The sequence below is a fragment of the Halonotius terrestris genome, from assembly GCF_006861665.1.
Classification (GTDB): domain Archaea; phylum Halobacteriota; class Halobacteria; order Halobacteriales; family Haloferacaceae; genus Halonotius; species Halonotius terrestris.
In genome coordinates, this window is sequence record NZ_RKLU01000002.1 from 397,668 (window position 1) to 586,829 (window position 189,162).

196 protein-coding genes, 3 tRNA genes and 2 pseudogenes (1 of these 201 cut by a window edge) are annotated in these 189,162 nt (G+C 57.4%); 116 read left to right on the plus strand and 85 right to left on the minus strand.

What is annotated here, in order from left to right; genetic code table 11:
* Positions 1-695, plus strand: the 3' portion of a protein-coding gene (locus EGH24_RS05660) for a sulfurtransferase (RefSeq protein WP_142979185.1). Its footprint begins 172 nt before the window's first position; the window shows 695 of its 867 coding nt (coding positions 173-867); the start codon falls outside the window, past its left edge; it ends in the stop codon at positions 693-695.
* Positions 696-1,047: 352 nt separating this feature from the next.
* On the plus strand, positions 1,048-1,683 hold the full coding sequence (locus tag EGH24_RS05665; protein WP_142979186.1) for a rubrerythrin family protein: 636 nt from the start codon (positions 1,048-1,050) through the stop codon (positions 1,681-1,683).
* A gap of 6 nt (positions 1,684-1,689) precedes the next feature.
* On the opposite strand, the gene EGH24_RS05670 is transcribed toward EGH24_RS05665, so the two are convergent.
* Positions 1,690-1,920, minus strand: coding sequence for a hypothetical protein (locus EGH24_RS05670; RefSeq protein WP_142979187.1), 231 nt, complete (start codon positions 1,918-1,920; stop codon positions 1,690-1,692).
* A gap of 31 nt (positions 1,921-1,951) precedes the next feature.
* Entirely contained in the window at positions 1,952-2,434 is a 483-nt protein-coding gene (locus EGH24_RS05675) for a hypothetical protein (protein WP_142979188.1), read from the minus strand.
* Positions 2,435-2,534: 100 nt separating this feature from the next.
* Between EGH24_RS05675 and EGH24_RS05680 the strand changes: the two genes are divergently transcribed.
* The 6 genes from EGH24_RS05680 (at position 2,535) to EGH24_RS05705 (ending at position 8,565) form a co-directional block, all read left to right on the plus strand.
* Positions 2,535-3,662 (plus strand): pyridoxal phosphate-dependent aminotransferase, encoded by a 1,128-nt coding sequence (locus EGH24_RS05680; RefSeq protein ID WP_142979189.1) that lies wholly within the window; start codon positions 2,535-2,537, stop codon positions 3,660-3,662.
* Between the two features lie 49 nt (positions 3,663-3,711).
* Positions 3,712-4,878, plus strand: a complete 1,167-nt coding sequence (locus tag EGH24_RS05685; protein ID WP_142979190.1) for a thiolase C-terminal domain-containing protein — start codon at positions 3,712-3,714, stop codon at positions 4,876-4,878.
* Complete coding sequence (locus EGH24_RS05690) at positions 4,875-5,294, plus strand: Zn-ribbon domain-containing OB-fold protein (protein ID WP_142979191.1); 420 nt, start codon at positions 4,875-4,877, stop codon at positions 5,292-5,294. Before EGH24_RS05685 ends, EGH24_RS05690 begins: the two co-directional genes overlap by 4 nt.
* 52 nt (positions 5,295-5,346) lie before the next feature.
* On the plus strand, positions 5,347-6,084 hold the full coding sequence (locus EGH24_RS05695; protein ID WP_142979192.1) for an NAD(P)H-hydrate epimerase: 738 nt from the start codon (positions 5,347-5,349) through the stop codon (positions 6,082-6,084).
* Between the two features lie 63 nt (positions 6,085-6,147).
* On the plus strand, positions 6,148-8,340 hold the full coding sequence (locus EGH24_RS05700; RefSeq protein WP_142979193.1) for an AAA family ATPase: 2,193 nt from the start codon (positions 6,148-6,150) through the stop codon (positions 8,338-8,340).
* A gap of 75 nt (positions 8,341-8,415) precedes the next feature.
* Entirely contained in the window at positions 8,416-8,565 is a 150-nt protein-coding gene (locus tag EGH24_RS05705) for a rubrerythrin-like domain-containing protein (RefSeq protein WP_142979194.1), read from the plus strand.
* Between the two features lie 51 nt (positions 8,566-8,616).
* On the opposite strand, the gene EGH24_RS05710 is transcribed toward EGH24_RS05705, so the two are convergent.
* Positions 8,617-9,207: a thermonuclease family protein gene (locus EGH24_RS05710; protein ID WP_142979195.1), complete on the minus strand. Its 591-nt coding sequence runs from the start codon at positions 9,205-9,207 to the stop codon at positions 8,617-8,619.
* A 45-nt stretch (positions 9,208-9,252) separates the two neighbouring features.
* On the minus strand, positions 9,253-9,474 hold the full coding sequence (locus tag EGH24_RS05715) for a PLDc N-terminal domain-containing protein (RefSeq protein ID WP_142979196.1): 222 nt from the start codon (positions 9,472-9,474) through the stop codon (positions 9,253-9,255).
* Between the two features lie 134 nt (positions 9,475-9,608).
* On the opposite strand from EGH24_RS05715, the gene EGH24_RS05720 reads away from it, so the two are divergent.
* The 3 genes from EGH24_RS05720 to EGH24_RS05730 all read left to right on the plus strand — a co-directional run bounded on the left by EGH24_RS05720 (position 9,609) and on the right by EGH24_RS05730 (position 11,967).
* Positions 9,609-10,679 (plus strand): DUF3179 domain-containing protein, encoded by a 1,071-nt coding sequence (locus EGH24_RS05720; RefSeq protein ID WP_142979197.1) that lies wholly within the window; start codon positions 9,609-9,611, stop codon positions 10,677-10,679.
* Positions 10,672-11,268, plus strand: a complete 597-nt coding sequence (locus EGH24_RS05725; protein WP_142979198.1) for a hypothetical protein — start codon at positions 10,672-10,674, stop codon at positions 11,266-11,268. Before EGH24_RS05720 ends, EGH24_RS05725 begins: the two co-directional genes overlap by 8 nt.
* 72 nt (positions 11,269-11,340) lie before the next feature.
* Positions 11,341-11,967 carry an RNA 2'-phosphotransferase gene (locus tag EGH24_RS05730; protein WP_142979199.1) on the plus strand — a complete coding sequence of 209 codons (627 nt, stop codon included), beginning with the start codon at positions 11,341-11,343 and terminating at the stop codon, positions 11,965-11,967.
* Positions 11,968-11,978: 11 nt separating this feature from the next.
* On the opposite strand, the gene EGH24_RS05735 is transcribed toward EGH24_RS05730, so the two are convergent.
* Together EGH24_RS05735 and EGH24_RS05740 are read right to left on the minus strand one after the other, a co-directional pair.
* Positions 11,979-13,325, minus strand: a complete 1,347-nt coding sequence (locus tag EGH24_RS05735) for a hemolysin family protein (protein WP_142979200.1) — start codon at positions 13,323-13,325, stop codon at positions 11,979-11,981.
* Positions 13,326-13,545: 220 nt separating this feature from the next.
* Positions 13,546-15,129, minus strand: a complete 1,584-nt coding sequence (locus EGH24_RS05740; RefSeq protein ID WP_142979201.1) for a formyltransferase family protein — start codon at positions 15,127-15,129, stop codon at positions 13,546-13,548.
* Between the two features lie 126 nt (positions 15,130-15,255).
* Between EGH24_RS05740 and purB the strand changes: the two genes are divergently transcribed.
* The gene (purB, locus tag EGH24_RS05745; protein WP_142979202.1) at positions 15,256-16,668 is read left to right on the plus strand and encodes an adenylosuccinate lyase; all 1,413 of its coding nucleotides are present in this window, start codon (positions 15,256-15,258) and stop codon (positions 16,666-16,668) included.
* A 15-nt stretch (positions 16,669-16,683) separates the two neighbouring features.
* On the opposite strand, the gene EGH24_RS05750 is transcribed toward purB, so the two are convergent.
* From EGH24_RS05750 to fba, 4 genes and pseudogenes are all read right to left on the minus strand, one after another.
* Positions 16,684-17,469: a universal stress protein gene (locus tag EGH24_RS05750; protein ID WP_142979203.1), complete on the minus strand. Its 786-nt coding sequence runs from the start codon at positions 17,467-17,469 to the stop codon at positions 16,684-16,686.
* 187 nt (positions 17,470-17,656) lie between these two features.
* Positions 17,657-19,335: pseudogene (locus tag EGH24_RS05755) on the minus strand (tRNA uridine(34) 5-carboxymethylaminomethyl modification radical SAM/GNAT enzyme Elp3).
* Between the two features lie 104 nt (positions 19,336-19,439).
* Positions 19,440-19,889, minus strand: coding sequence for a universal stress protein (locus tag EGH24_RS05760; protein WP_142979204.1), 450 nt, complete (start codon positions 19,887-19,889; stop codon positions 19,440-19,442).
* Between the two features lie 90 nt (positions 19,890-19,979).
* Positions 19,980-20,972, minus strand: coding sequence for a class II fructose-bisphosphate aldolase (gene fba / locus EGH24_RS05765; protein ID WP_142979205.1), 993 nt, complete (start codon positions 20,970-20,972; stop codon positions 19,980-19,982).
* A gap of 396 nt (positions 20,973-21,368) precedes the next feature.
* On the opposite strand from fba, the gene asd reads away from it, so the two are divergent.
* Together asd and EGH24_RS05775 are read left to right on the plus strand one after the other, a co-directional pair.
* A complete protein-coding gene (gene asd / locus EGH24_RS05770; protein WP_142979206.1) occupies positions 21,369-22,409 on the plus strand; it encodes an aspartate-semialdehyde dehydrogenase in 1,041 nt (346 codons plus the stop codon).
* 147 nt (positions 22,410-22,556) lie between these two features.
* Positions 22,557-22,961 carry a CBS domain-containing protein gene (locus EGH24_RS05775; protein WP_142979207.1) on the plus strand — a complete coding sequence of 135 codons (405 nt, stop codon included), beginning with the start codon at positions 22,557-22,559 and terminating at the stop codon, positions 22,959-22,961.
* Here EGH24_RS05775 and EGH24_RS05780 read toward each other — a convergent pair.
* Both EGH24_RS05780 and EGH24_RS05785 read right to left on the minus strand, forming a co-directional pair.
* Positions 22,958-23,344, minus strand: coding sequence for a RidA family protein (locus EGH24_RS05780; protein ID WP_142979208.1), 387 nt, complete (start codon positions 23,342-23,344; stop codon positions 22,958-22,960). The two genes, EGH24_RS05775 and EGH24_RS05780, sit on opposite strands and share 4 nt — an antisense overlap.
* Before the next feature lie 70 nt (positions 23,345-23,414).
* A complete protein-coding gene (locus tag EGH24_RS05785; RefSeq protein WP_142979209.1) occupies positions 23,415-24,365 on the minus strand; it encodes a D-2-hydroxyacid dehydrogenase in 951 nt (316 codons plus the stop codon).
* An 80-nt stretch (positions 24,366-24,445) separates the two neighbouring features.
* Here EGH24_RS05785 and EGH24_RS05790 point away from each other — a divergent pair, with 80 nt between their 5' ends.
* A complete protein-coding gene (locus tag EGH24_RS05790; RefSeq protein ID WP_142979210.1) occupies positions 24,446-24,769 on the plus strand; it encodes a hypothetical protein in 324 nt (107 codons plus the stop codon).
* 30 nt (positions 24,770-24,799) lie between these two features.
* Here the strand turns inward: EGH24_RS05790 and EGH24_RS05795 are convergent, their stop codons facing one another.
* Entirely contained in the window at positions 24,800-25,324 is a 525-nt protein-coding gene (locus EGH24_RS05795; protein ID WP_142979211.1) for a PAS domain-containing protein, read from the minus strand.
* A 93-nt stretch (positions 25,325-25,417) separates the two neighbouring features.
* On the opposite strand from EGH24_RS05795, the gene EGH24_RS05800 reads away from it, so the two are divergent.
* Positions 25,418-26,824, plus strand: a complete 1,407-nt coding sequence (locus tag EGH24_RS05800; protein WP_142979212.1) for an NAD(P)/FAD-dependent oxidoreductase — start codon at positions 25,418-25,420, stop codon at positions 26,822-26,824.
* Positions 26,825-26,958: 134 nt separating this feature from the next.
* Positions 26,959-29,256, plus strand: a complete 2,298-nt coding sequence (locus EGH24_RS05805; protein WP_142979213.1) for a PAS domain S-box protein — start codon at positions 26,959-26,961, stop codon at positions 29,254-29,256.
* Between the two features lie 35 nt (positions 29,257-29,291).
* Here the strand turns inward: EGH24_RS05805 and EGH24_RS05810 are convergent, their stop codons facing one another.
* The 5 genes from EGH24_RS05810 to cofD are packed head-to-tail and all read right to left on the minus strand — an operon-like array spanning position 29,292 to position 32,832.
* On the minus strand, positions 29,292-29,477 hold the full coding sequence (locus EGH24_RS05810) for a 30S ribosomal protein S17e (protein WP_142979214.1): 186 nt from the start codon (positions 29,475-29,477) through the stop codon (positions 29,292-29,294).
* Between the two features lie 23 nt (positions 29,478-29,500).
* Entirely contained in the window at positions 29,501-30,184 is a 684-nt protein-coding gene (locus tag EGH24_RS05815; RefSeq protein ID WP_142979215.1) for a DUF447 domain-containing protein, read from the minus strand.
* Entirely contained in the window at positions 30,181-31,086 is a 906-nt protein-coding gene (locus tag EGH24_RS05820; RefSeq protein WP_142979216.1) for a triphosphoribosyl-dephospho-CoA synthase, read from the minus strand. The genes EGH24_RS05815 and EGH24_RS05820 overlap by 4 nt, the downstream gene beginning before the upstream one ends.
* Positions 31,083-31,841, minus strand: a complete 759-nt coding sequence (locus EGH24_RS05825; RefSeq protein ID WP_142979217.1) for a tRNA-dihydrouridine synthase — start codon at positions 31,839-31,841, stop codon at positions 31,083-31,085. Before EGH24_RS05825 ends, EGH24_RS05820 begins: the two co-directional genes overlap by 4 nt.
* On the minus strand, positions 31,834-32,832 hold the full coding sequence (gene cofD, locus EGH24_RS05830) for a 2-phospho-L-lactate transferase (protein WP_142979218.1): 999 nt from the start codon (positions 32,830-32,832) through the stop codon (positions 31,834-31,836). Before cofD ends, EGH24_RS05825 begins: the two co-directional genes overlap by 8 nt.
* Before the next feature lie 68 nt (positions 32,833-32,900).
* On the opposite strand from cofD, the gene EGH24_RS05835 reads away from it, so the two are divergent.
* The 3 genes from EGH24_RS05835 (at position 32,901) to EGH24_RS05845 (ending at position 36,043) form a co-directional block, all read left to right on the plus strand.
* A complete protein-coding gene (locus tag EGH24_RS05835) occupies positions 32,901-33,848 on the plus strand; it encodes a biotin--[acetyl-CoA-carboxylase] ligase (RefSeq protein ID WP_142979219.1) in 948 nt (315 codons plus the stop codon).
* Positions 33,849-33,928: 80 nt separating this feature from the next.
* Positions 33,929-34,516 carry a response regulator gene (locus EGH24_RS05840; protein ID WP_142979220.1) on the plus strand — a complete coding sequence of 196 codons (588 nt, stop codon included), beginning with the start codon at positions 33,929-33,931 and terminating at the stop codon, positions 34,514-34,516.
* A gap of 60 nt (positions 34,517-34,576) precedes the next feature.
* Positions 34,577-36,043 (plus strand): PAS domain S-box protein, encoded by a 1,467-nt coding sequence (locus tag EGH24_RS05845; RefSeq protein WP_142979221.1) that lies wholly within the window; start codon positions 34,577-34,579, stop codon positions 36,041-36,043.
* Between the two features lie 18 nt (positions 36,044-36,061).
* Here EGH24_RS05845 and EGH24_RS05850 read toward each other — a convergent pair whose 3' ends face one another.
* The 6 genes from EGH24_RS05850 to EGH24_RS05870 all read right to left on the minus strand — a co-directional run bounded on the left by EGH24_RS05850 (position 36,062) and on the right by EGH24_RS05870 (position 40,840).
* Positions 36,062-36,658, minus strand: a complete 597-nt coding sequence (locus tag EGH24_RS05850) for an NADPH-dependent FMN reductase (protein WP_142979222.1) — start codon at positions 36,656-36,658, stop codon at positions 36,062-36,064.
* Positions 36,655-37,083: a transcriptional regulator gene (locus tag EGH24_RS05855; RefSeq protein ID WP_142979223.1), complete on the minus strand. Its 429-nt coding sequence runs from the start codon at positions 37,081-37,083 to the stop codon at positions 36,655-36,657. Before EGH24_RS05855 ends, EGH24_RS05850 begins: the two co-directional genes overlap by 4 nt.
* Before the next feature lie 78 nt (positions 37,084-37,161).
* Positions 37,162-38,175, minus strand: a complete 1,014-nt coding sequence (locus EGH24_RS05860) for an NAD(P)H-dependent flavin oxidoreductase (RefSeq protein WP_142979224.1) — start codon at positions 38,173-38,175, stop codon at positions 37,162-37,164.
* Between the two features lie 76 nt (positions 38,176-38,251).
* Positions 38,252-38,740 (minus strand): hypothetical protein, encoded by a 489-nt coding sequence (locus EGH24_RS15830; protein WP_321167810.1) that lies wholly within the window; start codon positions 38,738-38,740, stop codon positions 38,252-38,254.
* A 72-nt stretch (positions 38,741-38,812) separates the two neighbouring features.
* Positions 38,813-39,616 (minus strand): YihY/virulence factor BrkB family protein, encoded by an 804-nt coding sequence (locus EGH24_RS15835; protein ID WP_321167811.1) that lies wholly within the window; start codon positions 39,614-39,616, stop codon positions 38,813-38,815.
* A gap of 93 nt (positions 39,617-39,709) precedes the next feature.
* A complete protein-coding gene (locus EGH24_RS05870; protein ID WP_142979225.1) occupies positions 39,710-40,840 on the minus strand; it encodes a tRNA (guanine(26)-N(2))-dimethyltransferase in 1,131 nt (376 codons plus the stop codon).
* A 52-nt stretch (positions 40,841-40,892) separates the two neighbouring features.
* Between EGH24_RS05870 and EGH24_RS05875 the strand changes: the two genes are divergently transcribed.
* Positions 40,893-41,258 carry a hypothetical protein gene (locus tag EGH24_RS05875; RefSeq protein ID WP_394348362.1) on the plus strand — a complete coding sequence of 122 codons (366 nt, stop codon included), beginning with the start codon at positions 40,893-40,895 and terminating at the stop codon, positions 41,256-41,258.
* Between the two features lie 2 nt (positions 41,259-41,260).
* Here EGH24_RS05875 and EGH24_RS05880 read toward each other — a convergent pair whose 3' ends face one another.
* Positions 41,261-44,362 carry a PAS domain S-box protein gene (locus EGH24_RS05880; protein ID WP_142979227.1) on the minus strand — a complete coding sequence of 1,034 codons (3,102 nt, stop codon included), beginning with the start codon at positions 44,360-44,362 and terminating at the stop codon, positions 41,261-41,263.
* 141 nt (positions 44,363-44,503) lie between these two features.
* Here EGH24_RS05880 and EGH24_RS05885 point away from each other — a divergent pair, with 141 nt between their 5' ends.
* The 5 genes from EGH24_RS05885 (at position 44,504) to EGH24_RS05905 (ending at position 48,873) form a co-directional block, all read left to right on the plus strand.
* A complete protein-coding gene (locus EGH24_RS05885) occupies positions 44,504-44,878 on the plus strand; it encodes a response regulator transcription factor (protein ID WP_142979228.1) in 375 nt (124 codons plus the stop codon).
* Position 44,879: 1 nt separating this feature from the next.
* Positions 44,880-46,055 carry a poly-gamma-glutamate biosynthesis protein PgsC/CapC gene (locus EGH24_RS05890; RefSeq protein ID WP_142979229.1) on the plus strand — a complete coding sequence of 392 codons (1,176 nt, stop codon included), beginning with the start codon at positions 44,880-44,882 and terminating at the stop codon, positions 46,053-46,055.
* A complete protein-coding gene (locus tag EGH24_RS05895; protein WP_246057904.1) occupies positions 46,052-47,665 on the plus strand; it encodes a Mur ligase family CapB protein in 1,614 nt (537 codons plus the stop codon). The genes EGH24_RS05890 and EGH24_RS05895 overlap by 4 nt, the downstream gene beginning before the upstream one ends.
* A gap of 98 nt (positions 47,666-47,763) precedes the next feature.
* The gene (locus EGH24_RS05900; protein ID WP_142979230.1) at positions 47,764-48,273 is read left to right on the plus strand and encodes a TRAM domain-containing protein; all 510 of its coding nucleotides are present in this window, start codon (positions 47,764-47,766) and stop codon (positions 48,271-48,273) included.
* Positions 48,274-48,336: 63 nt separating this feature from the next.
* Positions 48,337-48,873, plus strand: coding sequence for a Tfx family DNA-binding protein (locus EGH24_RS05905; RefSeq protein WP_142979231.1), 537 nt, complete (start codon positions 48,337-48,339; stop codon positions 48,871-48,873).
* 3 nt (positions 48,874-48,876) lie between these two features.
* Here EGH24_RS05905 and EGH24_RS05910 read toward each other — a convergent pair whose 3' ends face one another.
* Positions 48,877-49,167 carry a DUF7091 family protein gene (locus EGH24_RS05910; protein WP_142979232.1) on the minus strand — a complete coding sequence of 97 codons (291 nt, stop codon included), beginning with the start codon at positions 49,165-49,167 and terminating at the stop codon, positions 48,877-48,879.
* Between the two features lie 182 nt (positions 49,168-49,349).
* Here EGH24_RS05910 and EGH24_RS05915 point away from each other — a divergent pair, with 182 nt between their 5' ends.
* The 3 genes from EGH24_RS05915 (at position 49,350) to EGH24_RS05925 (ending at position 51,531) form a co-directional block, all read left to right on the plus strand.
* Complete coding sequence (locus EGH24_RS05915; RefSeq protein ID WP_142979233.1) at positions 49,350-50,279, plus strand: replication factor A; 930 nt, start codon at positions 49,350-49,352, stop codon at positions 50,277-50,279.
* Position 50,280: 1 nt separating this feature from the next.
* Positions 50,281-50,970, plus strand: coding sequence for an RPA family protein (locus EGH24_RS05920; protein WP_142979234.1), 690 nt, complete (start codon positions 50,281-50,283; stop codon positions 50,968-50,970).
* 135 nt (positions 50,971-51,105) lie between these two features.
* The gene (locus EGH24_RS05925) at positions 51,106-51,531 is read left to right on the plus strand and encodes a ribbon-helix-helix protein, CopG family (protein WP_142979235.1); all 426 of its coding nucleotides are present in this window, start codon (positions 51,106-51,108) and stop codon (positions 51,529-51,531) included.
* Here EGH24_RS05925 and EGH24_RS05930 read toward each other — a convergent pair whose 3' ends face one another.
* A complete protein-coding gene (locus EGH24_RS05930; RefSeq protein ID WP_142979236.1) occupies positions 51,532-51,984 on the minus strand; it encodes a DUF5814 domain-containing protein in 453 nt (150 codons plus the stop codon).
* Between the two features lie 132 nt (positions 51,985-52,116).
* Between EGH24_RS05930 and EGH24_RS05935 the strand changes: the two genes are divergently transcribed.
* From EGH24_RS05935 to EGH24_RS05960, 6 genes are all read left to right on the plus strand, one after another.
* Positions 52,117-52,189 (plus strand) — tRNA-His (locus tag EGH24_RS05935).
* A 141-nt stretch (positions 52,190-52,330) separates the two neighbouring features.
* Positions 52,331-53,440, plus strand: a complete 1,110-nt coding sequence (locus EGH24_RS05940; protein WP_142979237.1) for a tyrosine-type recombinase/integrase — start codon at positions 52,331-52,333, stop codon at positions 53,438-53,440.
* Between the two features lie 210 nt (positions 53,441-53,650).
* Positions 53,651-54,148: a hypothetical protein gene (locus EGH24_RS05945; protein WP_142979238.1), complete on the plus strand. Its 498-nt coding sequence runs from the start codon at positions 53,651-53,653 to the stop codon at positions 54,146-54,148.
* Positions 54,132-54,911: a hypothetical protein gene (locus EGH24_RS05950; protein ID WP_142979239.1), complete on the plus strand. Its 780-nt coding sequence runs from the start codon at positions 54,132-54,134 to the stop codon at positions 54,909-54,911. Before EGH24_RS05945 ends, EGH24_RS05950 begins: the two co-directional genes overlap by 17 nt.
* A 141-nt stretch (positions 54,912-55,052) precedes the next feature.
* Positions 55,053-55,664, plus strand: coding sequence for a hypothetical protein (locus EGH24_RS05955; RefSeq protein ID WP_142979240.1), 612 nt, complete (start codon positions 55,053-55,055; stop codon positions 55,662-55,664).
* Positions 55,661-56,467 carry a nucleotidyl transferase AbiEii/AbiGii toxin family protein gene (locus tag EGH24_RS05960; RefSeq protein WP_221886709.1) on the plus strand — a complete coding sequence of 269 codons (807 nt, stop codon included), beginning with the start codon at positions 55,661-55,663 and terminating at the stop codon, positions 56,465-56,467. Before EGH24_RS05955 ends, EGH24_RS05960 begins: the two co-directional genes overlap by 4 nt.
* Positions 56,468-56,520: 53 nt before the next feature.
* On the opposite strand, the gene EGH24_RS05965 is transcribed toward EGH24_RS05960, so the two are convergent.
* A complete protein-coding gene (locus EGH24_RS05965) occupies positions 56,521-56,769 on the minus strand; it encodes a hypothetical protein (RefSeq protein WP_142979242.1) in 249 nt (82 codons plus the stop codon).
* 13 nt (positions 56,770-56,782) lie between these two features.
* A complete protein-coding gene (locus EGH24_RS05970) occupies positions 56,783-57,109 on the minus strand; it encodes a hypothetical protein (protein ID WP_142979243.1) in 327 nt (108 codons plus the stop codon).
* A 500-nt stretch (positions 57,110-57,609) separates the two neighbouring features.
* Between EGH24_RS05970 and EGH24_RS05975 the strand changes: the two genes are divergently transcribed.
* Positions 57,610-60,150 (plus strand): HsdM family class I SAM-dependent methyltransferase, encoded by a 2,541-nt coding sequence (locus tag EGH24_RS05975; protein ID WP_142979244.1) that lies wholly within the window; start codon positions 57,610-57,612, stop codon positions 60,148-60,150.
* A 6-nt stretch (positions 60,151-60,156) separates the two neighbouring features.
* On the opposite strand, the gene EGH24_RS05980 is transcribed toward EGH24_RS05975, so the two are convergent.
* The gene (locus EGH24_RS05980) at positions 60,157-61,065 is read right to left on the minus strand and encodes an HFX_2341 family transcriptional regulator domain-containing protein (RefSeq protein ID WP_142979245.1); all 909 of its coding nucleotides are present in this window, start codon (positions 61,063-61,065) and stop codon (positions 60,157-60,159) included.
* 163 nt (positions 61,066-61,228) lie between these two features.
* Here EGH24_RS05980 and EGH24_RS05985 point away from each other — a divergent pair, with 163 nt between their 5' ends.
* From EGH24_RS05985 to EGH24_RS06020, 8 genes are all read left to right on the plus strand, one after another.
* On the plus strand, positions 61,229-62,059 hold the full coding sequence (locus EGH24_RS05985; RefSeq protein ID WP_246057906.1) for a hypothetical protein: 831 nt from the start codon (positions 61,229-61,231) through the stop codon (positions 62,057-62,059).
* A 1-nt stretch (position 62,060) separates the two neighbouring features.
* Positions 62,061-63,155 carry a CBASS oligonucleotide cyclase gene (locus tag EGH24_RS15255; RefSeq protein WP_185903243.1) on the plus strand — a complete coding sequence of 365 codons (1,095 nt, stop codon included), beginning with the start codon at positions 62,061-62,063 and terminating at the stop codon, positions 63,153-63,155.
* A gap of 15 nt (positions 63,156-63,170) precedes the next feature.
* Complete coding sequence (locus EGH24_RS05995) at positions 63,171-63,836, plus strand: SLATT domain-containing protein (RefSeq protein WP_142979246.1); 666 nt, start codon at positions 63,171-63,173, stop codon at positions 63,834-63,836.
* A 62-nt stretch (positions 63,837-63,898) separates the two neighbouring features.
* On the plus strand, positions 63,899-65,272 hold the full coding sequence (locus EGH24_RS06000) for a metallophosphoesterase family protein (protein WP_142979247.1): 1,374 nt from the start codon (positions 63,899-63,901) through the stop codon (positions 65,270-65,272).
* Complete coding sequence (locus tag EGH24_RS06005) at positions 65,269-67,968, plus strand: AAA family ATPase (RefSeq protein ID WP_142979248.1); 2,700 nt, start codon at positions 65,269-65,271, stop codon at positions 67,966-67,968. The genes EGH24_RS06000 and EGH24_RS06005 overlap by 4 nt, the downstream gene beginning before the upstream one ends.
* Positions 67,968-69,185, plus strand: a complete 1,218-nt coding sequence (locus tag EGH24_RS06010) for a DNA double-strand break repair nuclease NurA (protein WP_142979249.1) — start codon at positions 67,968-67,970, stop codon at positions 69,183-69,185. Before EGH24_RS06005 ends, EGH24_RS06010 begins: the two co-directional genes overlap by 1 nt.
* A gap of 4 nt (positions 69,186-69,189) precedes the next feature.
* The gene (locus EGH24_RS06015; RefSeq protein ID WP_142979250.1) at positions 69,190-69,813 is read left to right on the plus strand and encodes a hypothetical protein; all 624 of its coding nucleotides are present in this window, start codon (positions 69,190-69,192) and stop codon (positions 69,811-69,813) included.
* Positions 69,814-71,442, plus strand: a complete 1,629-nt coding sequence (locus EGH24_RS06020) for an ATP-binding protein (RefSeq protein WP_142979251.1) — start codon at positions 69,814-69,816, stop codon at positions 71,440-71,442.
* On the opposite strand, the gene EGH24_RS06025 is transcribed toward EGH24_RS06020, so the two are convergent.
* From EGH24_RS06025 to EGH24_RS06050, 6 genes are read right to left on the minus strand one after another with little or no spacing between them, the layout of a single operon-like run.
* On the minus strand, positions 71,434-71,841 hold the full coding sequence (locus EGH24_RS06025) for a hypothetical protein (RefSeq protein ID WP_142979252.1): 408 nt from the start codon (positions 71,839-71,841) through the stop codon (positions 71,434-71,436). The two genes, EGH24_RS06020 and EGH24_RS06025, sit on opposite strands and share 9 nt — an antisense overlap.
* The gene (locus tag EGH24_RS06030) at positions 71,838-73,745 is read right to left on the minus strand and encodes a type IV secretory system conjugative DNA transfer family protein (protein WP_142979253.1); all 1,908 of its coding nucleotides are present in this window, start codon (positions 73,743-73,745) and stop codon (positions 71,838-71,840) included. The genes EGH24_RS06025 and EGH24_RS06030 overlap by 4 nt, the downstream gene beginning before the upstream one ends.
* Positions 73,742-74,716, minus strand: coding sequence for a hypothetical protein (locus tag EGH24_RS06035; protein ID WP_142979254.1), 975 nt, complete (start codon positions 74,714-74,716; stop codon positions 73,742-73,744). Before EGH24_RS06035 ends, EGH24_RS06030 begins: the two co-directional genes overlap by 4 nt.
* Positions 74,713-76,851, minus strand: coding sequence for a VirB4 family type IV secretion system protein (locus tag EGH24_RS06040; RefSeq protein ID WP_142979255.1), 2,139 nt, complete (start codon positions 76,849-76,851; stop codon positions 74,713-74,715). The genes EGH24_RS06035 and EGH24_RS06040 overlap by 4 nt, the downstream gene beginning before the upstream one ends.
* Positions 76,851-77,918: a hypothetical protein gene (locus tag EGH24_RS06045; protein ID WP_142979256.1), complete on the minus strand. Its 1,068-nt coding sequence runs from the start codon at positions 77,916-77,918 to the stop codon at positions 76,851-76,853. The genes EGH24_RS06040 and EGH24_RS06045 overlap by 1 nt, the downstream gene beginning before the upstream one ends.
* On the minus strand, positions 77,918-78,250 hold the full coding sequence (locus EGH24_RS06050; RefSeq protein WP_246057909.1) for a hypothetical protein: 333 nt from the start codon (positions 78,248-78,250) through the stop codon (positions 77,918-77,920). Before EGH24_RS06050 ends, EGH24_RS06045 begins: the two co-directional genes overlap by 1 nt.
* A gap of 277 nt (positions 78,251-78,527) precedes the next feature.
* On the opposite strand from EGH24_RS06050, the gene EGH24_RS06055 reads away from it, so the two are divergent.
* The gene (locus EGH24_RS06055; protein WP_142979258.1) at positions 78,528-78,983 is read left to right on the plus strand and encodes a hypothetical protein; all 456 of its coding nucleotides are present in this window, start codon (positions 78,528-78,530) and stop codon (positions 78,981-78,983) included.
* Positions 78,980-80,938 (plus strand): M48 family metalloprotease, encoded by a 1,959-nt coding sequence (locus EGH24_RS06060; RefSeq protein WP_142979259.1) that lies wholly within the window; start codon positions 78,980-78,982, stop codon positions 80,936-80,938. Before EGH24_RS06055 ends, EGH24_RS06060 begins: the two co-directional genes overlap by 4 nt.
* Positions 80,939-81,096: 158 nt before the next feature.
* On the opposite strand, the gene EGH24_RS06065 is transcribed toward EGH24_RS06060, so the two are convergent.
* A complete protein-coding gene (locus EGH24_RS06065) occupies positions 81,097-81,588 on the minus strand; it encodes a hypothetical protein (protein WP_142979260.1) in 492 nt (163 codons plus the stop codon).
* A gap of 128 nt (positions 81,589-81,716) precedes the next feature.
* On the opposite strand from EGH24_RS06065, the gene EGH24_RS06070 reads away from it, so the two are divergent.
* From EGH24_RS06070 to EGH24_RS06105, 8 genes are all read left to right on the plus strand, one after another.
* Positions 81,717-82,694 carry a DUF932 domain-containing protein gene (locus EGH24_RS06070; RefSeq protein WP_185903244.1) on the plus strand — a complete coding sequence of 326 codons (978 nt, stop codon included), beginning with the start codon at positions 81,717-81,719 and terminating at the stop codon, positions 82,692-82,694.
* A gap of 187 nt (positions 82,695-82,881) precedes the next feature.
* Positions 82,882-83,109 (plus strand): hypothetical protein, encoded by a 228-nt coding sequence (locus tag EGH24_RS06075; protein WP_142979261.1) that lies wholly within the window; start codon positions 82,882-82,884, stop codon positions 83,107-83,109.
* A gap of 5 nt (positions 83,110-83,114) precedes the next feature.
* On the plus strand, positions 83,115-83,546 hold the full coding sequence (locus tag EGH24_RS06080; protein ID WP_142979262.1) for a hypothetical protein: 432 nt from the start codon (positions 83,115-83,117) through the stop codon (positions 83,544-83,546).
* A 163-nt stretch (positions 83,547-83,709) separates the two neighbouring features.
* Entirely contained in the window at positions 83,710-83,937 is a 228-nt protein-coding gene (locus EGH24_RS06085) for a hypothetical protein (protein ID WP_142979263.1), read from the plus strand.
* Between the two features lie 8 nt (positions 83,938-83,945).
* Positions 83,946-85,571, plus strand: coding sequence for a type I restriction-modification system subunit M (locus tag EGH24_RS06090; RefSeq protein WP_246057910.1), 1,626 nt, complete (start codon positions 83,946-83,948; stop codon positions 85,569-85,571).
* Positions 85,568-86,872 (plus strand): restriction endonuclease subunit S, encoded by a 1,305-nt coding sequence (locus EGH24_RS06095; RefSeq protein ID WP_142979264.1) that lies wholly within the window; start codon positions 85,568-85,570, stop codon positions 86,870-86,872. Before EGH24_RS06090 ends, EGH24_RS06095 begins: the two co-directional genes overlap by 4 nt.
* 6 nt (positions 86,873-86,878) lie before the next feature.
* The gene (locus EGH24_RS06100; RefSeq protein WP_246057913.1) at positions 86,879-89,869 is read left to right on the plus strand and encodes a type I restriction endonuclease subunit R; all 2,991 of its coding nucleotides are present in this window, start codon (positions 86,879-86,881) and stop codon (positions 89,867-89,869) included.
* A gap of 379 nt (positions 89,870-90,248) precedes the next feature.
* On the plus strand, positions 90,249-91,913 hold the full coding sequence (locus EGH24_RS06105; protein WP_142979265.1) for an ATP-binding protein: 1,665 nt from the start codon (positions 90,249-90,251) through the stop codon (positions 91,911-91,913).
* A gap of 58 nt (positions 91,914-91,971) precedes the next feature.
* Here the strand turns inward: EGH24_RS06105 and EGH24_RS06110 are convergent, their stop codons facing one another.
* Both EGH24_RS06110 and EGH24_RS06115 read right to left on the minus strand, forming a co-directional pair.
* Positions 91,972-93,357 carry a hypothetical protein gene (locus tag EGH24_RS06110; RefSeq protein ID WP_142979266.1) on the minus strand — a complete coding sequence of 462 codons (1,386 nt, stop codon included), beginning with the start codon at positions 93,355-93,357 and terminating at the stop codon, positions 91,972-91,974.
* Between the two features lie 85 nt (positions 93,358-93,442).
* Entirely contained in the window at positions 93,443-94,168 is a 726-nt protein-coding gene (locus EGH24_RS06115) for a hypothetical protein (RefSeq protein WP_142979267.1), read from the minus strand.
* Between the two features lie 249 nt (positions 94,169-94,417).
* Between EGH24_RS06115 and EGH24_RS06120 the strand changes: the two genes are divergently transcribed.
* The 3 genes from EGH24_RS06120 to EGH24_RS06125 all read left to right on the plus strand — a co-directional run bounded on the left by EGH24_RS06120 (position 94,418) and on the right by EGH24_RS06125 (position 96,315).
* Entirely contained in the window at positions 94,418-95,647 is a 1,230-nt protein-coding gene (locus tag EGH24_RS06120; protein ID WP_142979268.1) for a tyrosine-type recombinase/integrase, read from the plus strand.
* 91 nt (positions 95,648-95,738) lie between these two features.
* Positions 95,739-95,891, plus strand: coding sequence for a hypothetical protein (locus EGH24_RS15260; protein ID WP_185903245.1), 153 nt, complete (start codon positions 95,739-95,741; stop codon positions 95,889-95,891).
* A gap of 34 nt (positions 95,892-95,925) precedes the next feature.
* A complete protein-coding gene (locus EGH24_RS06125) occupies positions 95,926-96,315 on the plus strand; it encodes a hypothetical protein (protein WP_142979269.1) in 390 nt (129 codons plus the stop codon).
* Here the strand turns inward: EGH24_RS06125 and EGH24_RS06130 are convergent.
* Positions 96,310-97,338: a Cdc6/Cdc18 family protein gene (locus tag EGH24_RS06130; protein WP_142979270.1), complete on the minus strand. Its 1,029-nt coding sequence runs from the start codon at positions 97,336-97,338 to the stop codon at positions 96,310-96,312. The two genes, EGH24_RS06125 and EGH24_RS06130, sit on opposite strands and share 6 nt — an antisense overlap.
* A 171-nt stretch (positions 97,339-97,509) precedes the next feature.
* Between EGH24_RS06130 and EGH24_RS06135 the strand changes: the two genes are divergently transcribed.
* From EGH24_RS06135 to EGH24_RS06145, 3 genes are all read left to right on the plus strand, one after another.
* Entirely contained in the window at positions 97,510-98,319 is an 810-nt protein-coding gene (locus EGH24_RS06135; RefSeq protein WP_142979393.1) for a Cdc6/Cdc18 family protein, read from the plus strand.
* Positions 98,320-98,941: 622 nt separating this feature from the next.
* Positions 98,942-99,379: a hypothetical protein gene (locus EGH24_RS06140; RefSeq protein ID WP_142979271.1), complete on the plus strand. Its 438-nt coding sequence runs from the start codon at positions 98,942-98,944 to the stop codon at positions 99,377-99,379.
* A 97-nt stretch (positions 99,380-99,476) separates the two neighbouring features.
* Positions 99,477-99,851: a response regulator gene (locus EGH24_RS06145; RefSeq protein WP_142979272.1), complete on the plus strand. Its 375-nt coding sequence runs from the start codon at positions 99,477-99,479 to the stop codon at positions 99,849-99,851.
* A gap of 9 nt (positions 99,852-99,860) precedes the next feature.
* On the opposite strand, the gene EGH24_RS06150 is transcribed toward EGH24_RS06145, so the two are convergent.
* From EGH24_RS06150 to EGH24_RS06160, 3 genes are read right to left on the minus strand one after another with little or no spacing between them, the layout of a single operon-like run.
* Complete coding sequence (locus EGH24_RS06150) at positions 99,861-100,910, minus strand: NAD(P)/FAD-dependent oxidoreductase (RefSeq protein ID WP_142979273.1); 1,050 nt, start codon at positions 100,908-100,910, stop codon at positions 99,861-99,863.
* 50 nt (positions 100,911-100,960) lie between these two features.
* The gene (locus EGH24_RS06155) at positions 100,961-101,665 is read right to left on the minus strand and encodes a DUF1405 domain-containing protein (RefSeq protein WP_142979274.1); all 705 of its coding nucleotides are present in this window, start codon (positions 101,663-101,665) and stop codon (positions 100,961-100,963) included.
* 43 nt (positions 101,666-101,708) lie between these two features.
* Positions 101,709-102,998, minus strand: a complete 1,290-nt coding sequence (locus tag EGH24_RS06160) for a glycosyltransferase (protein WP_142979275.1) — start codon at positions 102,996-102,998, stop codon at positions 101,709-101,711.
* A gap of 234 nt (positions 102,999-103,232) precedes the next feature.
* Here EGH24_RS06160 and EGH24_RS06165 point away from each other — a divergent pair, with 234 nt between their 5' ends.
* Together EGH24_RS06165 and hmgA are read left to right on the plus strand one after the other, a co-directional pair.
* A complete protein-coding gene (locus tag EGH24_RS06165) occupies positions 103,233-104,207 on the plus strand; it encodes an alpha/beta hydrolase (RefSeq protein ID WP_142979276.1) in 975 nt (324 codons plus the stop codon).
* A 72-nt stretch (positions 104,208-104,279) separates the two neighbouring features.
* Complete coding sequence (hmgA, locus tag EGH24_RS06170; protein ID WP_142979277.1) at positions 104,280-105,506, plus strand: hydroxymethylglutaryl-CoA reductase (NADPH); 1,227 nt, start codon at positions 104,280-104,282, stop codon at positions 105,504-105,506.
* A gap of 21 nt (positions 105,507-105,527) precedes the next feature.
* Here the strand turns inward: hmgA and EGH24_RS06175 are convergent, their stop codons facing one another.
* The 3 genes from EGH24_RS06175 to glpK form a co-directional block, all read right to left on the minus strand.
* Entirely contained in the window at positions 105,528-106,058 is a 531-nt protein-coding gene (locus tag EGH24_RS06175; protein ID WP_142979278.1) for a DUF5817 domain-containing protein, read from the minus strand.
* Between the two features lie 65 nt (positions 106,059-106,123).
* The gene (locus EGH24_RS06180; protein ID WP_142979279.1) at positions 106,124-106,399 is read right to left on the minus strand and encodes a ubiquitin-like small modifier protein 1; all 276 of its coding nucleotides are present in this window, start codon (positions 106,397-106,399) and stop codon (positions 106,124-106,126) included.
* Between the two features lie 69 nt (positions 106,400-106,468).
* On the minus strand, positions 106,469-108,001 hold the full coding sequence (gene glpK, locus EGH24_RS06185; RefSeq protein WP_142979280.1) for a glycerol kinase GlpK: 1,533 nt from the start codon (positions 107,999-108,001) through the stop codon (positions 106,469-106,471).
* A gap of 450 nt (positions 108,002-108,451) precedes the next feature.
* Between glpK and EGH24_RS06190 the strand changes: the two genes are divergently transcribed.
* From EGH24_RS06190 to EGH24_RS06200, 3 genes are all read left to right on the plus strand, one after another.
* Positions 108,452-109,585 carry a DUF5305 family protein gene (locus EGH24_RS06190; protein WP_142979281.1) on the plus strand — a complete coding sequence of 378 codons (1,134 nt, stop codon included), beginning with the start codon at positions 108,452-108,454 and terminating at the stop codon, positions 109,583-109,585.
* Between the two features lie 92 nt (positions 109,586-109,677).
* Complete coding sequence (locus EGH24_RS06195) at positions 109,678-111,975, plus strand: S26 family signal peptidase (RefSeq protein ID WP_142979282.1); 2,298 nt, start codon at positions 109,678-109,680, stop codon at positions 111,973-111,975.
* A gap of 58 nt (positions 111,976-112,033) precedes the next feature.
* The gene (locus tag EGH24_RS06200) at positions 112,034-112,609 is read left to right on the plus strand and encodes a DUF7344 domain-containing protein (protein ID WP_142979283.1); all 576 of its coding nucleotides are present in this window, start codon (positions 112,034-112,036) and stop codon (positions 112,607-112,609) included.
* Positions 112,610-112,643: 34 nt separating this feature from the next.
* Here EGH24_RS06200 and trmB read toward each other — a convergent pair whose 3' ends face one another.
* A complete protein-coding gene (gene trmB / locus EGH24_RS06205; protein ID WP_142979284.1) occupies positions 112,644-113,693 on the minus strand; it encodes an HTH-type sugar sensing transcriptional regulator TrmB in 1,050 nt (349 codons plus the stop codon).
* Between the two features lie 153 nt (positions 113,694-113,846).
* On the opposite strand from trmB, the gene EGH24_RS06210 reads away from it, so the two are divergent.
* Positions 113,847-114,872 (plus strand): mechanosensitive ion channel family protein, encoded by a 1,026-nt coding sequence (locus tag EGH24_RS06210; protein ID WP_142979285.1) that lies wholly within the window; start codon positions 113,847-113,849, stop codon positions 114,870-114,872.
* Positions 114,873-114,884: 12 nt separating this feature from the next.
* Here EGH24_RS06210 and EGH24_RS06215 read toward each other — a convergent pair whose 3' ends face one another.
* Complete coding sequence (locus EGH24_RS06215) at positions 114,885-116,615, minus strand: YcaO-like family protein (protein WP_142979286.1); 1,731 nt, start codon at positions 116,613-116,615, stop codon at positions 114,885-114,887.
* A gap of 45 nt (positions 116,616-116,660) precedes the next feature.
* On the minus strand, positions 116,661-117,473 hold the full coding sequence (tbsP, locus tag EGH24_RS06220; protein ID WP_142979287.1) for a transcriptional regulator TbsP: 813 nt from the start codon (positions 117,471-117,473) through the stop codon (positions 116,661-116,663).
* Positions 117,474-117,644: 171 nt separating this feature from the next.
* Between tbsP and glyA the strand changes: the two genes are divergently transcribed.
* A complete protein-coding gene (glyA, locus tag EGH24_RS06225) occupies positions 117,645-118,895 on the plus strand; it encodes a serine hydroxymethyltransferase (RefSeq protein WP_142979288.1) in 1,251 nt (416 codons plus the stop codon).
* 12 nt (positions 118,896-118,907) lie between these two features.
* Here glyA and EGH24_RS06230 read toward each other — a convergent pair whose 3' ends face one another.
* Positions 118,908-119,087, minus strand: a complete 180-nt coding sequence (locus tag EGH24_RS06230) for a type II toxin-antitoxin system RelE family toxin (protein ID WP_142979289.1) — start codon at positions 119,085-119,087, stop codon at positions 118,908-118,910.
* A 67-nt stretch (positions 119,088-119,154) separates the two neighbouring features.
* Positions 119,155-119,376 (minus strand): ribbon-helix-helix domain-containing protein, encoded by a 222-nt coding sequence (locus EGH24_RS06235; RefSeq protein ID WP_142979290.1) that lies wholly within the window; start codon positions 119,374-119,376, stop codon positions 119,155-119,157.
* Between the two features lie 92 nt (positions 119,377-119,468).
* Between EGH24_RS06235 and EGH24_RS06240 the strand changes: the two genes are divergently transcribed.
* Entirely contained in the window at positions 119,469-120,362 is an 894-nt protein-coding gene (locus EGH24_RS06240) for a bifunctional methylenetetrahydrofolate dehydrogenase/methenyltetrahydrofolate cyclohydrolase (protein ID WP_142979291.1), read from the plus strand.
* Between the two features lie 6 nt (positions 120,363-120,368).
* On the opposite strand, the gene EGH24_RS06245 is transcribed toward EGH24_RS06240, so the two are convergent.
* The 3 genes from EGH24_RS06245 to EGH24_RS06255 all read right to left on the minus strand — a co-directional run bounded on the left by EGH24_RS06245 (position 120,369) and on the right by EGH24_RS06255 (position 122,232).
* A complete protein-coding gene (locus EGH24_RS06245) occupies positions 120,369-120,599 on the minus strand; it encodes a DUF7385 family protein (protein ID WP_142979292.1) in 231 nt (76 codons plus the stop codon).
* A gap of 79 nt (positions 120,600-120,678) precedes the next feature.
* Positions 120,679-121,422 carry a DUF7117 family protein gene (locus EGH24_RS06250; protein ID WP_142979293.1) on the minus strand — a complete coding sequence of 248 codons (744 nt, stop codon included), beginning with the start codon at positions 121,420-121,422 and terminating at the stop codon, positions 120,679-120,681.
* Between the two features lie 216 nt (positions 121,423-121,638).
* Entirely contained in the window at positions 121,639-122,232 is a 594-nt protein-coding gene (locus tag EGH24_RS06255; protein ID WP_142979294.1) for a hypothetical protein, read from the minus strand.
* 340 nt (positions 122,233-122,572) lie between these two features.
* Here EGH24_RS06255 and EGH24_RS06260 point away from each other — a divergent pair, with 340 nt between their 5' ends.
* The 3 genes from EGH24_RS06260 to EGH24_RS06270 all read left to right on the plus strand — a co-directional run bounded on the left by EGH24_RS06260 (position 122,573) and on the right by EGH24_RS06270 (position 125,453).
* Complete coding sequence (locus EGH24_RS06260) at positions 122,573-122,965, plus strand: DUF5805 domain-containing protein (protein WP_142979295.1); 393 nt, start codon at positions 122,573-122,575, stop codon at positions 122,963-122,965.
* Positions 122,966-122,967: 2 nt separating this feature from the next.
* Entirely contained in the window at positions 122,968-124,017 is a 1,050-nt protein-coding gene (locus tag EGH24_RS06265) for a tyrosine-type recombinase/integrase (RefSeq protein ID WP_142979394.1), read from the plus strand.
* 305 nt (positions 124,018-124,322) lie between these two features.
* Positions 124,323-125,453, plus strand: coding sequence for a DUF3644 domain-containing protein (locus tag EGH24_RS06270; protein ID WP_142979296.1), 1,131 nt, complete (start codon positions 124,323-124,325; stop codon positions 125,451-125,453).
* Between the two features lie 169 nt (positions 125,454-125,622).
* Here the strand turns inward: EGH24_RS06270 and EGH24_RS06275 are convergent, their stop codons facing one another.
* Positions 125,623-126,084, minus strand: coding sequence for a hypothetical protein (locus tag EGH24_RS06275; RefSeq protein ID WP_221886710.1), 462 nt, complete (start codon positions 126,082-126,084; stop codon positions 125,623-125,625).
* 307 nt (positions 126,085-126,391) lie between these two features.
* On the opposite strand from EGH24_RS06275, the gene EGH24_RS15265 reads away from it, so the two are divergent.
* From EGH24_RS15265 to EGH24_RS06305, 7 genes are all read left to right on the plus strand, one after another.
* Entirely contained in the window at positions 126,392-126,562 is a 171-nt protein-coding gene (locus EGH24_RS15265) for a hypothetical protein (protein ID WP_185903246.1), read from the plus strand.
* A gap of 102 nt (positions 126,563-126,664) precedes the next feature.
* Complete coding sequence (locus tag EGH24_RS06280; RefSeq protein ID WP_142979298.1) at positions 126,665-128,656, plus strand: type I restriction-modification system subunit M; 1,992 nt, start codon at positions 126,665-126,667, stop codon at positions 128,654-128,656.
* Positions 128,653-129,969 carry a restriction endonuclease subunit S gene (locus EGH24_RS06285; protein ID WP_142979299.1) on the plus strand — a complete coding sequence of 439 codons (1,317 nt, stop codon included), beginning with the start codon at positions 128,653-128,655 and terminating at the stop codon, positions 129,967-129,969. The genes EGH24_RS06280 and EGH24_RS06285 overlap by 4 nt, the downstream gene beginning before the upstream one ends.
* On the plus strand, positions 129,953-132,922 hold the full coding sequence (locus EGH24_RS06290) for a type I restriction endonuclease subunit R (RefSeq protein WP_142979300.1): 2,970 nt from the start codon (positions 129,953-129,955) through the stop codon (positions 132,920-132,922). Before EGH24_RS06285 ends, EGH24_RS06290 begins: the two co-directional genes overlap by 17 nt.
* A gap of 95 nt (positions 132,923-133,017) precedes the next feature.
* A complete protein-coding gene (locus EGH24_RS06295) occupies positions 133,018-134,022 on the plus strand; it encodes a Cdc6/Cdc18 family protein (protein WP_142979301.1) in 1,005 nt (334 codons plus the stop codon).
* A 139-nt stretch (positions 134,023-134,161) separates the two neighbouring features.
* Positions 134,162-135,091: a DUF4268 domain-containing protein gene (locus tag EGH24_RS06300; RefSeq protein ID WP_142979302.1), complete on the plus strand. Its 930-nt coding sequence runs from the start codon at positions 134,162-134,164 to the stop codon at positions 135,089-135,091.
* A gap of 138 nt (positions 135,092-135,229) precedes the next feature.
* Entirely contained in the window at positions 135,230-135,877 is a 648-nt protein-coding gene (locus EGH24_RS06305; protein WP_142979303.1) for a hypothetical protein, read from the plus strand.
* A 4-nt stretch (positions 135,878-135,881) separates the two neighbouring features.
* On the opposite strand, the gene EGH24_RS06310 is transcribed toward EGH24_RS06305, so the two are convergent.
* Entirely contained in the window at positions 135,882-136,451 is a 570-nt protein-coding gene (locus EGH24_RS06310) for a hypothetical protein (RefSeq protein WP_142979304.1), read from the minus strand.
* Between the two features lie 240 nt (positions 136,452-136,691).
* Between EGH24_RS06310 and EGH24_RS06315 the strand changes: the two genes are divergently transcribed.
* The 8 genes from EGH24_RS06315 to EGH24_RS06345 all read left to right on the plus strand — a co-directional run bounded on the left by EGH24_RS06315 (position 136,692) and on the right by EGH24_RS06345 (position 145,475).
* Entirely contained in the window at positions 136,692-138,470 is a 1,779-nt protein-coding gene (locus EGH24_RS06315; RefSeq protein ID WP_142979305.1) for a transposase, read from the plus strand.
* A gap of 644 nt (positions 138,471-139,114) precedes the next feature.
* Complete coding sequence (locus EGH24_RS06320; RefSeq protein WP_185903247.1) at positions 139,115-140,251, plus strand: S8 family peptidase; 1,137 nt, start codon at positions 139,115-139,117, stop codon at positions 140,249-140,251.
* Positions 140,252-140,303: 52 nt separating this feature from the next.
* Entirely contained in the window at positions 140,304-141,167 is an 864-nt protein-coding gene (locus tag EGH24_RS06325) for a hypothetical protein (RefSeq protein ID WP_142979307.1), read from the plus strand.
* 64 nt (positions 141,168-141,231) lie between these two features.
* A complete protein-coding gene (locus EGH24_RS15270; RefSeq protein WP_185903248.1) occupies positions 141,232-142,089 on the plus strand; it encodes a hypothetical protein in 858 nt (285 codons plus the stop codon).
* Positions 142,082-143,428: a YcaO-like family protein gene (locus tag EGH24_RS06330; RefSeq protein WP_185903249.1), complete on the plus strand. Its 1,347-nt coding sequence runs from the start codon at positions 142,082-142,084 to the stop codon at positions 143,426-143,428. Before EGH24_RS15270 ends, EGH24_RS06330 begins: the two co-directional genes overlap by 8 nt.
* A 2-nt stretch (positions 143,429-143,430) precedes the next feature.
* Positions 143,431-144,201: a SagB/ThcOx family dehydrogenase gene (locus tag EGH24_RS06335; protein ID WP_142979309.1), complete on the plus strand. Its 771-nt coding sequence runs from the start codon at positions 143,431-143,433 to the stop codon at positions 144,199-144,201.
* A gap of 76 nt (positions 144,202-144,277) precedes the next feature.
* Positions 144,278-144,487 carry a hypothetical protein gene (locus EGH24_RS06340; RefSeq protein ID WP_142979310.1) on the plus strand — a complete coding sequence of 70 codons (210 nt, stop codon included), beginning with the start codon at positions 144,278-144,280 and terminating at the stop codon, positions 144,485-144,487.
* Between the two features lie 85 nt (positions 144,488-144,572).
* Positions 144,573-145,475, plus strand: coding sequence for a ZIP family metal transporter (locus EGH24_RS06345; RefSeq protein ID WP_142979311.1), 903 nt, complete (start codon positions 144,573-144,575; stop codon positions 145,473-145,475).
* A 40-nt stretch (positions 145,476-145,515) separates the two neighbouring features.
* Here the strand turns inward: EGH24_RS06345 and EGH24_RS06350 are convergent, their stop codons facing one another.
* Positions 145,516-145,944, minus strand: a complete 429-nt coding sequence (locus EGH24_RS06350; RefSeq protein ID WP_142979312.1) for a CopG family ribbon-helix-helix protein — start codon at positions 145,942-145,944, stop codon at positions 145,516-145,518.
* A 178-nt stretch (positions 145,945-146,122) separates the two neighbouring features.
* On the opposite strand from EGH24_RS06350, the gene EGH24_RS06355 reads away from it, so the two are divergent.
* Genes EGH24_RS06355 through EGH24_RS06375 form a run of 5 tightly spaced genes read left to right on the plus strand, consistent with a single transcriptional unit; the run spans position 146,123 to position 148,247 of the window.
* Positions 146,123-146,389 carry a glutaredoxin family protein gene (locus EGH24_RS06355; RefSeq protein WP_142979313.1) on the plus strand — a complete coding sequence of 89 codons (267 nt, stop codon included), beginning with the start codon at positions 146,123-146,125 and terminating at the stop codon, positions 146,387-146,389.
* Positions 146,389-146,928 (plus strand): redoxin domain-containing protein, encoded by a 540-nt coding sequence (locus EGH24_RS06360; protein ID WP_142979314.1) that lies wholly within the window; start codon positions 146,389-146,391, stop codon positions 146,926-146,928. The genes EGH24_RS06355 and EGH24_RS06360 overlap by 1 nt, the downstream gene beginning before the upstream one ends.
* A 49-nt stretch (positions 146,929-146,977) precedes the next feature.
* Positions 146,978-147,535: a hypothetical protein gene (locus EGH24_RS06365; protein ID WP_142979315.1), complete on the plus strand. Its 558-nt coding sequence runs from the start codon at positions 146,978-146,980 to the stop codon at positions 147,533-147,535.
* 56 nt (positions 147,536-147,591) lie between these two features.
* Positions 147,592-148,017: a nuclear transport factor 2 family protein gene (locus tag EGH24_RS06370; RefSeq protein ID WP_142979316.1), complete on the plus strand. Its 426-nt coding sequence runs from the start codon at positions 147,592-147,594 to the stop codon at positions 148,015-148,017.
* Positions 148,017-148,247: a hypothetical protein gene (locus EGH24_RS06375; protein WP_142979317.1), complete on the plus strand. Its 231-nt coding sequence runs from the start codon at positions 148,017-148,019 to the stop codon at positions 148,245-148,247. The genes EGH24_RS06370 and EGH24_RS06375 overlap by 1 nt, the downstream gene beginning before the upstream one ends.
* A 40-nt stretch (positions 148,248-148,287) precedes the next feature.
* Here EGH24_RS06375 and EGH24_RS06380 read toward each other — a convergent pair whose 3' ends face one another.
* From EGH24_RS06380 to EGH24_RS06390, 3 genes are all read right to left on the minus strand, one after another.
* Positions 148,288-149,238 (minus strand): zinc-dependent metalloprotease, encoded by a 951-nt coding sequence (locus EGH24_RS06380; RefSeq protein WP_142979318.1) that lies wholly within the window; start codon positions 149,236-149,238, stop codon positions 148,288-148,290.
* A 105-nt stretch (positions 149,239-149,343) separates the two neighbouring features.
* A complete protein-coding gene (locus EGH24_RS06385; RefSeq protein WP_185903250.1) occupies positions 149,344-150,417 on the minus strand; it encodes a two-component system sensor histidine kinase NtrB in 1,074 nt (357 codons plus the stop codon).
* 101 nt (positions 150,418-150,518) lie between these two features.
* A complete protein-coding gene (locus EGH24_RS06390; RefSeq protein ID WP_142979320.1) occupies positions 150,519-151,259 on the minus strand; it encodes a TMEM165/GDT1 family protein in 741 nt (246 codons plus the stop codon).
* Between the two features lie 147 nt (positions 151,260-151,406).
* On the opposite strand from EGH24_RS06390, the gene EGH24_RS06395 reads away from it, so the two are divergent.
* From EGH24_RS06395 to EGH24_RS06445, 11 genes are all read left to right on the plus strand, one after another.
* Positions 151,407-152,471 carry a M42 family metallopeptidase gene (locus EGH24_RS06395; RefSeq protein WP_142979321.1) on the plus strand — a complete coding sequence of 355 codons (1,065 nt, stop codon included), beginning with the start codon at positions 151,407-151,409 and terminating at the stop codon, positions 152,469-152,471.
* A 74-nt stretch (positions 152,472-152,545) separates the two neighbouring features.
* Positions 152,546-153,040, plus strand: a complete 495-nt coding sequence (locus EGH24_RS06400; protein WP_142979322.1) for a 50S ribosomal protein L11 — start codon at positions 152,546-152,548, stop codon at positions 153,038-153,040.
* 102 nt (positions 153,041-153,142) lie between these two features.
* Positions 153,143-153,421 (plus strand): ribbon-helix-helix domain-containing protein, encoded by a 279-nt coding sequence (locus tag EGH24_RS06405; protein ID WP_142979323.1) that lies wholly within the window; start codon positions 153,143-153,145, stop codon positions 153,419-153,421.
* A complete protein-coding gene (locus EGH24_RS06410; protein WP_142979324.1) occupies positions 153,418-153,699 on the plus strand; it encodes a type II toxin-antitoxin system RelE family toxin in 282 nt (93 codons plus the stop codon). Before EGH24_RS06405 ends, EGH24_RS06410 begins: the two co-directional genes overlap by 4 nt.
* 157 nt (positions 153,700-153,856) lie before the next feature.
* Positions 153,857-154,498, plus strand: a complete 642-nt coding sequence (locus EGH24_RS06415; protein ID WP_142979325.1) for a 50S ribosomal protein L1 — start codon at positions 153,857-153,859, stop codon at positions 154,496-154,498.
* On the plus strand, positions 154,498-155,550 hold the full coding sequence (locus EGH24_RS06420; RefSeq protein WP_142979326.1) for a 50S ribosomal protein L10: 1,053 nt from the start codon (positions 154,498-154,500) through the stop codon (positions 155,548-155,550). The genes EGH24_RS06415 and EGH24_RS06420 overlap by 1 nt, the downstream gene beginning before the upstream one ends.
* An 18-nt stretch (positions 155,551-155,568) precedes the next feature.
* Positions 155,569-155,934, plus strand: a complete 366-nt coding sequence (rpl12p, locus tag EGH24_RS06425; protein WP_142979327.1) for a 50S ribosomal protein P1 — start codon at positions 155,569-155,571, stop codon at positions 155,932-155,934.
* 125 nt (positions 155,935-156,059) lie between these two features.
* Complete coding sequence (locus EGH24_RS06430; RefSeq protein WP_142979328.1) at positions 156,060-157,286, plus strand: tripartite tricarboxylate transporter permease; 1,227 nt, start codon at positions 156,060-156,062, stop codon at positions 157,284-157,286.
* Between the two features lie 79 nt (positions 157,287-157,365).
* Complete coding sequence (locus EGH24_RS06435; protein WP_142979329.1) at positions 157,366-157,545, plus strand: HVO_2753 family zinc finger protein; 180 nt, start codon at positions 157,366-157,368, stop codon at positions 157,543-157,545.
* 2 nt (positions 157,546-157,547) lie between these two features.
* Entirely contained in the window at positions 157,548-157,814 is a 267-nt protein-coding gene (locus tag EGH24_RS06440; protein WP_142979330.1) for an elongation factor 1-beta, read from the plus strand.
* A gap of 137 nt (positions 157,815-157,951) precedes the next feature.
* Positions 157,952-158,356, plus strand: a complete 405-nt coding sequence (locus EGH24_RS06445; RefSeq protein ID WP_142979331.1) for a helix-turn-helix domain-containing protein — start codon at positions 157,952-157,954, stop codon at positions 158,354-158,356.
* A gap of 135 nt (positions 158,357-158,491) precedes the next feature.
* Here EGH24_RS06445 and EGH24_RS06450 read toward each other — a convergent pair whose 3' ends face one another.
* The 7 genes from EGH24_RS06450 to EGH24_RS06480 form a co-directional block, all read right to left on the minus strand.
* Entirely contained in the window at positions 158,492-158,839 is a 348-nt protein-coding gene (locus EGH24_RS06450; RefSeq protein WP_142979332.1) for a 4a-hydroxytetrahydrobiopterin dehydratase, read from the minus strand.
* 61 nt (positions 158,840-158,900) lie between these two features.
* The gene (locus tag EGH24_RS06455; RefSeq protein ID WP_142979333.1) at positions 158,901-159,662 is read right to left on the minus strand and encodes a proteasome assembly chaperone family protein; all 762 of its coding nucleotides are present in this window, start codon (positions 159,660-159,662) and stop codon (positions 158,901-158,903) included.
* Positions 159,663-159,666: 4 nt separating this feature from the next.
* A complete protein-coding gene (locus EGH24_RS06460; protein ID WP_142979334.1) occupies positions 159,667-159,849 on the minus strand; it encodes an RNA-protein complex protein Nop10 in 183 nt (60 codons plus the stop codon).
* A gap of 30 nt (positions 159,850-159,879) precedes the next feature.
* Complete coding sequence (locus tag EGH24_RS06465) at positions 159,880-160,680, minus strand: translation initiation factor IF-2 subunit alpha (protein WP_142979335.1); 801 nt, start codon at positions 160,678-160,680, stop codon at positions 159,880-159,882.
* A gap of 21 nt (positions 160,681-160,701) precedes the next feature.
* Complete coding sequence (locus tag EGH24_RS06470) at positions 160,702-160,875, minus strand: 30S ribosomal protein S27e (RefSeq protein WP_142979336.1); 174 nt, start codon at positions 160,873-160,875, stop codon at positions 160,702-160,704.
* A complete protein-coding gene (locus EGH24_RS06475) occupies positions 160,875-161,159 on the minus strand; it encodes a 50S ribosomal protein L44e (protein ID WP_142979337.1) in 285 nt (94 codons plus the stop codon). Before EGH24_RS06475 ends, EGH24_RS06470 begins: the two co-directional genes overlap by 1 nt.
* Before the next feature lie 120 nt (positions 161,160-161,279).
* Positions 161,280-161,513 carry an antitoxin VapB family protein gene (locus EGH24_RS06480; protein WP_142979338.1) on the minus strand — a complete coding sequence of 78 codons (234 nt, stop codon included), beginning with the start codon at positions 161,511-161,513 and terminating at the stop codon, positions 161,280-161,282.
* A 173-nt stretch (positions 161,514-161,686) separates the two neighbouring features.
* Between EGH24_RS06480 and EGH24_RS06485 the strand changes: the two genes are divergently transcribed.
* Positions 161,687-161,998, plus strand: coding sequence for a DUF433 domain-containing protein (locus tag EGH24_RS06485; RefSeq protein WP_142979339.1), 312 nt, complete (start codon positions 161,687-161,689; stop codon positions 161,996-161,998).
* A 37-nt stretch (positions 161,999-162,035) separates the two neighbouring features.
* On the opposite strand, the gene EGH24_RS06490 is transcribed toward EGH24_RS06485, so the two are convergent.
* Positions 162,036-165,953 (minus strand): Eco57I restriction-modification methylase domain-containing protein, encoded by a 3,918-nt coding sequence (locus tag EGH24_RS06490; RefSeq protein ID WP_142979340.1) that lies wholly within the window; start codon positions 165,951-165,953, stop codon positions 162,036-162,038.
* A 197-nt stretch (positions 165,954-166,150) separates the two neighbouring features.
* On the opposite strand from EGH24_RS06490, the gene EGH24_RS15275 reads away from it, so the two are divergent.
* Positions 166,151-166,396: a glutaredoxin family protein gene (locus EGH24_RS15275; protein ID WP_185903251.1), complete on the plus strand. Its 246-nt coding sequence runs from the start codon at positions 166,151-166,153 to the stop codon at positions 166,394-166,396.
* Between the two features lie 332 nt (positions 166,397-166,728).
* On the opposite strand, the gene EGH24_RS06500 is transcribed toward EGH24_RS15275, so the two are convergent.
* The 3 genes from EGH24_RS06500 to EGH24_RS06510 all read right to left on the minus strand — a co-directional run bounded on the left by EGH24_RS06500 (position 166,729) and on the right by EGH24_RS06510 (position 168,665).
* Positions 166,729-166,799, minus strand: a tRNA-Gly gene (locus tag EGH24_RS06500).
* A gap of 50 nt (positions 166,800-166,849) precedes the next feature.
* On the minus strand, positions 166,850-167,887 hold the full coding sequence (locus tag EGH24_RS06505; protein WP_142979342.1) for an NAD(P)/FAD-dependent oxidoreductase: 1,038 nt from the start codon (positions 167,885-167,887) through the stop codon (positions 166,850-166,852).
* A gap of 79 nt (positions 167,888-167,966) precedes the next feature.
* On the minus strand, positions 167,967-168,665 hold the full coding sequence (locus EGH24_RS06510; protein WP_142979343.1) for a class I SAM-dependent methyltransferase: 699 nt from the start codon (positions 168,663-168,665) through the stop codon (positions 167,967-167,969).
* A gap of 249 nt (positions 168,666-168,914) precedes the next feature.
* Between EGH24_RS06510 and EGH24_RS06515 the strand changes: the two genes are divergently transcribed.
* On the plus strand, positions 168,915-169,313 hold the full coding sequence (locus EGH24_RS06515) for a PAS domain-containing protein (RefSeq protein ID WP_185903252.1): 399 nt from the start codon (positions 168,915-168,917) through the stop codon (positions 169,311-169,313).
* A gap of 99 nt (positions 169,314-169,412) precedes the next feature.
* Positions 169,413-170,492 carry an NAD(P)/FAD-dependent oxidoreductase gene (locus tag EGH24_RS06520; RefSeq protein ID WP_142979345.1) on the plus strand — a complete coding sequence of 360 codons (1,080 nt, stop codon included), beginning with the start codon at positions 169,413-169,415 and terminating at the stop codon, positions 170,490-170,492.
* Positions 170,493-170,504: 12 nt separating this feature from the next.
* On the opposite strand, the gene surE is transcribed toward EGH24_RS06520, so the two are convergent.
* Positions 170,505-171,320 carry a 5'/3'-nucleotidase SurE gene (gene surE, locus EGH24_RS06525; protein ID WP_142979346.1) on the minus strand — a complete coding sequence of 272 codons (816 nt, stop codon included), beginning with the start codon at positions 171,318-171,320 and terminating at the stop codon, positions 170,505-170,507.
* A 77-nt stretch (positions 171,321-171,397) separates the two neighbouring features.
* Between surE and EGH24_RS06530 the strand changes: the two genes are divergently transcribed.
* Positions 171,398-171,757 carry a DUF5798 family protein gene (locus tag EGH24_RS06530; protein ID WP_142979347.1) on the plus strand — a complete coding sequence of 120 codons (360 nt, stop codon included), beginning with the start codon at positions 171,398-171,400 and terminating at the stop codon, positions 171,755-171,757.
* A gap of 35 nt (positions 171,758-171,792) precedes the next feature.
* On the opposite strand, the gene EGH24_RS06535 is transcribed toward EGH24_RS06530, so the two are convergent.
* Positions 171,793-172,218: a CoA-binding protein gene (locus tag EGH24_RS06535; protein WP_142979348.1), complete on the minus strand. Its 426-nt coding sequence runs from the start codon at positions 172,216-172,218 to the stop codon at positions 171,793-171,795.
* Between the two features lie 57 nt (positions 172,219-172,275).
* Complete coding sequence (locus EGH24_RS06540) at positions 172,276-173,124, minus strand: geranylgeranylglycerol-phosphate geranylgeranyltransferase (RefSeq protein ID WP_142979349.1); 849 nt, start codon at positions 173,122-173,124, stop codon at positions 172,276-172,278.
* A gap of 118 nt (positions 173,125-173,242) precedes the next feature.
* Between EGH24_RS06540 and EGH24_RS06545 the strand changes: the two genes are divergently transcribed.
* Positions 173,243-173,317: transfer RNA gene (locus EGH24_RS06545), tRNA-Arg, on the plus strand.
* Positions 173,318-173,765: 448 nt separating this feature from the next.
* Positions 173,766-174,788 (plus strand): PAS domain-containing sensor histidine kinase, encoded by a 1,023-nt coding sequence (locus tag EGH24_RS06550; RefSeq protein WP_142979350.1) that lies wholly within the window; start codon positions 173,766-173,768, stop codon positions 174,786-174,788.
* Between the two features lie 123 nt (positions 174,789-174,911).
* Here the strand turns inward: EGH24_RS06550 and EGH24_RS06555 are convergent, their stop codons facing one another.
* From EGH24_RS06555 to EGH24_RS06580, 6 genes are all read right to left on the minus strand, one after another.
* Positions 174,912-175,391 carry a DUF302 domain-containing protein gene (locus tag EGH24_RS06555; RefSeq protein WP_185903253.1) on the minus strand — a complete coding sequence of 160 codons (480 nt, stop codon included), beginning with the start codon at positions 175,389-175,391 and terminating at the stop codon, positions 174,912-174,914.
* A gap of 213 nt (positions 175,392-175,604) precedes the next feature.
* Positions 175,605-175,814, minus strand: a complete 210-nt coding sequence (locus EGH24_RS06560; RefSeq protein WP_142979352.1) for a hypothetical protein — start codon at positions 175,812-175,814, stop codon at positions 175,605-175,607.
* A 58-nt stretch (positions 175,815-175,872) separates the two neighbouring features.
* Complete coding sequence (locus tag EGH24_RS06565; protein WP_142979353.1) at positions 175,873-176,457, minus strand: NADPH-dependent FMN reductase; 585 nt, start codon at positions 176,455-176,457, stop codon at positions 175,873-175,875.
* A gap of 303 nt (positions 176,458-176,760) precedes the next feature.
* Complete coding sequence (locus tag EGH24_RS06570) at positions 176,761-177,669, minus strand: DUF7351 domain-containing protein (protein WP_142979354.1); 909 nt, start codon at positions 177,667-177,669, stop codon at positions 176,761-176,763.
* A 60-nt stretch (positions 177,670-177,729) separates the two neighbouring features.
* Positions 177,730-178,110 carry a winged helix-turn-helix transcriptional regulator gene (locus EGH24_RS06575; RefSeq protein WP_142979355.1) on the minus strand — a complete coding sequence of 127 codons (381 nt, stop codon included), beginning with the start codon at positions 178,108-178,110 and terminating at the stop codon, positions 177,730-177,732.
* Positions 178,111-178,303: 193 nt separating this feature from the next.
* Complete coding sequence (locus EGH24_RS06580; RefSeq protein WP_142979356.1) at positions 178,304-178,720, minus strand: DoxX family protein; 417 nt, start codon at positions 178,718-178,720, stop codon at positions 178,304-178,306.
* Positions 178,721-178,964: 244 nt separating this feature from the next.
* Here EGH24_RS06580 and EGH24_RS06585 point away from each other — a divergent pair, with 244 nt between their 5' ends.
* On the plus strand, positions 178,965-179,567 hold the full coding sequence (locus EGH24_RS06585) for an LURP-one-related/scramblase family protein (RefSeq protein WP_142979357.1): 603 nt from the start codon (positions 178,965-178,967) through the stop codon (positions 179,565-179,567).
* Positions 179,568-179,616: 49 nt separating this feature from the next.
* Here EGH24_RS06585 and EGH24_RS06590 read toward each other — a convergent pair whose 3' ends face one another.
* Entirely contained in the window at positions 179,617-180,273 is a 657-nt protein-coding gene (locus tag EGH24_RS06590; protein WP_142979358.1) for a lactate utilization protein, read from the minus strand.
* 185 nt (positions 180,274-180,458) lie between these two features.
* Here EGH24_RS06590 and EGH24_RS06595 point away from each other — a divergent pair, with 185 nt between their 5' ends.
* Positions 180,459-180,926, plus strand: a complete 468-nt coding sequence (locus tag EGH24_RS06595; RefSeq protein ID WP_142979359.1) for a cupin domain-containing protein — start codon at positions 180,459-180,461, stop codon at positions 180,924-180,926.
* Positions 180,927-180,944: 18 nt separating this feature from the next.
* Here EGH24_RS06595 and EGH24_RS06600 read toward each other — a convergent pair whose 3' ends face one another.
* The gene (locus EGH24_RS06600; protein WP_185903254.1) at positions 180,945-182,249 is read right to left on the minus strand and encodes a sulfatase-like hydrolase/transferase; all 1,305 of its coding nucleotides are present in this window, start codon (positions 182,247-182,249) and stop codon (positions 180,945-180,947) included.
* Between the two features lie 444 nt (positions 182,250-182,693).
* Here EGH24_RS06600 and EGH24_RS06605 point away from each other — a divergent pair, with 444 nt between their 5' ends.
* The 4 genes from EGH24_RS06605 to EGH24_RS06620 all read left to right on the plus strand — a co-directional run bounded on the left by EGH24_RS06605 (position 182,694) and on the right by EGH24_RS06620 (position 187,186).
* Positions 182,694-184,655: a hypothetical protein gene (locus EGH24_RS06605; protein ID WP_142979361.1), complete on the plus strand. Its 1,962-nt coding sequence runs from the start codon at positions 182,694-182,696 to the stop codon at positions 184,653-184,655.
* On the plus strand, positions 184,652-185,632 hold the full coding sequence (locus EGH24_RS06610; RefSeq protein WP_142979362.1) for a DUF1616 domain-containing protein: 981 nt from the start codon (positions 184,652-184,654) through the stop codon (positions 185,630-185,632). The genes EGH24_RS06605 and EGH24_RS06610 overlap by 4 nt, the downstream gene beginning before the upstream one ends.
* 6 nt (positions 185,633-185,638) lie before the next feature.
* The gene (locus tag EGH24_RS06615) at positions 185,639-186,583 is read left to right on the plus strand and encodes a polysaccharide deacetylase family protein (protein ID WP_142979363.1); all 945 of its coding nucleotides are present in this window, start codon (positions 185,639-185,641) and stop codon (positions 186,581-186,583) included.
* A gap of 90 nt (positions 186,584-186,673) precedes the next feature.
* Complete coding sequence (locus EGH24_RS06620) at positions 186,674-187,186, plus strand: TspO/MBR family protein (protein WP_142979364.1); 513 nt, start codon at positions 186,674-186,676, stop codon at positions 187,184-187,186.
* Here the strand turns inward: EGH24_RS06620 and EGH24_RS06625 are convergent.
* The 3 genes from EGH24_RS06625 to EGH24_RS06635 form a co-directional block, all read right to left on the minus strand.
* Entirely contained in the window at positions 187,183-187,698 is a 516-nt protein-coding gene (locus tag EGH24_RS06625; protein WP_142979365.1) for an amphi-Trp domain-containing protein, read from the minus strand. The genes EGH24_RS06620 and EGH24_RS06625 overlap by 4 nt on opposite strands.
* 57 nt (positions 187,699-187,755) lie before the next feature.
* Positions 187,756-188,121: a hypothetical protein gene (locus EGH24_RS06630; protein WP_142979366.1), complete on the minus strand. Its 366-nt coding sequence runs from the start codon at positions 188,119-188,121 to the stop codon at positions 187,756-187,758.
* A gap of 79 nt (positions 188,122-188,200) precedes the next feature.
* Positions 188,201-188,800, minus strand: a complete 600-nt coding sequence (locus EGH24_RS06635) for a DUF5789 family protein (protein ID WP_142979367.1) — start codon at positions 188,798-188,800, stop codon at positions 188,201-188,203.
* A gap of 101 nt (positions 188,801-188,901) precedes the next feature.
* On the opposite strand from EGH24_RS06635, the pseudogene EGH24_RS06640 reads away from it, so the two are divergent.
* Positions 188,902-189,093 (plus strand): annotated as a pseudogene (locus EGH24_RS06640) (IS6 family transposase); the annotation flags it as partial.
* Between the last annotated feature and the right edge of the window lie 69 nt (positions 189,094-189,162).

Below are 189,162 nucleotides of genomic sequence, written 5' to 3' on the forward strand. Positions count from 1 at the left end.
ANCTNCAGGACCAGACNACCCGCGACATCCTCNCGAAGGANGACTTCGAGGNNCTGCTNGGNNNNCNCGGTATCTCCGAGGATTCCACGGTCGTCCTCTACGGTGACAACTCCAACTGGTTCGCCGCCTACACCTACTGGCAGTTCAAGTACTACGGTCACGACGACGTGAAGCTGATGGACGGTGGCCGCGAGTACTGGATCGACAACGACTATCCGACGACCGACGAGGCCCCGGACTTCTCGGCCGTCGACTACGAGGCCTCCGGCCCGCGCGAGTCCATCCGTGCCTACCGCGAGGACGTCGAGAACGCCGTCGAACGCGGCATCCCGCTCGTCGACGTGCGCTCGCCCGAGGAGTTCTCCGGGGAGATTCTCGCCCCGNCNGGCCTNCAGGAGACNGCCCAGCGCGGCGGNCACATCCCCGGCGCGNAGAACATCTCGTGGGCNGCCGTNACCAACGACGACGGCACNTTCAAGNNCGCNGACGAGATNCGNGAGCTNTACGCCGACGAGGGCATCGACGGCGAGGGGACCACGGTCGCCTACTGCCGCATCGGCGAGCGCTCCTCCGTCGCGTGGTTCGCGCTGCACGAGCTGCTCGGCTACGACGACACNATCAACTACGANGGCTCGTGGACCGAGTGGGGGAACCTCGTCGGCGCNCCCNTCGAGACGGGCGAAGCAGACGACTAAGTAGCGCGTTCCGAACTCCGTTATTTTTTGGCTGACGCCAGACCCGCACAGCCCTGTAGCCGTGCGTCGAAAATTGCATTTGGACTAGCTGTAGCAAATCGACCCACTCGAAAATCCCGCCCGACTGCGACTGCTTAGTCCGCCGACGCGGGTGGGACTGAAAGGGGCCGGCGGCTCGGCGAACCCGGACGACGCAAGCACCGCAGTGAGCGAAGCGAACGAGGAGCGCAGCGAGTCCCGGGAGCCGAGCCGTCGGGGGCTTTCGGGGCGTTCTCGAAAGATTCGCAACAGTCTGAACCGTACCGTATCCGAACCGGTAGGACTCAAGACCCCTCGCTGTCTACGGACGGGTATGACAGCCAGCGACTTCGTCGACAGCGTCAGCGAGGCCAACCAGACCGCGCTTTCGCGGCTCGGCTCATCGAAAGCACTGTACGCCGAAACCGACGGCGACCTCGATCCCGAGCACGTCCTTCGCGCCGCAGCCATCGCCGAAGACGCCGCCAGCGAGACCTTCCGAGCGTGGGCCGACGACGAAGAAAACGAGGGAGCGGCCGAACTGTTCGCCCGTGTCGCCGACGAGGAGGCTGACCACTACGAGACCGTCGCCGGCGAGATCGACGACGCGCCGCGGGCCGCCGACAACGACCTGCCGGCGATCCAGTCAGTATTGCGCGGGTTCGACGACACCGTCGAGCGGGCCGGCGGCCTCGTCGGTCGCTGTCTCGTCGCCAAGAAGTCGAAAGAGCAGTATACGGGCTATTTCACCGGCGAAGCCGACCCACAGACGGCCAGTCTCTTCCGCGGGCTCGGCAGCGACGTTGCCGAACAGATCGACGCGGCGGCCGAGCTCATCGAAACGGTCTGTGCAACCGACGACGACCGTGAGCGCGCTCACGACGCCGCAAGCGAGGCGATTCAAGCCGCCTACGACGAGTACACCGAGTCGCTAGAAGCGATGGGTGTCAACCCCAAACCGGTCTGCTAACCGCCGTTAAGCGTCGTTACTCTTCTCACGCTCGTTCGGCGGCGGACTGACGAATTTGAAGTAGCCGAACAGGCCGATAGCGAGGATGATGTAGTAGATCGCCTGCGGCCATGCGTTCGGCGCGTACGACCACGCGATCGAGATGCCGAGAAAGATGATCGTCGAGGCTGCGATGTCCTCAAGCAAGTTCGTCTCGTACTTGTAGAGTCGCCGAATAAACCGTTTCAGTCGGCTCACATCGGTGCCGACGGAAACAACCCCTAAAAGATTATTCACCGCGGATCGCTGCTGGCAATCCTTCGTCCCGCGCCGCCCCGTCGCTGCGATAGAGCACGGTCAACAGTCCAAGGAGGACTGCTTCGAGGAGTTTCGACACCGAGGCGAGCGGGTCGTTGGCCAAATGCGCGAGGACGACCCGCCATGCGGCCTCGTCGTGGGTGATCGGCTCGGGCCCCCACGGCCAGAACGCACCGTGGGCGAGGCCGGTATGCCACAGCGCGTAGCCGACGATGTAGGTGGCTATCAGGGCGATGCCGGCAAGGTAGATCGGTTTCGGATTGCGGCCGTCGAGGATTTGGGCGATGCCAAGCAGAATCGCTGCTCCCGAGGCGAGAAACAGCAGCGGCCGCGGGTCGGGGAACTGGCCGGCCTGTAGATAGACGACCAACTGCGGGAACCCCCAGTAGAAGTGAATCCCTGCGACGGCGACCGCGAGCGCGCCGGCGGCATAGCGGAGTCCGGAACGGTCCATACGCCTGTTATGATCGAGTGGTCCCTGAGCGTTTCGATGCCCTGGCGACGGACTCGACCGAGTGAGAAAAGCTATCAGCCCGGTGGCCCCTGCTGTGAGTATGACTGTATTTGCCGACCGCGTCGAGAGGATCTCGATCAGTGGTATCCGTGAAGTCTTCGAAGCCGCCGGCGAGGACGCGATCAACCTCGGCCTCGGTCAGCCGGATTTCCCGACGCCCGAGCACGCCCGCCAAGCTGCCGTCGAGGCCATCGAAGCCGGCCAAGCCGACGGCTATACTGAGAACAAAGGCCGCATCGAACTCCGCGAAGCTATCGCTGCCAAATACGACCGCGACCAAGGAATTGACGTCTACCCCGACGACGTGATCGCTACGTCCGGCGGCAGCGAAGCCCTCCATCTCGCACTCGCAGCGCACGTCAACGCCGGCGAGGAGGTCATCATCCCCGATCCTGGCTTTGTGTCCTACGACGCCCTCACAAAACTCGTCGGCGGCGAGCCTGTGCCGGTCGGCCTCCGCGATGATCTGACGCTCCATCCCGCCGCGGTCGAGGACGCCATCACCGACGACACCGCNGCGTTCGTCNTCNNCTCGCCCGCNAACCCNACCGGTGCCGNCGCNGTCNCCAGCGAGGACGATATNCGCGAGTTCGCNCGCATCGCCGACGAGCACGACGTGCTCTGCNTNTCNGACGANGTNTACGAGTACACGATCTTCGAGGGCGAACACCACTCGCCGATCCAGTACGCCGACAGCGACAACGTCGTCGTCGTCAACTCCGCCTCGAAGCTGTTCTCGATGACCGGCTGGCGACTCGGCTGGGTCATCGCCAGCAACGAGCGCATCGAGCGCATGCTGCGCGTCCACCAATACACCCAAGCCTGTGCGAGCGCGCCCGCGCAGTTCGCCGCTGAAGCCGCCCTCGACGGACCACAGGCCGTCGTCGATGAAATGACCGAGTCGTTCCGTCGTCGTCGGGATATTTTACTCGATGGGCTCGCCGAGCACGACATCGAGTGTCCGACGCCGCGCGGCGCGTTCTATGCGATGCCGCGCGTGCCCGATGGGTTCGTCGATGAATGCATTGATCGCGGGGTAATCGTCGTCCCCGGCGAGGCATTCGGCGAGGGCGGCGAGGGACTCGCCCGCATCTCGTATGCGACTGACGAGGAGACGCTGCGGGAAGCTATCGACATCATGGGCGAGGCTGCCGCGGCTGTTCGCTGAGCGGTCGACTCCGAGCCAACGTTTTATTCTGGGGGTTGCAAGTGCCAGTATGACTTCCGTCCGCGTCGCTGGCGTCGGCCTGACGCCGTTCGGCGATCACGGCGACCGCGCCGGCCGCGACCTCTTCGCCGAAGCCGCCGCGGCCGCTATCGACGACGCCGAAATCGACCGCGCGGCCGTCGACCAGCTCGCTTACGGCAACTTCATGGGCGCGCTCGCCGAGCAGCAGGGCCACCAGGCCCCGCTGATGGCCGAGGCTGCCGGCCTCGACTGTCCAGCGACGCGATACGAGGAGGCCTGCGCCTCCGCCGGCGTCGCGGTCAAAGCCGCCGTGGAGGCGATCCGCGCGGGCACTGCCGACCTCGTCGTTGCCGGCGGGATGGAGCGGATGAACTGCCTCGATACCGGCGAGGCGACCGAGGCTCTCGCTATTGCGGCCGACGAACTCTACGAAGTCCGCGCCGGCATGACGTTCCCGAGTGCCTACGCACTCATGGCACAGGCGTACTTCGACCGGTTTGGCGGCGGCCGTGCGGACCTCGCACACATCGCGGTCAAAAACCACGCTAACGCCGTCCCCAACGAGTACGCTCAGTACCAACGCGAGATCACCGTCGATGACGCGCTTGACGCGCCGCCAGTCGCCGAACCGCTGCATCTCTACGATGCCTGCCCGATCACCGACGGCGCGAGCGCGGTCGTCCTTGCATCCGAGGAGTACGTCACCGCCAACGATCTCGACGCGCCGGTCGAGATCACGGGTGTCGGACAGGGCGGCGATCGACTCGCCTTACAGGATCGAGACGCCATTGCCGAAACGCCGGCCGCGACCGAAGCGGCCGAGGTCGCCTACGCCGACAGCGGTATCACCGCCGCTGATATCGACGTGGCCGAGGTCCACGACTGTTTCACGATTGCCGAAGCGATGGCCCTCGAATCGCTCGGCATCGCCGACAGCGGCGAAGGGATTGTTGCCGCCCGCGACGGAAAAACGACCCCGGACGGCGACTGCCCGGTCAATCTCTCGGGCGGCCTGAAAGCTAAGGGCCATCCGGTCGGCGCGACCGGCGGCAGCCAGATCGCCGAACTCACGCGACTGCTGCGGGGTGACCATCCCAACAGCGAGCACGTCGCCGACGCGACGACGGGCGTCGCACACAACGCCGGCGGCACCGTCGCCAGCGCGGTCGTCCACGTGTTGGAGGTGGCAGAATGACCGAGGAGAACCAAACCGCGGACAGTGAGCCAGCCAGCTACGACGAGTGGCTTGACGCCATCGCCGCCGGTGAGGGATTCTATCTCGAATCACCAGCCGGTGTCGGCTCGTTGCCGCCGCGCCGCGTTTGTCCCGAAACCGGTTCGACCGACCTGACACGCCAGCCGCTGCCCGAGACCGGCAGGATCGAAACCTACAGCGTCGTCCACGTCGCCACGCCGGGCTTCGCCGCCGACGCGCCGTATGTCAGTGCCATCGCCGACTTCGGCCCGGTGCGGATCACGGGCATCGTCCGCGGGATCGATCCCGACGCAATCGGCGATGACGAGGATATCATCGGCGACGAGGTTCAGCTAACCGTCGAGCCCCGCGAGACGACCGACGACCGCCTCGTTGTGTTCTCGCCGATTGAGTAACGCGAGTGCCCGGCGGCGACGCGCCTTTGTACCCGGCTGGGCGACCCCACGTATGGACGCTGCCGCGTTTCGAACTGCCCACGGCGAGCCAGTTCCCGCTGTCACGGCCGCGGAGATGGCCGAAGTCGATCGCGTCGCCGTCGAGGAGTTCGGGCTGGGAATCATCCAGATGATGGAACACGCGGGACGAACGCTGAGTCGTACCGCCCTCGAAAGCGACGCGAACCAGATGGTCGTTGTCGCTGGCGGCGGTGGCAACGGCGGCGGTGGATTGGCCTGTGCTCGCCACCTCGCCGCCCGCGACCGACTCCATTCGATCGTTCTCGACCGCTCACCCGACGAATACGAGGGTGCGCCGGCAACACAGCTTCGACTGCTTGAGCGAATGGGCGTCGAGATCATCGACGCCGATGCAGCACCGGAACCGGCCGCGACAGCCATCAGCGACGCCGACCGCATCATCGACGCACTCATCGGCTACGGCCTCACCGGCGCGCCGCGGGGCACCGCTGGCGACCTCATCACCGAGATGCAGTCGGCGGCCGCGCCGGCCCTCTCGTTGGACGTGCCATCCGGCGTTGATGCCACGACCGGCGAAACCGCTGGCGTCGCCGTCGAACCGGAGCAAACGCTCACGCTGGCACTCCCGAAAACGGGACTGACGGCGACAGCCGGCAGCCTTCGCTGTGCGGATCTGGGGATTCTAGCCGGCGTCTACGAGGCAGCCGATATCGATTACGACCATCCCTTCGGCGACCAGTTCTGCGTTGATCTGACTGTCACAGAGTAAAAGGCACGGTAGCACACCACACGTGTCGGGAACCCTAAACCACAGGCAGTCCAAGGCCACGCCATGAGCGACGACGAGGGGTTGGCACTCACCGTTCGGAGCGCGGAGAAACGCGACGCCGGCCGGGGGATCGCCCGCCTGCCGGACAGTGCGATCCGCGAGCTCGGCGTACTGAGCGGCGATACGGTCATCATCGAAGGCCAGACGGCGACGGTCGCCAAGGTCTGGCCCGGTGGCCACGACGTCGCCGCCGGCACCGTTCTCATCGACGCCGACACTCGCGCCAATGCCGACGTGAAAGTCGGCGAGCAGGTCCGCGTCAAGAAGGAATCAGTCGCCGAGGCCGACTCGGTGACGCTGCAAGCACCCGATGAACTCGGCGCAGTCGATATCGCCCACGACACCATCGAAACGGCAGTCAAACGTGGCCTGCGGGATCGGCCGATCAGAACCGGCGAGGGCGTCCGGATCGAACGCCTCGCCGGCAGCCGGTTCGTCGTCACCGACACCGATCCCGAGGGGACCGTTCGGGTGACCGGATCGACAGCTGTGACCGTCTCGCCGATCACCGGCAGCGACGCGAGCGGGGGAGAGTCAGCGGGCGACAAACTCCGCAAGACGGTCGACCGCGCAACGGGTGGCGAGCGAAGCGACGCGCCACAGCGGCCGGCGACGGGCGTCACCTACGAGGACATCGGCGGCCTCGACGACGAACTCGAACTCGTCCGCGAGATGATCGAACTGCCGCTCTCGGAGCCGGAAATCTTCACTCGCCTCGGCGTCGATCCGCCGAAGGGCGTCCTCCTGCACGGCCCGCCCGGAACGGGGAAGACCCTCATCGCCAAGGCCGTCGCCAACGAGGTCGATGCGACCTTTCTCACTGTCTCCGGGCCGGAAATCATGTCGAAGTATAAGGGCGAAAGCGAGGAAAAACTCCGCGAGAAATTCGAGGAAGCGGCCGACAACACGCCGGCGATCATCTTCTTCGACGAGATCGACTCGATCGCTGGCAAACGCGACGACGGCGGCGACGTAGAGAGCCGAGTCGTCGGCCAACTCCTCTCGCTGATGGACGGGCTGGACGCCCGCGGCGACGTGATCGTCATCGGCGCGACCAACCGCGTCGACTCGCTCGATCCCGCTCTGCGTCGTGGCGGCCGNTTCGACCGCGAGATCGAGATCGGCGNCCCNNGCGAGGCNGGNCGNCGGGANNTNCTCGANGTNCACACNCGCNGNATGCCGCTNGCCGACGACGTGGATATCGACAAACTCGCTGCCCGCACGCACGGCTTCGTCGGCGCGGACCTCGAAAGCCTTGCGACGGAGGCGGCGATGACCGCGCTCCGGCGGACGCGACACGCCGGCGAGGATCTCCGGTCGGTCGAAATTACCCGCGAGGACTTCGAGGCGGCGATGACGGCGGTCGAACCATCGGCCATGCGGGAGTACGTCGCCGAGCAGCCGACGACGGACTTCGACGACGTTGGCGGGCTCACCGAAGCCAAAAAACAACTCGAACAGGCCGTGACGTGGCCATTGCAGTACGGGCCGTTGTTCGACGCCGCCGATACGACGCCGCCGACCGGCGTGCTCCTCCACGGGCCGCCCGGTACGGGGAAAACGCTACTCGCACGTGCGATTGCGGGCGAAAGCGAGGTCAACTTCATTCAGGTGCGCGGGCCGGAACTGCTGGATCGCTACGTCGGCGAGAGCGAGAAGGCCGTCCGGGAGGTCTTCGAGCGCGCCCGGCAGTCCGCGCCGGCGATCATCTTTTTCGACGAGATCGACGCCATCGCCGGCGACCGCGACAGTCTCGGCAGCGATTCGGGGGTCGGCGACCGCGTCGTGAGCCAACTGCTGACCGAACTCGACCGCCTCAGCGATACGCCCAACCTCGTCGTGTTGGCGGCGACCAATCGAAAGGACAGCCTCGATGAGGCGTTGCTCCGCTCCGGGCGGCTGGAGCGATCTATCGAAGTCCCGAACCCCGATTTGGAGACCCGCCGGGCCGTCCTCGGGGTGCATACGCGCAACATGGCCTTGACCGACGACGTTGATCTCGATGCTATCGCCGAGGCGACCGAAGGGGCCTCCAGTGCTGACCTCACGTCGATCTGCCGGGAGGCGTCGTTGTTGGCGATCATGCAGTTGACCGAGCAGTACGAGGGAACGGCCGCCAACGACCACGCCGACGAGCTGGTGATTACCGCCGAGCAGTTCACAACGGCGCGGGATTCGATCATGGGCACCGAGTGAGTGCGTCTCGGTGTCGCCGTCTGACCTTGGCTGACCAAGGAGTATCCTCACCCCGACAGCGACGTGAGTTCTTGTATGCGAAGAACTACCACAGAATCGACGCCGTCGCAAACGAGTCTCTACGTGTGTCTGGATTGTGGCAACGGGATCGAGGGCGATTTCGAGACCGAGGACTGCCCGAACTGCGGCGGCCGGCTGCTCAACACGACGGTCCCACATGACTGAGGACCCAGCGGTCGCAGTGGCTACTTGGATTAGCCTTCGACTCAATCCATCCTATTCATCGAACCCCCACAGTCCGACGCCTTCCTCCCGGGCGGTTGCTTCGGTTGCCGCGAACTCATCTCGGAGCGTGAACGGGCTGTCGTAGAGGCGGGCATAGCCGCCGGCGAGGAGCTGTTTGTTGAAATTCTCGCCGTCAACGTAGATGTAGGCCAACAGCCGCCCGTAGCCGCCGCGGCGGTCCGCTTCGGGGTCGACGACGAGTCGAACGTCTTGGCCGGCCAACTCCCGCTCGGCGAAATCAGTGGCGCGGCCGCCCCACATAGTTAGGTGGTCGCGCCCGGCGTCCGTGTCGGGAATCCCCTCGAACTCGTCGGGGCCGACCTGATTCGGCGGGGTTTCGGGCGTGTCAACGCCTAAGAGCCTGACCGTCTCTGTTGATCCATTTTCGTACCGAATATCAACCGTGTCGCCGTCGACGACGTGGGTGACCGTCACGTTCCACGACGGCCCCGCGACGGTATCGACGGGCGCGGCTGTGGGCTCGGCATCGGGCGTCGGCAACGGCGCGAGCCCGCTACAGCCGGTGAGGGCGACGACAGCGATCGTAGCGATGACCGCGATCAGTCGGCGGCGATGTTGCATACCACTCTCTTTGCGGGTAGCATCAAGAAACGGCGGGCTGTGTGATTACTTCCGACCGAGCAGGAAGTACAGGACGATCCCGAGCAGCGGGGCGAGGAAGACGACGATCGCCCACAGGAACGCCGGCTGATCGCTGTTGTCCTTTGCGTCGGTGTAGGTCCACACCACGAGGGCGAGCTGGACGAGCAGTACCAGTACCGAAAATATGGATGTGATGACGGCCGCTGGCCCGGTTCCGGGGCCGAACAGGACAATACTGGAGGGCATGATACGTGCAACTGGCGGGGGAGGTCTCAAATCTGTTGTGGTTCTGCCTATCGACACGGCTAACTCCCGCGGGGGAGTGTATGGCTGCTGCACACTCGCTCAACGGTTATGTAACGGTCCGGCGAAAGAACACCATGCACCGGCCTACCAGACGCCACCTCCTCGCTGCGACCGGGATCACCGCCCTCGCTGGCTGTACTGGCGGCGGGTCGGGCACCGACTCGTTCACCCGGCCGCTTGACCTCCCGACGGTCGACGAGCGGTTGCCGCTCCCGGCCGAGCCGGCCACCCTCCGAGACGAAGCGCGCTCCGGCGGGCCACCCAAAGACGGCATTCCCTCCATCGACGAGCCTTCTTTCATCGACCCCGACGCCGTCGATTTCCTCGATCCGGGTGATCCGGTCTTCGGCGTCGCCAGCGACGGAGCCATCAAAGCCTACCCGCAGAAGATACTCGTCTCTCACGAAATCGTCAACGACGACCTCGATGGGACACCTGTCAGCGTCACCTACTGCCCGCTGACCGGCACCGTACAGGGTTTCTACCGCGGGAACACCGAGTTCGGCGTCTCCGGGCGTCTCATCAACGCTAATCTCGTGATGTACGATCGGACGACTGAGGCGTGGTGGCCACAGATTCTTGCGACTGCGATCCCGGGCCCGTGGAACGAAACCCCCGAGGTTCGCTCGCTACGGGAGTTCCGCCTGATCTGGACGACGTGGGAGCAGTGGCGCGAGCAACACCCGGAGACGCAGGTCCTCTCGACGGATACCGGCCACGCGAAAAACTACGGCCGCGATCCCTACGGCTCCTACAATCCACGCGGCGGCTACTACGAAACCGAGAACATGATCTTTCCGGGGCGGGTCGAGGACGACCGCTACCACCGCAAGCGCGTCGTCATGGGTGCGAGAGCGGCCGACGGCGCGGTCGCGTTCCTGAAGGACGCGCTCCGCGAGAACCGCGTAATGACGGGCGAACTCGGCAACACGCCGGTCGTGGCAGTCTACGATGATCGCTACGACACCGCCTACGTCTACCGGAATCCAGACGAGCAGTCAGTCAGCCATGAGGCAGACGGCCAAATCGCTAGCGGCGGCTCGACGTATGCACCCGACGCTCTCCCACTCTCCCGAATCCACACCTTCGACGCGATGTGGTTCGCTTGGATCGGCTACTACCCAGAGACGAACGTCTATGGCTAACACGAGGCGAGAACGGTTCGGCGAGGCCGTCTCGCGGACGCGCGCTGCGGTGGCGATGACACTCCGCCGCCGTGATGGGCAGGCTGTCTTTGCTATCGTGACCACCGCGTACCTTCTCGTATATCTCTGGGGTATCGGTCATCTCGACGCCGGGCTTGGCGGCCTCAGCGTCACCGTCGTCGACGATCCGCTGGCGACGCTGCTTCGCTCGGAAGGGGCGTTCTCGTTTCGCCCGATTGCGCGCGTCGCTCTTGGGCCGGTCACCTACTTGGCATCGCTGAACACGCTGATCGGCGGTGCGGTCGCCGCGCTGGTCGGGCTGAACCTCGCGGTGAGCTATCTTGCGTGGCGGCAGCCGGCGGCCTGCGGGATCGGCCAATCCTCATCGGGGCTGATCGCCGGGATTCCGGCGTTGCTCTCGGGGACGGCCTGCTGTGGTCCAGTCGTGTTGATCGCCGTCGGGATTCAGGCCTCAAGCGCGCTGCTGACTGCGTTGCAGTTCCTGTTACCGGTGGCCGTGCTCATGCTACTCGGGAGCTTGGTGCTCGTCGGGCGGCAGATAACCGTCGGGTCGTCGAGTGTGTCGTAGTGCCGGCAGCGCGTCAGCAGCGAAACTTCCATCAGCCGGTGGCAAATAGCTGTGATAACAACCGAAGCGACAATGAGCGACATTTCGTACTGCGACGAACACGGCTATTTTGATAGCGCGACGTGCCCCACCTGCGGCACGTCCGGCACCCACATCCTCAATGGATCGACCCGAAGACAGGTGTCAAAGTTTCTCAGCGGTGCGTTGCGGCATTTTCCCGACGATGCCGGTCTCGATCTCGACGACGCTGGCTGGACCACCCTCAACACCGTCGTCGACCGCGCGAGCGAAAAGTACGGGATCGACCGCGAGGCCGTCGAGGGAATCATTCGAACCGATCCGAAAGGTCGATTCGAGGTCGACGATGGGCGGGTGCGGGCGGCCTACGGCCATTCGGTCGCCGTCGATCTGGATTCCGGCGGGACGCCGGTCCCGGATACGCTCTATCACGGCACCTCGCCCGACGCGCTGGTATCGATCCGCGAAGAAGGGCTCAAACCGATGAGCCGGCAGTACGTCCACCTCAGCGAATCAGTCGACGACGCGAAAGAAGTCGGGAGTCGCCATGCGGCCGATCCCGTGATTCTACAGATCAACGCTGCGCCAATGCAAGCCGACGGCCAGACGATTACGAAACGCGGAAAGAGTGTCTACACAACAGATCACGTGCCACCACGCTATCTGTCGGAACTCGACTGAGCGCGCGGTCTCTACGCCGCGTCACTTTCCTCGCCGTTGTTTGCTTCCTCGTCTACCGGCGTGAGCCGTACGGTTTCGATTCTGGCTCCATCGACCGCGGTGACTTCGATTTGGTAGCCGCCAGTTGTCACCGTCTCGCCGACGCTTGGCGAGCCGCCGAGCAAGCCGAGCGTGAGCCCGCCGATGGTTCCGTAGCTGGTATCGAATTCGGTGTCGAGCGCGTCGCCCACTTGCTGAATCGAACACGCGCCGTCGGCAACGTAGGTGTCTTCGCCGTCCTCGCGGATCGCCGGCTCGGGAGCCTTTGCGTCGAAGGCATCCCGGAGGTCGCCGACGACGAGTTCGACGGTATCCTCGACGGTGACGATCCCCTCCAGCGTCCCCCACTCGTCGATGACGACGGCGAACTGGGTGTGTTCGTCTTGGAACAACGAGAGGAGATCGTCGACCGCCAAGGTTTCCGGCACCAACGGCACCTCGCGGGCCAACTCGGCGATGGTGAGTCTCTCGGTGTCCTCGGCGGACGCCTCCAACAGATCCTTCGCGTCGACGTAGCCGACGATTTCCTCCTCGTCGCCAGTGTCGTCGATGACTGGGTAACGGGTGTGGCCGTGTTCGGCGACCAACGAGCGCGCGGCCGCGAACTCCATGTCCGCAGGGATCGATACCACGTTCGGGCGCGGCACCATCACGTCTTGGACGGTCGTGTCGTCGAGTTCGAAGACCTGTTCGATCATCTCGACCTCGTCGCCGGTGACGGTCCCGGCACTCCCGGCGGTACTCAACACCATCAGGATCTCCTTTTCGGAGAGCGTTTCATCGGTTTCGGAGGCCGGCGGGACGCCCAACAGCCCGGTGAACCAGTTCGCCGCGCCGTTGAACACGACCAACCCCGGATAAAACACGTAGTAGAAGAGCTTTAACGGCGGCGCGATCAACAGCGCGATCTTCTCGGCTTCGGCGATGGCGACGGTCTTCGGAGCCAACTCGCCGAAGACGACATGAAGGAAGGTGACGACGCTGAACCCGATCCCGACGGCGACGAGATGCAGCGTCCCCGCCGGCAACACCGGGGCCAAAACGGGTTCGATCAGCGCGGCGACCGCGGGCTCGCCGATCCACCCCAGTCCGAGCGAGGCAACGGTGATCCCCAACTGCGTCGCCGCGAGGTAGTCGTCGAGGCTGCCGACCGCCTCTTGGAGTGTTCCCGCGCCCGGCCGCCCTTCTTCGACCATCTGATCGACCGCCGTCGAGCGAATCCGGACGAGGGCGAACTCCGATGCGACGAAAAAACCGTTGAGCGCGACTAAGAACAGGGCCGCGAGGAGCCGGCCCGCCGACCACGCGAGTGCTACCATCCGGAGCCTCCGGTAGGGCGGCAGCTATCAGGCGTCAGTCGGGACTGACACTGCGACGGGCGGTTTCGCCGGCGAATCGCTCGATGAGGGCCAGCAGACATGGCTCCCGATTCTTGATGTGTACACAAAGTGCTGGTGCTTGGAGGGGTTCTCAGTCCTGGCAGAAATCGCGCGAACTCACTGCGTTCGTTCGCTGACTTCCGCAACTCCTTCGCTTCGCTCAGTCGTGTCGGAAACAACGCATCCCGGTGAAGACCATCGCCATCCCGTGNNCGTNNGCGGCNNCGATCACGTCCTCGTCGTTGACGGAGCCGCCGGGCTGGATNACCGCCNCGATNCCNGCGTCGGCCGCCTCCTCGATACCGTCCGGGAACGGGAAGAAGGCGTCNGAGGCCATCACNGCGCCNTCNGCNGANTTNCCNTCNGCGTNNNNCTCGGCNTTCNTCGCCGCGAGTTCGACGGCATCGACGCGGGAGACCTGCCCGACGCCGAGGCCGACCGTCTCGGTCCCGGTGGCGAAGGCGATCCCGTTGGATTTGACGTGCTTCAGGGTCTGCCACGCGAACGACATCGTTTCGAGTTCCTCGTCGGTCGGCTCGCGTTCGGTGACGACTTCGAACTCATCGGGGTCGGGCGATGCGAGGTCGCGCTCTTGGACGAGTCGCCCGCCGACAATCGGTTTTTCGGTCATCGTCTCCGAGACCTCGCCGAGTTCGCCCACGTCAAGGATGCGGAGGTTGTCTTTCTCGGTNAGNACGTCGAGNGCNGCGTCNGTGTAGNCCGGCGCGACGACGACCTCCTTGAAGGAGTCGACGACCTGCTCTGCCGTCGCGGCGTCACACTCGCGGTTGAGCGCGACGATGCCGCCGAANGCGCTNNTCGGGTCNGTNNNNAGNGCNTNGNCGTAGGCGTCGGCCAGCGAGTCCGCAACCGCACAGCCCGCGGGGTTGGTGTGNTTGATNACGGCNGCGGCNGGCTCGNCGAACTCNTTNANCAGGTCCAACGCCGCGTCGGCGTCGTTGTAGTTGTTGTACGACAGCGCCTTCGCCCCCTCGTTCAGCTGCGGAGCGGTGACGACGTTNGCCTCCTCGCAGGNGCNGTCGGCGTANACNGCACCGTCCTGATGGGGATTTTCGCCGTATCGCAAGGTATCGGCGAGATCATCGGCGACCAGTCGTCGTTGCGGGAAGTCGCCGCCGGTGTCGCCATCGATTTCGACGGTTTCGGCCGCGCGGTCGACGCTCACGCGGTCTTCGGCGAACCAGCGGACCGCTCGCGGGTAGGCGGTGAACTCGCCGTCGTAGAGGACGCGCTCTTTGAGGTCATCGACAGCGTCGCCCTCGTAGANNGGGANGGNCTCCTGCGTGACGATGGGNCCGNCNTCGACCNNCTCGNNGACGACGTGNACGGTACAGCCGGTNANGCGNACGCCGGNNTCGAGNACCTGCTCGTGGGCGTCNATCCCGGGAAACGCCGGCAGCAAAGAGGGGTGGACGTTGAGCGTCGTCGGGACGTTGTCAATGAACTCGTCGGTCAGAATCCGCATGTAGCCGTCGAGACAGACCAGATCGAAATCGTAGCTTGCCAGCGTCTCGACGATCCGTTGTTCATGGGACTCGCGGGACTCGCCGTCCTCGCGGGTGACGACTTCGGTCGGAATTCCACGTTCCGACGCGCCCTCCAAGACGGGCGCGCCATCCTCGTTTGTCAGGACGATAGCCAGCTCCGCACCGCCCGGCGCGCGGTCGGCGATATGCAGCAGATTTCGGCCGCGATTACTCGCTAAGCCGGCGATTTTCACCATACCATTGGGTGCCCGGGCGACCGAAAAACAGTTGCGGTCGGCTTCCGCAGTCACCCGTCACCGACGCACAAACGCCGGCCTTCGGCCATCGACATGCTTTTGCGACTCCCACGGGCACCGTCGGCTATGACTGATCTCTCCCGTAGTGACCCGTTGGCGGCGGTCTCGCCGCTCGACGGGCGGTATAGCCGCCGGACGGCCCCCCTCTCACCGTACGCCAGCGAATCCGGGCTCATGCGCGCTCGCGTCCGTGTCGAAGCCGAGTACCTGATCGCCTTAGCCGACGTTGACGCTGTTGACCTCGATCTCACACCCGACGAGCAGGCAGCGATCCGCGAGACCTACGAGGCCTTCGACGCCGAAGACGCCGAGTTGATCAAACAGCTCGAAGTTGATGGCGCGGCGGGCTACAGCGCGACCAACCACGACGTGAAAGCCGTCGAGTATTTCTTGCGAATCCGGCTGGACGAAGCCGCTGCCGTCGGCGATGCCGAACGACTCTATCCGTGGCTGCATTTCGGGCTGACCAGCGAGGACGTGAACAACCTCGCCCAGCGGCTGNTNGTCAANCCNGCCGTCGAGGACGTNCTNNTGCCGGANCTCCGGGANNTCCGCGACGCGCTGACCGATCTCGCCCACGAGCACCGCGACCTCTCGATGCTCGCCCGCACCCACGGCCAGCCGGCGACGCCGACGACGTTCGGCAAAGAGATGGCCGTTTACGCCGCCCGACTCGGGAAAACGATGGCGCGGCTCACGCAAGCCAGCGACGACCTTGCTGGAAAACTTGCCGGGGCCTCAGGCACGTACGCCGCCCACCACGCAGCGTTCCCCGAGGTTGACTGGCAGACGTTTTCCGAATCCTTCGTCACTGATCTGGGGCTCGACCACACCGCGTTGACGACACAAGTCAACCCCTGTGACGACTTAGCCGCGCTCTTCGACGCGGTTCGCGGCGTCAACAACGTCCTTATCGACTTGGATCAGGACATGTGGCTCTACATCTCGGATCGCTACCTCGGCCAGCGAACTGTTGAGGGCGAAACCGGNTCNTCGACGATGCCGCACAANGTGAACCCCATCGACTTCGAGAACAGNGANGGNAANCTCTCGAAGGCNAANTCCGACCTCGNCTTCCTCGGCGACTACGTCACNACCTCCCGGCTCCAGCGNGACCTCTCGGATTCGACGGTCAAGCGCAACATCGGNGCNGCNNTNGCNCACTGTCTNATCGCCTACGGTAAGACGCAGGCCGGCCTCGGCAAGATCGTCCCCAACGAAGCGGTGATGACCGACGACCTCGAATCAACGCCGGAAATCATCGGCGAGGCCGTCCAGACGATCCTCCGCCGGGAGGGCGACACCGACGCCTACGAACGGGTGAAAGAACTCACGCGCGGCAAGCAGGTCACGATCGAGGATTTCTACGATCTCTTCGAATCACTCGACGTGGATGAGTCGGTCCGGGAGGAACTGCTGGCGTTGACGCCGACCGGCTACACAGGTGTCGCCAGCGATCTCGCGGGCGGCACGGAATAGAAAATAGCCCCTGATTCAGGGGCTGTGCGCGTGGGCGACGACGATCGGCGAGTCGGCTTCCTGCTGGACGTTTGTCGAAGTTGAGCCGAAGACGAACCGCTCCAGCGGGCCGACCGTCGGCGCGCCCATCACAGTCAGGTCGTAGTACGACGACTGGTCGATGATGGCGTCCGCGGCCGACTCCGCTTCGTAGAGCCACGTATCGACTGATTCGAAGTCCCCAATAGCCGTCGCTGCGGTGGCGAGGATCTGCTCGCCCCGCTCGCGGTCGGCTTCCCCGTCAGCCTCGATTACGTGAAAGAGGTCGAGGGCGGCGTCGTTGGCCTCGGCGATCGCGCGAGCGGCTTCGACGGCCAACTGGCTGTGGCGGCCGCCGGCGATCGGGACGAGGATCGATGCGATGGTATCGGTTTGTCCGCGCCCATCAACGGTCAGGACGTCGGTTTCGTCGGCAAGCCGTTCGGCCGTGTTGGCCCGCAGATCCGAGAGGAACGACGGGCCGGACTGCCGCTCCAAGACGGCCACCGACGGTGATTGCTCGCTGACGACCGGTTCGAGGTTCATTGCCGTATTGAGCGTCGTCGCCTCCTGGCTGTGAGACGTTCGGTGGCTCTGTGGAAGCTCGTCCGCGGAATCGATCGACTCCGTCAGCAAGAGGTCAGTGTTCCGCGCCGTCGCCAACGCGTGTGCGACGGCCGCCCCGCGCCCGCGGGCCGTCTCCCCGGAGATCGACCCCAAGAGACAGGGCCCATAGCTGCGAGTTGTATCTTCAGCCGCGCGTGCGTCAGAGACCGCGATCATGTGGCCACTACTCGGTCGGCATCCAATATAAATTGCAGTGACCTTTCATCGAAAATGATAGTCAGACAATACGTCTCTACTTGTAAAAATCGGACACTACTAGATGCGGTAGCTCTTCGCTACTGCTGCAGCATGTGGTCGTTGCAGCCCCAAGCACCGCGTCCATCGTGTCGTCAGCGGGCCACTGCTACAGCCACGTGCTGACATACGGCCCGTCCTGCGTGTAGCCCAACTTTTCGCGGTAGTACTGCCGGACACCGATCCCGGAAATCACACTGAGTTTGTTGAATCCGGCGTCAGCAGCCAGTTCTTCGGCCGTTTCGAGCAGTCGGCGGCCGTAGCCACGGTGTTGCCAATCGGACTCGCCGGCGTCCTGTCCGATACCGGCTTCGCTCCCGTAGACGTGCAGTTCGCGGACGATAGCCGCGTCCTGTAGCTCGCGTCGCACCGGGTCGTTCGGGAACCGCAGGCGACAGAACCCGATCAGGAGGTCTTGTTCGGTATCCTCAAAACTAATGAAGTGTTCAGTGCCGCCGCAGGCCTCGTATGTTAGGACGTCACGCTCGATATCATCGGGGTTTGGCTCGGCCTCGTTCATCCCGACCTCGCGGGCGCGAATATCCCGACACTCGATGCCGTTGTCGTCGGCGTACTGCTGAGCCAACTGCCGAAGATTGGATTTCCAGACACCGGCGTCGATGAAATCGGCAGGAATGTCCCGCTGAACGCGCTGGAGGCGGGTGTACTTCGGAATCATCCCCATGATCTCGCCGANGAGTTCGGCNGCCTCCTCGTTNNNCAGCGGNTCGTACTCGCCGCGNCGCCACATGTCGTAGGTGAGNGTNTCNCGNACGACNANNGTNGGNTAGATCTTNAGGTANTCCGGCTTNNANTCCGANTTCGAGAANAGTTGCNNCGGAAGTCCTCNAGACACATCTCCTTNGNCATNCCGGGCTGGCCGGGCATCATGTGGAAACCGACTTTGAANCCNGCGTCNCGNAGCCGGCGGTTNGCGTCGATGNNNGCNTGCNCGCCGTGACCGCGGTGCATCTCGCGGTTGATGCGTTCGTAGGTCGTTTGGACGCCGACNTCNACNTTCGTCCCGCCGAGNNNNAGCATNCGGTNGATCTGCTCNGGNTCACACCAGTCNGGCTTNGTCTCGAAGGTCGTCCCGATGTTGCGGATGTCGCCGGTCTCGTTTTCAGCGATCACGTCTTCGAGATATTCGAACTCGTACTCGTCGGGGTCCTGCGCGAAGCTTTCGCCTTCGGCGGCTTGGGGTTCGCTGTCGAGGTCGTAATCGTTCAGCGCTTGGAGCGCGCGCTTGACGAACCACTCTTGGTAGTCGTGNCTCCGGGCGGTCATCGTCCCNCCCATNANGATGAGNTCNACCTTNTCGACGGGNTGNCCGATCNNNCGNAGNTGGTNNAGNCGGAGNGTGACCTGNCCGTAGGGGTCGTAGTCGTTCTGGNCGCCGCGGGCGGCCGCGGGCTCCTCGCCGGTGTAGCTCTGTGAGGAGTCGAACTCGCTTGCCGGCCCGCCGGGACAGTAGAGACACTTCCCGTGNGGGCANNTNTGCGGNGAGGTCATNANNGCNACCGGCGAGACGCCGGAGGCCGTCCGCACCGGCTTGCGCTTGACGACGGCCTTGACGGTATCGCGGTGTTCTTGTGGGGCGTACTCCAGTAGCTCGGTGTTTTTCGGGACTTTCGGGGAGGAGTACTCGGAACAGACATCCAGCTTCGCGGATTCGAGGTCATCGCGTTCGATTTCGCCGTCGATGATCCGGGCGACGAGCTCCTCACAGGCTTGCTGGAAGGCGGCTGACTCGCCGGCGGCTTCGCCGTCAGCCGATTCGGAGCTCACAGCGACACCTCCGGTCGAACGGGACGCATTACCTCTTGGTGGTTGCGTTCCGCGGTTAAGCGTGTCGCTCGGCGATCTCGCACTGTCTTGCAGTCACCGCTCGCCTACTCCGCACCCTCGTCGGCGGCCTGCTTGATCACGAACACCGGCACCTCGGCTTTGTCGACAACGCGCTCGGAGACGCTGCCGAGCGAGCGGAGTTTTTCCCGTGGCGTCTTGCCGTCGGTGCCGATAACGATCACGTCGATATTCTCTTCGTTCGATTCTTTGACGATTTCCTTGTCGGGCGTCCCACGCCGGACGGTCGTTTCGACATCCAGCCCTTCCGCGGCGGCCGCGTCGGCGACTTCCTCGACGGCGGCTTCGGCGTCGGCGGTGAGTTCCGCGTCCACGCCCTCGCGGTCGTCGTCCCCGGCGGCCTGCACCGAGCGGATATCGACGACCGACAGTGCGCGAACGGTCGCGTCGTTGTCGGCGGCCAACTTCAGGGCGTGCGGGAGCGTTCGCTGAATGGTCTCGCTGCCGTCGGTCGGCACCAGAATCGTCTCGTACATGGCTGTCCCTATAGTGGGCGGCCGCTTAATTTCACCCCTTCAGTGGGGTGTGATCGTCGACGCCGTTCGGCGACGGTCGTCGGTAGCGATTCAGTTGAATTTGCTGCGGCCCGCACTCCCCGAGACCTCCGCGAGGTCGGCGTACACCTCGGCGATGCGGTCGCGGATGTTTCGGCCGGCGACGCGGGGATCGAAGCGGTCTTTGTTCGGCGCCCACTCCACATCGTTGAAGAACGTATCGCGGTGATCATCGACGCCTTCCGGCGGGACGATCTCGTCGGGTTCCTCGCGGTAGAGATCGAACGCGGTGCGGGTGTACTCGTACTGATACCGGGTGTCCTTGTTGACCTTACAGATCCCGTGGGTCAGCATCTCCTGTAGCTGGTCGGGCTGGACGCCTGAGGAGCCGTGCAGGACGAGCGGCGTATCGAGACCGTGGTCGCGCAGGGCGGTGCGGATCTCCTCGGTCAGGTCGGGTTTGAGTTCGAGGTCTTTCCCTTTGGCGACGCCGTGTTGGGTCCCCACTGAGATCGCCAGCAGATCACACCCCGTGCGGTCGACGAACTCGACGGCCTGCTCGGGATCGGTGTAGAAGGCGTTCTCCGAGACGATCTCGTCTTCGACCCCTTTGATCTTCCCGAGTTCGGCCTCGACGAGGATGTCAGCGTCGGCTTGGTCGATCATCTCGACGACCCGGCTGCTGCGGGCGACGTTCTCCTCGAACTCCTCGTGGGAGGCGTCGATCATGATCGAGGAGGGGATCTCCAGTTCGACCTGTCGCTGGATAGTATCGAGGTCGGTCTGGTGATCCATGTTGAGGAAGACGCCGATGTCGTACTGGGCGGCGATCCGTTCGATGTAGTTGCCCATGACGCGCAGGCCCGCGATCGGGTCGCCGTTGCCGGCGAACGTGCAGGCCCCGTTGCTCATCTGCAGGAGAAGGTCGGAGTCGGCCTGTGCCGCACCCTGAATCAGCCCGATCATCGTGTTCGGCTCGGCGATGTTGCTTGCGATCAAGCCGAAGCCCGAATCGAGTGCATCGTCATAGACCGATGCCAGTTCAGTGCCACCATAGAAGGTCATGCCTACCGTGTTTCGAGTCGACTGAAATAAATCCCGCCGTCATTCATCGCGCAAAACTGTCGCCCGGAACACTAACGCCCGACCTCATCCAGCGGCGGCATGCCATGTCGGTCGGGAAACCCTCGTGCCGGGCGGCTGTCGTTGCGGCCGACAGCGGGCCGTCTGTACCGTGCCTGGGTTCGCCGGACTGTCATCGCTCCCGAAACGGGATGGCTCGGCCGGGGACTTATGGCACGCATTCTTCGCTCCGAGCGCGCTGGCCTTACCCTTTCCGCTGGAACCGACGACTGCACCGTTCGACATCGACCGCGTGATCCTCACCAACGACCCCGACAGATCGACACACTGCGGCGGGAATCCGACCGACTTATATATGTGAGACTGCTTCGCACGGCAATGACAGTACAAGTGGGGATTTTGGGCGCAACAGGTGCGGTCGGACAGCGATTCATTCAACTGCTCGATGGGCATCCGACCTTCGAGATCGCCGCGCTGACCGCCAGCGAATCGAGTGCCGGCAAAGCGTACCGGGAGGCCGCCAAGTGGCGCGCCGACAGCCCGATTCCGGAGGACATCGCCGAGATCGAGGTCGGCAAGACGCATCCCGACGACGTCTCGGATGACATCGACCTGCTGTTCTCGTCGCTGCCGTCGGGCGTCGCCAGCGAGGTCGAACCGGCGTTCCTCGAAGCGGGCTACGTCGTCTCCTCGAACTCCTCGAACGACCGCATGGCCGAGGACGTACCGCTGACGATTCCCGAGATCAACCCCGATCACCTCGATCTGATCGAGGTCCAGCGNGACNANCGCGGCTGGGACGGCGCNCTNNTNAAGAACCCGAACTGCTCGACNATCACGATGGTCCCCACCCTCGCGGCGCTCGACGAGTTCGGCCTCGAGTCCGTCCGCGTGTCCACGCTGCAGGCGGTCTCGGGCGCCGGCTACTCCGGCGTCACCTCGATGGAGATACTCGACAACGCCATCCCGCACATCGGCGGCGAGGAGCAGAAGATGGAGTCGGAGTCGCGNAAGNTNCTCGGCGNCTTCGACGGNGCNGANNTCNNACTGCACGNCGCGGAGGTCAACGCCTCCTGTAACCGGATTCCGACGCTCGACGGCCATCTTGAAAGCGTCTTCGTCGATCTCGCCGACGACCCCTCGCCCGCCGAGGCCCGCGAGGCGATGGAGTCGTTCCCGGGTGTCGATCTCCCGAGCGCGCCGGACCAACTCATCTACGTCTTCGGCGAGGACCAGCCCGAGCGTCCGCAGCCGCGGCTTGACCGGAACCGCGACGAGGGGATGGCGATCTCCGCCGGCGGCGTCCAGTCGACGCCGAGCGGCCTCAAGTACAACTGCCTCGCACACAACACGCTTCGCGGCGCGGCCGGCGCGAGCCTCCTGAACGGCGAACTGCTCGTCGAAGAAGGCTGGATCTAAGCGGGTTTTCCGCTCCGCCGTATCGCCGTCGGCTACACAATCACGCAATTTTCCTCCTGAGGATTCTCGCAAACTGCACAGTCCCAAGTATATCGCGGCGACGATGACGATACGAAGCTTTTTGCGTGTGACTGTGTACCACTGCCCATGACAGATGTCTTTGCTGGGCGGTTGATGTCATCGCCGGTCGAATCAGTGTCGCCGTCGACACCGGTACGTGAGGCTGCCAAGCGGATGCTCGATAACGAAATCGGCTCCGTCGTCGTGACCGATGAGTCAGGTGACCTGCAGGGAATTCTGACGACGACCGACTTCGTGCGGATCACCGCCGCCGATCACTCGGCTACGGACGCGACGGTCGCGGATTACATGACGACTGACGTGGTGACGGCGACGGCCAACGATCCGATCACCGATGTCGCCGATACCATGATCGAACACGGGTTCCATCACCTCCCGATCTGCGACGAGGCGGAAGGCGTCATCGGAATGTTGACGACAACTGATCTGACCGAATACCTCTCGCATTTCGAGCCGCCACAGCTGGCCTAATCGACGACGGCGGTTGCCTCGATTTCGACGAGTAATTCGGAATCGATCAACTGCGAGACTTCGACCATACTTGTCGCCGGCCGAATCTCGCCGAAGACCTCGCCGTGAGCCGTTCCAATCGTCTCCCAGTCGTCGATATCGACGACGAACAGTCGCGTTCGCACCACGTCTTCGAGGCCGGCATCCGCCTCAGTGAGCGCGCGTTCGATATTCGCCAAGGCTTGCTTTGTCTGTGCGGCGGGATCGCCCCGACCGACGATGTCGCCGTCGTCGTCAGTGGCCGTCGTCCCCGAGACATGGATCTGCGAGCCGGCTCGAACTGCACGGGAATAGCCGACCTGTGCTTCCCACTCGGTGCCGGAGGAGACGAGCTGTCGTTCCATACGCGGCTGTCACTGAACTGCCACTAAACGATTTGGTCGAGCGATCACTGCGGCTCGCCGAGAATCGCTTTCACAACACCCGATTCTCGTAGTCAGTGTCGCCGTCACGGTATCGCTCGACGTTGCCGGCGAGAATATCCGCCGTTCGCTCGTAGTACTTCGGGGTGTGCCCAGCGTTGTGCGGCGTGATCGAGACGTTCTCAAAGTCCCACAGCGGATGATCCTCGGGCAGTGGCTCGGGATCGGTTACATCGAGCGTCGCGCCGCCGATCCGGTTGGCCTGCAGCGCGCTCACGAGGTTGTCGGTATCGACGACACCGCCGCGGGCGATGTTGACGAGCACCGCGTGGGTCGGTAGCGTCAACAGCGCGTCGCTGTCGATCAGCTTCCGTGTCTCGTCGGTTAGCGGACAGGCGAGCACGAGATAATCCGTCTCCGCGAGCGCGTCGTGAATCTCGTCGAACCCGAACACCTCGTCGGTTGGGCCGCCTTTCGAGGGCGTGTATCGAACGCCAATGGTGTCGACACCGAACGGTTCGAGTCGGTCGACCACAGCGGTGCCGATCGCGCCGAGGCCAACGACGGTGACCGTGCTGTCCTGTAGCTCGCGAGCAGGGTAAGACTGCCATGTGCCGCGCTGTTGCTGTCGCCATGCGCGTTTGAACCGCCGGACGTGGCTGAGAATTGCCCCGATGACGTATTCGGCGATGTTCGGCCCGTGGACGCCGGAGGCGTTGGTAACGGTGATCCCGTGGTCCTCGAAGCTATCTAGGGGCAGGTGGCCGACACCAGCGTAGACACAGGCGAAAAGATCGAGGGTGCTGGCGCGCTCGATTTGGGCCTCACTGAGCGAGAAGCCCGTCGCAATCGGCGCGGAGTCGAGCAGGTCGCGCTCCTCGGCTGGCGTCCGAGCAACGCTGATCTCGGCGTCGGGGAGTCGATCCCGCAGGGCAGCGCCGTAGTCGTCGGCTGACAGGCCGTGGATGTTCTGCCGGAGGACCGCAATTCGTGGGGCGTCCATACCCGACCATGCGATGCCACGGGTATCAGTTTAGGGTCATCGACCGAATTCCTATATGAGTGGCGTCGAACAGTTCAGATATGGCCTCCGCTCGTGGCCGCGCCTCACTCAAGGGCGCGCTGACGCTCCTCGCGGCCATCCTCCTGCTTGCACCTGTGGTTGCCGGACTGGCGTGGCTGTTCCCGCTCGCCGCCGGCATCCTGACCGTTCTCGGGATCGCAGCGGGACTCTACTGGTACCTGACCGGCGACGATGCCAGCGGCGATGGCTCGGTGTGGAACGCGATTCCAAGCCGCCAGTACGACGGCCGCCACGCCGAATCCGGCGGCCTCTCCCGCGGCGAACAGGAAGCCGCGATTGAGGAGATCCAAGAGGACGCCGCCAATCGGGATCGAACGCAGTGAGCGGCGATCTCAGTTCGCCTGTGGGGCCGCTCAGCTATCCAGCGGCCGTTCTTCTTGTATCCCGACCCAGTTACTGATCGTCCCCGTCGCATCGGGAATCGGCGCGAGCGCGACGCGGTTCCGGAACCGGCTGCCGTCAGCGTGGTAGTTGTCGAGTTCGACGACCGTCGCTTCCCAGATATCGACGGCCTCGCGCAGGTCTGCCACCGCGTCGGCAGCCGTTTCCGGGCCTTGTAACAGCCGAAGGTTCTCGCCGATGACCTCTGGCTCCGCGTAGCCAGTCAGGGCTTCGAACGCGTCGTTGACGTACCAGATCGGGTTGTCCGCGTAGGCTGGTCCCGAAATCGCCATGCTGACTGGTGCGTTGTCCATCTCGCCGGTCGCCCAGTCGAGGGCCGGCTCGTCGCCACCGCCGTGCGTCCTTGCCGGGGCTGTCTGTCTGATCTCACTCAGTAACGTCGCCACGGACTCGGCGACATCGGTCGACGGAATCGTCGGTCCATCGCTGTTGTGGCGGGTTCGGAGCAGGTCAGCAAGCTCCGCGGACGCAGTCATACTCCCCCTTCGTCCCCGAGTGAGTTAGCAGTTCAGATCCATCCCCGGCGGCTGTTTCAGTGGCTTTAATAGTCGATCCGGCCGCGTGATGGTATGGAACGCGTAGACGTCGCCATCGTGGGCGGCGGGCCGGCTGGAATGGCTGCTGCCAACGCGGCAGCCAGCGACGGCGCGGACGCACTCGTCCTCGAAAAGGGCGTCCCACGGGCCGACCGCCAGCAACTGGGTCCCGACTCGACTGACGCGGCGGGCATCCTCGACTACTGGGTGGAGATCATGGACATCCATCCCGACGAGTTCCCCGACGGCGTCCTCCTCCAACACCTCGACCGAGCGGAGTTCATCGGGCCGACTGAGTCCTGTACGCTCACGAGCACCGGCGTCGACTCCGACTACGACCACTTCGGCTACACCTTCCAGCGCGCTCGCTTCGACGACTGGCTGCGCGAGCGCGCCGAAGACGCCGGCGCGAAATACCGGACCGGTGTCCGGGTTCGGGATGTCGACAGCGACACGGCTGCGACCGCTACTGCCGACACCGCCAGCGACGAGCCACGCCACACGATCACCACTGGCGACGGCGCGGAGATCGGAGCCGATTTCGTGATCCTCGCCGACGGCCCACAGCGGACGGTCACGAACCGCGTCCTCGACGACTACCTGCCAGAGGGAACGAAGGCGTCGGAAAAACTGGCCGCGCCCGAGGTCAACCATATCGCCTACCAAGAGTACCGCCGGTTCCCGGAAGAGGTCTTCGAGGAACTCAAAACGGCTATCAAGTTCTGGTGGGGCCACATGCCCGGCCACACCGCCTACCCGTGGGTGTTNCCCAACGACAACAACGTTTGCCGGGTCGGCCTGACGATGCCTATCGGCCTCGATATCGACGCCATCGACGACCGCGAGGCCTACCCGCTGTTGGAACCCGACGACGAATCGATCCCGGACGGCGCGACCTATATCCGCCGATTGCTCGAACTCGTGTGGGGCGACGAGTACGACATCGAGGCCGACTTTCCGCTGGTCCCGGATCGTGGCAAGCGCGGCGGCACAGAGACGTACAGTATTTCCTCGACCCAACCGATCGAATCTCCCGTCGATGCCGGGATCGCTGTCGCCGGCGGCGCGATGGGAACCACCTCGGCGTTCCACGAGGGCGGCGACCACGTCGCCGTCCGAACCGGCGCGATCGCCGGCGAGTTGGCGGCCGCTGGCGACCTCTCAGCGTACAACGACCGCTGGCACGACGCGATCGGCGACGAGCTGCTGCGCAATGTCACCTTCGCGGAACTCTGTCGGGAGTACGGCCCTGCGGACTGGGATCGGACGTTCAAATCCGTCCGCGAGATGCTAACCGACGACGGGCCGAAGCTCCTGAGCACGTCCGGGCTCAAAGCCGGCTTCTCAGGGGCGAAATCCGTCTATCGGTACAAAAAGACGAAGCGCGGGTTCAAGCGAAACGGCTACGTTCAGTTGACCGAGGACGACTACGTCTACTGACGACCGCCCGTAAGCGAGGGAGTCGGACTGCGGCGGGTTTTGCGAGATCGTTGGGTGCGTTGATTCCGAACTGTGTCTCGCGGTGGCAAATATATATTTAGTTGGCGACCGAGTACGAATTATAACTGGTTTGGATGACTGATCGAACACTTACAGCCGCGGAGGCGCGGACGGAACTCTATGATGTTTTCCGAAGCGAGGGCTCGTTTGCCGAGAAGGCAGAAAACGCACTCCAGCTCGGCCGGGAATATCTCGGCGCGGATCACGGCTTCCTGACCGAGATCGACCAAACGAACGATACGTGGGAAATCCTCGTGAGCACCGATCCGGACGCGGGCGATTTCGCGCCGGGAATCCAATTAAATCTGGAGTCGACGTACTGTCACCGGACGATCGAATCCGAATCGAGCATCGCGCTCCACGACGCAGCTGAACAGGGGTGGGAAGACGATCCGGCCTTTACCTCCGGCGGCTACCACTGTTATCACGGCACCAGACTCGTCGTCGACGGTGCCCCCTTCGGAACCGTGTGTTTTCTTGCCCAAGACCCGCGGCGAGAGGTCTTCAGCGAGGGCGAGACGATGTTCGCCGAACTCATCGCCCAACTCATCGAACGCGAACTCGAAAACCAGCGACATGAACGGGAGTATCGCCAACAGGCCAACCTTGCGACGGTGCTCAACCGCGTGCTCCGGCACAACCTCCGGAACGATATGGCGGTTATCCGCGGACGAACGCAGATCATGGCCGAGCAGTTGGCGGACGACACCCACAGCGAGATCGCGCTCCGCAACATCGACAAACTCATCCAACTCGGCGAGAAGGCCCGCGAACTGGAATCCATTGTCGCCGACACCAGCGAGCCCCAAACCGTCGATCTGCGCGCCCTGATCGACCGCGTCGTCACAACTGTCAGCGACGACAACCCGAACGCAACGATCAGCGTCGAGTGTAGCGAAACAGTCTCAGCACAGGTATTGCGAAGTTTCGAGCAGGCTCTCTTCGAGATCGTCGAGAACGCCGCCACACACTGCGGCGAGTCTCCAACGATCACGGTTCGTATCGAACCCCGCGACGATACCGTCGAGATTCAGGTCAGCGACGACGGGCCGGGACTCCCGAAACAGGAACGCGACGTGTTGACCGCCGGTGCGGAGACACCGCTGGTCCACGGCAGCGGCCTCGGCTTGTGGCTGGTCAACTGGGTCGTGAGCAGTCACGACGGAACTATCGAGCCGACCGTGACGCCGGAGGGGACGACGATGGCGATCTCGATCCCGCGGGGGGTCACGCCGACCCAATCAAGTGCCACCGAGCTGACGCGGCCACCCGACGAGTACCGCGCGGCCTTCCAAGCGGCCAACGATGCGATGGTGATAACCGATACGGAGGGCCGCATCCTCGATGCCAACGAGACGGCGTGTGAGACCTACGGCCTCTCTCGATCTGACCTCCTCGGCCGGACCGTTCGGGAGTTCTTCCCCGATGATTACGACGCCGAAGCGGAGTGGCAGGCGTTTCAATCGGGGGCCAAAGATCGCGATACGGTGACAGTTATCGGGGCCGACGGCGAGGAGCACGTCCTCGAATACGCCGGGACGCCGAACGTCGTCCCCGGCCAGAACCTCTTCATCGCCCGCGACATCACCGGCCGTGTCGAACGCGAAGCGGAACTCCGCATGAAAACGCAGGCTATCGACGACGCGCCGATCGGCATGACGATAACGGACCCGAGTCAGGCGGACAACCCGATGGTGTATGCCAACGACCGCTTCTGTGAGCTGACGGGCTACGACCGCGAGGAAATCCTCGACCAAAACTGCCGATTCCTGCAGGGTGAGGATACCCACGCGGACCGCGTCCGGATGATCCGTGACGCCATCGACAACGAGGAGTCGGTGTCGACGACGATCCGGAACTATCGCAAAGATGGCACGGGGTTTTGGAACCACATCACCATCGCGCCAGTCACGGACGACAACGGGGCTCTCACCAACTGGATCGGGTTCCAGCAGGACGTAACCGATCGCCGGAAGCGCGAGGACGCACTCGAAGCGACGACCGACCGGCTCACCGGCATCGTCGATGCCGCGCCGAATCCGATCTTCGCGCTCGACACAGAGGGGCGAGTCACGCAGTGGAACGACGCCAGCGAGCGGGTGTTCGGCTACACCGCCGCGGAAGCAGTCGGCGAGCCGATCACATCGCTCGACCTCCACACAGACGCCCAAGAAGCTGCGTTCGAACAGCGGTTCACCACAGTTCTCGCTGGCGAGTCGGTCTCACAGTTCGAGATCACTCGCCAGACAAAATCAGGCGACAGCGTCGATCTGCGAGTATCACCGATCCTGCTTCGGGACGGCGACGGTGAGCCGACCGGGGTGATGGTCGTCGCGGAGATCCAAAACGAGCCGGCTGGCTCTGATCGGTGACGCAACCGCGACCGCAGCGAAAAGACAGAGCCCAGTTAGACCTTCGCCGCTTTCTTCCGCGTGATGTAGCCGGCGACGCGGTTACGGACGCCCTTCGATTCGACGGTGGTGAGTTTGCTGACGTTTTCCTTGTTCGTCTCGAAATCCGTGTTGAACGCCTGCGGATAGTCCTCAAGCAGCGTTCGACCGAGCTGCTTGACGTACTTCGGTTTGATTGCCATACCCGCGATTACTCGGAGCGACACTAAAACGATTCGTTCCGCGATTTCTCTCTCCGTGCCCGCCAGCCGGTTTCCCGACTCAGCGTCTCGAAGGCCGCCCGCTCCCGCGGCCCGCCGCATTTCTCGACCGTCTCCTCGAAGTACGCCAGCCGGTCGAGCAACGTTTCGGTGTCGTACTCCGGTACGTCCAGCCGCGAGGCAGCGACCGTGGCGTCGATGACGGCTCCAAACCCGCGGTTGATCGTCAGCGGTCGCTCGTCGGCGACAGTGCCGGCGTCGGTCGGCTGGAGTTCCCACCGTTCCCACTCGGTGTCGCCAGCGGTGCCTGTTTCGACTGATTCAGCAGCGACTTCGACCCACGCGTCGGCGTTCGGCAAGACTGGATGGTCCTCCTCGCGGATCGTCACCGCGGCGTCGACGAACTCCCGTGGATCGGCGGTGAACTGGACGACGCCGCCGCCCTGCCGGTGGAAGTTGCGCTTGGTGCGGGTGTTCCCCCACGTGGTCGCTTCGACCGGCTCGCCGGGCTCGTCGGGTGCATGCAACCCAAGCGCGGCCATGTTCCAGCAGTCGTTCGGGCCGAGCGTGGCGACGATTGACTCTGTGACGCCACGGAGTTCGACCGGCCAGTCGGTAGCGACGCCGTCAGCGACACTGTCGGTAGCGACGCTGCTGTCGTGGCGGGCACCACGCTCGTCGCTGGTCATACCGACAGCCCGCCTTCGAGCGCAATAAACAGTGCGGCGGCGGTCAGGTCGGCCGTCGTCCCCGGGTTGTAGCCGGCATCGACGAACTCCTCAGCCAACGCCTCGGCGGCCGAGAGGTCGTCGCTGGCAGCGATTTCATCGGCGACCTCAGCAGCTCGATGGGAGACTTTGCGGGCTGTCGATTTGCCGTGTGTGATAGCCACGAGCGTATCCGGCTCCTCGGCCAGCAGGTCAAGAAAGACGCGGGCCGTGCGATCACCGACTGGCCCCTCGTCTGCTAGCAGCCGGTCAGCGGCTCCGAACGCGCGATCGAAGCCGGTGACCCACTCGCGGGCGTTGCCATCCGGCACGCCGTCGTCGGGCTCCGCCGAGAACCCCATGATATCGTACAGCGTCAGCCCGCGCTCCCGCAGCGTCGGTGCGGCCGCGCTCCCACGGCGTACGTCGAGGGCGTCGGCATCCGACGGCAGGTCATCGACGGCGACATCGACGTGTTCGAACGCGCGGTAGAAGTTGATCGCGTCCTCAACAGTCGTTGCTTTGACGATTTCCGAGACGCCTCGCGGTGTGAGTGCGTCGCTTGCGGCGGCGCGAACGAGCGGCACGAGCAACAGCAGACAGCCGAACTGCGTGTTGCCACCCTGTTGGTTTGCCATGCCCGCGACGGCGTCCTCGAAGGCGACGCCGACGGGGTCGCCGGCTTCGGCGCGGCGCAGTCCGTCAGCCGCGCCGACCGCGCCAGCCATGAAGTGCTCGAACCGGAGATCGCCGAGATCGCGGTGGCGATCGACGTTGCCCGGTTTTGGGGTGCCACTGACTTCGAGCAGCAAGGCGAGCTGGGCGTTTTCGGCCGGTGTTCTGTCTCGCCCGCCGTCGGCCAGTGGGTCCGTTTCCTCGGTCATGGATTCGGCTCCGTGGTATGGGCTGCGACCGCGTCAGCGACGCGCCGTAGCACCGGCCCATCCGGCTCGCGGCTCGGTCGCCCGACACTGACGGCGTCGGCTCCGTAGCCGAAATACTCGCGGACACTGTCGGCATCCCTGACCTCGTTGTTAGCGATGACGAACAGGTCAGTTGCGTCGGCGAAATCGCTCACGACCGCCTCGGAATCCATCGCGTCGATATGGATCGCGTCGGCACCGGCCGCTTCGATCCGCTCGCCGACCGCAACGAGGTCGACGCCGTCGACTTCGGCTCTGACTTTGACGCTGACGGTCGCGCCTTCCTCGGCGGCGACGGTGACGTACTCGGCCAGTCGGTTACTGTCGGCCAGCAGTGACTCGCCGCAGCCGACCGCGCAGAGTTCGTCCTGTCGGCAGTGGGCGTTGATCTCCACGATCGCCTCGTAGTCGGCACAGATCGCCGCCGCCTCGCGGATCGGCTCGGCGGTCGTGCTTCTGATGTTGATTCCCGGCCGGATCTCGGCTTCCGTGTCGGTGGCGACCCGGCTAAGTTGGTTGTCGATGAACGCCAGAGGATCGGGTGGTAGAAACTCCTCGCGGTCACGGGCGACGAGTTTTCGAGCGGCTTCGCGGCTGGGGTCGTCCAGCGCGATCCCCCCGAGGAACGCCGCTCCGGCGTGGTCGGCGGCGGCCAGTGCCCAGTCGGCGTCGGCCTCGCCGCTCAGGCTGGCCAGCGCGAGCCGTGGCTCAAACACGATCCAACGCCTCCTGTATCGCCCCGAACACGCGCTCGCTATCGGCGCCGTCGCTGATCTCGGTATCGGTGCGAACGACGGGCCGGTCCAGCTCAGTTTCGTCGTCGCTGTCGAGGACGAAGGCGTCGACGAAGGGGTAGGCGTCGGCGACACCCTGCGTGCTCGGCTCGCGGCCCGTTGCGGCCATCAGGTCGGCCGCTGGCCCCGAGAAGACGCGATCCTCGATGAACGGCGAGACAGCGACGACATCGGTCTCGTGGAGTGCGGCTTCGACGCCCGGCAGCGCGAGCATTGGGCCGATGCTCGTCACCGGGTTCGACGGCCCGATGACGACCGGGTTGTCGAGGGCGTCGAGCACCGCGTCGGTCGGTTCGGCGTCGTCGGCTCCGCGGAACTCGACGGCGTCGACGGCAACATCGCCGCGGTGGCCGACCCAATATTCCTGAAAATGCATGGGGTCGGCGGCTCCGCCGTCGGTGTGAATGAGCGACGCGACGGGGTCGTCGCTCATCGGCAGCAACATGAGATCGATCCCGAAGGCGTCGGCGAGGATCGCAGTCGTCTCGGTGAGCGAACGGCCCTCGTCGATGAGGCNNGTNCGCGTGANGTGGACNGCCCGGTCGCGGTCGCCGATGNNCATGAACTCCGCNACNCCNGAAAAGCGTCGCCAGCGNGCGATNTCNCGGCCGGCGGTCTGNNCNNNCNNNGGGAGAAATTGCGGGCCATCGTCGAGGCCGGCCGTCTCGGCCAGCCGGTGGAGTTCGGCGTTCGTCTCATGGCTGTCGCCGTCGATCCCCCACCAGCGGTCGGTGTCGAGGACGCCGCCCTCGTGGAACAGCACGGTATCGAGATCCGGACAGACCAGCAACCCGCCGAGTTCGATATCGTCGCCGGTGTTGCCGACGACGGTCAGATCGCCGGGAGCGACGTGGGCCTTCGCGCCGGCCAGCAGCTTCGGCGTCCCCGTCCCGCCGGCGAGCAGCGTGAGCATACCGGGCGGTTCGACCCCAGTAGGTTTGTATCCGACGGCTCTTTGCCACCGCACTCGAAGAGAAGGGTATGAACGAGACGCGGCGGGAACTGCTTGCAGCCTTCGCCGAGGGGCCGGCGACGGGGCCGGCACTCGCCGAGGAACTGGGCGTCTCGCGGGCCGCGGTCTGGAAACAGGTCGAGGCCCTTCGGGACGACGGCTTCGAGATCGAAAGCACGCCCGACGGGTACGCCATCACGGGCGTTCCGGCGTACGGTGCGGCCGCCATCGAGTACGGCCTCGACGCGCCCTACACCGTGGAGTATCACGACTCGATCGGCAGTACGAACGACCGTGCCCGCGAGCTGGCGGCTGATGGCGACCGCGATGTCGTCGTCGTTGCCGACGAACAGACCGGCAGCCGCGGGCGACTCGATCGCTCGTGGGTCGCCCCCAGCGGCGGCATCTGGGCATCGGCCGTACTACAGCCATCACTGCCGGCGGCTCATGTCCCGCTGGTCACGCTCGCCGCGGGGGTGGCCGTCGTCGACGCCTGCCGCTCCGTCGGTGTTGAGGCCACGCTCAAATGGCCCAACGACGTGCTTGTCGGCGACGACACCGCTGACAGCCAGCGCGGCGGCCTGAAGCTGGCGGGGATTCTCACCGAGATGGAGGGTGAGGCCGACCGTGTCTCATGGCTGCTTGTCGGGATCGGACTCAACGCCAACATCGACGGTGACGCGTTGCCAGCAGGGGCGACAAGCCTTCGCGAACAGGTCGGCGACGTTGACCGCCGTGCGGTGTTGCAGACGACGCTGGAGTCACTATCGACGCTGCTGGATGCGTCCGAGACGGTCCTCGATAGATGGCGGGAGTACAGCAGCACGCTCGGCCGCGAGGTTCGTGTCGATACAGGCCGCGAGCAAATCACGGGCCGCGCGGTCGATGTTCGGTTCCCCGGCGCGCTCGTCATCGACACCGACTCCGGCGAGGAAGTCGTCCATGCCGGCGACTGCGAGCACCTGCGACCAGCCTGATCGGCAGCTCGACACCTGGTTGCACCTCAATAGTTATACTCAGGGAGTGCGTTGCAATCCGTAGGAGTTCCCGCTTGACTATGTCGCAGCATTCGGAGTCACAGTCGACCGTCCTCATCGCTGACGACGAACCCGATGTCGTCTCCGTCTATGCCGCGCGGCTGGACGACGACTACGAGGTTCGGGAGGCCTACAACGGTCGGGAGGCGCTCGATGCCCTCGACGCATCGGTCGACGTGTTGCTGTTGGATCGCCGGATGCCCGGCATCACGGGCGACGAGGTGCTTGAGTCCGTCCGCGAGGATGGCTACGATTGCCGGGTCATCATGGTGACCGCCATCGATCCGGACCTCGATATCGTCGACATGCCATTTGACGACTACCTCTGTAAGCCGGTCAGTAAGGACACGCTGCTGGATGCGATCGAGAAACAGTTGACGGCCAGCGAGTACAGCAAGACGCTGCGGGAACTGTTCCGTGCAACGGCGAAACTCGGGGTGTTGCGCGCCGAGAAACCACCGGCGGATCTCGAAGACGCCGCCGAGTTCCAACGACTCGAAGCGCGGGTCGAATCGTTGCGGGCCGAACAGACCGAACTGCTCGCCGAGTTAGACGACTTCGAAGCCGCGTTCAACGCGATCGACCGTGTCCCCCATGAATCGCTGTAGCCAAATCACCGTTAGCGACACCTCTCGGACGACCGACAGCCGATCCACCGGAGGGTGCCGATGAGTTCTGACACCGGAAGCGGTCCGGCGGCGACTGATTCGGACGGCGACCGATACCGGGCTATCGTCGAAGGGATTACCGATCTGATCACGGTGATCGATCCGGACGGCACGCTGACCTACGTCTCGCCGTCGGCGAATCGCCTCCTCGGCTACGAGCCGGCAGCGGTCACCGGCGACCGCGTCTTCGAGTACATTCACGAGGCCGATCACGAACAGGTTCGGGCCGCAATCGAGGCTGTCAGTGCGGCACCCGACAGTTCCAGACAGATCGAACTCCGGTTCGAACGCGACAACGGCTCGTGGTGTTGGATCGAGGCGACGCTCAGAAACCTCGTCGACACCGAGCCGGTCGGTGGCATTCTGATCGTCAGTCGTGACATCACCGACCGGAAAGAGCGGGAACAGCGCATCCGCGACCTCAAACAGCGGCTCGAACTCGCCGTCGAGGGCGGGAAGTTCGGGGTCTGGGACTGGAACATGGCGACCGACGACGTGGAGTTCAACGAGCGGTGGGCGACGATGCTCGGCTACACGCCGGAGGAAATCGGCGGCACCTTCGCCGAGTGGGAGGAGCGCGTCCACCCTGAGGACATCGACCGGACGGCGGAAGCCTTGGAGGCCCATATCGAAGGCGAGGCCGACTACTACGACTCGGCGTTCCGCATGGAGACGGCCGACGGCGACTGGAAATGGATTCGGACGATCGGCGAGATCTTCGAACGCGACGAATCCGGCGAGCCGACGCGGGCGGTCGGCATCCACCTCGATATTGACGAGCGAAAAACCTACGAGCGGCGGCTGAAACGCCAGCGCAACAACCTCGAAGTTCTCAATCAGGTCGTCCGCCACGACATCCGCAACGACATCCAACTCGTGTTGGCCTACGTCGAGCGCGCCCAACAATACGTCTCGCCGGAGGGTACGCAGTTCATGACACAAGCCATCGACGCCGCGAACGACGCCATCGGCCGAACTGAGACGGCCCGTGACATCACTGAGATCATGCTGCAGTCGGAGACCGAGCGACAGCCAATATCGCTGCGCTACGTCCTCGAAACCGAGATCGACGACAGTCGCTCACGGCACGAGCACGCGCTGTTCCACGTCGATGGCGCGATTCCGGAGGTAGAGGTGCTGGCCGACGAAATGCTGGAGGCCGTGTTCCGGAACCTCCTGAGTAACGCCGTCCAACACAACGACAAGGACGTGCCCGAAGTCACCGTCTCGGTGACTGACGAGGGCGGGCAGGTAGCCGTCCGGATCGCCGACAACGGGCCCGGCATCATCGACGAGCACAAAGCCGAAATCTTCGACGAGGGCGAGATGAGCCTCGAAACCGGCGGGACCGGGCTGGGGCTGTATCTCGTCGAAGCACTGGTCGATCGCTACGGCGGCGAAATCAGCGTCGCGGACAACGATCCCACGGGCGCGGTCTTCACCGTCCGCCTCCCGAAAGCCGAGTAACGGTCTCGATCAAAAAACTCAGTCGCCGGCTCCTTCGTTCTGATTGCTCTCGAAGGTCGGTGGATCGGATTCGATATCGGCGTAGCGGACGACGCGCTCGCCGAGCGTCGCCACCCGGTCGGCCATGTCGTCGTCGACGAACGCACCGTTCTCGAACGCGCTGTGTGCTTTCGGCACGGCGGCCTGATGTGGGAGCACCCACGCGTTGAGCGCGCGACAGACCGACCGCAGGTGTTCCAGCGTCGTCACCGGAAACGAGCCGCCCGAAACGGCCAGCAGGCCGACGGTTTTGCCCTCGAACTCGTCGAACCCGCAGTAGTCGAGTGCGTTCTTCAGCACGCCGGAGTACGAGCCGTGATACATGGGGCTGCCAAGGATCACGGCATCGGCGTTGTCAACGCGTTCGATGACGGCCGCGCTGTCGCCCTGTTCGTCCTGATCGGGGTTCAACGGCGGCAGGTCGTACTCGCGGAGATCAAGGAGCTCAGTTGTCGCGCCGGCGGCTTCGGCTCCGCTGAGGGCGTGGGCGGTCGCCAGTCGGGTGTAGCTGTGCTCGCGGAGGCTGCCGACGAGCGCGAGGACGTGTGGCGCGGTCGCTCGCTCTCCGCCGCTCATCGCGGTTCAGGGGCCGGGCGGCCGCGCGGTGCGGCGGTGTGGTCGCTGGTGCGGTAGGTTTCGATAACGTCGTCGAGTACCATCGCCCGTGGATCGGTCGCCGGGTATTTGGTGTCGATCAGTTCCCGGGCGGTATCGATCTCGCCGCGCAACGCGAACTGTCGGACGCGGGCAGCGACCTGATAGAACTCGCCGTCGCCGTCCTCGCCGGGCTCTGCGTCCCGCCCCAGCGCGTGATCGGGGAAGACCTCATCGCGGACCTCGTCGAAATCCAGCATCTCGGGTTCGTAGTCGTCGATCTCCGAGAGAACGTACTCGACGGCGAACCGCTGGAACTCCGATTTGCTGGAGAACTCCTCGCCCTCGACCAGCTCCTCGACGCGATCCATCACCGTTTCCGAGAAGCGGACCGTGGATTTGACCATTTGACTGACTTATCGGACGGCACCTACGTAAGCCTATCCCAGCGTCTGACGCCCGTCAGCTCCTCGGTGGCGGCCGTCTCAGCCGGTCAGGGGGCCTGTCTCCAGTGCCGCGGTCGCTTCGTCGGCGAGCGTCCGCACAAGCTCAGCTGCGGGCTGTACCTCGTGCGTTAGGCCAGCACTCTGGCCGGCATACAGCGGTATGTCTTCTATGTCTCCACGCATGCCTGGGACGGCAAGCGAATCCTCGTATCGCCGGACCTTCGTGCCGTCGGCTGTTTCGGCGATGACGTCGCCTGCGCCCGGCCGATCCGTGTCGGGTTGGCCCGCTTCGATCCACTTTGTCACCGTCTCGTTTTCGAGTACCCGATGCGGCATATCCGGCCATCCCTCGTCGAATAGCGTCGAGTACACCGTCTCAGTCTCCGCGGCGTCGACGACGCGCTGTCGATACAGCCGATGGATTTGGGCTTCCTCCGTTGCAAGAAACCGCGTCCCAAGCCACGCGCCGGCCGCGCCGAGCGTGAGCACCGCCGCAATGCCGCGGCCGTCCGCGATGCCGCCGGCTGCGATGACCGGCGTCTCCGGAACGGCATCGACGATCCGGGGCACCAGCGGCAGCGTGGCGACCTCACTCTGGACGTGCCCGCCGGCTTCCCACCCCTGCGCAACGAGAATATCAACACCCACGTCGACGGCCTGCTTCGCCGCTGCAGCACTTCCGACTGATTGGAGCACGGTCCCGCCGTGGGAGTGAATCCGATCGATATACGGGGCGGCCTCCCCGAACGAAAACGAGAAAATGTCGATTCCTGCGTCGAGACAGGCGTCGACATGGGTCTCCGTTGGAACGTCTTTGGCGTCGGGGTCTACGACGATGTTGACGCCGATGACGCCCTCTGTCTGCTGTTTGGTTTCCTTGATGACCTCTCGGGTCGTTGCTGGGTCACGCCATGTCACGGCCAGCATGCCGAGCGCGCCGGCGTCGGCAACGGCGGCTGCCAACTCGGGACAGGTCGCACTGCCGATCGGTGCTTGCACGATTGGAACGTCGAGATCGAGCGACTCTGTGAGGGCAGTCCGCAGCTGGGACATAGCGAATCACCCCGAACTTCGACTGAGAGGGTCTTGATTCTAGTGCCGTGTCGGTCTCTCGGAGCGTTTCGGATTCTCAGTCCCGTCGGTCACGAACGAAATCGAGGGCCTTCCCCGGGGCGCCAAGGACGTTGAACCCGACGCCGACGATGACAAACAGGGTGTAGAGGCCCAGTGTGGAAAGGAAGATGATCAGCATGGCGAGGATCGCCAGCCAGTCGTTGCTCAGCCAGTAGAACGCGCCGAGCGTCATGACAGTGCCGTACAGCAAGACGAGATACGGGCCCCAGCCGCGGGCGTGGCCACGACGCATTCGGCGGCGGACGTAGCGTTTGAGGTCGGCTTCGACGGACGGCTTGTCGACCGTTCGGTCCTCGATATCGGCTTCGAACTCGTCGAACTCCGATCGGAGTTCCGCAAGCTGGTCCTCAAGCTCACCGATGTCCGCGGCTCCGCGCGGCTCGACGCGGTCGCCCTCGTCGGCCGCTGTCGCATCCGCGCTGCGGTCGTCGCCGCTCGACCCGTCGTCGGCACTCGACTCCTCGCCGGTTCGCTCAGGCGACATGTATCCGACACCTCGGTTGCCGGGGTGTTGTAACTGCCGATCCGAAACCGAAATCGGCTCCGAGGATTCCAGTCATGGCGGTGTCTCCACCCCCTCGACTTCGGCCAACACCGCGTTGATGATCGCTCCAAAGATCACGATGTTTGCCGCCAGATAGAGCCACGTCACCAACAGCAGGATGCCACCGATAACGCCGTAGGCGGCGTACTGGGTCGCACTCGCAGCATAGAGCTGAAAGCCGGCCTGTAGCAACGTCCAGCCGACCGCCGCGAAGATCGTCCCCGGCAGGGCCTGTCGCACTGGGATCGGTGGATTCGGAAACTGCCGGTAGACAGGTAGCAGAGCCAGTGCCAGCACACCGGGCAGGCTAAAGATCCCAACTAGCCAGCCAATCGGCCCGAGCGGCAGCGCGGCCAGCGCGACCGCGAGGACGATCATGACCACCATGCCGCCGCTAATCCCGAGCACGACCAGTATTGCGTCCCGGAACTGCGCACCGAGGCTGGCAGTATCGGTCTGCCCGTAGACGGTGAGAAAGGCGGTATCGAGCGCGCGGAAGACTTTGAGCGTACTCCACGCGAGGAGGGCGATCCCGATGACGGTCGCACCGCCGGCTCCCGGGGCGTTCGCAATCGCCGCGGTGATGGTCTCCTGGCCGGCCGGTGTCAGAAACCCGCTGGTTAGCGTGACGAGCCGGTCGGCGAAGCTCGCACCGCCCAGCGTCGTCGCCACGACGAGCAACAACAGCAACGCCGGCAGCAACGAGGCGAAGGCGTAGTAGGCGACGGCGGCAGCCAGAAACGTGATCTCCTTGTCTCTGGCCGTCGTAACGACCACCTTCGTCGTCGCCACGACCGCTTGGCTTCGAGCGTTCACGACTCCCCGTTGTGGCGAGTCGCCGAAAAGTAGTCGGGATTCATGGGGCTCCTGCGCCGGTAACCACCACCTATTCGTGCGTTATCCAACTGTTCAGGCGTCCGCATCGGGGAACGTCGCGTCCCGAATCTCCGTGACATCGGCGTCGGTTTTGAACGCCGTACCGCTGTACTGCGCGCGGGTCGCTTCGTAGCCGGCGGCCCGCAACGATTCGATGAACTCATCCATTGCGTTAGCCGGAACGCCCCACTGTTTGCAGAGCCGGTGTTGGTCGTAGTGAGTCGGCGTGTCGAGTTCGGTGGCAACCGTCGCCAACAGTTTGTCCGCCTGTTTGCGTTCGCCCAACTCCGGGCTGAGTTGTTCGCGGACCAGTTCGGTAAACTCGCTGTCGGCGACCTCCCCGAGCCAGATCGGCCCCGCGGTCACGACGCGGTTGCTGCCGCAGTTCGGACAGGTTTCTGGTGTCGATTCGGGATACCAGCCGAATTCGTGGTCGCGGGCGAGACAGTCCTCGCAGTGGTGGACGAATCCCAGTGATTCGAGCAGGTCGTCGGCGCGGCTCGCGCTGCGGTCGAGTTCGAGATAGGTTCGGGCGTAGTGGCGGCTGACGTGCGAACAGATCGGGACGGCGGCCACGTCGTAGCGAGCGGCCGTGCGGAGCAACGCGGACAGCAGGGTTCGCAGGCCCATCTCGGGGTGGTAATCGGTGTTTCGCGGGACCGCGCTGTACTTGCGTTTACCGCTATCGAGGTGTGCACCACAGAGCGGCGCGGTGTCGGTCGCGGTCACACAGACCATATTGCGGGTTTGAGCGAAGGCGGCGTCGGCGAAGGGAATCGGCGTGCCGAAGGGGTCGAGATCGACGATATCGAACATCTCCTCGTGCAGCAGGGCGTTGACGTCGCGCTCGACACCTTCGCCGTCGAGGTCGTTGCGAGCGAGGTTTTCGCGGGCGAGGTCGACGGCCTCGCCGTCGGTATCACAGCAGGTCACCTCGTAGCCCGCGTGGGCCGCCCGGACGCCGCGAATTCCCGAGGCGGCCATCGCGTCGAGATAGGTGGCGACGCGCGGTTCACGCTCCTGATAGGCTCGCAGCACGGCGACCGTGATATCCCGATTGAGCTCCATGGTCGGGTTGAAAAAGACGCCGTCGCCGCTGCCCTCGCGGGTCCCGTCTCGGGGCTGCTCGACGGCGATCTCGACGCCGCCCTCGCTGAGTTCCATACCCGCTATCAACCGTGAGCGCGAAAAAGAACACCGAACCTGATTAGGCCCGGTGCCCAAAACCCCCGCTGTGAGCGAGGTCGACGACTGGCGGGCGGCACTTGCGAAGGCCGGCGAGCTACGGCCGGCTATCGTCACCGCCATCCTCGAGGTTCACGACGACCGCGGCGGGAAAGCCATCGACGCCGTGTCCGAACAGCGGGTCAAGCAGTACCGCGATTTCACGGTCGTCGTCGGCTACGAATCCGAATACGTCGTCGAAGACGGGGGCTGCACCTGTAAGGACAGCCAGTACAATCTGGCTGACGACGACCCCGACGAGAAATGTTGGCACGCCCTGGCCGTCGAGATCGCCGAGCGGATCGACGCCGTCGACCACCACGACATGTGGTACTCGGACGTGCGTGACTTCGTGTAGTCTCAGTCGTGGGCTGTTCGTACCTCGAAGCGCGCGCCGCCGTCGCTTCCCTCGGTGACAGTCACGGTCCACCCGTGAGCGGTGATAATCCCCTCGACGACAGCTAGTCCGATTCCGGTGCCGTGTGGGTTCGTCGTGTAGCCGTAATCGAAGATATGGGGCCGTTTGCCCGCTGGAATCCCCGGTCCGTCGTCTTCGATATAGAAGCCGTCGTCGGCCAGCGGGCCGACCCGGACGGTGACGCCGCTGCCGACGTGATCGACGGCGTTCCGGAAGAGGTTGCTGAATACCTCTTCCAGCCGGTGTTTATCGCCGACGACTTCGGGTAGCGACGCGGTGATCTCAAGCGTTGCCGCGTCGGGCACGTCGGCCCAGACGCTCCGGGCGAGGACGTCGAGATCAATCGGCTCGCGCTCGCCGATGGATTGGCCCTGTCGCGCCATCGTCAGCAGGTCGTCGATCAGGAGTTCCATTCTGGCGTGGGCGTGTTCGACCTGCTTGAAGTGGTCGTCGTCGTGGGTTTCGAGGGCGATCTCGAAGAACCCACGCGCGGCCGTCAGCGGCCCGCGAAGGTCGTGGGCGATCACGTCGGCGAACTCGTCCAGCTGTTCGTTCTGCCGTTCGAGTTCGCGGTCGCGCCGTCGGAGGGCTTGGCTGTCGGCGACGCTGTTGAGCGCGGCCGTCAGCGACCCGGTTAGCGTCTCCAGCACTGCGATATCGACCTCGCTAAACGCGTTCGGCTCCGTCGATGATACCGCCACCACGCCGTGCTCGCCGATGGGGACGACGATCTCCGACCGCAGCGGTGTGTCGGGGTTGAGGATCGCCGCTTCGTCGTGGGTGTCGTCGTATTGCTCGATAGTTCCGGTTGCGAGCGCGCGCCAAAACAGCCCCTCGCCGCGGTCTATCGTCGGTGCTGGACCGACCAACTCGACGGCCTGCTCGGTTTCGGCGATGGGGCGGAGCAGTTCTTCAGCCTCGTCCAGCAGCCACATCGCACACACCGGGAATCCGAGAGCGGTTTTGATCGTCTCGACAGCGATCTCGCCGACTTCCACTTCGGTGTCGACGCCGACAAGCGACTGGGTCGCCGAGCGGAGCGCGTCGGCCCGCTGTTGTTGTTGTTTCTGTTCGGTAATATCGGTGACGGCGACGATCCCGCCGGTCGGGATGCCCTCGCTGTCTCGCGTCGGTTCGGCGTTGATCGAGACCACCCGCTCGGCACCGTCGGCCCGCTGCCGAGTCGTTTCGTAGTTGCGAACCGACTCGCCAGCCATGAGCCGCTCACGCATTGCGTCGAAATCCGGGCGGCCCTCAGCCGGAATGATCTGCAGTGGCTCGCCGATGGCCTCCTCTCGCGGGATCTGAAACATGGTCTCAGCTCGGTGGTTCCACTGTTCGACCGTCGTCTCGTCGTCGAACTGGATGATTGCGACCGGCGACGTATCGAGTACCGCCGCCAGTTCGGCGTTGGTTTCGTGGAGCGTTTCCTCACGTTGCTCGCGCTCCAGTTCGTAGGCGAACCACTGGAGGAGCAACTCGACCAGTGACCGCTCGAAGGTCGAAAACTCCTGGTCCCGAGCGGTCGAACCGGCGAAACAGACCGTGCCGTACAGCTCGCCGTCGATCACGAGCTTCCCGCCGATATAGCAGTTCAGCCCGAACCGCTCGTAGGCCGGATCGGACTCCCAGCCGGCTTCCGGCGCGTCGGCGACGCCGAGTAAGCCGTCGGTTTCGATGGTTCGCCGACAGTAGGCCTCCGACAGTGGAGCCGACCCACCAGGCTGTAGGTCCTCGTGAGTGCCCACTGCCTCGACGATGTGCTGTGTTCCGTCTTCGATCCGCGTCAGAAACCCGTAGGGAAGGTTCAGCCGCTCACGCCCGATATCCAGCATCGTGCGGATGCGTTCGTCCATCGTCAGGTCGCTGCGAGCAGCGCGGGTGTGGAGATCGCGGAGGGCCTGGTCGTTGGCCCGTAGTTCACGCTCCAGCCGCTCGCGGTCGGTGACCGATATCGCCGCGCCGATGACACCCATGACCGAGCCGTCCGGGGCGAACTGCGGCTGATACCACGAGTCGTAGACCACGCCTTCGACTTCGGCCGTCTGGCTCACCTCCTCACCGTCGAGTGCGCGGCGATAGGCGTCCAGAATCGCCGGCTGTTCCGAATACAGCTCGAAGAGCGATTCGCCGACGAGTTGGTCGGAAGCCAGCCCGAGGTCCTCCAGCCCGCGGCCGCGTGACTGAATGAACGTCCCCTCGTCGTCGAGTTCGAACAGCACCAGCGGGACGTTGTCGGTCAACGTCGACAACGCTGCCGTCTGCTCGGTGAGCCGGGTTTCGAGTCGTTTGATGTCGGTGATGTCGCGGTTGAAGCCGACGAACTGCTGTAGCTCTCCGTCGGCATCGAAGATCGGGATGCCCTCGGTCCACACCCAGCGCGTGTATCCCTCGCCCTCGTTGACCCGGTACTGCAGTTCGACCCGCGAGCCGTTTGCGAGTTGCTCCATGATCTCCTCGATGCGGTCGCGGTCGTCGGGATGGACGGCCTGCATGAAATCCGTCGGATCGGCCCGAAGCGCGTCGACCGACCGACCCCAGATCTCCTCGTAGGCATCGTTGATAAACAGACACTCCTCCCAGTCGGCCGAAAACAACCAGAGGACGGACGGATTGACTTCTGTCAGGAGCGAGAGTTGCTGGCGGGCCGTCTCCTGTTCGGCCCTGTCGCGTTCGCGGTCGGTGACGTCCCGCAGCAACGCGAGGGCGCGGTCATCGCCGTTGATCGTCGTGCGGTGGAGGGAGACTTCGGCGAGTCTGTTCTCGCCGTCGGCGCGAACGACCGGCCACTCGAACTGCTGGTCACCGTCGGCGGCCGCGTCGACGATTCGCAGGGCCGCTTGCTCGACTTCCTCGGGCGTGCCGGCACTGAATTTCGAGACTGAGCTGCCTTCGAGGTCGTCGATCTCGTAGCCGGTCAGCCTCGCGGCGGCCGGGTTCGCATCGACGACGACGCCATCGGCTGGATCGTAGACGAAGATCGCATCGGAGACGGCCTCAAAGAGTTGCTGGTAGAAATCCGAGCGGGGTTCCTCTGTCGCCATACCTGTTGGTTGGTTGGCACGGCTATAGTGTTTGCTACAGCGACCGTGTAAGCGGTAACAGCCGTCTACAGGCCGTGACTATTGTTGTGTTCGGTGTCAATCCAGCACAACATTCATCTTTCTACCCGTAAACTACACGTTATGAGTGGGTATATTCTCGCGGCGGACGACGACGAGTACGTCCGCACTATCGTGTCGACGAAACTCGGTGCTGAGTACGACGTTGTGACTGTCGCCGATGGCAGCGAGGCGTGGGCACGGTTGACCGATGCCGACGATCCCACCCCGGATTTGTTGATTCTCGACGTGATGATGCCCGAGCTTGACGGCTTCAGCACGCTCGAACGCGTTCGTGAGAACAGCGACTTCGCCGACCTCCCAGTCTTGATGCTCACATCTCGCGGCCGAGAAGACGATGTGCTGCGCGCGTTGGATGCCGGTGCGAGCGATTTCGTCACCAAACCGTTCTCGCCGGGCGAGTTGGCCGGCCGCGTCGCACGAATTCTGGAGCAGTAAGATGTGGGTCGCAACGACGCTGGCCGCGGTCGGCTTTCTCGCGGTCGCCGTCGTCACCCAGTTTTACGGCTACCGACTCGGCGGCACGATCACGGTGCCGATCCTGACGGTCTACACACTGACCAACGTACTCATGCTGCCCGTCTTCGTCGGCAGTACCGTCCTCGCCTTCCTCGGACTCGCATTGCTCAAACGCCGTACGCTGCTGTACGGCCGCGACGAACTCACTGCGGCGATCCTGATCGGGATGGTCATTCCGGTCGTGGTCGTCGTCGCAGCGACCAGCAATGGGGGGTCGGTCTTCGAGACACGGACGGCCGTCTTTGTCGGGAGCATCCTACCGGGACTGGCAGCCTACAACCTCCACCAACTCAAACCGGAGTACCGGCGAGCGGATCTGCTCGGCACCGTTGGTCTGTTCGTCGCGCTGCTGGCGGCCGGCTGGCTGCTCGTCACGCCGGCGATGGCCGCCGCCTACGGCACGCTCACTCCGCCGATCCTCTTCAGTTCGGCCGCCGATATCGCGGTGTTCAAAAACGCCGTCGTCGGGATCGAGCCGGAACCGGTCGTCATTCCGCGGCTCATCGCCGTCGGCGTGTTGACGGTCGGACTCTTCCTCGCCGAGACGTTTCGTCGCTGGTACGACGTTCGTATCGGCGTGATAACGGCGACACTGCTGGCGATTTTTGTCTTTACCAACGTGTGGTTTCTGTTGCTTTATGCCGTCGTCTTCGTCGTTGGGACGATCACGATGGCGACGATCAACCGCGTGACGCTGCGCTACGGGCGTGTCCTGCTCGGCGTCGGGGCCGCCGTCGCACTGGTCGCTACGCTGCCGGTTACGCTGGCGTTACCCATCGACCGCGGGCTCACGGCGTTTTTCACCGCGATCATTGCCGGCGTGAGCGCGTATGGCGCGCATGCGACCGCCCCGCGTGAGAACAAACTCGTCTTGCCGCTGCAAGTCGCCGTCTTCGTTCCAACACTGCTCTGTCTCGGCCTGCTCGCCACACCGCCGACTCGCGGGTTCCCACAAACCGTCACCCTCCCGCTGGTCGGTGTCGCCGCTGCGGTAGTGCTGGTCGCACTGTCGTATGTCCGCTATATCACGGTCCGCCAGCCCTCGGATGCGGTCGTCCTTGAGGGCTCGGTGCTCTCGGAGGGTGATGGAACGTGATCGAGACCGGCTACGAGGTCTACGGCCGCGGCTTCGGCTGGACGTGGCGACTGCGAGACGGGCCGGAAGTGCTGGCGACCGGCGGTCGCCACGACGACGACTCCCGAGAGACCAGGGCCGAAATCGACCGCGTACGGGCAGCCCTCGCCCAACTCGGTGGCGAGGAAATCGCTTTCGCTGCGGTCGACGTTCGTGAACCACGGTTCGTCGTCGAACAGGACCTCGCTCCCTCGGGTGAGTCCTGGGAGGACGACGACTGGGTGTGGCGACTCGAAACGCCGGACAGCGTGTTGGCTCACAGCGGCCAACGCTACCCGAGCGAGGCCGACGCCCGAGCGGCAATCGAGCGATTCGAGGAACTGGGTGTCGGTGCGTTGCCGGTCTACAACGTCGGCTCCGAATACGAGTGGCGCGGCCCGACTGAGGCCGTCGAGGTCGGCCGCCCCTCGATCACCGGGCTGCTCAAGGAACTCACCCGCGGGCGTCGCCACCGAGACTTCCTCGCGCAGTTCGACACCCGAATTATCGTCTCGGGATCCCGCGGGAAGTCCTCGACCGTCCGTCGCCTCGACGACGTGTTCAACCGCCGAGGGTACGACACGTTCACCAAAATCACCGGCAACTATCCGGTGATTATCCGCAACGGGCGCGTCCACCCCATCGAACGGCAGGGGCCACGCACGACGCTCTACGAGAACGTCAACGTCATCCGCGAGTTCGGCCCGCGGATCGGCGAGTTCGACTCCAAGGCGGTCGGCATCTTCGAGAACCAGGCGATTTCGGAGTACACCACGCGGATCGTCAATCAGCGGTTCATCCAGCCAGACGTAATTTTGATGACGAACGTCCGGCAGGACCACAACGATACTCTCGGAAAGCGGCGACAGGATATCGCCCGCTCGCTGTCGCGCTCCGTCCCGGCCGGCACCCATGTCGTCAACGGCGAACAGCATCCGGCCCTCCACGAGTACATGCGAGAAGAAATCGAGGCCCGCGGCGGAACTATCGAACAGGTCGAGGTGCCCGCACGCCACCGCGGCCTGCTCGGGGCGGAAACCGTCCACGCCGTCAACACGGCCCTGCAAGCCGTGGGCGAAACACCCGTTCCGGCCGCCGAACTCAATGCCTTCATCGAACAGATCCAACCCGAGTGGGTCCACCTGGAGGGCGGCCGGCTATTCAACGCTGCTGAGGTCAACGATGTCGAAAGCACCGAGATGGTCCGTCGCTCGCTCGTCGACGGCGAGAACATCCTGCCGTTCGTCTATCTTCGCTTCGACCGCCGTGGCCGGACGGCATCGTTCGCTGACTACATCGACCTGCTGGCCGAGCGTGACTGCATCGACCACGTCCATGTCGGCGGTGCCGACACGGGGACGTTCGCTCGCAACGTCGACGTGTCCGTCACCGTCCACGAGGACGACGAGGACGCCGCGACCGTCCTCAAGGAACTCCTCACAGCTGACCAGCCGGTTATGCTGATGGGGAACACGGTCGATGCGTTCATGCGAGCGATGGAGGATGCAATCGCCGACCGTGTCGTCGCCTACCGGGACCGCGAGCGAGCCGACCGGACGCGTCGGTCGGATCTGCCCTCGATGCAGTTCTGAGTTGTGGCTACGTGTCGCGGATCGGTGCCGGTCAGCACGCCTGAGGTGTTCGGCTCGTCAGCGGAAGCGTTTAGACGGGCCCCTTATTACGATCCGGTATGCCCAACTGTCCACTGGCCGAGGACTGTCCGAGCTTCTCCGAGCGGATCCAAGGAATGGGGTGTCAACACTACGATGAGAACCGCGGCGGCGCGGAGTGGTGCCAACACTACGGCATGCCAATCGACGAACTCAAACAGCAGCCGGTCAAGCCCGGCCAAGAGGTCGTCGTCGCCGTTGACGACATCCATGAAAGCGGGGCTGGCGTCGGCAGCACCGAGGACGGCTTCATCGTCTTCGTCGACGGGTTGCTCCCGCCGGCCCGCGCGAAAGTCCGGATCGACCGGGTGAAAGGGAGCCACGCCCGCGCGAAGAAGATCGTCGAACGCCTCCCAATGGAAGACGAGGACAACGAAGAAGCCGCTGAGGAGGCCGCTGACGACGAGGAGCCAGCCGACGAGGACACCAGTGGGGAGGGTGACGACGCCAGCGAAGAAGACGCGGACGACGGGCCGGACCGCCCCGACCGCGACCGGCTCGGCAGCCGCGAGAACTTCTGGGGCGGGTAGCCCACTCGCGCCGTGGACAGGCGAGACTGTACCTTTTTGCAACTCACCGAGAAAAGGGCACTAATGACCGACAGTGGCGACGAGGAACGATCACCGACGGCTGACCACGATTCACCGGGCGATGCCGACGACGCGGCCGCCGATATCGACGTGAGCGACCTCCTCGACCGAGCCGGCTTCGACGCCGAGGAGAACGTGCTGACGGCCCGCCAAGCGGAAGTCCTCGCCCTCCGCGAACAGGGACTCCGCCAACTCGATATCGCCGAGCGATTAGGGACCTCCCGGGCCAACGTCTCGAATATCGAGGGTAGCGCGCGGGAAAACATCGCCAAAGCGAGCGAAACCGTCAGCTTCGCCGAATCCCTCTCAGCTCCTGTCCGGGTCGAGATTCCGGCCGACACGGACCTCTACCGGGTTCCAAACCTGATCTACGACGCGGCCGACGAAGCGGATGTCAAGGTCAGCTACACCGCGCCGGATCTAATGTCCCTCATCAGCGACAGGGCCTCCGCGGCAGTCAAAGGGCGTAACGTCAAAAAACGGCTCTTCGTCAGCGTGACCGCCGACGGGTCGGTGCAGGTGCGGCAGTCGAGCCGCTAATTCTCACCACGTCTCGATCCGCCCGGCGTGGATATCTTCGACGCAGCCAACGCAGTCGGTGTGGTCGGCATCGAAACAGGCGGGGCGGTCCTCGTCGTCGAGTTTGACGGCGCGCTTCTCGGCGTGGCGGCGACAGACGAGTTTCGCACGGCCGGCGTCGTCGGTCGGTAACGACGCGCTCGCGTCGTCGCCAGTCTCGGCTTTCCCCTCGCTGAAGGCGGTGCGAGTGCGTTCGTACCCCCGGCCGACATCCCGCAGTCGGTCCCGCAGGAAGCGTTCGAGCCGCTCGTCCATAGGTCGTCTTCGGCGGCAGTCGGTATAGGTTCGTTGCTGGTGGCGTCGCTGTCTGACGCAGTGAGTCTTTCACCCGACGCTTGCTTGCGAATTTCACTTTCAGTGTGCGCCCAATATCTTTTATACGATGGGGCACCAACCACCGTATGTCTCCCATTGAAAACACCGCGGAGGCAACCACCATGACAGACTTGCGGACACACGCAGCCGAGATTGCTGAACAGTTCTCCGACCACGTCGACGTCACCGAAGACGAGGTCGAATCCAAGCTCCAACAGCTCGTCGAGGAGTACCAAGTCCCGCTCGACGAGGCGACCCGGAGCGTCAGAAACAGCTACCTCGAAGAGGCCGGCATCGACCGCGAGGAGATCAGCCAAGGCGGCAGCGACCAAGTGCTGGTCAACGAGATCGACGAGGACGAGCAGTGGGTCGATCTCCGCGTCAAGCTGGTCGACCTCTGGGATCCCCGCAGCGACTCCATCTCGCAGGTCGGCCTGCTGGGCGACGAATCGGGGACGATCAAATTCGTCGCGTTCAAAACCTCCGAACTGGAGAAACTGGAGGAAGGCAAGNGCTACGNNCTCNNNAACGTCGTCACCGACGAGTACGAGGGCACCTACTCCGTGAAACTGAACCGAACGACGTCGATCACCGAACTCGACGAGGAGATCGAAGTCGGCGACGACGACGTGGTCGTCGAGGGGGCACTCGTCGACATCCAGTCCGGCAGCGGCCTCATCAAACGCTGTCCCGAGGACGGCTGTACCCGCGTCCTCCAGAACGGCCGGTGTAGCGAACACGGCGAGGGCGACGGCGAGTTCGACCTCCGCATCAAGGGCGTCCTCGANGANGGCNNCGAGGTNCANGANGTNATCTTCAACCGCGAGGCGACCGAGGAGCTGACCGGGATTGAGCTGGAGGAAGCCAAACAGCTCGCCAAAGACGCCCTCGATACGACGGTCGTTGCCGACGAGATGCGCGCCGACATTCTCGGCCGCTACTACACCGTCACCGGACCGACGCTCGGCCAGTACGTGCTCGCAAACGAGTTCGAACAGCACGACGGGCCAGCGGATGCCGAAAGCGTGCTGATTAAAGCGAGGTCGATCTAACATGAGCGAAAGTGAATCCGAATCCGTCAGCCGCGAGGTCGCNCNNCGNGNGTTCGCCNNNGAGTTCAACGACGCCGGCTACACGTTCAAGGAGTCGGACGACGAGCGCGCGCCCGTCTACGCGCTGCTGCCGACCGGCGAGCGGGCGAACCGCGTCTTCGTCGTCGGGACGCTNACCGANACCGAAGACNTCGGCGAGGACAACGAGTACTGGCGCGGCCGGATCGTCGATCCGACGGGGACGTTCTTCGTCTACGCCGGTCAGTACCAGCCTGAGGCCGCGAGCACGCTTCGGGACCTCGAACCGCCGGCCTACGTCGCAGTCGTCGGCAAACCGCGGACCTACGAGACCGACGACGGCGAGATCAACGTCTCCGTCCGCCCGGAATCGATCACCGAGGTCGACGCCGCGACGCGCGACCAGTGGGTTGTCGAGACGGCCGACCGGACGCTCGACCGGATCGCTGCCTTCGACGATGCTGGCAACGAGTACGCCCGGATGGCCAGCGAGGAGTACGGCGACGATATCTCGCAGTACAAGGACACCGTGATCGAGGGACTGGAAAGCCTCGAAACAACGGACGAACTCGACGACGTGGATGCCGATACCGACGGTGGAAACTCGGATGCCGCCGGCGACGACGCCGATGCCGACGCAGTCGATGCGGCCGACCCGAGCCCGCAGGCGTAATCGCAGCCGGCAGCAGTTCAGTTTCGACACCGGTTTTTCCGTTTTTGACGCGTCGACAACGCTGAGCGTCTTCGCCGCGTCTGACGAATCATTAAGTATTCACGCCCATCACTAGTGACCAACTGAGGAATCACCATGGGAAACAAAAACAAGACGATCTCGTTCCGCGTCAACGAGGACTCCTTCGAGAAACTGCGGGAGATCGCCGAGGAGCGCGACATCTCGCTGTCGGCCGTCTTCCGTGAGTACGTCGAAACGCTCGTCGCCCACGACGGGCAGGTCGAAGTCGTGCCCGAAGCGCGGATCGATGATGTCGAAGACACCGATGCCTTCCCGCCGAAAGTCGAAGTCCCGAAGAGCTTCGTCCGCGAACACGAACGCCTCGAACTCGAAGCCGACCACCTCCGCGAACAGCTCGAAGAACACAAGCAGTACGTGACGTATCTCCACGACCGGCTCGACGAGCAAACCGAAGACGAGGAGGAAATCGTCCGGTTGGAGGATCTCGATTCGGAGGTTGGTACGGACGAAGAAGACGAACCGACCTTCCGCCTCGGCTAATTAGCCTGTTAGATCTCGTTTTGCAGTCCGAATCTCGTCGCTTCGGCCCGTGTCTTCGATATCGGCCAGTGCCTCAGCGGCCTCCAGCGNNCGGACNGNNTNATCGAGGAAAGACAGAATGTCGCCGGGGTACGCGTACAGCATGTAGTCGTCGCCCATCACGTCGACGATGGCGTCCGGGCCGAGCCCCTGCTCGCGCAGTTCGAGGAGATAGCGGATGAACTTCCGCTCCGGGNNGCCGCAGTAGGGGTNNGACTCNCAGCTACAATCGAGGAAGTCTTCGGAGAAATCAAGCACGCGGTCACGCGTTGTGCTGTCGAGTTTGGCGAGGCTGTCGCCGGTGAACAGTAAGTCGAGTGTCGCCCCCGCGAACGCGCTTTTCGGGAAGCTGGTGTCCAACTGCGAGGCGAGTTGTCGGTGGTTTTTGACGTAGATCTTGTCCGTTATGGCCACAACTACCCGGCTGTAGCGGGGGCGACGACAAAAACGTCGCGCTCGGCGGTCGCTCGCTGGATGCCAGCCGTTGCCGCGGAGTCCCCGAGTCGTAACGTATATCTTCCCGAGTGGAATACGATTGGATGCGTGTCCGGGGTAGGGTAGTGGACTATCCTTCAGCCTTGTGGAGGCTGAGACGCGGGTTCGATTCTCGCCCCTGGACCTTCATCGCGGTGCTGTACTGCGGTTTTCTTAGGTTGTTCAGTCAAAGGTAACATCGTTTCACGGCTTCCCGAAAACTACCGTGACAAAATCGCCAGACGGCGTACACCCTTTAAAAATATCAGGGCTAATACATTATCATATGAGCAACCAAAACGAAGTCAAAGCAGTACCGGAGAAAACGAAGAAACGATTGAACGACCGACAACTCACCGACTACGAGAACTACATGCAGCAACTGGTGGATTGGCTGCTAAACATCGGCAAGAACGTAGACAAAGCGGAAGGCTACAGCAGCCATACCGTCGAGACCGCAGTCTACCAGATCGACAAGTTCCACCGATTCATCTGGGACGAAGCCGAAGACGGCTACACCTTACAAATTACTACGGATCACGCGGATCAGTACATGCAGCATATCGCGGTTGAGGACTGGCAGCAGTCGTACAAAGCAAGTCTTCAGAAGTCGGTGAAGCGTGAGATGAAGTTCCGGACTCATCGGCGTGGCGGCAGTACTTGGAATCCGGAGATCAGCTACTACGACAACGGTTCCACCCACCAGCCACGAGACTTCCTGTCCAAAGAAGAACGCATCAAAATCAGGGAGGCGGCACTGAGCTACGGGTCGATTCCCAGTTACTCCAACCTGACTAAGGAGGAGCGGGATGAGTGGAAGAGTTACTTGGCGCAGCGGTTTGAGTTGCCGAAGAACAAGGTGGAGAAGAAGCACTGGGGCAGGGCGAATAGTTACAAGTTCCCGTCATTGGTTTGGACGAGTCTTGACGCCGGTCTGCGTCCGATTGAGGTGGAGCGGGCTGTTGTAGACTGGGTGGACTTGGAGAATAACGTGTTGCGGATTCCGAAGCAGGACTCCAGTAAAAACCAGAACAACTGGGTTGTCGCGTTGACGGATAGAACAGCAACCGCACTGGAGAAATGGCTGGAGGAACGCGAAAAGTACGATAAGTATAGTGGGCGTGATGAGTTGTGGTTGACGCGCCGTGGCAACCCGTACAGCAGCGACTCGTTAAGCTACTTGATGAAGAACCTGTGTGATGAGGCTGGGATTAGTTACGAGAACCGTGAGATGACTTGGTACACGATCAGGCATTCAGTCGGTACACAAATGACACGGGAAGAAGGACTCGCAGCCACACAATCGCAGTTGAGACATGAGGATGAACGAACCACGATGAGATACGACCAAGCACCAGTCGAAGACCGGCAAGAAGCTCTCGACAAAATGGGCTAACAACACTCCGCCTCTCCCCTCTATTCTCTAGTTGCGCGTAATCCCTGTACAATACTAAGTCGTTCAGTGATTGAAGCCTGATTCAAAACCGTCAGTCCAACCTGTTTAGTACTGGTATGACCTGATCCTGGGCTGGTTTTCATAGCCTTGTCCCGGAAGTGAAAGTCAACAACCCATTGATATTTGATTGTTGATTTCGAGTGTTCTCGTATGAGTATTGAGATTGAGGAGGCTTCAGGAGCTAAGGAGGGTTTTCGATCTGTTGATGCTGAACCCCCGGATGGGATCTCTGTGGTTCCGTCTGGTATTGATGAGCACAATTCTCAACAGTTCGTGGTGTATCCTGATGGCACGGAGACAGTGAGAAAATTGCTGGAGCAGAACGGTATTGACTATGTTTCTTTGGATGTTGAGGAAGATACTTCGACACTGGTTCTCCGGTCTGAAGAAATTATTATTCCAACAATTTATATCGCTTACACAGTTGTAAGAGATAATTGGGATCAGATCAAATGGCTTGTTCAGAAGTTGTCAGGGTTTTATTCTAAGAGGTACGACCAAGATGTTGAGTTTACTGTTGAACAGGAGACCGAGAGTGGGGAAACCGTTCGAATAACATATAATGGTCCTGCGGAAGAGATCGAGACTGTCTTAGATAAAATCGCTTCGACTGTCGGGGTAGAGGTGGAAGATGAACAAGACGATTGAAGAGTTTGTTGAGGAGTACACTGAAACGGTTCAGGACTGTGAGAGGTTTACCTTTCTTCCTCGTGGAGAAAGTTACCAGAAAGAAGCGATCAAGAGCCTGTCTGAGTTATTAGAGAAGTCTGGTGATATCCGTATGGAGATGATTGAGCAAGGAGATGAAGAAGCTGCTAATCAGGTTCTTGCTTTGAGGTGTATGATTCAAGCCCTCCGATACGAACTCAAGATGTGGATAGATCTAAAAGAAGAAGACTGGGGAAGTGCTTGGAATGCACTGGTGGACGCTCAGGATTCTGCGAAAAGTGCTAGATCTGCTCATGATCTTGCCGAGCAATGTAATGTAGAGAATTATCTTGGGAAGTTAGAGATGGTTGAGAAGTTCGTTTTCCCGCCTCAAACTTTCAATAGTCCAGGGCTCTATGTGGAAACTTTTCTTTGTTCTATCTGCGGCGAAGACTACAGCGAGTGTGAACATATTGCTGGAGAACCGTATTGGGGCTTCTTTTGCCAAAGAGTGGTAGACAATATCGCAGGTACAAGAGAGGTATCTATCGTTGAGAATCCAGAGGATAAGAAGGCAAGAATGACTGAACACATCACAGATGATGGAATGATAAGAGACCAACTCACTTGGAAAAAGAGAGAAATGACTGAAGAGGAGAAAGAGAATTATGAAGACCAAGATGATGACTCACTCATCACTCGTGGAATTGTAATGACGGCTGATGATTCTGAAACGGATTTCACAGAATATTTTCCTGATTAGACCTAGTATCTATAACCTCTAATCTGTAGATTGTTCATCAGGCAACATGATTTTGAGGTGGTTGCATAGTTTTCTTATTTAAGTAGTTGAGTTACCTATGCATAGCTTAGTTATTTAAAGGTAGAGAGTTACCTATGTATTATGTTGTTGAAGAAGCCGGAGAAAACACGTGGAATTACGAAGGAACGTATTCTACGTGTTCTTCTCAACCATACCGGCGAGGATATTACGAAGTACCGGTTGTCGAAGCTTGCTGAAGTTTCAGAGCCTTGGTGCAGAGAATACACCGAGAAACTGGAAGAGAAAGGGTTGGTCAAAGATACTGAGGTGTTGAAGCCGGTGGAACTGTATCGGTTGTGGAGTGATATTCGTATTGAGCCGAATCGGTTGGAGGTGTCACTTCAGCAGCCGATGGAGTTGTTAAAGGAAGTGGATTTTCGGTATGCGTTTACGACGTATCAGGCTGAGAACTTGACTCAGGGATTCCTATTCGCATCGACGACTGATTTCTATATCCCTCCAGACCAGATCGAGGACTGGCTTAGCGTTGTAGAAAACAAAGGTTTGCTTGGCGGTGGGAACACCCGTATCAGAGTTCTCGACGACCACGTATTCTACAACGAAGGAAAGGTAGACGGATACTCTACTGTTTCCACCCCTCAACTAATCCTCGATCTGCTTGATGAAGGCGGACCGTGCAGGGAAGCGGCTGAGAAGCTTATCGATTCTTTTCATGGTGATCAAAAGTGGTGAGGCAGTACTATGTTCCGCAGGTTACGGAGTTGTCTGAGCAGCAGCTCGAATCTGTTTTTGAAGTTGTTGAGCCGCCTGTCTGTTTACTTGGTGGCTGGGCTGTCCATCTCCACGTTAATCCAGGTTTCCAGTCGGAGCATGGACGAGAATACATCGGTTCCAGAGACATCGACCTCGGTGTCCACGTAGACACCGGTTGGAGCGACGAAGAGATTGTTGAGAAGTCTGTAGGCAAGTCTATCATGGGTATTGAGGAGCTTGGATACACGAAAAGCCGGTTCGGCTTTGTCCAGAACTTTCTACGAGATACTCAGGAACGCATCACAGAAGAAGAAGCCAACCAGTACGGCATGCATGAGGTATTCCAAGTCTACGTTGATGTGATTCCGGATACAGCCGAGTTAGAAAATTTCCGGGAAGCATTTGGGTTCAAACCTCCGGCAGAACCGCTCTTGGAATCAGTGTTTGAGGAGAGTATTGGTGAGCCGTTGTCGGACTACGTTTCGTGGTCGCCTCAGCCTGAGAAACGGATTGTGCCTCCGGAACTGTTAGCAGCGATGAAAATCAGGTCACTCCCGGATCGAGATAAGAGCCACAAACGGGTGAAAGATGTCGCAGACCTACACGCCCTACTCTGGTACGTCAAAGACTACAATGAAATGAAAACCGGAGTCAAGAAACACGTATCAGAACAGGACTTGACCCGTCTCGACAAAGCAGTCAGTCAAGAAGTATTCGAAGACGCAGCCCAACTACTACAAATCAACCCGGAGATCATCACCGAATCAATCCAAAGACTCTAAATCTTGATGTATAAAGGCAGATGCCCTGAAGGGGATCGCCGGGCATATAGGTGTTAGTAGGCGGTGTGGCGTTCGATGTTTTCGGCTTCCGGGTTTTCTTCCATTATTCCTTTTGCCTCTGTTTTTGCGCTGGAGAGTTTGTAGAATCCTACTGGTTTTACTACGCCGTGGATGATCAGGTCAAGGTCGTAATCTTCTCCGGACTTCTGAATCCGTACATCAACGTCCTTCTCTTTGTGCTTCCAGTAGTATACGTCGTCATCCGGTGTTTCAACCGTCCTGTAGCCTTCTGGAGCTTCCATTCTAAATCACCTGTTATAGTTCGCTGATGGCGTCGTCGATCTTTTCCTTAGCGTCAGTCAGTTTCTGGATTTGTTCTTGTTTGCTGCCTTCGTACTGCTGTACTGCTTTTTCGAGTTCGTCGGATATATCGATTAGTTGTTCGGCTAAGGCAGTGTCAGGATCGTATGCAACGATGTATGCTTCTACTTCTTCGACGGCTTTGCTGTGTTCGTAGCTGAGATGGTATTTTTCGCTCTCATTCTCAGCGCAGCCGTTGCATATCGGCACAACTTCACTGTCTGCATCGGGTTTGATCCATAGATCGTGCTGGTTTCCGCAGTTTCCAAATGCACATTTCATTAACTAGTAATTATACCTCAGTCTTTATAAACCCAAGGTGGTATATCCTTCTAAATGTAAGACAACTTTTTAAATAATATAGGTAATAAGTAAGATAATGGCTTAGTTAGTTGAAGAACTCTGAGGCGTGGAAAAACCCCTCTAATAAAACTCGACCAGGTAAACCAACTCACAGAATGAATCCACAGACAATACTCGAAGAATACGGACTCACACGAGAAACCACCGCCCAATACATAGACGCAATCACCCGAAGCAACCAAACACAAACCGCAGAAGAACTACAAGTCTCACGCGACACAATCAACCGCTACAAAAACGCCTTCGCAGAAATGAACCCAGAAGAACGCCTACTACTCATCACCACACTAACCCAAAACAAACTATTAGACCACGCCACAGAACGGTAGTACTCCTTCAACACGCACACCCGTTATATCCAGGAATTTTGGTCTTTGGCAAATACATATCAGTGTTGAGGAAGACACACGATGTAATCAATGCGTCATAATGACCTTCCTCATTTGGATCTACATTCGTTTGAGAAGTTCTCCGACCTCTCAGAAGTAGACTCAACGGAGGTCTTGGATGATGGCTTTAGAATTGATTTGGATGATTCAACCCTGTATTTCTATGCTCCCAGTGATCCGCAAACCCAATTAGAAACCCTTCCCAAGGATACTGATCGGGTTTTTATCCCGGTTTTGAGAGGGTTCTTAGAGTTTGACAACGGTACAAACCTGTACTATGATTCTCCAGAGTCAGATCCGCTTGAAGAATTAGCAGAGAGAATCGTTACACAGCAAGTGCAGCCTGAAGAAATTGGTTTTGACGATACAATGGAGATGCTGATTAATTCCGGATACTTGGCTGGGTTTACTCCCCAGAAGGTGGCTGAGATCTTGGCTGGATGGGCGGTCTCTGAATCCGATGAATCCGTGTTAGATATTGCGACGGGGTCAGGCAGTCTATTAAAACAAGCCGCAGAAGAGAACGAAGAAGCAGAATTGCTGGGTATAGAAATAAACCCGATAATCGCTAAACTGGCTCAAACTCGGCTAAAAGACTCTGAAAACGCTGAAATATTGAATACAGATTTCTTCGACTGGAACCAATTAGGTCAACAGGAACTCGACGGTGATGTCTCTAAGAAGTTTGATGCGGTGATAGGGAACCCTCCAGTCGGGCAGATACACCGAATCCTCCCCAATCAAATAGATGAGATCCGAGACACGTATCCCGATATTGGTCGTACCGCAGCGGCTGCTTTCGTAGTCAAGGCAGCAGAGCATCTAAAAAATGGAGGGCGCGGAGCATTCGTACTTCCCAAACACGCCCTGAAAGATGGATTGCTGGAGCATCTTACAGAAACATGTAGCATCCACAGGATCGTGGAACTGCCAATTGGTACATTCAACTACGCCCGGACACCAGAACTGGTACTGCTGACACTGAGCAAAGAGAAAAGACCAGAGGATGTACGAGAGACAGGAGTTGCGAGATTCAATAAACCTGAACTACCAGACAATGCTCGCGGACTCTTCGAACAACGATTAGAATGCATAATTCAAAGCCGATATAACAAATACGACGTTGAGATTGTACAAGCTTCTCACGCTGATTTAGAAGACGGAAACGTGATACAGATCCTTTCTAACCCGCCGATCTACGATATCATTAGCTCGGAACAATTCACCAGACTCGGCGACTTGTCCAGCGTTACTGTTGGATCAGGAGTTCAGACAGGTGATAACGAATTTTTCCATTTCGATGTTGAGGAGAAAGAGGAGTCAAATATTGATGAACGGTTCTTCCGACCACTAATCAAGAACCCATCCGATGAAATCCAATCGATTACCGAGAACGAAATCGATCTCTGGATCTTAGACCTCCAAGCTTACGTAGAGGAGAAAAAAGAGCAAGGAGTTGAGATCACGGAAGAAAACATACTTGAACAGTTAGAAGACGATGGTTACGAAGGGTTAGCTAACTATATCGGCGAGTCTAATATTAATCAGCGTAGAATGAAGCCGTACTTTCTACCAGACCGCCGGGGAAAATTCGAGAATCCGGACATGGTTATCCCCCAATTCTTCGATAAGCCGCGTTGCTATACGGTAGAGATCGATAATGCGATGTATGATGGTACCGTAATTGGTGTCAACGTTGATGATGATCTGTCGAAAGATGCTTTGTCACGACTGCTAAATACACCACTCTACAAGGAACTTTTCCAGACATTCGCCAGTAAGATGAACTTTGACTGGTATAGAATGAATATTCGCCAGCTCAGGGATATACCGATTGTTGAAACAGCACTTAGTCAGGATGTTCATGATAGGATGGAGCCGTTCTTCCCTCCTGAAGATGACAACGACTTGGTTAATTTGAATCATATTTTGATTGAGAGCTGCGAGACAGAGGAAGAGAAGCAGGCGTTGAGACGGTACCTGGCTTCGAGGGAAGAGTTCGCGTGGTCTTGGTTCATGAGCTTATCTGATTGGGAAGAGTTCCAAGAGCTGCTGGAATCTGACCGCAGCCAAGCCGAAGAATTCGTCATTGAGCAATTCGATCAAGAACTCTTAGATCAGGCGCGGAGTACATTCCAGAATATCGCATTCTTTGAGGAGAGAGGTGATTTCCTCGACGACCTGTTGATGGAGTTTGAGGAAGAACATTATAGAGGGTTTCTCGCCGGCATCGTACTACAGTTCGAAGGGGTACTTGCTGATTTGGTAGAAGAGATAGGTGGTGAAGTCATCGAGAAAGAAAATGAGACTTTATTTGTTGTGCCAAGAAAAAAGGACTCTCCAATGAAAAAGAACTTGGACAACTTGATTTCTCAATTCTTCGATGGAGTGTTCGGAGAATACCTTGATAAAACAGTGAGACAACGAAGAAACAAGATAGCACACGGAGACGTTATTGAGGACAGCCGAACATTGTCAATACAATTCTTTGTCTCATTCTACGCCCTCTGCAACGCCTGCTTGAACGCATACATCGAAGAAGTACAGGAAGATTCCGCGGCACCAGCTTGATTTTATTCAGTTATTGATTTTGTCGGGGTTTTGTTCGGGGTGGGTGTTTACCCAGAGTTCTCCTACTGTGTCGAGGGTTGGTTGGTGCCTGTTTTTTTGTTCTTGTATTTTGACGAATCCTTTCTCTACGAGTTGGTTGATGTTGTATTGAACTTTGCTTTTGAAAGAGTCTTGATCGATGTTTTGTTCAGATTTGTCGGCGAGTTTTTTAGCGAGGCTGGATATTGATTCGGCTGATTCTATTTCGTCGAGGAAATGGAGCAGTGTTTTTTCGAAGTCGTGGAGGTCCGAGCTTGGAACTGTCGGGAATTCGATGTGAAGTCCGTCGTTCATTTCTTTTGCTCCTTGAGTTACTCCGCTACTATCAATCTGGCTGATGATGTCGGATACTTCGTTGTATCGTTCCTCGAATTTGTCTGAGCGATCTTGGTGTTTGTTAAGGAATTTTTCTTCTTTTCGGAGCTGTTCGATCATTTCTGTGACGAGGTAGTCCTTAGGTGAGACGTAGTAGGTGTGTATCTGGTTTCTGTAGTCGTTGTGTTCGACGAGGAGGCTGTTTGCGGCGATGGCAAATGCGAATGCTACTGTGCGAGGCATTGAGGAGATGTTGACCCATACTTCGTTTCCTTGTTCGACCTGTTTTTCAATCATGTCATAGGCGTAAGGGTAGAGATCTTCAAAGTCGAATATTCCTTCTACAGTTCTGCTTTCTACGTCGATCCCGAGGACTGTGTCGAAGGTTTCCTCCAGTTTACCCAGCATGTTCTCTGCGAGTCTGCGGGCTTCTTCGTCGCTTTCTTCTCTTGATGAGTGGAGTAGATAGACTTGGTCGGCTTCGAGTTTTCCTTGTGATATTGGTTGGAAGAGTCGTTCGTAGTCGAATCCAACCGGGATTATGTGAACTTGCTTGGTCATTGGCGTTGCCTCTGTATTGTATGTACTGCTAGTGTTTGTAAAGGATATGGTACTGGGTGCAGTTCGTACAAATTGTTTTGTACGATATGTAGTGTCGGGCAACCAAAATTTTATAAGAACTGGGGGCGTTACATTTGATGTAAACAGATAAACCAGGTGTAAGATGAAGATGGTCCCCAGTGAAAATCAACAGGAACCTCCGCAATTAGAGAGACCTCAAGGCGTTATCCCAAGGATACAGCGGCAGAAGAAGCACGAAGAGTTCTTTGACAGCTTTACCGCCGTGGATACAGTGATGCTTCCTATCACTCATGCCGAGCGACTTCTTCGGCAGGGATTGACTGCCTCGACCTACACGAACAAGCAAGTGATTACGACTACAACCATACCTGATAATGAATTAAAAAGTCTCGACTGGGAAACTGAGCGAGATATAGTTCAGCTATTCCAACCTGAGTACCACATTCCTACTGACTACTGGGTCTACGGAGATATGGACTTTCAAGACCGGATTCACAACGTCGAGTCTCTGACGGAGGGCACCGAGTGGATGTACAACGAACTCAGGGAGACACCAACCCAGCTAATACCTCTGATTAAAGGATACTCACTTGAAGAACGAGCTATTTGCTATGAGATGCTCAATAGACTTGAAATCGACTGTGTCAGCTATTATGGGTCACAGTACTTCGGTGGAAGCAGCGGTAACGGCATTGCCAAATTGAACGAAGATGTTAGAGACGTGGTTTCTGAGTTCAGTCCTAAGGAACTGCTTCTCATCGGGTTGCAGTCTGAGAAGTACGTAGGGAGACTGCCGCCAGAAGTCAGTGCTGTGGCAGGGCAAAGATGGATAAGAAAATCTAAACTTCGTGATGTCTCGATTCCAAATGCGAGAGAGGCATACCGTAGTTGGCAAGAGGAAGTCGTTGATGGTCTCGCGTACGGACAGGCAACTCTCGGTTCTTTCGACACTTCAGCAGGGGTGACCGCTTGATATGGGAACTCAACGAACAACTCCCAATCCACGTAGTGATGGGGGTACAGCGGCTGCGGCTTCTGGTAGTCGGAGACCGAGCAGCCAACAATCGCTTGCTGATCAAGACGATGAAGACGGGCGACAAGAAGCTACTGAAGAGATAGAGGAGTCGCATCAGGAACATGCCGAGAACGCGAAGATTACTGATCGGCAGGGTCAGGAGATGGAGGAGCGTAAAGACTCTGTTGTAGGTTATCTAACTGAAGATGGTTTCCATATCAAGGAGAGCAGTATCTATGGATCTGTGCTTCAAGGTACGGCGACCCGTCCACTTGACAGTGAGACTGATGTTGATATTCTTGTAGTACTTGATGAGGAGGAGCACGGTGAATGGGCGAAAGATGGGAAGGGAACCAGAAATGCTCTACGTGCGGTCAAGAGGACACTTGAGAAAAAATACCCAAATCACGATGTCTCTATTGACCGCAGTGTGGTTGCAGTACAGTTCAGCGATTTCAAAGTTGAGGTGACGCCGGCATTCGATTATTCTGCTGCCCATAACCCCGAAGAGCCTGGTGATCCAGTAACGGTTGGAGGTGTTGAGCTACCGGTTCTTCCAAGCGGGCGTGATGACCCAAACCAAGGATATGTGATTCCTGACACCTACGGCGAGGAGTCTTGGACAGGCACCAACCCACGCCGTTTCCAGTCGATGTATGAAGCCGTCGACGAGAATAATAACGGGAAATTACAGCAAGTGGCTGTCACGGCGAAGAAGTGGAACGAAAAGAACGGCAAACCTGTTTCTTCATTTCACATGGTCAATATGGCGTATAAATACTTCAAACAGGATGCTCCTTCCAACGCCTCCACCACCGAGCATATGCACCGGTTCTTCCGCCAATTACCGGACTATATGCAGAGTGAGACACGGGAACCTGTGTATCAAGAAAGGTTGGACAAGGGAATGAGCAGTAAAGAGAGACGCCAAGCTGCTGGAAAAGCGTACAACGCCCAGGAGAAGTTGAGGGAGGCAAAAAGGCTTCAAGAGCAGGGTAAAACCGAGAAAGCTAAAGAAAAATACCGCGAGGTCTACGGGGACAATTTCAAATGAATGAAGTGTTTCTAAATGAGCGATAATAGTTTTGACTACGAGAGACATGAACGTCTGCGTGAAAGAGTGGCAAACGAAGCGGACAGCGTTCTTTGGACTTTCAAAGCTTATTATGTCGGAGCAGATTGGTATTCAAGATGGGACCGACGATCTGATTGGGCAGTTTTTGGCATAGCTGGTCTACTGACAGTTACATTGATCTGGGAAGTATTCCCAACAGTAGTTCCGATTGCATTGGCTATCACCACTGCCGTAGTTGCAGGGTACCAACGGATGGCAAATCCTGGTGATACTGCAGAGAATTATTATCGTGCTGCTCACGCCTACCAACGTCTCTTTGATGAGTTCCGCGACTATATATTGTTAGAACTTGCAGACGAAGAAGTTGGTTTAGAACAGATGGAGCAAAGATATCGGGAACTTGCTTCAAGACGAAGGAACCTCAATGAGGATATGCCAGAAGTCACTGACAGATGGTTCAATGAATTAGATGATTCAATCTACGATGAGGTAGGGACACACGAACGGGCTAAAGAACGGCTCACAGGTAAAGCGAAATTAACTGAAACAGCGTCCAATCGTGACCTCGATGACTCTGTAAAGAATCGGATTGCTGGAGAAGCAAAGTTGGGTGAAGAAAAAATAGATCAGGAGCAACCAGGCGAGGGGAAGACATCATGAGTACATCAAATATCCATTGCGACATGGCAATGATATAACAAACAGGGGGAGGATTACAAATTATGTCGAACTCAAATCAAGGTCCGCGCTTCGTTCACCTTTCGGATGCACATATTGGTCACCGGCAGTACGGTGTGAAGAAGAGAAGGGATGACATGTTTATGTCGTTCAATACCTCGATTTATGAGGCTGTTGAGAAGTCTGATGTGGACTTCGCTGTGTTTGGCGGTGATTTGTTTCATAATAAGGATGTGAATGCTCGTGCTTTGAGTGATGCTGAGGAGGGTCTTTCTCGTTTTGAGGATGCGGGTGTGCCTGTTGCGGCTGTAAGAGGGAATCACGATGCTAATTTGTACAAGGAGGATTTGAACTGGCTGGAGTATCTTCATAGCCGTGGGAAACTGATTCTGTTGGAAGCTGATCTTGGCGACGAGGATGCAAGCTTTGAGAAGCATGATTTCGATGATCCGGGTACTTCGTCAGGCTTTGTTGATTTGAATGGTGTCCGTGTTTTTGGAGTTCAGTACTTGGGTCAGAGAACATCTGATAATCTTGCTAAGGTTGCTGAGGCGATTGAACAGGTGAATGAACGGGAAGGTGAGCCCGAGGCTACGGTTCTAATCGGTCACTTCGGGGTCGAAGGTCATATCCCTGGAATGAGTGGTGGTATCTCGTTCAATGCTTTGGAGCCTGTTGAAGAGGCTGTGGATTACCTTGCTCTCGGTCACCTACACAAAAAGTACAGTCACGGCAACTGGCTGTTCAATCCGGGCTCCTTGGAAGCTCACGATACACGACAAGCGAGATGGGATCTCGGCTACTTTATCGTCGATGTTGAGGACGGCAATATTGACTCGGAGTTCCATAAGTCGAAGCGGAGACCGTTTTTCGAGATAAGTTTCGAAGTCGATGCACACGACTCGCCTGACGAACTTGAGTCAGCGTTTGCGGAACAAGTGGAGCACAGTCTTTCGAATCTTGACAAGGTTCAGCAGAAACCTCATTTCCAGCGATCCGGGGAGAACCGTGATCCGGTGATTGATCTCAGGTTGGAGGGCTTGCTACAGTTCAGCCGTTCCAGACTCGATACCGGTGAATTAAGAGATATTGTTGAGGAGAAGACCGGTGCTCTGTACGTCAATCTTAATGATGCAACGGAGTCGAAGGAGACTGCGAGCATTATCCAGGAATTGGATGGTGGCGAAGATGCAGTGAGGGATGAGCAAGGTCAGATTGACCGTGGCAAACTTGAGTCAGCTGTCTTCCAACGGTTGGCAGGGCAGGACTCCCAGTACGGTGAGAAAGAAGAGGATGTTGCGGAGACATTGAGTGTGGTCAAGAAGAGTGTTGTAGCTGGCGAGAACCCAGAGTCTGTTGCTGAGACAATTAAGAAACGCCGCAGAGACCTTTTCAGTCAAGGAAGTGATCAGGAATGAAGATTACCAACGTAGAACTATCCAACATCAAGAGTTACGACGATACTATCAACGAGATTGATTTCCGTCCCGGAGTAAACGCGATTATCGGGCAGAATGGCTCAGGTAAATCTACTATTCAGGAAGCAGTTGGATTTGCCTTGTTCGATTACCTGGATACAAAAGTTAGTCAAGGCGACTTTGTCCGGAACGGCGAGAATTCGGGTAAAGTCCGGGTGACATTTGTTTCGAATAAGAATGGGGAGGAGTATACCGTTGAGAGAGGTGCAAAGCGGTCAACCTACCGTGTTATCCGTGAATCCGATGGTAATGAGTTAGATCTGTCTGATAAGGAGGAAACGCTGGGTTGGCTGAAGGAACACTTGGGTATCCCTGAAGAGACTGAGCTTGAGACGCTGTGGCAGTCGAGTATAGGGGTTCCTCAGACCAAGTTTACGAATGATTTTGCGAAGACTCCAAGAAAGCGTGAGAAGGTTTTCAACCCATTGCTGGAGGTTGATGTATACGATGATGTCTGGGAGGATCTTCGGGATGTGAATAATGTTATTGAAGACGAAATTAACGAGCTTGAAAAAGATATTGAGGGTTTAGAGGCTAAGGTTGAGGACTTGGATGAGAAGAAAGAGGAGTTCGAGGAGTTGGAGCAGGATATTGAGGAGAAACAGGAAGAGTTGGAAGAGCTCAAAGACGAGAAAGAGGAGTTGGATGACCGCGAGGAAGAACTGGAAGAGTTGGAGGAGGAGATATCTGATTTAGAGGACGAAATCGACAAGAAAGAGAATACTATTGAGGATAAAAAGGATAATCTGGAGGACGCTGAGGACGCGTTGGAAGAGGCTGAAGACGCTCAAGAGGCTGTTGAGGAAGTTGAGGATGAGTACGAAGAGTACGAGGAGAAGGATGATAAGTTGGATGACCTTCGTGATCAGGAGGACGAACGAGATGATATCCAGGACAAAATAAACGAGTTGGAGAAGAAGCAGACCAAGCTCCAACAGCAAGTAGAGAACCTGAAAGATGATGTATCCGATGCTGAGGAAGCTGAGGAGAAGATGGAGGAGCTTGAGGATGATGTTGAACGGCAAGAAGAGTTAGAAGATAAGCTGGACGACATCAAAGATAAGCAAGATGAAATAGACGAGAAGGAGGACGATTTGGATGATGCGGAAGATGAGTTAGATGAGCTTGAGGATGAGATTGAGGAGTTGGAGGAAGAGATATCTGATATTGAGGATCTTAAAGAGACTGCTGACCAGTTGGATGAATTAGAAGAGGAGGAGCAGGATCTACGGGATGAAATGTCTCGTTTGGAAGGTCGTATCGATGATCTTGTGGAGGCTATTGAGACGTTGGAGGATACTGAAGAGGCTGAGTGCCCTACCTGTGGACAAGATCTTGACAGTGAGCATCGGAGCAGTGTTCTTGATGAGAAACGGGAGGAGAAGTCCGATGCTGAAGACCGGATTTCTGAGATAGAAGATGAGTTGGAAGATCTTGAGGATGAAATCGAGGAAGCTGAGGAAGCCGAAAAAGAGGTTAACCGGCTGCCTGACCTCAACGATAATCTCGATGATTTGGAAGATAGCCGAGACGACAAAGAAGATGAGATCGACGATTTAGAGGAAGAGATCGAGGAGTTGGAGGAAGCAATCGATGAAAAGGAAGACCTCGAAAAAGAGTTAGAGGAGCTTGATGATCCGAAGAGCGACTATCAGGAGGCGAAAGCCACCTACAAGAACAACAAGGACGCTGAAGACAACCTCGAAAAGGTTGAAGAAGAGCTTGAGGAGGTAGAAGACGAGATCGATGAAAAAGAGGAAGAGTTGGAAGAATTCCAAGGTCTTGACGAAGAGATCGAGGAGATTGAGGAGCGGTTGGATGAGTTGGAGGATGACCACGAGACCTACCTCAGTAAGAAGGAGACTGCTGAGAAGGTTGAGGATCGCCAGGAGAAAGTTGAAGCTATCGAGAAGAAGATCGAGGAGTTGGAAGACGATGTTGACGAGTATGAGGGAACTCTCGAAGAGTTAGCAGAAGAGTTCGATGAGGAAGAATATGAAGAGGTGCAGGATCGGATTGAGGAGGTTCACGGCAAGATCAACAAGCTCGATGGTAAAATTGAGACTAAGCAGGATAACTTGGATGATTTAGAAGATGAAATCAGTGAGATGGAGGAGCAGAAGGAGGAATTAGAGGAGAAGCAGCAGGAGCATGAAGCCTTGGAGAATGATCATGAGTTCGGTGAGTTTGTCCGGGATAGTATGCAGGAAGCCCGTCCATTGATCACTGAGATACTGGTTAAAGAGATCTCTACAGAAGCAGATCGAATCTACCGGCAGCTTCGAGGGACAACGACGGAGCAGCTGGAGTGGAGAACGGATTACGAGATCGTTATCAAGGAAAATGGTGAGGAAAAAGAGTTCCACAAATTGAGTGGCGGGGAGCAGATGAGTGCTGCTCTGGCTGTGAGATTGGCTATTCTCAAGCTGTTGAGTGACGTGGATATTGTGTTCCTGGATGAGCCTACAGCCAATCTTGATGAAGAGAAGAGAGTGAACTTGGTTGACCAGTTGCAGGAACTGGAAGGGTTTGAACAGCTTACTGTTATCAGCCACGATGACACCTTTGAATCCGTGACAGAGCACGCTATAACGCTTGAAAAAGTGGACGGTGCGACTGAGGTGGTGAGTGACTAATGCCGCTTTATCGTGACCGTGTTGCTGAAGAATTGGAAGGTAAAAAGGCTGAGTTCACTGGTAAGGCGATTAATCAGAAGGCAGTTGAGGAGTTTCAAAGTGCTGCGCAGGGCCTTACGTCTGAGTTTTCGTCGGAGGATATTCGAGAAGCTCTTCAGGAGTATGATTTGCCGAGTGCTTTGCCAACTGAGGAGTACAGTGAAAATGGTGACTTGGTGGTTTCATTTGGGGAGAGTTCTGAGTGGGAGTCGCACGAGGCGGTGAATAATTGGGCGAAAGAGAATATTCGCGGTGTTACTACTGTTGCAGCTGATGGGTCTCAGATTGATCCTGTTACTGAGTTTGAGCAGCCTGTCGGTCTTGTTCAGGCTGTTTGGATAGGTAATAATCATACTGAGGACGGTGATTATGTGAGGGATGTGGAAACAAGGGTTCTCTCACCCGAGGATATTCTCTTTGAGGATCCGAATACAGGTCATATCCAGGTGGATAACGAGGAGGTGCCACTGTCAAGGTTTGAGACTGAGATGGAGGTATTGGAAAAGCAGATTAAGAAACACAGTGATGAGAGCGAGCCACCGGTTGTTCTCTATGATGGACCTCTTATCATGTCGTTTGCTCAGATGTTTGATCAACCTGTCAGGGAGCGTTACGGTGAGGCTCTTGCCCGTGTTCTGGCAGCCAGTAAGCATCACGGAGTCCCTGTTGTGGGGTATACAGCCGGTTCTAAAGCCAGTGATTTTGCGAAGATGATTCAGAAATTGGATTTGATCGATGCAAGTAGTTCTGTACGTGACTATCAGATTTTTGAGGAGATGACTGAAAACTGGGGTGACAGAACTATTCTATTTAATTCGAGGAGGGATAACTCGTTGAACCAGCTTCAGACGACTTACCACGGTGTTGATTATGATTTCTCGGAGCGGATTCTGTTCTCTTATATGAAGATTGGAAGCGGTCCGCAGTTAGACCGGCTTGATCTTCCTAAGTGGGTTTTAGAGGAGGACTTGGTTAGTCATGTGATGTCCGTGATTCGTTCCGAATGTGGTGTTGGGCGTGGTTACCCTGAGATTTTGCAGGCGGCAGATGCGGATGCGGTTATCAGTCGTCAGGATCGTGAGGAGTTCCTGAGAATGTATCAGGACTTCTCAGATGAAAACGATATTGAGTTGAGATGGAATAACAAGGCTTTGTCAAAGAAGCGGAGGAGAAGATAATACTATGACACTGAAAAATAACATCGAGATCGGTTCAGTTGTAGGATCAAACTCTCACATAGACTATGTCGGAGAAATATATACGGAGACGATGCGGGAGAACCCGCCGGAACCTACCGACTTTGAGTTCGGGCAGTTCGTGTATGTTTCGAAGGAGGTGCAGGGACAGCAACGGGCGTTTGTCGGTATCATCTACGACACGCAACTTGTGGATCCGGATCAGGGTAGGAGTGGACCGCGGCTTGCTCAACCGGATGAGCAGAATATCTTCCAACCAAGTTATGTGGATGAAAAGCAGGTTCTCACCGGTATAGTGCTTTTAGGTCATGCCAAGGTGGAAGATGGAGAGCTGGTGGATCCTGAACATTCGATTCCTCGTTGGACGCTTGAGATTGATGATGTTGTGCAGAAACTCTCTGATGAAGCTGTAACCCGGTTCCACGAGGTTGATGGAGAAGTACGGCTGGAATACTACCAGCGTATTGTTGATGTTGCTGGAGGGTTTGCTGAGGATATTCTTAGCCAGGTCTTGACTCATCTTAAGCAGGAGAAGCCGGGAGAAGCGGATGCGTTGGATGTGATCCAAAAGAATCTGGAGTGGCAGACTAAGATGGGGGGTGTTGAGTAAATGGTAATTGGAATTGTCTCTAAGCCAGGGGAAAATACGAATGAGTTTGTAATCGTTACTCCTGACGATACAGAGATTAAGACTGGTGAGTTCGTCTACTACAAGGGTGATGTAGAGGTTCAAAATGATGATGGCAGTGTTGTGGAACAGGAGAAGAAGATTTTCGCCCGTGTTACGGGGCGTGAGCAGCAGCGAGGGTTCCCTGATCAGTTCATGGCTGATCCCGGTGTGTCCCCGGATGCTGTAGCTCGAAAACTTGGTATCTCTACTGAGGGAGTCGATCTCTACAATATTACTGCGACGGTTATCGGTTACTACGATGAGAAGCTGAATGATTTCACGAATCCGCGTATTGTACCGAAGCCGGGAACTGAGATTAGGTTAGCGTCTGATTCGGATTTAGAGGAGTATCTTACTGAGGCTGTCCCTGAGGAGGGTTCGGCGTTTATCGGTGATTTGATTCATCGTCCTCCGGAGCAGACTGAGATCCACTTACCGATTGATGCCTTTGCTTCGACTCATCTCTCTGTGCTGGCGTCAACGGGCAGCGGCAAGTCGTACACTGCATCGGTACTGATTGAGGAGATGATGCAGCCTGATTCACGGGCAGCAGTACTGGTATTGGATCCACACGGAGAATATGGATCTCTGAAGCAGATGGAGGAAGGCGAAAAGTTCCAAGATGGTGATTATGCTCCTGAGGTGCAGATTAAGCGACCGGAAAGTATCCAGATCCGGATCAGTGAGCTTTCCTTAGGCGATTTGTTCTCAATCATCGACGATCCTTCGGATCCACAGGAACAGGTTCTTGCGGAGGCTTGGAACCAGCTTCAGTCTGAGGAAGACGACTATATTTCTATCAATGATCTTCAGAATAAGGTTGAGGAGGTTGGTGATGAGAAGGATCTTGAGAGCAGTGCTCGTGCGTTAGATTGGCGGATAGACAAGGCTCTTGACCGAGACTTGTTTGATCACAGCAACCACCTGTCACTTTCGGAGCTGTTGGAGCCTGGTCAGTGTACGGTACTTCAGTTGGATACAATGGATCAGCGCGATCAGCAGATGATGGTCAGTGTGTTATTCCGTAAAATCAATCAGGAACGTGTAGCACACGAGAAAGGACGAGAATCTGAACTGGAGTTCCCTGTTTTCGGACTCTTAGAGGAAGGGCACCGTTTTGCACCGGCTGACGGTGATGCCCGGTCACTGCCAGTTCTCAGCACTATTCTGAGTGAGGGTCGTAAGTTCGGAGTCGGTATCGGAATAATCAGTCAGCGTCCAAGCAAGATCGACGACGATGTGCTGTCACAGTGTAAAACTCAAATCATCATGCAGATTCAGAACCCGTTGGATCAAGACGCTGTAAAGAAAGGTGTCGAGGATGTCGGCGAGGATCTACTTGATGAACTACCCGGACTAACACCCGGACAGGCAATCATCGCTGGTGACAGCGTCAACACACCATTCCTCTCCCGAATCAGAAACCGCTACACAGAGCACGATGCCGAAAGCTTAGAAGCCACAAAACTCTGGCAGGAAAGCTGGAAAGAGCAACAACGGGAGCCTGACGGAATGGCTGAGCCAGAAGACGAAGAAGGTGCTTCGAACCGAGATCAGCCGTTAGATTAGCTCCTGCACCTGATCGCGGAACACCTCGAATTTTTTCTCCAACTCTTCTATTTGCTTCTCTAACCCGTGGATTTTCTCGACAAGTTCGTTGTGGCTCAGATCATCGTATTCGTCTATATGTTCTCGCTCCGATTCCTTCAGGTGCTCCTCTCCTTTTTCGGTTAGTTCTGCTTGTTTGGGGTGTTGGAAGACTCGTTTTTGTCCGTTGATGGTTCGTTCTACGGTTCCTTCGGGTTTTGTGACTTCGATGAGTCCTAGATCTTCGAGTTTTTGGAATGCGTAGGTGACGTGGTGGTTTTCGTGGGTGGTGGCTGAGGTGATTTTTTGTACGTCGTTGTTGCCTTGGTGGATTTGTTGGAGGATTTGGTGGTCTTTGTCTCTGAGTTCTGGAGTGGTCATTGGTTTTCTTGGAGGACGCACTGTGTTTCGAGTTCGGTACAGAATCCGTCGTTGTCGCGGTAGAGGCAGAAGTTTTCGAGGTCTTCCCGGTCGTTGTGACTGAGTTCGGGGCACTCGTTTTCGACTTGGTCTCGTGTTTCGAGGGTGTCTTCGGTGAGTTCGAGGATTCGGTATTCCCCTGTTTTGAGTTGTTCTGTGTTGGTTACGGGTTCGCCGTCGGTGGTGTAGTGGCTGTAGGTGCCGTGTTCGTCTTGGTGTTGGTTGCCGTGGCGGTTGACGGGGTCGGAGAGAATGTTTTCGAGTTTGGCGGCGTTTCCGTTTTCGACGATGTAGAAGACTTCTCGGTCTTGTTCTATTCCTCTTTTCAGGTTTTTCAGGACTTTGCCTGGTTTGGATAGTGTGCTGTGTTCGGCTTCAAGATGTGCCAATTCATCATCGGGTAGGTGTACGTGTCCGTCGGGTTTCTCTTCGCTTTGTCCTTGGTGTAGGAGGTTGACTTGGAAGCCGCGTTCTTCCAATTGTTTCTTGGCTTCTGCGAGGAGTTCTTGATGTTTTTCGCCGCCGGCGTTGGCTTGTTTGCCGAGTGATTGCTGTATCTCGATGTTTTGTCCGGGTTGGGAGGCGGTGTGTTGTTTCTTGATCTGGTCTACTTTGTCTCTGTCTGTGTTCCAGGGTGGGTAGGTGTCGAAGGTGACGGCTTGTGACTGGTTTTCTTGTGATGGTTTTTGGATTGCTGCCCGGTATTTTCCGAGTGCTGTCAGGGTGTCTTTGTTGAGTCCTTGAAGCATTGCGGCGATCCGGGCTGTGTTGTCGCTGCCGCTGGGGTTGAATATGATTTTGGTGCGGCAGTTGTTGGTGACTGCTCTCCGCATTTCGGCGGTGAGTTGGTGGAGGTATTGTGTGGCGAGCCAGCAGCCGAGCCGGTATTCTCGTGCTTCGCTGAGTATTTTGGTGAAGTTGCTGCCTTCTCCTGCGAAGTTTTGGAGTTCGTCGATGTAGAGGTAGAACGGTGTTCGCTGCTGGATGGGTTGTGTGATCCGGCTTTGTGCTGCTGCCCAGATCTTGGTGATTACGATGGAGCCGATGAGTTGTGAGACTGTTTCGCCGACCTCTCCTTTCTGAATATCGACGAGTATGATCTTCTCGTTGTTAACGGCTTCTTGGAAGTCGAACCCGGATTCCTCGGCTCCGATAACCCGTCTGATAGTTGGGTTCATGACGAAGTCGTTTAGTCGGCGTTGGAGAGGTTCCATTTCGTAGCTGGACATATCCTCCTTGACGCGGACGAGTTGTTCTCGGATAACCGGGTCTTCGGTGGCGTCAATCAGCTTGGAGAGTTCCTCGCTTTGGGTGACACAGTGAAATACGTCGATTAGTGTTTTGCCGGCGTCGTGGCGGATGTTTTGGTTGAGGTGGGCTCGAAGCAGTGTTTCGAGTACTCTGCCGAACTGATCTCCCCAGTTCTCGCTTTGTCTTTTGAATAGGTCGATGAGATCGGAGACGATGATCTCTTTCTGGCTTTCCCTTTGTGCCGTGGTCATATCCTCGGTGAGCTGTGGTTCTAAGACGTTGACTGGTGTTACGGGTTGCTGGGCAGGATTAATGTAGATGATGTCGTCCAACCGGTGTTCGGGGAGTTTGGCGATGAATTCGTCTATGAGGTCGCCTTTCGGGTTGATGATGCCGAGTCCGTATCCCTTCTCCGCATCCTGCAAGGCGACATGCGTCAGTAACTGACTTTTGCCGTAGCCGGTTGGTCCGATGTTGAGAACGTGTGTCAATCGTTTCGTATCTTCGATGCCGATGTTTTCTTCGACGCCGAAGCTGCTGGTACGGGTTCCGAGGTAGGTCAGTGCCTGGTCTCCGCTATTCTGTATCAGTTTCTTTACTTCTTCTGGTGTCATGGTTTGCTGTCTGGGATGTTCTGCTGGCTGCGGTCTGGGATCGATACGAGTGCTGCGAGCTCTTCGGTTGAGGTGTGGAAGCGTCGGTGCCAGGAACTGAATCTACGCTGCCGGACTGCGGAGGCAAAGTCGAGGATGCGGCTCTGCAATGTGTGGATGGTTACGGCGTTGAGGTACTGCCCTGTATCCGGGTTTTCGTAGATGTTGAATGCACCAGCCAGTTCCTTCACGCGGCTTGGCGTGTACTCCTTGCTGTTGATGAACAGGAGTCGGATAGAGGTGTAGAATCGGGTGGTACCGGCTTTGCGTTCTACGGCGTCTGCCTGTTGTTTTTCACGGGGTGTTGGTGATCGACTGTTCCACAGCTTCTGTTTCTCTTTCCTGAGGTACCCGATGCGCTGGTATGTCCGCCGGTTCCTGTACCACCGCCTCACAGGTTTGCCGGCAACCGGTTTGAACAGTACTTGGATCACTGCCTGCGTGTTCTGCATGGCGTGACGGTGCAGTGCTCCAACCAAACTGTTGGTCGGTGGCTGATCGTAACCGGTCTGTAGAGGATACCAATCTCTTCTCCCCGAGGTGAGTATGCCGCCGCCGACCGAGTCACCTTCTGTCACCAGGAGCTGGTTGGTTCCCTCGGAGAGTTGGATTCCGTCGAGTTCGTTTTTGATTTGGCTTCGAACCTTTCGTTCAAGTCTCCTGCTCGGAACTGAGAACTGTATCTGTATGTTTTCGGGTGTGTGGCGTCGGATTTCGAATGAAATGGTTGGTGAGGTGTTCTTGAGTCCGAGCCAGCTGGTCTGGAGTTCGGTGATGCCTTTTATGAAGGTGTCCAGTGTTTCCGGGTGGTCGGCGTTGGGACTGGTTTTGACTTGGACGGTGTGCCAGCCACCAACCGGTTTAGACAGTTCTTCCGCCTGTGTTTCGGTCAGGGTTGTGTAGCAGGGCAGGAGGCGTTTTACCGGGTTCATGCCTGTTCGCCTCCCTGTATGACTGCGTGTTCTTGTGGCGTGGATTCGACTCTGAGCCGTGTTTTGATTCTGCCGGAGACGTGGAGTAGTGCTTCGCTGTACGGTGATTCTGTCCCGGTTCGTAGTTCGTATAGTTCCTGTTTTTCGCGTTGTGACAGGTTGAAGTAGTCTACTACTGATTCTGGGACTCTGTCGTGCCGCATGAAGATTTTGCCGGGCATGTTGTCGAGGATTTCTCGTCCTTCCCGGCTGTGAGTGAAGTGTGAGGCGTTCTGCGTGATCAGGGTGATTGCGGTGTTGGTGTCACGTCCTTCGAGAACAAACTGGTTCAGGACCCTGCGACCGTCCTCATCGTTGAGTAAAATACGGGCTTCATCAACGAGAACAAGTGTCCTTTCTTGGTCTTGGCTAACGCTGCTGTAGACTTGTTCGACGGCGTCGGTCAGCAGTTCGACGTTCTCGCTTTGCCCACGCTCACTTACTGATAGACAGGTGGCTTGATTATCGAGACTGTAATCTGTGGTTTCTTCGAGTGTTTCTACGTTGCCGCCGAGTGATTGGATTAGGTGTTTGTATTCCTGTTTGGGATCGACGACGATGATTTTCAGGTCTTGGTAGATGAGTGCGGATCGCAGCAGTTCGATCTTGGCGGCGTAGCTTTTGCCGGAGCCGACTGCTCCCATTCGTGCCATGCTGTGGCTGCTCCAGTTGAATCGGTTGAGGAGTACCGGGTTGCCGCTGTAGGTGTCTGCGCCGTAGATGATGCCGGTGTCTTCGGTGTTTTGTGTGGCGAAGGGGAAGCCTGCGGCTGCGCTGCTGGATGGGACGAGCAGTGAGTGGTTTAACGGGTTTCTGTACAGCGGTGAACTGGTTTTGTAGGCTTGATCGGTTCTGAGAACCGGTTGACTGTATTCGAATCTGAGTGTGTCTAACCGGTTGCACACCTTTTCGAAGGTTTGCCCCGCCCTCTCCTTCTTCGGGTGGTGAACGGTGAGGTATGCGCTGTATTCGACGGGATGTGCTTCTTTCTCCGCCAGCAGGTTGAGGAACTGGTTGGCGTCTTCGAGCAGTGATTCAAGTTTGTTGGTTCCTCTGTGTCCGCCGGCGAGCAGCGAGTCGATCTCCGCATTCAGTTTTTCCGCGACCCGGTTCAGTTTCTTGACTGCTTTACTGGTGTTACACGGTTCAATCACTTGGACGGTGTCAACCATGCCACGGATTCGAAGCAGCTGTACTGGCCACGCCAAGTCAATTTTAGACGGGTATTCGTCCAGTTGAATCGTCTTCCTGTACTGACCGCCCTGTGTTGTCCACTGTGGCGACGGATTCGGCGTAGTGTGTTTCTCGGCGGATGTGAATTGGGTTAGTTGGGTGTCTGTGAGGCGTTCTGCGTTGAGGTCTGAGGTGTTGAGTGCTTCCAGTACTTCGCGGCATCGGCTATCGAGTTCGCTTCGCAGTGCTTCGTCATTCTCCGATTTGACGCCGTCTCCGAGGTACTCGCTGTATTTTTCTTGTAGGAAGCTGAGTCCGTCTTGTTCGACGTGGACTACGATGTAGTGCTGTGTCAGGGTCAGCTCTTGATTCTCGAACTCTTCGCAGAACTCGACGTAGTCAGTTTTCAATAGTTCGCTGCTGGATTCGCAGCTTTCCAAGTGGTCGAGGTATTTGTCGAGATCTAACCGTTTTTGCCGTGAGTGGATTTGAACTGGGTAGTTCACCGTCTCGATGAACTCTTGGTACAGGTTGTGGACTGCTCCCTGCTCGGCACCGGTCTTCAAGTCGAGATTGGTGGGCTCTATCCTGATGACTGTGCCCAGTCCGCCTTCCCCGGTTCTGAACGCGTTTTCTTCGACCTCACCCGTCAATGAATCCGAGCTGTCTGCTTTCTTCTCCAACTGCCTCTTTCCGATCAGCCAGCGTGCGGTGTGGAAGACGTGACCGTCTAACGGGCGTCCGTATGGTTTCCAGAAGAACCATACAAGGCTGATCAGTACTCCGGCGGCGATCCCGACCAGGTTTTGGGTGAGGACGCCTGGAACCAGTGGTAGGGAGATTCGAGCCAGGTCTTTGGCTTTGATTCTGCCGAACAGCCGCATCGGGACTTCGAGGTCTCCTGGCATCCAGACCGGCTTCATCAGTCGTCACCTCCGACAACCGAGTCTCTGTAGTCTGGTTTGTTTCCGTGCTGTTTGAGGCGTTCCTGCCGGTAGCGATGCCAGTCTCTCTGCCGTTTCTCGCGGCGTTTCGCGCGTTTCCGTTTTTTCCAACGTGTTTTGACGCTGCCTGTGACTGCGTATGCTTGTCCGACGACGGCTTGGCTGGCTCCGTAGAGTTGGTAGGGTACGAGGATCAGGAGTACTGCGGAAGCCATTCCGAATATCCAGTTTGCGATGGATTGTCCGAGGTTGGCTCCTTGTCCTGACATCAGTGTGAATGTGAATTTGAGGACGATCATGTCGAGCGGTGCCATCATCAACGCGGTGAACCAGCCGGCGATGAACGAGTCGGCGTAGCGTTTGACTTTCGGCAGGCTCCATCCCAAAGCGAGTAACGGGCTGATGGCGGCGATGAACATCAGGTAGGCTGATCGGACTACGAATATCAGGACAACAACCAGCAACAGCCATGAATTGATGACCCAGACGATGGCGATGGTTGCGGCAGTCCCGTACATCTCACCTATCGAAGTCTCCAGTATATCCGGTCTGAACGCGTAGGTCAGTGCGTTAGCCAAGTCAATCTGATACTGGAGCAGCGGCAAAGCTACTGAGGCGAATACCAGTGCCGCGATCACACGCGGAAGAATTATCCTGACCTCCCGGTAGCTCACACCGAGGACAGGACCGATCATATGCAGTAAGCCGGCAGCCATGAACGCCAAGGTCGCCAACAGGTATGAGATCAAAAGTGATTGCTGGTAGACCTCTTCGACGGCAGGGTTCGGGTATACATCCGGCGTATGCAGTAGTAGGGTGGCGAGGATCGAGACCAGCATGTTCAACAACGCGAGGAAAGGATCGAACAACACTGATCTTACAACGCTTTCCAGTGTTTCATCCCAGCTGTCGGTGAAGCTGCTGAGTTCGTCAAACAGGTTATCAATCGAATCAGCTATCCCACCGTTGTCTGTGTCTGTTTGAGCCGTTGCTGGGGTCGAACAGAGGAGAACCACCGCTGCCAAGATGAAGAGGTGTTTCTTCATCAGCAGATTGCACCTCCCATCTGAGAGACAAGGTAGGAGACAATCATATTGGCAGACAACAGCAGGACTACACCGATGAACACGTTCTTGGCTACACCTTTCCCACGTCGAGTCCAGTCTTCTCCCGGCAGCATCAGAAAGATACCAGCCGTCAGGAACCCGATAGTGCCGATACTGACACCTGCGAGGAAGGCAAGTTCACCGAGGCTGTGAAGCAAATTGATTAACGGTGAAAGCGAGTCGGGTGGTGTGCAATCCAAGCTGCTGTGTGCTGCTGCTACAGGCTGGACGATGAGCAGAACCGATGCGAGTGCCGGTGAGAGCGTTGCCACTCTCCGAACTATTTTACTGGACATGTCTGTCGTTGACCTCCAAGCCCTGTTTCAAGGCTGCAAACCGCGTCTCACAGCCATTCTATGGGGCTTGGCAGGCTGGACTAAGGCTGGGATTATGATAATTAAAACTAATTTATGGCTCTGGAACGGGTTCGATTTTTAGAAACAGTTGAATGACAGAAGAAGGGGTTGGTAGAGAGATAGGGTTAATCCGGAAAAGTCAGTTCATTGGATTTGCATAATGGTTATTTGATGACATGGTTTGTTTTGGGGTATGGATGTTGATTATGAGTTGATTAGGACTCGGGAAGTTAGGTCGCAGAAGAAGATTAATTTTCCTGACAAGGTTCAGCGTAATGTTTCCTTTGAGCACAGAGCACATGGAGAGTCTGTTGAATGGCATTATGAGGAGAATGAGGGTGTGGCTGTCATTTCAAATGATAGGTTGAGCGACGAGAGATATGTTCATATCAAGCGAGCGAACGTGATGGATGATGGTGTTAATATACGCCCTCCAAATGACCTTATCGAAGATCTTAGCAGACCTATCTACAAAGGTATGACTACTGTTTATTTGGCGCATGAGGATATGCTGGAAGGTGATATCAGGTCGGTTTATCTTTTGACCGAGAGTCAGGCATTTACTCTAATTGGTGAAAGAACGGATGACTCAAAGGAGCTGAGGGAAGTACTGTCAAACACACCAAGGTTCCTACCTATCCCGGAATGAGAATCAGCAGACAAGTATGGAGTCCTGAAAACACGTTTAATGAGGCTGCTGAATCTAAACTAACTGGTTCTTTCGGAGAGCCTGATGAAGAAGGAGATCTGCTGAAATGGTCTCAAAAAAAATTGCTTGGTCTACACCGTCAGGAAATCGTTTTCAATACTGGTGAGTGTGAAGTTACGGTAAGTACTGAGGCAAACCGGTTTCTGTATTTCCTTGTTGTAGGTCTTCCATTGGTGTTTTCAGCTTTATTGTTGTCCTCGAACTTTGGCTTGGGCGGTATTCGAGTAATATTTTTGTTCTTGATTTATGCAGGTGTCTCGTATTGGCTGTTTACTCCTGGTCGTATTGAGTGTTTAGAGGAGCTTGCTATTTTGTCAGAACAAGAAGATAATTCATTGCCTTTCCTATTGATAGGCAGTGGACTTCTCTTGATGTGGTATAAGTTTCAAATTTTATATCCAACCGGTTTAGTTAGCAGGTTTATGATACTTATATTTATTATTTTCTTGGGCTATTCCCTCAGCTATAATTTGATTCCGTTTGTTTCGGTGAATCCTGGTTTGAGAATCTTAGCGACACCTGTCACAGCCCTGTTTTGGTTGATGATCCCACCAATTCTCTTCGTTGTCTTTGCATTCCAACCAGGTTATTTATATCTCAAATCTAATTTCCATCAGTCTATTTTCCAGAATATGACTTTGACGAGGTATAATGCGAGTATAATTACAGATATGTATGGTAGTATTCCTTCGATAGAGGCTATTGATCTCTTGGTGGCTCAGAGGTCTTTAGAATTTTTCATGATTATGATTTTGTTGATTATATTAGTATTAGTTTTGATGGCTGTTCAGGCTAAAAGACAACTTTCCAGTTTTAATTCGATTAATGTCACTAGTTTTGAATCTTCAAAGCTGAGATCGGCTGCTTTTGCCGTATTTTTCACTTCAAACATTGCAGTCTTGGTGACGGTGATACCGGCTGCTGCTATCCTATTTTACGGTGTTTTTGAACAGTTTCCTTTCAGTGGAATTGACCTGTTATACACTCAGGCGTTCACATATCAACCGCTTGAGTTTCAGATAGAGACTGCACGCTTTGTGAACAATACGTCTGTTACTGAACCGGTGATGATTGAAGAGTCGAGACAGATTCAGCCGGAGGAATTAGTAGCTGCGAGTTATGAGGTTCTTGATACGGCATTTAGGAACTCTGAGTTCCTTCCTCCGCGTGTTCTGTCTATCTCGTTCTTCGGTTTTTTGTTTGCACCGCAGATATTGCTTGGGAACTACTGGATGTACAGTTTATACTCAGGTATTCGAGAAAAGTTTGGGCTACTGTTGAAGGCTGAGCAACTGGAAAGAGATTCAGACGTTGTTCCAGAGGATATTCAAGTACTGGTTATTGAAGAAGAACAGTCATCCGTTCTTGTCAACCCAATGTCTCTCCTATTTGGCTGGAGAAATTATATACTCATCAACAGGTCTGTAGAAAAAGAGCTTACATCCGATGAGCTGGATGCTGTATTAGCTCATGAAGTATACCATATCAACCATCAGGATTTGAAAGTCAACGCAGCGGCAAAGATCATATCTTTAGGATTTGGCGGCTCTAATGCTTTACTCGCCTTCTATGATTATCCGAAGATCGAGGAAGAAGCAGATGATTACGCACGAAATAAAATAGGGGCAACTGCCACTATCGTAGCAATCGATAAGATGGATATCCTCGCCCAACGATCTTCCGGTAAAACGATACCAGGCTTGTCGCCCGGCTTTGTCGATACCCCAGAGTTCATACAATCCGGTTGGAATTCTCTTTCAGGAATAAGAACGACACTGGATGAATACAGCAGTTCACCGTATAAACTGTTGTTCGGAAAAGTTATTCTCCACACTGCCCACTTGGAACCAAGAGAACGGATAGCACGAATCAGACAGAACAGTCAAGATGAATAACCAAAATATCCTCTACGATCAGTTCGACAGGATTGCCGCCAATAGTGATCCATGATTGTTGTTAACGTACCGATAAAACTTCTATTGGAAGGTTAAGCTATTAGTTGTTCTCTTCCTACTGTTCATTTCGTTCAGGTCTTCCTAACTGATTCCGAGTGTTATGGGTGTATTTGATTTATTTCTGCTTCGAGTCCGTATTCTTCTAGTGCTGTTACTGCGTCTTCTGCCCGTTCAAGACCATCTTCACGATCAAGATCGTATGTGTTAATCTGCCATTGGCTTTCTGTCCCTGGAACGTACTTGATTTCTGTTCCTGGTGTGCCTGGTAGATCAGTTTCAGGTACATCTGGTTCTTCTATTTCTACACTACCTGTAACATTCCTGTAGACAAGTGATGCTGGGTCTTCTTTTCCTTGGATTACGTCCTGTATTTCGTCTCCTGCGATGTGGACGAAGAAATTGTCGTCAGAACCAAGTTGTCCCAGTAGTTCATCTATTGCCTCTTCAGGTGTTTCTCCAGAAGTAGTCATGCCATTTGTGCGGTCTGAGTCTATTCTGGCTTGGTATCCTGTTACGTTGTATCCGGCGGTTTCAAGAGCTTTTTGTCCTTGTTGTAGGTTATCAACCAGTTCTGTTCTAATATCTATCATATTTCACTAATACATAACAAATATTATAAATATTGGAAAGATATCATCGGAAACCGGGTGTATCGGTTGATACCTACCGGTTAGTATCTGTGTTCTTGGTAAGAGGTGGTTCACGAATTAGATCTGATGTGTATGTTTTCGATGGTTTGGACGAGCTTTACGAAACTGCGGAAGAGTTGCCGGTGGTTGATCGGCATGATGTCTATGCTCATCATGAAGGGAGTGATGAGTGGGAGGAGGTGCCGTACCGTGACAGTTTGTGGACTGATGATGGTAGGACGACGGGTGTGGTTTCCAGCAGTGAGGATTTCTACAATATTATTCAATACGGGGATGTGTTGGAGACGGTTGGTGATGCCATTGATCGCCACGGTATCGAACCTTCTGGCAGAGTGTCCGTCTCTCCGACCGCGCATAAGATGAGTGCGTCTGTCGAGTTCGATGGAGCCACGGTTTATGCTTCGCAGGATGATCCTGTTGATCTTGGACTCCAGATTCAGACTGGGCACAGCGGGTTCCACGGGTTGAAGTACGATATTGGTGCGGAACGGCAAGTATGCAGTAACGGGATGACGGCTTTCATCTCCGAGCTCGGATTCGAGCAGACCCACGGTGAACCATTTCAGCCCGGCTTGGCGTACAACGCTGTTGACGCTGTGGTTGAGTCGCCGGCGGAGATCGAGCAGCGACTAGCACAGGCACAGAACCGAGAACTATTCAACCAGGATGAAGCCCTGCTGGTGTTGATGGAGTCAGGGATTGACCGGTATTTGGAGAATCCTGTTCCGGATTTGTTGACGGCGATGCAGGACGAGGTCAGTGATCCGAATTCTCCGACGCTTTGGGAGACGTACAACGCTGCCACACGCGCACTGACACACTACACCCATGACGTGCCGGATTACGAGGTTGCGGAGGGATTGGAGAAGGCTGCTCAGCTCTTGGAGGATGGTACGAACAGTATTCCTGATCCTGAACGGCTTGGTGAACAGGTTGTCAACAATCGTTCCCGCCAACTGATCGAACACGGTGACTCGGAGCCGTACTGGCCTGAAGAAGAGCAAACCCTGAGAGAATTGATGCAAGAACACGAACTCACAGCATAAACAGAGGTGATACAAATCATGTCAATAAATAATAGATCTGACCTAGGAGGCGAAACGGAAAATCTTGGAGAACCGGTGCAGGTGACCTACAATCACTGATTACGACGATGAGGAGCCAATAGCGGCTTGGGAAGCTGCTTTCCTACCAGACTGGGAGTGGGAAGCTTACGACAAGGAAGACGACGACGTGTACTTCGGACGAGTTAAATCTCCGAATACGTACGGCAGCTGGGAATACGGCTACTTCACCCAGACCCAGCTCGAAAAGGCTGGGGCTTACCGAACCGATCTTGATCCAGATGATGAGGAACCGTTGTTCCCGGATGGCGGCACTGTCGAGGAAATCGTCGGCGTCTACGAAACCGAGTTAGAAGCACTGCTCGAAAAAGAGGGTGAGTACCGATTCGACGAGTAGACGACGTGATCGAAGAGTACACTGATGAGAAAATGTTTGTCGAGGAGAGGAAGCCGTACTGGTTGAATCTTACCGGTGGCACCAGTTTCTCCGGGGAACTACGGTTTGAACTGGAGAACTACTTTCCAGAAGCCCATTACAAGCAAGCCGTTGACAACGCAATGGATAAAGAGGAAGAGATTCGCCCGGATGGTGGCAGCTTGACGCAGTATTACTGGAGTGGAGAAGACGGGATCGTATACCATACAGAGACCAGCGGAGGAATGGTCGATCCGTTCTTCAACACTGTAGAAGAAGCCGAACAATACTTCGAAACACTCGCCGACACACACGGCAAAAACCAGTACGAAGGCTTAGTACTTCGAAAATCAGGAAACCGGAAAGTCATGGAAGCCACAGACGTACTCACCGAACAATCCGGCTTAACAGACTGGTGAAACACCGCCAATCCAAGAATCGGTAGACGAGTTTGGTAGAACACTCGGAGAACAAGTCAGAGACCAAATTCTCCGAGAATACCAACTCAACGAACAAAGCCACGTCCTCGAACAAGAATACAGCTCAGACGTAACCCATCAAGACGGCAACCTCCCCTACAGAATGCAGATCACCTACGAAAACGGCGGCCCCAGCTACCAAGTCAACGAATACTTCCCACACCTCCACTACAAAGCCGCAGCCACCTTAGCAAACCAAAACTACGACCAACTAATCAAATGGGGCAATGAATACGATTCGCTTCAAGAGGCAGATCCAAGCTCGGAACCGCTGGAGAAATTGGCTGCGAGAGGTGCTAACTCAGATATCGGCGATCTCGATATTTTCTGAGGTAACTGATGGCTGCCGGAACTATTAACAGTGTAACCCCAGCAGTAGTTTGTATGGCAATTGCGAGAGATTCTAATGGTGAACTTGAAAAGAAACTCTGGGAGACTGCTGAAAAACTAAGAGGTCCTGTCGATCCGTCCGAATACAAGGACTTCGCTCTTGGCCTCCTTTTCCTGAAGAGTATGTCCGATTCTTTTGAGGCACGGAAACAGGAACTCGAAGAGAAGACTCACGATGAAGACTCCCGATATTACACTGAAGATGAGCAAGAACGCCAGTACATACTAACGGACAAAGACGAATACAAGCGGGAGAATGTCTTCTATCTCCCCGAAGAAACACGATGGCAGTACTTCGTTGACAACGCCACAGATCCGCAGATCGGCAAGAAAATCGACGACGCAATGCGTGCAATCGAGGAAGAAAACCCACGCCTCAAAGGAATACTACCGAAAGGATACTCCCGTTCATCTCTCTCCGATAACTCATCAGACGCACTTGAGGGACTCATCAACCTGTTCGCAGATATCGATATGGAAGCCGGAAACGGTGATGAAGACGAGGACATTTTCGGCCGAATCTACGAATACTTCATCAAACAGTTCGCAATGGAGGGCGGGCAGAAAGGAGGTGAATTCTACACGCCCAAGAGTGTCGTTGAGCTGATGGTCGAAATCTTAGAACCCTACGAAGGTCGTATCTTCGACCCATTCAGTGGTTCTGGAGGGATGTTCGTACAAAGCCAGAAATTCATCAAGGAACACGGCGGCGACACAGACAAAATCTCAATCTACGGTCAAGAGATCAAAGAAAGCACACTCCAAATATCCAAGATGAACCTCTACCTCAGAGGATTAGACGGGAACATCAAACAAGGAGACAGCATCCTCAACGACCAACACAAAGGACTCGAAGCAGACTACATCATAACGAATCCTCCGTTCAATATGAGCGAATGGGGGAAAGATCAAATAGCAGACGACGATCCCCGATTCGAATACGGGATGCCTCCCTCCAACAACGCGAACTACGCCTTCATCCAGCACATGATACGCCATCTCAACGATACAGGAATGGCAGCAACAGTCATGGCAAACGGAGCTATGTCTGCACAGAGTAAAGAAGGTCAAATTCGGGAGGAAATAATAAATAATGATCTACTTGATGGTGTGATTGCCTTACCAAAGGAATTATTTTTCACAACGAGTATTCCTGCTTGTATTTTTATTTTGAGTAAAGGGAAAAAGGACGATAAGTATAGGGATCGTTCTGGTGAGACACTATTTATTGATGCAAGAGATCAATATGAAAGTATAGATAAAACTCAAAATATTCTTAATAAAGATAATATAACAAAAATAGCAGATAAGATTAGATCATACAGAGGTGAAGAAGACTCTGAAGATTATACTGATGAAAAAGGTTTCTGTAAAAAAGTAGATATTGAAGATATAGCAGATAATCGTTATATTATTACTCCTGGCAGGTATGTCGGGGTGAAAGAAGCTGAGGGAGATGATGAACCGTTTGAGGTAAAAATGGAAAGATTATCAGCAGAACTACGCGCTACCTTCGAAGAATCGAATGAATTACAAGATCAAATTGAGGAGAATTTAGAGGTGATTGGATTTTGACCTCTGAACAGGCCGAAATATCTGATTTAGAAGAAGCGTCGAGCAAAGCAGAGAAGGAAGAATATAACAGTGTTAATCTATCCGAAGTAATTGAACCTATTCTAGGAAAAACACCAAAAAGACAGAATGATGATTATTGGGGTGGTGATATTAAATGGGCTAGTGCCAAGGATATCTCGCAAAATAACACCAGAAAAATCAGACGAACAGCGGAGAAAATAACGGTTGCAGGCAAAGAAGCCTCTAATGCCAAAATAATGCCGGAGGGGACTCTAGTGGTTGTAGCCCGTGGTTCTGTAGGCAAGTCAGCACAACTTGGAGAACCTATGGCATTTAATCAGACTTGTTATGGTTTGGAAGCCGACAATAACAGGTTGATAAACGATTTTCTGTATTATGCCTGGCAATACAAATTTAATCAAATTCAGGCAGTTACTCACGGAACAATATTTGATACAATTACAATGGCATCTTTCGAAGATATCCAAATACCGTTGCCAAATATAGAGGAACAAAAAAGAATATCCGAAGTACTCACTAATTTTGATGATAAGATTGAAAATAATATCAAAAATAATCGTGAACTTGAAGATATTGTCCAGACTATTTTTGAATCATGGTTTGTTGACTTCGACCCATATGTTGATTTCAAGAAATGTGATATAGGTGAGATACCGAAGGATTTTGAGGTTGTTGAAGTTTCAGATTTGTGTAATAATATACGTAACGGGGGAACGCCGAAAAGATCCAATGAAGAATACTGGGGTGGAGAGATATCTTGGGTGAAGACAGGAGAATTAAATGGAGAGGTAATTACTGAGACAGAAGAAAAAATCACGAAAAAAGGTCTTGAAGACAATAATTGTAATATTGTAGGGGAAAACACAGTATTAGTAGCTCTTTATGGTGCATCTGTCGGGAATATTGGTTTAACAAAAATACCTGCTACATTTAATCAGGCATGTTGTTCTTTGGAAGCTAAAGAGAATATCGGATTTGGATTCCTTTTCCAAACACTCAAACATCTTAAGCCCAAATTAAAGCAACTTTCACGAGGTTCTGCACAGCAAAATATAAGTCAAGGAATCATAAAAGAACAAAAAGTAGCCTTACCCCCTGAAGAGGATCTCAAAAAGTTTAGAGAAAGAGTTCACCCGTTTTATGAGATGATGAAAATAAATAAGAACCAATCACGAGTTCTTTCTGAAATTAGGGAAACACTGCTTCCGAAGCTGATGTCAGGTGAAATAAGGGTTAATGACATTAATCTTGGGAATGTAGAGGTTGATAGTGAGGCTTGATTTGATATGTCGATGAATGAGATGGGTTTGTCGGAGGAGCCGGCCTTGCAGGCTTTTCAGAACATTGGTTATGAGTATAAGCCTGGTTCTGCGTTGGGGCCAAATAGTGATGATCCTGAGCGGGATTCGTTGTCTGATGTTGTTCTTCGTGGACGGCTTGAGCGGAAGCTACGCGAGTTTAACCCATCTCTACCAGATGAAGCTATTGAGGATGCGATTTCGCAGTTACTAGGGTACAACTCGACGCGGCTTCTAAAGAATAATAGAAATTTCCATGAAAACTTGACTAACGGTATTCAGGTTGAATATGAAGAGAATGGAGAGCCGAAAGGTGATTTTGCAGATGTAATTGATTTTGATAATCCTGAGAATAACGATTTCTTGGTTTCAAATCAGGTTACTATCCAGTTTGGTGATAATCCTGAGAGACGCCCTGATATTGTGGTCTTCATCAATGGGTTGCCGATTGGCGTTTTGGAGATGAAGAATCCGACTGATCCGAATGCTACTATCGGGAAGGCGTATAAGCAGGTGACGGATCGCTATGTCAACGATATTCCTGATTTGTTCCATTACAATGAGTTGATCGCTGTAATGGATATGAGTAACGCGCGGATGGGTTGTCTTAGTGCTGGTTGGGAGTGGTTTTCTCCGTGGCGTTACATTGATCAGGAGGAAGATGCGACGGATGAGTACGCCCCTTCTGAGGTGCTGATTCGAGGGGCTTTCCACCCTGATCGAGTTTTAGATCTGATTCAAAACTTTATACTATTCTCTGATGACGGTGGAGAGTTGAATAAGAAGCTTGCTGCGTATCATCAGTTCTACGCGGTCAACAACGCTATTGAGAGCAGTAAAGAGACTGTGCCGAATCCGGATGATAACAGGATTGGTGTTGTCTGGCACACTCAGGGCTCTGGAAAGTCGCTGTCAATGGTGTTCTACGCGAATAAGGTTCGGCAGACGAAGGAAGCTCGAAATCCCACCCTCGTTTTCCTGACTGACCGTAACGACTTGGACGAGCAGTTGTTCAAGGAGTTCAAAAAACACGGTTTGCCAGCGGAGTGGGCAGATGATGATAACCGGATGGAACTCAGAAATCGCCTCGACAGAGAATCTGGAGGGATTGTATTTGCTACAGTTCAGAAGTTCCAGACGACGGATGATGAGGCGGTGTATCCTGAGGTCAACGACCGTCAGAATATGATCGTTGTCGCCGATGAAGCCCATCGTACCCAGTACAAAGAGTTGGCTGCGAATGTGCGGAGAGCACTACCTAATGCCTCGTATCTCGGGTTTACCGCTACACCGATAGAGAAAGAAGACCGGTCTACAACAAACACATTCGGCGGCTATATCAGCCAGTATACTATCGACCAGTCCCAGAAAGACGGTTCCACGGTTCCAATCTACTATGAAAGCAGGTTGGCGAAGCTTCAAATCAATGATCCGGAGATCGGTAAGCATTTTGAGGAGTTGATGCGGTCTAAGTCGGATGATCTACGCCAAGAAATGACGAAGCGGTGGACGAGCCTGCGGCGGGTTATCGAGAACAGTGATGAGCGTACCCGGCAGATCGCTGAAGACATTGTCAACCACTTCAATGACCGGGAAATCGAAGGTAAAGGATTGGTTGTAGCAATCAGTAGGGAGGCAGCAGTCAATTACAAGGAAGCTATCGAAGAAATTCCGGAAGCTCCCGAAGTAGAGGTGGTCATCTCTGGAGCTGAAGATTTCATTGATGATCCAGAGGATAACGAGGATTTGAAACGCCGATTCAAAGATGATGAAGACCCTCTCAAACTCGCTGTAGTATGCGACAAGTGGCTGACTGGTTTCGACGTTCCTTGCCTCCACACGATGTACATCGATAAGCCGATGAAGAACCACAATCTGCTTCAGGCTATCGGCAGGGTAAACCGCGTCTACAAAGACAAGCCGGGGGGCTTGATCGTCGATTACATGGGTATAGCTGAGAACCTAAAGCAGGCACTCGATAAGTACACTACTGAGATTCAAGAGACTGCGATGCTGGATCTTGAGGAAGCTGTCGAGGTCATGCGCCAGAAGCACGAGAAGGTTGCCAGCTTCTTCGATCATGTCGAGTACAATGATTGGCCTGAGCTGGATAAACTGGAAAAGCAGCGTCGTGTTCACAAAGCCCAGAACGATGTCTTGGTGACTGAAGAACGCGAGGAGAAATTCAAAGAGGCGATGAAAGAGTTGAACAAGGCATTTTCACTTGTTTCGCCCCACCCGGCTTCTAACGATATTCGCCAGGATCTGGTATTCTTCCGTGGGGTCTTGGACAGCATCAAGAGCATGGAAAATCCGGGCGGCGATGACGACGTAGAGGAGTTGGATTCCGCGATGAAGGAAATCGTGGCTGATGGTGTTGGTATAGAGGACTTGGTGGAGTTGTCTGGTTTCGATACGTGGGAAGAAGAGAAGCCGATTCTGGGAGACAAGTTCATGGCGGACGTTGAGGAGGTCGAGTTTGAAAATCTACAGGTGAAGATGCTGGAGCAGTTGATCAGGAACGAGATTTCTACCAGGAAGAAAGGTAACTTAGCGAAGTACGAGTCCTTCGAAGAAGAGCTTGAGGAGACTATTGAAGAGTATAACAATGACTTCCTTTCCACGCAGGAGGTTATTGAGGAGCTCAAAGGCTATGCCGAAGAGATTCAGGAGACTGATGATCGGCAACATAAACTCGATCTAAGTGATGAGGAGTTAGCTTTCTATGATGCAATCTCCGCCAATACTGATACCGAGATTGAGGAAGAGGTTTTGAAAAATATTGCCCGTGAGCTGAAGCAGAGTTTGAAAGACAGTACCGAGGTTGACTGGACGAACAGGGAGAAGATACGGGCTGAGATAAAGACGGAGGTCAAGGGAATTCTAAGGAGTAACGGCCTCAGCTTATACGAGCATGAAGAGTTGGTTGATCCAATTGTTTCACAGGCGGAAGCCTTCTACGGCGGGGCTGCCGCCTAACATTCCATCTGAACTTTGGTGTATCGAGTCTCTGTAATGTTCTTCTGAGTTATTTTGTTCTGTGGAAAGTGCGAACAATCGACTGTTAGAATTAGCTGACAGAAACGGAGTTTTAGATGAAGAAGCGATACAGAAACTGGTTTTGGCGTCTGGACTTTCGAGTAGCGAGCATCTCCAAAATTCTGTTTCGAAAGCTGTGTTGGCGAAGTCGATTCAACGGTACAGATATCCGTTCGACGGTCAGCCTACGTTTGGAGATGTTGAGTTAGGTTGTACATTTCAGAATCAACCGTTCTACATTTCTGAGGCGGATTTAGCGAGGCATCTTCTTTCGGTGGGGCAAACTGGTTCAGGTAAGACGACGTTGTTCTACAGTTTGATGAGTGAGTTGGATAAGCCGTTTTGGGCGTTTGATTTGAAGCAGGATTACCGGCATTTGGATGATGTGTTGGTGTTGCCGTGGACGAAGCTGAAGTTTAATCCGTTGCGGCCGCCGGAAGGTGTTTCTCCGAGGCGTTGGGCTCAGGTTTTCGCCGAGATTTTTGGTCACGCTACCTCTCTTCTCAGTGGTTCGAAGAATTACTTTATGAAGAAGATTATAGAGCTGTATCGGCTTTACAGCTTGTTTAACCGTGTTTCGGAGCCGTTTCCGTCGTTGCATGAACTGGAGTTGTTGGTCAAGTCTGACAAGATGAATTTTGTTAGGAAGCAGAGTGATTACCGCGAAACGGTTCTCAACAGATTGGAGGCGATGAACCTGGTTGCTGGAACAGTCTTCGAATGCAGCCAGGGTTACTCTATCGAAGAACTGCTTCAACGTAACGTAGTGTTCGAGTTTGACGGTGTCAGCAGGGATGTGCAGAACTTCTTGATGGAGATCTTGTTCGCGTACGTCTACGAGTACAGGTTGGCGCAGAACCATCGAGGTCAAGGGCTTAATCATGTCTTTTTCCTTGATGAGGGTAAGCGGGTTTTCTCTGTGTATAAGGAGAGGCAGGATGCGGCTGGTATTCCTGCGATTGATGAGTTGACGGCGAAGATGCGGGAGTTCGGTGAGGGATTGGTTGTTGCGGATCAGGAAGCCAGTAAGTTGACGGATTCGATCAAGGCGAACACGTTTACGAAGGTGTTGTTGCCGACGGCAGGACGGAAGCAGTTTCAAGCGATGGCGGAGGCGATGAATCTGTCTGAGAGACAAGCTGAGTTCGCACAGCAGCTTGAGACAGGCGAGGCAGTGATACAGGCCGGCGGCCAAGATCCGGTGTCTGTCCAACTCAGAAACTACCAAATCGAGAAACAGGTTTCGGATAGGGAACTCGAAAAGAGGATGAGAAGTGATTGGGAGGATCTCCAGTACGAGCCTCGGAAGACTACCAAAGGTTTCGAGGACGAAGTCAGACCGGGCAACGACAGTTCCGGTTCAGAGAAAGAGATTCCCGATGATCCCAGCGAGGTAGAGTTGTCAAATGAAGCCAACCGGTTACTGGAGGACATCGTAGAACACCCGTTCAAGCGGTTGACTGAGAGGTATAGCCTGTTTTCCAGCCGGTACAAAGGAAACAAGGCTAAAGACGAACTCGTCGATCAAGGAATAGTCGTGGAACGCCAAGTCAAATCACAAGACGGTAAACGAAAACTGCTGCAACTTACTGAGAAAGGACGTGACTACACTGGAAACAGTCTAGATTTGGATACGAAACACCAGGGTAGAGGAGGAATTGTACACAGGTATTGGCAGCACAGGATTAAGAAGGCATTTGAAGAGGCGGGTTGGCACAGTTTCCTCGAAAAGTTCGACGCTGATGTCTACATCAATATGGGAAACACGGAATTAGCAGTCGAAGTCGCAATGGGAGACAATCCAAGAGAAATCCAGCACCTAAGTGATCACCTCGAACGTGGATTCACTGTTTGGATCGCAGCCAGAAACAAGGAAGTCTTGGACGGATTGAAACAGCGAATACAGGAGAAAGACTTGGACACAGATTCCGTGATATTTCGACTGGTTCGGGACTTCAACGAAATGGAGTCGGGCGCGTTATGACATGTTCGGGGAATTCGGAGTATCGGAGTAATAGTATATTATTGTTACCCAAGTAAAATCAGAATTGGTGGGTGACAAGGTTCTTGTATTCTATCCTGTGGTCTTCTAAAACTGAATCTTTTATTTTATTATCTAGTGGAATATCTAATCCGAATTCTTCCATCGTCTCTTTCATTATTGGTTCCAGCTTTTGTATAGCTTCATCTTCAGTCATTTTGACCAGATTTTCAAACTTGTACTGGTCTGATCTGTGAATATTTCTTCCCAATTGGTAACCCAATATATGACCTGCCATCGTGGAATTACCTATATCGTGATTTAACAGGTAGGTCCTATATCTCTTGATATTATCAATATCAACCAATTCCAGTGTTTCTCTTGCTTCTTGAATGTATTCTCTCGTCGCTTGCTTGAGTTCTGGAGGTGATAGATAGTAATATTCAGATGGAGATGCGAGAAGGTTCAATAGTAGTCTCCCTTCTTTTTGTGAAGTGAATCCGGCATTTTCGAAGAAAGGTTGGGCGTAGTTCAGAGTATGGTGCTTTAGATGATATTCATAAGATGATTCTTCTGGAGCTTTGATTATTTTTAGTGATGCTTTTTCATTCATACTGGGCGGGAGAACTCTTGTAAATAGGAAAATATCGTCTAATGTCTTCTTTATCACGGATTTATCATTTGTAATGTAATACTCTGGGATATTCCCATTGTTTTCATGCTTCTGTTTAAAATCTCTCACTCTCTCGTCAACCTCCATGACAAAGTCATCATACTCTCTACGCAAATCGAAACCATCCTTTGTATAATCACTCACATCTCTCAATCTACTTTCCGCAAAATCTAAAACCTCTGTTAGTTCGTCAGTAATTTTCAAGAGAGATGCGATATGTGATTCAGGAGATTCACTCTCTAACTCCTCTAATCTCGAATTACAACTTTTATAATAGCTAGAGAGTTGATCGATATCCTTCAATAGCAAAACTGCACCCATCGCTACTGATTCCCGATACAAGTATTGTGCAACGGTCTTGTATCGGTCTTGGTCTCCCTCAAAGATGCCACTGAGCTTGTGACCTGTTTCATGAAATATATCTTCCGCAATATCTCCTTCACTGTCCTCTTTGGATTCCAATAATCTGAATAAGGGGAAGTGGCCTTCTGCTTGTGGTATAGTTATTCTCCAGCGTTCAAGATCAGCAGAGGGGTTAGGACCTACAGGGATGATGTTGATTGGTTCATTAACCTTCGAATGATCTATATCCCATTCACTGGCTATTTTCTTCCTCGCATATACTTCGATCTCACGTGCAGAGCACTCTTTTAGCTCATCTATACTCAAATCATCTAACCGATTGAAAACCTGATCTTCGTTAGTTGTAAATTTAGAGCTTATTCTTTCGATATTTTGAACATGTTTGCCAGCAAAATACACACCTAACGTCACAGAATCAGTAAAAGCACTCAACAGGCCTATAACCTCATTATTTGATTACATTAGATTGGATACATTAATATCTTCGGCTGGGTCATTAGAATGTCTGAGTATTCTTTCTGTGGTCTAACCAGTTTTGAACAAGTGAGTCAATCAATGATTTGGCGTCCGAATGATTCAATGGGTCTTCAGGTGCAGGTATATTTCTCCCTGCATGTCGGGCATCGTCACCAATTGCATCTCTGCTATTCGCAGTCTGTTTGAAAAGGTCTTTTTCACTACTAGACCACCAGCCTCGTTCAACGATATTGTCTTCTCCATCGATATTCGCTTGGATGAATTCGTAGACTCGATACAGATTCACCCATTCATCGCCTTGGTCAAGTAGGTTAACCAGTTCCTGCACTTTTTCATCTTCTAATGCAAGCTTTGTTAGGTCGTATGTTCTGTCGGCAGGTCGGTGAACCTCTTTGTTCCCTTCCTCATCGATAGTGGTCACACGGACAGGTCCTGCGCTGATTCCAATAGTTGCTGGTTCGGTGCGCACGAAAACCTGGTCAGTACCGTCTTCGTTGGTTTTGTAGATGTGAGATGCCTGCAAATCGTCTATGTTTAATGAGTCTCTAACTCCCAAATTACGGATGGTTCGGACAACTTCTTCTGCTCTACTCCTAACTTCATTTGAATCCTCGAGATCCTCAAACCGACTACTCCAGAGGAAAAAATTCTCATCGTCTCGGAAGACTTCGGGGTCATCATTGAAACTCTCAACCAACGTTTCCAATCCTCTGTTATCTCCTTCGAGTCGCACTTTCCATTCCATCTCGGTTATGGTAGCTGACGTACTATACTTATTTAAAAATTAGACACCAAATTTCAATTGAAAACCCAAACGAAGGAAGGAGACTGGCAAAGCACGATAAGTAATAGATGTTCACCGCTAATATCGAGGCGGGTCCTGCCATTGTATAATCCATTCAGTGGCTGCCCATTCGAACGGCGGTGTTCAATGGTCAACTGAAGTCGTGTGTACCCTGGTTCTCCTTCTAATTGCAACCGTGATTACTACATTATGTCTACTACGCAACACGTCGATGTCAACAGAACCCTTCAAAATCTCGAAGACGAAGTCGAAAACGAGAATGTAGAGGCGGTCAACGAATTTGTTGATCACTGCGCTGCTGAAGGAATCAGCGAGGTACAGCAAGATCGCCTCGTCTGGTCGTGGAAGACCTTGCTTCAGAAGTTCGCTCCTGACGACTTTCAAATGAAGGGAGCGTCGAAAAGTGAGCTGAAGAAGTTGATGGCGGAGGTCAATAGAAGCGACTACGCTGATTCTACCAAGGTCAAGTTCAAAACAGCAGTCAAGAAGTTCTACCGTATCCAGAACGGAGGGCACGAACAACCCGACAAAACACGATTCTTCAAAGTCGGCAAGGAAAGCTCGTCAGTAGAAAGAGAAGACCTGTTCACCGAAGAAGAGCTGAAACGATTGTTCCGCAGCTTCTCGAATGTCCGTGACCGAGCATTCACTAAGGTACTCTATGAATCCGCAGCACGTCCTGGAGAACTTCTGTCCCGCAACATAGCCGACTTCACCTCAAACAGCAAAGGTGACTTCATCTATCTTCAAGGACTGAAAGGGACGCCGGACAGGACAAATCAGTTGATCCGAGCCGGTCGAACAGTACGAGAATGGCTGGAGCAACACCCGCTTGGAGGACAGCTCGGCGAAATCGATGATACAAGTGCCCCGCTGTGGGTGAAGACCGAACAACAGGAATGCGAAAAATGTGGAGAGATACCGCGCCGCCACGGCGACAGCCATGATTACCAAGCTGATATGAGGGATCGGATGAACTACAGCAGCTACTACCGACGCTTCAAAGCTGCCTGCGAGAAGGCAGATATCCCGGAAAACAAGACGAAACCATACAACTTGAGGCATACTCGTTTGACTGAGGTAGCGACCTTCATGGGGTACGAACAGTTGAACAAGTTCGCCGGCTGGGTGCCAGGCAGCGACCGTGCCAAAGTCTACGTCCACCTCAACAACGACGACGTAAACAGAGCGATCAGAGAAGAATACGGGCTCAACACTAGCCAAGACGAAAATCAGTCGAAGAACTGCCCGTTCTGCGGAACAGAAAACCAATCCAGCCACAGCGAATGCCGAAACTGCGGACGACCACTAAGCCTCGAAGACGAGTCAAAGAAAGAGGAGAAGCAGGAAGTTCTGGAGCGTTTGACGGAGCTTGATGAGAACGGGGTACTAGAGAAGCTTGAGAAGCTAGAGACCTAACCTCCAGAACCTCTCTTCCTTCTTTCAGGCACTCATGTGAAGTCCGGGCTCTCCCCCGCAAGGAAAACTCTCGTTCATACATTCAACATGTATGAGTCGTGTATCGCCAAACGAACTACTGGAAGCCGAAGATCTCTTGGACGAAGTCGGTTCTTGGAGTGATGAAGAGATCGAGGAGTTGCCAGAACTGTATCAAAAGAAGGCACGGGAGTACAGAGATCTACTGAACCACGGTGAAGACTAATCTACAAACCATTCATTTTCTTTACAATTGTTTCGTGGAATACTTCGACTACGACCTCGAAACACCGGCAAAAGATTTTGATGTGGAAGAGTTCCTACGCCGCAGTGAAGAAAACGCTGAACAACGCTTGGAAGAAGAGTTAGAGCGGATTGAGAAGCAGTTGGACGACAGACAGCAGTTGTTTGAGGATGCAAGGGACGAACTGGAGTCCAAGATTGAATTATATCTTGAGAGACTGGAGACTGCTTATAGAACCAGGGGAAGCCCTGAAGAGTTGAAACAGTTGATCGATGAGGTATATCAAGAACTTCGGAGGGAGAAGCTGAAGCATTGGCGTGACAAGCAGGAGCTTGAAACCGAGAGAAGAGAAATTCTGCGTGAAATCAACGAGTTGGAACACAGCGATGTTGAACACCTTCTATAATTCGGGAGACTGCTTCGTCGGTTTGATGCCGGCTAACTCTATCTCCCGAGTCTTTCCCTTCTTTCCTCCGTAATGGTATTCGGTATTGATCAGGTTCAGTTTCTCTAACTGTTTCAGGAAGTCGCTAAGCCGTCGATCAGATAATGAACTGGTTTCCCCAGTCAAGGAGTGGTATTCTTTGTAGACACTTCCAGCATTTACACTGGTGTTCTCTCTGCAAAGTTGTTCGACGGCTTCGTACAGTTGTTTGTGATGGTTCGAAAGCCGGGCTAACTTGGAGTCATTGTATGAGTTCACTGCTGTTTCCCGGTTGTCTCGAACTGTTGTTTCAGTGATTGAGTCTTCGCTGGTTTCTGCACTGGTTCGAAGCCATGTCAAGCCAAAACAGAGGTTCTGGGTCTGCGTGGAGATGTGTTTCAAGGCGTTTCTGTGGATTGACTGTGGTTTGAGGCTTTTCGAGGCTCGGTCAGCCAGTACCTCGTACACTTTTTCCTCGGTGTACGGTTCGAACCTCAGTTTTTGGCTTTGGAGTGTGCTGCTTGTCCTGGGTTCGATGTGTTCCCGGAGGTCTTCGATATTGGCTGAAATCGTAGCTATCTGGAAACCCTCTGTTCTCGACAGGGTGTATAGTAGGTCGTCGCCGTCATTGAACAGCAGGAAGTCGAGTTCGTCAAGTACTACGGTTATATCGAATACTTCGGCTTGGTCTTCGAGTTGTCGTTGTAGTTCTGAGGTGTGGTGTCCTGTCGAGACCGGTTCCCGTTTCAGTTTCTCCAGTATTTTCCGTAGTACTTGGTACTGGGTGTCGTGTTCGATGCAGTGGATGTAGGCGGTTTTGTTGTTTACCTTGGATAGTGCTCTCTGTGTGAGATGTGTTTTCCCGGTGCCTCGTTCTCCGTAGATGTGGAGGTTACTGGTTCCCTGTAATCCGGAGTTAAGCTTTGAGACAAGGTTTTCTCTGTTTACAATGGTTTCAGGCAGGTGGTTCTTCTGTAGGGGTTTGGGATCGTCGATCAATTTCATACTGTGTTCGACTGAGGAAGTAGGTGTTACCGGTTTGTTGCCGCACCGGGTTTCGTTTGAAAAACTTTGATTGGTCAATCTTTGAATACTTATCCGGCATGTGAAACAGGGTGTGGGGAACCCGATTCAACAACCGGTGTATCATTTGTACCAAGGAGGGGTGAACTGAAACTGTTCGAATCAAAAAACAACGGTAGAGGCGTTTTACGCAGCGAAACCTATCTTGATACTAGCCATCAACCGACCGACCCGGTAGGCAGAGACTCTAAGATCAACAGGATAGCCGATGCTGTACGGCCGCTTAACCGGCGTCGAAAACCGGAGAACCTGTTGATCTACGGCCCGGCCGGAGTAGGAAAAACAACCTGTGTCAAACATGTCTTCAACCAGTTAGAGGAGCAGACCAGGGTCAAAACTGTGTATATCAACTGCTGGCAGTACAACACCCGTTCCTCACTACTAACAGAACTCCTGATCCAGCTCGGGTACCCAGCACCACGGAAAGGCAAACCTGTCGACGAACTGCTCGCTAAAATCAGCGAATGGATCGAAAAGAACCGAGGAGTCGCAGTCGCACTCGACGAATTTGACCAACTCGACGAACACAACGAAATCATCTACGACCTCGAAATGATGAACAACGACTCAGAAAACCAAGTAGGACTCCTCATGGTATCCAACCAACAACCCGAAACCGTCGAACTCGACCCACGGAGCAGAAGCCGCCTCAACTGCCAAACACTTCAATTCAAACCCTACACCGCAGACAAAATCACTCAGATACTCCAAGACCGCGTCGACCAAGCATTCCGCCCCGGAACCGTACCCAGCGAAACCATACAACGAATCAGCGAAATAGTCGCAGACAACAGCGGCGACCTCAGAAACGCACTCCAACTCCTCCTCCGCGCAGGACGCAAAGCCGACAAAGAAGGCCGAAAAAAAGTAGACATAGACATGATCTCCAAAAACTCAGAATAGGGAAACGGATTCAGGATGGGTTGATTCTGTAGAATTTAGGGAGTATCCTTCGCAATCTGCCCCTTCCTTCACTGATCATATTTTTCCTGTTAACCTGACTGGTCAAACCGGTGGGTTTATTTAAATGGAGTCATTTGTATCAAGTACGACAACCGAAGAAAACCGCTATACAGTAGTTCATTTAAGGGGTTGAACTGACGACTCGCTTATATTATCTTAGCCTTGTGGAGGCTGAGACGCGGGTTCGATTCTCGCCCCTGGACCTTCTCCGAACGTTACCTTGTGAGCGTGTGCTCCGTACGGAGCACCGCGAATAGAACGCTGTGAGGAGAAGGTTCAACGAAAGAGAATCGAAGCAGGGAGCAGCTTCGCTGCGACTGAGGTTCGATTCTCGCCCCTGGACCTTTTTGCTCCGAGCACTTACGCGAGGAGCTACAAGTCCGTCTGAAGAGATCGAACCCTGCCAGTCGCGCGCAGCGTTAGCGAGCACGTCTGGCTCCGGTTCGATTCTCGCCCCCTGGACCTTTCTTGTCGACAGCAGGAGTCAGAGCGACCGCAATTCCCTTGACGTTGGTTCTACTCTGGACTGACAATGACGCCTTGGCGACGAGTACTCGCAGTCATGCTGCTACTGGGGCTGCTGTTCGGACTGTCAGTGTGGCATGGAACACTCACCACTAACGCCGCCGATGGTCGCTATCCGGGAACCGAGGCGATTGCGGACGATCCAACCAGTATTCTCAACGAAGAAGTCACGGTCTGGGGAACTGTTGTCGACACTGACCCGGTCGTGATCGAAGTCGAACCCGAAGGCGAGAGGTTTGAACTAACTCTGACCGGCGACGCCGTCGCGGACGTAGGTATTGGCGACGCAGTCGGTGCCCACGGCGTGCTCAACTCACCCGATACTATAGCCGTAACGAACGCCGTTATTCAGAGTGCGTGGGAGCTACAGTACCTCTATCTCGTCTCCTTCCTTGCTGGCCTCTGGGTACTCGGTCGGTTCCTCCGTGGCTGGCGGCTGGACTATAGCACGCTCACAGTTCGTCCACGGGAATAAGCCACACTGGGAGCAGGGACGGCTTCGTAGCATCCCCGGCTCATGACAGTCACCAGTGAGGAGAAACGATTTTATATTGCCCCATTGATGAGTTGCCATGACCCAGCGGGCGATCGTCGTCGACGACTCGTCGTTTCAGCGGAACATCGTCACCAACACGATAGAGAACTGGTTCGACGTGATCGGGACTGCGGCAAACGGTCGGGAGGCCGTCGAGGTATTCAGGGAGAAGCGGCCGGAGGTGGTCACAATGGATATCATGATGCCGGAGATGAACGGCATCGAAGCGCTCGCGCAGATCAAGGAAATCTCGCCGGAGACGACTGTCGTGATGGTCACAAGCGTTTCTCAAAACGAGAAAATGCGCGAGGCAGCACGAGCCGGAGCCGACGGCTACGTGACGAAACCGGTCGAAACCGAACAGCTCCGCGAGGAGTTCGACGATGTCCTCGATTTCCCGGTCACGCGCTGACGACGCCTCCTATAGTTCGCCCGCAATTCGTTCTCCGAGAGCCACACCGTTCCAGAGCGCTTCGTGTGCCCGACCTTCGCCGACGACCCAGTCGCCAGCGACGTACAGCCCGTACGATTCCAGCGGCGCGACGGCCTCGCTGTCGACAGCGGCATCCGGTAGCGCGTATCGCCAGCCCTGATCATCAACCCAATCGGGGTCGCGTAGGCGGTCCTCATCAAGCAGTTGAGCGGCCATATCGGCTACGTCGTCAACGATCTCATCGAGTGGACTGTCGTAGGTTGCTGTCGACCAGTCGGGAGCCATCTGGACGACGAGCAGTTCCTCGCCGTCGGGGATGTGACCGGGCTTGCAGGATTCACGCGCCAGCCAGCCGATGTCGTGCTCGCGGTCGTCGTTGACCAAGGCGTAGTAGGGTCGGTCGATCTCAAACGGATAGTGGAGCATGACAGCCCGAATCGTTCGGTAGGGAACCCGATCGACAGCGTCGATCGCTGCCGAGAGATCGTTGTCGGCACCGTGGATTTCGGTAGCGCGGAGCAGGTCGGCCGTCTGCGGAGCCGGCGGCGTCATCACGACGGCGTCGAACGGGCCGTGCGTCGAGCCGTCTGTATCAGTGACTGTCCAGCCCGTTGAGCTGTGGCGGAGTGCGTCAACGAGTGTGTCCTTCCGAATCTCAGCATCGGTCCGCCCGAACAGCCGTTTTGCGAGTTGGGTGATCCCCTCTGCCCACGTCCATTTGTGGGCTTCTGGTCGTTCGCTCTCGGAGATAGTGCCGTCGGAATCGAACGGCCACACCGGGGCGTCGATATCGGCGAACCCCTCGGTGCCGAGTGACTGCAGCAACTCGCGGGTTCGCTCGTCGCTGTCCTTGATGTAGTTCGCGCCGTGATCGTACCGACAGCCGTTGCGCCGTCGGGTAGCAGCCCGTCCGCCGACGCCACGGCTCTTTTCGAGCACCGTCACCGAGACGGACTCCTCGCGGAGCGCGTCGGCGACCCCGGCCGCGGCGAGGCCGGCACCGACGATACACAGGCGAACCTCGTCGTCTGTGGACATACACAGGGATAGCGAGCCAACGGCTAAAACCTCTCGTCGCTGGCTCCCGATCAGCTTTCGACGCTACGGGCTTCGAGTTTCCGAACCCGCGTTGCCAACGCCCAAAACAGCGGCAGAACCGTCAGAACGACCGCTGCCCACGCCGCCAGCTGAAACGCCGTCGCCTCCAGTGCGATCGGCGTCTCGCGGGCCAGCGGGATCGTCGTGTGGTGTGGCTCGCCGAGAATCGGAATGAAGTAGTCGACCGTCAGATCGATCGTGTACCACAGCACCGCGAGGCCGACTGCCCGAACCGGGAAGTCGGTGATCCGATGGAGGACGAACGCTTGGACGACCATGGCGAGATGGCTTACGAGGAGAAATCCATACAGCGGCAGCGACGTGAACGCGAGGAACTCCTCAGCGAAGACAACGAGTACCCACGGCGTCCAGAGTCCGAGTTTGATGTTGCCGAAAAACGCCAGCGCGGTCAGCGTGTCGTGTTGCCGCCCCAATGCCCACAGCGCGAACGCGCCGGCGATGAACAGCGTCGCCATCGGGCTGTCGGGGACGAACAGCCACATTTCAGTCGGTGTTGCGGCGAACTGCGCCCGATAGTACCAAAAGCCGAAGGCCGTACCTGCGAGGTTGATAGCAACCACGAGCCAGACGAGTCGCAACCCGAGGTTCTCCAGCGCGGTCGGCACCGGCGACAGCCACCACGGCAGGTCGTCACGAGCGGGCAGGGACTGTCGATCACGCAGCAGCCGGGACATATCTGAGGTGGGCCGGCGAGTTCAATAAGTGGCGTGGATGCGGTCAGGCACCCGTCTTCTCGACGTGGTACCACGTGCCGTCCCAGCTGAAGGCGTACTCAAGGATCGACTTCAGCATCAACACGCCGAAAACCGGGTAGACCAGCGGCGCGACGAGCGCGATCGTGACGACCGAGTCGATGTCGCCAGCCCTGGCGTCGGCCCACCCGACACCGGCAGCGATGAGTGCAGTGGCGAAGATCGGCAGTAGGTAGTACAGCGTGGCGTTCAACAGCACCAACACGAACAGCTTCGAGAGCAACACCAGCAAGAAGACGCTCCCGCCGATGCTCGTGATCATCCGCGATATCGAGATCCAGCGGCGGTGTCGAACGCCATCGGTAAGCTGGCCCGTGAGCGTCGCGTGCAGCACTTCGACCTGTCCGATCCGCCATCGTTTGCGCTGGCCCCAGAAGTCAGCAAGCGTGTGCGGAGCCTCCATCAGGCTAGTGTAGTTTCGGGCCTGTCGAACCGAGAGGTCATGGCGGTAGCACTTGTGTGCGAAGGCGAGATCCTCGGTCAGGAGATCGTCGTAGCCGCCGACCGTCTCGTAGGCTTCCCGGGTGAAGACCGTCGATGAGCTTCGGCAGTTGCGAAACCCGGTGAGTTCGACCAGTTTGTAGCTGGCGTGGAACGTGACGCGCTCGCAGTAGGCCAGCGTCTCGACGAGTCCGTTCGGTTCGGGGATGCGGCGACCCTGAAACACGTCGTGGCCCTCGATGTGGAGCGCGCCCATGCCGCTGGCGAGGAACGCCTCGTCAACGACTTCGTCGGCGTCGAAGACAGCGAAGGAGTCGCTTGCGGATCGCTCGACAACCGTTTGGATCGCGCCGGCTTTCGAGCCCGGATACTCATTGCGCATCACCGACACCATATCGTCAGCCATGGACTCGGCGGTCGCAATCGTCGCTTCGTCGTCGGGTTCGCAGGCGATGACGATCTCGAGGTTCTCGTAGCTCGACTGTCGCAGGCTCTCGACGCTCCGGTGAAGGACGTTACCGTCGCGGTACACCGGAATGATGGCCGTCAGTTTTGGGCCATCGGTGATCTCAGTTACGTTGGTCGCGGGCGTCGAAACCTCGTGAATCAGCAGTAGTCCGGTGAATAGAAGGAAGCCAGTGAAGACGAGGCTGGCCGAGACGGCATCGAGCCAGACGACTTCGAGGGAGAGCCAGAGCAACTCGACGGTGAGCACCTGCTGTTGGATCCCCTGATAGAGGCCGACGAGGACCAACAGGAGGGCGGTTCCGGCCCACCCGAGGGTTTCGAACGCACGCTGGAGTCGTGCTTTCATAGCGGGGGTACTATTGGACTAGGTCGTCGCTAATCAGCATAAAAGCCCCGAAACGCCGTTCAGCGTCAGACACGGCGAAATTCGGTGACTAACCGGCCCTCAGTTGGCAGTTCACGGTCGTGTACAAACGACCGTTTAGATTAGTACTCGATCCTTGATTCGGGTCAACGGTTTAGTTCCCAGCCGACAGATGCGATGTATGAGCAACGAAGCGATCCCGCGATCGGAGTCCCCATGAGCGATTCAGCGCGCCCCCATGGCCGTCGTCGCCCGAACGCACGGGCCCAGCAGTCGCTTCGGCGACCAACGCCGGAGGCGTATTCGACCCGCAGAGTCGAGTTCGACAGCGACGGTGAGACTTGTGTCGGGACGCTGTACCTGCCTGCCGCCTTCGACACCCCGCCGGTCGTCGTGATGGCTCCGGGGCTCGGCATGTGGCGATCCTTCGTCCTCCCCGCTGTCGCCGAGCGGTTTGCGGCCGCCGGCTTCGCCGCCTTCGTTTTCGACTTCCGGCACCACGGCGACAGCGAGGGCGAGCCTCGGCAACTCGCCGACCCACAGAAACAGGTCGGCGACTACGAGGCCGCAATCGAAGCGATGATTGACACCGACGCTGTCGATAGCAACCGCCTCGTCCTCTGGGGGTACTCCTTTTCGGGCGGTCACGTTCTCTCAGTCGCTGCCGACGACTTCCGCATCGCCGGCGTGATCGCAACGGCACCCTTCGTTGACGGCCGGCAGGAACTCCGCCGCTCGCTGCGACAGCCCACGCGGTTCCTCAAATCGACGTTCGCGGGGCTGCGGGACGCCGTCGGCTCGAAGATCGGCCGGGGCCACGAGGTACGACTCGTTGACGACCCCGGCGAGTTCGCGGTGCTCACCGCGCCCGGCGCGAGACGGGCGATCCTTGATGCGGTCGATCGTGACTCGGAGTGGGTCAATCGGCTGCCGGCCCGTATCTTCCTCGCGCTGCCGGGGTATCGACCGATCACGACCGCCGCGGAAATCCGTTGTCCCGCGCTCGTCATCGGCGGCCGTAACGATCAAATCGTCCCCGCCGAGGGACCGGAGGCTGCCGCTGACCGGATTCCGGAGTCGACATATATCGAACTCCCGGCCGATCATATGAGCGTCTTCGATGCGGACTTCGAGACGGTCGTCGGCCACCAACTCACCTTTCTCCGGTCGACAGTGGATCATCGACAGTGATCGTGCGCTGATCGCCGACCGTTGACAGCGACAACCGACAACCCTTAGCAACCGCCGCCCGCAGGCCTCCCTATGACCGCAGACGCCGACCGCGTGGCCGAGCTCGTCGAGCGCGTCGACGCCGGCGACCTCCGCCTCCACGAACTGGCCGACCACACCGATTCCGATACCGCCGCCGCCGTCCGCCGGCAGGTCGTCGAAACCGCTGCCGACGCCGACTGCAAGGCGATCGGCGACTACGGTTTCCCGGCGGAGGTCGCCGAACCAAACATCGAGAACATGATCGGTACCGTACAGGTACCGCTCGGCGTTGTCGGACCCGTGAATATCAACGGGGCCGCTCTCGACGACGAACGCTACCTTCCGCTGGCGACGACCGAAGGCGCGCTGTTGGCCTCCGTCAACCGCGGCTGCTCGGTCATCAACAAGGCCGGTGGCGCGACCGCCCGCGTGACGAAAGCTGGGATGACGCGCGCGCCGGTGTTCAGCGTCACCGATGTGGTTGAGGCCCTAGCACTCGTCGAGTGGGTCCGGGACAACGAAACCGCCCTGCGAGAGGCCGCCGAAGAGACGACGAACCACGGCGAGCTNCNGGACGNGACGCCNTACGTCGTCGGCAACAACGTCTATCTCCGCTTCCGCTACGACACGAAAGACGCGATGGGGATGAATATGGTCACCATCGCCACCAAGGCCGCCTGCGAGGTCGTCGAAAGCGAGACGGCCGCCTCGCTGGTCGCGCTCTCTGGGAACCTCTGTACTGACAAGAAGCCAGCGGCGATCAACGCGGTTGAGGGTCGCGGCCGCTCGGTGACAGCCGATGTCGTCGTCCCAAGCGAGATCGTCGTTGAGACGCTCGATACCACGCCCGAAGCCATCGCCGAGATCAACACCCGAAAGAATCTGCTCGGCTCGGCGAAAGCGGGCGCGCTCGGATTCAACGCCCACGTTGCCAACCCGGTGGCGGCGATGTTCCTTGCGACCGGACAGGACGAGGCACAGGTCGTCGAGGGCGCGAACGCCATTACCACCGCCGAGGAGACCGACGACGGCGATCTCTACATGTCGGTGTCGCTGGCGAGTCTCGAAGTCGGCACCGTCGGCGGCGGGACGAAGCTCCCGACTCAATCCGAGGCTCTCGACATTCTCGGCGTCGGCGGCGGTGGCGACCCCGCCGGCAGCAACGCCGACGCGCTGGCGGAAGCAATCGCGGTCGCGTCACTCGCCGGCGAACTCTCGCTGCTCGCCGCGCTCGGATCGCGGCACTTGTCGAGTGCGCACGAATCGCTGGGGCGTTGATGCTGGCAGGACAGTAGTCGTCTACAACAACCGATACCGACCGCGACTCTCGGAGGCCTCGCCAACCCGGCAGAGCTTTTCAAGGAGTGTGCTCGTCTTCTCGGTCGGCACGCCGCGCGCCGCGGCGTAGTCGATGATCTCGTCTTCGGTCGGTCGGTCGTCCCCACCGGCCTCGCGGACGGCTTCGCGGACGATCTCGTCGTGAGACCCCGCTGTCTCGCGTGTCGTCTCGCCCGCTGCAGCGACGCTATCAGCGTCGATCCCGGATGCTTCCAAGTACTCACGGTCGTCGATGCCGGCGTCCTCGGCCTGCCCTTCGAGTTCGGAGACGTGGGCGACATCGGCGAAGGTCTCGGAATCGCCCTGCTTCTTCGCCAACAACGCCGATCGGGCTTCTCTGGCAGCATCGCGGTCGTCGGACTCGAAGAGTCGTTTCAGCTTTCTCGTTTGGTGAGTCCGCTCACAGCGTGGGCACTGAGCGGAGTCCGCGCTGTCGGGATCGGTAAGGAGCCACAGCATGCTGCAGTTGTTGCAGCCGACGACCGCGTACATGGGCGGTGTTGGACGCTACTGGTGTTTAGTGTCTCGGTCGCTGGCGACGAGCCAGCGAGACCAGATCACCCGCCGCTGACTGGTGGAAACAGCGCGAGTTCGTCGTCGTCGCTGACGGGTGTGGCGAGTCCGGTATCGCTGACGTTCTCGCCGTTCCGCAGCAGATTGAGATGGGATTCGAGGTCGCCGTCGGCCGTGAACACTCGGTCCTCTAGTTCGGGATAGTCGGCCAGCAGCGCGTCGAGGGCGTCGGCGGCCGTCGGTTCGCTGTCACCGACTGCGACTTCGATCTCGTCGTCCCCGGCGCGTTCGGCGAGATCAGCAAACAGCTTCCAGCGCATACGCGACGCTCGGCACGCTGTCGGCATGAGGGTTTCGCACGGCAAAAAATAACGGAGCTCGGGACGGGCTTAGTCGTCGTCGCGGGCCCAGTCTTCGGCTCGTTCGACGGCGTCTTTCCAGCGGTCGTAGTTGACTTCGATGTCGGCGTCCTCGTCGATCGGGAAGCGTCGATCGACTTGCCAGTTGTCGCGGAGTTCGTCAACCGTGTCCCAGTAGCCGACGGCGAGGCCGGCGGCGTAGGCGGAACCGAGCGCGGTCGTCTCGTCGACGACCGGGCGGACGATTTCCGTACCGATGATGTTGGCCTGGAGCTGACAGAGGAAGTTGTTCTTGACTGCACCACCGTCGACGCGGAGGCTCGAGAGGTCGATGTCTGCGTCTTCGACCATTGCCTCGGCGACGTCTTTGGTCTGGTAGGCGATGGATTCGAGCGTTGCGCGAACGATGTGTTCGCGTCGCGTACCACGCGTCATGCCGACGATCGTCCCGCGAGCGCGCTGGTCCCAGTGGGGTGCACCGAGGCCAGTGAAGGCGGGCACGACGTAGACGCCGTCAGTCGAGTCGATGCTGCGGGCGAGTTCTTCGGACTCGGCAGCGTCCTCGATGAGCGTCATATCTTCGAGCCACTCGATTGCTGCGCCAGTAATGAAGATGGCACCTTCGAGAGCGTACTGGACGTCGCCACCGGATTTCTGGAAGCCGATCGTCGTGAGCAGGCCGTGCTCGGACGGAACGGCTTCGTTACCGGTGTTCATGAGCANGAACGANCCNGTCCCGTAGGTGTTCTTCGCNTCNCCNGCGTCGAAGCANGTCTGNCCGAACAGNGCNGCCTGCTGGTCACCGAGCNCGCCCGCNACAGGCACTTCGGCGCCGAGGAAGCCGTCCGGATCCGTGCTACCGTAGGTGTCGTCGTCCGAGGACGGACGCACTTCCGGCACCATCGATTTCGGCACGTTGAACAGATCAAGGAGTTCGTCGTCCCATTCGAGATCCTTGATGTTGTAGAGCATCGTTCGGGAGGCGTTGGACACGTCGGTGATGTGGTTACCGGTGAGGTTGTAGATGACCCACGTGTCGATGGTGCCCATCAGGAGTTCGCCTTCTTCAGCGCGGTCCCGGACGTCCTGCGGTCGGGATCGCTGAAGTTTGATCGGATCCGCGTTGTCGAGGATCCACTCGGTTTTGGTCGCCGAGAAGTAGGCGTCACATTCGAGACCCGTTTTGTCGCGGATCTCCTCGACCTTGCCCATGTCCTGAATTTCTTCGACGCGGTCCGTCGTCCGACGGTCCTGCCAGACGAGGGCGTTGTGTACTGGTTTGCCGGTCTCTTTGTCCCACACGATGGTGGTTTCGCGCTGGTTGGTAACACCGAGCGCTTCGAGCTGTTCTGGGTCAATACCCTCTTTGTCGAGGGCCTCGTTGATGACGAGTTTCGTGTTCTCCCAGATTTCCATGGGGTCGTGTTCGACCCAACCCGGCTCCGGATAGATCTGTTCGTGTTTCTCATAGGCTTGCGATACGACGCCACCATCATGGTCGAAGACCATGAAGCGAGTTCCTGTGGTCCCTTGATCGATTGAACCAACGTATGTGTCTGTCATAGTATCACCTGTGTTGACGGAGCGATAGCGACGCAGCCGGGTCCGAGATTCGTCGCCGGATCGCCGGTCGCTGCGTCATCACTCATGGCAACGCAAGAGGGGTACAATAAACATGAACATTTTACATATTTCATGTTTATTTTGAGAGAGGAGAATCTGAAAAACTCAAAATATACTCGGAGAAATGCACTGACCAACACTTCAGTGGCCGACATCCGGAGTTAAAAGGGCTAATTGGAACGAAGCTGCAGAACATTCGGGGCGATTAGGGCCACACTAACACGGGGAATACCCGTTTTCACCGCACTTATGACAATCGCGTCGGATCAATATAACATGGACTGCTTCCAGCGATCTACCACTCCGCCGTCCAGCCGTCAGCCGGTGGTACTCGATCGCTGGGATCAACGATGCCGCCGCGGCGTAGGGACCGGCCACAGGGGTGAGTAGATGGCTGAGATCGACCGCTCACTCACGTTTCGATCGTTTCTCAACGACTGGTTCGTCGTCATCCTGATCGCCCTCGCTATCGCCGCCCTGCTGTCGGGGTGGTGGGCCTATCAGGTCAATCTCGTCCCGGATATCGAGGAGGAACAGCGGCTCTCCGAGCAGTGGTCGGAGTCGACCAGTTTCCGACACAGCGCGTACGTCGAACAGGAGTCGATCCCGTTCCCGGCCGGTGAAACCGTGGCGAATCGGCCGATCTACTACACCAACATCTCCGATGAGTTGGATGGGACGTATCGCTACCAGTACAGTGCCGACAGTGGCACTGTCGACGTTGAAACCGAGACGTTCCTCTTGATCCGCGGCGGCGAGTTGGAGGACGGCAACCTCACCGAGACGTTTTGGGAGGTCTCCGAACCGCTGGCCAGCGGCAGCGACACCATCGAGCCGGGAGAAGCCCATACTGTCCAGTTCACGGTCGATATCCGGTCGGTGCTGACCACGATTGCGACCGTCGAGCAACAGCTCGATTCGAGCGACGGGATCGTCGATGTCCGCGTCGTTTCGCTGTCGGACGTGTCGGGCACCGCCGAGGGTGAGACCCTCGATGAGACGTACCGCAGCGAGCTGATCATGGTCGTCTCGCCGTCGACGTACCGCGTCGCCGAAACCAACACGGTCGACGAGGTCCACCGCTCCTTCGAGACCGTCGAAGTACTGGCCGAGCCCTCGCCGATCGTCGCCTACGGCTCGATCGTGCTGTTCGGCGTCGTCGTCATGCTCCTCATGTCAGTTGTCGGCCTCCGGTACACTGGCTACACCGAGTTGACCGACGAGGAGGAGGAACTCCTCGAAATCACGAGCGCGCGCCAACGCTTCTCCGAGTGGATCACGACCGGCGAGTTCCCCTCCGAGCGGGAGTACGAACAGACCGTCCTCGTCGACGACCTCGAAGGGCTCGTCGACGTGGCGATCGACACCAACAAACGCGTCATCGAGGACACCCAACTCGGCGTGTTCACCGTCCTTGACGACGCCTACATCTACATCTACATCCGGCCGGACTCGGCGGCCCGCGACTGGCTGGTGAACTACGCCGACACCACCATCGACGAGTTCGACGAGTATGATTTCTAACTGCCGCCTGCCCGCTATCAGGGCACCAAACGCTATGTGGCTCCGTCGCCTTTCGTTCGGACAGGTAGATCCCCTCGTCCGAGCATAGCACAATGAAACCGTCCGATCTCTTCCAGTACGTCGTCGCCGGCGTCATTATCAGCCTGATCCTCCTGCTGCTCGTCACGCAGCTACTGGGCCAGCCGGCGGTCGTCTTCGTCGAGACGGGCAGCATGGCTCCGACGCTGGAGCCAAACGACGGCTATCTCGCGGTGCCAGCCATCGTCGCCGGCGAACCCGAGGTCGGCGACGTGATCCTCTTCGATGCGCAGAATCTCGGCGGGGGTGGGTTGACGACGCACCGCGTCGAGGCGATCACCGACCAGGGCTATATCACGAAGGGAGACGCCAACCCGTTTACCGATCAGTCCAGCGACGAACCGCCGGTTTCGGACGGACAGATCCGCGCGGTCGCCCTCCAGGTCGGCGGCGACATGGTCGTCATTCCGGGGTTGGGTGCGTCGGTCGGCGCGGTCAGATCGGTCGGCACGCTGTTTCAGGAGACGGTCCTCCAACCGATCGGGATCGATACCGAGGTGACGACGCTGTCGACGTGGGCGATGATCGCCGGGCTGATCCTGTTCGTGTACGGAACCGTCACGAGTTCGCGGGACCGTCACGAGCGAAGCCGCGCGCGGGGCAGCGTCTTCCAGAACGCGGTCGTCGTGATCGCGGTGCTCACGCTCGTCGTCATCATCCCGGTGAACATGACGATGTTGCTGCCGTCCGGCGTCTATCAGTACGAAATCCTGAGTTCGGAGTCACCGAGCGACAATGAGCAGATTATCGAAGTCGGCGGCACGAGCGACGTGACGTACGCGATGCGGAACAGCGGGTACCTGCCGATGTTGGTGTTTTTGGAGCCGGCCAGCGACGGCGTGACGATCAATCAACCCCAAACATACCTCCCGAGACGCTCCACCGTAGAGACATCTATCACGATGCAGGCGCCCGACCAGACGGGGAGTTACCTGCGGTTCGTCCGCGAGTACCGCTATTTGGTCGTGTTGCCGCCGTCGCTGATCGCCTCGCTACACGCAGTACATCCCGTCCTCGCTATCGCGGCGATCAACCTCGTTGTCGGCGGTCTCGTCGTTGCAGTCTTCATCGGGACCGTTGGCACCGACCGCTTGCGGTTCCGTTCGCGCAACCGCGAGTTGGATCTCGGCGACGAGATCCGTCGGATGTTGCCGGCGGTGCTGCTGCCGAACACGCGATCCGGGCCGAAACCATCCGACGGCAAGCGTGGGTCGACCGGGCGATCGGCTCGCTCGCGGTCGAAAAGAGAGAAAGCGTCGCCGCCCGCGCGAACCGACAACCCCGGCCGATCAACCGACGGACCCCAGCCGACCGGCTCGCCGACCGGTGGCAACGTTTCAGGGGCCGATCTTCTGAGCGAGGCGGACCGCGCCGACGTGCGCGAACAGCTACAGAAGCCGCCAGCAGCCGCCGGCATCGACGCCGACTCATGGACGCCGCAGGTGCTCCAGCGGTATATCGTTGCCACCTATGATACCGAGTATCCGCTAAATCGGTGTGTCAAACTGCTTGGAAGCATCCGCGACGAGCGGACCGCTGTGAGCGAAACCGAGACAGCCTCAGCCGCGAATAAACCGGGAGCGGCAGGCGAGCTCGATGAGGACGAACTGCTCTCGGAGACGGAACTCGCCGAAATGAACCAGACGCTCAAAGTCGAGCCGTCGAAACTCGGTCTTGAGGCCGACTCGTGGACAGCCGAGACGGTCCAAGCGTACATCGTCGATACATACGATGTGGAATACCCGATAGATCAGTGTCAGCAACTCCTCGAAGGAATCGACGGACAAAGCGTCGATAGCGACGAAACGACCGGAGACAACGAAGGCGACGATAGCGGATTCGTGTGGGGTAGTGTCGATGACGACGAGTTCACTACCAGTGATGCGGATTCGTCCGCGGACGAAACCGAGCAGGCGGCGACCGATAGTGATCCACTTGACGTCGACACCGACCCAGCGGAATCTGAGAGCACCGCCGCGACGACGAATACTGATACATCACAAGAAAGCAGTGACTCGTGGGACGACGAAACGGTGACCGACGACACCGACTGGGACGACGAGACGGCGACTGATGATTCCGACTGGGGTGGGAATGCGTTCACCGAGCCGGACCTGCTTTCGGATGCGGAGTTCATGGAACTCCATCAAACACTCCAGTCATCGCCCGAGGCGGCCGGCCGTGAGGCCGATTCGTGGACCGCCGAGGCGGTCAAAGCGTACATCACCGAGGCCTACGGTGTGGAGTACCCGATGGATCGCTGTCGACAGCTTGCAGCGGAGGCCGGTGGGACCAAGGGCGATTCCGCATGAATCCCGCAATATTAAACCGCAATCCCGAGTTGCTTCGAACAGCCAACGGCTTGCAACCATGAGTTCCAGTATTTCACCGGGATCACAGGAGAGCAAAAATACGCTGTTCAGCGTGTTGAGCAGCCATCGCCGCCGGTACGTGCTGTACGCCTGCAACCAAGCCGACGGCGAGACGACGCTGTCCGACGTGGCCGAACAGGTCGCCGCATGGGAGTACGACAAACCCATCGCGGAAGTCACCTCCGCGGAGCGGAAACGCGTCTACACCTCGATTCAACAGCACCATCTCTCGAAGCTGACTGACGCCGGCCTGATCGCGGTCAACGGCGATCGGCTATCGACGACGGCGAAGGCGCGCAACCTCGATATCTATCTCGAAATCGTCCCCGAGGAGACGATTCCGTGGCCGGAGTACTACCTCGGGTTGACAGTCATCGGCGGGATCATTTTCAGCTTCACGTATCTCGGCTTGCTGCCGGACGTTGTCACGATGGAACTCGTTGCGGTCCTGTTCCTCGTGGTCTATCTCGGGTCGTCGATCATCCACCTCTATCAGTCCAAGCGGTTCAACTTCGGTAACGTTGACGACACGCTCGACGATATCGAGGCCGACAGCGAGACGAGCAGCGACTGAGATCAGAAACGCGTACTGAAACTCCTGTTCCCACTCACACGTCCGGCGGCGACACCCGACCGATGTGGATCGCCTGCCCTTCGACGGCTTCGTAGGCAGCGACGAGCCCGCCGACAGTGACCTGTCCCGAGTCGGTCTCGACGATCAGCGAGGCGACCTGTTCGTCCTCGCGGAACTCCACGTCGGCGACACGGCCCTCGATGACGACCGGCTCGCCAGTATCGGTCTCTCTGCCTTCAACGGTCGCGTAGAACTCGCCGCCGAGCTCGCGGATGTCCTTGACTGCCCGGCGGATCGAGGCATATCGCCGCGGGAACGGTCGCTCTTCGGTCGTCGTTGACAACGTTTCGGCGGTCGTCCACAGCACGGTCCCGAAGAAGCCAGCGACGAGAAACCCGAGGGCCGACCGGCTGAAGATGACGCCGTAGCGATCGCGGTCGTCCCGGAGGGCGTCCTGCGTCGCGTAAATCGAGTACTCGCCGTCGGCGACCGCCAACACCGGGGTCGTGATCCCCTCACGCGCACGAGCCGTCGTCGCCACCGACTGGTAATCGAAGCGTTCTGGATCAGGGGCTTGGCTGGCCGGCGTCACCAGCAACTCGATGCTGACGCCGTTGTCGATCTGCTCGCTGAGTTCGTCCGTGAACCGCTCCAACAGCTCCGGCGTCAACGACAACACGAGTTCGAACTCCGCGGACTCGATGGCTTCCGTTATGTGGCGGATGATCGTCGACCGCGATTTGACCAGCGAGACGGCCTCGGTGTCGCGGGCAGGGGCCGTATATCGGGCGGCGAGTTCGTCGACCATCTCGGTAAAGGAGGTCTGGAGGTCGCCGAAGGAGTCTTCGGGATCAACGGCGACGACCTGCATCGGTCTGGATTCTCTGAGTTCGACAAGCGAGCGATCCGAGAGGCTGCGGACCGTATCGTAGACCCGCGGCTGGGGGATATCGGTTCGATCGGCGATCTCGCTGGCGGTGAGTTCACCGTGTTCGAGCACGGCGAGGTAGGCATCGATTTCGTACTCGCCGAGGTTGAACCGCTCGCCGACACCTTCCAGTGTCGCACGCAGGTCATCTGCCATATGGTGTGGTCGGCTCCCAAGCCGTATGTAATTTACTCCAAGCCGAGTTGCACATTGTTTCATAATCCGATATTTAGTTTTGGCTACTATCGGACTGGCCAATGGGTGAGATCGAGGATAAGGTTTTTTCGCGCTGCCGGCGACTCCAACCCAATGGTCTCGTCCGGACTCTTGCAGGTGGTCGAGGAGCCCGCCCCGGAAGTCGCCGGCTTGCTGCCGGCGTGGCTCCAGTTCCCCGGCTACCGCATCGTCGCCGCGCTGCTCGTCGTTGCGGTTGGGGTGTCGTTGTCGAACCTGCTGGTTCGGCTGTTGGGTCGCCCGATCGCCCGCCGCTTCGACCGGCAGTCGGTCGCCCAAACCGTGCTGGGTGGGATACGTGGGCTGACGGTCGTCATGACGCTCGTCGTTGCGGGATCGCTTGTCGGCCTGCAACTCAGCAATATCGTGCTCTCGGTGACCGTCTTCTCGGCGGTCGTCGGGATCATTCTCGCGCCGATCGTCGGTAACGTGCTCAACGGTGTTTTCGTACTCGCTGACCAGCCCTACGAGATCGGTGATATGATCGAACTGGACGAGGGAACCCGCGGCTTCGTTGACGATATCACGATCCGCTACACGAAGATCTTCACGCTCGACAACACGTTTCTGGTGATTCCGAACGGCAACATCCGCGAGCGAGACGTGACAAACTACTCCGCGGAGGACGAACGCACCCGCCTCTCGGTGGACGTGCTCGTGACCTACGAGTCGGATATTTCGGAGGCTCGACGACTGATGGAGGCTGCCTGTAGAGACACCGAAACCGTGATCAAAGGCGGTCCGGATATCCGGATCGGCAGTGCCCGCTATCCTGCAGCCCCGCGTTGTTACATCGCCGACTACGGTGACAACGGTGTCCTGTTGCGGCTTCGCTTCTGGGTTACCAAGCCCTACAACCTCCTCACCGTCGAATCCGGCGTCCGTACTGAGATCCGCAAGCGGTTCGCCGACGCCGACGCGACCGCCGAGATGGCCTACCCGCACCGACAGTTGGTCTTCGATGAGACGAGTAAGTCACAACTCCCAATGCACGAGACGGACGGGGATCCGCGTGTCCCCGATGCCGATTCCGGCGGTGTCCACCCCGAGATGGACGAGTCGCCGGCGACCACGGATGCGACCGATGACACGCAGGAATAGGCGACGCACGGCTCAGGGATAGGGATGATACTCGCGGTCGAGGCGGGGCTCGAAGCCCATCGACCGTGGCACCTCGCGGGCGCGCTCACCGAAGAACGGTTCGCCAGTAAACAGCGGTTGGGCCGACGGCACTAGCACGCGAACGGCCTCGAAGCCGAGTTGGGCGACATCCTGCGTCGTCACTCGGGCAGCGTAGGCATCGAGATCGACCTCGGCGAGCCGATCGCAGACAGCATCGAGTTCATCGCGGCCGGCGAGATCGGGGTTGCCAAGCGAATCGGCGGGGATTCGGCTGTCGGGGTCGACAAAGGCCTGTGCAGCCGCCGGGAGATCCGCGTACTCAGCGATCGCTCCACCTTGTTCGGCGGCTTCCTCGGGCCCCATCGCCCGCAACTCCATCCAGTTTTGCAGGGCTTCAGCGAGAGCCGACCGGGCAGCCGACAGCGGGTCGAGATTCGCCGCTGAGCCGACCGCGAACTGCGGCCATTCGTCCTCGCGGTGGACGGCAACGGCGACCACCGGAACGTCGACATCTTGTGTCACCAACAGCGGCGTCACCGTCAGTGATTCCGCACGCGCTCGCTTGGTGAGTTCGGTGACGTTCTCGTCGTCGACCCCGAGGCCGAGCGGCTCGAACGTCGAGTACCACGCCAGCATCGTCGCGTCGCGCTCGATGGCCTCGTAGAGCCCCGAGAGAATCGCTTCAATTGTAGAGTTGCCGAGGCCGAGGCCCGTCGTGATCGCCGGCCGGTATCGTTGTGTCGCCGGCGGGAACTGGACGAACTCCGCCGGCAGCGAGACACGCTCGCCGTCTGGCAATCTTCGGCCGTCGATCCACTGGATTCGATCTTCGGGATCGGGCTGTTCGTAGCTGTCCGGGCGAACGAACCGCGTCGGCGACACGGGGTTCGAGAGCGTCCGCTCGGAGCCCATCGTCGCGTCCGCGGTGCGGTAGACACCCGCGCTGTACCGCTCCAACCCTTCGCCGATCGCTTTCATATAGGCGCGATCCCAGTCGGGGTCGACACCCGCGGCGAGCGACGCGGCGGCCGTGTCGCTGAACCCCGTCGTGTCGCCAATCTCGGCGATGTAGTAGGGGACCGGGAACGACTCGCGTTCGCCGACAGCCGCGATGGGTCCGAGTCGATTGTCAACAGCCCGTTCGGCTCGGGACAGTGAGTCGTCGACGCTGACCTCGCGGTGTTCCAGCGATAGGGGGCGATCCGGCCGATCGTCAGGGTCACAATCGCAGTGCGGAACGGGCAGCAGTGTGCGATCCGGTCCCGGCAGTTCAGTGATTTCGCCGCCCTCGCTGTCGCCAGTCAACAGCGAGACGAGGCGGTTGCCAGCGACCGCGCCCGCCAGCCGAACCCGACTTCGGTTGCCGCTCGGTTCGGTTTCGGACGCCGGTGTTCCGGATGCTGTGTCACGATGGGCGGCGACGCGCGTCCGCAGGCAGTGAAAACACGCCGAGTCGGGCGAAAACAGTGAGACGCTGGCATCGATTTCGTCGAGGACGTACCCGCCGAGGCCGCCGATCTCGACGGCGACCCACCGATCGAAGGCGTCGTTGGCGGCCGCAAAGATCGACGCGCCGGCCGGGGCAACGACGGCACCGATTGCAGGCGTCTCCGAGAGGGCCCCGTCAGTCGGCTCCAAGCGGCTGACAGTGAGATCGATGTCCGCACAGGCGGCGGCGATAGCATCGGCGGCCGGACCGCTGCCGAGTAGGCCGAGTTCCATATCGTGGGCTGCGGTCGCCCGAATAAAAAGCCCGCCGGGGTCGGCTCAGCCGTGAATCTCGTCGACGACGCGGCCGAAGTCACCGGGCGCAGCGTCGGCCAACCGCTCGTCGGCGAGTTGGAGGCGGAGTCGTGGGCGGCCGACATCGATGGGGACCTTTTCGGTCGTGATCAGGCCGGTGTCTTCGAGTTTGGTCTTCGTCCGTGAGAAGGTGGCTTTGCTCGCAATGCCGACGTCTTCGCCCCATTTCGAGATATCGTAGAGCAACACTTGGTTGCGGGCAGCGATTAGCAGTGAGATGGTGACCTCATCCAACTCGTCGTCACCGTTGGCCTCCAGCGAGTTGAGGACGGCGTCGAAATCCTCGCGGGCTGCCTCACCGATGTCGCCGGCGAGGGTCTCGCGGACGCGACTGATAGGGGGCGTGCGGAGCTGAAAGGTCTCGGCGGCCTCCCAGCGGTCGCCGTAGGCTGATTTGGTATCGTCGACGAACGCGCTGTCGTCACTGGTCAGCGCGGCCACGCGGTCGCCGGCCGTCACGAGCGCGAAGACAGCGTCGTCGGCGACGACAAGCGAGTTCGCGGCCCCGTCGGTGAGTGTCCGGATCGAGAGCGTGCCGCCCTCGATCAGGTCGGCCGTCCGGCTGGCGACGAGGAAGTCCTCGAAGGTCGCCTTCAGGGCGGCCTCCTCGGCGAGCAGCCGGATCGTCGGCAGCGAGCCGTCGAACGCGGTGGCGACATCAACGGCGGCTTCGATAGTGCGGCGGGTCGGATCGACAAGCCACAACTCCTCGGTCGACCGCTCGACGGTCGTCCTGAGTACGCTCGTTACGTCCTCTTCGAGTAAATTCGACGCCATGATACCTAGTATAATTCACAGTCTCGCACATAATATTATCGGGATCATCACAAGGTGATTACAGGTCTCGTCGCTAAATTAAGCCCCGCAGCCGATCGGTAAATCCCCGTCCTACCCGGGTACTGAGGGCGTAACGAACCACTTATTGGCATGACGGGCCGCGTTTCGATTATGGACTACGAGCAGGTACGTGCGGTCGATCCCGCGGTCGCTGACGCCCTTGCTGGCGAGGACGACAGACAGGAGGACACGTTGGCAATGATCGCCAGCGAGAACCACGTCAGCAAGGCCGTGCTTGAAGCGCAGGGCAGCGCGCTGACNAACAAGTACGCNGANGGNTATCCGGGNAANCGNTACTACGCCGGCTGTGAGTACGCCGACGANATCGANNNGNTNGCCATCNANCGCGCNAAGGANCTNTGGGGGGCCGAACACGTCAACGTCCAGCCCCACTCGGGCACCCAAGCGAACCAGTCAGTCTACTTTGCCACGCTCGAACCCGGCGACAAAATCCTCTCCTTGGATCTGACCCACGGCGGCCACCTCAGCCACGGCCACCCGGCGAACTTCGTCGGTCAGTTCTACGACGTCGAGCAGTACAAGGTCAACCCTGAAACGGGTTACATCGATTATGACGGCCTCGCCGAGATGGCCGCGGAGTTCGAACCGGATATGATCGTCTCGGGATACTCCGCGTACCCGCGTGAGGTCGAGTGGGAGACGATCCAGGAGGTCGCCGAGGACGTGGGGGCCTACCACCTCGCCGACATCGCTCACATCACNGGNCTCGTCGCNGCGGGCGTCCACCNNTCGCCGGTCGGCGTCGCCGACTTCGTCACNGGNTCGACNCACAANACNATCCGNGCGGGNCGTGGCGGNATCNTCATGACNNNCGAGGAGCACGCNGACGACATCGACNNNGCCGTNTTCCCCGGNGNACAGGGCGGNCCGNTNATGCACAACATCGCCGGCAAGGCCGTCGGNTTCAAGGAAGCTCTCCAGCCGGAGTTCGAAGATTACGCCCAACAAGTCGTCGACAACGCCGACGTGTTGGCCGAGACGTTTGCCGACCACGGCTTCGAAGTCGTCTCCGGCGGCACCGACACGCACCTCGTGCTGGTCGATCTTCGGGAATCCCACCCGGACCTACCGGGCGGCGATGCTGAGGACGCGCTGGCCGACGCCGGGATCGTCCTCAACGCCAACACCGTCCCGGGCGAGACGCGCTCGCCGTTCAACCCCAGCGGGATCCGCGCCGGTACGCCCGGCCTGACGACCCGCGGATTCGATGAAGACGCGACCGCCGAAGTCGGCGATCTCATCTATCGCGTCGTCGACAACCACGACGACGAGAGCGTCATCGACGAGGTTAGCGAGCGAGTCGACGAGCTCTGTGCGGCCCACCCGCTGTACAAAGAGTAGACGTTCTTTCTCCTACCAGCCGCGGTCGTAGATGTTTCGACGGTGACCGACAGTCAGGACGTATACGTTGTCCTGTTGGCGATCCCAGTCGGCGATGGCACGATAGTCGCCGACTCGGAGTTTGTACACGTCATCTCCCGAGAGCCGCGAGAGATCACGGTCCGGATTTATCTCATGGAGGGCGTCCTTGATTCGCCCCGAACGTCCGCTTCGAGATCGGCGAGTCGATCCCGTGCGGTCTCGGAGAGCAGCACCTCAGTCATTCGAGTTCGTCAAGCGCGACGGTGTCACCGTTCTCGATTTCCTCACGACTCACGCGAACGTCCTCTCGGGCCTGTTCCGATAGCTGCGGTGGCTCGATCAGATGCCGAACGGCGTCCCGGACGAGTTCGCTCTTGTTCAGGTAGTGTGGGTGCTCCTCAAGGAACTCCTGTATGTCCGTCTCCATCTCATCCGGTATTTTGACGTTGAGTGTGCTCATTGTGTTATCATTGTAATATTCGAATCGGTGAAAACGTTTTCCACCCGTTCGCTTCCGAATCCTTTTGCCGACTGCCCGCCGTGTCTCGCGTAATGACCGAAATCATCGACGGCAACGCCGTTGCCAGCGATATCCGGGCTGAGATCACCGACTGTGTGGAAACCCTCGAAGCCGAGGGTGTAACGCCCGGCCTGGCAACCGTGCTGATGAGCGACGACCCCGCNAGCGAGACGTACGTCTCGATGAAACAGCNNGACTGCGAGGAGGTCGGCATCNANGGCATCCACGTCGANNTCGACCCCGACGCACCTGCCGAGGAACTGTTCGAGACGATCGACGACCTCAACAACGACCCCGAAGTCAACGGCATTCTCGTCCAACTGCCGGTCCCCGATCACGTCGCCAAACGCAAGGTCATTCGCGCGATCGATCCCGCGAAGGACGTTGACGGCTTCCACCCCGAAAACGTCGGCCGCCTCGTCGCCGGCGACGCACGATTCAAACCCTGTACGCCCCACGGCGTCCAGAAGCTCTTGGAAGCCTACGAGGTCGAAACTGAGGGTGCCGACGCGGTCGTGGTTGGCCGCTCGGATATCGTCGGCAAGCCGCTTGCCAATTTGCTCATTCAGAAAGCTCCGCTCGGTAACGCGACGACGACGGTTTGTCACTCCCGAACTGACGACCTCGCAGCGAATACGAGTGACGCCGATATCGTCGTCGCCGCGGCGGGCGTCCCCGAGTTCATCGATGGTTCGATGCTCAAGGAGGGCGCGACCGTCATCGATGTGGGTGTCAACCGCGTCGACGCTGACACCGAGAAGGGCTACGAACTCGTCGGCGACGTGGACTACGAGAGTGCCGAATCCGTCGCGGGCGCGATCACGCCCGTCCCCGGCGGCGTCGGCCCGATGACGCGGGCGATGTTGCTCTACAATACGGTCAAAGCGGCGAGCGAACAGCACGACATCGACATCGAGCTACCATAGCTCGCGTTAGTGGCGAAATAGGTAGACACCGTCATCTTGATTCAGGAGGCAGAAGCGCGCGCCATCGTTTTCCGGAAACTGTTGTTCGTGACTGCGGAGGATGAACAGGCGATTGAAAGTGTCAGCGCATACCGGGCAATCTACGTCGTCGCGGTTGTCGTAGAGGCCGCTGTCGCTGCTCTCCTTCAACTGTTTCATCTGATGGCGATGATCGTGGATATCGAACGGCTCGGCCATACTGGCGCAAGGAACGAGGTGCCCTTTGCTATTGTGGCCGCTCGTTCGACCCGTGTTACTCCAATTGCGAGGATCCGTGTTACTCTAGTTGGGAGAGTCGATCCCTCGCAGCCGCGAGCGCGTCGGTAGCGGCTTCGGGATCGTCGGTTCGGAGCGAGCGGCCGATCGCTTGTGCGGTCTCAACGAGTGCCGTCGCCGTTTCGGGGTCGACCGCACCCTGTAGGGCTTCGACGCGTTTGACGTGTTCGCGCAGTCGCCCCAGGGTTTGGGTGGCCTCGCTGTCCGGATGCGCGTCGAGCCACGTCCGGAGATCGCTGGTGTAGGCTCCCACGGCGTCGGTGGCTGCCGACCCCCATGCTTCCTGCAGCGAGTCCGGCACTTCTTCTGTGGCTCGTCCGTCGCTGTCGGCTGGCGACTGCTCGTCGGCGAGGGTCCGGTATAGCGTGAGCAGGTAGATTTCCTCGTCGGCAGTCACCTCTCGACTGCGAGCCAGCAAATCGACCGTGTGCAGCAGGGTTCGGGCTGTGAGATACGTTTCGTCGAGATCGCGGAGGTCGCCACCGTTGATGAAGCCGCGTTTGCGCGTATACTCTCGGAGTGCTGATTCGAGCTCGTCGGCGTAGGCGTTGACTGGCTCTTCGGCCACGCGACCGCGGAACTCCTCCAGCGGGAGGGCTGCGGAGGCGTCGGTGTGGAGGCAACGCTCCTCGTCGCGGCCGACGCTCCGGAGCGAGCCACAGTTCGGACACGCGATGCTGCCGGTCTCGAAGTACGACCACTCCGTCTCGCAGGCTTGGCAGGCGCGCTGGCCGCGAATCTCCATACAAGGCGGTTGCTGACGCGGATAGAAAGGCGTTCCGCGAGCCGGGATAGTTGGGTAAAATTGCCTCGATATTTCGGAGACTTACCGATAGAATTTGTATATCAGCATACGATTTATGTGTCGCAGCGTCGCCAACGATGTTATGGAAAATTAACACGAATAACGTGGCACAACGCTACATTGACAGCTAAAACCGACGGTTGCCACCTCAAAGCACTACGCTTCCGCTAACACCGCTCTGATTTCGTACTCGTTCGTGAACTCGTGGTCCGTGTGGAACTCGACTAATGTCGTTTCGTCGGCACCGATGTGAACCGTTTTTTCGGCGACGGTGGTGCCGCCGGGGATATCAACCAACATCACATTCACCTCGGCCTTTTTTCCAGTGTTTCGAACGTTGGCCACGAAGCGCGTGCCACGTGTTTCGAACCCGTATTCCTTCGCCCACCGTGGGCGGTCGGCTGTAAGCGTGAGTTCAGTGCGGGCTCCGCTGTCGAGATACGTTTCCTGGGTTGCTGCGGGCGAAGAGCTCGTCACGCCGTCAGCTCGGAAGTACAGTTCGACTAGGACAGTCCCGCTGATGCCCTCGTTTTCTACCTCAACGGTATACTCGTTGCCACTGGCGGCGAGTTCCTTGATCCGACCCTGAGAGTTCTTCGTACTAGAAACAGTGAGATCGGGGCTAATTGGACCTAATAATTCCTCGCTCTCGTCCGGAATAGGGCCAGGCAACTCCTGGTCTTCGGCCGAACAACCGGCTAACGATGCAAGCCCTGCCGTACAGCCAAGCAGATACGTTCGACGTTGCATCTCAGTGGGAACCGAAGCCGTCGGTCCGTCGCTGTTCAGTGAAACTCGCCACAGAGAGAATAATCACTTGATCCAGTGATATGTTATGGCTACGGTCAAAATCCCCTATTGTTGCAATACTAACAGCTACGCGCAGATCAGAGACATGGTGGAGATCGGTTAAAATCAGATCGGCGACCAATCCGGACAAAATGTTTTCGTCTCTTTTGCTAGTACTATTTTCTTATGTATTTCAGATACTGGCATAATTGCCGTAAATATAGTTCTAGGTTAGAGCATAAAGTTCCTTATCACCTGTAGTGTAATTAGATTAAAGTAGCTACCAACAACATCACTGAACATGGCTGCCGACACCGAAACCGACCGAACGAGCGTCGTTACCTACGTCCCCTCGCACCAAAAAACCGAATGGAAAAATCACGCTGCCGATCTCGGCATGACTCAGGCGGAGTTCATCAGAACGATGGTCCAAGCCGGTCGGAAGGATTTCACCCTCGAAACGGAGAACCCCGTCGAACCCGATTCTCCGACCACTGACCCAGGGGGTGACGACCTCGAAAGCCAGGTCCTCGATGCACTCGAATCGAACGACGCGCTCTCGTGGGACGAATTGGTCAAATCGCTATCATCTGACTTCGAAGACCGACTCGAATCCTGTCTCGAAGCCCTCCAACGACAGAACCGGATTCAGTACAGCGGCCGCAACGGCGGCTACACCACAATCGACCAATGAGCATGACACCGACCGAGCAGCCGGAGGACCCGATCGACTACTTCCTCGAAGACCTCACGTACCACGGCAAAACCGAACGCACGCGAGACGCCTACGGGCGCGTCCTCCGTCAGTTCGAGGATTTTCTGGCCGATCCAGCCCGCAACGCCACCGGCGAACCCGTGGCTCCGGCCGATGCAACCCACCGCGACTGTATGGCGTGGATTCACAGCCTTCGCGGCAGCGTCACCGACAGCACGGTCGCCAGCTACGCCGCCTACCTCCATCGGTTCTACGCGTATATGACGCAAGTCGGCGTCTTTGAGGCCAATCCGATGACACTCGTCGTCGAAGAGATGGACGAAACAATTGACAAGGATCCCGACCGTCGGGAGATCGGCATCGACCGCATGCGGACGTTTGTGGCGGGGATCAATCACCCGCTGGACCGCGCGCTGATCGTTACGCTGTTGAAAACCGGGATGCGGGTCGGCGAGCTCTGTAACCTCGATCTCCGGGATCTGGCACTTGAGGACAGCGAAATACAGGCCGCTTTCGACGCTGATCCGCGGCCACAGATTGAGACGCGACCGGACTCGCTGTACGTCGACAGCGAACCAGCCTTCGGGAGTGTCCACAACGGCGAGGAGCGCAGTGCTTCGAATAAACGCAAGCGGGCGACGGTTATCCCCGTCGACGATGAGCTGAAAGCCGTTCTCAAACGCTGGCTGGCGATTCGACCGGACAGTAATTCGCCAGCGGACCCGCTGTTCGTCTACACGTCGGGCGAATGGGGCCAGCGACTCACGCCTCGCGCCGTTCGCAACGTCGTCACCGACCACGCTCGGGAGGCCGGCTGGTATGAATCCGGCGGCGACGCCGCTGACAACGTAACTCCGCACTACTTCCGGCACTTCTTCACGACGCANCTCCGNGANCGCACNGGNGACCGCGGNGTNGTGAANTACCTNCGNGGNGACGTCGCNNNCGACNTCATCGATACGTACACGCACAACTGGGGTGGGCAGGTCAGAGCGACCTACGAAAGTAATATCTACTCTATCATTGGGTGAAATAAAATAACGTGTGCATGATTCACTGTCCGATTTCAGACTCATAAACTGTATTCCGCTACATCAAATCTTTCGGCTCGCGCTGCCCCAACTTCGTAATTTGGATTTCTACAAGTCACCAATTCGCTAACCAGAATCAAATAAGAGGTGTTCTCAGAGTATGAATCAGATAAAAAGTGAAACTGTCATGGTATGTCTATAAGAGAGTTATCGAGATATTTATGCTTCATTCCTCCGGTGGAGTAAACGGACTCTGTAAAACCATGTTGATGTAGTTTTTTCAACGAATCGGTATTAGACGGCCTATGCCCGACTACGAGGAGTATAAAGAGACTGCCACCAACTCCTTCCGTATTGCTGTCGAACTATTCAACCGTCCATTCGAGAATGGCCGGACAGAAGGAGTATTGATTTTACTCGACCACAGTTTTGAGATGTTGTTGAAAGCAGCAATTCTCCGAAGAGGAGGTGAAATACGTTCAGACGGCGGCTCAGGCCAAACTATATCCTTAGAAAAGTGTGTAAAGCGGTGTCGGGATGGAACACGTGACAATCAACGAATCAAGTGCCTCTCTAAATCTGAAGCTGCCGCCATTTTATCGCTCAACAACCTCAGAGACTATGCACAGCATGAACAGGTCGATGTTAGGGAACAGCAACTCTATCTCCAGTCAAGACAATGTACAGATATATTCGAGAAGATCTTGACCCAGGTGTTCAATGAGTCTTTATCCCAGTATCTCCCTGAACGAGTGCTCCCATTATCAACTACCGTGCCAACGGACATTGCATCCATTATTGACCAAGAGATCGATGAGATTCAGGAACTGATGGATGAAGGGGCCATCGACGAAGCACGAAATAAGCTAAAAGCTTTGGACTCAGTAGAACGGGGCTTGGCAGATGAGGGTAAGACGCCTGATCTCTCCGAATTGAGTACAACGTTGGAAGCAGTTGACGATGATAAAGGACTGGATGATATTTTCCCGAGTACATTCGCCGCTCTTGGTGACGGCGTAGATTCTGGGGGTGGTGTCCGGATTAATCTTGGTTCTGATGATCCTGGCCTTCCAGCAGAATATGTTCCTGAAGAGGAGATTGACGAGGATGATGATGTCTATTTGTACACAGAAAAGAATATTCACGGTCGATATCCATTTAATCCGATGCAGTTCAAAAAACAGGTGAATTCGGAGCTCAGTGAAGAATGTGACTGGAAGGGGGATCTTAGCTTGGTAAGATTGAAAGCGATATTGAAGGAGATGGGGCTTCGGGAGCGAGAAGAATTCCACCAATCGGAACTACCGCTTGGTGCGGGAGACACCCGACCAGGGTATAGTCCCAAATGTGTAGATAGTGTTGTTGAAGCCATTGAGACGGGAACAATAGTCGTTGAAGATGCTTGGGAAGCCAATAAAGCTGAATTCGGTTACTAACCTCCTCAAGATTAGCCGGAGATCAGCTACAACCCATACAATACTGAGTAAAAAAGGAACTCGTTGACGACTGATCTAAAATCGCTAAAGGTCGTCAAGCAAGGGAAAGTTTTGTAGCTGGATCGAAATTAAACGATTACAATCTTTTTGCGTCTATTCTAATTTACACTCATTCGAAATCATACGTGCCGTATTCTGGCTTGTTGAATCCGGGAGCATCCTGATAAAAACGCTGAACTGTAGCTCCCCAGAGCGTCTTTTTCGACTCGTATGCGTCAGGAAATTCCTCATATAACCGAGATTTTAATTCTCCCGTTTCCAGTGGGCCATCTTTTTGGAGTAGTTCTGCTGCAAACAAAATGATTGATACAGCTATCTCTTTCTGTGGCCCGTGATCGGTAACCCATGATTCTAATTTGGAGATCGACGTTGATCCAGCATCCGGTTGAGCTTGACCGTCGGATTCAGATGATGTATCTATTTTATCATTCCTTGCTTCAATACGCCCTTCTAGTGCTTCAATTCGTTCTACAGCGGCATTGAGTTGCTGCTGTAATTGCTGGATATCTTCCGTATTCGTCGCAACTGTTTCAGGATTAGCCAGTTCTGCACTACCATCTGCTGCGAGCATCTCTCGTGTTGGCCCTCGATTCTGCAATAACTGGCGTATGTATTCTGCTCGACTACTATATCCGAGGTCATCAGCTTCTGAGTCAATTTCCGATAGCAACTCTGTCTGAATGCGTAGTGTAATCGGATCCATGTCTTTCGAGTTACATACCTAAGATCGGGATTAGCTAATAGAAATACGTAATTGGTCTAATAGTACTCTAATTACATTGAACCCTCAGCGAATACTAGATCCAATTTATAATATTATTGTTCAATCAGATCACATAAATATGAGTTTTATATACTGTTGTCCAGTCGGCTTGCATATGCCAGATGCATGGGTTAGCGTTCCATTCACAGCCGTTGTGTGGGTTATATCCGCAATCATATCCATCGCCACCCTCGAAACAGATTATTTTGGTTTTATAGGGATACTGGCGTGGCTGGTCTTCCTAGGCGGCATTATCGCTTTCTTCCTGAAGATCTTCGGTAATTAGATACGCAGAGTTAGCCTGAGTGGATTGAATAAGTGTAGCAGCAGCCGAGGATGGAGCGGTTACCATACAATTTATCAATGTCACTTACAACCTCAGTCGTAGATGGTCGAGAATTTCAATGAGAAGGCTGATTTTATTTGGTCGATTGCAGACCTTCTTCGCGGTGATTACAAGCAGTCCGAGTATCAGAAGGTAATTCTCCCGTTGACGGTGCTTCGGCGGCTTGACTGCGTGACGAAGCCGAACAAAGAGAATGTTCTCAAGCGATATGAGCAGCTGCAGGAACAGGGAATTGAGAACGTCGCGCCATCGCTGAAGAAAGCCTCCGGTGAGAAAGTGTACAACACCAGCGAGTACACGTTTGAATCACTCTGTGACGACCCAGAGCAGATAGCGAGTAACCTCCAATACTACATCAATTCCTTTGACGAAGAAACGAAGGAGATTTTCGATAAGTTCGATTTCAATCATCAGATTCAGCGGCTTGATGAAGCCGACCTTCTCTTCCAGGTGATGCAGGAGTTCGCTGAAATCGATCTCCATCCGGATGCAGTCCCCAACGAGGAGATGGGGTACATCTACGAGGAACTGATCCGGAAATTCAACGAACTCAGCAACGAGACCGCTGGCGAGCACTTCACGCCGCGCGAGGTTATTGAGCTGATGGTGAACCTCATTTTCGATGAGGACGACGAAGCACTATCAGAGGAAGGAGCTGTTCGGACGGTCTACGACCCGGCTTGTGGAACAGGCGGCATGTTGAGCGTAGCCGAAAACTACGTTCGTGATCTGAATGAAGGTGCGAACCTGCACGTCTTCGGGCAGGAATTGAACCCGGAAAGCTACGCGATCTGCAATTCTGATATGTTAATCAAGGGCCAAGAGCCTGAAAATATTGCTTACGGTAATTCGTTTACATCTGACGGATTTCCAGATAAGACATTTGACTACATGCTGTCTAACCCACCGTTTGGAGTATCGTGGAAGAAAATCAAAGAGGAAATCGAGCGTGAGCATGAAGAAAAAGGATTTGCAGGACGCTTTGGGGCGGGTACCCCGCGTGTTAGCGATGGAGCTTTACTATTTTTACAACACATGATTAGCAAAATGAAACCATCAGAGGATGGTGGATCTCGCATTGCTATCGTTTTAAATGAATCACCACTGTTCACTGGAGGACCGAATAGTGGAGAGTCTGCAATTCGGCGTTGGATAATTGAAAACGACTGGCTAGAGGCGATCATTGGATTACCGGAACATCTGTTTTATAATACAGGAATACACACATATGTCTTAATATTATCAAATAAGAAACCAGAACATAGAAAAGGAAAAATTCAGCTGATTGATTCTCGCCAGATGTATGATGAAATGGACGAGAGCCTAGGGGAGAAACGCCATAAACTCTCAGAACACCATATCGAAGAAGTGACAGAGATATTTGGCGATTTAGAAACAAATGGACGGTCTAGAGTATTAGATAACGATGAATTCGGGTACCGGAGAATTGTAATTGATCGTCCACTCCGCTTAAGCTTTCAAGCAACTGATGAGCGTATCGAAAGTTTAGACGAAGAACGTGCTTTCACAAATCGAGATAATGATGTTCAGGAAGAAATCAAAAATGCATTGAAAGATTTGGATTCAGAAAAGAAATGGATGGATCGGGATGATTTCATAACTGATGTTGAGATAGTTTTCAATATGCATGGACTGGATGTGCGTAGAAGTGTTTATAATGCTATTGAGCGTGCCTTGGGTGAACGAGATCCCGAAGCAGAGATAGTCACTGACAGTAACGGAAAACCAGAGCACGATACTGAATTACGCAATCGGGAGCGTGTACCTCTGGGCAAGGATCCTAGAAAATACTTCGAACAAGAAGTCAGCCCATATGTTGAAAATGCTTGGATCAACGAAAACAGTAAGTATTATGATGATAATGATGGCGAATTAGGGGTAGTGGGATATGAAATAAACTTCAATAGACATTTCTATAAATATGAACCGCCACGCCCAATAAATGAGATAAATAAAGATATTGACGATTTATCTAAAGATATTTCTCGCCTTCTTACGGAGATAACAAAATGAAATCTGCAACAGCAGAAAATGAAATAGATAAAATAAACTGTAGTTATACTACAATACCACTTAAATTTGGAGTTGATAGAAAAGTAAATAAATTTGAGGAAGTACCGGATGATTTACCTCGGATCAGTCTTGATATGGTTGAATCAGAAACGGGTATAATCAAAGAAAACAACGAAGGTTCTGAATTAGGGACAGGATTAGTTGAATTCCAACGCGGAAATGTGCTATTTGCTAAACTACGCCCGTATCTAGCAAAGGTTTTCGAAGCAGAATTTAGAGGGGCTGCGTCTCCCGAATTTATTGTATTGGAGCCAAAAGAATTTGATAGTCGATTCTTACACTACTTATGCCTCTCAAATGACTTTATTGACAGAGTGAATGCTTCAACATATGGGGCAAAGATGCCTCGGGCATCTTGGAATTTTATAGGAAACCTGCAGGTTCCGTGCCCCAATATATCTGTACAAGAAAAAATAGCTGAATATCTTGATCAACAAGTAGGTTATATACAGGATGGCATTAAACATCTCGAAGATCTACATAGTCTGTTAGGAGAGAAACAAAATTCGTTGATCTCTTATGTTATTACCCCTCAAGATGTTCAGGACTCAGATAATCCTCTTACAGGTGTTCCTGAACACTGGGAAGTCATTCGTTTGAAATACCTATTAAATCGGTTAGAGCAGGGTTGGTCACCAAAATGTAATGATCATCCTTCAAAAAGAGATGAATGGGGTGTTCTAAAAGCAGGAGCAGCAAACAATGGCGAATTCCACCCGAATGAAAATAAAGCCCTACCGAATGATAAAGAACCAAGACCGGAGTTAGGGGTCTCGGAAGGGGACCTGATTATGAATCGTGCAAGTGGTTCAGCCGATTTATTGGGAAGCGTGGCTATTGTACCACAAAACACCTCAAAATTGATGCTTTGTGATAAGTTATTTCGGCTACATGTGCGTAATGAGGTTGTTTTATCTGAATATTTATATATTGTACTACGTTCTAAACCCCTTAGACATCAAATTAATAAAGAGATCTCTGGAGCTGAAGGCCTCGCTAACAACATACCACAATCTGCTGTGAAAAATCTAAAGATACCAATACCCTCTCGTTCTGAACAGAAAATTATTGTTGAAAATATATCCCAAAGGGAAAACAAATTAGACGATTATTTATCTAAAACCAACAGATTGATTTCTTTGCTAAATGAGAAAAGACAATCAATCATCACCAAAGCAATTAATGGTCAAATCGACTTACGAACAATCGAATCCACTAATACTCAGGAGGCCACTTATGGGAAGAATTCATGACGAAGAACACTTTGAGGAATATATTTCAAGTTATTTAGTTGAATCCAATGAATATGACCTCTTATCTTCTGCGGAATTTGATAAAGAGCGTGGTATATTTCCCGACATCGTCGTATCTTTCGTTAAAGAAACTCAGCCAAAGAAGTGGAATAAACTAGAAACTGCTTACAAGGGGAATGCACGGAAGCGGTTTTTACAGGACCTCACCAGTGCGATGGAGAATCGTGGAACATTAGAATTGCTTCGCCATGGTCTTCGAACTACTGGAACTACGATTTATTTGGCGGCTTTCAAACCAAATACAGGGCTAAATCCGGAAATTGAGAAGCGATACAAATCCAACCACCTCGGTGTAACTTCTCAATTCTACTATTCTGCGACCGATCCGAACAAGAGTATTGACCTTGCCTTGTCACTCAACGGAATCCCGGTTGCGACAGCCGAACTCAAGAACGCGATGACGGATCAGACGATTGAGGATGCAAAGATCCAGTACAAAACTGATCGTGATCCGGGCGAACCCGTTTTGAAATTCAAGCGTGGTGCGTTGGTTCATTTTGCTGTTGACACACATGAGGTAGAATATACGACGGAACTCGCTGGCGAAGATACCCACTTCCTGCCGTTCAACAGAGGCCATGAGAACGGTGCTGGCAATCCACCACATGAATCGGGCCACCGAACGGCGTATCTCTGGGAAGATATCTGGGCGAAAGACAGCTGGATGGATATTATCCAGCGGTTCATGCACATCGATGAGGAGGAGATCCAGAAGGACGGTGTGACGGTCGAAACGGACGAGACGATGATCTTCCCCCGCTATCATCAACTCGATTGTGTTCGCAAGCTCGTTGCTGACGCGAAAGCACACGGCGCGGGCGAAGATTATCTGATCCAACACTCTACAGGGAGTGGCAAGAGCAAGTCGATAGCATGGCTTGTCCACCGGCTCACGTCGCTTCATGATGACGACGATGAGGCTGTCTTTGATGGCGTCGTTGTCGTGACCGACCGGACGGTTCTGGATAAACAACTCCGGAATACGATCTACGAACTTGACCACAAAACCGGGGTTGTAGAGGCAATCAAAGGCGAACACGGCTCAAAATCAGAAGAACTTGCTGAAGCACTCGAAGCCGGAAAGCCGGTCATCATCACCACGCTGCAGACGTTCCCGTATGTCATTGAACACACGCAGGGACTCCCTGAGCGAGATTACGCTGTCGTCGTTGACGAAGCCCACAGTAGCCAGACCGGTGAGATGGCGAAGGAGATGAAGGAAATCCTGTCTGGAAAAGACGTATCAGAGGATGATGATTGGGAGGATCTGCTGGCGAAGAGTGCCGAATCACGAGGTCAGCAGAGCAATCTGAGCTTCTTTGCGTTCACTGCAACGCCAAAGGGGAAAACGCTAGAATCGTTCGGTCACACGCCCGAAGACGGCGACAAGCCAGAGCCGTTCCACCTCTACTCCATGCGGCAGGCTATTGAGGAAGGCTTCATTCTCGATGTGCTCCAACACTACACGACCTACGATACGTTCTACGGGTTAGCGAAGGCTATCGAGGAAGATCCACAAGTCCCCCAAAAGAAGGCAGTCAAGGCCGTCTCACGCTTCCTGAAGCTGCATCCGCACAACATCGCACAGAAGGTCAAGATCATCATTGAACACTTCCGCGAACACACCCAGCACAAGATCGGCGGAAAAGCGAAGGCGATGGTGGTAACGTCTTCACGGGTTCACGCTGTCCGGTACAAGAACGCGATTGATGACTACATCGAAGAGAACGACTATGACCTGGGCGCACTCGTCGCATTCAGCGGAACCGTCGAGGATGACGGCTTCGAATATACCGAAGACGGAATGAATCCGGAGGGTGTCACTCAGTCAAATCTCACCAACGAGTTCGACACCCAAGAGTACCAAATCCTCGTGGTTGCCGACAAGTACCAGACTGGGTTTGATCAGCCGCTGTTGCACACGATGTACGTTGATAAGAAGCTCTCCGGCGTCCAAGCCGTACAAACGCTTGGCCGTTTAAACCGAACCCATCCGGGCAAAGAGGATACGTTCGTCCTTGATTTCCAGAACGACCGTGAGGACATCTACAACGCTTTCCAGCCGTTCTATGAGAAAACAACCGTTGAGGAGACCACCGATCCCCAACACATCTACCAGCTGGAAGCCGAGCTTGATGGCTTCCAAATCTACACAAAACAGGAAGTCGATCAGTTCGCAGAGGCGTTCTTCAGTCCGAAGAACAAAGGTACAGAACAGGCGCACGCGAAGTTAGAGAGTCATATTCAGCCTGCGCGTGATCGGTTCAAAGTTGCAGATGTAGAGAAACAAGATAATTTCCGGTCGAAACTCCGCTCGTTCCTTCGGCTATACAAATTCCAGTCACAGGTGGTCAATTACTCGGACACTCAACTCGAAAAGCTGTACACCTTCGGTCGGTTCCTCTACAAGGAATTACCACGCGATCCGAACGAATCAAGAGTTGAATTCAACGATGAGCTCGCGCTTCAATACTACCGACTCGAAAAAGCCGAGGAAGGGAACATAGAATTAGATGCCAGTGGCGGGGAAGTGCAGTCTCCAACAGAAACCGGCACAGGAAGCCAAGAAGACGAGGAAGTCGAACTCTCAACGATTGTTGAGAAGATCAACGAACAGCTTGGAACTGATTTCACCGAAGCCGATCAACTCTTCTTGGATCAACTCAAGGAAGACGCCTTAGAAGACGATCATCTCCGCCGGTCGGCACAGGTCAACAGTAAGGAGAACTTCGCGCTTGAGTTCGATGACACCCTAACCGAGATGTTCATTGATCGGATGGATCAGAACCAAGAGTTGTTTGCAAAATTCATGGACAACGAAGAAGTGCAAGAGGCAATCACGAAACATCTCCGCCGCGAAGTCTATCAAGAAAGCCAGACAGCAAACAGCTGATTCAGCGATAGCAGGTTTCTCTCTGTGGATTAATTGCGGAACATTCGGAAACGACACCCTTCCGTTTATTATTTTGTACCCGGATCAGTATCGATATGATTACGAACGCACGGGTGTTGCAATCCGAGTTCGTTCCGAACGACGTGAAACACCGTCCGGCAGAGGTAAGCCACCTCTCAGATACCCTTCGACCAGTTACGAACGGGAACCGCCCAGAGCCTTCCTTCCTATACGGCCCCTCGGGAGCCGGTAAAACCTGCATCGCTCGGCATACTGTTGAACAGCTACGAGAGAACGTTGTTGATCTTAACACGCAGTACGTGAACTGTTGGGAGGAACACACGGCCTTCCAGACGCTGTACCGGGTACTGGATGCTGTTGGGAATACACACGATATTCACCGCCGATCAACACCAACAGACGAATTGGTTCAACGCCTCCGCGAGTACGATGGCCCACAGTACATCGTCATCCTCGATGAGGTCGATCAATTAGAGGACAAAGAAATCCTCTACGACTTCTACCGGATTCGCAATCTTTCGATGATTCTCATTGCAAACCGAGAGGAGGATGTGTTCAGTGATTTCGATGGGCGACTCAACAGCCGTCTCCAGACCTGCATCCGGATTCGATTCAACCAGTACAGTCTCGATCAGTTGGTGACGATTCTTGAAGATCGCGTCCAGTGGGGCCTTGAACAGGGTGCAATCGAAACCCAGGGGTTAGAACGAATCGCTGATCACGCCGCTGGTGACGCCCGGATAGCGATTGGTCTCCTCCGGAATGCTGCACGGCAGGCTGTCCAGCAACAAACTGAGCAAATTACTGATGACGTAATTGATGCCGTCGTCTCAGAGACGAAATCAGAAATCAGGCAGAAGACCACTGACAAGCTCACACCGCACCAACAAGTGCTGTACGATCTAATCACAGAGACTGACCGAATCGGAGCTGGAAATCTCTACAGTGCATACTGTGAGACTGTTGAGGATCCGAAAACTCGCCGTACCATGCGGAATCACCTCAGTAAACTCCAGCAGTACAATCTCATCACTGCGAGTGGTAACACAAGAAACAGAACCTACTCGGCGTGTGGGTAATTGTATCTATTGAAAGGAGAATTCTATGAGATGACGCTATTCATATAGTTAAGGCACCCGAGGAAGAGATTCTATACAGCGGAAAACCTGCTATTTTCATTGCAAATATTCAATACATTGGGATGAAAATGATCTGAGCATGAATAGCCTTCCTCGTGCCGTTCGACACGCCCCCAGAGAGCTATTTTCTAGAGAAGATACAGAATTCACACCGTGGTTAGAGGAAAACATTGATAGAATATCTGAAACGCTTGATCTCTCACTAACTGTAATCGAACGTGAGCGTGATACCCCAACAGGTTTCTCTGTAGATCTGTTCGTTGAAGATGAAGATAGTGGTCAGGAAGGGGTCATTGAATGCCAACTTGAGTCAACAGATCACGATCACCTAGGGAAGTTACTAGCATATTCGACGGCATTTGACACAGATTTAGTGATATGGGTAGTCCGTGACGCTCGGTATGAACATGAAAAGACAATAGACTGGCTAAATGAATCAACAGAGAAGTATTTTCACCTCGTTAAGATTGAAGCAATTGAAATTGCCGGTGAAATGGCACCATTGTTTACACCGTTAGCTTCTCCAAGCCCAGAAGTTAAAGAAATAGGTGAAACGAAACGTGAACCATCGGATCGAGATAAGAAACAAGAACGGTTTTGGACTGAGTTATTAGAGCGATCTGGTGAATTCACACTGTTTGACAATATAACTCCAAAGAAGGCGAGTTATATCACCAAGGGAGCGGGCGTTGCAGGGATTAAATACATATATCGTATCCGAAACGGATGGGGTGATTCAGGCCTCTATATTGATGTGGGCGAAAAAGAACTGAATGGGGAGGTATTCGATGAATTGCACGCGCAGCGTGAGGAGATAGAATCAGAGTTAGATTATGAAGTGGAATGGCATCGATTGGAAGATAGCCGTGCCTGTCGTATCACACTGAAGTTTAACTCATATGGGCTTGAAGATGAAGACCACTGGCCACAAGTGCAGGATGACATGATTGAAGCGATGAAAGAAGTTCACTCTGTATTTGGACCAAAAATTGAGAAGTTGTCAGTATAGCACTTGTACGAATCGTTGAGTGCATCAATATTAGGAATATCTTCCTCAAACACTGGTATCCAACAGAGCAGTTGGAACAAGTTTTGTTTCGGAAAACACCCTCTTACTCTGAAAACGGGTTCGGTCTTCTATCTTCTCATGGGTAGCTTAGATCCCATCGCGTTCGACATCGAAACAAGCGGGCTGGACGACAGCGCGGTACTCACCGTCGCTGGATTGGCTCATTCGCTTGGAGAGGTATTGATTCTGAACACAGACGGGCGCACTGCAAACAGTGGCAAGCTAGAAAATGCCCTTCAACCAGATTCCATTGGAAATGTAGAGGTGCTGCTAGCTGACGATGAGGAGGCCCTACTTGGGATTCTTCATCGGATCGCCCATGACCGCCTTGACGACGACAAACATTACCTGACGGCCTACAACGGTGAGGTCTGGAACGGAGGCTTCGATTTACCATTTGTCCGAACGGCTTGTATCAAACATAGCATAGACTGGCCATTTCCGGAAATCGCGTACGCCGATGTGTTCAGCTTCATTGATCGTTTTGACACAAATAATGAAAAGGGGTTGGTTGAAGTATATGATGGGCTGATTGGGAAGGAGTCCTGTGATCCATTCATAGATAGTGGGGCTGCCGTGGAAGCCTTCAAAACCGAGGATTGGGAATCACTCTTGTTGCATAACTTATCAGACATACAACGTACGCGAGAACTGGCTATTCTGGGTGGCAAATATGTTCCGAGATCAGACTTTCAGATGAAAAATCTGAACCCTCCAAATAAATAGTAAATCACTCGGAGTCTATATTTTCCCTATTCTCCTGATAATTCTCTTTGATTGCTTCAATAGTTTCATCGTCATTCTTTAGTGCTAAATTCGCTAACCTGGTTTCATCTGAAATAAATTGTTCAAAATCCGATTTTTTGTTTTTTAATGTATTTCTAACTTCTATATATCGCTCCACCGTGTGAAGGATACCCATTGATTTCATGAATTCTATAAACGGTATCGCTGCTTCATCTATGGTATAAAGTGTGACATATTCACCATTTTTCTCCGCACGATATTCAGTTAGCAATTCCAAGTCCTCTGCATCATTTAGGAGTTTAGTTAGTGTAGGTGAAGATACATTGATCATCTCTTCAATATCTGTATATTGATGACGACGAGCTATACATAATAATTCGATAGCTCCTTTTCTCTCGAAGAATTCTTTTATTTCTTCGAGGCGATCTTCGCCGCCTACTGTCTCTAAATAGTACTTTATTTCATCTTGTGTGAGTACGGGCGATCCGAATATAGCTTGAACATCTGCTATTGTATCTTGAGCTTCATGCTCCGCTGAATCCTCTTCATCCATCCCATTAGTGAGATTCGGGTAGCACTGGAATAAAAACAAAGCTAGCTTAAAATTTAAGCTAGCATAAAATCTAATTCAGCTTTTGTGCGGACTTATTACCTCAATCGCTGTCCAGTATCGGTTAATTCGGAAATCACCCTCAAGATACTAAGTTAAAATTTTGCCATATTTAGTACAAAATGATCAGAGCCATATCAGATTCAGATTTGTTGATCCCAGATCTCTTTGGAGGTGTTTTTTATGACTGGTAAGGGTGCAGCAGATCAATCTGAAACTGATAGATCTGAACAAATCTTAGAGTCTATCAGAAACCAGATTGAAGATCTCTGTTATATTCATGAACATATGACTCGTGTTTTAATTAATTTAGACATTGATGAGGATTGGTTTAGCGGATATGATGAACAAGAGAGAGCTAAATATGATTTCAAAGCTATGATTCTAACATTAGTATACATGCGCGCACGGAATATTGGTCAATCTGAGATGGAACGGCGACTCCATGGGGTAGCCTCACTCGGGGTTAGATTTGGGTTCGATAATATACCAGATCAACAGGCAATCAGCTACAACCAAAAAAATAGATTTGATAATGACGAAAGAGTGCTGCTGAAAAAAATTGCTGATGAACTCGTGGAAACGTGTATTGAACACGATATAATGCATGATACAGAGCCGAAAATCGAACTAGACAAAATTGACCATGAGCAAGTCGAGGAGCAGGAGATTATGGATGTAGTGGAACAGGCTACAGAAATCGGATTTCAAGAATTCTCTGCAGATCGCGGATCAAACACCAGCTATCCGCTTGATGCATTTTTTGAGCGACAAGGGTATATCAATTTGGCTAAAGCTGGAACCACAACCAAATCCAGGCGGTTTGCGAGACTGAGTAATAGAAAAGACGTGCCACATGGCTCAACTCATAATAGAACGATGAAAAAGGTCGCTGATCCAGATGCGCAAGTAACATTTGCGGAATTTAGAGATGGTGTTACTCCAGAATGGAAGCGGATTCGAGACGAAATACTGGAACCATTTCACGCTGGAGTTGAGGCAATTCTAAAGGAGTTGACTAGCGGTGAGGGCGCAGAATCTGCCATCCGAGAACCGGTACATGCAGCCATTGATATCACAGTCTGGCCGTATCACGTAAGCCCGTATTGGTCAAACCGCACTGCATCAAATAAAGATAAGAATCCAATCGAATTAGACATTGATGGAGAAACTAAGCTGATTGATCCTGATTACCCTGAGCTCGTCTCAGGAACGAAAGATGGAGAGCGTGGTTTCAAGATGGCCACGATCACTATAGTTGCCCAAGACACTCCAATCGTATTAGGAGTTGAACCAGTTCGGGATTCGCGTAAATTTGAGAAAGAATTAGGTATTGATATTGACAGCCCACCGCGAGGGGAGACAGTTGACCGATTAATTGAACAAGCTAAACAACATGTAGATCTGCACAAAATCTTCCTAGATCGAGGATTCGATTCTGATCAAACTAGAGCAATCATTGATCAGCACGAATCTCTCTATGTATTGGGTAAAAGTGCTCGTGCAGATATTGATAAAGAGCATATTGAGGAGATCAAAGACGATGACTACTATGATTCTAGACTAGTCCATGGGACGCTCGAATACGATGGAACGGAACACGATATCACATATATCTACAAGGAATCGGATACAGTAGATAAAAAATATGTCATGTTTACAGTGAACGAGCACATTGATCATCATCGGGCCGAAGGCCTAATCAGTCAGTACGGTCAGCGAATGGAAATTGAAAACCAGTATAAAAGCATCAAGAAGCACTTTTTGCCGACCTGCGCTTCAAAGGACTATCGCATTCGATTACTGTATTTTGTGATTGGTGTGGTGCTGTATAATGTCTGGAGACTCGCTAATTACCTTCTTAGGGATGTTGTTGATTTCCATCTTGGCGAGAGTCCACCAATCCCAGCTGGAGAATTGATCGAGATCGTTGGTATCTGTATGTCCAAACCCCCAGATTAGTAGGTTACTTTGGATCGTCTGATCGCAGAAATCGATAGTGGAAACACTCAGTGGCAACTATTATTTTCACCTCATTTATCTTGATATTTATTGAAACATAATTCATTTGAGTATATTGCTCTTCGATCCCAGTAACCAATCTATTTGATCGCCTGACTACTCTCAATATCACCGATCTCGCTTGTATTTTCGCTAAACAGTCAGGTTGGGGCTGCGACGATTCGAGGCGTATTCACCCATCGAAACCGGTCATATATATTCACAGGCTGCCTGACGAAGGCATGGCCGCGCCCGAGAAAGCAACCGGACGGGCGATACTGGTAGTGTGTTTGCTGGCTGTGACAGGCGGGCTGATCGTCGGTGGCCTGAGTGATCCAGCCGAAGCGGGTGAGAGTACAACCGACACTAAACCCGAGGCGACTGGGCAGGCGACAGCAACGATCGATAGCAGCCCGTCGACGGTGACCACTACAGCCACCGCTGGTACGCGTTCCCTACCGAAGGCGACCAACAAATCCACAGTCAATCCAGCGGTGGTAACGCCGGCAACGCTGGGGCCCCCTCCGGTAAATAACACCACGCACGCCCTGTCCTCGCTTGGGGTGAATGCAGTCTGGTCGGAGTTTCAAACTCGCGGCGAGGGAGTGACTATCGCCGTCCTCGATAGCGGCGTCGCCGCTGAGACACACCCGTCGCTCGCTCCGACCGACGACGGCTGGGCTGATTTCGCTACGAACCAGAGTGACCCCACAGATACCAGAAACCACGGTACGCTCACCTCGGGCGTGCTTGTCGGAAACACAACGCCAGACGGTACCCGCTACGGTATCGCTCCGGAGGCGGACCTCATCCACGCGAACGTCTTTCACGAGGACGGCGACATCCGTACTAGTGACGTGATCCGCGGCATCGACTGGGCGATCGACCATCCCCGAGATCCGGAGGTGCTTGTGATCAACGTCAACCACAAGGGCGTCCACTACGACCGGTACGTCGATGCGATAGAGCGCGCCCGCGCCGCGGGCGTCTATGTCGTCGTCCCCGCCGGCAACGACGGCGACGAACTCGGCTCCCCAGGCAGCGTCTACAGCGCGCTGTCGGTCGGTGCGACGACGGCAACGGGCGATGTGGCTCCTTACTCAAGCGGTGGGATCGTCTCGACCCGAGCGACGTGGGGCGTCGATCCGATCTACGAGTACGACTGGCCGGAGTCCTACGTATATCCGACCGTCGTCGCACCCGGATCGACGATCACCGCATCCGCTGACGGCGGCTATCGCCGCGCGCAGGGAACCAGCTTCGCCGCGCCACACGCTGCGGGAACGGTCGCGTTGATGCAGGCTGCCAGCGACCGGCATCTCACGCCGGCCGAAATCGATCGCGCGCTGCTGGCGACAGCCCGCCAGCCAATCGATTCGCTACCCAATACCCGATACGGCTACGGCGTCGTCGACGCGTATGCGGCGGTCGGAGCTGTCGCCGACAAACCGCCGTATTTCGCCGTCACGCGGCTGGAACATACCGCACCGATCGAGCGCGGCGAGCGTGTCGCCTTCGAGGCTGAGATTCAAAACGTCGGGAATGTCACCGACACCCAACTGGTGACGATGCACATCGACGGCGAGCGGTTCGGCTCACGGCTGCTCACGCTGAACGGGACCGAGACCGCGACGGTCGGCCGGACACGCGGGGTGGCATGTGTCGAACACCGACAGTCGTCGATTACAATCGAGACGGACAACACGAGCCTCACAGCTCCGATCGAGATCTGTGCCCACTGACCACCCGTCGCGGAGCGGTGTGCATATACTGAGTCGTCGACAACAACCGATTGTGCGACCGCTATCCCGCCGTCAAATCCTCTCTATCGGGGCTGCTGGTCTCACGACCGCACTCGCAGGCTGTTCGGGGACGGCGAGCGAGGGAGCAGGACGCCAATACATCGAATCGATCACCACCGAACAACGGGCGAATCCACGGGTCGTCGACCTTGTCGTCGAACTCGTTGCGGATCACGGCGCGACACGAGTCGCCGTCGTCGACGGTACTGGAAACACCGTTTTTCAACAGCCGATCCGTACTGACCAGCGGTTCGTTCGGATCCCACTCGAAGACGGCGTCGACGCGATTCTCCACCCGATTGCGACCGTCGAAACGCTCGACCATGAGATCGTGCTCTACGACGGTGAGGAGGTGTTGACACGAAACGCTTGGCGGCCGACAATCGAACTCGACTACGCGTTCGAACTCCGCAACGACAGCGATGTCACCACCGCAAACAGCATTCGCATGACGCTCCGCAACGAGAGCGACATTCGCATGCGACCCCTCCGCAGCTACATCGCTGCGGGGTTTCCCACGGAGGTACACCGAACAACCGAAGTCGGCAAAATCGCGCCGATGCCGACGACGCCGACGTGGGCAGTGTCTGGTGAATCCACCTATAACATCGTTGCCGACGATCCAAGCCTCGGGACAAACTTACTCGCCCCACCTGACGGCGAGTGTTTTACCGCGGGCAAACGGATCGAACTCGTCGTCGAATACGAACAGCCACTCATCGATCGGATCGCCCTGACTGTTTCGCTTGCTGGCGACCCCCGTCCCTACGAGGGACCCGATGGCGCGCAGAGCGTCTTCTGTAGTCGCCCATCGATCGAAACCTGGGAGCTGATCGATCGAGAGCTGTTGGCGTGAGCGATGGGCGCGATATCACCGATACCCCGGGACGTTATACCCTCCACACGAGAAGGCCACGCCAATGGACTCGTATCCGGCAGCGTACAGTCCGACGGGCTACGGCATCCACGACGGCGAGGCAGTTGTTCGAACGCCGCATACGGTCAAAACGCTGCAGGGCGACGGAGTCGATGTGATCTGCGAGTTGCTGGCGGTGATGGATGGCACCACCGCAGCGAGCGAACTCATCGACCGCATCCCCGAAGGTGATGCCGAATTCATCGACCTGCTGTATGAGGCCGGGTTGGCCTACGACGCGCGGGCGATCCCGGCTGAACTCAAGACTGAAGGCTGGGAAGGTTTGCTTGAACCAGCCCTCGCTACGATGGCACACGCGAGCCATCGAGACGTTCCGGAGCGACTTGCGGCCTGTACAGTGGCCGTCTTCGGCGACCGAGAGCCAGTTTCAGGGGTGTGTTCTCGGCTGCAGGCGGCAGGCGTCTCCGTAGGTGATGGCACCGCTGACGACCCGGACGTGATCCTGCTGAGCGAACAACTCGAACGGAGCGAGTCGTGGACTGACGCCAACGAGCAGTGGGCCGCCTCGTCGGCAACGCTCGTCAAAACGCGGCTGACGGAAACGGGCTGGCGGCTCGGCCCAGTCCTCACCGCGGACGCACGGGCCTGTCTAAACTGTGTCTACAGCCGCGTGGATGCGAACAAAGCGGGCGGACAGCTCTTCACCGATGTCGTCACCGGCGACCCGCCATACATGGCTGCGTACACCGACACTGTCACCGAAATCCTGTTCCGGGCGTTGCTCGGAGTCGTCCCGCGGTATTTGGACGAGCAGTTCGCCGTGTACGACCACTACGAGGGACGCATCGATACGCCGCGTGTCTTCGCTAGCCCGCATTGTGAGGTATGTGACGATGCCTGAGGTGGACGGGATTACCGTGACCGAGGTCGACAACGGCGTCGTCACCGAGCCGCGCAGTGACCGCGAGCGACTCGGGCAGATCGAACACCCGACGACGGGCATCATCACTGGCGTTCGACGGGTGCCAGTGCCCACAGGCGAGCCAACTATCGAGAGCTACGTCGTCGAACGCGAGGATTTCACGCCGTTTACTGACGGTAATTCCATGCCCCACGACGAAGGTGGAGCTGCGTTCAGTGAGGCGGCTGCACGCACCGCCGCCTACGGCGAGGCGATCGAACGCTACTGTGGCTGTGTCTACCGCGAGGATGCGTTTCGGACGGCGGCCTTCGACGAGCTCACCGAGCCAGCCCTTGATCCGACAGCAGTCGTGAACTTCTCAGCCCAACAGCGGGCCGCGATGGCTAACGGCACGGATCTCTGTGGTACTGACGATGAACTCTCGTGGGTATCCGGTATCGATCTCCAGTCGGGAACGACGACCCAGATCCCGGCGCAGTTGGTCTACCTGTCGTACCCCCCGTCTGCAGACCCATTTATTCGAAATCCGATTTCGACGGGGCTCGCGGCAGGATCCTCACGGGCGATGGCGATCGACAATGGGCTCGCGGAATGTATCGAACGCGATGCGTTCATGATCCACTATCTCACGGAAACCGAGTTGCCGGTGATCGACCTTGAGACGGCCCCACCGCGGATCCGGCGATTGAGCGACCGTGTGACTGGACAGGGACTGGAACTGACTGTGGTGGACGCGACGACCGATCTCGGTGTGCCGGTCGCCATCGCGGTGCTGGTCGATCGGGAACACCGACCGGCCGTGACCGTCGCCGCCGCGGCCGGAGCGGACGCGGAAGCCGTGCTCGAAGACGCGCTGGCCGAGGTAGTCCAAACGCGACTCTCCACAGTTCACCGATTGTCGTCCACTACCCGCTCGCCCGATGAGGTCGTTGACAGCGAGATCGACTCCTTTGCGGATCGCGCACTGTTGTGGTCCGAGCACGACCGCATCGCCGATCTGGACTTCTGGCTCGAAAGCGACCGAACGACGACGTTCAACGCGTTCGCGCCCGACGAATCAACCGGTCTAAATCTCGTCGAGGCCGTCACTGAGGCAGGCTACGACGTCTACGCTGTCGACGTGACGACCAGAGATATCGAGTCGCTGGCTGTCACCGTCCAGCGGGTAATCGTCCCGCGACTCCAACCGCTGTACCTCTTAGAGCGGTTGCGGTATTTCGGCGGTGACCGGCTCGCTACAGTCCCGGTCGAAATGGGGTATCGAGACACGCCACTCGGCGAGAACGAACTCAACACGGTGCCACATCCCTTCCCGTAACGATGACTGATCCACCTCCACTCGACGGCGCGGACTTCGAGTACCTCTACGAACTCTACCACAAGAACCTCCCACCGCTGGTATCGGAAGCAACGCTGACACCGGATTCAAACCCTGAGCGATCGTCGGGGACGAAGTACAAAACGTATCGCCGGGCGGAGACCGTGCCGCTGGCGACTCCCGAATCCTCGGCGTTGCTATCGAGTCTCGGGCAGCGAGCGTCGTATGCGACCGGAACCGAGCGGCGATCGATAACCGAGACCGAGTTGGCGACGCTGCTGGCGTACTCATACGGTGAGATCCGCGAATCGGATGGGGAGCCTCGCCGTCCCGTGGCTTCCGGTGGGGCGTGTTACCCGCTGGAACTGTATCCGATCATCTTGGACTCGCCGGATATCGAGGCCGGTATCTACCACTACAACGTCCGCGACGACGCGCTCGAACAGCTCACGGCGGGTGACAACAGCGAGTGGCTACGGGACCACTGGACATGGATCACCGACGACGAGCAGGTCGCTGCAGCCATCGTGATCACGGCATTCCCGGCGCGATCGGCCGACCGCTACGGCGAAATGAGTTATCTCTTCGCCGCCATCGAAGCCGGTGCCGTCATCCAGAACCTCCAACTCGTTGCGACTGATCTCGGCATCGGGAGTCGGCCCCACAACGGACTGAACTACAGCGCGATCAGGGAGCAACTGCGGCTGCGCAGCGACGAATACCTGTTGTCGACTGTTGTTTTCGCTGGTACGCACCCCAGCGACAGCGAGTGATCGCGCAGCCAACGGTTCGGACATATCTCACATCACGGCCAAATCCTTTTTACCCGACGTATCAAATATCCTGATGATGACAAACGGAATCAAAATCCTCGACGGCATCTCCGAGTGGGTCCGCGAGCGGATGGGCCCGGACGCTGAGAATCGGGTCGACGAACAGCCCGACAACGGCGATTCGAGTGCTGGCCCCTCGGCAGACGACGAGGAGTCGAGCGACCGCGACTCCCCAGCCTGCTGTTCGGCCTCCGGCAACACCGACGTAACCGTGTTCGACTCGTAACTGCCCTCGTTTGAGCTGCCCCGGATTTCTGTTCGCAGCCGCCGTTCCGTTGGATTTATTAGCAACTGGACAGTCTCTACTACCAGTGAATACTAACTCAGAAGCCAGAGTTAATAACTCAGCACTGGGCCGCTCACGACTGGGGCTCGTCTCGGTCGTCGGGCTCTTCGTGCTCTCGGCGGCCGCAGCCGCCGGCGTTCAATACGGCATCGCCGGCATCAACGACTCCGTGCTAAAGGTCGTTGCCATCGGCTGGGTCGCCTTCGGTGCGATGGTCGGCGGCGCGTGGCTGGGCGCGCGGGCGAACGAAACCGATCCGCTCGGCCTCGTCTGGGGCTACGGGCTCGCCAGCGGCGCGATGATCACCAGCGCGGCGATGTTCCTCGTGCCGCAGGCCATCGGCATCGCGGCGTCGGTCGGGACGCCACAGTTCGGCGGGATCGGCCTCGCGCTCGGCGTGATTCTCGGCTACAGTGCCCACACCATCGGCCACCGACTGACGCACCTCAATCTCCCGATGGATGTCACCGCCGCCCAGATCACGATCCACGCGCTGTCGGCGGGTGCGATCATCGGCATCGTCTACGGCTCGATGCCGTCGCTCGGGCTGTTGCTCGGGCTCGCTATTGTCTCCCACAAGGGCCCAGCTGGCTACGCTGCGGCCCGCCGGCTCAGCCGCGACGGTCGCCCCGCTGCCGTTCTCCTCCTCCCGGCGGCCGCCGTCGGGCTTACCGCGATTCCCACCGCCCTGTTGCCGGTCCCCGAACAGCCGATCATTAACGCGCTCGTCTTCGGCTTCGCGGCTGGCATTTTCCTCCACGTCGCCATGGATTTCCTCCCGAAATGTGAGACCGGCAGCGAGATCGATCAAGTACTGTCGGTCGAAGAGGACTCCCACCACCTTCTCGATCAGCTTCGAACGCACGCCGTCGCCAGCACGCTGCTGGGCAGCGTCGCCGTCGTCGCCGCGTGGCTCGTTGTCGGCTGACTACGCCGTACTGTTAGCACCGCACCGCGCCGCACGCCGCTCAGCTCATATCCGCAAGCGGGCCGAAATCGTCGACCGGGAGGACGGAGTAATCGACCGTCAGCGTGTCCTTCGTGGCTCGGACTTTGCCGACGAATGTGGATATCTCGTCCAGCGTTCCTTCGAGAACGAACAGCTCCATGCAGTGGTGGCCGCCGACGTGGCTGTGAAAGTTTGAGGCGACGAGCCCCTCGTGTTCGTGCCGGAGGTGCATCATTTTCTCCTCGACGCTGGTCGTTTCGTAGTCGAACAGCACGGTGACGACGCCCATCAGCTCGCGGCCTTCGAGTTTCTTGTCCTCGAACTCCCCGAGGAGCGTCCGGCTGGCTTCACGGACAACCTCGCTGCGACCGGTGTAGCCGTGATCGTCGGCGAACTCGTCGATCCGTTCGAGCAACTCTTCGGGCATCGAGACGCTGACAACGCTCATATAACAATTGAGCAGTGCCGAAATATTAAGAATTAGCATTAGACCGCTGTCAGCGACGGGCGAGTTGCTATCGATCGGTGGCGGCTGCTGGGTCGAGGTGCTCGAAGCTGTCGGTTGAGAAACAGTCAGTCTGCCCGCCAGCGAAGTCTTTACCCCTGTTTCACCCATACAACGCTCCATGAGCGAAACCGAGGAGCCACCGATCACGCTGTATCGGCTGCAGGCGTGTCCGTTCTGTGAGCGCGTCGTCCGCAAGCTCGCCGACTACGGGCTGGAGTATCAATCGCGGTTCGTCGAACCGATGCACTCCGACCGCAACGTCGTCAAGCGCGTCAGCGGTGCCCGGACGGTACCTGCTATCGTCGACGAGACGACCGGCGTCACGATGTCGGAGAGCGGCAATATCGTCGAGTACCTCGACAACACCTACGGAGGCGATAACTGATGGATCTCGATTTCGATATCGTCGATCTCCCTGACACCGACCACCCGACCGAAGGCGACGAGGCTCCGGATTTCACCCGCCCGCTCGTCTCCGATGAGTACTGGGAGGACGTGTCGCTGTCGTCGCTGGCCGAGGAGGACCCGGTGTTGCTCGTCTTCTACCCGATGGACGGCGCGTTCCCGGCGACCTACATTTGGAACGAGCTGCGCGACAGAGATTTCGAGGGCAGCTACGAGATGACGCTCGTCGGGCTTTCGATCTCCTCGCCGTACGAACACAACACGTTCATCGACGAACGCGGCATCGACACGCGGCTGTTCAGCGACCCCCAGAACGGCGTTGCTGAGGCGTACGACGTCGTCAACGATCTCGACGGGATGGAATCAGTCGCCGAAGCCCGCCCCGCGGTCTTCCTCATCGACACCGATCAGACGGTGCTGTACTCGTGGGTCGCCGACGAGTGGCCCGCATTCCCGCCGTACGACGAAGTCGAAGAGGCACTGGCCGCCAACTGCGATATGAAGCCGCTGCAGTCGTGAGTCACTCGTAGACCCAAACGCTCATTCTCTCGCCGTCCAATTCTTCGCTATGCGCGTCAAGAACTGGCAGGACATCCTCTCGGAGGTCGTCGAGAGCGACCGTGATCCCGAGGGGTGGCGGGCTATCGCCGGCCAGCGAGCCAACGGCGTCGGCGAGGATTTCTATCTCGGCCACCCCACGGGCGGCGTCTACCAACTCAAAACCTACGCGAAAAACCCCGCCGAGCTCCGCGGCGTCGGCACGCAGGTCGCCCGCAAAGTCGACGAAGACCTCGATCCGCTGTTCCCCGACCGCGAGGACAAGGACGCCGGCCGGTTTGCGATGCAGCAACCGCCCGACGACGAGTCTGAAGCCGAATCCATGGCCCGCGAGCTTGAGCAAACCGTCAAAGTCCACGCCGAAGCCCCGACGACGGCCGAGGACTTCTTTACCGATATGATGGACGCTATCGACAGCCCGGCGTTCGGGCCGATGGAGTACGAACTCAGCGAGCGACCCGATCGGCTGGACTCGCTATCGGACACCTTCGAAGAGGCAGAAGAACTGCTGGACAGCGAACTGGAGGAGTTGATCGACGCCGACGATGTTGGGCGTGGGTTCGAGTAGAAGCAAGGCCAAACGAAAAGCACGGTTTTCAAGCCCCCTGCGAGTGAGACTCCGGTATGAAGCAGGACGCGGAAGCGACGATCACGGCCTACTACGACGCGCTGCGGGAGGGTGACGCGCTCTCATCGTTCTTCGCGGAGTCACTGGCGATCGTCAAGATCAGCCTCAGCGACCGCCACGTCGGCTATCCCGACGTTGCTGACGAACTCTCCGAACAGACGGCGACGACCGACGACTGGAGTGTCGAAAGCCACGACCTCTCGGTGACGACGCGGGACGACTACGGGTGGTTCCACGACGACGTGACGCTGGCGTGGACCGATACCACGCTCGACACCGACTACGAGTTCGAAACTCGGTGGACCGGGACGCTCGAAGCCAACGAGGCCGACGGCACGTGGCAGTTCGTCTCGCTACACGTCTCAGCCCCTGAGGCGGACCTCAAGACCGACGAGGACGAACTGTTCAACTGGGACGCCTGATGGTCGGCTCAAGCCTGAGCGATACCGAAAAGCAGACCGCAAACACCCGGCTGAAAATCGGGTTCGTTCTCCTCGTCGCGGCTTCGATGACACTGATGGCCCTCCAAGTCGATCCGACGCCGCTACAGCTCGCTGCCGTCTTCGGAATCGGGATCGGGATCGGTGCCCTCCTGCTGTGGTTCGTTCTGCGGAATCTGCGGGAGTATCGGACGACGCTCAAAAACCGGTAGCACCACTGCACACTGCAGTCAAAACTTCTTTTTTGCGTTTTCAGGGGTCGACACGGCCCAGCCAGCGAGTCGGCTCATCGATTTCCTCGGTAGTCGGGAGATTCTCAGGTGATTCCCAGACGGCGTTGGCGGCGGGCAACCCGCGGGCATCGGCGACGGCTTCGAAGAACGCGGCTCCGCGTTCGTACTGGTCGCGTTTCAGCCCCAACCCGAGCAGCCGGCTCATCAGCTTGCGGAACGGGCCACCCGACTGCCGTCTGGCGTCGAGTTTCTCGCGGAGGTCGGCATACTCGCCGTCGAAGGCGCGATCCATCAGGAGTTCGGCGTAGCCCTCAACGGCGGTCATCGCGGCCATTAACTCCTGAAAGCCTTCGGTCTCGATCGACCCCTCCGAAAGCGCGGTAACGCTGCCTTGCATCCTCGTTTCGAGGTATTCGGGCAGCCACGGCGCGGCCCCGAACTCGGCGGCGTGGGCGACCTCGTGGAAGGCGATCCAGCGGCGGAACCGTGGGTACGCGACATCGAGTTGGCCCGCGACGCGCCGGATGTTCGGCAGGACGAAGTACAGTGCGTGATCGCCGCGGTCGGCCAACAAGAGGGGATCGTACTGGCCCATCACGTTCCGGCCGAGAAAGCCGAGGGTGAGGGCCATCGTCCCCGTGTTGATCGTACGAGAGACCGTTGGCAACATCGTCGGCGTCGACTCCAGCGGTTCGACGACGCGCCGGAACGTCTCGATGTTGGCGTCGATCCAGTGGTGGCGGTGCTGGATCTCGATGGTCTCCGGCAAATCGAACTCGACTTCGCCGACCGATCGGAGGCGGTCGCGGGCATCCCGCACATCGTTGCGGTAGCCGGCCTGCTCCTCGGCGGAGAGGTCGAGATCACCCTTCGGCGTCCCGGCTTTTGCGGCGGCGGCGACGCTATCCCAGTCGATGATCCCGCCGTCGTCGGTGTCGGCGACCGCTTGGACGCTGCGAAAGAGATCCATAGCGAAACTGGGGTGCCTGCGAGTAAAAGTCCTTGTGCGGGGGCTCGCGTGTGGCAGAAACCATCCCGCCTCGTCGTCGTTGACGACTGGCGCGTCGACGACCCGTCAGTCGGCCCGCGGCAGTTCGACGACGAACACCGCGCCCTCGGGGTCGTTGTCCTCCACCCACACCCCGCCGCCGTAGCCCTCGACGAGCGTCCGGACGAGATAGAGGCCGATCCCGGTGCCCGCGCTCTCAAGCCCTTTTTCGCCTTTGCCGAAGATCTCCTCTTTGATCTCGTCGCGGACGCCCGGCCCGTTGTCGGCGACGCGCACCATTGCGGTGTCGTCGTCAGTGAGGGCGACCGAGGCGGTGATCTCGGGTGTTTCCTTGTCGTTGTGCTGGATCGCGTTCTTGAGAATATTTCTGAACACCGCTGAGAGGAGGTCACCACCCCGTACGTCGATTTCTGGGATCGATCCGTCGACGGCGAGCGAGGCGTGGCCGTACGTCGACTGGATCGTCTCGATTTGGTCGCGGAGGATCGGTGCCAACGCCACTGTCTCGCAGTCGACATCGGGGCGAAGCAGTACTTCGGCCAGATCACGGGCCGATGCCGTGAGATCGACCGCGTTGGCTGCACTCTCTCGGATCGTCGCCAAGAATTGCTCGCCCTCGTCGTCGACGTGATCCTCCAGCATCTCGGCGTAGGAACTGATCAACTGGAGGTCGTTGCGGATGTCGTGGCGCAGCACTTCGTTGAGCGTTTCCAGGTCGTCGCGCTGTTCGATGAGTTGCTGTTCGTATGCTTTTCGTGTGCTGATGTCACGACTCGTCAACACGTAGCCGTCGACGGGAATCTCTTCGGTCGGGGCAGCCCCGGTCACCGAGAGCCAGATGTACTCGCCGTCCTTGTGCTCGAATCGGAACTCGATTTCCTCGTCGGTCACGCCGCGTTCGGCTTGCAGCGTCGCACACTGATCGAGCACCTCGTCTCTGTCGTCGGGATGAACGTAGTCGAGAACGTTCTCGCCGATCAGCTCCTCGGCCGACCAGCCTTTGACCCGCTCAGAGTTCGGCGACTCGTACTGGATTCGACCGTTTTCGTCGACCACCGTAATCACATCCGAACTCTGTTCGATTAGGGCTCGAAACTGTTCGGCGGTCAGTTCCTTGACTGCCGGCGTCTGCGTTGTCATCCCTGGGTATCTAGATTTGTGTGCGATGGGACCAATATAGTCGTTACCCTCCATGCCATCACAAGCAGCGAATCGAAATTACACTGCGAAACGAACCGGATCTACACCGTGGTAAGGAGCACTTCGGAGGCGACAGTCACGATCGCTTCCCAGAGACTGTTGTGGCCGAAAACCGCGTTTGGACCGGTCAGTATTCCCAACACCGTATCCAGCCCGAAGAACGCGAACAGCACGGCCCCCGCGTAGTGGGCCTTCCGCACGTCGAATCGGTGGGAAAACCGATGGAAGAAGTAGGCGTTGGCGAGGCTGACCGGAATAATGACGATCATTTCACCGAGCCAGATCGCGGCCGTCGTGCCGTACTGGGCGGCGAGCCCGATCGTGACGAGTTGGGTCTTGTCGCCGAACTCCCCGGCAGCCATCATCGTAAAGATGGTGAGAAACTCCCCGAGTTGCCCGCCGACGGTGACGCCGCCGACCTCGAATTCGGGGTTGATATCGGCGATTCGGTCGGTGACGACGCCGCCGTCGGTCTCGGTGCCGCTGCCGCGACCGGGGTCGGGGCCGCCCGGTGCCGACCGCACGAGCAGGACGGCAAACACGAGGAACAGGCCAGCGGTGACGATATCGAGGACGACCCCCGGAAGGACGCGCTGGAGGGCCTCGCCGAACAGGATTTCGAGGACGGTCCACCCGGCGAAGGCTGCACCGGCGGCTGCGACGACGACAGCTGGTTTGAACCGCGTCGAGAGCCCGGCGATAATGAACTGGACTTTCTCGCCCGGGAGGACGGTCAACTGCGCGATGGCCGCGATGACGACGATCTCCGCGAACGCGGTCATAGATTGCTCCCGGCAGGCATATTCGGTGTTCTATAGAAATGAATTAGACGCCTCTAATTCAATGCTTCGGACATGCTCGAATTTCCTGACGATTGCAAGAGCCGCTGAAACGCTACGTTGATACGGCTGCTATCAATTACCGCGAGTATGGAAGCCCAACAGCGTGCGTTTCTCGAATCGCTGCTCTCGACGCCCAGCCCCTCGGGCTTCGAGACCGACGGCCAGCAGGTCTGGATCGACTACGTGCGCGAGTTCGCCGACGCGGTCCGCACCGACGACTACGGCAACGCGATCGCCGTCCACGAGGGGTCGGGCGACGGCCCCGAGATTGCCTTCAGCGGCCACGCCGACGAGATCGGCTTCATCGTCCGCGACATCCTCGATGACGGCTTTCTCCGGATCAGCCGGATCGGCGGCTCCGACCGCACCATCTCGCAGGGCCAACACGTCACGGTCCACACTGACGACGGCCCGATACAGGGCGTTATCGGCCAGACCGCGATCCACCTCCGTGATACGGGAAGCGAGGAGTACACCGACATCGCCGGCCAGTTCATCGACATCGGCGCGGTTGACAGCGACGAGGCCGATGAACTCGTCGAGGTCGGCGATCCGCTCACCTTCTCGACGGAGCTGTTCGAACTCCACGGCAGCCGGCTGTCGGCCCGCGGGATGGACAACCGCGTCGGCACGTGGAGTGCGGCCGAGGGACTACGCCGCGCCGTCGAGAGCGATGTCGATGCGACGGTCTATGCGGTTAGCACGGTCCAGGAGGAAGTTGGCATCAAGGGCGCGCAGATGGTCGGGTTCGACCTCGACCCCGACGCGGCTATCGCAGTCGACGTGACGCATGCGACGGACAATCCCGACGTGAGCGGTAAACATCGCGGACCGGTCGAGTTGGGCGACGGCCCGGTTGTCTCCCGCGGGAGTGCGAACCACCCGAACGTAGTTGCTCTCGCCCGCGAGGCCGCAGATGAGGGTGATATCGACATCCAGCTACAGGCGACGGGCACCCGAACGGGCACGGACGCCGACGCCTTCTACACCTCACGCAACGGGATTCCGTCGCTCAATCTCGGGATTCCGAACCGGTATATGCACACGCCGGTCGAAGTGATCGACACCGACGATCTCGATGCCGTCGGGGAACTGCTAGGCTCGATTGCCGAGCAAGCCGGGTCGGTTGAGAGCTTCGCAGTCGACCTCTAAGGCGGTATGTCACTGTCCCGCGTGGGGCTGGGCAAAAAACAACCGTTAAAAGCAGCGGCCGGCTGAACNNGNNTATGGCTGGAACTATCGAAGTNCTCNTCCCCGGNGGGCAGGCCAACCCNGGNCCGCCGCTNGGNCCCGAACTCGGNCCGACNCCNGTNGACGTGCAGGCNGTCGTNNAGNANATCAACGANNNGACCGANGCNTTCGACGGGANGGANGTCCCNGTCACCGTCNNNTACGAGGACGACGGCTCCTTCNNGATCGACGTNGGNGTGCCGCCGACGNCNGNNCTNATCAAGGACGAANNCGGCTTCGANANCGGCNNCGGCGAACCGCAGGAGACCTTCGTCGCCGATATGTCCGTCGAACAGGTCAAGAAGGTCGCCGAGCAGAAGTCGACGGATCTGCTCTCCTACGACGTGAAAAACGCCGCCAAAGAGGTCGGTGGCACCTGCATGACCCTCGGCGTCACCATCGACGGCGAGGACGCCCGAACGTTCAAACAGCGCGTCGACGACGGCGAGTACGACGACATCCTCGTCGACGACGCCGAAGCGACGGCCTGATTTTCGCTCCGACACTGAGGCGGTCTTTCGGTCGATTTTCGGAGAGCGACAGTGATCGAGAGTGGCGTAACTGCTTTTGCAACACAAATTCAACACACTGGTATGTCCGATGCCGAACACTCGCCGACGAAAACGACAGTCAACATCCGGATGACCGAAACGTTCCTCGCCGATGTCGATGGCACGTGGCAGGAACTCGGCTACAACAGTCGAAGCGAGTACGTCCGGGACGTGCTTCGGGACGCAGTCAAACACCCGGAGTGCAACCGCGCTGATCTCAAAGCGATCGCGGCAAGCGAGGTTGACATCCAACAGGGGAACGTTCACACGAGCGACGAAATCAAAGCCGAGTACGGCCTTGACGGTGCTGGCGAGGAATGACAATCGACTGGGAGTGGCGGCTGACCGCGACAGGGAAATCTCATTTCGACGGGCTCGACGAGTACGGACGGGAGCGGATCGCCTCGAAACTCGACGAGATCGTCACCGATCAGTGGCGAGAGCCAGCCGACTACCTCGAACCGCTGGCGGGCGCGCCTCACGAAAAGCTGCGCGTCGGTCCGTTTCGACTCGCGTGTCGGCTTGATCGGACGGCGAACGTACTGTATGTTCTCAGCATTCGGAAGCGTGGCGGTGACGCCTACCGCGATGACGACTGAAAGCTACCGAATCGGGCCATACGCCGTGTGAACGACCCACAGACGTTGAAATCGCCTTCGACGGTCTTTTAAGCCTCATCCCCTACCCTCCGATGAGACAGGCCTCGCCTGTGTCACTGACCCGTAGGAGCGTTCCTGCGTACTACGGAGGTGAATAATGGCAGACGATACGATAGTACAAGCAGTTTCTCGCGCGCTCGACGAGTCCCCACCACGGAACTTCCGGGAGACCGTCGACCTCGCGGTAAATCTGCGTGATCTAGACTTAGACGATCCATCGAATCGCGTCGACGAGAGCATCGTGCTCCCGTCCGGAACCGGCCAAGAGACACAAATCGTCGTCTTTGCGGAGGGCGAAACCGCCCTGCAGGCCGAAAGCGTTGCCGACGAAGTCCTTTCCNGNGACGANCTCGAGGANCTCGGNGACGANNNCGACGCCGCGAAGGACCTCGCCGACGAGACGGANTTCTTCGTCGCAGAGGCGNACATGATGCAGGACATCGGCCGCTANCTCGGGACCGTNCTCGGTCCNCGNGGGAAGATGCCGACNCCNCTNCAGCCNGACGACGACGTCGNCGAGACGNTCAACCGGATGAAAAACACCGTCCAGGTGCGGAGCCGCGACCGGCGGACCTTCCACACCCGCGTCGGTGCCGAAGACATGAGCGCCGAGGATATCGCCGACAACATCGACGTCATCATCCGNCGANTNGAAGCGGACCTNGANAAGGGGCCNCNNAACCTCGATTCCATCTACGTGAAAACGACGATGGGCCCCGCTGTTGAGGTGGATGCCTAATGAGTAGTAGCGATTCCGTCCGCAAAACCGAGACCATCCCACAGTGGAAACAGGACGAAGTCGACGAGCTGACCGACTTCATCGAGCGGTACGCCTCGGTCGGCATCGTCGGCGTCGAAGGCATTCCGAGCCGCCAACTGCAGTCCATGCGGCGTGGACTCCACGGCAGCGCGGAAGTCCGGATGAGCCGCAACACGCTCGTCGTTCGCGCCCTTGAGGACGTCAACGATGGCGTCGAGCAGCTCACCGAACACGTCGCCGGCCAGGTCGCCCTGATCGGCACGAACGACAACCCNTTCGNNCTGTTCNAGCAGCTCGANGCNTCGAAGACNCCCGCNCCGATCANCGCGGGCGAGGTCGCGCCNAACGACATCGTCATCCCNGAGGGTGACACNGGNGTCGANCCNGGNCCGTTCGTCGGCGAACTCCAACAGATCGGTGCGGACGCCCGCATTGAAGAGGGCTCGATTCAGGTGCTCTCCGACAGCACCGTCCTCTCGGCTGGCGAGACCGTCGACGCCGATCTCGAAAACGTCCTGAGCGAACTCGGCATCGAGCCGAAAGAGGTCGGCCTCGACCTCAAGAGCGTCTACTCGGAAGGCGTGCTGTTCGCTCCCGAGGAACTCGAACTGGACGTCGACGCCTACCGCGAGGACATCCAGTCGGCCGCCGCGGCCGCCCGGAACCTCTCGGTCAACGCGGGCTACCCGACAGCCCAGACCGCGCCGACGCTCATCGCCAAGGCGACCGGCGAGGCGAAATCCGTCGCCCTCGCTGCCGCCGTCGAGAGCCCGGACATCGTCGATGACCTCATCGGCAAGGCCGACGCACAGGTCAAAGCCCTTGTCAGCGAGATCGACGATCCGGAGGCACTCCCCGAGGAGTTCCAAGATCTCGATGACGACGCTGCCGAGGAAGCCGACGAGGCTGACGACGGCGAGGCTGAGGAGACCGACGCAGACGAAGAACAGACTGACGACGAAGAAGCCGAAACCGAGGCCGACGACGGCGACGACGACAGCGACGCCGGTGCCGGGCTCGATATGCTCTAACAACGGAGGATTACACCAATGGAATACGTTTACGCAGCACTCACCCTGAACGAAGCAGACGCAGAGATCACCGAAGACAACATCACCGCAGTCCTCGAAGCCGCAGGCGTCGATGTCGAGGAGTCACGAGTCAAGGCCCTTGTCGCCGCGCTCGAAGACGTCGACATCGAGGAAGCCGTCGAGACCGCAGCCGCAGCCCCCACAGCCGGTGGGGCCTCCGCGGGTGGCGCGTCGGCTGACGCCGGCGGTGCCGACGACGCGGGCGACGACGCTGACGACGAGGAAGCCGACGCTGACGACGGCGACGACGCCGACGTCCCGGACGACGCCGGTGACGAGGACGAGGAAGCCGACGGCGAGGGCCTCGGCAACCTCTTCGGCTGAATCGCGGTCACACAGCAGTTCCGTATTTTTTGCGATGACGCTCCCGGATAGCGACGCATCTCGAATAGCAGTCGAGCAGCCAGCCGGCCGGAATTTTAACCGTGAAGCCGCGGCCAGCCAGTCCGATGGGACTGGGATTCGGCGTCGATCCGGGACTGACCGTGTCGGTCGTTGCTGTCGCCTTCGGCGGCGTTGCGTTCGGGACTTGTAGCGGACTCGTGCCGGGACTCCATGCCAACAACTTCGCGGTGTTGCTGGCGGCGACCGCGCCGTCGATCCCGCTCGATCCGCTGTTGCTCGGCGTCGCCATGCTGACCGCGGGCGTCGTCCACACGTTTCTCGATATCGTCCCCGCGCTCACGCTCGGCGTGCCCGACGCGGCGATGGCGATTGCCGCACTCCCGGGCCACCGGCTTGTGTTGGCGGGTCGTGGCCGCGAAGCCCTTCGACTCTCGGCGGTCGGCAGCGCGCTTGCGGTCGCTATCGCCCTGCCGCTGGCACTGCCGATTACGTGGCTCATGGTTCGGGGCTATCCGACGATCCGGACGCATCTCACGCTCGTGTTGGCTGCCGTCGTCTGTCTTCTCGTCCTTACTGAGTCGTCGCCGCGGGCCGCCCTCGGTGGCCTGTTCGCGTTCGGGTTAGCGGCCGCTTTAGGCTGGGCAACGCTTGACGTACAGCCAGCCGCGCCGCTGGCTGCCGGGAGTATGTTGACGCCGCTGTTGACTGGCTTGTTCGGCGCGCCGATCCTGCTGGACGCGATGGGCGGCGACGGCGTCCCGCCGCAAGCCGACGCGACGCTGACGATGCCGCGGCGGGATCTGGGGGTGACGGCCGGAGCCGGCTCGCTCGCTGGCGCGCTCGTCGGCTATCTCCCGGGCGTGTCGGCAGCGATCGCGTCGGTGATCGCGCTGCCGGCACTGCCGAACCGCGATCCGGATCGGGGGTTCATCGTCGCTACCAGCGGAGCCAACACAGCAAATACTGTTTTCGCGTTGTTCGCACTCATCGCGCTGGGGACGCCGCGAACGGGCGTGTTGGTGGCGATGGACAACACCGGCGTACCGCTGCGAGTGCCCGCGTTGCTGACGGCCGTCATCATCGGCGCGGCGGCGGGCTTCTTGCTGGTCGTTTCCGTCGGCGACAGGTACCTGCTGACCGTTGGCAACATGGAGTACACGACCGTCTCGGCGGTCGTTTTGGTGTTTCTCGCCGGTCTCTCGTGGCTGTTTACTGGGTGGTTCGGCGTCGGCGTCTTCGCGGTTGCTGCCATCGTCGGGCTGTTACCGCCGCGGTTCGGCACGCGACGCGTCCATCTGATGGGTGTGCTGATCGGGCCGTTGATGCTGTAGGCGGCGTTGCTGCCGGCAGCAGGCGAGAGCGAAAACCCGAAAGACAACGGTTAAAAAGCGCGCGCCGGTCTCTCCGTGTATGAGTGAATCCGAACAACAGACCGAGCGACAGTGTGTCTCCTGTGGCATCAAAGTCGCCGGGATGAACGCGGCCTCGTTCGACTGTCCGGACTGTGGCTGTGAGATCAACCGGTGTGCCAAATGCCGGAAGCAGAGCAACCTCTATGAGTGTCCCGACTGCGGCTTCCGAGGGCCATAACGATGGGGAAAGTCGCTGCCAACATGAAGGTCATGCCGCAGAGCCCCGACATCGACCTNGACGNNCTNCAGGANCGNCTNGAGGCNNCNCTNCCNGAGGGNGCNNAGATCAACGGCTTCGAGCGCGANGACGTCGCNTTCGGCCTCGTNGCNCTNCTNCCGACCGTNATCGTCNCCGACGACGCCGGCGGCACGGAAGTCGTCGAAGAAGCCTTCTCGGAAGTCGACGGTGTCGAGAGCGTTTCGGTCGAAGACGTCGGCCGGATCTAACGCCCGGCGTTTCTTTTTCGGCAACAGCGTTGCAGCGATGTCTAGGTATCACAAGTGCTTACTTTATTGATTGAAAAGTAAGTTGTACAACCCGACAAAGCTTTTTGCCGTGGAAAATAATTCTTGGGCGAAGTGAAATGAATCCCTCGCTTGCAGAAATGCTGCAAACAGAGATGGACTGTGACGGCCTCCTTGAGTGCTTCCACGGCCTCAAATCCCTCGACCGTCGGTGTTTCAGACTCCTGGTCGAGGCCGACTCCCCGCTCACAGTCGATGACCTCGCGGCGTCGGTCGATCGGGAACGGTCAACCGTCTACCGGTCGGTCCAACGCCTCCTTGAGGCGGGTGTCATCAAGAAAGAACAGATCAACTACGAACAGGGCGGCTACTACCACGTCTACAAACCAGTCGCCCCTGAGATCATCCGCGACGACATGCAGCGGCTGCTGAACGATTGGTACGCCGAGATGGGCCAGCTCCTCCAACAGTTCGAAGACGAGTTCGACGAGAAGGCCGAACCGCCGGTCGCGCCCGAACCGTAAGTCCTCCCAGCCCTCCGGTTCGTGCGGTTCAGCCCTCCGCTGGCACACGCGATACCATTCGATAGCAACGCGTCTCGGTTAGCTGGTAAGGTCAAGTGGTCAGCGGCGAGAGCGAACTATCTCCTGAAAAATAGCTTAGGCGTAGTCCTCGTGAATCCGATCCATCCGGGCGGCCATCACGAAATCGGCCTTATGCAGGCCGTCGATCTTGTGGGTCCACATATCGATGCCGACTTCGCCCCACGAGAGGCTGATGTCCGGGTGGTGCCACTCGTCTTCGGCGAGTTCGCCGACCTCGTAGGTGAACTCAAGGGCGTCACGGAAGTCCTCGAATTCGTAGGAAGCTTCGAGATGGTGATCGTTGATCACGTCCCACACGTCGCTGTCGAGTTCGGCGAGATACTCCGAATACTCAGATTCGTCCATCGGTTCGTCGTCGGAGGTACAGGCTTCACACGGTTCGTCCGCGAGTTCGGATGCCATACAGGGGCCAACGGGAGCCACCGGTTTGTATCTTGACTCTGCCTAAAAAAGCCCCAGCGAGTCAGCCGATGTATCGGAGTTCTTCGTCGGGGATGGCCTGCTGTTGGGACTGCATCTCCTGAATCTTGCCGACGACTTCCTCCATCTCTTCGGCGCGGTCCTCCAGCGTGCTGAAGTCGACCTCGAAACCGATGACCTCCTGCAAGACTTCGAGCACAGCCTGCGCGCTCTTGGGATCGACGAGGTAGCCGCTGGTCTCGCCCATCAGACACGCTGCGTCCATGCCCCGGCGGTCACCCAATCCGAGGATGAGCCCGCTGACGCCGACGATACCGCCGGCGGGTTCGTCGCTGCGGAACTCGACGCCAGCATCTTCGAGTGGGGGTTTGAGATCGCCGTCGCTGACCGCGCCCAGAACGGTGTACTCCTCGATGAGTTCGCCGGTCGGGACGCCGCCCAGCGCGTACGCGGTCTCGACGCCGAGGGATTCGGCTGCATCGAGGAACGCTGCCGTCAGTTTGTAGTGGCCGTCGTTGGTGGCGGCCTGATGGTCGCCGGTCAACACGAGCAGGTCCGAACCCTCACCCTCGGTTTCGATGGCGTGGAACTCCGCGCAGGTGAGGTCGGCGACACCCTCGTCGTCGACAGTGACTTGCGGCGGGAATTCGTCGGCGTAGACCTGTCGCACCAATTCGCTGTCGAGTTCTTCGACCAGCTGCTCGGCGGCGAGTTTGCCGACGTGACCGACCCCCGGTAGCCCTTCGATCAACACCGGATCGCGGAGCTCGGGCTCCGCGAGCGACGTGATCTCGATTTCGTCCATGGCCCTACGAGTGGTCGCGCCGCTTAAGAGCCCGTCGGTACTCGCCGTAAGGGTCCTCGGGGCTGAACGGCGCGGGCGCGCTGTTTGCGGTAGGGTTGCCGCACTCGGGGCAGGTGTCGCCGAGGCTGTAGACCGGTCGGTCGTGTTCGGTTTCCCACGAACCGCAAACACGGATGTCGGATTTCATGGAGAGAAGAGAAGCAAGGATCGAGGCGTATTACTCGTCGTCTTCGCGTCGCTCGCGGTGGTACTCGCCCTCGCCGCCGGCGGCTTCGATCGCCTCGGTCGCGCGGGCGGCACTCGCTTCGAGTTCGGCCTCGGCAGTTTTGTAGTCCGGGGCCTGCACTTTGATGCGGTATTCAGGCGCGCCGACGTAGGTGACTTCGAGTTCGACCTCTGGGGGTACCTCGCCGTTACCTTCGGCCGCTTGGAGGGCTTCTTTCACGTCGTCGACGCCGTCGGGGGTCGGACAGCGTAGATCGACGTAGCCCGTGACGGTGACGAACGGAACCGAGACGTTTTCGCGGGCGGTCTGGACGATGGCGTCAACGTGGTCCTCGGCGAGGTCGGTGTCGTCGAGGGCATCGGTGCCGTGGATCGCCGCCTGCTCGAAGGCCTCATAGAGCGTTTCGTACTCGGCCAGCAGGCCGTTGGCGACGGTGGTGTAGGTGTCGTCGTCGACGTCCTCGCCGAGGGCGAGCTCCATCCAGTTGTCGGCCTTCTGTTGGTTTTTCCACGCCTGAATGGTGTCCTTGCGCTGGTGTTCGTTGACGTCCTTGATCGAGAGATCGATCTGTTGAGAGTCCTCATCGACATCGAGGACTTTGGCGACGACGGTCTGGCCCTCTTGGACGTGATCGCGGACGTTTTTGATCCAGCCGCTGGCGACCTCGCTGATGTGGGATAGCCCGCGTTTGTCCTCGTACTCGTCGAGATCGACGAACACGCCGAAATCAGCGATCTCGTCGACCTCGCCGACGACGAGCTCGCCGACCTCGGGGTAGCCACTGTATTTCATGCTGACCACCTCACAGGGGGCCTACCGTGCCTCGACGGTCTCGACGATTTCGTGCTCGATCGTGGCTTTGCCGCCGGTCGGCGTCGCCAGCGTGGTGCCGCAGACCGCACAGTTGACGACCGTCGCGGTCTTCTCGAAGACGGTCTGTTCGTTGCCGCAGTCGCTGCATTCGACGGTGACGAAGTTTCCGGTCATTATTCTTGGAAGGTGAGTCGGCCGGCGCGCCATCCCNCGCGGANGTGAGCCTTNCCACAGTCNNNNCAGCGGTACNTGAGGTTNGTCTTCTTCGTCGGCTTGTCGCCACCGGGNACNTTCGAGAACTTCCCGGCGTTGCCGATGGTAGAGGTCTGGCGGTCGCGCTGGCGGTCCTGGACCTTTTTCATGCCGGTCGAGCGACCGGAGCGAACCTTCTCGACCTCGTGTTCGTGGTGAGCGTCACAGTGCGGACAGTACGTATTCATCCGGCGTGGCATTTCCATGGTGTAATCTCCTTGGCGTCGCTTTGCCGTGAGTATATAAAACGCGTTTGGTTCGCGGACGGTAGGACGTGCTGTGAGAGCCTGCCCGAATAGCTTTGATCGGTGAAAGAAACGTCCGGGTCAGCTATTCGGGCCGAGTTCGTCGTTCATCGCGTCGTGGATTTGCTCCGCCTCGGCTCCGGCATCGCTTCCCTCCCACAGCCCGGCACCCTCACGAATGGCTTCCCGGCGGCGTTCGATGCGGTCCTCGATCAGCCGTTCGATGGTCTCGCTGTAGCTCTCGTCGGGCTGTTGTTCCGCTTCGAGTGCCGCTTTTACCTCGGTTGACACCCGAATCCGTTCCGTCGCATCCATAGCTGCTACCGTACTGTTGTCACTGTGGACAGTAGTATCATACGCCGTAGCGCGGATTCCTGAGTGCTCAAATAGGTCCTGGCGAACGAAACGAATCCTCACAACAAGGGTTCCATGCCACCGAAGCAGATTTTGAACAAAGAGTAAAGTGCAGCCACTGTGTAATCCCATCTATGGCAGTAGAACAGCCCGCAACCAAGGAATGGATCACGAGTTCGCCGACCGTCATCGACGGGAAGCCGCGTGTGAAGGGCACGCGCATCGGAGTTCACTTTCTGGCGACACAGGTCACAGAGCGTGACCGGTCGGCGAGCGGGGTGGCCGACCGCTTCGACATTCCGGAAGCGGCTGTCGAGGCAGCCGTGGAGTATTATCGGAGCCACCCTGAGATGATGGCATCCATCGAACGGCGGCGCGAGGGGCTGCTCGAAGAGGCCGAACGAAACTCCGCCGTTCCGACCACGCCCGAAGAGTTAGCAGCGTAGCTACTGACTCCCGAGTTCGATAGCAGTTTTCGACCGATTAGAACACTTCCAGATACTCCTCCACGACTTCGCGCTCCTCGGGCGTCAGCTCGAAGAGGTCGTAGACGGCCTGGTCGATCTCGGCTTCAAGGTCCTCGATACTCGTGTCGGCGACCGTCTCGCGGTCGTCGGCCAGCGTCGCCAGCAGCGCGGTGACACCGTCGTCGCTGCGGGGAATCGGAATCGTCGTCTCCGCGCCGCTTTTGACGTTCCGGCCGTCGACGGCCGCGCGGACGTACTCGGCGCGTTGCTTCCGGGCCTGGCGGTCGTCGGCGTACATCGCCGGGTCGGAAATCGTATCCGACCGCCCGGCCTGGACCGTGAACTCGCCCTCAACGTCGCCCTGTACCTCGGCGTCGACCGGGTAGCGGCGGGTCTGCCACTCGTAGGTGATGTATTCGAGTTCGCCGTCGTACTCGCCGAGGTAGGCTTCCGGGAAGCGGTCGACTTTGCTTTCAAGATCGATTGTAGAAATAATCTCACTAAGCGACTGATTTATTTTGTCGAACTCAACATCATCTCGGCTGGTAAGACATGGTACTTTTTCGACATACTGAGCAATGTATTCATAATAGCCGCCAGCTTTGATATTAGCAATATGTTTGAAGTAGAAATCTAACGGATTTGAATTTAGCTGACACAATACTTGGTTAGTGATATCTCTATATTCTTCTTCAAGAAGGACACCATAGGCAGTTGTGAAATACCACACGCCATCTGGGTCTGCCATATAGGTCGCTTCTTCGGCGATATGTGCTTGAACAATTTTTGGATTCTCAAATTTAGTTAAATTTTTGTCGTATATGTATCCATACCAATCTTCATCTCCCTCTTTTCGACCTCTTTCTCGTGCTTCCAGCCCTTCCTTGTGAGATAAGAAAAACTCCCATGTGAGAGGCAAATCTTCTTTCAACTGCTTCTTTGAATAGAGATTCGCCTTCGTCACGTTCCCATCGCTGTCCTTCTCAACAAGATATGGATGGATAAGATGTAGTCCAGACCAATTTGCGTTCCACCGCTCGATATCATCTCCTTTCAAAAACGGACGAAGAAGATCCGTCTCAATTTCAAATTGTTCTGAGCCACCTGTTGGAACAACAGTGACGGTATCGCCCTTATCATCAGGATGTATCCTGTCTGCATCTAACAATTCTACGACATAAATCCCGTTAGCACTAGTTGATGTTGCATGGAAAACAGATTCAGTTACTTCACCGATTCTCTTATCACCTTTATTTTCTAACTTTTTGAATATATCAAGCTCTTTTGGTGGCATTAGAGCCCAGAAATCACTGCTAAGTTCACTCTGAGGGAAATCAAATACATCGATATATTCATCACTATATCCTGGTTCATTCCTGCGGTTACGAACGGCCTCAACTATTTCGTCATCAAGTTCACGGCCAGTATCCTCGTCTACACTTGATTTTACCCGAACGCAACGTATGTCGTTGGACTCTCTGTTATTTTTATTGGACTCCGACTCGGCTATCACTATTGCCGGGTAATTAGTTGCATCTTCGAAAACACCGGAATCTCTAAAGTCATAGATCTCGTTGACATTTGTCGAATCGAGTAAGATTTCTCGGAGATCAGATGCATACTCCGTTGTCATAAATTGATTCGGCGTAATATATCCCAATCTCCCAGAATCAGTTGTTAGCCAGTCTAGACCTCGTTCATAAAATGGACAGTAGAGATCAAATTGACCGACAGCAGAATCATATAATTCTCGGATATATTTCTTTTGTCGATCTGGCTGGTTCTTGATGCTCACGTACGGCGGATTACCGACCACGTAGTCGTACTCCATGTAGTTCTTGACGACCAGCGCGAGGACGGTATCCTCGAACATCTTGAACAGCCGGCCGTCGTTGTGCTCCTCTTTGAGATACCGCACGTTCTCCAGCATGTCGTCGACGTAGGGCGCGAAAAACTCCTCCACGCCGTCGTACTGCTGGTCGGTGTGGTGATTGATCCGCTCCTCTAAGCCGCTCTGGTAGGTCCAGTCGAACTCGTCGCCGAACTCCTCGGCGATAGCCATGTGGTCTTTGACCGTATCCAACACGCCCTGGAGCGCGGCGAAATACTCCCCGAAGTTGCCGACGCCTGTCTCCAGCTGGATCGTATCGAACAGCGGCATCCGCACCCGGCGAACGAGAAAGCCGTCCTCGGTTTCGTCGACCTCGCTCTCGTCGACTTCGACTGGCAGCGGCACCGGAATCCGCACGTCCTGCTCGTCTTCGGTCATCGCGTCGAAGGTCATCTGCCGACTGCCGTCGTCGCCGATATCCGCGCCGGTCAACTCGCGTTCGTTCCGCAGCGTGTCAGTGCGGTAGATCGGCAGCCGGCGGATCGTGTACTCCGGATGGGCCTGTTTGGCCTCCCGATAAGCCGGCAGAATAGCGACGACGAAGCGAATTTGGGCCATCAGGACGGCAAAGGGGTGGATATCGAGGCCGACGACGCGGGGCCGCGTACAGAGGTCCTGGAGGTGGTCCTTCCAGTCGGGGTCGTCCTCGTAGCGGCGCACGTCGTCGAGATACCGCTCGACGGCCTCGACGAGGAAGGTGCCGGAGCCACAGGCCGGGTCGATCAGCCGCTCGCCGGAGACGCCGCGGTCGTAGCCGACGCCGTCCATGATGTAGTCGATCACCGGCTGCGGCGTGTAGAACTCGCCGAGGGCCTTCCGCGTCTCGGGGTCGAAATACCGCTGGTAGAGGTCGCCGAGCAGGTCGCCCTCGACATCGCCGAAATCGAACCGCAGGACGTTGAAAAACACCTCCGCGACCGCGCGGCTGAACCGGTTCCGCGTGGCCTCGCTGATCCGCTCGACGCTGTCGGTGCCCTCGGCGACTGACGTGAACTGACTGACGCCGGTGTCGTGCTGTGTGGTGAGCTGTTCGGCGTAGCCGTCAGTCCACCAGACGAAGATATCGTCCTGAAACAGGCCCTCGACGAGTTGGTCCTGCATGTCGTTGATGAGGTTGTCGGCGGCGACCGGGAACGCATCGAGGTTGATCGTCTGGCCGAACCCTTCCAGCCCGCTGACGTAGCTGACCATCCCCTGATCCTCGTAGGGCGTCCCCGCGAAGAAATCGTGATCCTCCGTCGCCCTCGCCAACAGCAACCGTGCCATCAGGGCATGGGCACTCTCCAGACAGAACATGAAGTCCCGCAACGACTGATCGCCGTCGATGAACGGCTCCCACGACGCCGGCACCTCGTCGGGCTCGCTTGCGTAGGTCGCCTCCCAGAAATCGTAGGCTCCCTTGACGAACTTCGCTTCGCGCTCGTCGCGGAGTTCTTCCAGCAGATCCATCAACCCAGTTACGAGGTTCGCAAACGGGCTGCCGGTTTCGAGCCGGAAGGTGTCGAAGAAGTGTTCCTGTCCGAGCTCGGCCTCCTCGTCGAGCGGGATCGGATCGAGATCGTCGATAAACTGGTCGACATCGTCCGGGTCAGTCAACTCGAAATCGCGTTTCTGGAGGGCACTTTCGATATCCCGGAGATCGCTGTCGCTGACCGAGCCCATCGAGACGACGACCAGCGGGCTGTCCCGCCCGCGACGGTACAGCCGGAACGATTCCCCGTTGGCGAGGACGCCATATTCCGCCCGCAGATTGTCCATATAGTGAAACAGCTGGTCCTCGTTGTCTGGCAGTGACCGACCCGTCGTTTTGAACTCATATACGGCCGTCACCGCTTCGTTCGTATCCAGCGTGATGTAATCCGGACGGCGGGCGTCCGGGAGCGTGAATTCGCTGCGAATATCGACGCCGGTGCCGTCGTAGCCGAGCGCGTCGTAGAACCCGTTTTCGAGGAACAAGTTCTCGACATCGCGCTCGCTCATGTCGTCGTCGGTAAGGGACCCAATTGTTTCGAAGGCATCGGCAAGAGCGGGCCGGTCAGGCATACGCGTGCCTCTTTGCCCTCGATTCATAAATGTTGACAACGGAGCAATCAGTCGCGTTGGCAACCCGCAGTCGTCACGCATCCGCCTCAAGATATCGAATACAACCAGAATTTGAACGCAGTTTGAGCACTCTTCATGCCGACTCCAGCCGCTCTTTGAAAAATCCCTATCCCGAAGCCAGCCCCACCGTCGCATGCATGCCAGAGTTTACCCTCTACGACCGACCCGACTGCCCGTATTCAAAACGCGTCCGTCGCGTGCTTGACGTGCTGTCGGTCGATCACGAAGAAATCATCGTCCCCGAATCGAAACCCGACCGCGACGAGCTCGAATCGATCACCGGCCAGCGCGGTGTCCCCGTCCTCGTCAGCGACGACCTCCCCGAGGGCCACTTGGCCGATAGCTCCGAGATCGCATCGTACCTCAAGGAGCAGTACAACTAACCGAGTAGTCTCGTAGCCCGAGCAGACACTATTCACGGTATGCAGAAATTCCGGTAGAATGTGCCGGCCGGGATTTGAACCTCACTCGTTTGCTCACTCCGTTCGCGTCACTCGCTGCTTCAAATCCGGCGTGTTACAGACAGCCTCGGACGGAGCGCGAGCGACACAGCGGTCGCTCGCAGTGTTGTCCTCGGCAGGATGTGCCGGCCGGGATTTGAACCGAACCGAGACGGTCCTGCTCGCTCACTTCGTTCGCTGTGCGGGCTGCGACTCGTTGGGTTACAAATCCACGTGGGAATACCTGCGGCTCGCGGAGTTACTCGCCGCAGGAATGTGCCGGCCGGGATTTGAACCCGGGCCATGAGCTTGGAAGGCTCAGGTCCTACCACTAGACCACCGGCACGCACCCCTCACTTTTCGATGGCCCACTAATACCTTACCGGTTCAGCGTCGTCAGTCGTCGGCGAACGCTTCCGCGGCTTCCCGAATATCCGGGGAGACACCGGGCACGTCGGTCTCGCCAACCGGCCCTTCGGCTTCGAGTTCTTCCAGCGATTTCGGGAACGTCCGCAGTTCCTTGTGGATCGAGAGGCCCGCGCGAGCACCCTTGCCCATCGCCACGGGCACCTGATTGTGCCCCTGCGTGATGTCACCGACGGCGTAAACTCCGTCGACGGTCGTCTGGCCGTGGTCGTCGGCGATGACCGTCCCGTCGTCGTTCAGCTCACAGCCGAGCGACGTGGCGAGGCCGGTGTTGTAGTCTGCGCCGTACATGGCGAAGCCGCCGCGATACTCGCGGACGGTGCCGTCCTCGAAGGTGAAGCTTTCGAGCCAGCCGTCCTCGCCCTTCGAGAGGCTCTCGATGTCCTCATGGATCACATCGACCGGGTGACCCTCGACGAGTTTCTGGGTCTCGTCGCTCCACTCGATCTCGTCGCCACGGGTCAGAATATCGACCTCGTCGGTGAAGTTGAGCATGATCATGGCGACGTGGGCCGCGGCCTCGCCGGTCCCCATCACGTACACCGATTCGTCGATGAACATGTAGGCGTCACAGTGCAGACAGTAGTGCAGCCCCTTGCCAGTTCGCGGCAGCGGCGGCTCGGGTCGCTCGTCGGAGAAGCCCATCCCGAGGACGACGCGGTCGGCGACGACATCGGTGTTGTTGCCGCTGAGATGGAATCGGCCGTCGTCGTCGCGCTCGATCTCCTCGACGAAATCCCGGATCACGTCGCCACCGTAGGATTTCACTTGGTCGGTTGCCGTCTGCAGGAATTCGTTGCCAGAAATCTCCTCCGGCACGCCGATGACGTTGTGCGTATCGAGCATCATCGCCGCGCGGCCCCCGCCGCGGTCGATGACGACCGTATCGTGGCTCAGTCGTGTCGTGTACAGTGCGGCCGAAAGCCCGGCCGGTCCACCGCCGATAACAGCGACCTCGTACTCCTGTTCGTCGGTCCCCCCTGCCGACTCGCCGTCTGTCTCACTCATGTACCCATCTGTAGTATCGCCCGATATATAACTCCACATCAGTTGTGCGCGACGGTCACAATCCGTCACCCCGGTAAATTCACTGCTCAGTCGCAGCCGGCGCGACGACAGCGTAGCAGTTACCGCTCGATACCTCCATCGAGACACACCTGATCGCTGAGACGACCGACAACTCAGCGCGGAACGAATCCGGGTCGTAGATGTGGTAGAACCGATCGACGCGCTCGCCGCCCGGGAGCGTCCATTCGACAGTCGTGTCGAAGGCGGCGTCGGCGTCGAACCGATCGTGGGCCGTGCTCCACGCCGAGACGAGCGCGCGGCCGTCTGGCTTCAACACGCGCCCGACTTCTGCGAGACTCGCCCGCCGCGTTGCTGCCGGCCGGAGGTGATGCAGCGTTGCCACATAGACGATTTGCGAGAACGTATTGTCGGCGAACGGAAGGCGGGCCGCATCCCCGTGGACGAAATCAGCCGCGAAACCGCGCTCCTGTCGGCGATTGCGGGCCTCGGTCAGCAGTCCGCTGCTCACGTCGAGGCCGACGACCGCCGCACCGTTGTCGGCCAGCAGTTCGGTATGTCGGCCGTTGCCGCAGCCGAGGTCGAGCGCGCGGCCGAGCGAGCCGCGATCGACTTCGTCGGCGACGAAGGATTCGACCTCGGGCCACGCGTACTCCCGGGTCTGGGCGAAGTGTTCGGCGATCCGGTCGTAGACGGCCTGCACGTCGTCGGCAGCGCGGTCGGCCACCGGTCTCGGCGGCGACTCCGACTCGTCGGTCATTGGCGTGGCTTTCGGAGACGTGAACCTAAACCCACGTCCTGCGGTTCGATATGTGGGATCAATAAAACATCAAAGTCAAATATCGCATATTTGTTCTAATCTCAACTGCTCTAAAACTTTCATAGTCTTTTAACACTATATAGTGGACAATCATAGTGCAATTTTGCGGAAAACTTATTACTCGCTATCGAGTAGTGATTCATGCAGTGGAACCACGCTACGAATCATCCCCGCTGCACGGCCCTCATCATGAACGCAACATCGGATCAGTTCGTCACCCAGTTCGGACAGCTCCTCCACCGCATCGACGACGCCGTCGTCAAGTTCGAAATCGAGGACGGCAAACCGATAATTGTCGACGCCAACCACGCGTTTCGAGACCTCTTCAGCCCCGACATGAAACGCGTGATCGGCCTCCCGCTCAACGACCTCATCGTCCCCGCTGAGCGCGAGGCCGAAGCCAAAGAATTCGACGAGCGGACGGCCGACGGCAAATCCAACGTCGCCTTCGTCAAGCGCGCGGCCGCCGACGGCGAGAAAACGTTCCTCTACCGCGGCATCCCCTACGGCGACTCACAGGGGTTTGCGATCTACACTGATGTGACCGACAAGGTCGACGACCACGACGAGCTACTGGACCTCTTCTAAGCCGCTCCGGCGGGCTCCCAGTGGGTCGGGAGCCCGCGATTTCGGTACGGTACCGTTGCACGCACAATCTACATACGGCCCCTGTTCGTAAACCCAGGTATGTCAGCAGAAACACCTGCGGACGACCACCGGCGACTCGTGATCGCCGGCAGCGGAATCGCCGGGCTGTCGGCGGCGATCTATGCCGCACGATCGAACAACGACCCGCTCGTCTTGGAGGGCGACGAGCCCGGCGGCCAGCTCACGCTGACGACCGATGTCGAGAACTATCCGGGCTTCCCGGAAGGCATCTCCGGGCCTGACCTCATCAACGAGATGAAAACCCAGGCGAAAAAGTTCGGGACGGATATCGAAAACGGCGTCCTCGAAAACGTCGACGTCGAAGGCGAGGGAGCCGACCGCCAGTTCCGGATTACGCTCACCGACGACACGGTCTACACCGCCGACGCCGTGATCGCCGCCTCGGGNGCGAGCGCNCGCACGCTCGGNNTCCCNGGCGANGATGANNTGATGGGNTACGGCCTCTCGACGTGTGCGACCTGCGACGGCGCGTTCTTCCGCGACGAGGAGATGCTCGTCGTCGGGGGCGGCGACGCCGCGATGGAGGAGGCGAACTTCCTCACNAAGTTCGCNTCGACGGTCNACATCGTCCACCGCCGNGAGGAGTTCCGCGCNGAGGACGNGTGGATCGAGCGGGTCATGGAGAAAGTCGACGCCGGCGAAATCGAGATCATGCGCAACACTGAGGTGACCGAACTCCACGGCACCCAAGAGGACGGCATCGACCACGTCACAATGGTCTCCAATCCCGAGGGCCACCCGACGGAGAAACTCGATGACCCTGACACCGAGGAATTCGAGTTCGACGCCGGCGCGGTGTTCTACGCNATCGGCCACACCCCGAACACCGACTANCTNGANGGNANNNGCGTCGANNNCGACGACGAGGGNTATCTCCTNACNGAGGGCGGCCGCGGCGGCGGCCAGACNCNNACGGGNGTNNNGGGNNTNTTCGGCGCNGGCGACGTGGTCGACTTCCACTACCAGCAGGCNGNNACAGCCGCGGGGATGGGTGTGCAGGCCGCACTCGACGCCGACGACTACCTCGACGAACTCGACCGCAAGCAGGCTGCTGCAGCCACGGACTCCGGCGCGGCCGCCGCCGAGTCGGACGACTAACCGAGCACGCGACTATTCTGCATCAACTTCGCTACCCTCCATGTAGCCAGCCGCGATTTCGTCGAGTCTGTCGTGACGCTCTGTCGAGTGCGGTGCGGTCAGCGGTGAGACGCTGATCTCGCCGTCTGCGACCGCGCGGCGGTCGGTACCGACCGGGTCGTCAACGCTGTCGCCGCGCATCTGTTCCCAAATCCCGTCGGTAAGCGTGATGTCGCCGTTCGGATCGCGTTCCGCGTTCATTTCGTACCGGGTTGATGGTCGCGTCACGCGCATCGACAACGGCCCATCGACACCGGGGTTGTCGCCGAACGGAACGTTCACGTTGAGATAGTCGGCCGCATCGAATACGTCGTCAGTAGTGGCCCGTTCGACGAGGTAGGTGGTCGCATCTCGGGCCGTGGCGAAATCAGTCGTCTCGGTCGCCAGCGATGCCCAGTCGTCGCCGCCCTCGATATAGAGCGAGACTGAGATCGCCGGGACGCCGAAAAACGCCGCTTCGACGGCCGCGCTGACGGTGCCGGAGCGACCGAGGACGTACGCACCGAGGTTCGCACCCTTATTGCAGCCCGAGACGACGAGATCGACATCGGGACAGAGCGAGCCGAGACCGGCGATCACGCAGTCGACCGGCGTGCCCCGGACCGCGTAGCCGAACTCGTGGTCAACGAGTTCGACTGACTCCGAATGAGTCCGGCCGACCGCACTTTGATCGTCGGCCGGCGCGACGGCGACGACATCACCGACCGTCGACAGCCCCTCATAGAGCGCACGGAAGCCGACGCTGTCGATCCCGTCGTCGTTCGTCAACAGGATTCGCGGCGCGTCCATACACCCCGTCACGGCGGCAGCACGAAAAACACTCCGTCGACCATAACACACACAAAGCACCATACCGACGCTCCGGTATGGGACTCGGAAGCACCGCGAAAAAGATCCAGACGGTGGCCGACACCGCTGAGAAGATGTATCGCCGACTCAACGCCCTCCGCAAGGAGGTCGAGTCAACCAAGCGGACGGTCGAGGACACCGGCGGCCGAGTCCAGTCGCTCGAAAACGAGATCGCCGAACAGCGTGTCATTCTGGAGGCTATCGGCGAGGAACTCGATGTCGATATCGAAGCCGCGATCGACGACGCCGATCTCGATGTCGCCGCCGATACGACGACCGACGACAGCGAGGAAATTCCGATCGAGGCGGCCGACAGCGACGATGAGTCGGTTGCTGACGACGCCGACGATACCGACAACACCGAGACAGCCAAATAAGCGACGAGCGACGTACGCCTACATCTGCCGCCGAGTTAGTCAGCTATCAGCCGCTGGTGTTCGACTTTCATACACCGGTCTTGGATCGTCGTGAGGCCAGCCACCTCGGCGTCGGCGAGTGCGTCGGCATCGGTGATACCGAGTTGGAGCCAGATAGCCTTGATGTCGCCTTCATCGTCGTGGCGAGCGAGCGTCTCCTCGACGATGCCGGCGACTTCTTCGCTCGGCCGGAACACGTTGACGAGATCGATCTCGGCCTCGACATCGCCGAGTGAGTCGACCGCGGGTTCGCCCAGCACGGTGTCGGCGTAGGGATTGACCGGGTGGATCGTATAGCCATGTCGCTGGAGATAGGCGGGAATCTCGTGGGCGGCCTTGCCAGCGGTCGTCGAACAGCCGACGACGGCAATCGAGTTCATCCCCAGCACGTCGCGGATCGCGTCATCGTCAGTGACTGGCATACAGGAATAATCGAAGTCCCGCGGCAAAGAGGCACCGGCGGTGGCGTCAACACCGACTCAGCCGAGGACGACCGCCGCGCGGCCGACGACGAACGCCGCGGTCGCAAGGAACATCCCACGTTTGAGCCATCGCTGGCTCGCGGTCGGATCACGGAACGAGCGGAGCGCGGCCCACAACATCACCGCGTCGGCGGGCACGACAACGATCAGATAGCTCAGCCCGAAGGTATCGTCGAGATACGGTAGCGCGCTCGCGGCGACAGCGACCGTGATCACGGCGACGCCGACCCACAACGCAGGCTTCCGGCCGACGACGATCGGGAAGGTTCGCAGCCCCTCCTGTCGATCGCCCGTGATATCTTCTACGTCTTTGACGATCTCCCGTGTGAGCGTGGCAACGGCCGCCAGCAGGAACAACACGCCCGCGCCGAGTGGTTCGCCGAGGGCCGCGCCGCCGAAGAGAAACGCACTGCCGGTGAGGTAGGCGACGAGGATGTTGCCGACGAGTGGTCGACCTTTGAACCACTCTGTGTAGGCGATGAGAGCCAAGAGGTTGACGACGGCGATCCCGATAGCGACCAGCGGGAGCGTCAGCGCGGCGACGGTTGCGATGCCGAAGCAAGCGACGCTGACACCGAGCGCGCCGCGGGCGGTGATCGCCCCGCGGGGGATCGGCCGATCGGGTTGGTTGACGGCGTCGATCTCGCGGTCGAAGTAGTCGTTGATCGCGTTGCCGCCGGCCGTCGCGGCGACGGTAGCGAGGACAGCCGCGGCGACGGCGGCCGGCCCGGTAGCGACGCCGCCGGTGACAAACGCGCCGGTAAAGGTGAGCACGCCAGCGGCGACTGCGTTGCCGGGCCGGGCGAGTTCGATCGCGGCCCTGAGCGGGAGTGACACCGACGCCATACGCCTCGGTGATTGGCGGCAGTGAATAAAGGAGGTGGTTCCCGGAGCCGTGTGACCGAGTGGCCTACGATTGGGAGACCGACGCCCTTATTATTCGAGCATCGGAACCAGTGAGTGCGGGCGCTTAGCTCAGCTTGGACAGAGTGCTTGGCTTCGGACCAAGTTGTCGCGGGTTCAAATCCTGCAGCGCCCATCCGATTTTCGAACGATTAAAATCCACTGCCAGCAGCGTCGTCTATCTACACCAACTGATGCGACCACAGTCCAACTGACCGGCGGGATGCAACAGCGACCCGGCTACTAACTCCGCTCTCTCACCTGTGGACTGGCTTTATTCGTAGAGCGGTTGTATGGTACCACATGGAACAGATCATCAAGAACATCGCTGTTGGACTCCTCATGGTGGTTGTCATCGGAGTCATCCTATGGGTTCTACTCACCCAAGTGGTCTGAGAGTGAAGCCGTAACAACGCCTATCGACCAGCGGCAGCCACAGCACCTCCGCAGGTGCCACAGTTGACCCGCCTCGATACGACCGGAATTTCAGCGAAGTGTGAATCCTCACAAATTTACAATTATTCAACTATTTCCCGTGGTATTTAAGATGAATACAAGAGATTTACCCAAACCAAGGGGCGCAGATGACGAACTCTCAGACCAGTTTCGACACGGACGCCGGGCAACTCTTTAGCAATTTGGAGGTCGGGATCACGGTCCATGATCCTGCGACGGGCGAGATGTACTACGCCAATGAGTACGCCGAGGACTTGTATGGATATTCTCAGGAGCAACTCACGACAGTCGACATTGTCGATCTGAGTCCGGATTCCATTTCTCAATCCGAGTTCACCACCCGAATTCAGTCCGCTGCAGATGGGCACCCCCAACGGTTTGAATGGCGGATCAAACAGCCGTCAGGCGACATCATCTGGGTAGAAATGCGGCTTTCTGAACTCACCATCGACGAGCAACCCTATGTCAGTGCCGTCATCCGCGATATCAGCGAGTACAAAATGGAGGTCCGCCATCTCCACCTGCTGAACCGGATCATTAGCCATAATTTCCGGAATGAACTCCAAATCGTCCAAGGCACATTCAATCACGTCCATGAGCCGTCGGACGACAAAATACTGAATCGAATGCGGCGGGCCATCTCCGAGTTAGTTGATCTCACCAACTGGGTAAACGCACTCACCTCGCTGAATAGACAAGAGGACCATACAAAGGCCAATATCAATGACCTGCTGACTGCTCGAATCGACGAATATCGATCCGACTACCCGGCGATCAACTGGACCATTGACTGTGAGAACGTGTACATCGAAGCCGATGAGCCATTACGCAAGGCCTTTGATGAGTTGATCGACAACGCCGTCCGGCACAATTCGCATGAAGATTTAGCAATCACCGTTTCTGCCAAAGAAAACATCGCCGACCAACAGATCGATATCCAAGTTATGGATACCGGCGAACCGATTCCGGAGATGGAAATCCAACCCTTGTTAGACGGCTATGACCCGGATCCACTCAACCATGCGAGACATATCGGGCTATGGGAGGTCCAAACAGTCATCAATAGCCACCACGGGATGCTCACGCTCAAAGAGAACACCCAGGAGCGAAAAGTGATCGAAGTGACATTGCCGTTGGCAGACCCCAAGTGAATTTTTACACACTTCGCTCCGGTCTATGGAGTCAAGACGGCGAGTGAATCAGATCCGTTTGCTGACAAGCGGTTGAGAGCAGAGCCCCGATGCCAATCAAAACCTATCGCAGAAAGTCCACCTTTAGGCCTTCCCGGCTGCTACTGCGGCCAACGTTGACAGTGCGTCCGCTGCCGTCTCCAGTCGTTCGTCTTCCCCAGTGAGATCGTGTCGGTCGGCGAGATACGCAGGATCATTATACGAGACAGTCACGGTTCCGTCATCTGCCTCCATGACGAGTAATTTCATTGGGAGATCGATGGCGAGACTCGGGGCGGATTGCATCAACGGCGTTCCGACATCGGGATTCCCAAACACGAGGACGGTCGTCGGTCGAAGGTCACGATCAACTGTTGCCGCATTGGCTTCGTGGTCGATCTCAGCCATCAGTCTGATCGCGTCCTTTTCCTCAAGGACTTCTTTAACACGCTGTACCGAATCACTCACAGTGGCGTCGCTCTCGAACGTGACGAGTCCCTTCCCCGTCCCGCCGTCGGTAAGCAGTTTCCGAGGATCACTTTCGGTCGCTGTTCCGCAGTCCGAATTGAATGAGGAGTCTGTCATCATCGGGGAGACGTTCGTGAACAAGTTAGTGGCACCGGATGTCCAACCCGTAACGGTAGTTTGAGCGCAGGACGCTTCCTCGGCTTGGTTGGTGCTCTGTTGAACTATATACCTGCAGCGGGTCCCCAGCCCATTGGGCTGCGGCCAATGTGCGTTGAATCCAAAATAGCCCAGAGTTCGCTCACCGATCGAGCAGAATGCTATCCCGTTCTCCTATTCTCGCTTTACTTTTTCTTTGACCGTTTTGAATGCTTTCCACTCCCCGGCAGTGGTTTCACCGAGTGTTGCGCCAACCAAGCCTCCCAGCGCGCCACCAGTACTTGCGGCCTGTCGACTCACAACCCCGCCGAGTCCGGCACCGATTGCGGCACCGATCGCGGCGTACTTCGCTCGGCTGTATATCCGCTGAAGTCTGGATTTCATATGCTACTGTTCGGTAGCTACGTACAAAAGAATACGCTCCACTGCGGCCGCGACGGGATTAGTCAGCCGGTTGGGCGGCAGGGTCCACCGTAGTCGCTGGGAACTCATCCACACCAGCGTACTCGACGACGTTCGTTCCCAGTGTCTCAACGCGCTCCCGGAGAGCGTCGTCGGTTAGGTGGCCATCTTGAACAGCACTGTTTGCGTTCGGAATAGCCACTTGATGAGGCACCACCCACGCCCCGAGTGCCCGGGCGACCGACCGGAGATGTTCGAGCGCCGGCGTGGGAAATCCGCCGCCAGCAACGACAAGGAGGCCGACAGTGGTGCCATCGAAATCCTCTCGATTGCAGTAGTCGAGGGTAGTCTTCAGGATTGACGAGTACGAGCCATGGTACATTGGCGACCCAAGCACGACTGCATCAGCCGACTGGATCTTCCGACGGAGTTCGGGTGCATCCCCGACACTGTCCTGTGCTGGATCAAAAACAGGGAGATCTATGTCGGCTAGATCGAGTAATTCGGTGCTTGCACCTGTTGCTGCAGCTGCTGTAAGCGTCTGCGCAAGTGCAGCGCGCGTGTGACTGCCATCACGCTGACTCCCACACACTGCGACGATATGTTTGCTATTGTGTACGTCCATATCTGGCTAAAACACAGGGCAGTATCCCAATTAAAGACTCTGTGAAGTGAATTCTAGTAATATATATTATAGGTAAAAAGCAGGGGTGGGACTCTGCGAACTGGCGTGGTTCAATCCCAGCGCGAGAATCCTGCATCTGATACCGCAGAAAGGTTGCAAAAGCGGTCTGCAAAGTGAGAAAGAGCGACGCTGATATCTGTCGAATCCAGTTAGGCACCCGAAGTGAGCTATCCGCCGCTACGGCTGCAGGGGATTCACTCAAATATATTTAAGAAACGACGCCAAACGGAAACTCCGGTGAGACTACAAGGACTCCGTAATCGACTCGACTGTAGCTTCGTGATCCAGATCGACTGTGAGTGACCCTGTTTCGGTTGGGACAGTGATTTCGACGTGCCATGGGTCTCGGGACTGCACGGTCGTCGTTGCTGGATCAGTCACAAACGGCAACTCCCACAGATACTGCGTTGAGATATCGAGCCCGTGAGACGCAAGGCGTCCAAGCACCGCCGGCGAATCAAGCAGGCGGACACCGACAGGGACGAAGCTATAGAAACTGCAATGGGTGCAATCTAAGTGGAGGATGGCGGGCTGGCCAGCCGCGAAATACTCCTCGTACCGATCGTGCTTGTCGATCTCCGTTGGGGAATCGACGTACTCCACTTCGACGCACCCGGCGCAAACGAAACAGGTACCACCGGATGCGAGTCGCCATTTATGTTTCGTCCGCTCGTCAAACGTGCGAATCGCCTCAGTCGGTGACCGGTCCTGAAACCCACCGGGATCGAAGGGGTACTCAATGAGTTTGGTTGCACACTCCGGACAGGCAATCGTGGCGAGATGGGAGTCATATTCGAAGGTCGGGGTCCCATCGCAATGCGGACACTGCCCCGGTGCGGCCGTCGGTTCGACTGTCGGTGAAGCGGTGAACACACCGCTTTGGATGGCATCGATCACCCGATGCCCAGCGTATTGCAGGACGTACTCACTGTCATCCTCACGGACGAAATGACCGGTGAGCTGTTCGAGATGATAGGTGAATTTACCCGAGTCTCGTTCCTCGACAGCCGACTGTAATTCCGAAAACGACAGGGCGTAGTTCGAGGCCTCCCATAAGGCGTACAGGGTCTCAAGTCGCAATTCGTGGCTAAACACCTGAAACGCGTCTTGTGGATCAATATCAGTGCGAAAGCCGTCGTCCGCTGGCAACATAGGCACGTGATCTTCCCGTAGGGTGATAAGTCCCCCACCCGGACAGCCTTACACGAGCCCTCACACGATATGCGGACGCTGTGCCTCAGGATCCGCAACATCGTCGACCCATTCAACGGCCCATTCGCTGATCCCATCGAGCTGGTCGACGAGCGTCTCGCCTTTCTCGGAGAGCGTATAGTACACGGCAATCGGATCTGCCGCTTCGGTTCGGCGAATTACCAGGTCTTCCTCGGTGAGTGCGTCAAGCGCTTCGGAGAGGGTTTTCGATCGAGCACCCGTCGATCGTTTGAGTTCGTTGAACCGGAGTTCCGACCCCTGGAGAGAGTACAGAATATTCAGCCGCCATTGGGTGCCAACTCGATTCAGCGTCCGGACGACCGGACAGGCAGTCGGGTTCTTGCTCTGTAGTTCTTGATCGCGGCTTTGTGTCGTGGACATGAGTACGGAGAAAACGAAGGAGGTGACACCACTTAGAGACTCTGTGAAGTGAAATTCACCAGCAACAGGGATCGAGTGGACGAACTGTACGTCACTCCCGAAACCATGGCTGGATCGGTGAAACTGAGTTCAGTCAGTCGCCACGGAACGGCGAGCCGATCCGACTGCCCGGCTGGGTAGTCCGACATCCCCCTCAGAGTCCGATGCCAACGGCTGCCGGCCACGGCACCGACCCGAGTGCTGCGAGGATCAGGGCGATACCGATGAGTCCGACGTTTTTCAGGAAGTGAATCTGCTCGTTCTGTCGATCTTGGCCCTCCATCGTCCAGAAATCGTGCATGATGACCGTGATCGGAACGAGGAACGCGACGATTGCGAGCGCGCCAACTACGGGGTAGATGCCGGACAGCACGGCAACCGTGCCGGCAACGAGGCCCACGCTCCCGAGTGGGACTGAAATCGAAGCCAAGGGTGCACCTTTGCTTTTCGCGTAGCCGACTGCTGATTCGAGATCGAGGAGGTTGCCAACGGCGAGGTAGCCAATGACGACCGCGAAGAGCAGGCGGCCGGCGACGAAGGCGGCCTTCGAGACGGGCGTGCTGAACACCATTAGACAGCACCTCCGACCCCGTCGTGAGTGATTGCGCGATCCTGTGCAAGGAAACGTCGAGCGTCAGTTGCTGCGATCATTGTAACTGCACCGAGACTAGGATAGGAAATATATTTCAGGCAGGTTATAGGAAAGGAGGTTTCCTGCAGGAAAGTGGCCGCCCACGACGCCAGTTCCTGTGTGAATTGTCAGTATGGCCGAACAGTACAGAAGCTTTTTTCCAATCGTCTGTCACCCTCCAGCTATGGTCACGCCCTCCACAGCCGAAGCAGCGCAATCGAAATACGACATCTCAACGGTCACGCTCTACGATGACCAGTATGAGGTCAAACAGTCCCTGGTGCGAAACAAGTACGTCGTCACCGATAGGTCCGGCAACACCGTTCTCCGCGGCAAACAGAAACTGTTCAAACTGAAAGAGGAGTTCCCGTTTCTCAACGGCGACGACGAGGACGCCTTCACCGTGAAAGCCGGCGGGATACTGGATATCGCCGGCAGCTACACCCTCATCGACGCGGGCACTGACGAGGAGATCGTCGTTCTCGACGAGGAGTGGTCGCTGTTCGTCGAGAACTGGACGATTCGAGATCCCGACACGGGCGAGCCGTTGGCGACGATCAAATCGAAGAGCAAGCCGCTCGCCGCGCTGCGACACCTCGTCTCCGTGGCGAACCTCGTCCCGAACAAATACGAGATCGTCGACGCCGACGGCAACCACGTCGGCGATATCGACGGCCAGTTCTCACTGCGGGACAGCTACACGGTCCAGATTGACGACGCGAGCACTGTGCCGAAGGAGGCGGTGATCGCCACCGCGTGCATCCTTGACGCGCTCGAAAACAAGTGAGAACAGAGGCGCGATCGCAGAACAGCAGTATCGAAACGCCGCGAGGTGGTTAGTACCCGAGGTCGTCGCGGATGAGCAGCACTGTCGTGCGGCCCTCATCGAGTTCCTGTCGGAAGATGAGCTGTTTGGCGATCGCGGATTCGACGCCGTAGGCCTCCTTTGCGCGCTCGTTTTCGAGCGGATAGGCGACGGTTTCGAGCCGATCCAGCGCGTCCGAGAGCGTGGGAACGATCTTGTTGATCCCGCTGACAATGACGACGTTGCTCGCAGCGAAGGGGTACGCGCCGATCCGGCTACCCGAACGGTCCGCGGCGACGAGCTCGCCCGTCTGGGCGATCCCGTTGACGCTGCCAAGGAAGTAGTCGGCCGTCTGGGAATCACGGCGGGCCGCCTGCCGGTCGGCATCGTCGTCAATGCTCCAGATCTGATCGGGCAGGCTCTCCCATTCGTGGTCGCCGTCGCTGAGATAGTCGTCGAAGCCGATCTCTTCGAGCGTCGTCGAATGACCATTCATCACCGACGCGCCTGCGGGAATGTGTGACTGGAGTGTATCGAGAGCGTCCTCGGCGGTGTCGACAACGACGACCTCGAACCCGTTGGCTTCGAGGTTGGTGATCGTCTCGTCGATGTCGGCCTCCGAAGGGAGGGCGTCCAGTTCGTCGTCGATCTCGGCATCGTCGGCGTAGGCTGCTTTCTCTTGGGACATTGAGGGTTCCTCTATGCGACCGACGGCCGGCAGCCGCATAAGCACTCGCGCACACCGATGTCAGGTGGTGACACCGATGTCACTACCAGTGGCTCGATTGATGGAACCAGCAGCGGACGCAAGGGTCGGCGCAAATCGTTAGGCCCGACCAGCAGAGATTTCGGTGTCTCACCATAGGTAGCGGTATGAACAAAGTCAGGATCGACGCGTTGGACGACCGGAGCGGCCCAGCCGACGTCGCGCGACCGATTACGAACGCCATCGGGGCTGAAAGTATCGCACTCAATTACTACGAGTTGGCTCCCGGCGAGAGTTTCGCCTATGGCTATCACAAACACGAAACCCAAGAGGAGGTATTCGTTATCCAGCAAGGCGAGGTAACGTTCGAAATGGAGACCGGCGAGGTCACGGTAGAAGCTGGAGACGTAATCCGGTTCGCACCCGGTGAGTTCCAACGAGGCGTGAACACTGGCGAGCAGCGGGTAATCGCGCTGGCTCTCGGCGCGCCCCAAGCACGAGGCGACACCGAGATCCGCCGTGAGTGTGCGGACTGCGGCGAGCGAACGCCGACGACGGTCGAACGCATCGAAGGGGGAAGCGGAACACTCACCCGCTGTCTGGAGTGTGGTGCCGAAACCGGGCGATTCGAGTAGCCAGCGGTATCGAATCGCCTACAGTGTCCGGTTCGCCACGAGTCGGTTCACTGTCCGGTGGATGTTGGTGCTCTCTGCGATGTGGTGATCCCGTCGTTGTAACTGTCGATCCAGCCGCCGCGAAAGCTCCGGGAACGAGGGCGCGATGTTGTCCGCTTCGCCGGGATCGGTTTGCAGATCGAACAGTTCCCGGTCGCCATCGCTGGCGACGTACTTGTAACGGTCGCGTCTGACGGCTCGGTGAGTCCCACACTCGCTGGCAGCGAGTGCCTGTCTGTCAGTCCCGGCAGCGGGATCGAAGCTACCCTCCTCGGCGATCGTCACTGCCGTCTCGGGAATCGTCATGAGCGACGTGGGCGCGCTCACGGTCTCGCTGCTGCCGGCGTTGTGGACGAGATACGGGACGTGAATGTTTTCCTCGTAGACCTGGCGGTGGTGGTGGCCGTAGTTGCCGTGATCGCCGAAGGACTCGCCGTGATCGGAATGGACGAGCATCACCGGGTCGTCGGCAGCGAGCTCCAATCGGAGTTCGCGCAGGAAGGTGTCGGTCGCGCGAACGGTGTCGCGGTAGCTCCGCTGGAGGGACTGCCGGACGCGCTCAGACATTCCCTCACCGTTGCCCCGCATTGGCTCCGAGGATCGGTAGGCACTGTAGTAGGTGCCGAACAGCGACTGCTCCTCGCGGTGGCGACGCTTCGGGATGAACGGGAAGTGAGTATCCAGCACGAACACCCAAAGAAAGTACGGCTCGCTGAGCTGCCGCCGGAGGCGTTTGATCTCCGTGTGAAGCCGCTCCCACGGGGCGAAAAATTCGCTGCCCGCGGCCATGTTGATGACGAGCTGCACCGCCCGGGAATCGGTATCGACCCCCGGGAGTCGTTCGGCGACGGCAGCGGGCCAGTTCGTTTTGTTGCAGGTCGAGAAATCCTCGAAGTGATCGAATCCGCGGTCGAACCCAGAGGCAGCTGTCGTCCACGGATTCGGTGTCACACCAGCAGTGTCGTACCCCCGCGCTTGCAGCCGCTCGGGGAGCGTCTCGTTGCGACGGAGGTGAGAATCGATCGACGCCAGTCGCCGCTCCCAGTGACTCTCTTGTGGGTAGTCCTCCAGCGTCGTCTGCGGTCGCGGCTGTCCGGTGAAGATCGGCGGCATCGAGGAAAACGTCTGCGGGCCGGGCGCGACAGCCGTCTCATAGGCGACCCCCTCGGCGGCGAGATCATCCATCGTCGGCGTCAAGCCGCGGTCGTCGCCGAGGAACCCGCAGTGGTCACCACGGAGGCTGTCTATCGACACCATGACGATGTTCGGACTGTCGGTGCTCATGGGTCGGATGGGAGCGGCAGCGTGGTCGATTCCATTACTGACCGATTGTAGGCTTGGATGACGGTTTGTTAGGCTGCGCCAACCCAGTTGGTTTCGCCCGCGGTTCCCGGCTCGCTGGCGTTCAACGTACCGAATACGTAGCAAAATTTGACTGGCTTGTTTCCAGTAGGCATCCATCGCCGGCGGGAGCGAAACTGTCCGTACCGTCGGTGTTAGACCCGATTACACGGGTTTGTGTGCTCTCGATTCGGCGATGCGAGCGTCGAAAAACGGGGTTATGGCGGCCATAACAATGCCTGCCGTCCCGGTATGACCGTGATAGATGTCTCTCCGAGGCTACGAAATGACTGAATACTGTCCATTCATGGGCGATAGGTATCGGTTTCGGCCGGAGTGGGCCGCAGAACTGCGTCCGGGCACCGGACTGTCAGCGCGGAGTCCCCGATGAGCCACCAGAATCGACTCCCACGGTGGCTGTCGGCCGACCGGCTCGATACCACGCTGGCGAAAGTCGGCATTCTCGCCAGCGTTCTGTTGTTGAGCCTGCGGCTGCTGACAGCACAGGTGCTGCTGGTCGTGATCCCGGTCGCAACCGGGGTTGCCTGCGCGCTGTATTTCGGTGTGCACCGCCGACAGGCGACTGCCTTTGAGTTTCCGACCCTGCCGGTCGGCGTCGGTCGATATCTCCCCTCAGCCGTCTTCGTTGGACTGGCCGGGCTCGTTTTGGCCATCGCAGCGGTCGGCAGCAGAACACTGCCGATCTACCTCCTGATCGGGGCTATCGGCGCGACCATCCTCGCACAGCCGTTGCTGATCGATGCAGACGAGCTGTCGCCGTCGCTCGTGTTGGCGCAGATCCTCGCTAGCGCGGTCGTGATTCGGCTGAGCGTCCTGTTCATCACGCCGGGGTTCATCGGCGTCGACATCTGGACGCACGTCCCGGTCTTCATCCAGGGCATCGTTGACTCCGGGTCGCTGGCGGCGATTGCCGATAGCAAGTACAGCATGGCACCGTTCTACCATACGATCGGTGCCGTCGCCGCGCTCGTCTTCGGCTCGGCGCGGATCGGGATGTATCTCTCTGTGGGGCTGTTGGTGCCGCTGTCGGCCCTGTTGATCTATGCGACCGGGGCACTGTTGCTGCCGGCGCGGTGGGCACTGGTGGCGACGACGCTGTTCGTCTTCGCCGATCAGGTCATCCGCTGGGGCCTACACATCATTCCGACGAGCCTCGGGCTGGTGTTCTTCCTTGGCGCGCTCTATAGCGTCACGCGGCTGTCGCTCACCGACGAGCCGTGGCTGATCGGCGTCTTACTGGCGGTCAGTCTTGCGACTGTCTTCACCCACCAAGTGTCGACAGCGATCCTGCTGGTCTTCCTTGGGATCGCCGCCGTCAGCGTCGTGGCGAGCCGCGTGTTCGGATCGACGGCCGACCGCGTGAGTACCAGAAGCCTCGTCGGCATCGTTGGTACCTTCCTCGTTACCCTCGTCGTGACCATTGCCTCGTGGACGGTGACGCCGTGGTACAGCGACGAGCCGTTCCTCACCGAGATGCTTGCGACGCTGGAAACAACGATCGCCAGCGAGGCGGGGTTTCTCAACCTTGCTGGTGAGGAGACTGCCGGAGCAGCGGGCGGAGCCGAAAGCGTCGGCGTCCTCGCTGACATCGTCCCCTTCGTCGAATGGTTCGGCTTCGCACTCTTGCTGGCGATCGCCGTCGTCGGCGGGCTGGCACTGTTGCGGATGGAGAACCCGCCGAGTCTCACCGGCACGTACGTCCTGAGCGCGGCGGCGATGTTTGTCGTGATCTTCGGCTTCTCGCTGTTCGGCGTGCGGGCGATCCTTCCCGGCCGCTGGATCGCGTTCATGTACGCGTTGCTGGCGATCATGGGAGCCGTCGGGCTCTTCCACCTCTCCGGGCGCGCCTCGAAGCGCGTGCTGTTGGTGATCGTTGTCGTCCTCGCTATCGGCTATCCGACCTCGATGGTTGTCGCCGAGAAAGCGACCCTCGACAGCCCGGCATTGGGCAACGAGAACCCACGATACTCCTACACCGAATCCGAGATCGCCGCCGTCGGCACGATCAGTTCGATCTACTCGCCCGACGAGGCGGCCAGCGTCGACAGCGACCACCCCTACCACACCCTCTACGGGCGGTTAGGTGGCTACACCTCGCGGACGGCGGTGTTCGACGCATCCGGCTCGACCGACGCCCGGCCGGTGATCGCCCGCAGCTACCAGCGAAGCGGCCCCGCCGTCTTCAACGAGGACGGCAACCCATCGCAGTCGGTGCTCGCACCGACAGTTTCCCCGGATCGGGTCTGTTCGCCCGCTCGTAACCGTGTCTACACCAACGACGAGGTCACGATGTGTACCTCCTCGTCGGTCACGGAGGGCAGCCTATGAGCGATACTGATGAAGCCCAAGATCCGAGCGACACGACTGGACGGCTCGGACCCAACAGCGATCTGCTCCTCGTCGCGGCGGCTGTCGTCGTCAGTGCCGGCGTGTTGCTCGCGGTTGACGGCGGGCCGCTCGCGTGGCTGGTCGGCATCCCGTTCCTGCTGTTTTGGCCGGGATACGCCGTCGTCTCGGCGTTGCTGCCGGAGAAGCCGAGCGAGCGAACGGACGCAGCACCGGCTGCTGGTGCCCGCGAGTGGATCGACAGCCCCGGATGGCTGGTCCGTGACGGGCTGTCGCTCCTGTTGAGTGCCATCGTCGTCGCCGTCGTCGGCGTCGCTGTCAACTGGTTGGCAGCGATCCGCCTCGTGCCAGTCGTCGTCGCACTCACGCTATTCACCCTCGCCGCGCTCGCTGTCGCCGCCGTTCGCCGTCGGCAGCTTCCGGTTGGGGCGCGTGCGAACCCGCTCAGTGGCCGAAGCTCTGTGATCCGGTCGGTCGGATCGACACGGCAGGCCCGCACGCTCGCAGTCGCCGTCATCCTGCTCGTCGGTGCGGTCGCCTTCGTCGGCGCGGCCCCGCCGCAGGGCGAAGCCTACACTGAATCGTATCTCCTCACCGAATCGGCCGACGGCGACTTAGTGGCCGAGGACTACCCGACGACGTTCGTCGCTGGCGAGGGCCAACCGCTGTGGCTCGGCCTCGAAAACCACGAACACCGCGCGGTCGACTATACTGTCGTTGTCGTTGCTGAAACACTCGGGCCCGACGGCTCGGTCGCCGTCCAACAGGAAGTCGACCGGTTCGGCGTCGAGTTAGCACACAACGAGAGCACGGTCGTCGAACGGCAGATCGCCCCTACGCGGACGGGCGAGAACGTCCGTCTGCAGTTCCAGGTGTACAAGGGTGACCCGGGCGAGACTGCCGGGCCCGACCAGACGACGCAGTTGTGGATCGATGTCGTCGACACCGCAGGAGCGTAAGCAGCGATGGCCGGCACGGTCGTCATCTCGTTGGACGCCGAGTTGAGTTGGGGGTTTCACGACCAGCCGACGATGCCGGCCGACCGCGTTGCCAACGCCCGTGCTGCGTGGCCGTTTCTGCTGTCGATATTCGAAGAACATGATTTGCCGGCGACGTGGGCCGTTGTCGGCCACCTCTTTTTGAGCGAGTGTGACGGAACCCACGCCGACCACCCAGCCGGTGAAGCGTGGTTCGCTCGTGATCCCGGTGGACAGGCCACCCCTGACAGCGAGTGGTTCGCCCCCAAGTTGATCGACGAGATCCGAGCCAGCGATGTTGACCACGAGATCGGGCTACACACGTTCTCCCACGTCGAGTTCGGAAATCTCGAGACGACACGGGAAATCGCAGCGGCCGAACTGCGAGAGAGCGTCGCCGCTGCCGAGGCGGCTGGCGTGACGCCGGAGGCCTTCGTGTTTCCGCGAAACAAAATCGGCCATCGAGAGCTACTGGCTGCTCACGGATTCAGTTGTTACAGAGGTCGGCAGCCGGCGCGGTGGTACGAGAAAATAGGGGTGCCGGGAGTTGATGCGGTCGGCAAGCTGGCGACGTTCGCGTTCGGCCTGTCAGCACCGCCGATCATCGAGCCGATCGTCGATGCCGACGGCGTGGTGAACATTCCGGCATCGCTGTTCCTGTTTTCGTTTGAGGGCTTGCCTCGCCGGGCGGTCGAAACCGTTACTGGCGACCCGGTCGTTCGGCAGGTCGAAGCTGGGCTTGCCGCGCTGGAAGACGAGCAGGACGGCGTGCTTCATCTCTGGCTGCACCCGAACAACATCACGAGCGAGCGGGATCGAACCCGAATGAGCGAGGTGGCTGCACTGATCGCCGACGCCCGTGATCGACACGGCGTCGCGGTCGAGACGATGGGCACGGTCGCAGACCGTGTTCAATCGGCGAGCGACGAGTAGCCGGCGACAAGAGGACCGTATGGAGGTGTGGGTAGAACAGCCTTGCCTGCCACCGTTAAGTCCTATGACGGCTTGCGTGTAAGTACGGCTATGCCCTCCCGTAGTGCCAAGATCAGCCGCCTCGCGCGGACGCGACCGCTGCTCGCGCTTGTCGTTGCGATCCTAACGGTCGAACTCGTCGGTGTTTCCGGTGCTCTCTTCACTGCCCAAGGACTCACCGAGTGGTACGCGACGCTCCGGCAGCCCGCCCTCGCGCCGCCGAACTGGGTGTTCGGCCCCGTCTGGACAGTCCTGTTCGCGCTCATCGGCGGTGCACTGTGGCTGGTCTGGCGTCAGGCTCCGTCGTCGCCGCAGGCAGTCCGGCTCGCAGTCGGCGTGTTTGCGATCCACTTCGTGTTCAATCTGGGTTGGTCGGCCGTCTTTTTCGGACTGCAGGAGATCGGCCTCGGTCTCGTCGTCATCGTCGTCCTCTGGTTACTCATCGTGACAACGATGTGGACGTTCAACCGTGTCGACCGACGGGCGGCCCTGCTACTGGTTCCGTATCTCCTGTGGGTTTCCTTCGCCGCGTATCTCAACTACGGGTTCTGGCTGTTGAACTAGTCCGTGGCCTCCTCGCGGAGTTCGGCGGCTGACGAATTCGCCATCACACTCCGGAGCCCTTTCTGGGCGTTGTGTTTTTGCGTGTACCCCTCACCGCTGACAGCGATGATGTTGCCGTTTCGGTGACGGAGCCGCCACCGCCACTCCGCGGCGCGGTCACGGAAGACTTCGAACCGAGCCACTGACTGCGTGGCGTCGGCCGCAGCCGCGAGTGCTGGCTCCGCGTCTGTTTCGTCTGGCTCGGACTCAGTGAACGAAACGGCGGACTCGTCGTCGGGTGCGGTCCAGTCTAATTCGAGTTCGAGATTCAGGTCGTCGTGTTCGGCTTCCAATTCGATTTCCAGCGTCACCTCGTCGGCGACGCCGACACTGACAACGTCCGCATCCTCCCCGAACCGAAGCCCGCCCGTGAGCAATCCATCGACAACGCCGCTCAGCACGGTCGCTATCTCTTCGCGGCTACCCGTCAACTCGTCTTCGTACTCGGTGGGAGACTCACTGCTGTCTGTCATATCGGCTACACTGGCGGCGAAAAGATACGCCCACCCCATGGTCTGCCAAGTGGACCATCACGTACGCTTCCGGTCATTGAGAGACAGCAAGATGTACACGATCACGACAACAACGAGGCTGCCGCCAACGATACCATCGAATGTGAGCACGCTACGCCCGATATTTACGTATCTAAGTGAGAGGAAAGTGAGGACCGCTATCCCGAATGCCGCGTATGCAGTCGCAACACGGCGAACCCTGCGACGCAAGTCGTCTCGACGCAGCCACAGGCCGATTGCCACGACACTGCCTGCGAGCACGCCGAGCGGGAGGCCGATAATGGCGGAAAACTCCATCTGTAGGGTTTCGATGACAACCACAGCGACGAGGAGAAACGTGGTGAGACCCGCCCCAACTGGAGTGAGCAACCTTCGGGGATTCATTGGTGGAACGATCTGACGCACCAGCTATCGTTAAACGCTCTCTATCGTGTGATCGAACGGCCGCATGCTACGCGGCTGCCTATATGCCGAGCCACTGGTCGTTCCGGACCTGATACCCGTTCGTCCGACAGAACTTCGCTGCCTGCCGGCGAACATCGCGCGATCCCGGAAGCTTCCCTTTCTCCTCGATACGCCCAAGAATCCAGTCGCTCATCGCCTGAATCCCTTCGTCGTCGTCATCGGCATCAATCGCGCGGAGTTCTTTGAACGTCTGTTCGTAGGCTTTGCGCTGTGAGTAGGGGAATTCAGGGTTCTGAAGGATTGTGCTGGCATCGATGACCTGTTTCATCGCCGCAGCGACGGTCGGCCGCTGGAGCTGCACGCGGACGGCCGCCGGCGAATCGAACGTTTCCGCCTCGGTCACCGGGATGAGGTCGCCGATCGTATAGCTCTCATCGGCTGATCGAACCGCATAGTCGCCGACGGTGGCGACGATCTCGGTTCCCGTTGTCGGGAACGAAAGCGAGTCTAACTCCGACTCGAAATCGGCCGCTTCTGCCGCTTCGTCCGGGGGTTCCGGTTCGTTCCACCGCGCTTGGGTGGCGGCAACATCGCGGGCGCGCTGGCGGTTATCTGCATCTTGTGCTTGCTTCGCTCGGCCGTTCTTGTCGTCTCCCATCCCCGAAGCTACGCTCCCGAGTCGGATAGGGCTGTGGTCGGTTCGCTAGGTCGTGTTTAGTTAAGAGTGAAAACTGAGGCGGAGTGAATTTCGGCTGGTCTATGGCGGAAATCACTCGCCTCAGCGGTTGTAACGACTGGCTTGAATTAGATTTTGTGGAGCGAGAGCGGACACCGAGCGAGTTGATGAAGCTCGGTATTCGGTTACATCTGGCTGGATTATCACTTTCGAATACCGTCTCAGAACTTGAGAAGTTCGGTGTCCATCGGTCACGAAAAGCGGTTCACGACTGGNAATAACGAACCGACCACGTATCGATCAGTTATATGGCTCCAACACTGACTATGCGTCCCGTGAGCGTT

Bases quoted from the DNA above. Each gene is read 5' to 3' on its own strand.
- EGH24_RS05665 (WP_142979186.1), top strand. From the start codon at position 1,048: ATGACAGCCAGCGACTTCGTCGACAGCGTCAGCGAGGCCAACCAGACC.
- EGH24_RS05675 (WP_142979188.1), bottom strand. From the start codon at position 2,434: ATGGACCGTTCCGGACTCCGCTATGCCGCCGGCGCGCTCGCGGTCGCC.
- EGH24_RS05685 (WP_142979190.1), top strand. From the start codon at position 3,712: ATGACTTCCGTCCGCGTCGCTGGCGTCGGCCTGACGCCGTTCGGCGAT.
- EGH24_RS05690 (WP_142979191.1), top strand. From the start codon at position 4,875: ATGACCGAGGAGAACCAAACCGCGGACAGTGAGCCAGCCAGCTACGAC.
- EGH24_RS05695 (WP_142979192.1), top strand. From the start codon at position 5,347: ATGGACGCTGCCGCGTTTCGAACTGCCCACGGCGAGCCAGTTCCCGCT.
- EGH24_RS05705 (WP_142979194.1), top strand. From the start codon at position 8,416: ATGCGAAGAACTACCACAGAATCGACGCCGTCGCAAACGAGTCTCTAC.
- EGH24_RS05710 (WP_142979195.1), bottom strand. From the start codon at position 9,207: ATGCAACATCGCCGCCGACTGATCGCGGTCATCGCTACGATCGCTGTC.
- EGH24_RS05715 (WP_142979196.1), bottom strand. From the start codon at position 9,474: ATGCCCTCCAGTATTGTCCTGTTCGGCCCCGGAACCGGGCCAGCGGCC.
- EGH24_RS05720 (WP_142979197.1), top strand. From the start codon at position 9,609: ATGCACCGGCCTACCAGACGCCACCTCCTCGCTGCGACCGGGATCACC.
- EGH24_RS05725 (WP_142979198.1), top strand. From the start codon at position 10,672: ATGGCTAACACGAGGCGAGAACGGTTCGGCGAGGCCGTCTCGCGGACG.
- EGH24_RS05730 (WP_142979199.1), top strand. From the start codon at position 11,341: ATGAGCGACATTTCGTACTGCGACGAACACGGCTATTTTGATAGCGCG.
- EGH24_RS05735 (WP_142979200.1), bottom strand. From the start codon at position 13,325: ATGGTAGCACTCGCGTGGTCGGCGGGCCGGCTCCTCGCGGCCCTGTTC.
- EGH24_RS05750 (WP_142979203.1), bottom strand. From the start codon at position 17,469: ATGATCGCGGTCTCTGACGCACGCGCGGCTGAAGATACAACTCGCAGC.
- EGH24_RS05760 (WP_142979204.1), bottom strand. From the start codon at position 19,889: ATGTACGAGACGATTCTGGTGCCGACCGACGGCAGCGAGACCATTCAG.
- fba (WP_142979205.1), bottom strand. From the start codon at position 20,972: ATGACCTTCTATGGTGGCACTGAACTGGCATCGGTCTATGACGATGCA.
- EGH24_RS05775 (WP_142979207.1), top strand. From the start codon at position 22,557: ATGACAGATGTCTTTGCTGGGCGGTTGATGTCATCGCCGGTCGAATCA.
- EGH24_RS05780 (WP_142979208.1), bottom strand. From the start codon at position 23,344: ATGGAACGACAGCTCGTCTCCTCCGGCACCGAGTGGGAAGCACAGGTC.
- EGH24_RS05785 (WP_142979209.1), bottom strand. From the start codon at position 24,365: ATGGACGCCCCACGAATTGCGGTCCTCCGGCAGAACATCCACGGCCTG.
- EGH24_RS05790 (WP_142979210.1), top strand. From the start codon at position 24,446: ATGGCCTCCGCTCGTGGCCGCGCCTCACTCAAGGGCGCGCTGACGCTC.
- EGH24_RS05795 (WP_142979211.1), bottom strand. From the start codon at position 25,324: ATGACTGCGTCCGCGGAGCTTGCTGACCTGCTCCGAACCCGCCACAAC.
- EGH24_RS05805 (WP_142979213.1), top strand. From the start codon at position 26,959: ATGACTGATCGAACACTTACAGCCGCGGAGGCGCGGACGGAACTCTAT.
- EGH24_RS05810 (WP_142979214.1), bottom strand. From the start codon at position 29,477: ATGGCAATCAAACCGAAGTACGTCAAGCAGCTCGGTCGAACGCTGCTT.
- EGH24_RS05815 (WP_142979215.1), bottom strand. From the start codon at position 30,184: ATGACCAGCGACGAGCGTGGTGCCCGCCACGACAGCAGCGTCGCTACC.
- EGH24_RS05820 (WP_142979216.1), bottom strand. From the start codon at position 31,086: ATGACCGAGGAAACGGACCCACTGGCCGACGGCGGGCGAGACAGAACA.
- EGH24_RS05835 (WP_142979219.1), top strand. From the start codon at position 32,901: ATGAACGAGACGCGGCGGGAACTGCTTGCAGCCTTCGCCGAGGGGCCG.
- EGH24_RS05840 (WP_142979220.1), top strand. From the start codon at position 33,929: ATGTCGCAGCATTCGGAGTCACAGTCGACCGTCCTCATCGCTGACGAC.
- EGH24_RS05845 (WP_142979221.1), top strand. From the start codon at position 34,577: ATGAGTTCTGACACCGGAAGCGGTCCGGCGGCGACTGATTCGGACGGC.
- EGH24_RS05850 (WP_142979222.1), bottom strand. From the start codon at position 36,658: ATGAGCGGCGGAGAGCGAGCGACCGCGCCACACGTCCTCGCGCTCGTC.
- EGH24_RS05855 (WP_142979223.1), bottom strand. From the start codon at position 37,083: ATGGTCAAATCCACGGTCCGCTTCTCGGAAACGGTGATGGATCGCGTC.
- EGH24_RS05860 (WP_142979224.1), bottom strand. From the start codon at position 38,175: ATGTCCCAGCTGCGGACTGCCCTCACAGAGTCGCTCGATCTCGACGTT.
- EGH24_RS15830 (WP_321167810.1), bottom strand. From the start codon at position 38,740: ATGTCGCCTGAGCGAACCGGCGAGGAGTCGAGTGCCGACGACGGGTCG.
- EGH24_RS05870 (WP_142979225.1), bottom strand. From the start codon at position 40,840: ATGGAACTCAGCGAGGGCGGCGTCGAGATCGCCGTCGAGCAGCCCCGA.
- EGH24_RS05880 (WP_142979227.1), bottom strand. From the start codon at position 44,362: ATGGCGACAGAGGAACCCCGCTCGGATTTCTACCAGCAACTCTTTGAG.
- EGH24_RS05885 (WP_142979228.1), top strand. From the start codon at position 44,504: ATGAGTGGGTATATTCTCGCGGCGGACGACGACGAGTACGTCCGCACT.
- EGH24_RS05890 (WP_142979229.1), top strand. From the start codon at position 44,880: ATGTGGGTCGCAACGACGCTGGCCGCGGTCGGCTTTCTCGCGGTCGCC.
- EGH24_RS05900 (WP_142979230.1), top strand. From the start codon at position 47,764: ATGCCCAACTGTCCACTGGCCGAGGACTGTCCGAGCTTCTCCGAGCGG.
- EGH24_RS05905 (WP_142979231.1), top strand. From the start codon at position 48,337: ATGACCGACAGTGGCGACGAGGAACGATCACCGACGGCTGACCACGAT.
- EGH24_RS05910 (WP_142979232.1), bottom strand. From the start codon at position 49,167: ATGGACGAGCGGCTCGAACGCTTCCTGCGGGACCGACTGCGGGATGTC.
- EGH24_RS05925 (WP_142979235.1), top strand. From the start codon at position 51,106: ATGGGAAACAAAAACAAGACGATCTCGTTCCGCGTCAACGAGGACTCC.
- EGH24_RS05940 (WP_142979237.1), top strand. From the start codon at position 52,331: ATGAGCAACCAAAACGAAGTCAAAGCAGTACCGGAGAAAACGAAGAAA.
- EGH24_RS05945 (WP_142979238.1), top strand. From the start codon at position 53,651: ATGAGTATTGAGATTGAGGAGGCTTCAGGAGCTAAGGAGGGTTTTCGA.
- EGH24_RS05950 (WP_142979239.1), top strand. From the start codon at position 54,132: ATGAACAAGACGATTGAAGAGTTTGTTGAGGAGTACACTGAAACGGTT.
- EGH24_RS05955 (WP_142979240.1), top strand. From the start codon at position 55,053: ATGTTGTTGAAGAAGCCGGAGAAAACACGTGGAATTACGAAGGAACGT.
- EGH24_RS05965 (WP_142979242.1), bottom strand. From the start codon at position 56,769: ATGGAAGCTCCAGAAGGCTACAGGACGGTTGAAACACCGGATGACGAC.
- EGH24_RS05970 (WP_142979243.1), bottom strand. From the start codon at position 57,109: ATGAAATGTGCATTTGGAAACTGCGGAAACCAGCACGATCTATGGATC.
- EGH24_RS05975 (WP_142979244.1), top strand. From the start codon at position 57,610: ATGCGTCATAATGACCTTCCTCATTTGGATCTACATTCGTTTGAGAAG.
- EGH24_RS05980 (WP_142979245.1), bottom strand. From the start codon at position 61,065: ATGACCAAGCAAGTTCACATAATCCCGGTTGGATTCGACTACGAACGA.
- EGH24_RS05985 (WP_246057906.1), top strand. From the start codon at position 61,229: ATGAAGATGGTCCCCAGTGAAAATCAACAGGAACCTCCGCAATTAGAG.
- EGH24_RS15255 (WP_185903243.1), top strand. From the start codon at position 62,061: ATGGGAACTCAACGAACAACTCCCAATCCACGTAGTGATGGGGGTACA.
- EGH24_RS05995 (WP_142979246.1), top strand. From the start codon at position 63,171: ATGAGCGATAATAGTTTTGACTACGAGAGACATGAACGTCTGCGTGAA.
- EGH24_RS06000 (WP_142979247.1), top strand. From the start codon at position 63,899: ATGTCGAACTCAAATCAAGGTCCGCGCTTCGTTCACCTTTCGGATGCA.
- EGH24_RS06005 (WP_142979248.1), top strand. From the start codon at position 65,269: ATGAAGATTACCAACGTAGAACTATCCAACATCAAGAGTTACGACGAT.
- EGH24_RS06010 (WP_142979249.1), top strand. From the start codon at position 67,968: ATGCCGCTTTATCGTGACCGTGTTGCTGAAGAATTGGAAGGTAAAAAG.
- EGH24_RS06015 (WP_142979250.1), top strand. From the start codon at position 69,190: ATGACACTGAAAAATAACATCGAGATCGGTTCAGTTGTAGGATCAAAC.
- EGH24_RS06020 (WP_142979251.1), top strand. From the start codon at position 69,814: ATGGTAATTGGAATTGTCTCTAAGCCAGGGGAAAATACGAATGAGTTT.
- EGH24_RS06025 (WP_142979252.1), bottom strand. From the start codon at position 71,841: ATGACCACTCCAGAACTCAGAGACAAAGACCACCAAATCCTCCAACAA.
- EGH24_RS06030 (WP_142979253.1), bottom strand. From the start codon at position 73,745: ATGACACCAGAAGAAGTAAAGAAACTGATACAGAATAGCGGAGACCAG.
- EGH24_RS06035 (WP_142979254.1), bottom strand. From the start codon at position 74,716: ATGAACCCGGTAAAACGCCTCCTGCCCTGCTACACAACCCTGACCGAA.
- EGH24_RS06040 (WP_142979255.1), bottom strand. From the start codon at position 76,851: ATGAAGCCGGTCTGGATGCCAGGAGACCTCGAAGTCCCGATGCGGCTG.
- EGH24_RS06045 (WP_142979256.1), bottom strand. From the start codon at position 77,918: ATGAAGAAACACCTCTTCATCTTGGCAGCGGTGGTTCTCCTCTGTTCG.
- EGH24_RS06055 (WP_142979258.1), top strand. From the start codon at position 78,528: ATGGATGTTGATTATGAGTTGATTAGGACTCGGGAAGTTAGGTCGCAG.
- EGH24_RS06060 (WP_142979259.1), top strand. From the start codon at position 78,980: ATGAGAATCAGCAGACAAGTATGGAGTCCTGAAAACACGTTTAATGAG.
- EGH24_RS06065 (WP_142979260.1), bottom strand. From the start codon at position 81,588: ATGATAGATATTAGAACAGAACTGGTTGATAACCTACAACAAGGACAA.
- EGH24_RS06085 (WP_142979263.1), top strand. From the start codon at position 83,710: ATGCAGATCACCTACGAAAACGGCGGCCCCAGCTACCAAGTCAACGAA.
- EGH24_RS06090 (WP_246057910.1), top strand. From the start codon at position 83,946: ATGGCTGCCGGAACTATTAACAGTGTAACCCCAGCAGTAGTTTGTATG.
- EGH24_RS06100 (WP_246057913.1), top strand. From the start codon at position 86,879: ATGTCGATGAATGAGATGGGTTTGTCGGAGGAGCCGGCCTTGCAGGCT.
- EGH24_RS06105 (WP_142979265.1), top strand. From the start codon at position 90,249: ATGAGTGAGTTGGATAAGCCGTTTTGGGCGTTTGATTTGAAGCAGGAT.
- EGH24_RS06115 (WP_142979267.1), bottom strand. From the start codon at position 94,168: ATGGAATGGAAAGTGCGACTCGAAGGAGATAACAGAGGATTGGAAACG.
- EGH24_RS06120 (WP_142979268.1), top strand. From the start codon at position 94,418: ATGTCTACTACGCAACACGTCGATGTCAACAGAACCCTTCAAAATCTC.
- EGH24_RS15260 (WP_185903245.1), top strand. From the start codon at position 95,739: ATGAGTCGTGTATCGCCAAACGAACTACTGGAAGCCGAAGATCTCTTG.
- EGH24_RS06130 (WP_142979270.1), bottom strand. From the start codon at position 97,338: ATGAAATTGATCGACGATCCCAAACCCCTACAGAAGAACCACCTGCCT.
- EGH24_RS06140 (WP_142979271.1), top strand. From the start codon at position 98,942: ATGCTGCTACTGGGGCTGCTGTTCGGACTGTCAGTGTGGCATGGAACA.
- EGH24_RS06145 (WP_142979272.1), top strand. From the start codon at position 99,477: ATGACCCAGCGGGCGATCGTCGTCGACGACTCGTCGTTTCAGCGGAAC.
- EGH24_RS06150 (WP_142979273.1), bottom strand. From the start codon at position 100,910: ATGTCCACAGACGACGAGGTTCGCCTGTGTATCGTCGGTGCCGGCCTC.
- EGH24_RS06155 (WP_142979274.1), bottom strand. From the start codon at position 101,665: ATGTCCCGGCTGCTGCGTGATCGACAGTCCCTGCCCGCTCGTGACGAC.
- EGH24_RS06160 (WP_142979275.1), bottom strand. From the start codon at position 102,998: ATGAAAGCACGACTCCAGCGTGCGTTCGAAACCCTCGGGTGGGCCGGA.
- EGH24_RS06165 (WP_142979276.1), top strand. From the start codon at position 103,233: ATGAGCGATTCAGCGCGCCCCCATGGCCGTCGTCGCCCGAACGCACGG.
- EGH24_RS06175 (WP_142979278.1), bottom strand. From the start codon at position 106,058: ATGTACGCGGTCGTCGGCTGCAACAACTGCAGCATGCTGTGGCTCCTT.
- EGH24_RS06180 (WP_142979279.1), bottom strand. From the start codon at position 106,399: ATGCGCTGGAAGCTGTTTGCTGATCTCGCCGAACGCGCCGGGGACGAC.
- EGH24_RS06190 (WP_142979281.1), top strand. From the start codon at position 108,452: ATGGCTGAGATCGACCGCTCACTCACGTTTCGATCGTTTCTCAACGAC.
- EGH24_RS06195 (WP_142979282.1), top strand. From the start codon at position 109,678: ATGAAACCGTCCGATCTCTTCCAGTACGTCGTCGCCGGCGTCATTATC.
- EGH24_RS06200 (WP_142979283.1), top strand. From the start codon at position 112,034: ATGAGTTCCAGTATTTCACCGGGATCACAGGAGAGCAAAAATACGCTG.
- trmB (WP_142979284.1), bottom strand. From the start codon at position 113,693: ATGGCAGATGACCTGCGTGCGACACTGGAAGGTGTCGGCGAGCGGTTC.
- EGH24_RS06210 (WP_142979285.1), top strand. From the start codon at position 113,847: ATGGTCTCGTCCGGACTCTTGCAGGTGGTCGAGGAGCCCGCCCCGGAA.
- EGH24_RS06215 (WP_142979286.1), bottom strand. From the start codon at position 116,615: ATGGAACTCGGCCTACTCGGCAGCGGTCCGGCCGCCGATGCTATCGCC.
- tbsP (WP_142979287.1), bottom strand. From the start codon at position 117,473: ATGGCGTCGAATTTACTCGAAGAGGACGTAACGAGCGTACTCAGGACG.
- EGH24_RS06235 (WP_142979290.1), bottom strand. From the start codon at position 119,376: ATGAGCACACTCAACGTCAAAATACCGGATGAGATGGAGACGGACATA.
- EGH24_RS06245 (WP_142979292.1), bottom strand. From the start codon at position 120,599: ATGGCCGAGCCGTTCGATATCCACGATCATCGCCATCAGATGAAACAG.
- EGH24_RS06250 (WP_142979293.1), bottom strand. From the start codon at position 121,422: ATGGAGATTCGCGGCCAGCGCGCCTGCCAAGCCTGCGAGACGGAGTGG.
- EGH24_RS06255 (WP_142979294.1), bottom strand. From the start codon at position 122,232: ATGCAACGTCGAACGTATCTGCTTGGCTGTACGGCAGGGCTTGCATCG.
- EGH24_RS06260 (WP_142979295.1), top strand. From the start codon at position 122,573: ATGGCTGCCGACACCGAAACCGACCGAACGAGCGTCGTTACCTACGTC.
- EGH24_RS06270 (WP_142979296.1), top strand. From the start codon at position 124,323: ATGCCCGACTACGAGGAGTATAAAGAGACTGCCACCAACTCCTTCCGT.
- EGH24_RS06275 (WP_221886710.1), bottom strand. From the start codon at position 126,084: ATGCTCGCAGCAGATGGTAGTGCAGAACTGGCTAATCCTGAAACAGTT.
- EGH24_RS15265 (WP_185903246.1), top strand. From the start codon at position 126,392: ATGCCAGATGCATGGGTTAGCGTTCCATTCACAGCCGTTGTGTGGGTT.
- EGH24_RS06280 (WP_142979298.1), top strand. From the start codon at position 126,665: ATGGTCGAGAATTTCAATGAGAAGGCTGATTTTATTTGGTCGATTGCA.
- EGH24_RS06285 (WP_142979299.1), top strand. From the start codon at position 128,653: ATGAAATCTGCAACAGCAGAAAATGAAATAGATAAAATAAACTGTAGT.
- EGH24_RS06290 (WP_142979300.1), top strand. From the start codon at position 129,953: ATGGGAAGAATTCATGACGAAGAACACTTTGAGGAATATATTTCAAGT.
- EGH24_RS06295 (WP_142979301.1), top strand. From the start codon at position 133,018: ATGATTACGAACGCACGGGTGTTGCAATCCGAGTTCGTTCCGAACGAC.
- EGH24_RS06300 (WP_142979302.1), top strand. From the start codon at position 134,162: ATGAATAGCCTTCCTCGTGCCGTTCGACACGCCCCCAGAGAGCTATTT.
- EGH24_RS06305 (WP_142979303.1), top strand. From the start codon at position 135,230: ATGGGTAGCTTAGATCCCATCGCGTTCGACATCGAAACAAGCGGGCTG.
- EGH24_RS06310 (WP_142979304.1), bottom strand. From the start codon at position 136,451: ATGGATGAAGAGGATTCAGCGGAGCATGAAGCTCAAGATACAATAGCA.
- EGH24_RS06315 (WP_142979305.1), top strand. From the start codon at position 136,692: ATGACTGGTAAGGGTGCAGCAGATCAATCTGAAACTGATAGATCTGAA.
- EGH24_RS15270 (WP_185903248.1), top strand. From the start codon at position 141,232: ATGGACTCGTATCCGGCAGCGTACAGTCCGACGGGCTACGGCATCCAC.
- EGH24_RS06330 (WP_185903249.1), top strand. From the start codon at position 142,082: ATGCCTGAGGTGGACGGGATTACCGTGACCGAGGTCGACAACGGCGTC.
- EGH24_RS06335 (WP_142979309.1), top strand. From the start codon at position 143,431: ATGACTGATCCACCTCCACTCGACGGCGCGGACTTCGAGTACCTCTAC.
- EGH24_RS06340 (WP_142979310.1), top strand. From the start codon at position 144,278: ATGACAAACGGAATCAAAATCCTCGACGGCATCTCCGAGTGGGTCCGC.
- EGH24_RS06350 (WP_142979312.1), bottom strand. From the start codon at position 145,944: ATGAGCGTTGTCAGCGTCTCGATGCCCGAAGAGTTGCTCGAACGGATC.
- EGH24_RS06355 (WP_142979313.1), top strand. From the start codon at position 146,123: ATGAGCGAAACCGAGGAGCCACCGATCACGCTGTATCGGCTGCAGGCG.
- EGH24_RS06360 (WP_142979314.1), top strand. From the start codon at position 146,389: ATGGATCTCGATTTCGATATCGTCGATCTCCCTGACACCGACCACCCG.
- EGH24_RS06365 (WP_142979315.1), top strand. From the start codon at position 146,978: ATGCGCGTCAAGAACTGGCAGGACATCCTCTCGGAGGTCGTCGAGAGC.
- EGH24_RS06370 (WP_142979316.1), top strand. From the start codon at position 147,592: ATGAAGCAGGACGCGGAAGCGACGATCACGGCCTACTACGACGCGCTG.
- EGH24_RS06375 (WP_142979317.1), top strand. From the start codon at position 148,017: ATGGTCGGCTCAAGCCTGAGCGATACCGAAAAGCAGACCGCAAACACC.
- EGH24_RS06380 (WP_142979318.1), bottom strand. From the start codon at position 149,238: ATGGATCTCTTTCGCAGCGTCCAAGCGGTCGCCGACACCGACGACGGC.
- EGH24_RS06385 (WP_185903250.1), bottom strand. From the start codon at position 150,417: ATGACAACGCAGACGCCGGCAGTCAAGGAACTGACCGCCGAACAGTTT.
- EGH24_RS06390 (WP_142979320.1), bottom strand. From the start codon at position 151,259: ATGACCGCGTTCGCGGAGATCGTCGTCATCGCGGCCATCGCGCAGTTG.
- EGH24_RS06395 (WP_142979321.1), top strand. From the start codon at position 151,407: ATGGAAGCCCAACAGCGTGCGTTTCTCGAATCGCTGCTCTCGACGCCC.
- EGH24_RS06405 (WP_142979323.1), top strand. From the start codon at position 153,143: ATGTCCGATGCCGAACACTCGCCGACGAAAACGACAGTCAACATCCGG.
- EGH24_RS06410 (WP_142979324.1), top strand. From the start codon at position 153,418: ATGACAATCGACTGGGAGTGGCGGCTGACCGCGACAGGGAAATCTCAT.
- rpl12p (WP_142979327.1), top strand. From the start codon at position 155,569: ATGGAATACGTTTACGCAGCACTCACCCTGAACGAAGCAGACGCAGAG.
- EGH24_RS06430 (WP_142979328.1), top strand. From the start codon at position 156,060: ATGGGACTGGGATTCGGCGTCGATCCGGGACTGACCGTGTCGGTCGTT.
- EGH24_RS06435 (WP_142979329.1), top strand. From the start codon at position 157,366: ATGAGTGAATCCGAACAACAGACCGAGCGACAGTGTGTCTCCTGTGGC.
- EGH24_RS06445 (WP_142979331.1), top strand. From the start codon at position 157,952: ATGAATCCCTCGCTTGCAGAAATGCTGCAAACAGAGATGGACTGTGAC.
- EGH24_RS06450 (WP_142979332.1), bottom strand. From the start codon at position 158,839: ATGGCATCCGAACTCGCGGACGAACCGTGTGAAGCCTGTACCTCCGAC.
- EGH24_RS06455 (WP_142979333.1), bottom strand. From the start codon at position 159,662: ATGGACGAAATCGAGATCACGTCGCTCGCGGAGCCCGAGCTCCGCGAT.
- EGH24_RS06460 (WP_142979334.1), bottom strand. From the start codon at position 159,849: ATGAAATCCGACATCCGTGTTTGCGGTTCGTGGGAAACCGAACACGAC.
- EGH24_RS06465 (WP_142979335.1), bottom strand. From the start codon at position 160,680: ATGAAATACAGTGGCTACCCCGAGGTCGGCGAGCTCGTCGTCGGCGAG.
- EGH24_RS06470 (WP_142979336.1), bottom strand. From the start codon at position 160,875: ATGACCGGAAACTTCGTCACCGTCGAATGCAGCGACTGCGGCAACGAA.
- EGH24_RS06480 (WP_142979338.1), bottom strand. From the start codon at position 161,513: ATGGATGCGACGGAACGGATTCGGGTGTCAACCGAGGTAAAAGCGGCA.
- EGH24_RS06485 (WP_142979339.1), top strand. From the start codon at position 161,687: ATGGCAGTAGAACAGCCCGCAACCAAGGAATGGATCACGAGTTCGCCG.
- EGH24_RS06490 (WP_142979340.1), bottom strand. From the start codon at position 165,953: ATGCCTGACCGGCCCGCTCTTGCCGATGCCTTCGAAACAATTGGGTCC.
- EGH24_RS15275 (WP_185903251.1), top strand. From the start codon at position 166,151: ATGCCAGAGTTTACCCTCTACGACCGACCCGACTGCCCGTATTCAAAA.
- EGH24_RS06505 (WP_142979342.1), bottom strand. From the start codon at position 167,887: ATGAGTGAGACAGACGGCGAGTCGGCAGGGGGGACCGACGAACAGGAG.
- EGH24_RS06510 (WP_142979343.1), bottom strand. From the start codon at position 168,665: ATGACCGACGAGTCGGAGTCGCCGCCGAGACCGGTGGCCGACCGCGCT.
- EGH24_RS06515 (WP_185903252.1), top strand. From the start codon at position 168,915: ATGAACGCAACATCGGATCAGTTCGTCACCCAGTTCGGACAGCTCCTC.
- surE (WP_142979346.1), bottom strand. From the start codon at position 171,320: ATGGACGCGCCGCGAATCCTGTTGACGAACGACGACGGGATCGACAGC.
- EGH24_RS06530 (WP_142979347.1), top strand. From the start codon at position 171,398: ATGGGACTCGGAAGCACCGCGAAAAAGATCCAGACGGTGGCCGACACC.
- EGH24_RS06535 (WP_142979348.1), bottom strand. From the start codon at position 172,218: ATGCCAGTCACTGACGATGACGCGATCCGCGACGTGCTGGGGATGAAC.
- EGH24_RS06540 (WP_142979349.1), bottom strand. From the start codon at position 173,124: ATGGCGTCGGTGTCACTCCCGCTCAGGGCCGCGATCGAACTCGCCCGG.
- EGH24_RS06550 (WP_142979350.1), top strand. From the start codon at position 173,766: ATGACGAACTCTCAGACCAGTTTCGACACGGACGCCGGGCAACTCTTT.
- EGH24_RS06555 (WP_185903253.1), bottom strand. From the start codon at position 175,391: ATGACAGACTCCTCATTCAATTCGGACTGCGGAACAGCGACCGAAAGT.
- EGH24_RS06560 (WP_142979352.1), bottom strand. From the start codon at position 175,814: ATGAAATCCAGACTTCAGCGGATATACAGCCGAGCGAAGTACGCCGCG.
- EGH24_RS06565 (WP_142979353.1), bottom strand. From the start codon at position 176,457: ATGGACGTACACAATAGCAAACATATCGTCGCAGTGTGTGGGAGTCAG.
- EGH24_RS06570 (WP_142979354.1), bottom strand. From the start codon at position 177,669: ATGTTGCCAGCGGACGACGGCTTTCGCACTGATATTGATCCACAAGAC.
- EGH24_RS06575 (WP_142979355.1), bottom strand. From the start codon at position 178,110: ATGTCCACGACACAAAGCCGCGATCAAGAACTACAGAGCAAGAACCCG.
- EGH24_RS06580 (WP_142979356.1), bottom strand. From the start codon at position 178,720: ATGGTGTTCAGCACGCCCGTCTCGAAGGCCGCCTTCGTCGCCGGCCGC.
- EGH24_RS06585 (WP_142979357.1), top strand. From the start codon at position 178,965: ATGGTCACGCCCTCCACAGCCGAAGCAGCGCAATCGAAATACGACATC.
- EGH24_RS06590 (WP_142979358.1), bottom strand. From the start codon at position 180,273: ATGTCCCAAGAGAAAGCAGCCTACGCCGACGATGCCGAGATCGACGAC.
- EGH24_RS06595 (WP_142979359.1), top strand. From the start codon at position 180,459: ATGAACAAAGTCAGGATCGACGCGTTGGACGACCGGAGCGGCCCAGCC.
- EGH24_RS06600 (WP_185903254.1), bottom strand. From the start codon at position 182,249: ATGAGCACCGACAGTCCGAACATCGTCATGGTGTCGATAGACAGCCTC.
- EGH24_RS06605 (WP_142979361.1), top strand. From the start codon at position 182,694: ATGAGCCACCAGAATCGACTCCCACGGTGGCTGTCGGCCGACCGGCTC.
- EGH24_RS06610 (WP_142979362.1), top strand. From the start codon at position 184,652: ATGAGCGATACTGATGAAGCCCAAGATCCGAGCGACACGACTGGACGG.
- EGH24_RS06615 (WP_142979363.1), top strand. From the start codon at position 185,639: ATGGCCGGCACGGTCGTCATCTCGTTGGACGCCGAGTTGAGTTGGGGG.
- EGH24_RS06620 (WP_142979364.1), top strand. From the start codon at position 186,674: ATGCCCTCCCGTAGTGCCAAGATCAGCCGCCTCGCGCGGACGCGACCG.
- EGH24_RS06625 (WP_142979365.1), bottom strand. From the start codon at position 187,698: ATGACAGACAGCAGTGAGTCTCCCACCGAGTACGAAGACGAGTTGACG.
- EGH24_RS06630 (WP_142979366.1), bottom strand. From the start codon at position 188,121: ATGAATCCCCGAAGGTTGCTCACTCCAGTTGGGGCGGGTCTCACCACG.
- EGH24_RS06635 (WP_142979367.1), bottom strand. From the start codon at position 188,800: ATGGGAGACGACAAGAACGGCCGAGCGAAGCAAGCACAAGATGCAGAT.